This window comes from Herbaspirillum rhizosphaerae (genome assembly GCF_046025915.1).
Lineage (GTDB): Bacteria > Pseudomonadota > Gammaproteobacteria > Burkholderiales > Burkholderiaceae_D > Herbaspirillum > Herbaspirillum rhizosphaerae_A.
In genome coordinates this window covers 1-230,686 of the sequence record NZ_JAQQFR010000004.1, presented here as the reverse complement: position 1 = coordinate 230,686, position 230,686 = coordinate 1, and the positions used below count along the sequence as shown (strand labels likewise).

Annotated in this window: 207 protein-coding genes (1 of these 207 cut by a window edge); 100 read left to right on the top strand and 107 right to left on the bottom strand. The window is 57.6% G+C overall.

What is annotated here, in order from left to right:
* Positions 1-165, top strand: the 3' portion of a protein-coding gene (pcaD, locus tag PQR63_RS07975; RefSeq protein ID WP_408167157.1) for a 3-oxoadipate enol-lactonase. It extends 612 nt beyond the left edge of the window; 165 of the gene's 777 nt are visible here — the last part of the coding sequence; its start codon lies beyond the left edge, outside the window; it ends in the stop codon at positions 163-165.
* A 51-nt stretch (positions 166-216) separates the two neighbouring features.
* On the opposite strand, the gene PQR63_RS07970 is transcribed toward pcaD, so the two are convergent.
* Positions 217-1,122, bottom strand: coding sequence for a LysR family transcriptional regulator (locus tag PQR63_RS07970; protein WP_408167154.1), 906 nt, complete (start codon positions 1,120-1,122; stop codon positions 217-219).
* A gap of 253 nt (positions 1,123-1,375) precedes the next feature.
* Between PQR63_RS07970 and PQR63_RS07965 the strand changes: the two genes are divergently transcribed.
* From PQR63_RS07965 to PQR63_RS07950, 4 genes are all read left to right on the top strand, one after another.
* Positions 1,376-1,498, top strand: coding sequence for a hypothetical protein (locus PQR63_RS07965; RefSeq protein ID WP_408167152.1), 123 nt, complete (start codon positions 1,376-1,378; stop codon positions 1,496-1,498).
* Between the two features lie 192 nt (positions 1,499-1,690).
* On the top strand, positions 1,691-2,701 hold the full coding sequence (locus PQR63_RS07960; RefSeq protein ID WP_408167150.1) for an AraC family transcriptional regulator: 1,011 nt from the start codon (positions 1,691-1,693) through the stop codon (positions 2,699-2,701).
* A 272-nt stretch (positions 2,702-2,973) separates the two neighbouring features.
* Positions 2,974-4,233, top strand: coding sequence for a methyl-accepting chemotaxis protein (locus PQR63_RS07955; protein WP_408167148.1), 1,260 nt, complete (start codon positions 2,974-2,976; stop codon positions 4,231-4,233).
* A gap of 369 nt (positions 4,234-4,602) precedes the next feature.
* Positions 4,603-5,694 carry a porin gene (locus PQR63_RS07950; RefSeq protein ID WP_408167146.1) on the top strand — a complete coding sequence of 364 codons (1,092 nt, stop codon included), beginning with the start codon at positions 4,603-4,605 and terminating at the stop codon, positions 5,692-5,694.
* Between the two features lie 67 nt (positions 5,695-5,761).
* Here the strand turns inward: PQR63_RS07950 and PQR63_RS07945 are convergent, their stop codons facing one another.
* On the bottom strand, positions 5,762-6,928 hold the full coding sequence (locus PQR63_RS07945; protein WP_408167144.1) for a 4-hydroxybenzoate 3-monooxygenase: 1,167 nt from the start codon (positions 6,926-6,928) through the stop codon (positions 5,762-5,764).
* 129 nt (positions 6,929-7,057) lie between these two features.
* Here PQR63_RS07945 and PQR63_RS07940 point away from each other — a divergent pair, with 129 nt between their 5' ends.
* Entirely contained in the window at positions 7,058-7,978 is a 921-nt protein-coding gene (locus tag PQR63_RS07940) for a helix-turn-helix domain-containing protein (RefSeq protein WP_408167142.1), read from the top strand.
* A gap of 165 nt (positions 7,979-8,143) precedes the next feature.
* On the opposite strand, the gene PQR63_RS07935 is transcribed toward PQR63_RS07940, so the two are convergent.
* Positions 8,144-8,938, bottom strand: a complete 795-nt coding sequence (locus tag PQR63_RS07935) for an IclR family transcriptional regulator domain-containing protein (RefSeq protein ID WP_408167140.1) — start codon at positions 8,936-8,938, stop codon at positions 8,144-8,146.
* Between the two features lie 240 nt (positions 8,939-9,178).
* On the opposite strand from PQR63_RS07935, the gene pcaH reads away from it, so the two are divergent.
* From pcaH to pcaCD, 4 genes are all read left to right on the top strand, one after another.
* Positions 9,179-9,871 (top strand): protocatechuate 3,4-dioxygenase subunit beta, encoded by a 693-nt coding sequence (gene pcaH, locus PQR63_RS07930; RefSeq protein ID WP_408167139.1) that lies wholly within the window; start codon positions 9,179-9,181, stop codon positions 9,869-9,871.
* Between the two features lie 16 nt (positions 9,872-9,887).
* The gene (locus tag PQR63_RS07925; RefSeq protein WP_408167138.1) at positions 9,888-10,406 is read left to right on the top strand and encodes a peptidase associated/transthyretin-like domain-containing protein; all 519 of its coding nucleotides are present in this window, start codon (positions 9,888-9,890) and stop codon (positions 10,404-10,406) included.
* 86 nt (positions 10,407-10,492) lie between these two features.
* Positions 10,493-11,857, top strand: coding sequence for a lyase family protein (locus PQR63_RS07920; protein ID WP_408167137.1), 1,365 nt, complete (start codon positions 10,493-10,495; stop codon positions 11,855-11,857).
* Positions 11,858-11,914: 57 nt separating this feature from the next.
* A complete protein-coding gene (gene pcaCD, locus PQR63_RS07915; RefSeq protein WP_408167135.1) occupies positions 11,915-13,177 on the top strand; it encodes a bifunctional 4-carboxymuconolactone decarboxylase/3-oxoadipate enol-lactonase PcaCD in 1,263 nt (420 codons plus the stop codon).
* Positions 13,178-13,248: 71 nt separating this feature from the next.
* Here pcaCD and PQR63_RS07910 read toward each other — a convergent pair whose 3' ends face one another.
* The 3 genes from PQR63_RS07910 to PQR63_RS07900 all read right to left on the bottom strand — a co-directional run bounded on the left by PQR63_RS07910 (position 13,249) and on the right by PQR63_RS07900 (position 16,634).
* Positions 13,249-14,448 carry an ABC transporter substrate-binding protein gene (locus PQR63_RS07910; protein ID WP_408167132.1) on the bottom strand — a complete coding sequence of 400 codons (1,200 nt, stop codon included), beginning with the start codon at positions 14,446-14,448 and terminating at the stop codon, positions 13,249-13,251.
* A gap of 49 nt (positions 14,449-14,497) precedes the next feature.
* Positions 14,498-15,454, bottom strand: a complete 957-nt coding sequence (locus tag PQR63_RS07905; protein ID WP_408167129.1) for a PDR/VanB family oxidoreductase — start codon at positions 15,452-15,454, stop codon at positions 14,498-14,500.
* Positions 15,455-15,575: 121 nt separating this feature from the next.
* Positions 15,576-16,634, bottom strand: coding sequence for a Rieske 2Fe-2S domain-containing protein (locus tag PQR63_RS07900; RefSeq protein ID WP_408167127.1), 1,059 nt, complete (start codon positions 16,632-16,634; stop codon positions 15,576-15,578).
* 404 nt (positions 16,635-17,038) lie between these two features.
* On the opposite strand from PQR63_RS07900, the gene PQR63_RS07895 reads away from it, so the two are divergent.
* Positions 17,039-17,566, top strand: a complete 528-nt coding sequence (locus tag PQR63_RS07895) for a MarR family winged helix-turn-helix transcriptional regulator (RefSeq protein ID WP_094562108.1) — start codon at positions 17,039-17,041, stop codon at positions 17,564-17,566.
* A 10-nt stretch (positions 17,567-17,576) separates the two neighbouring features.
* On the opposite strand, the gene PQR63_RS07890 is transcribed toward PQR63_RS07895, so the two are convergent.
* Positions 17,577-18,479 carry a LysR family transcriptional regulator gene (locus tag PQR63_RS07890; RefSeq protein ID WP_408167125.1) on the bottom strand — a complete coding sequence of 301 codons (903 nt, stop codon included), beginning with the start codon at positions 18,477-18,479 and terminating at the stop codon, positions 17,577-17,579.
* 234 nt (positions 18,480-18,713) lie between these two features.
* On the opposite strand from PQR63_RS07890, the gene PQR63_RS07885 reads away from it, so the two are divergent.
* The 3 genes from PQR63_RS07885 to PQR63_RS07875 all read left to right on the top strand — a co-directional run bounded on the left by PQR63_RS07885 (position 18,714) and on the right by PQR63_RS07875 (position 22,023).
* Positions 18,714-19,901, top strand: a complete 1,188-nt coding sequence (locus PQR63_RS07885; RefSeq protein WP_408167123.1) for an ABC transporter substrate-binding protein — start codon at positions 18,714-18,716, stop codon at positions 19,899-19,901.
* 40 nt (positions 19,902-19,941) lie between these two features.
* Positions 19,942-20,970 carry a Rieske 2Fe-2S domain-containing protein gene (locus PQR63_RS07880; RefSeq protein ID WP_408167121.1) on the top strand — a complete coding sequence of 343 codons (1,029 nt, stop codon included), beginning with the start codon at positions 19,942-19,944 and terminating at the stop codon, positions 20,968-20,970.
* A gap of 111 nt (positions 20,971-21,081) precedes the next feature.
* On the top strand, positions 21,082-22,023 hold the full coding sequence (locus tag PQR63_RS07875; RefSeq protein WP_408167119.1) for a PDR/VanB family oxidoreductase: 942 nt from the start codon (positions 21,082-21,084) through the stop codon (positions 22,021-22,023).
* Between the two features lie 828 nt (positions 22,024-22,851).
* On the opposite strand, the gene PQR63_RS07870 is transcribed toward PQR63_RS07875, so the two are convergent.
* The 7 genes from PQR63_RS07870 to PQR63_RS07840 all read right to left on the bottom strand — a co-directional run bounded on the left by PQR63_RS07870 (position 22,852) and on the right by PQR63_RS07840 (position 28,989).
* Complete coding sequence (locus tag PQR63_RS07870) at positions 22,852-23,553, bottom strand: ABC transporter ATP-binding protein (protein ID WP_408167117.1); 702 nt, start codon at positions 23,551-23,553, stop codon at positions 22,852-22,854.
* Entirely contained in the window at positions 23,546-24,322 is a 777-nt protein-coding gene (locus PQR63_RS07865) for an ABC transporter ATP-binding protein (RefSeq protein WP_408167115.1), read from the bottom strand. Before PQR63_RS07865 ends, PQR63_RS07870 begins: the two co-directional genes overlap by 8 nt.
* Complete coding sequence (locus PQR63_RS07860; protein ID WP_459251784.1) at positions 24,319-25,308, bottom strand: branched-chain amino acid ABC transporter permease; 990 nt, start codon at positions 25,306-25,308, stop codon at positions 24,319-24,321. The genes PQR63_RS07865 and PQR63_RS07860 overlap by 4 nt, the downstream gene beginning before the upstream one ends.
* Before the next feature lie 65 nt (positions 25,309-25,373).
* Positions 25,374-26,240: a branched-chain amino acid ABC transporter permease gene (locus tag PQR63_RS07855; protein ID WP_408167111.1), complete on the bottom strand. Its 867-nt coding sequence runs from the start codon at positions 26,238-26,240 to the stop codon at positions 25,374-25,376.
* A 176-nt stretch (positions 26,241-26,416) separates the two neighbouring features.
* Positions 26,417-27,619: a 3-oxoadipyl-CoA thiolase gene (gene pcaF, locus PQR63_RS07850; protein WP_408167109.1), complete on the bottom strand. Its 1,203-nt coding sequence runs from the start codon at positions 27,617-27,619 to the stop codon at positions 26,417-26,419.
* 30 nt (positions 27,620-27,649) lie between these two features.
* A complete protein-coding gene (locus PQR63_RS07845) occupies positions 27,650-28,312 on the bottom strand; it encodes a CoA transferase subunit B (protein WP_408167108.1) in 663 nt (220 codons plus the stop codon).
* A complete protein-coding gene (locus tag PQR63_RS07840) occupies positions 28,312-28,989 on the bottom strand; it encodes a 3-oxoacid CoA-transferase subunit A (protein WP_408167106.1) in 678 nt (225 codons plus the stop codon). The genes PQR63_RS07845 and PQR63_RS07840 overlap by 1 nt, the downstream gene beginning before the upstream one ends.
* A gap of 495 nt (positions 28,990-29,484) precedes the next feature.
* Here PQR63_RS07840 and PQR63_RS07835 point away from each other — a divergent pair, with 495 nt between their 5' ends.
* Positions 29,485-30,330: an IclR family transcriptional regulator domain-containing protein gene (locus PQR63_RS07835; RefSeq protein WP_408167435.1), complete on the top strand. Its 846-nt coding sequence runs from the start codon at positions 29,485-29,487 to the stop codon at positions 30,328-30,330.
* A 140-nt stretch (positions 30,331-30,470) separates the two neighbouring features.
* On the opposite strand, the gene PQR63_RS07830 is transcribed toward PQR63_RS07835, so the two are convergent.
* On the bottom strand, positions 30,471-31,577 hold the full coding sequence (locus PQR63_RS07830; RefSeq protein ID WP_408167104.1) for a porin: 1,107 nt from the start codon (positions 31,575-31,577) through the stop codon (positions 30,471-30,473).
* A gap of 468 nt (positions 31,578-32,045) precedes the next feature.
* Here PQR63_RS07830 and PQR63_RS07825 point away from each other — a divergent pair, with 468 nt between their 5' ends.
* The 14 genes from PQR63_RS07825 to PQR63_RS07760 all read left to right on the top strand — a co-directional run bounded on the left by PQR63_RS07825 (position 32,046) and on the right by PQR63_RS07760 (position 46,974).
* Complete coding sequence (locus PQR63_RS07825) at positions 32,046-32,306, top strand: hypothetical protein (protein WP_408167101.1); 261 nt, start codon at positions 32,046-32,048, stop codon at positions 32,304-32,306.
* On the top strand, positions 32,296-33,471 hold the full coding sequence (locus tag PQR63_RS07820; protein ID WP_408167099.1) for an ABC transporter substrate-binding protein: 1,176 nt from the start codon (positions 32,296-32,298) through the stop codon (positions 33,469-33,471). Before PQR63_RS07825 ends, PQR63_RS07820 begins: the two co-directional genes overlap by 11 nt.
* Positions 33,472-33,896: 425 nt before the next feature.
* Complete coding sequence (locus tag PQR63_RS07815) at positions 33,897-34,682, top strand: crotonase/enoyl-CoA hydratase family protein (RefSeq protein WP_408167097.1); 786 nt, start codon at positions 33,897-33,899, stop codon at positions 34,680-34,682.
* Positions 34,683-34,743: 61 nt separating this feature from the next.
* Positions 34,744-36,645, top strand: coding sequence for a feruloyl-CoA synthase (locus PQR63_RS07810; protein ID WP_408167096.1), 1,902 nt, complete (start codon positions 34,744-34,746; stop codon positions 36,643-36,645).
* 5 nt (positions 36,646-36,650) lie between these two features.
* Positions 36,651-37,907 carry a thiolase family protein gene (locus PQR63_RS07805; RefSeq protein WP_408167094.1) on the top strand — a complete coding sequence of 419 codons (1,257 nt, stop codon included), beginning with the start codon at positions 36,651-36,653 and terminating at the stop codon, positions 37,905-37,907.
* An 18-nt stretch (positions 37,908-37,925) separates the two neighbouring features.
* Positions 37,926-38,690 carry an SDR family NAD(P)-dependent oxidoreductase gene (locus tag PQR63_RS07800; RefSeq protein WP_408167092.1) on the top strand — a complete coding sequence of 255 codons (765 nt, stop codon included), beginning with the start codon at positions 37,926-37,928 and terminating at the stop codon, positions 38,688-38,690.
* A 26-nt stretch (positions 38,691-38,716) separates the two neighbouring features.
* The gene (locus PQR63_RS07795; RefSeq protein WP_408167090.1) at positions 38,717-39,136 is read left to right on the top strand and encodes an acyl-CoA thioesterase; all 420 of its coding nucleotides are present in this window, start codon (positions 38,717-38,719) and stop codon (positions 39,134-39,136) included.
* A gap of 54 nt (positions 39,137-39,190) precedes the next feature.
* Positions 39,191-40,342, top strand: a complete 1,152-nt coding sequence (locus PQR63_RS07790; RefSeq protein ID WP_408167089.1) for an ABC transporter substrate-binding protein — start codon at positions 39,191-39,193, stop codon at positions 40,340-40,342.
* 133 nt (positions 40,343-40,475) lie between these two features.
* Complete coding sequence (locus PQR63_RS07785) at positions 40,476-41,516, top strand: branched-chain amino acid ABC transporter permease (RefSeq protein WP_408167087.1); 1,041 nt, start codon at positions 40,476-40,478, stop codon at positions 41,514-41,516.
* Positions 41,517-41,523: 7 nt separating this feature from the next.
* The gene (locus PQR63_RS07780) at positions 41,524-43,326 is read left to right on the top strand and encodes a branched-chain amino acid ABC transporter ATP-binding protein/permease (RefSeq protein ID WP_408167085.1); all 1,803 of its coding nucleotides are present in this window, start codon (positions 41,524-41,526) and stop codon (positions 43,324-43,326) included.
* The gene (locus PQR63_RS07775; protein ID WP_408167083.1) at positions 43,323-44,087 is read left to right on the top strand and encodes an ABC transporter ATP-binding protein; all 765 of its coding nucleotides are present in this window, start codon (positions 43,323-43,325) and stop codon (positions 44,085-44,087) included. The genes PQR63_RS07780 and PQR63_RS07775 overlap by 4 nt, the downstream gene beginning before the upstream one ends.
* A gap of 35 nt (positions 44,088-44,122) precedes the next feature.
* The gene (locus PQR63_RS07770) at positions 44,123-44,698 is read left to right on the top strand and encodes a DUF3237 domain-containing protein (protein WP_408167081.1); all 576 of its coding nucleotides are present in this window, start codon (positions 44,123-44,125) and stop codon (positions 44,696-44,698) included.
* 13 nt (positions 44,699-44,711) lie between these two features.
* On the top strand, positions 44,712-46,490 hold the full coding sequence (locus PQR63_RS07765) for an acyl-CoA dehydrogenase (RefSeq protein ID WP_408167080.1): 1,779 nt from the start codon (positions 44,712-44,714) through the stop codon (positions 46,488-46,490).
* Positions 46,480-46,974 (top strand): MarR family winged helix-turn-helix transcriptional regulator, encoded by a 495-nt coding sequence (locus PQR63_RS07760; protein ID WP_408167078.1) that lies wholly within the window; start codon positions 46,480-46,482, stop codon positions 46,972-46,974. The genes PQR63_RS07765 and PQR63_RS07760 overlap by 11 nt, the downstream gene beginning before the upstream one ends.
* A 106-nt stretch (positions 46,975-47,080) precedes the next feature.
* Here the strand turns inward: PQR63_RS07760 and PQR63_RS07755 are convergent, their stop codons facing one another.
* The 8 genes from PQR63_RS07755 to PQR63_RS07720 form a co-directional block, all read right to left on the bottom strand.
* Positions 47,081-47,500: a DUF4148 domain-containing protein gene (locus PQR63_RS07755; RefSeq protein WP_408167075.1), complete on the bottom strand. Its 420-nt coding sequence runs from the start codon at positions 47,498-47,500 to the stop codon at positions 47,081-47,083.
* 299 nt (positions 47,501-47,799) lie between these two features.
* Positions 47,800-48,786 (bottom strand): XdhC family protein, encoded by a 987-nt coding sequence (locus PQR63_RS07750; protein WP_408167072.1) that lies wholly within the window; start codon positions 48,784-48,786, stop codon positions 47,800-47,802.
* Positions 48,787-48,875: 89 nt separating this feature from the next.
* Positions 48,876-51,092, bottom strand: a complete 2,217-nt coding sequence (locus PQR63_RS07745; protein ID WP_408167070.1) for a xanthine dehydrogenase family protein molybdopterin-binding subunit — start codon at positions 51,090-51,092, stop codon at positions 48,876-48,878.
* The gene (locus PQR63_RS07740) at positions 51,073-51,516 is read right to left on the bottom strand and encodes a (2Fe-2S)-binding protein (RefSeq protein ID WP_408167069.1); all 444 of its coding nucleotides are present in this window, start codon (positions 51,514-51,516) and stop codon (positions 51,073-51,075) included. The genes PQR63_RS07745 and PQR63_RS07740 overlap by 20 nt, the downstream gene beginning before the upstream one ends.
* Positions 51,517-51,547: 31 nt before the next feature.
* The gene (locus PQR63_RS07735) at positions 51,548-52,654 is read right to left on the bottom strand and encodes a porin (protein WP_408167066.1); all 1,107 of its coding nucleotides are present in this window, start codon (positions 52,652-52,654) and stop codon (positions 51,548-51,550) included.
* Positions 52,655-53,118: 464 nt separating this feature from the next.
* Positions 53,119-54,078: an AraC family transcriptional regulator gene (locus PQR63_RS07730; protein WP_408167063.1), complete on the bottom strand. Its 960-nt coding sequence runs from the start codon at positions 54,076-54,078 to the stop codon at positions 53,119-53,121.
* Between the two features lie 305 nt (positions 54,079-54,383).
* On the bottom strand, positions 54,384-55,544 hold the full coding sequence (locus PQR63_RS07725; RefSeq protein ID WP_408167061.1) for a branched-chain amino acid ABC transporter substrate-binding protein: 1,161 nt from the start codon (positions 55,542-55,544) through the stop codon (positions 54,384-54,386).
* Between the two features lie 242 nt (positions 55,545-55,786).
* Positions 55,787-56,665, bottom strand: a complete 879-nt coding sequence (locus PQR63_RS07720; RefSeq protein ID WP_408167059.1) for an alpha/beta fold hydrolase — start codon at positions 56,663-56,665, stop codon at positions 55,787-55,789.
* A gap of 288 nt (positions 56,666-56,953) precedes the next feature.
* Between PQR63_RS07720 and PQR63_RS07715 the strand changes: the two genes are divergently transcribed.
* Complete coding sequence (locus tag PQR63_RS07715; protein ID WP_408167057.1) at positions 56,954-57,301, top strand: hypothetical protein; 348 nt, start codon at positions 56,954-56,956, stop codon at positions 57,299-57,301.
* A 44-nt stretch (positions 57,302-57,345) separates the two neighbouring features.
* On the opposite strand, the gene PQR63_RS07710 is transcribed toward PQR63_RS07715, so the two are convergent.
* Genes PQR63_RS07710 through PQR63_RS07700 form a run of 3 tightly spaced genes read right to left on the bottom strand, consistent with a single transcriptional unit; the run spans position 57,346 to position 59,206 of the window.
* Positions 57,346-57,864, bottom strand: a complete 519-nt coding sequence (locus PQR63_RS07710) for a hypothetical protein (RefSeq protein ID WP_408167055.1) — start codon at positions 57,862-57,864, stop codon at positions 57,346-57,348.
* A 60-nt stretch (positions 57,865-57,924) separates the two neighbouring features.
* Positions 57,925-58,251, bottom strand: a complete 327-nt coding sequence (locus PQR63_RS07705) for a hypothetical protein (protein ID WP_408167053.1) — start codon at positions 58,249-58,251, stop codon at positions 57,925-57,927.
* Between the two features lie 7 nt (positions 58,252-58,258).
* Positions 58,259-59,206, bottom strand: a complete 948-nt coding sequence (locus tag PQR63_RS07700; protein WP_408167051.1) for a DMT family transporter — start codon at positions 59,204-59,206, stop codon at positions 58,259-58,261.
* 216 nt (positions 59,207-59,422) lie between these two features.
* Between PQR63_RS07700 and PQR63_RS07695 the strand changes: the two genes are divergently transcribed.
* Positions 59,423-59,791 (top strand): hypothetical protein, encoded by a 369-nt coding sequence (locus PQR63_RS07695; protein WP_408167049.1) that lies wholly within the window; start codon positions 59,423-59,425, stop codon positions 59,789-59,791.
* Between the two features lie 301 nt (positions 59,792-60,092).
* Positions 60,093-60,644 (top strand): flavin reductase family protein, encoded by a 552-nt coding sequence (locus PQR63_RS07690; protein WP_408167047.1) that lies wholly within the window; start codon positions 60,093-60,095, stop codon positions 60,642-60,644.
* Between the two features lie 107 nt (positions 60,645-60,751).
* On the opposite strand, the gene PQR63_RS07685 is transcribed toward PQR63_RS07690, so the two are convergent.
* Both PQR63_RS07685 and PQR63_RS07680 read right to left on the bottom strand, forming a co-directional pair.
* The gene (locus tag PQR63_RS07685) at positions 60,752-62,413 is read right to left on the bottom strand and encodes a methyl-accepting chemotaxis protein (protein ID WP_408167045.1); all 1,662 of its coding nucleotides are present in this window, start codon (positions 62,411-62,413) and stop codon (positions 60,752-60,754) included.
* Positions 62,414-62,650: 237 nt separating this feature from the next.
* Positions 62,651-63,811, bottom strand: a complete 1,161-nt coding sequence (locus PQR63_RS07680; protein WP_408167043.1) for a patatin-like phospholipase family protein — start codon at positions 63,809-63,811, stop codon at positions 62,651-62,653.
* A 358-nt stretch (positions 63,812-64,169) separates the two neighbouring features.
* Here PQR63_RS07680 and PQR63_RS07675 point away from each other — a divergent pair, with 358 nt between their 5' ends.
* Both PQR63_RS07675 and PQR63_RS07670 read left to right on the top strand, forming a co-directional pair.
* The gene (locus tag PQR63_RS07675; RefSeq protein WP_408167041.1) at positions 64,170-64,985 is read left to right on the top strand and encodes a DUF1223 domain-containing protein; all 816 of its coding nucleotides are present in this window, start codon (positions 64,170-64,172) and stop codon (positions 64,983-64,985) included.
* 84 nt (positions 64,986-65,069) lie between these two features.
* Positions 65,070-66,029 (top strand): TIGR03571 family LLM class oxidoreductase, encoded by a 960-nt coding sequence (locus tag PQR63_RS07670; protein WP_408167039.1) that lies wholly within the window; start codon positions 65,070-65,072, stop codon positions 66,027-66,029.
* Between the two features lie 47 nt (positions 66,030-66,076).
* On the opposite strand, the gene PQR63_RS07665 is transcribed toward PQR63_RS07670, so the two are convergent.
* The 4 genes from PQR63_RS07665 to PQR63_RS07650 all read right to left on the bottom strand — a co-directional run bounded on the left by PQR63_RS07665 (position 66,077) and on the right by PQR63_RS07650 (position 72,679).
* Positions 66,077-67,015 carry a dihydrodipicolinate synthase family protein gene (locus PQR63_RS07665; RefSeq protein WP_408167037.1) on the bottom strand — a complete coding sequence of 313 codons (939 nt, stop codon included), beginning with the start codon at positions 67,013-67,015 and terminating at the stop codon, positions 66,077-66,079.
* Between the two features lie 115 nt (positions 67,016-67,130).
* Entirely contained in the window at positions 67,131-69,380 is a 2,250-nt protein-coding gene (locus tag PQR63_RS07660; RefSeq protein WP_408167035.1) for a putative bifunctional diguanylate cyclase/phosphodiesterase, read from the bottom strand.
* Between the two features lie 617 nt (positions 69,381-69,997).
* Complete coding sequence (locus tag PQR63_RS07655) at positions 69,998-71,551, bottom strand: methyl-accepting chemotaxis protein (RefSeq protein ID WP_408167033.1); 1,554 nt, start codon at positions 71,549-71,551, stop codon at positions 69,998-70,000.
* Positions 71,552-71,905: 354 nt separating this feature from the next.
* Positions 71,906-72,679, bottom strand: coding sequence for a TetR/AcrR family transcriptional regulator (locus tag PQR63_RS07650; RefSeq protein ID WP_408167031.1), 774 nt, complete (start codon positions 72,677-72,679; stop codon positions 71,906-71,908).
* Positions 72,680-72,723: 44 nt separating this feature from the next.
* Between PQR63_RS07650 and PQR63_RS07645 the strand changes: the two genes are divergently transcribed.
* Genes PQR63_RS07645 through PQR63_RS07635 form a run of 3 tightly spaced genes read left to right on the top strand, consistent with a single transcriptional unit; the run spans position 72,724 to position 77,042 of the window.
* A complete protein-coding gene (locus tag PQR63_RS07645; RefSeq protein WP_408167029.1) occupies positions 72,724-74,199 on the top strand; it encodes an efflux transporter outer membrane subunit in 1,476 nt (491 codons plus the stop codon).
* 37 nt (positions 74,200-74,236) lie between these two features.
* Positions 74,237-75,490, top strand: coding sequence for an HlyD family secretion protein (locus tag PQR63_RS07640; protein WP_408167028.1), 1,254 nt, complete (start codon positions 74,237-74,239; stop codon positions 75,488-75,490).
* A gap of 13 nt (positions 75,491-75,503) precedes the next feature.
* Positions 75,504-77,042 (top strand): DHA2 family efflux MFS transporter permease subunit, encoded by a 1,539-nt coding sequence (locus PQR63_RS07635; protein ID WP_408167027.1) that lies wholly within the window; start codon positions 75,504-75,506, stop codon positions 77,040-77,042.
* A gap of 76 nt (positions 77,043-77,118) precedes the next feature.
* On the opposite strand, the gene PQR63_RS07630 is transcribed toward PQR63_RS07635, so the two are convergent.
* The 12 genes from PQR63_RS07630 to PQR63_RS07575 form a co-directional block, all read right to left on the bottom strand.
* Positions 77,119-77,799 carry a Fe2+-dependent dioxygenase gene (locus tag PQR63_RS07630; protein ID WP_408167025.1) on the bottom strand — a complete coding sequence of 227 codons (681 nt, stop codon included), beginning with the start codon at positions 77,797-77,799 and terminating at the stop codon, positions 77,119-77,121.
* A gap of 122 nt (positions 77,800-77,921) precedes the next feature.
* Positions 77,922-80,237, bottom strand: a complete 2,316-nt coding sequence (locus PQR63_RS07625) for a catecholate siderophore receptor Fiu (RefSeq protein ID WP_408167023.1) — start codon at positions 80,235-80,237, stop codon at positions 77,922-77,924.
* 318 nt (positions 80,238-80,555) lie between these two features.
* Positions 80,556-81,062 (bottom strand): hypothetical protein, encoded by a 507-nt coding sequence (locus tag PQR63_RS07620; RefSeq protein ID WP_408167021.1) that lies wholly within the window; start codon positions 81,060-81,062, stop codon positions 80,556-80,558.
* Complete coding sequence (locus tag PQR63_RS07615) at positions 81,059-81,694, bottom strand: hypothetical protein (protein ID WP_408167019.1); 636 nt, start codon at positions 81,692-81,694, stop codon at positions 81,059-81,061. The genes PQR63_RS07620 and PQR63_RS07615 overlap by 4 nt, the downstream gene beginning before the upstream one ends.
* Complete coding sequence (locus PQR63_RS07610) at positions 81,691-82,119, bottom strand: hypothetical protein (RefSeq protein ID WP_408167018.1); 429 nt, start codon at positions 82,117-82,119, stop codon at positions 81,691-81,693. Before PQR63_RS07610 ends, PQR63_RS07615 begins: the two co-directional genes overlap by 4 nt.
* A gap of 8 nt (positions 82,120-82,127) precedes the next feature.
* Positions 82,128-82,682, bottom strand: coding sequence for a lysozyme (locus PQR63_RS07605; RefSeq protein ID WP_408167016.1), 555 nt, complete (start codon positions 82,680-82,682; stop codon positions 82,128-82,130).
* Positions 82,683-82,696: 14 nt separating this feature from the next.
* On the bottom strand, positions 82,697-83,227 hold the full coding sequence (locus PQR63_RS07600) for a PAAR domain-containing protein (protein WP_408167013.1): 531 nt from the start codon (positions 83,225-83,227) through the stop codon (positions 82,697-82,699).
* Entirely contained in the window at positions 83,224-83,655 is a 432-nt protein-coding gene (locus PQR63_RS07595; protein ID WP_408167010.1) for a PAAR domain-containing protein, read from the bottom strand. Before PQR63_RS07595 ends, PQR63_RS07600 begins: the two co-directional genes overlap by 4 nt.
* A 214-nt stretch (positions 83,656-83,869) precedes the next feature.
* Positions 83,870-85,321, bottom strand: a complete 1,452-nt coding sequence (locus PQR63_RS07590; RefSeq protein ID WP_408167008.1) for an efflux transporter outer membrane subunit — start codon at positions 85,319-85,321, stop codon at positions 83,870-83,872.
* Positions 85,321-86,577, bottom strand: a complete 1,257-nt coding sequence (locus PQR63_RS07585) for an efflux RND transporter periplasmic adaptor subunit (protein ID WP_408167006.1) — start codon at positions 86,575-86,577, stop codon at positions 85,321-85,323. The genes PQR63_RS07590 and PQR63_RS07585 overlap by 1 nt, the downstream gene beginning before the upstream one ends.
* Before the next feature lie 16 nt (positions 86,578-86,593).
* Positions 86,594-89,830 (bottom strand): efflux RND transporter permease subunit, encoded by a 3,237-nt coding sequence (locus tag PQR63_RS07580; RefSeq protein ID WP_408167004.1) that lies wholly within the window; start codon positions 89,828-89,830, stop codon positions 86,594-86,596.
* A 60-nt stretch (positions 89,831-89,890) separates the two neighbouring features.
* Positions 89,891-90,076, bottom strand: coding sequence for a hypothetical protein (locus PQR63_RS07575; protein WP_408167441.1), 186 nt, complete (start codon positions 90,074-90,076; stop codon positions 89,891-89,893).
* Between PQR63_RS07575 and PQR63_RS07570 the strand changes: the two genes are divergently transcribed.
* Complete coding sequence (locus tag PQR63_RS07570; protein ID WP_408167002.1) at positions 90,033-90,911, top strand: oxygenase MpaB family protein; 879 nt, start codon at positions 90,033-90,035, stop codon at positions 90,909-90,911. The two genes, PQR63_RS07575 and PQR63_RS07570, sit on opposite strands and share 44 nt — an antisense overlap.
* Before the next feature lie 4 nt (positions 90,912-90,915).
* Here PQR63_RS07570 and PQR63_RS07565 read toward each other — a convergent pair whose 3' ends face one another.
* A complete protein-coding gene (locus tag PQR63_RS07565; protein WP_408167000.1) occupies positions 90,916-92,523 on the bottom strand; it encodes a DHA2 family efflux MFS transporter permease subunit in 1,608 nt (535 codons plus the stop codon).
* A 2-nt stretch (positions 92,524-92,525) separates the two neighbouring features.
* Positions 92,526-93,650 (bottom strand): HlyD family secretion protein, encoded by a 1,125-nt coding sequence (locus PQR63_RS07560; RefSeq protein WP_408166997.1) that lies wholly within the window; start codon positions 93,648-93,650, stop codon positions 92,526-92,528.
* Positions 93,651-93,884: 234 nt separating this feature from the next.
* On the opposite strand from PQR63_RS07560, the gene PQR63_RS07555 reads away from it, so the two are divergent.
* On the top strand, positions 93,885-95,372 hold the full coding sequence (locus PQR63_RS07555) for an efflux transporter outer membrane subunit (protein WP_408166995.1): 1,488 nt from the start codon (positions 93,885-93,887) through the stop codon (positions 95,370-95,372).
* Between the two features lie 129 nt (positions 95,373-95,501).
* On the opposite strand, the gene panE is transcribed toward PQR63_RS07555, so the two are convergent.
* The 4 genes from panE to PQR63_RS07535 all read right to left on the bottom strand — a co-directional run bounded on the left by panE (position 95,502) and on the right by PQR63_RS07535 (position 98,554).
* The gene (panE, locus tag PQR63_RS07550) at positions 95,502-96,431 is read right to left on the bottom strand and encodes a 2-dehydropantoate 2-reductase (RefSeq protein ID WP_408167434.1); all 930 of its coding nucleotides are present in this window, start codon (positions 96,429-96,431) and stop codon (positions 95,502-95,504) included.
* A gap of 2 nt (positions 96,432-96,433) precedes the next feature.
* The gene (locus tag PQR63_RS07545) at positions 96,434-96,841 is read right to left on the bottom strand and encodes a winged helix-turn-helix transcriptional regulator (protein WP_408166993.1); all 408 of its coding nucleotides are present in this window, start codon (positions 96,839-96,841) and stop codon (positions 96,434-96,436) included.
* A gap of 34 nt (positions 96,842-96,875) precedes the next feature.
* Positions 96,876-97,685 (bottom strand): SDR family NAD(P)-dependent oxidoreductase, encoded by an 810-nt coding sequence (locus PQR63_RS07540; protein WP_408166991.1) that lies wholly within the window; start codon positions 97,683-97,685, stop codon positions 96,876-96,878.
* Positions 97,686-97,993: 308 nt separating this feature from the next.
* Positions 97,994-98,554 (bottom strand): TetR/AcrR family transcriptional regulator, encoded by a 561-nt coding sequence (locus tag PQR63_RS07535; protein WP_408166989.1) that lies wholly within the window; start codon positions 98,552-98,554, stop codon positions 97,994-97,996.
* 238 nt (positions 98,555-98,792) lie between these two features.
* Between PQR63_RS07535 and PQR63_RS07530 the strand changes: the two genes are divergently transcribed.
* Positions 98,793-99,419 (top strand): glutathione S-transferase family protein, encoded by a 627-nt coding sequence (locus PQR63_RS07530; protein WP_408166987.1) that lies wholly within the window; start codon positions 98,793-98,795, stop codon positions 99,417-99,419.
* A gap of 58 nt (positions 99,420-99,477) precedes the next feature.
* Positions 99,478-100,452, top strand: coding sequence for a pyridoxamine 5'-phosphate oxidase family protein (locus tag PQR63_RS07525; RefSeq protein WP_408166985.1), 975 nt, complete (start codon positions 99,478-99,480; stop codon positions 100,450-100,452).
* A gap of 55 nt (positions 100,453-100,507) precedes the next feature.
* On the opposite strand, the gene PQR63_RS07520 is transcribed toward PQR63_RS07525, so the two are convergent.
* Positions 100,508-100,867, bottom strand: a complete 360-nt coding sequence (locus PQR63_RS07520; protein ID WP_408166983.1) for an STAS domain-containing protein — start codon at positions 100,865-100,867, stop codon at positions 100,508-100,510.
* Positions 100,868-100,973: 106 nt separating this feature from the next.
* Complete coding sequence (locus tag PQR63_RS07515; RefSeq protein ID WP_408167440.1) at positions 100,974-101,321, bottom strand: hypothetical protein; 348 nt, start codon at positions 101,319-101,321, stop codon at positions 100,974-100,976.
* On the opposite strand from PQR63_RS07515, the gene PQR63_RS07510 reads away from it, so the two are divergent.
* Positions 101,202-102,947 carry a chloride channel protein gene (locus tag PQR63_RS07510; protein ID WP_408166981.1) on the top strand — a complete coding sequence of 582 codons (1,746 nt, stop codon included), beginning with the start codon at positions 101,202-101,204 and terminating at the stop codon, positions 102,945-102,947. The genes PQR63_RS07515 and PQR63_RS07510 overlap by 120 nt on opposite strands.
* A 105-nt stretch (positions 102,948-103,052) precedes the next feature.
* Here the strand turns inward: PQR63_RS07510 and PQR63_RS07505 are convergent, their stop codons facing one another.
* Both PQR63_RS07505 and PQR63_RS07500 read right to left on the bottom strand, forming a co-directional pair.
* Entirely contained in the window at positions 103,053-103,703 is a 651-nt protein-coding gene (locus PQR63_RS07505; protein WP_408166979.1) for a 3-oxoacid CoA-transferase subunit B, read from the bottom strand.
* A 12-nt stretch (positions 103,704-103,715) separates the two neighbouring features.
* Positions 103,716-104,420 carry a CoA transferase subunit A gene (locus PQR63_RS07500; protein WP_408166977.1) on the bottom strand — a complete coding sequence of 235 codons (705 nt, stop codon included), beginning with the start codon at positions 104,418-104,420 and terminating at the stop codon, positions 103,716-103,718.
* A gap of 431 nt (positions 104,421-104,851) precedes the next feature.
* Between PQR63_RS07500 and PQR63_RS07495 the strand changes: the two genes are divergently transcribed.
* Positions 104,852-105,412 (top strand): PAS and helix-turn-helix domain-containing protein, encoded by a 561-nt coding sequence (locus PQR63_RS07495; protein ID WP_007881861.1) that lies wholly within the window; start codon positions 104,852-104,854, stop codon positions 105,410-105,412.
* Between the two features lie 7 nt (positions 105,413-105,419).
* Here the strand turns inward: PQR63_RS07495 and PQR63_RS07490 are convergent, their stop codons facing one another.
* Complete coding sequence (locus PQR63_RS07490; RefSeq protein ID WP_408166974.1) at positions 105,420-106,319, bottom strand: LysR family transcriptional regulator; 900 nt, start codon at positions 106,317-106,319, stop codon at positions 105,420-105,422.
* 142 nt (positions 106,320-106,461) lie between these two features.
* Between PQR63_RS07490 and PQR63_RS07485 the strand changes: the two genes are divergently transcribed.
* Entirely contained in the window at positions 106,462-107,361 is a 900-nt protein-coding gene (locus tag PQR63_RS07485) for an MBL fold metallo-hydrolase (protein WP_408166972.1), read from the top strand.
* 100 nt (positions 107,362-107,461) lie between these two features.
* Positions 107,462-108,133: a DsbA family protein gene (locus PQR63_RS07480; RefSeq protein ID WP_408166970.1), complete on the top strand. Its 672-nt coding sequence runs from the start codon at positions 107,462-107,464 to the stop codon at positions 108,131-108,133.
* A 15-nt stretch (positions 108,134-108,148) separates the two neighbouring features.
* Here PQR63_RS07480 and PQR63_RS07475 read toward each other — a convergent pair whose 3' ends face one another.
* Positions 108,149-108,805 (bottom strand): HAD family hydrolase, encoded by a 657-nt coding sequence (locus tag PQR63_RS07475; RefSeq protein WP_408166968.1) that lies wholly within the window; start codon positions 108,803-108,805, stop codon positions 108,149-108,151.
* Positions 108,806-108,847: 42 nt separating this feature from the next.
* Positions 108,848-110,266 carry an aminotransferase-like domain-containing protein gene (locus PQR63_RS07470; RefSeq protein ID WP_408166966.1) on the bottom strand — a complete coding sequence of 473 codons (1,419 nt, stop codon included), beginning with the start codon at positions 110,264-110,266 and terminating at the stop codon, positions 108,848-108,850.
* A gap of 236 nt (positions 110,267-110,502) precedes the next feature.
* Here PQR63_RS07470 and aptA point away from each other — a divergent pair, with 236 nt between their 5' ends.
* The 10 genes from aptA (at position 110,503) to PQR63_RS07420 (ending at position 122,600) form a co-directional block, all read left to right on the top strand.
* Entirely contained in the window at positions 110,503-111,825 is a 1,323-nt protein-coding gene (aptA, locus tag PQR63_RS07465; RefSeq protein WP_408166963.1) for an omega-aminotransferase AptA, read from the top strand.
* Between the two features lie 21 nt (positions 111,826-111,846).
* Positions 111,847-113,340, top strand: coding sequence for a CoA-acylating methylmalonate-semialdehyde dehydrogenase (locus PQR63_RS07460; RefSeq protein ID WP_408166961.1), 1,494 nt, complete (start codon positions 111,847-111,849; stop codon positions 113,338-113,340).
* Positions 113,341-113,992: 652 nt separating this feature from the next.
* A complete protein-coding gene (locus PQR63_RS07455; RefSeq protein ID WP_408167433.1) occupies positions 113,993-115,186 on the top strand; it encodes an ABC transporter substrate-binding protein in 1,194 nt (397 codons plus the stop codon).
* A gap of 231 nt (positions 115,187-115,417) precedes the next feature.
* On the top strand, positions 115,418-116,278 hold the full coding sequence (locus PQR63_RS07450) for a branched-chain amino acid ABC transporter permease (protein ID WP_007881881.1): 861 nt from the start codon (positions 115,418-115,420) through the stop codon (positions 116,276-116,278).
* 10 nt (positions 116,279-116,288) lie between these two features.
* On the top strand, positions 116,289-117,281 hold the full coding sequence (locus PQR63_RS07445; protein WP_408166959.1) for a branched-chain amino acid ABC transporter permease: 993 nt from the start codon (positions 116,289-116,291) through the stop codon (positions 117,279-117,281).
* Positions 117,281-118,087: an ABC transporter ATP-binding protein gene (locus tag PQR63_RS07440; protein ID WP_408166957.1), complete on the top strand. Its 807-nt coding sequence runs from the start codon at positions 117,281-117,283 to the stop codon at positions 118,085-118,087. The genes PQR63_RS07445 and PQR63_RS07440 overlap by 1 nt, the downstream gene beginning before the upstream one ends.
* Positions 118,084-118,788 carry an ABC transporter ATP-binding protein gene (locus PQR63_RS07435; RefSeq protein ID WP_050479327.1) on the top strand — a complete coding sequence of 235 codons (705 nt, stop codon included), beginning with the start codon at positions 118,084-118,086 and terminating at the stop codon, positions 118,786-118,788. The genes PQR63_RS07440 and PQR63_RS07435 overlap by 4 nt, the downstream gene beginning before the upstream one ends.
* Positions 118,789-118,857: 69 nt before the next feature.
* Positions 118,858-120,114: a Zn-dependent hydrolase gene (locus PQR63_RS07430; protein WP_408166955.1), complete on the top strand. Its 1,257-nt coding sequence runs from the start codon at positions 118,858-118,860 to the stop codon at positions 120,112-120,114.
* A gap of 45 nt (positions 120,115-120,159) precedes the next feature.
* Positions 120,160-121,659: a M81 family metallopeptidase gene (locus tag PQR63_RS07425; protein WP_408166953.1), complete on the top strand. Its 1,500-nt coding sequence runs from the start codon at positions 120,160-120,162 to the stop codon at positions 121,657-121,659.
* A 23-nt stretch (positions 121,660-121,682) separates the two neighbouring features.
* Positions 121,683-122,600 carry a DMT family transporter gene (locus PQR63_RS07420; RefSeq protein ID WP_408166952.1) on the top strand — a complete coding sequence of 306 codons (918 nt, stop codon included), beginning with the start codon at positions 121,683-121,685 and terminating at the stop codon, positions 122,598-122,600.
* On the opposite strand, the gene PQR63_RS07415 is transcribed toward PQR63_RS07420, so the two are convergent.
* Positions 122,601-124,613: a bifunctional diguanylate cyclase/phosphodiesterase gene (locus PQR63_RS07415; RefSeq protein WP_408166951.1), complete on the bottom strand. Its 2,013-nt coding sequence runs from the start codon at positions 124,611-124,613 to the stop codon at positions 122,601-122,603.
* Between the two features lie 353 nt (positions 124,614-124,966).
* On the opposite strand from PQR63_RS07415, the gene PQR63_RS07410 reads away from it, so the two are divergent.
* The gene (locus PQR63_RS07410; protein ID WP_408166949.1) at positions 124,967-126,652 is read left to right on the top strand and encodes a methyl-accepting chemotaxis protein; all 1,686 of its coding nucleotides are present in this window, start codon (positions 124,967-124,969) and stop codon (positions 126,650-126,652) included.
* An 86-nt stretch (positions 126,653-126,738) separates the two neighbouring features.
* Here the strand turns inward: PQR63_RS07410 and PQR63_RS07405 are convergent, their stop codons facing one another.
* From PQR63_RS07405 to PQR63_RS07385, 5 genes are all read right to left on the bottom strand, one after another.
* Positions 126,739-127,284, bottom strand: coding sequence for a peroxiredoxin family protein (locus PQR63_RS07405; RefSeq protein WP_408166947.1), 546 nt, complete (start codon positions 127,282-127,284; stop codon positions 126,739-126,741).
* Between the two features lie 263 nt (positions 127,285-127,547).
* On the bottom strand, positions 127,548-128,201 hold the full coding sequence (locus PQR63_RS07400) for a BON domain-containing protein (RefSeq protein ID WP_408166945.1): 654 nt from the start codon (positions 128,199-128,201) through the stop codon (positions 127,548-127,550).
* Complete coding sequence (locus PQR63_RS07395; RefSeq protein ID WP_094562029.1) at positions 128,194-128,790, bottom strand: phosphoheptose isomerase; 597 nt, start codon at positions 128,788-128,790, stop codon at positions 128,194-128,196. The genes PQR63_RS07400 and PQR63_RS07395 overlap by 8 nt, the downstream gene beginning before the upstream one ends.
* Positions 128,791-128,964: 174 nt before the next feature.
* On the bottom strand, positions 128,965-129,363 hold the full coding sequence (locus PQR63_RS07390; RefSeq protein WP_408166943.1) for a YraN family protein: 399 nt from the start codon (positions 129,361-129,363) through the stop codon (positions 128,965-128,967).
* Between the two features lie 10 nt (positions 129,364-129,373).
* The gene (locus PQR63_RS07385) at positions 129,374-130,675 is read right to left on the bottom strand and encodes a penicillin-binding protein activator (RefSeq protein WP_408166941.1); all 1,302 of its coding nucleotides are present in this window, start codon (positions 130,673-130,675) and stop codon (positions 129,374-129,376) included.
* Positions 130,676-130,686: 11 nt separating this feature from the next.
* Between PQR63_RS07385 and rsmI the strand changes: the two genes are divergently transcribed.
* Positions 130,687-131,628, top strand: a complete 942-nt coding sequence (gene rsmI, locus PQR63_RS07380) for a 16S rRNA (cytidine(1402)-2'-O)-methyltransferase (protein WP_408166940.1) — start codon at positions 130,687-130,689, stop codon at positions 131,626-131,628.
* A gap of 28 nt (positions 131,629-131,656) precedes the next feature.
* Here rsmI and PQR63_RS07375 read toward each other — a convergent pair whose 3' ends face one another.
* From PQR63_RS07375 to PQR63_RS07345, 7 genes are all read right to left on the bottom strand, one after another.
* Positions 131,657-131,989, bottom strand: a complete 333-nt coding sequence (locus PQR63_RS07375; RefSeq protein ID WP_408166937.1) for an SMR family transporter — start codon at positions 131,987-131,989, stop codon at positions 131,657-131,659.
* A gap of 44 nt (positions 131,990-132,033) precedes the next feature.
* Positions 132,034-133,239: a septal ring lytic transglycosylase RlpA family protein gene (locus tag PQR63_RS07370; RefSeq protein ID WP_408166935.1), complete on the bottom strand. Its 1,206-nt coding sequence runs from the start codon at positions 133,237-133,239 to the stop codon at positions 132,034-132,036.
* 140 nt (positions 133,240-133,379) lie between these two features.
* Complete coding sequence (gene rodA, locus PQR63_RS07365) at positions 133,380-134,489, bottom strand: rod shape-determining protein RodA (protein ID WP_408166933.1); 1,110 nt, start codon at positions 134,487-134,489, stop codon at positions 133,380-133,382.
* Between the two features lie 11 nt (positions 134,490-134,500).
* Entirely contained in the window at positions 134,501-136,438 is a 1,938-nt protein-coding gene (gene mrdA, locus PQR63_RS07360; RefSeq protein ID WP_408166931.1) for a penicillin-binding protein 2, read from the bottom strand.
* A 13-nt stretch (positions 136,439-136,451) separates the two neighbouring features.
* Complete coding sequence (mreD, locus tag PQR63_RS07355; RefSeq protein ID WP_094562021.1) at positions 136,452-136,964, bottom strand: rod shape-determining protein MreD; 513 nt, start codon at positions 136,962-136,964, stop codon at positions 136,452-136,454.
* Positions 136,961-138,091 carry a rod shape-determining protein MreC gene (gene mreC / locus PQR63_RS07350; RefSeq protein ID WP_408166928.1) on the bottom strand — a complete coding sequence of 377 codons (1,131 nt, stop codon included), beginning with the start codon at positions 138,089-138,091 and terminating at the stop codon, positions 136,961-136,963. The genes mreD and mreC overlap by 4 nt, the downstream gene beginning before the upstream one ends.
* Positions 138,092-138,338: 247 nt before the next feature.
* On the bottom strand, positions 138,339-139,382 hold the full coding sequence (locus PQR63_RS07345; RefSeq protein ID WP_050463753.1) for a rod shape-determining protein: 1,044 nt from the start codon (positions 139,380-139,382) through the stop codon (positions 138,339-138,341).
* A 400-nt stretch (positions 139,383-139,782) separates the two neighbouring features.
* Here PQR63_RS07345 and gatC point away from each other — a divergent pair, with 400 nt between their 5' ends.
* The 4 genes from gatC (at position 139,783) to PQR63_RS07325 (ending at position 144,309) form a co-directional block, all read left to right on the top strand.
* Positions 139,783-140,085 (top strand): Asp-tRNA(Asn)/Glu-tRNA(Gln) amidotransferase subunit GatC, encoded by a 303-nt coding sequence (gatC, locus tag PQR63_RS07340; RefSeq protein WP_408166925.1) that lies wholly within the window; start codon positions 139,783-139,785, stop codon positions 140,083-140,085.
* An 84-nt stretch (positions 140,086-140,169) separates the two neighbouring features.
* The gene (gene gatA, locus PQR63_RS07335) at positions 140,170-141,636 is read left to right on the top strand and encodes an Asp-tRNA(Asn)/Glu-tRNA(Gln) amidotransferase subunit GatA (protein WP_408166924.1); all 1,467 of its coding nucleotides are present in this window, start codon (positions 140,170-140,172) and stop codon (positions 141,634-141,636) included.
* 59 nt (positions 141,637-141,695) lie between these two features.
* Complete coding sequence (gene gatB / locus PQR63_RS07330) at positions 141,696-143,156, top strand: Asp-tRNA(Asn)/Glu-tRNA(Gln) amidotransferase subunit GatB (protein WP_408166922.1); 1,461 nt, start codon at positions 141,696-141,698, stop codon at positions 143,154-143,156.
* 283 nt (positions 143,157-143,439) lie between these two features.
* Positions 143,440-144,309, top strand: coding sequence for a helix-turn-helix domain-containing protein (locus tag PQR63_RS07325; protein ID WP_408166920.1), 870 nt, complete (start codon positions 143,440-143,442; stop codon positions 144,307-144,309).
* Between the two features lie 120 nt (positions 144,310-144,429).
* Here PQR63_RS07325 and PQR63_RS07320 read toward each other — a convergent pair whose 3' ends face one another.
* From PQR63_RS07320 to PQR63_RS07305, 4 genes are read right to left on the bottom strand one after another with little or no spacing between them, the layout of a single operon-like run.
* Positions 144,430-145,068 (bottom strand): TetR/AcrR family transcriptional regulator, encoded by a 639-nt coding sequence (locus PQR63_RS07320; protein ID WP_408166918.1) that lies wholly within the window; start codon positions 145,066-145,068, stop codon positions 144,430-144,432.
* Positions 145,068-146,567: an AdeC/AdeK/OprM family multidrug efflux complex outer membrane factor gene (gene adeC, locus PQR63_RS07315; protein WP_408166916.1), complete on the bottom strand. Its 1,500-nt coding sequence runs from the start codon at positions 146,565-146,567 to the stop codon at positions 145,068-145,070. Before adeC ends, PQR63_RS07320 begins: the two co-directional genes overlap by 1 nt.
* 1 nt (position 146,568) lies before the next feature.
* Positions 146,569-149,727, bottom strand: a complete 3,159-nt coding sequence (locus PQR63_RS07310) for an efflux RND transporter permease subunit (RefSeq protein ID WP_408166914.1) — start codon at positions 149,725-149,727, stop codon at positions 146,569-146,571.
* A gap of 16 nt (positions 149,728-149,743) precedes the next feature.
* Positions 149,744-150,952: an efflux RND transporter periplasmic adaptor subunit gene (locus PQR63_RS07305; RefSeq protein ID WP_408166913.1), complete on the bottom strand. Its 1,209-nt coding sequence runs from the start codon at positions 150,950-150,952 to the stop codon at positions 149,744-149,746.
* Between the two features lie 132 nt (positions 150,953-151,084).
* On the opposite strand from PQR63_RS07305, the gene PQR63_RS07300 reads away from it, so the two are divergent.
* From PQR63_RS07300 to PQR63_RS07290, 3 genes are all read left to right on the top strand, one after another.
* Complete coding sequence (locus PQR63_RS07300; RefSeq protein WP_408166911.1) at positions 151,085-151,720, top strand: TetR/AcrR family transcriptional regulator; 636 nt, start codon at positions 151,085-151,087, stop codon at positions 151,718-151,720.
* A gap of 424 nt (positions 151,721-152,144) precedes the next feature.
* Positions 152,145-153,044 (top strand): TauD/TfdA dioxygenase family protein, encoded by a 900-nt coding sequence (locus PQR63_RS07295; protein ID WP_408166909.1) that lies wholly within the window; start codon positions 152,145-152,147, stop codon positions 153,042-153,044.
* Positions 153,045-153,227: 183 nt separating this feature from the next.
* Positions 153,228-153,734: a LapA family protein gene (locus tag PQR63_RS07290; RefSeq protein WP_408166907.1), complete on the top strand. Its 507-nt coding sequence runs from the start codon at positions 153,228-153,230 to the stop codon at positions 153,732-153,734.
* Between the two features lie 147 nt (positions 153,735-153,881).
* Here the strand turns inward: PQR63_RS07290 and pyrE are convergent, their stop codons facing one another.
* Positions 153,882-154,544 (bottom strand): orotate phosphoribosyltransferase, encoded by a 663-nt coding sequence (pyrE, locus tag PQR63_RS07285; RefSeq protein ID WP_007881179.1) that lies wholly within the window; start codon positions 154,542-154,544, stop codon positions 153,882-153,884.
* Positions 154,545-154,671: 127 nt separating this feature from the next.
* Between pyrE and PQR63_RS07280 the strand changes: the two genes are divergently transcribed.
* The 3 genes from PQR63_RS07280 to PQR63_RS07270 all read left to right on the top strand — a co-directional run bounded on the left by PQR63_RS07280 (position 154,672) and on the right by PQR63_RS07270 (position 157,974).
* Positions 154,672-155,445 (top strand): exodeoxyribonuclease III, encoded by a 774-nt coding sequence (locus tag PQR63_RS07280; RefSeq protein ID WP_408166904.1) that lies wholly within the window; start codon positions 154,672-154,674, stop codon positions 155,443-155,445.
* A 295-nt stretch (positions 155,446-155,740) separates the two neighbouring features.
* On the top strand, positions 155,741-157,330 hold the full coding sequence (locus PQR63_RS07275) for a catalase (RefSeq protein ID WP_408166902.1): 1,590 nt from the start codon (positions 155,741-155,743) through the stop codon (positions 157,328-157,330).
* Positions 157,331-157,491: 161 nt separating this feature from the next.
* Positions 157,492-157,974: a DUF417 family protein gene (locus PQR63_RS07270; RefSeq protein ID WP_408166901.1), complete on the top strand. Its 483-nt coding sequence runs from the start codon at positions 157,492-157,494 to the stop codon at positions 157,972-157,974.
* A gap of 148 nt (positions 157,975-158,122) precedes the next feature.
* On the opposite strand, the gene PQR63_RS07265 is transcribed toward PQR63_RS07270, so the two are convergent.
* From PQR63_RS07265 to PQR63_RS07250, 4 genes are all read right to left on the bottom strand, one after another.
* Positions 158,123-160,774, bottom strand: a complete 2,652-nt coding sequence (locus PQR63_RS07265; protein ID WP_408166899.1) for a DNA topoisomerase III — start codon at positions 160,772-160,774, stop codon at positions 158,123-158,125.
* 247 nt (positions 160,775-161,021) lie between these two features.
* On the bottom strand, positions 161,022-161,498 hold the full coding sequence (locus tag PQR63_RS07260) for a Smg family protein (protein ID WP_408166898.1): 477 nt from the start codon (positions 161,496-161,498) through the stop codon (positions 161,022-161,024).
* A 122-nt stretch (positions 161,499-161,620) separates the two neighbouring features.
* Complete coding sequence (dprA, locus tag PQR63_RS07255) at positions 161,621-162,790, bottom strand: DNA-processing protein DprA (protein ID WP_408166896.1); 1,170 nt, start codon at positions 162,788-162,790, stop codon at positions 161,621-161,623.
* Positions 162,780-163,787 (bottom strand): hypothetical protein, encoded by a 1,008-nt coding sequence (locus PQR63_RS07250; protein WP_408166894.1) that lies wholly within the window; start codon positions 163,785-163,787, stop codon positions 162,780-162,782. The genes dprA and PQR63_RS07250 overlap by 11 nt, the downstream gene beginning before the upstream one ends.
* Positions 163,788-163,859: 72 nt before the next feature.
* Here PQR63_RS07250 and def point away from each other — a divergent pair, with 72 nt between their 5' ends.
* From def to PQR63_RS07230, 4 genes are all read left to right on the top strand, one after another.
* Positions 163,860-164,372, top strand: a complete 513-nt coding sequence (gene def, locus PQR63_RS07245) for a peptide deformylase (protein WP_408166892.1) — start codon at positions 163,860-163,862, stop codon at positions 164,370-164,372.
* 284 nt (positions 164,373-164,656) lie between these two features.
* A complete protein-coding gene (locus PQR63_RS07240; protein ID WP_408166890.1) occupies positions 164,657-164,857 on the top strand; it encodes a hypothetical protein in 201 nt (66 codons plus the stop codon).
* A gap of 255 nt (positions 164,858-165,112) precedes the next feature.
* Positions 165,113-166,261 carry an HlyD family secretion protein gene (locus PQR63_RS07235; RefSeq protein ID WP_408166888.1) on the top strand — a complete coding sequence of 383 codons (1,149 nt, stop codon included), beginning with the start codon at positions 165,113-165,115 and terminating at the stop codon, positions 166,259-166,261.
* Complete coding sequence (locus PQR63_RS07230) at positions 166,213-168,396, top strand: peptidase domain-containing ABC transporter (protein WP_408166886.1); 2,184 nt, start codon at positions 166,213-166,215, stop codon at positions 168,394-168,396. The genes PQR63_RS07235 and PQR63_RS07230 overlap by 49 nt, the downstream gene beginning before the upstream one ends.
* 16 nt (positions 168,397-168,412) lie before the next feature.
* Here PQR63_RS07230 and PQR63_RS07225 read toward each other — a convergent pair whose 3' ends face one another.
* Positions 168,413-169,477: an MBL fold metallo-hydrolase gene (locus PQR63_RS07225; protein ID WP_408166885.1), complete on the bottom strand. Its 1,065-nt coding sequence runs from the start codon at positions 169,475-169,477 to the stop codon at positions 168,413-168,415.
* Positions 169,478-169,664: 187 nt separating this feature from the next.
* Between PQR63_RS07225 and PQR63_RS07220 the strand changes: the two genes are divergently transcribed.
* The 12 genes from PQR63_RS07220 (at position 169,665) to PQR63_RS07165 (ending at position 181,984) form a co-directional block, all read left to right on the top strand.
* Complete coding sequence (locus PQR63_RS07220; RefSeq protein ID WP_408166883.1) at positions 169,665-170,105, top strand: MerR family transcriptional regulator; 441 nt, start codon at positions 169,665-169,667, stop codon at positions 170,103-170,105.
* 211 nt (positions 170,106-170,316) lie between these two features.
* Positions 170,317-171,501: an isovaleryl-CoA dehydrogenase gene (locus PQR63_RS07215; protein ID WP_408166881.1), complete on the top strand. Its 1,185-nt coding sequence runs from the start codon at positions 170,317-170,319 to the stop codon at positions 171,499-171,501.
* 91 nt (positions 171,502-171,592) lie between these two features.
* Complete coding sequence (locus PQR63_RS07210) at positions 171,593-172,786, top strand: acetyl-CoA C-acetyltransferase (protein WP_408166879.1); 1,194 nt, start codon at positions 171,593-171,595, stop codon at positions 172,784-172,786.
* 17 nt (positions 172,787-172,803) lie between these two features.
* The gene (locus PQR63_RS07205; protein ID WP_408166878.1) at positions 172,804-173,415 is read left to right on the top strand and encodes a 2-hydroxychromene-2-carboxylate isomerase; all 612 of its coding nucleotides are present in this window, start codon (positions 172,804-172,806) and stop codon (positions 173,413-173,415) included.
* Entirely contained in the window at positions 173,415-173,831 is a 417-nt protein-coding gene (locus PQR63_RS07200; RefSeq protein ID WP_408166876.1) for a YchJ family protein, read from the top strand. The genes PQR63_RS07205 and PQR63_RS07200 overlap by 1 nt, the downstream gene beginning before the upstream one ends.
* A 26-nt stretch (positions 173,832-173,857) precedes the next feature.
* A complete protein-coding gene (locus PQR63_RS07195) occupies positions 173,858-175,480 on the top strand; it encodes a carboxyl transferase domain-containing protein (RefSeq protein ID WP_408166874.1) in 1,623 nt (540 codons plus the stop codon).
* 38 nt (positions 175,481-175,518) lie between these two features.
* Positions 175,519-176,478, top strand: coding sequence for a DUF4410 domain-containing protein (locus PQR63_RS07190; RefSeq protein WP_408166873.1), 960 nt, complete (start codon positions 175,519-175,521; stop codon positions 176,476-176,478).
* A 34-nt stretch (positions 176,479-176,512) separates the two neighbouring features.
* Positions 176,513-178,525 carry an acetyl/propionyl/methylcrotonyl-CoA carboxylase subunit alpha gene (locus PQR63_RS07185; protein WP_408166871.1) on the top strand — a complete coding sequence of 671 codons (2,013 nt, stop codon included), beginning with the start codon at positions 176,513-176,515 and terminating at the stop codon, positions 178,523-178,525.
* A 9-nt stretch (positions 178,526-178,534) separates the two neighbouring features.
* Positions 178,535-179,470 (top strand): MBL fold metallo-hydrolase, encoded by a 936-nt coding sequence (locus tag PQR63_RS07180; protein ID WP_408166869.1) that lies wholly within the window; start codon positions 178,535-178,537, stop codon positions 179,468-179,470.
* A gap of 86 nt (positions 179,471-179,556) precedes the next feature.
* Positions 179,557-180,486, top strand: coding sequence for a 2-hydroxyacid dehydrogenase (locus PQR63_RS07175; RefSeq protein ID WP_408167432.1), 930 nt, complete (start codon positions 179,557-179,559; stop codon positions 180,484-180,486).
* Between the two features lie 2 nt (positions 180,487-180,488).
* Positions 180,489-181,022 (top strand): YbaK/EbsC family protein, encoded by a 534-nt coding sequence (locus PQR63_RS07170; protein WP_408166867.1) that lies wholly within the window; start codon positions 180,489-180,491, stop codon positions 181,020-181,022.
* 53 nt (positions 181,023-181,075) lie between these two features.
* Positions 181,076-181,984 carry a hydroxymethylglutaryl-CoA lyase gene (locus PQR63_RS07165; RefSeq protein WP_408166865.1) on the top strand — a complete coding sequence of 303 codons (909 nt, stop codon included), beginning with the start codon at positions 181,076-181,078 and terminating at the stop codon, positions 181,982-181,984.
* Positions 181,985-182,097: 113 nt separating this feature from the next.
* On the opposite strand, the gene PQR63_RS07160 is transcribed toward PQR63_RS07165, so the two are convergent.
* Positions 182,098-183,933: a methyl-accepting chemotaxis protein gene (locus PQR63_RS07160; RefSeq protein WP_408166864.1), complete on the bottom strand. Its 1,836-nt coding sequence runs from the start codon at positions 183,931-183,933 to the stop codon at positions 182,098-182,100.
* 142 nt (positions 183,934-184,075) lie between these two features.
* Positions 184,076-184,198: a hypothetical protein gene (locus tag PQR63_RS07155; RefSeq protein WP_408166862.1), complete on the bottom strand. Its 123-nt coding sequence runs from the start codon at positions 184,196-184,198 to the stop codon at positions 184,076-184,078.
* Between the two features lie 242 nt (positions 184,199-184,440).
* Between PQR63_RS07155 and PQR63_RS07150 the strand changes: the two genes are divergently transcribed.
* Together PQR63_RS07150 and PQR63_RS07145 are read left to right on the top strand one after the other, a co-directional pair.
* Positions 184,441-185,412, top strand: coding sequence for an NAD(P)H-dependent flavin oxidoreductase (locus PQR63_RS07150; RefSeq protein WP_408166860.1), 972 nt, complete (start codon positions 184,441-184,443; stop codon positions 185,410-185,412).
* Between the two features lie 213 nt (positions 185,413-185,625).
* Entirely contained in the window at positions 185,626-185,892 is a 267-nt protein-coding gene (locus tag PQR63_RS07145; protein ID WP_408166858.1) for a hypothetical protein, read from the top strand.
* A gap of 213 nt (positions 185,893-186,105) precedes the next feature.
* On the opposite strand, the gene PQR63_RS07140 is transcribed toward PQR63_RS07145, so the two are convergent.
* From PQR63_RS07140 to PQR63_RS07130, 3 genes are all read right to left on the bottom strand, one after another.
* Entirely contained in the window at positions 186,106-186,801 is a 696-nt protein-coding gene (locus PQR63_RS07140; RefSeq protein ID WP_408166856.1) for an alpha/beta fold hydrolase, read from the bottom strand.
* Positions 186,802-186,842: 41 nt separating this feature from the next.
* On the bottom strand, positions 186,843-187,310 hold the full coding sequence (locus tag PQR63_RS07135; RefSeq protein ID WP_408166854.1) for an META domain-containing protein: 468 nt from the start codon (positions 187,308-187,310) through the stop codon (positions 186,843-186,845).
* A gap of 65 nt (positions 187,311-187,375) precedes the next feature.
* Positions 187,376-188,554, bottom strand: a complete 1,179-nt coding sequence (locus PQR63_RS07130; RefSeq protein ID WP_408166852.1) for an MFS transporter — start codon at positions 188,552-188,554, stop codon at positions 187,376-187,378.
* Between the two features lie 205 nt (positions 188,555-188,759).
* On the opposite strand from PQR63_RS07130, the gene PQR63_RS07125 reads away from it, so the two are divergent.
* The 5 genes from PQR63_RS07125 (at position 188,760) to PQR63_RS07105 (ending at position 194,649) form a co-directional block, all read left to right on the top strand.
* Entirely contained in the window at positions 188,760-189,416 is a 657-nt protein-coding gene (locus PQR63_RS07125; protein WP_408166850.1) for an HD-GYP domain-containing protein, read from the top strand.
* Between the two features lie 139 nt (positions 189,417-189,555).
* A complete protein-coding gene (locus tag PQR63_RS07120; RefSeq protein WP_408166848.1) occupies positions 189,556-190,803 on the top strand; it encodes a YbfB/YjiJ family MFS transporter in 1,248 nt (415 codons plus the stop codon).
* 107 nt (positions 190,804-190,910) lie between these two features.
* Positions 190,911-191,813, top strand: a complete 903-nt coding sequence (locus PQR63_RS07115) for a LysR family transcriptional regulator (protein ID WP_408166847.1) — start codon at positions 190,911-190,913, stop codon at positions 191,811-191,813.
* Positions 191,814-191,933: 120 nt separating this feature from the next.
* Complete coding sequence (locus PQR63_RS07110) at positions 191,934-192,545, top strand: glutathione S-transferase family protein (protein WP_408166846.1); 612 nt, start codon at positions 191,934-191,936, stop codon at positions 192,543-192,545.
* A gap of 13 nt (positions 192,546-192,558) precedes the next feature.
* Complete coding sequence (locus PQR63_RS07105; protein WP_408166844.1) at positions 192,559-194,649, top strand: 2Fe-2S iron-sulfur cluster-binding protein; 2,091 nt, start codon at positions 192,559-192,561, stop codon at positions 194,647-194,649.
* A 38-nt stretch (positions 194,650-194,687) separates the two neighbouring features.
* Here PQR63_RS07105 and hisC read toward each other — a convergent pair whose 3' ends face one another.
* Positions 194,688-195,755, bottom strand: a complete 1,068-nt coding sequence (gene hisC, locus PQR63_RS07100) for a histidinol-phosphate transaminase (RefSeq protein WP_408166842.1) — start codon at positions 195,753-195,755, stop codon at positions 194,688-194,690.
* A gap of 233 nt (positions 195,756-195,988) precedes the next feature.
* On the opposite strand from hisC, the gene PQR63_RS07095 reads away from it, so the two are divergent.
* Positions 195,989-196,567 carry a DUF4337 domain-containing protein gene (locus tag PQR63_RS07095; RefSeq protein WP_408166840.1) on the top strand — a complete coding sequence of 193 codons (579 nt, stop codon included), beginning with the start codon at positions 195,989-195,991 and terminating at the stop codon, positions 196,565-196,567.
* Between the two features lie 156 nt (positions 196,568-196,723).
* Here PQR63_RS07095 and PQR63_RS07090 read toward each other — a convergent pair whose 3' ends face one another.
* The 15 genes from PQR63_RS07090 to PQR63_RS07020 form a co-directional block, all read right to left on the bottom strand.
* On the bottom strand, positions 196,724-197,317 hold the full coding sequence (locus PQR63_RS07090) for a putative pterin-binding protein (RefSeq protein ID WP_408166839.1): 594 nt from the start codon (positions 197,315-197,317) through the stop codon (positions 196,724-196,726).
* A 129-nt stretch (positions 197,318-197,446) separates the two neighbouring features.
* Positions 197,447-198,367: a ketopantoate/pantoate/pantothenate transporter PanS gene (gene panS, locus PQR63_RS07085; RefSeq protein ID WP_408166837.1), complete on the bottom strand. Its 921-nt coding sequence runs from the start codon at positions 198,365-198,367 to the stop codon at positions 197,447-197,449.
* Positions 198,368-198,746: 379 nt separating this feature from the next.
* On the bottom strand, positions 198,747-199,061 hold the full coding sequence (locus PQR63_RS07080) for a hypothetical protein (RefSeq protein WP_408166835.1): 315 nt from the start codon (positions 199,059-199,061) through the stop codon (positions 198,747-198,749).
* 128 nt (positions 199,062-199,189) lie between these two features.
* The gene (locus tag PQR63_RS07075) at positions 199,190-200,341 is read right to left on the bottom strand and encodes a branched-chain amino acid ABC transporter substrate-binding protein (protein WP_408166833.1); all 1,152 of its coding nucleotides are present in this window, start codon (positions 200,339-200,341) and stop codon (positions 199,190-199,192) included.
* 239 nt (positions 200,342-200,580) lie between these two features.
* The gene (ettA, locus tag PQR63_RS07070) at positions 200,581-202,248 is read right to left on the bottom strand and encodes an energy-dependent translational throttle protein EttA (protein ID WP_408166831.1); all 1,668 of its coding nucleotides are present in this window, start codon (positions 202,246-202,248) and stop codon (positions 200,581-200,583) included.
* Between the two features lie 82 nt (positions 202,249-202,330).
* Positions 202,331-203,209, bottom strand: coding sequence for an EamA family transporter RarD (rarD, locus tag PQR63_RS07065; RefSeq protein ID WP_408166830.1), 879 nt, complete (start codon positions 203,207-203,209; stop codon positions 202,331-202,333).
* 161 nt (positions 203,210-203,370) lie between these two features.
* The gene (locus PQR63_RS07060; protein WP_408166828.1) at positions 203,371-203,916 is read right to left on the bottom strand and encodes an ureidoglycolate lyase; all 546 of its coding nucleotides are present in this window, start codon (positions 203,914-203,916) and stop codon (positions 203,371-203,373) included.
* Positions 203,903-205,105 carry an amidase gene (locus PQR63_RS07055; RefSeq protein WP_408166826.1) on the bottom strand — a complete coding sequence of 401 codons (1,203 nt, stop codon included), beginning with the start codon at positions 205,103-205,105 and terminating at the stop codon, positions 203,903-203,905. The genes PQR63_RS07060 and PQR63_RS07055 overlap by 14 nt, the downstream gene beginning before the upstream one ends.
* A 57-nt stretch (positions 205,106-205,162) precedes the next feature.
* Positions 205,163-206,164: an ABC transporter ATP-binding protein gene (locus PQR63_RS07050; protein WP_408166824.1), complete on the bottom strand. Its 1,002-nt coding sequence runs from the start codon at positions 206,162-206,164 to the stop codon at positions 205,163-205,165.
* Positions 206,157-207,203, bottom strand: a complete 1,047-nt coding sequence (locus tag PQR63_RS07045) for an ABC transporter ATP-binding protein (protein WP_408166823.1) — start codon at positions 207,201-207,203, stop codon at positions 206,157-206,159. Before PQR63_RS07045 ends, PQR63_RS07050 begins: the two co-directional genes overlap by 8 nt.
* Positions 207,200-208,102: an ABC transporter permease gene (locus PQR63_RS07040; RefSeq protein ID WP_408167431.1), complete on the bottom strand. Its 903-nt coding sequence runs from the start codon at positions 208,100-208,102 to the stop codon at positions 207,200-207,202. The genes PQR63_RS07045 and PQR63_RS07040 overlap by 4 nt, the downstream gene beginning before the upstream one ends.
* Positions 208,103-208,110: 8 nt before the next feature.
* The gene (locus PQR63_RS07035) at positions 208,111-209,064 is read right to left on the bottom strand and encodes an ABC transporter permease (protein WP_408166821.1); all 954 of its coding nucleotides are present in this window, start codon (positions 209,062-209,064) and stop codon (positions 208,111-208,113) included.
* Positions 209,065-209,150: 86 nt separating this feature from the next.
* Complete coding sequence (locus PQR63_RS07030; RefSeq protein ID WP_408166819.1) at positions 209,151-210,803, bottom strand: ABC transporter substrate-binding protein; 1,653 nt, start codon at positions 210,801-210,803, stop codon at positions 209,151-209,153.
* 110 nt (positions 210,804-210,913) lie between these two features.
* On the bottom strand, positions 210,914-211,597 hold the full coding sequence (locus PQR63_RS07025) for a FadR/GntR family transcriptional regulator (protein ID WP_408166817.1): 684 nt from the start codon (positions 211,595-211,597) through the stop codon (positions 210,914-210,916).
* Positions 211,598-212,025: 428 nt separating this feature from the next.
* The gene (locus PQR63_RS07020) at positions 212,026-213,252 is read right to left on the bottom strand and encodes a Bcr/CflA family multidrug efflux MFS transporter (RefSeq protein ID WP_408166816.1); all 1,227 of its coding nucleotides are present in this window, start codon (positions 213,250-213,252) and stop codon (positions 212,026-212,028) included.
* 432 nt (positions 213,253-213,684) lie between these two features.
* Between PQR63_RS07020 and PQR63_RS07015 the strand changes: the two genes are divergently transcribed.
* From PQR63_RS07015 to PQR63_RS07005, 3 genes are all read left to right on the top strand, one after another.
* Complete coding sequence (locus PQR63_RS07015) at positions 213,685-214,950, top strand: ABC transporter substrate-binding protein (protein WP_408166814.1); 1,266 nt, start codon at positions 213,685-213,687, stop codon at positions 214,948-214,950.
* A 68-nt stretch (positions 214,951-215,018) separates the two neighbouring features.
* Positions 215,019-216,749 carry a sensor domain-containing diguanylate cyclase gene (locus PQR63_RS07010; protein WP_408166812.1) on the top strand — a complete coding sequence of 577 codons (1,731 nt, stop codon included), beginning with the start codon at positions 215,019-215,021 and terminating at the stop codon, positions 216,747-216,749.
* A 183-nt stretch (positions 216,750-216,932) separates the two neighbouring features.
* Positions 216,933-218,675: a methyl-accepting chemotaxis protein gene (locus tag PQR63_RS07005; protein ID WP_408166811.1), complete on the top strand. Its 1,743-nt coding sequence runs from the start codon at positions 216,933-216,935 to the stop codon at positions 218,673-218,675.
* 85 nt (positions 218,676-218,760) lie between these two features.
* Here the strand turns inward: PQR63_RS07005 and PQR63_RS07000 are convergent, their stop codons facing one another.
* The 4 genes from PQR63_RS07000 to PQR63_RS06985 all read right to left on the bottom strand — a co-directional run bounded on the left by PQR63_RS07000 (position 218,761) and on the right by PQR63_RS06985 (position 222,568).
* Positions 218,761-220,314: a methyl-accepting chemotaxis protein gene (locus tag PQR63_RS07000; RefSeq protein ID WP_408166809.1), complete on the bottom strand. Its 1,554-nt coding sequence runs from the start codon at positions 220,312-220,314 to the stop codon at positions 218,761-218,763.
* A 172-nt stretch (positions 220,315-220,486) separates the two neighbouring features.
* Entirely contained in the window at positions 220,487-221,035 is a 549-nt protein-coding gene (locus tag PQR63_RS06995; RefSeq protein ID WP_408166807.1) for a chlorite dismutase family protein, read from the bottom strand.
* A 110-nt stretch (positions 221,036-221,145) separates the two neighbouring features.
* Positions 221,146-222,201 carry an oxidoreductase gene (locus PQR63_RS06990; RefSeq protein ID WP_408166805.1) on the bottom strand — a complete coding sequence of 352 codons (1,056 nt, stop codon included), beginning with the start codon at positions 222,199-222,201 and terminating at the stop codon, positions 221,146-221,148.
* Positions 222,202-222,226: 25 nt separating this feature from the next.
* The gene (locus PQR63_RS06985; protein WP_408166803.1) at positions 222,227-222,568 is read right to left on the bottom strand and encodes a zinc ribbon domain-containing protein YjdM; all 342 of its coding nucleotides are present in this window, start codon (positions 222,566-222,568) and stop codon (positions 222,227-222,229) included.
* Between the two features lie 164 nt (positions 222,569-222,732).
* On the opposite strand from PQR63_RS06985, the gene PQR63_RS06980 reads away from it, so the two are divergent.
* The 3 genes from PQR63_RS06980 to PQR63_RS06970 all read left to right on the top strand — a co-directional run bounded on the left by PQR63_RS06980 (position 222,733) and on the right by PQR63_RS06970 (position 225,572).
* Entirely contained in the window at positions 222,733-223,155 is a 423-nt protein-coding gene (locus PQR63_RS06980; protein ID WP_408166802.1) for a hypothetical protein, read from the top strand.
* Between the two features lie 147 nt (positions 223,156-223,302).
* A complete protein-coding gene (locus PQR63_RS06975; protein ID WP_408166801.1) occupies positions 223,303-224,265 on the top strand; it encodes a sulfonate ABC transporter substrate-binding protein in 963 nt (320 codons plus the stop codon).
* Positions 224,266-224,267: 2 nt separating this feature from the next.
* Positions 224,268-225,572 carry an LLM class flavin-dependent oxidoreductase gene (locus PQR63_RS06970; protein WP_408166800.1) on the top strand — a complete coding sequence of 435 codons (1,305 nt, stop codon included), beginning with the start codon at positions 224,268-224,270 and terminating at the stop codon, positions 225,570-225,572.
* Positions 225,573-225,687: 115 nt separating this feature from the next.
* Here PQR63_RS06970 and PQR63_RS06965 read toward each other — a convergent pair whose 3' ends face one another.
* The gene (locus PQR63_RS06965; protein ID WP_408166798.1) at positions 225,688-228,429 is read right to left on the bottom strand and encodes a DbpA RNA binding domain-containing protein; all 2,742 of its coding nucleotides are present in this window, start codon (positions 228,427-228,429) and stop codon (positions 225,688-225,690) included.
* A gap of 296 nt (positions 228,430-228,725) precedes the next feature.
* On the bottom strand, positions 228,726-228,980 hold the full coding sequence (locus tag PQR63_RS06960) for a DUF1488 family protein (RefSeq protein WP_094561954.1): 255 nt from the start codon (positions 228,978-228,980) through the stop codon (positions 228,726-228,728).
* 466 nt (positions 228,981-229,446) lie between these two features.
* Here PQR63_RS06960 and infA point away from each other — a divergent pair, with 466 nt between their 5' ends.
* From infA to PQR63_RS06945, 3 genes are all read left to right on the top strand, one after another.
* Positions 229,447-229,710, top strand: coding sequence for a translation initiation factor IF-1 (infA, locus tag PQR63_RS06955; RefSeq protein ID WP_007881321.1), 264 nt, complete (start codon positions 229,447-229,449; stop codon positions 229,708-229,710).
* 51 nt (positions 229,711-229,761) lie between these two features.
* A complete protein-coding gene (locus PQR63_RS06950) occupies positions 229,762-230,070 on the top strand; it encodes a hypothetical protein (protein WP_408166795.1) in 309 nt (102 codons plus the stop codon).
* A gap of 247 nt (positions 230,071-230,317) precedes the next feature.
* Positions 230,318-230,530: a cold-shock protein gene (locus tag PQR63_RS06945; protein WP_007881326.1), complete on the top strand. Its 213-nt coding sequence runs from the start codon at positions 230,318-230,320 to the stop codon at positions 230,528-230,530.
* Positions 230,531-230,686 lie beyond the last annotated feature (156 nt).

Genomic DNA, 230,686 nt, shown 5'->3' with positions numbered 1-230,686 from the left:
CTGATCGTGGCCGGTCGCCATGATCCGGTGACGACGGTTTCCGATGCGCGTTTTTTGCAAGAAAGAATCGCCGATGCCGACTATCTGGAACTGGCTGCCTCGCATTTATCCAATGTCGAAGCGAGCGACGCTTTCACTGCCGGTCTGATGAAGTTCCTGGCCTGACTATTTCAACGCCGATTAAACGCCGATTAAACGCCAATTAAACGCCAATCATTATTCGCCGTCCTGCGGCATGTTTTGTTGAACGATATGCGCCGCAGTAGCGCGCAATTTTTCCAGCAGGGCGGAGCGATCACTGGCGCGGAAATTCATGATGACGGGTGAGAACACGCCCTTGTTTGCCAACGGCCGATAGACGACATCGGCACGATGCAAACCCTGTACCGAGCGTGGCACCAGCGCCACGCCGACACCGGCGGCAACCAGGCCGATGGCGGTTTGCATCTCGTTGGCTTCCTTGACGATGGTCGGCTTAAGGCCACGGCTGGCGAAGATCTCCAACACCTGATCTGCGTAGCTGGGGCGCGGTCTGGCCGGATAGAGAATGAATTTTTCTTCGGCGAGCTGAGCCAATCCGACCTTGGTCTTTTTGAGCAAAGGATGGCCCAACGGAAAAACCGCCATCAACGGCTCTTCGATGATGGTTTCGCACACGATGTCGGGATCGCTGATCGGCAGGCGGCCGAAGCCGACATCGATGCGCCCCGACTTCAGCGCTTCGACCTGCTCCATGGTCATGATTTCAGAGAAGCCGATCTCGATCTCCGGCAAGTCGGCGCGGAAGCGCTTGATCAGCTCCGGCAACAGCCCGTATAGCGCTGAGGGAACAAAGCCGATATTGAACCAGTGCTGTTGCCCTTTGGCGATGCGCCGCGTGCCCTCCTCGATCTGATCAAGCCGGGACAATACCTGTACGGTCTGCTCGTAAAAGAATTTTCCGGCCATGGTCAGCGCAATCGGCCGCGACGCACGGTCGATCAGTTCGGCGCCGACGAGCTCTTCCAGTTGGCGTATCTGCCGGCTCAGCGGCGGCTGGGCGATGTGCAGCAGTTCGGCAGCCCGGCTGAAACTGAGCGTGCTGGCGACTGCGTTGAAATACTTGAGATGGCGAAGTTCCAATATACCTCCGGAGCATACAGTGATGCCGATTTGATATTGTACGTTTTACCAGCCCGCGCATAAAATCTAAAACGCTGCGTTGATAACAATAAGATCCACAAGACCGCTATGATCGATAAGACCGCACAATGCGGTACAAGATAATGCAGGGCAATGCAAAACCGTTTGGACCGCACGAGGACAGCACGGGACAACATAAGGACGCTGGCGGTGTTTTGCAGAATGCCTTCAAAAAATCATTCAGGAGACAAGCATGAAGAAACATCTTTCCGTTCCGGGCACAGGCCCGCATCCCGGCAACCATTCCAGCAATAATCCCGCCTATGCGCGCTATCCGCGCATGAGCACCGCGAAATTCGGGCACGAAAATTGCTGACAGTTGGCTGATTGTGGATTGACTGCAGCTTGATTTTTACGCAGTCAATTGCGGGTGAACACTGGTATTCGCCCTTCAGTCCATTCTTTGTTTTCCCGAATCAGGTGTGGAAATTTCCCGCCGGCGGTTCGGCAACACCCGGTCTCTATCGTCCTCCCATCCCACTCGGCGGGACATCGTTAAGAGGTTAACATGCAGAACATAATTCAATCGCTCAGCCTGGCGCCGCTCTATCGACATCGTGTCTTTCAGTCGACAAGGAAGGTGGATTGCCATGCGCAGGTCGCCAATGAATTGTCGGAACATGATTTATTCTGGAAGGGCGATGACGTCGATACGGTGCTCTTCAAGGCGGCGATCCAGCAGTTGCAGATCTTCATGTTGAAGTACGGTGCCGAGGTGATCGTGCGGCCTCGCCTGTTCAATGGTTTCGCGCTGGTCCACATGACCCTGAGCGGCACCGCCGAAATTGAAGCCGACGGCCAAAAAGTGTGCATCCCGCAAGGCAAGACCGCGTTGATTGCACCAAAACGGAATTTGCGTCTGTGGTGGCAGGCCGGCTCGGAACAGTTGATCCTGAAAGTGCCGCTGGCCTTGTTTGAAGAACTCAGTGCACAGGGACAACCAGGCCCGGCCAACATGCCGTCGCTGTTCTTGTTGCCTGAGCAAGCCATCCCGCATTGGGATCTGCTGATCCAGTCGCTGTTGCGCGTACTGGCGCTGCCGGGACAGAACGACGGCCACGATGCATGGATCAGTCATTTCGAACGTGGCGCCGCGCAGTTCCTGCTGTCGCAACTCACCAGCACCTACACTGCCGGCCCGACTGCGGCCGGTATCGCAGCCGACGAATCGGCGGAAGGCCTGGTTGGCTCCGGCAAACTGCAACGCCTGGACATGCTGGAGAAGTACATCCGTACGCGCCTGTGCGCACCGCTGGCGCTGGCCGATCTGGCCAACGCCGCCGGCGTCAGCGTACGCGCGCTCAACGCCTTGTGCCATCAGCATCATGGCGTCGCACCAATGGATCTGCTGCGCAATATCCGTCTCGACGCTGCACGTGAACGCCTGCTCACCCATCCCGGCGCGAATATCACCGATACCGCCTTCGAATTCGGCTTCGGCCATCTGGGCCGTTTCTCGGCGTATTACCGTGAACGTTTCGGCGAGCTGCCCAAGCAAACGCGGGGCTGCGCACGCTGATACGTCTTCTCTCTCATTCTTGAAAACGGCATCGAAAGGTGCCGTTTTTTTTCGCGCATTCACGTCGTTCTCATTCCGTCTTTGTCTGCCCGCCTCCGGCGTCGCAAGATTCGGATAAAGCGCAGGCGCGCATCTGCAAATGCCGGATATTTCTTTCATCCGGCACTCTCTATGATCAGCGCGAGGATAGTCCCCACGCATCGTCCATGAAGACGTGAGATCTCACCTCGCCCATGGAAGACAACCGATCAGACAACAACGGAAACACCGCGATGCATAATTATTTTCGCTCCATCCAGTTCAAGGTGACGCTGGCATTTTCGCTGTTGGCGCTGGTCCTTCTCTGCCTCGGCGCATCCACCATTGTCGTCACGCAGACCTTGGCCGCCGATGCGAAAACCGGTCATGGCAGGGAGCTTGCAGCGCTGACGAATTGGATCGCCGGTGCATGCATGATCGCCGGCGCAATCATCGCCTTCATCGCAGCGCGTCATCTGATCACCGTCGTCTGCGGCGGCTTGCATCGTCAGACCGGCAAGTTTGGAGAGATGGCGTCTTTCCTCGATTTTTCCAAACGGTCGGCCAGTCCGCGCAGAGACGAATTCGGCACGTCGGCACGCGCCTTTGACGGCTTTCTCCAACGGGTGGAAGACGTTGTGGTCGGCGTCGTCAATGCCACTGCATCGGTCGCCACGGCAACACGCGAGATCGCAGCGGGCAATATGGATCTGTCGATCCGTACCGAGCAACAAGCCGCCTCGCTGGAACAGACCGCACACAGCATGCGGCAACTCACCGAAGCCATCCGCAGCAACACCGACAACGCCTTGCGCGCCAACACACTCGCCGATGGTGCGAATACGCTGGCGCTGTCCGGCAGCAAGTCGATGCAAACCATGAGCGCAACCATCGGCCGGCTTGACGAAAGCTCCAAACAGATTTCCGAGATCACGGCGCTGATTGATGGCATCGCATTCCAGACCAACATCCTGGCACTCAATGCGGCCGTCGAAGCGGCACGTGCCGGCTCACAAGGACGCGGCTTTGCAGTGGTCGCCAGTGAGGTGCGTAATCTGGCGCATCGGTCTTCTGCCGCAGCGAAGGAAATCAAAGTACTGATCGATGCCTCCGTCAGCATGGTGCAGGATGGTTTGCATCAGGCCCATGAGGTCAGGACCACGGTCGAGAAGGTGCAGCAATCGATCAGCGCCGTCTCCGACATCGTCAATGCCATCAGCGCAGGATCGGTCGAGCAGCGACACGGCATTGAAAAGATTAGCGCCGCCATCGCGCAGATGGATCAGAGCACACAGCAAAATGCAGCCATGGTGGAGCAAGTCGCGGCGGCAGCACAGTCGCTGGAAGAACAAGCCGGCCGCCTCAACTATTCCGTGTCGGCATTCAAGGTCTCGAACACGCGCTTACGTCAGGGTGAGCAGACATCGGTTAAACCCAAGGCATCCATTACATCGGCTGCATTGGTTGCACCGATTGCACAGGTTGCACCGGTCGCGCTGCTGACAACGAGCTGATTGAGCACGGCACCGCGCTGTAACCCTCTTCTTTTTGCACCAGAAAAATCCAATTCTGCACCGCGATGCAACGGCGGCAGAACGCGCGTAAAAAACGGATATTGGCGCGCGTCTAACGTGCAAGCGCCGGATATTTTTCATCTTCCTGTTTATCTAAGATCGCTTCGACAAGAGACAACACTGCGCGGCCGTGTCGCGCAAGAAAAACAAGAATCCTTGCATAACACTGCATCGGCACAAGGAGATGAAGGTCGACCGATGCATAGCGACGGCGTGGTCATCGCAGGCAGGAAAATGAAACTGCCGCCTGCGATATCGGCAGCTGCGCCGACATATTGATTCTGCAATTTCATTCGAATGGGGAAGATCATGAACAAGTTAGTCTGCAGCACCCTGGCTCTGCTCGGCGCGGCGTGCTCGCATCAGGCGATGGCGCAAAGCCAGGTGACGATTTACGGCATCATCGACACGGGCGTCGTCTACACAACCAACGCCAATGCCGCTGGCAATTCCGCATTGAAAATGCCCTCACTCACGGCGTCGTTTCCATCGCGTCTGGGCTTCAAGGGTACTGAAGATCTGGGCGGAGGCCTGCAAGCGATGTTCGTACTGGAGTCCGGTTTTGCCGTCGACACCGGCGGCATGGGGCAAGGCAATCGCCTGTTCGGCCGCCAATCCTTCATCGGCTTGAAAAATAACTACGGCTCCATCATGCTGGGCCGCCAGGTCAACATGACCTATCTGGTCACCGCCAAATCGGACGTCATGGGTCCGAACATTTTTTCGATCAGCAGCATCGACTCGTACATTCCGAATGCACGCAGCGACAACGCCATCGGTTATCTCGGCACCTTCTCAGGCGTGACGGTCGGTGCGACCTATAGCTTCGGCCGCGATACCTCTACCGCCGGCGGCGCCAGCGCCACCAGCTGCGCGGGCGAAGTGGCCGGCAATGCGAAAGCCTGCCGCCAGGTCACTGCGATGCTTGCCTACGACAGCCAGAGCTTCGGCGTGTCGAGCTCGTACGACATCATGTATGGCAACACCGGCGCATCAAACGGCCTCACCAGCAGCGACAACACCGATCAGCGCGTGACCCTGAATGGCTATGCCATGCTGGGCAGCACCAAGATCGGCATGGGTGTGATGGATCGCAAGACGCGTGCGGCGGCGGTCAACACCAATTCCGATTTGTACTATCTGGGATTCTCTTATCCGATCAGCACGGCGCTGGTGCTGGACGCGCAGGTTGCCAAGCTGAGCATCAAGGGCTCGGCCAACAAATCCACGCTGTCGGTGGCACGCCTGACCTATAACCTGTCCAAGCGTACTGCGCTATATACGTCGCTTGGCTATATGAAGAACGCCGGCACAGCGGCAATTCCTCTGGATGTCGGCGGCACCGTCGGCACCGGCATGAATCAGTTCGGTGTGATGACTGGCGTCCGCCACACCTTCTGATGTGTTGAAGTCCCTCTGTCTTGAGGTGACGGCGCATGCACGAGTGATCGTGCATGCGCCTTTTTTTTTAAAACGCGCCGACGTAGTTTTCTGCCAATGCGGTGGACAGAGCGCGTGAATTGACCACGTTCTCCAGTTCGGCGCGCTGGATCTGTTGCTGGAACGGCGAGGCATCGTCAAAGGTGTGCAACATGCTGGTCATCCACCAAGAGAAATACTCTGCGCGCCAGATGCGCTTGAGTGCTGTTTCCGTATAGACGTTGAGCTGGTCGCTGTTGCCCTTCTTGTAGAAATCATCCAGCGCGCGCGACAGTACCTTCACATCGCCGACGGCCAGGTTCATGCCCTTGGCGCCGGTCGGCGGCACGATATGCGCCGCATCGCCTGCCAGAAAAAGGCGGCCGTACTGCATCGGCGTCGACACGAAGCTGCGCATGCCAATGATGCCTTTCTGAAAAATCTTTCCTTCCTTGAGACGCCAGCCGTCGCTGCTTTCCAGACGGGTATGCAACTCGCTCCAGATACGGTCGTCGGACCAGTTGTTGACGTCGTCTTTCGGATCGCATTGAAAGTACAGGCGCTGCACCGTCGGCGAGCGTGTGCTGACCAAGGCAAAGCCGCGCTCGTGTTGTGCATAGATCAGTTCATCCGACGAGGGCGCCGATTCCACCAGGATACCGAACCAGCCAAATGGATAGATGCGCTGATAATCCTGGCGCACGCCTTCCGGAATCTGCGGACGCGACACGCCATGAAAGCCATCGCAGCCAATCACGAAATCGGCCTGCAATTGCTGCGGCTGTCCGCCATGCATGAAGCTGACCGATGGCGTCTCGCTCTGCACATCCTTCAGCACGACGTCGCTGACTTCGAAGAGTAGTTGACCTTGTGCCGCCAGACGCGCCGCGACCAGATCCTTGATGACTTCGTGTTGCGCATAGACGGTAATGGCGCTGCCGGTCAGTTCGGTCAGATCGATGCGATGACGGCGGCCACCGAAAGCCAGCTCGATGCCGTGATGCAAAGCACCTTCCTTGCGCATGCGTTCGCCGACGCCGGATTGGGTCAGGATATCCATGGTGCCCTGCTCCAGCACGCCGGCGCGAATCGTCGCTTCGATATCGGCGCGGCTGCGGCTTTCCACCACGACGGACTCGATACCTTGCAGATGCAATAAATGGGACAACAGCAAACCGGCCGGACCGGCGCCGATGATGGCGACTTGGGTGCGCATGGCATATCTCCGTAAGTAATAATTTTTTATATGCCTGCATCGTAGTCCGCGATGCGCCGGGAAAGAATGGATGAATTCTGAAATTACTTGTACTATTTTGACACTCACAATTCTGACGACGGTATCCGTATGGCAACCAGAAAGCCGGCAACACGAGCAAGTGAAGTCCCGCAATTCTCTCTGTACGGCGAGGCTGTGCGCAGCGAAGGTGCGGAGTTTGTGCACATCGAGTTGATCGAGACGCGCAGCCGCATCCACGACTGGCATATCGAACGGCATACACATCGTGGTCTTTTTCAGGTACTTTTTTTAATGTCCGGCCATGTGCGCGCCGAGGTCGAGGATGAGGTCTGGGAACGCGATGGCCCAGTCGTCATTACTTTGCATCCGTCGGTTGAACACGGTTTCGACTTCTCGGAAGAAGCGGTCGGCTTTGTGCTGACGGTGGACCAGAATGTGGTGTTTTCAGTCGGCGAGAGCAAGGATGCGGGCTTGCACAGCGACATCTTTTCCGCGCTGTTCTTGCAACCGCTGGCGATCGATCTCTCGGGCGCTCCGGAAATCCGCGAACGTCTCGACGCTATCCTGCGCAATCTCATCGCCGAGTCGGCATGGCCGCTGTTCGGCCACACGCTGATGCTGGAATGGCTGGCGCGCAGCGTGCTGCTGTTGCTGGTGCGGCTGGAGGCGGATCATCGCTCGGCGGATCTGTCGGGGCGCAACGACTTTGAATTGTTCAGCCGCTTCCGTACGCTGGTGGAGGCGCATTACAAGGAGCAATGGCTGGTGGGGACGTATGCAGATCAGTTGCATGTGACGCCGAGCCGCCTGAATCGCTTGTGCCTGAAGCTGGCGGGGCAGTCGGCGTTTGATATGACGCAGCACAGACTGATGCTGGAGGCTTGCCGCAAGCTGACGTATGTGCCGTCCAGCGTGGCGACGATTGCTTATGAGTTGGGGTTTCAGGATCCGGCTTATTTCAGCCGTTTGTTCAAGCGGCATGTGGGGATGTCGCCGAAGGAGTTTCGTAGTGAGAGTTTGAAGGGGTGAGAGATGTTTTGTTGCTGTGGCTTGCTGTGTTTTGTTCCGACGAAGTTCTTCTGGAATTGAAACACCTATCTCTTCGATCAACCCTTCGCCGGGGGTAGCCCGGCAAGGTTGATCGAAGAAAGAACAATCTAAGCTACCGACATAAGCAAAATCGGAACAGCACACCTAAAGCAACGCCCCCAACTCCACCTGAATCTTCAACATCGCCGGCAAACACCTCTCCACCATCTCCTCCAGCTTCATGCGCGCAGCATGCACACTGATGTTCATGGCCGCGACCACCTCACCCCGAAAATTGCGAATCGGCACCGCCATGGTTCGCAGCCCAAGCTCCAGCTCCTGATCCACCAATGCATATCCCTGCTCGCGCGTGCGTGCTATCTCCAGTGCCAGACGATCCTTGTTGACGATGGTATGCGCGGTGATCTGTTCCGGCTGCAAGCGCTCAAGGAAATGCTCCATCTGCGCCTGCGGTAGATGCGCCAATAACACGCGACCGTTGGCGGTGCAGAAGGCCGGTACCCGCGTCCCAGGTTGCAAGGTGGTCGACACCAGCCGGCCGGCGCTGACGGCGGCCACACAGACCAGCTGATCATGGTCGAGCACGCCGGCGGAGGCGGCTTCTTCCAGCGAATAGGCCAGGCGATACAACAACGGCTGCACGATGCGCGGCAATCTGGCCGAGTGCAGGTAGGACTGGCCGAGCCGCAAAATCATCGGCGTCAGGGAAAACAATTTTTGCTCATGCCGCACATAACCCAGATGCGCCAGCGTGATCAGATAGCGGCGCGCAGCAGCACGTGTGAGACCGGTGCGCTGAGCAACTTCGGCGATGGTCAGGCGTGAACGTTCCTGATCAAAAGCCTCGATCACCTGCAGGCCTTTTTCCAGACCGGCGATGAGGTCGCGTTTGTGCGGCGCGGCAATTTCGGTATCGGCGGCGTTTTGTGGCTCAGTCATGGCGAATCTGCATAAAGTCGTCTATTTGTGCGATTCTCGCACAAATAGGGCGAATATCGAATGGAACGGCAACAACCTCCCTTGTGGCAGCACGGTTCCTTGCCTAAGATCCGATCAGAACAAAACAACACGATACGTTATTCGCACGGCAAGACCCTGTCGACACGGGCGAATTACCTATCGCGCCAGCATGCATCGCGGCGTGAATCGTGTGCTATCGACCCTTTTCAAGGAGACCCCATGAACTTCGACGCAGTCGAATCCGGCGTTTATCCGGAGCTGATTTACCCTCCCTATAAATCCACCGTCAAACGCGGTCCGACGCAGGCGCCGTTGCGTATCAACGCTGCCGCTGCGACCACGACCAATCTGTTTGCCTCGCCCAAGCTGATCCTGCCGCACGATATGGATATGACCGCACAAGGCAAGGGCGAACCGCTGGGCGAGAAGATCGTCGTTACCGGCCGCGTGCTCGATGAAGACGGCAAGCCGGTGCGCAATTCACTGCTGGAAGTGTGGCAATGCAATTCCGCAGGCCGCTACTGGCACAAGCGCGATCAGCACGATGCGCCGCTGGATCCCAACTTCACCGGTTTCGGCAAGATGCTGACCGACGACAACGGCCGCTATCGTTTCGTCACGATCAAACCGGGCCCTTATCCGTGGGGCAACCATCACAAGGCATGGCGTCCGGCGCACATCCACTTCTCGATGTTCGGCAACGTGTATGCGCAGCGCCTGGTGACGCAGATGTATTTCCCCAGCGATCCGCTGTTTGAATACGACCCGATTTTCCAAAGCATTCCGGACGAGGCTGCACGCCAACGTCTGATCTCGCGCTTCAGCCTGGATGAAACCGTCGACGACAAGATGCTCGGCTATGAATTCGACATCGTGCTGCGTGGACGTAACGCCACGCCGATGGAAACCTGAGGAATTGGAGAATACGATGACAAGCAAAATCACAACCTCACAAACCATCGGCCCGTTTCCGCATGAAGCCTGGCGCTGGGCCGTCGACATGACCGCCAACGTGGAAAGCAGCGCACCGAAGATCGTCGTCAAGGGCGCGATCTTTGATGGCGACGGCGTGGCGATCAATGATGCGTGGATCGAGACATGGATGCCGGACAGCGCACCGGTGGAAACCGCACATGCCATCCCAGGTTACCGTCGCGTGCCGAGCAATGACGAAGGCGGCTTCAGCCTGCAGATCACCTTGCCTCAGGCCGCCACCGCCGGCAAGCCTGTCGCGTATGTCACCGTGTTTGCACGCGGCCTGACCAAGCATCAGTTCACTGCCGTCTTCCTGGAAGACGATGCGGGATTGGCGCAGTCGGACATACTTAACCAAGTACCGCAGCAACGCCGTACTACCTTGATTGCGAAGAAGCAGGCGGACGGTTCCTATCTGTGGAACATCAATATGCAGGGCGCACAGGAAACGGCATTTTTCGATTACGTCTGAAAACTGATTTATCCTGAAAGAACAGGGACTCGTGGATACCCTCCACCGAGTCCCGTGTGCGTTTTACCGATTACAACGGAGCCCATGTGAGCGTTTCCATATTCGACAGTTTTTTGACCACGCCGGAGATGATCAAGGTCTTCGACGATACGTCCATCGTGCAGGCGATGTTTGACTTTGAAGAAGCGCTGGCCAATGCGGAGGCCGCCGAGGGTGTCATTCCCGAAGCCGCTGCACGTACGATCGCGAGCGTTTGCAATGCGCAGCTTTACGATATCCCCGCGATCATCCAGGCCGGTCGCCGCGCCGGCGCGCTGGCGATTCCACTGGTCAAGGAATTGACCAAGGCCGTCGCGCTCACCAATCAGGAGTCGGCCACGCATGTGCACTGGGGCAGCACCAGTCAGGACGTGCTTGACACCGCCATGGTGCTGGCCACGCGCGAAGCGCTGAAGCTGATCGACGACGGCCTCGGTGAGCTGACCGCACAATTACTGAAACTCGCAGACCAGCATCTGTCCACACCGGTGTTGGCACGCACGCTGATGCAACCGGCGCAGGTCACCAGCTTCGGCTTCAAGCTGGTTGGCTGGGCAGCGCCATTGATGCGCGCGCGCGAACAGCTGCGTGAACAATCCGCACGGGCCTTGCAGTTGCAACTGGGCGGCGCCGTCGGCACGCTTGCCGTACTCGGCGACAAAGGTCCTGCAGTCGCACAACGCATGGCCGATGCCTTGCAATTGAAAGTCGCCGATGCCGCATGGCACACACAGCGTGACGAATGGATGCGGCTGGGCATGGAAGTGGCCGTGTTGACCGGCAGTCTCGGCAAAATGGCAACCGACCTCAGCCTGATGGCCCAAGGTGAAATCGCCGAGCTGGCCGAACCCTCCGGCAACGGCCGCGGTGGTTCATCGGCAATGCCGCACAAGCGCAATCCAGTGTCATCCATGATCGCCCTGGCAGCGGCCAACCGCGCACCGCAACACGCCGCCGCCTTGCTCGCCGCGATGGGACAGCAGCACGAACGCGGCCTCGGCAACTGGCAGGCGGAACTCGCGGAATGGCCGGCCTTGTTTCTCGGCGCGCATGGCGCGATCAAGGCGCTCAATGAAGCCTTCGCCGGACTCATCGTCGACACGCGCCGCATGCGCCGCAATATCGATGCGCTGCAAGGCCTGGTGTTTGCCGAAGCGGCGTCCATCTATCTGGCAAGCGCCATCGGCCGCCCGAATGCGCACGCGCTGCTGGAGAAATTGACGCAACGCGTTGTCGAGACGCAAGGCCATCTCGCCGATGCGCTGACCGTCGCGATCAAGGAAGATCCTCAACTGAGCAAGCAGATCGATATCAGCAAGATTCAGGATCTCTTCGATCCGGTGCAGGCGACGGGTGCTGCACGTGCGCTGGCAGAACGTCAACTGAAGTCGTTGCAGCAAGACAGTCGCTAGTTGGGCATCCTTCCATCCCATTTCCATCACGAGATAACCACATAACGAGAGACAACCATGAGCTACGATCCCCTCGACCACGATTTTGAACGCGGCATGCGCAATCGCCGCAGCGTCCTTGGCGATGCCTGGGTAGACCGGTCGGTGAGCAACGCCACCAATTTCAACGCCGAATTTCAAAACCTGATCACGCGCTTCGCCTGGAACGAAATCTGGGGCCGTCCCGGTCTTGATCACAAGACCCGCCGCATCATCGTGCTGGCGATCACCATCGCGCTGGGACGCTGGGAAGAGTTCGAGCTGCACGTGCGTGCCGGCCTACTGGGAGATCCCGCCACGCGCCTGACGCCCGATGAGATGAAGGAAGTCTTGATCCAGTCAGCGATCTACGCCGGCGTCCCTGCAGGCAACACCGCATTCACGCATGCGCAACAGATCCTGCGCGAAGTCGGCGAACAGATTGGTTACACGGTGGCGCCGATGAAGCCGGCCGACACCTTCCATTCTGGTATCGGCAAGGAAGGCCGCAGCAGCGGTTCGCCGTCGCTGCACTACAGCGTGCGCACACCGCGCAACGGCAAGGCGCCACGCCACACCATCGTGCTCAGCCACGCCATCGGCTGCGACCTGATGATGTGGGATGCGCTGGCCAATCAGCTGTCCGCCGACTGCAAAGTGATTGCTTACGATCATCGCGGCCACGGCAGTTCGGAAAAGGCAGACGGTCTTTACAGCATGGCTGAACTGGCCGACGACGCCGCACAGATGTTGCGCGACCTCGATACCGGCCCTGTGATCTGGATCGGTCTGTCCATGGGCGGCATGGTTGGTCAGGAACTGGCTTTGCGCCATCCCTCATTGGTGCGCGCCCTGGTGCTGGCCAACACGACATCGAGCTATCCGGAAGCCGCACAACTGGCCTGGCAACAACGCATCTCCACCGTACGCGAACAGGGTATCGAAACCATTGCCGATGCGGTCATGGGGCGCTATTTCCACGATCGTTTCCGCGCGGAGAACGCGTCTACCGTGGCGCGTTTCCGTGAACGTCTGACCAGCACCGACGCCGCCGGTTATGTCGGCTGCTGCAATGCCGTCGGCACAGTCGATACGACAGCACGTCTGGGTGAGATCAATGCGCCGACGCTGGTCATCGCCGGCGAGCTGGATCAGGGTACGCCGCTGTCGATGTCGGAAACCTTGGTCAGCGGCATTCGCGGCGCCAAGTTAGCGGTGATCAAGGATGCTTCGCATGTGAGTGCGGTTGAACAGCCGCGGGCGTTTGCGGAGTTGGTGACGGATTTTATTCAGACCTTGTAGATCTCTGTTCGTGATTAAAAAAGCCTGGTTCGCATGACACGAACCAGGCTTTTTTTTGAGATGCAGGATGATCAGACGCCGGGATCCTTGAAGTTCTCGACCTTGTCGAATTCAACGTTGTAGTACTCATTGCCACGCTGTTCGGCTTTGCGGATATAGACGTTTTGCACCATGTCGCGTGTTGCAGCGTCGAGCGTTACCGGGCCGCGCACGCTTTCCCAGCTCATGCCTTTCATTGCCGCCAGCAACTTTTCGCCGTCGGTGTCGCCATTGGTTTTCTTGAGCGCTTCATACAGCAGGTGCATGCCATCGTAGCCACCGACCGAGTGGAAGTTGGCACGCATGCCCTTGTTGGCTTTGGCGATGCCGTCGACATATTCCTTGTTCAGCGGAGATGGATGTGCGGCCGAGTAGTGGTGGCTGCTGACCACGCCGCTGGAGGCGGTGCCGATGCTGGCCATCAGGTCGTCGTCGAGGACGTCGCCGGTGCAGATGAGGCGAATACCGGCAGCGGCCAAACCGCGTTCGGTAAATTGTTTCAGGACAGCCGCACCTTCACCCGACGGCACGAAGACGAACAGCGCTTCCGGCTTGGCGTCTTTCACGCGTTGCAGGAAAGGGGCGTAGTCGGGATTGCGCAATGGTGCGCGCAAGCTTTCGAGAACTTTGCCGCCGGCATCGGTAAAGGTCTTGACGAAGACTTTTTCAGCATCGATGCCGGGACCGTAGTCACTGACAAAAGTCACGACGCTTTTGATCTTGTTCTTCGCGGCCCAGCTTGCCAGCGGCGCCGTTACCTGCGGCAGCGTGAAGCCGGTGCGCACGATGTACGGTGAGCGCTGCGGGATGATGGAAGTCGCCGCTGCAGTGACAATCATCGGCACCTTGGCCTGTGTAGCAATGGGGGCAGCCGCCAGCGCCAGCGGTGTCAGGCCGAAGCCGGCCAGGACCTGCACCTTGTCGCGCGCCACCAGTTCTTGCGCGAGGCGCTTGGTGACGTCGGGTGAAAGGCCGCCGTCATCCTTCAGCAGAATTTCCACTTTGCGGCCGGCCACGGTGTCGCCGTACTTTTGCTGGTACAGCTTGACGGCGGCTTCGATCTGACGGCCAGTCGAAGCGAATGGGCCGGACATTGGCACGATCAGGCCGACCTTGATCGGATCGGCGGAAGAACCGGCGGCAAACGCAGACAACGGCAACATGCCGGCTGCCAATGCGGCGGTGCCGCCCAGCAAAATCTGGCGGCGTTGGGTATTGATGGTATCGGGCATTTTTGTCTCTCTCTTTTTAGTTATCAAATGGGTCGAACAAACCAGCAGGTCAGACATCCAGAACCAGCAAGGTGCTTTTGGCGCGGGAACAGCAAGGGGTGAACTGATCGTTGGCGGCGCGTTCTTCATCAGTCAGATACAAGTCGCGGTGGTCCGGCACACCATCCAGCACGCGCGTGAGACAGGTGCCGCATACGCCTTGTTCGCAAGAGACAGGAATATCGACGCCGTTGTCAGCAAGGATTTTGATCACGGTCTCGCCAGCTGGAATCGTAAAAACCTGGCCACTGCTGGCGATCTTGACATCGAAGGGCGCGTCGCCGTCGGTCTCCACCGGCACAGCGCCGAAGTATTCCAGATGCACCTGTGCCGACGGCCAGCCTTTGTCCTTTGCCGTGTTGACGACATGATCGATGAAACCGCCCGGGCCGCAGACATAAATATGCGTGTCAGTATCCGGGGTGGCGATCATCTCGGCCAGTTTAAGTTTTTGCTCATCGGCACCGCTGTCGTAGTGATACACCACGCGGTCTGCGAAATCCGAGGTGGCGATGCGGTCGCGGAAAGCCGTGCGTTCCGGCGAACGCGCGCAGTAGTGCATGGCGAAGTCCGCAGCGGTCGCGGCGAGGCGCTCGGCCATGCACAGGATGGGTGTGACGCCGATGCCGCCGGCCAGCAGTAAGGTGCGTTTGGCCTGCGTCAGTGGAAAGTGATTGCGTGGTTCGCTGATGGTCAGCACATCGCCGACCTTGATGTCGCCGTGCATGGCAACTGAACCGCCGCGTGATTTGGCATCGCGTAGCACGCCGATCTGATAGCGATGGCTTTCGTGCGGCGGATTGCACAGCGAATACTGGCGAATCAGGCCGTCGCGGATATGCACGTCGATGTGCGAGCCGGCGCTGAAGGGAGGCATCGGTTTGCCGTCGATACCGGCCAGTTCGAAACTGGCGATGTCTTCGGCTTCCGCGGTCTTGCTGATGACTTTGACTTGTAACTGGCTCATGGTGTTCTCTGCTAATGCATTTTGATGTTGGTTGCGGCCGTGGCTATTCCAACAATAGCAACGACGGCAACGACAGAAGCGACCGCCCGGGTCGCTTCCGCAATTCGATGGAACCGTTGGATCACGCAGCGTCGGCAGTGACGGAGGATGGTTGTTCTTTCTCCTTTGTCATCCACTTGTCGAGCAAGCGGCGCGACTGCACGCCGCCGGCATCAATGTTGAGCATCAGCAGTTTGCGCTCCGGATGCTTGAGAATGTTCTGTTGTTGCATCTCCAGCATGTCGCGATCCTCACCGAAGATCTTGCCCTGACCCTCGCGGATGGCTGCCGTCAGTTCTGCGTCCTGCGGTTTGAAGTTGCGCGCCATGCCCCAGAAATACCAATGCGAGGTTTCAGTTTCCGGCGTGATGAAGTCGACCACGATGCTGGACGCCTTGTATTTCGGATCGGCGTTGTAGCCGCCCTTGCCGGCATGCGCCACGCCGACTTCGATCATCACGTGGCTCGGCGGTGTGAAGTGGCAGATCTGCCAGCGATCCACCAGCACATCGTCGGCAAGACCATTGCTACGCAGCGCCATGCGCCAGAACGGCGGCGCCATGATGTTTTCCATGAAGCGGCTGGTGATGACTTCGTCGCCTTCGGTCCTGGTGTTGACGGGCGCTTCGTCGATTTCTTTCTGACCGATGCTGGACGCGTGCACATAGGTTTCGTGCGTCAGATCCATCAGGTTGTCGATCATCAGGCGGTATTCGCAATTGATGTGATACAAGCCGCCGCCATACGCCCACTCGGGATTGTCGGCCCATTCCAGATGATGGATGTGCGCAGGGTCGGCCAATTCTTTTTCGCCGGGCCAGACCCAGATGAAACCGTAACGCTCCACCACCGGGAAGCTGCGGATGCATGGAAAGCCACGCACACGTTGACCCGGCATGCTAATGACCTTGCCGTCGCAACCCATCTCCAGCCCGTGATAGCCGCATACCAGTTGACCGTCGCGTACAAACCCTAGCGACAAAGGCGCACCGCGATGCGGGCAGAAGTCTTCGACTGCCGCGACCTTGCCTCCGGCGCCGCGATAGAACACGATCTTCTCGCCACAGATTTGACGGCCCAATGGCTTGTCGGCGATTTCGTCAGGGGTACAGGCGACGTACCAGGTGTTTTTTGGAAACATGTCTTCTCCTCCTCAGGAACTTCCATTGTTCGGTGATGCGAATGCGTGAAACCTGGGTGCGCGACAATGCATGGACGAAGGCGCATCAGTGCGCGGAATCTGCCTCCAATACATCGACGATTTTTTACTTCTTACGTGGCACAAAAAAAGCGTGCATTAATTACCGTGTTCTTCTTCCGCAGCCTGTCTGTGGGGCTGTCGGGTCTCTGCTGCTTTGTTCTTCGATTTAATATTCAGTACACTGAATGTTTGAGAAAAGTATCCTCCAACTGCGCAGCGATGTAAACCCAATTTCGAATTTATTTTGTATTTTTGATTGCGCATCGCATCAAAAATGCGTGGCGCAACAGCGCAGCGGATACACTACAAAGCTTCATCATTCGTCTTTTGCAAAACCGACAACCATGCCTCGTCCAAGCACAACACAACAAGCACAAACGCCAGCGCAAGAGAGCCAGCTGATCGATCTCTATGAGCATCCCGGCCACTTGTTGCGGCGTGCACAACAAATTTCGGTATCGATCTTTCTGGATGAGCTGGGTGGTGACATTACACCGGTGCAATATGCGATTCTGCGCACGCTGTCGAACCATCCCGGCATCGATCAGGTGACGCTGGCCGGACTGGTTGGCATCGATACCTCGACCGGCGCGACCGTCTGTGTCCGGCTGGAAGAAAAAGGTTTGCTGGTGCGCAAGGTCATCCCGCACAACCGGCGTCAGCGCGCGCTCAACATCACACCAACCGGCGAGCAAATGCTGAGCGATCTGATCCCGGCAGCGCAGCGTCTGCGCAAACGATTGCTGTCACCGCTGGAAGCGGACGAGCAGGAGCAGTTCATGCACCTGCTCGACAAACTGGTGCGCGGCAACAATACCGAAAGCCGTGCGCCGCTGGCCAGCATCAAACCTGTCGTCAGCGATAACGAATAGCCTCTCTACGTCAATCGCCGGAAAACATCTCGGCCAGAATTGTTCGCAGCCAGACGTTGGCGCCATCCTTGTGATACTTGCGATGCCAGTGCTGGCGCAGATCGAAGGTCGGGATCTCCAGCGGCGGTTCCACCAGCCGGATGTTGGAGAACTGCGCAAACGACGCTCCCACGGCGCGCGGCACCGTCACCACCAGATCGGATGATGCGATCAGAAAAGGAATCGACATGAAGTGTGGTGTCGACAGCACGATGCGGCGCTGGATCTTCTTCTTGATCAGCAATTGTTCGAACAGCTCCTGGCTGCGCCCTTCCGCCTTGATCACCGCATGCCCCAGCTTCAAGAACTGCTCCATCGAAATCTTGCGCGAACGAATGGGATGATCGGCCCGCAGCAGGCAGATGAAGTCATGTGAAAACAGGCGCTGCTGAAACAGATTGCGGTTCTTCAGATCGGGGAAATATCCCACCGCCAGATCCACTTCTCCATTCTCCAGCGCTACGTTCAATTCAAGCGGCGTCATCGATACCGAGGCCACCGACGCGCCCGGCGCATCGCGCTGAAAGCGATCCAGCACCTTCGGCAGGAAGGTCATCTCACCGATATCCGACAAGGCAATTGTGAACTTGCGGCTGGTCGTCGCCGGATTGAATACTTCGCTCGCCAGTACGTCGGTATGGATGCGCTGCAGGATGTCGCGCGTCGGACTGATCAGCGTCACCGCGCGCGGTGTCGGTTCCATGCCGTGTGAAGTACGCACGAACAAAGGATCACTCAGCGCCGTGCGCAGCTTGTTCAGCGCGATGCTGACGGCGGGCTGGCTCATATTGAGCTTGCGTGCGGCGGCGCTGACGCTGCGCTCCTCGAAGATCGCCAGGGCAATCGGCAAGAGGTTCATATCGAAGTTGGCCATGCGGTCTCCATGCTGGCGATTTTTTCTTGCGTTGTGCTCGCGTTCATCACGCGCCATCTATTCGAAAGTCGAATAAATATTATGCAGAAAATTCTATTTTCAAATAATTTCGCTTCGGTATGATCCTCCTCAACCGGCCTGAACACAAGTTCAACATATAAGCCGGGCGCCGCATGCAACGACATGCGGGATAACAACTATAAACAATTACAAGCAACGACAGGAGACTTCAACATGCAACAATTCAAGCGTGCGCTGTGCGGCCTTGCCTTGAGCCTGGCATTCAGCGCCACTTCCAACACGAGCGCTGCCGCTGACCAGACCAATACCATCCGCATCGGCGTCATTACCTCGCTGACCGGTGTCGCAGCACAAAGCGGCGAACAAATGAAAGCCGGCATCGACACTTATCTGCGCCTGCATGGCGACATCGTGGCCGGCAAGAAACTGCAAATCATCTACAAAGACGACACCGGCCCACAAGCCGACGTCGCCAAACGTCTGGCCACCGAACTGATCAGCCGTGACAACGTCGACATCATCACCGGCTTTGTCTTCACGCCCAACGCGATGGCGGTCGCCGCCGTGGTTGATAAAGCGAAGAAGCCGATGGTCGTCATGAACGCCGCCTCGTCGGCAGTGACCACCAAGTCGCCCTACATCACGCGCACTTCCTACACCATCGCGCAATCGGTCAAGCCGCTGGCTGAGTGGGCCTATAAAACCGGCTCTCGCCGCGTGTTCTCGATCGTCTCCGACTATGCGCCGGGACTGGATGCCGACACCTGGTTCACGAAGACCTTCACCGCATTGGGCGGCACCGTGACCAGCTCGGTGCGCGTGCCGCTGACCACGGTCGATTACAGCGCCTATCTGCAACGCATCAAGGACGAGAAGCCGGATGCAATCCACGTGTTCCTGCCCAACGGCCAGCCGATGGTGTCGTTCATCAAGGCGTACAAGGAAAAGGGCCTCGACAAGGCCGGCATCCGCTTCCTCGGCGGCGAAGGCTGGGCTGACGAAGATGTCTTAAGCATGGGTGGCGATTCGATGCTCGGCATCTATACGGCCGGCTTCTATTCGTTCTCGCGCCCGGGTGCCGACAATGCCAAATTCCTGGAAGCGTTTTCACAAACTGTCGGCGGCCGCTTCAAGCCGAACTTTCTTTCAGTCTCCGCCTATGACGCCATGACCTTGATCGCCAAAACGCTCACCAAGACCAACGGCAACACCGACGGGGCGACCTTCATGAATGCCGTCAAAGGCTACAGCGCGACCAGCCCGCGCGGCACTGTCGCCATTGATGAAAAGACCAACGACATCGTGCAGACCATCTATATCCGCCGCATCGACAAACAGAACGGCAAATATGTCGCGACCGAAATCGACCGTTACGACAACGTCAAGGATCCGGCCAAGTAATTTGTATCTCAGCTGATCAGCAATACTGAAAGGAGTCATCATGTTTCCACTGAATCAATGGTACGTCGCCGGCTTTGTCTGGGAGCTTCAGGACAAGCCTCTGGCCCGCACCCTGCTTAATCGCCCGGTCGTCATGTTCCGCACCGAGTCGGGCGAAGTCGCCGCGCTGGAAGACCGCTGCTGTCACCGCAGCGTGCCGCTGTCGTGCGGCTCACTCGAAGACGGCGGTATCCGCTGCGGTTATCACGGTCTGCTGTATGCTCCCAGCGGCCAGTGCATTGAAATTCCCGGTCAGGTCAAGATCCCCGGCAAGGCTTGCGTCAAAGCCTACAAGGTCGCGGTACGCAACGAAATCATCTGGCTCTGGCTGGGTGAGACCGCAGATAGCCAGCCGGTCGGCCAGCCACCCGAAATCGCTGCACACGACAATCCCCGCTACAAATACAAGGGCGGCGTATTCCATTACGACGCGCCGTATCAGCTGATCCACGATAATTTGCTCGACCTTAGCCACGTTGGTTACGTCCACACCAAGACTATCGGCGGCAATGCCAAGACACACATGGAAGCACCGACCAACGTCACCAGCGACGGCGACAACGTGCGCGTGGTGCGCTGGATGAAAGCTTCGCAACCGCCTGCGACCTATAGCGCAGCCTGGCCGTTCAAGGGCAAGATCGACCGCTGGCAGGAAATCGACTTCCACGTCACCCATCTCAACATCTTCACCGGCGCGGTCGATGCCGATACGGAATCGCTGGAAGATCCAAACCGTGGCGGCTTCCACATGCGCGGTTTCCACGGCATCACGCCGGAGACAGAAACCACCTCGCATTACTTCTGGACCATGGCCAGCTCATCCCATCCCGATGCACCGGACAACCTGGAACTGGTCTATCAGCAAACCGCCGTCACCTTCGAAGAAGACCGCGTCATCATCGAGGCGCAATACCGCAACATGTGCCAGTTCGAGAATGCATCGATGATCGACATCCACGTCGACGCTGGCGCCAATCGCGCGCGCCGCATCGTTGCCATGCTCAGTCAACAGGCCGAACAGGCGGCCTGACCGTACCTCTCCTGCGAGCGCGCTGTATGGCTGCATGCGGCGCGTTCGTCCTCCCTTTTTAATCATCGCCACCGTGTCTGTCTGCGGGGCGGTCGCTTACGCTCTCACACCATGAACGTCATCCTCTCCGCCATCCGCAACAGCGGTACAGCCATCCGTATCTTTGAACTGCATACTGCCGACGGTAAGGCGTTTCCTGCTTACCAACCTGGTGCACACATCGACGTTACGCTTGGCAATGGGCTGGTACGCCAATACTCACTGTGCTGCGATCAACCCTCACCCGACCGTTATCGCATCGCGGTCAAGCAAGAGCCGCAATCGCGCGGAGGTTCTGCGTGGCTGCATGCCGAAGCGAAGGAAGGCGACACACTGCAGATCAGTGCTCCACGCAATGCTTTTGCATTGGCGGATGCTGCCGGCTCGCATCTGTTGTTTGCGGGTGGGATCGGGATTACGCCGGTGTTGTCGATGGCATATGCCTTGTTGCGTGATGGTGCCGACTTTCATCTGCATTACTTTGTGCGCGATGAGGCGAGTGTTGCGTTTCGGGATGAGTTGACCGGAACGTCACTGGCTACTCATGTATCCATCCATGCTGGTCTGTCAGTTGACCAGACGGGCGCTGTTATTGCTGCGGCGCTGACGGATGCTGCGGTTGACGCGCATGCTTACACTTGCGGGCCGGGGCCGTTCATGGCGACGGTTGTTGATCTTGCTACGGCCAGGTTGGGAGCATCGCAGGTGCACAAGGAGTCGTTTTCCGCACCTGTTGCGGAGGCAGGTGATGCGGCTTTTGTGGTCCGGTTGAGTGATGGCAAAGAGATCGAGGTTGCTTCAGGAAAGACAGCTTTGGCTTGTCTGCAGGAGGCTGGGATTGAGGTCGATTGCTCTTGTGAAGTCGGCGTGTGCGGGACTTGTCAGACCAAGGTGATCGAGGGGATTCCTGATCACAGGGATGGGTTCTTGAATGAGAAGGAAAAAGCTTCTAATCTGTGGTTTATGCCTTGTGTTTCTCGGGCGAGGACGGGGGTGTTGGTGTTGGATTTATGAGGTTTTTTGTTCCGACTATCTCTGTTAGGTAGCTTCGATTTTCTTTCTTCGATCAACCCTGCCGGGGGTAGCCCGGCGGCTACTCACTTTCTTTGTCTCGCCAAAGAAAGTGAGCCAAGAAAGCGACCGCTGGGTCGTAGCCCCCTTCGGGGGTTCCCGGCGCCAGCAGGCACAAATCGGGAAGGGAAAACAACTCGCTGCGCTCAGACATTTTTCCCTTCTTTTTCCGATTTGTACCCGCGCCACCGGCTACTCTCAAGCGGGCTTCCAAACTGGCTCGCTTCGCATCGCCAGGGGACGGTGACTACGCGAACTCCTTTAGTCTCTTCTGCTTTGTCGTTCCAACGAAAGTTGGAACCCAGCGTCGTGAAGGCGGTTGAGTGAGCGCAAACGTCACTGGATCCCAGCGTTCGCTGGGACGACGGCGTTAAAAAGTAAAACTGAAATTTGTAGCGTCACCGACGTCTAAAGGCGCAACGCCGAAGGCGAGCCAGTCAAGGCGAGGCGAAGCGAGCCCGTCTCGAAGTCCGCTTGAGAGTAGCCGGTGTCAGCGGGCGAAAATCGGATTAAGAAGGGAAAAATGTCTGAGCGCAGCGAGTTGTTTTCCCTTCCCGATTTTCACCCGCTGGCGCCGGGAACCCTCGAAGAGGGCTACGCCCCAGCGGTCGCCTTCTTTTGCTTACTTTTCTTGGCGAAGCAAGAAAAGTGAGCGGCTGCCGGGCCGCCCCCGGCAAAGGTTGATCGAAGAAAGAACAGCGTCAGCAACAGCAAACGTGAAGTCGGAACAAAGATCGCCGTCATCCTGAACACCACTAGGACAAAACCCCATCACGCCACCGCCACCAACCGATCCAACTTCTCCCCATCTGCCAGCAAACTCGCACTATCCGAGTCATGCACAATCCGCCCGCGATCCAGCACAATCGCCCGCTGCGTCAACGACAACGCCATCCGCGCATGCTGTTCCACCACGATCACCGACATCCCCATATCTTTGACCAGCCCGCGAATCACGCGCAGCAACTCCTGCACGATAATCGGTGCCAGCCCTTCCATCGGCTCATCCAACAAGAGGATGCGCGGACTCACCATCAGTGCGCGCGCAATCGCCAGCATTTGCTGTTCGCCGCCCGACAACTGGTTGCCCATGTTGTTGCGGCGCTCTTCCAGACGCGGGAAGATTTTGTAGATCTTCGGCAGATCCCATTCGCCACCACGTGCGACGACCGTCAGATGCTCCTCCACCGTCAATGAAGGGAACATGTAACGTTCTTGCGGTACCCAGCCCAAACCGGCGTGTGCGCGTCTGTATGTTGGCACGCGCACGATATCGCCGCCGCACCAGCGGATACTGCCGCTGTGCAGACGAGTCAATCCCATCAGCGTGACCAGCAGACTGGTTTTGCCTACGCCGTTACGCCCTAATAGCGCGAGGCTGTCGCCTTCCTTCATGGAAAACGAGACGTCTTCCAGTACGATCGAATCGCCGTAACCGGCAGTGACCTTGTCGAGTGCAAGCAGCTCACTCATGTTCAGACTCCCCCAGATAAACTTCCTTGACGCGTTTGTCGGCAGCAATTTCTGCCGGCGTGCCTTCGGTCAACACTTTGCCGCCGACCAGCACCGTGATGCGTTCGGCAAAGCGGAACACCAGGCCCATATCATGTTCAATGAAAACGATAGTGACATCACGCGGCAGTCCGGCGATGACTTCGAACAGCTCCTTGCTTTCCGCCGAGGGAATGCCGGCAGCCGGTTCGTCCAGCAACAAGACTTTTGGTTTGGTCGCCAGCGCCAATGCAATTTCAACCAGACGCTGCTTGCCGTAGGCGAGGCTGCGCGTGATGCTGTTGGCTTCGCCGTCGAGCTTGAGCGATGCCAGCAAGGCCATGGCTTCGTCGATAACATCAGTTTGTTGCGCCACGGTTTTGTGCCAGACGTACTGCATGCCACGCCGCTCGGAAATCGCCAGTACAACGGATTCCAATACCGTCAGACCCGCGAACAAAGTATTGATCTGAAAGGTACGTGTCATGCCGCGCTTGACGCGTTCATGCTGCGGCAGCGAAGTGATGTCGTCATCACCGAAAAACACCTTGCCGCTCGATGGCGCAAAACCGCCGGTCAGCAAATTGATGAACGTTGTCTTGCCCGCGCCGTTCGGCCCGATCAGCGCATGACGCGCGCCTGGAACAAAGGTCAGCGAGACATCACTGTTGGCCTTGAAGGCACCCCATTGTTTGGACAGGCCTTCTGTACGCAACGTGGTGTTTGCGCTTGTATTTGTTGATGTGCTCACGAGCGCTCTCCTTTCACAGCCGAAGTCTTGCGCAGGTTGTTCCAGATCAGTGTCAGGCCGCCGAGAATACCGCCGCGAGCGAACAGCACGATGACGATCAGCAGCAGGCCGATCCAGAATTGCCAGTAGGCCGGATTCAGACCGGAGAGATAGTCTTGCGCCAGCATGAAAATCGCTGCACCGACCAGCCCGCCATACAGGCGACCGGTACCGCCCAGCACCAGGATGATCAGCAGTTCAGCGGAACGCGGAAAACCCAGTACGTCGAGTCCGACGAACTGTGTGGTCTGCGCCAGCAAGGCGCCGGCGACACCGGCGATCGCGGCGCTGATCGTGAAGATCACGGTCAAGCGCTGGTTGACGTTGACACCGATGGCCGGCATGCGGCGACCACCTTCGCGGATGCCGACCAGGCTCAGGCCGAACGGTGAATTGACCAGACGGCGCAACACCGCGAACAAAATGAACAGCACAACGAAGCTATAGATGTAGGCAACCTTGCCGTTGAGATCGAACTCGAACACGCCGAAGATTTTGTCCACCATCATGCCCGACAAGCCATCGACACCGCCGGTGATGAAGGCCGCCTTGTTGGCCGCTTCGAACAGCATGAGGCCGATGCCCAGCGTCACCATCAGGCGCGCCAGATCGTTGCCGCGCACTACCAGGAAACTGATGATGTAGCCGAACAGTGCGGCGACCACCGCCGCCAGCAGCAAGCCGCTGATCGGCTCGCCCCAGCCGTGCACCGACAGCAGGCCGGCGGTATAGGCACCAAGGCCGAAGAAGGCAGCATGGCCGAGTGACACAATGCCGCCGTAGCCGAGGATCAGATCGAGCGAGATGGCGAACAAGCCGACGATCATGATCTGGCTGATCAGGATCAGGTACTCGGGGAAGACAAAATACGCTGCCACCGGTAGCAACCAGAAAATGATTTCCAGCGGCTTCCAGCGGTCATTGGGCAGACGAAGCAAGGGAGACATGGTAGTGGTCTTTACGCTAGAAGTTGTTGCAGCCGTGGCGGGCGCGGAAGTCGGGGTGCTCGCGCTCATCCACGCCTCCGCATCAGACCAGCGGGGAACAGGATCAGCAGCAGCACCATCAGGCCGTAAATCACGAAGGCGCCGATTTCAGGTACATAGTATTTACCGGCCACGTCGAAAATGCCGAGGATCACCGCAGCCAGCAACGGCCCCTTGATCGTGCCTGCGCCGCCGACGGCAACCACCAGCAGGAAGTACACCATGTACTTGATCGGGAAAGTCGGATCCAGACCCAGCACGTCAATACCGAGACCGCCACCCAGACCGGCCAGTCCGGAGCCAAGCGCAAAGGTCAGGCTGAAGACACGGCTGACGTTGATACCCAGACCTGCCGCAGCAACCTGATTGTCGACCGACGCACGAATCTGCGCGCCGAAGCGTGTGCGTTCAATCAGCAATCCCAATGCCGCAGTCACCAGCACCACGACACCGATCAGGAATACACGATACGCACCGACATCCAGACCAAGCAGAGAAATCTGTCCGCGCAGCCAGTCCGGCAAATGCACCGGTTGTTGCGTCGGCCCCCAGACGTAGGTTGCACCCGCGACGGCCATGAAGGTCAGGCCGATGGAAAACAAGACCTGATCCAGATGACTGGCTTTATACAGACGGCGATAGAGCGTGCGCTCCAGCACCAGGCCGACCAACGCCGACGCCAGGAAGGCTACCGGCAAGGACGCCAGAAAAGGCAGGCCGAGCTGATTGAGAATGGTGACGCAGACATAGCCGCCCAGCATCGCAAACGCGCCGTGAGCGAGGTTGATGAAATTCATCATGCCCATCGTGACCGACAGGCCGACGCTGATCAGGAATAGCAGCGCGCCGTAGGCAATGCCGTCGAACATCACACCAATGAAGTTGCCGATCATGAGCAATCTCCATGGCGGCAGCGTACGACGCTCCCGCGTTGAATGTGAACAAAGGTGGGGTGATGCATGGGGTGTCTCCTCTTCAATCTCTTGTGCAAGCGCTGCTTTTTATTGTCGTGGCTCTTGATGGCCGGCAGCTTTGTATTTACTTCCCTTTTCCTACAGCGCCATCTGTTTCAGACACGCTCAATGATAGTTGCAATGCCCTGACCAACCCCGATGCACATGGTGCACAGGGCGTAGCGGCCACCAGTGCGTTGCAGCTGATACATCGCGGTAGTAATCAGGCGTGCGCCGCTCATGCCGAGCGGGTGGCCGAGTGCAATCGCACCGCCGTTCGGATTCACGCGAGGGTCGTCGTCGGCGACACCCAGTTCACGCAGCACCGCCAGACCTTGCGAGGCAAACGCTTCGTTCAGTTCGATCACGTCCATTTGCTCTATGGTCAGACCGACTTGCTGCAGCAGCTTTTTAGTTGCCGGCGCCGGGCCGATGCCCATCACGCGTGGTGCGACACCTGCAGTCGCCATGCCGACAATGCGCGCGCGCGGTGTCAGTCCGTATTGCTTGACCGCTTCTGCACTCGCCAGTAACAAAGCGCATGCGCCGTCGTTGACGCCGGAGGCATTGCCCGCGGTAACGGTGCCATCGGCGCGTACCACGCCTTTGAGCTTTGCCAGCGCTTCCATGCTGGTGGCGCGCGGATGTTCGTCATTGCTGACGGTGATGGCCTCGCCCTTCTTCTGCGGAATCACGACCGGCGTGATCTCTTGTGCGAGCGTACCGTTGGCTTGCGCGGCAGCAGCCTTGGCCTGGCTGGCGACGGCGAACTTGTCCTGATCCAGGCGGCTGATCTTGAAATCGTCGGCGACGTTTTCACCGGTTTCCGGCATGGAGTCGGTGCCATAAAGCGCCTTCATCTGCGCGTTCGGAAAACGCCAGCCGATAGTGGTGTCGTAGATATTGGCATTGCGAGAAAACGCGCTGTCGGCCTTACCCATGACGAAAGGCGCACGTGTCATCGACTCAACACCACCTGCCAGCATCAGCTGCGCTTCGCCCGACTTGATTGCACGCGCGGCCGTACCGACCGCATCCATGCCCGAGCCGCACAGGCGATTCATCGTGGTGCCCGGCACCGATTGTGGCAAACCTGCCAGCAGCGCGGACATGCGTGCAACGTTGCGATTGTCTTCGCCGGCCTGATTGGCGCAGCCGAAGATGACGTCGTCGACGGCGTTCCAGTCGACTTGCGGATTACGTTCAATCAGCGCGCGCAATGGAATGGCACCAAGGTCGTCGGCACGCACGTCTTTCAATGCGCCGCCGTAACGGCCGATGGGAGTACGGATGGCGTCGCAGATAAAGGCTTCAGTCATGGTGTTCTCTTTGGTTACTGGATTACAGGATCACAGCGGTGGCAACAGCGGCGCGCCGGTGATTTTCTGCAGTTCGTCAAAGGACATGCCGTCGACGATCTCGCGCACGCGCAGGCCGTGTTCGGTCACGTCCAGCACGGCCACATCCGTATAGATGCGGTTGACGCAGCCGATGCCGGTCAATGGATAGTCGCAGTGCGAGACGATTTTGCTTTCGCCGGTCTTGGTCTGATGTTCCATCATCACGAACACTTGCTTGGCGCCGATGGCCAGATCCATTGCACCGCCGACCGCCGGAATTGCATCGGGTGCGCCCGTATGCCAGTTGGCCAGATCACCGGTGGCCGAGACCTGAAAGGCGCCGAGCACACAGATATCGAGATGGCCGCCGCGCATCATCGCGAACGAGTCGCCGTGGTGGAAGTAGGCGCCACCGGTCAGCAAAGTCACCGGCTGCTTGCCGGCGTTGATGAGGTCTTCATCTTCTTCGCCGGGTGCGGGTGCCGGACCCATGCCGAGCAAGCCGTTTTCGCTGTGCAGAAAGACTTCTTTATCTGCCGGCAGATAGTTGGCGACCTTGGTCGGCAAACCGATACCGAGGTTGACGTACGCGCCTTCGGGAATATCCTGCGCCACGCGCGCGGCGATCTGATCACGGGAAAAGCGATTAACGGGATTAGTAGCGGAACTCATTATTTGGTCTCCTGTGCAGTCTGCAGCACCACGCGCTGCACAAAGATGCCCGGCGTCACGATGGCTTCCGGATCCAGTTGGCCCAGTTCAACCACTTCGCTCACCTGCGCAATGGCGCACTTGGCGGCCATCGCCATGATAGGGCCGAAGTTGCGCGCGGTTTTGCGATACACCAGGTTGCCCCAGCGGTCGCCGCGCAATGCCTTGATCAGTGCGAAGTCGGCGTGAATCGGCGACTCCAGCACATAGTGACGGCCATCGATGAGACGGGTTTCCTTGCCGTCGGCCAGCATGGTGCCGTAGCCGGTCGGCGAGAAGAAACCGCCGATGCCGGCGCCGGCGGCGCGGATGCGCTCGGCCAGGTTGCCTTGCGGCGTCAGTTCCAGCTCGATTTCACCGGCGCGGTAGAGCGCGTCGAACACGTAGGAATCGGTCTGGCGTGGGAAGGAACAAATGATCTTCTTCACGCGCTTGGCCTTGAGCAATGCGGCCAGCCCGGTGTCACCGTTGCCGGCGTTGTTGTTGACGATGGTCAGGTCGCGCGCGCCTTGTGCAATCAGCGCATCGATCAGCGCCGCCGGCATGCCGGCATTGCCGAAGCCGCCGATCATGACGGTTGCGCCGTCATGGATATCAGCCACGGCTTGTTCCAGTGACTCAGTAATTTTGTCGATCACGTTGCGTCTCTTTCGTGAATCCGTTCGTTGAACAGCAAATGCATGAAAATGGTTCCGCGATAGTCCGGCATAGGTGGCGACTGTATGTCGCTACTGCCGTACTTCCCGGAATGGCTTGTCTCCGCCTTTATTTTTCTATGCTCCTGCGCTTTTCCAACCGCTGTTTTCGCTCTGCTGGAGAGTCAAAATGCGTGCGCGCCTGAATTCTTTTAGGTACAATCTATTTGTGCGATAAACGAACTAATGTTTGTTTTTCGCACACATTAGTGTAGCGATACCCGCCTTCCTGCGTCAAGAACAAACAGGCAGGTCTGTGCGATGTCCGCACAACATATTAGAATCGCGGACAACCCGGCACCGTCGCGCTCTGCGCTCTCCGCGCTGCTGTTCATCCTCACATCGTTGCCATAGTTACTTATCGTCATTTTTTGAATGCCTATGACCAAGACACCTGCTCCAGCAAAGACCCGCAAGCCTGCGGCAAAATCCGGCAAGATGGACGCCGGCGCCGCTGCTTCGGCCGCTGTTCCGACCGCAGAACAGGCCGAAGAAAAGGAGCTCACCATCGCTGAAGAAATCGACGCGCTCACTGATCCCAGCTTCATGACCTCGCTGGCGCGCGGCCTGGCGGTGGTGCGCGCTTTCAGCGATACGCGGCGCACGCTGACGATTGCGCAGATCAGCCAAAAGACCGGTATCCCGCGCGCGGCGGTGCGCCGTTGTCTGCATACGCTGAAGCAACTGGGTTATGCCGATTCCGAGGTGAACAATTTTTCGCTGCGTCCGAAGATTCTGACGCTGGGTTATTCCTACCTGTCGTCGACGCCGTTGACCGTATCGGCCCAGCCTTGCCTGAACAACATCACGCGTACGCTCAACGAGTCCTGCTCGCTGGCGGTGCTGGATGACAATGAAGTGCTGTATGTCTCACGCTCGGCCACCGCGCGCGTGATGTCGGTTGCGCTCAATACCGGCAGCCGTCTGCCTGCGTATTGCACCTCGCTCGGCCGCGTGATGCTGGCGCACATGTCTGAAGATACGTTGAAGGCGTACTTCGACAAGGTAAAGCTGCGCGCCTTCACCGACAAGACCGTGGTGTCGCAAAAGCGCCTGCGTGAGATCCTCGCCGAGGTGCGCGAATCCGGCTATGCCGTGATCGATGAAGAACTGGAAGTCGGCTTGCGTTCTATCGCCGTACCGGTACGTGGTGCATCCGGCTCCGTGCTGGCAGCATTGAACGTCGGTGCGCAAGCGGCCCGCGTCAGCCGCCGCCAGATGGAAGAAGAGTTTCTTCCTGTGCTGCTGCGCGGCTCGCAAGAGTTGTCCGTGTTGCTGCCATAAGCAGACACAAAAAATCCGGCGGACCTTGCAGTGCGCCGGATTGAAGACAGTAGCGTGAGCCGCTGTCGATGCTACGGCGCGCCCTGCTCAGTGGCGCGCCATCCTCCTCAAGATTTCCTTGAAACGCTATCAGACTCGCATCAGAAAGTGTGACGGATACCCGACATCACGCCCAACTGATTCTTGCCCGCACCAACGGTACCGCCTGCATCGATCGCTAAAGCGGAAGTGCCGCCGTTTTTCTGGTAGCCCAGCGATGTGTACAGCGCAGTACGCTTGGACAGGTTGTAGGTCAGGCGGCCGACCATCAGGGTCACGTCGTTAGGGCTGCTCTTGACGTTCAGCTTGGCGACCTGTGCGTCCAGCACCAGCGCTGTCGACAGCGGCACACTCGCACCCAGGTAATACAGGTCGGAGTTGGTATTGACCGCACCGGCGGCACGCGTGCGGCGATCAACCACGCCGGCACCGATCTTGGTGTCGCCGATCATGACGAAACCGTTCAGGGTCACGCGCTGGTCAGTGTTGTCGCTGCTGGTCAGGCCGCCGGCTGCGCCGGTATTGCCGTACAGGATGTCATAGGATGAAGTCACGCCGAACGATTTGTTGTCATAGCCGACCAGCGCCGTGACCTGGCGGCAAGCCTTGGAATTGCCGGCCACTTCGCCCGCGCAGCCTGTTGCAGCAGGGCCGCCGGTTGCCGAGGTATCACGGCCGAAGCTGTATGTCGCGCCGACGGTGAAGTTGGAGAAGTTGCCCAGGTAGCCGATGGAATTGTCGCTGCGTGCATTTGGTAGGTAGCCGTCGATGCTGCCGATCGCAAAAATGTTCGGACCCATCACGTCCGTTTTCAGCATGGAGATGTAGGTCATGTTGACCTGACGGCCCAGCATGATCTGGCCCCAGGTATTGCTCTTCAGGCCAACCAGCGATTGACGGCCGAACAGACGATTGCCTTGTCCCATTGAACCAGTGTCCGGTGCAAAGCCGGCTTCCAGTACAAACATGGCTTCAAGCCCGCCGCCCAGATCTTCCGAACCTTTGAAACCGATACGCGACGGGAACGAACCGGTCAGCGACGGCATCTTGAACACCGAGTTGCCGGCAGCGTTGGCGTTGGTGGTGTAGACCACGCCGGTATCGACGATACCGTATATGGTGACCGAGCTCTGCGCCATCGCATTGCCTGTACACACTGCACCCATTGCACCCATCAGCGCGATTGCGCTGCAAATTGTCTTCTTCATTGTGCCTCCTCCTGAAACGTGAAAATTTTTAAGTTCGTCTTGTTGGTGTTGCCAATCTTGCGATTTTTTGGCTCTGCTCCCGACTTCTTGATGTTACTGGAAGACTTGGCATGTCCAAGGACTGCGGACGTGCGTCGTGCTCCCTCCCCGGTGTCGATACGTGGATTCTGTGTGGCCGAACACGGGCTTCCGCGGGTTTCGCAGGGATGCGTTCAGTCCGTCTTCCGATTGATGAACGGAAGACGTTGAGATGTTGCTGTTCGTGCTGTTGCTGCCTAAGCGTTGCCGACAAACGTCGGCGAAATCCTGCAATGCCGCAAATGTCTACTTGATCGGTTCTCTGCCTGAAGAGGCATTGAACGTTTCGTCTCTGTTATTTCATTTTTATTTAATGTTCGATCACCGAACAAGATGTTGGTTACCGAACGCTTGTTGCGATACTATTGTTCTCGCTGAAGCTTGTCAAGAATGCGTAAAGCAGAAAATTTTCGACAGCGTCGTCTGCAAGCAACAGCTAAAATCCAGCGACAAGAAAAATTTCCTGCCGGGCAGCGCGAAGTGACAGACCTTGTACAACACGTCTACAACGCTCTTCCGGCAAGGCATTCAGCGCTGCGGCAGATGAAAAAATCACAGCTCAAGATTGAAAAATCGCGTGCGCAGTCCGTATCAGGCATCAGATGCGCCACGCAACGACAACGTATCGAAGGAGACAAACATGAAGTTTAAAAAATCGGCATTGCTGGCAATGCTCGCGGGGGTGAACTTTTTTGCTGCCGCACACGTGCAGGCGGCAGACACGATCAAGATCGGTCTGATCGCAGCTTTTTCCGGCCCCTTCGCCGACTACGGCAAACAAATGGAAGGTGGCATCAAGGCTTACATGGCGCAGAACGGCGATACCGTCGCCGGCAAGAAAATCCAGATCATCGTCAAGGACACCACCGGACCATCACCTGAAATCGCCAAGCGTCTGGCGCAAGAATTGGTAGTGCGTGACAAGGTCGACTTCCTCGCCGGCTTCGGCCTGACACCGGAAGCCTTGGCCGTGGCGCCGATCGCCGAGCAAGCCAAGAAGCCGATGATCATCATGAACGCAGCAACATCGATCATCACCACCAAGTCGAACTACATCGCGCGCTTTTCGATGACACTGCCGCAAGTGTCCGGTCCGATGGCGACCTGGGCGCTGAAGAACAACATCAAGAAAGTCGTAACGCTAGTCGCCGACTACGGCCCGGGCATCGATGCCGAAACCGCCTTCAAGACCAACCTGCTGGGCGGTGGCGGCCAGGTGATCGAATCGATCCGCGTACCGCTGCGCAATCCTGAATTCGCACCGTACATCCAGCGCATCAAGGATGCCAAGCCGGAAGCCGTTTTCATCTTTGTTCCGGCCGGCGAGCAAGGTATTGCTTTCATGAAGGGCTACCGCGAACGCGGCCTGGCCGAAGCGGGCATCAAGGTCATCGCTACCGGTGACCTGACCGACGATCATGTGCTGCCGGCGATGGGCGATGCGACGTTGGGCGTAATCACAACGTTCCACTATTCGGCGGCGCACAACTCGCCGGAGAACAAGGCATTCCTGAAGAGCTATGCCGCAGCGAATCCTAACGGTGGCCGTCCCAACTTCATGGCAGTGGCCGCCTATGACGGCATGGCGGCAATCTACGAAGTGTCGAAGAAGCTCAATGGCAACATCGACGGCGACAAGGCCATGGCGATCCTGAAGAACATCAAGCTCAACAGCCCGCGCGGTCCTATCTCGATTGATCCTGCAACACGCGACATCGTGCAAACGGTGTATGTACGCAAGGTGGAGAAAGTCGGCAACGAGGTCTACAACATCGAGTTCGATAAATTCCTCAACGTGAAAGACACCGGAAAATAGGCCGACTCGTCACACTAGTCGGCCGCGACAATTGAAGAAAACCAGAACGCCGGTGATGCAATGCACACCGGCGTTTTTTTCGCCCGGAAGACTTGCGTAGCAGCCCGTGTGTTACCGCCAAACAGATCTTCTGCACGGCAATCTCGATGCAGTGCAGCATGGACGCATCGCTGCAAACCACGCCACAAGCGGCATTACGTTGTTCGGTAGCCGCCCTGTTTTACGCTTTCAATGGGCTGCTTGCATTGGTTAGCGCTTGCATTTGCTGTTTACATACTTATACTAAATAACAGTTATAACTTATAAGTAATTGCCGGTATCCCTGCCGAGCAATCTCGAGACAAACAAGCTGAAGGCAAGCTGGATGAAAGCAAGCCAAAAGCAAGCGACACCCTCAGTGCACAAGCACCAACAACAGGCTGGCCATGACGAATCATTCTGACGATCTTCTCGACATTCACTACGACGGCGCGATTGCCGTCGTTGCCATCAACCGCGTCGCCAAGCGCAATGCGCTGAGCGATCAGCTGGTGCGCGCAATCCAACGCTGCTTCGAATCCTTCCCGCCGGAAATCAAGGTCGCGGTGATCCGCGGTCACGGCGACCATTTCTGCGCCGGCCTCGATCTCTCCGAACTGCGCGAGCGCGACACCAGCGAAAGCATGTACCACTCACGCATGTGGCATGCCGCCTTCGAGCGCGTGCAATTCGGCGGCGTGCCGGTGATCGCCGTACTGCACGGCGCCGTCATCGGCGGCGGACTGGAACTGGCTTCCGCGGCGCATATCCGTGTAGCCGAAGACAGCGCCTTCTACGGTTTGCCGGAAGGACAACGCGGCTTGTTCGTCGGCGGCGGCGGATCGGTGCGCATCTCGCGTCTGGTCGGCGTTGCCTGCATGAGCGACATGATGCTGACCGGCCGCGTGCTGTCGTCACAGGAAGGTCACCAGGCCGGTATCTCGCAATATCTCACCGCTGCCGGCAAAGGCATGGAAAAAGCGATGGAGCTGGCAGCACGCATCGCCAAGAACGCGCCGATGACCAATTACGGCGTGACGCATGTATTGCCGCGTATCGCCGACCAATCGATCCAGGATGGCCTGGTGACGGAGTCGCTCATGGCCGCAGTCGCCGGCAGCGATCCGGAAACCAAGGGCAGGCTTGCCGCGTTCCTCGATCTGAAGATGAACAAGGTGGAGCGCAGCAGCTAAGCTTTCTCGACAATTCGCGGCCCCATACAAAGCAGTTCCGATAAAAAATTAAGAGACATGTATGAGCACAACACCACGCTATCGCAGCGTACGATTCGGCATCAGCGGCGTTGACGTCGTCGATACCCAAGACGGTCAACGTATCGTCAAGACCCGGCAGGCATTGCAAGACTATCCGGCGCGCCTGAGCGACAAGCTGAAATACTGGGCTGCAAAAACTCCCGACGTCAGCTTCATGGCCAAACGCGACGCCAATGGCGTCTGGCAGCACATCACGTATGCGCAGGCACTGCAGACTGCGCGCCACATCGGCCAGGGCTTACTCAATCGCGGCCTGTCGGCGGAACGTCCCTTGCTGATTCTGTCGGAAAACGATCTCGAACACGCCATGCTCGCGCTGGCCTGCCACTATGTCGGCGTGCCGTATGCGCCGGTATCGTCGGCGTATTCACTGCTGTCCAAGGATTACGCCAAGCTGCGCCACGCAGTCAACTTGCTGACGCCCGGCATGATCTTCGCTGCGCATGGCGAGAAGTTCGCCGCCGCCGTCAATGCGGTCGCCACCAGCGATATCGAGTTCGTCGCCACCGAGGCGCCATCGTCCACACGCAGCACCACGCTCTACAGCGAGCTGGCCGTCACGCCGATTACCGACGCGGTCGAACGCGCGCATGACGCCACCACGCCGGACACCATCGCCAAGTTCCTGTTCACCTCGGGCTCGACCAAGTTGCCGAAGGCGGTAATCAATACCCAGCGCATGATTTGCAGCAATCTGCAGATGATCGTGCAGACTTTTCCTTTCCTCGGTGAAGAACCGCCGGTGCTGATTGACTGGCTGCCGTGGAACCATACCTTTGGCAGCAACCATAACGTCGGCATCGTGCTCTACAACGGCGGCACCATGTATATCGACGATGGCAAGCCGACGCCGCAAGGTCTCGCCACCACGCTGCAAAACCTGCGTGAAATCGCACCGACGATTTACTTCAACGTCCCGATTGGTTGGGAGGGCATCGCCCATGCACTGGAAAAAGATCCCGCCCTGCGCGAGAAGTTTTACAGCCGTCTGAAGATGCAGTTCTACGCCGGTGCCGCACTGGCGCAACCGGTGTGGGACAAGCTGCACGCCACCGCCGAAGCCGCCTGCGGCGAACGTATCGTGATGTCCTGCGGCCTGGGCATGACCGAGACTGCACCGTCGGCATTGTTTGTGGTGGAAGAACAGGTACGCTCCGGCCAGATCGGCATCCCGACGCCCGGTATGGAAATCAAGCTGGTGCCCAACGGCGACAAGATGGAAATCCGCTATCGTGGCCCCAACGTCACGCCGGGTTACTGGCGCGCACCGGAGCAGACCAAAGAGGCCTTCGATGAAGAAGGTTTCTTCTGCTCTGGCGATGCGGTCAAGTGGCTGGATCCGTCCAATCACGATCTCGGCTTCATGTTCGACGGCCGCGTAGCCGAAGATTTCAAGCTGTATACCGGTACCTGGGTCAGCGTCGGGCCGCTGCGCGCCGTCATCGCGCATGAAGGCGCACCGTATCTGCAAGACGCCGTCATCACCGGCCACGACCGCAATGAAGTCGGCATGCTGATCGTGCCCAACCTCGAACGCTGCCGTCAACTTGCAGGACTGCCTGCGGGCGTCTCGCGAGAAGAGATCGTCGCCGCGCAACCGGTGCGCGATTTCTTCAGCAACGTCTTGCAGCGCTTGCAGCAGCACGCTACCGGCAGCGCATCCCGCGTCGCCCGTGCACTGGTGTTGGTCGAACCGCCGTCGTTCGACAAGGGCGAAATCACCGACAAGGGCTCCATCAACCAACGCGCGGTGCTGACGCATCGTGCCGATCTGGTGGAGGCGCTGTATGCCGACATCAATCCGGCCATCCTCAAACCGCATCCGCTTGCTGGCGGCAACAACGCCGCCGCATCCGGCCATCAGGGAACCAAGGGAGCATAAGCAACATGGCAAAGAAAGCCTTCTATTCCAACTTCGACGACGTCTGGATGCTGGGCGGCGTGCGTACGCCAATGGTGGATTATTGCAGCACCTTCTCGCAGCTATCGCCGACCGACATGGGCATCAAGGTCGCACGCGAAATCCTCAAACGCACCGGTGTGCCGGCTGCCGACATTGGCTCCGTCATCGCCGGCAACATGGCACCGGGCGATTGTTTCCAATACATGCTGCCGCGTCACATCGGTTTGTACGCAGGTGTGCCGATCGACGTGCCGGCCATCATGGTGCAGCGCATCTGCGGCACCGGCTTTGAATTGATCCGTCAAGCCGGTGATCAGATCGAGCGCGGCTATACCGATACCGCACTGGTGGTCGGTTCGGAATCGATGACTCGCAATCCGATTGCCGCCTTTTCGCATCGCGGCGGCTTTCGTCTCGGCGCACCGGTGGAATTTCAGGATTACATGTGGGAGGCGCTGATCGATCCGGCGCCCGGCATCACCATGCCGCAGACCGCAGAAAATCTTGCGAAAAAATACGGCATCACACGTCGCGAAGTGGACGAATACGCCGCGCTCTCGTTTGACCGCGCCGTGCGTGCGCAGCAGGAAGGCTTCCACATTGACGAGATCGTACCGGTGGTCAACGAGACCTTCAAGCTCGACGGCTATAACGATCGCCATCTGAAGCTTCAGGGCAAAGTCACCGAAGCAGCAACCGACACCCATCCGCGCCCGTCGCCGGTGGAAGTACTGGCCAAGCTGCGCACGCTCTATCCCGACGGCGTACAAACCGGCGGCAACAGTTCTGCACTGGTGGATGCCGCTGCGGCAACCATCATCGCGTCGGGCAGCTACCTGCGCGGTCACAACTGCACACCGCTGGCGCGTGTGGTCGCTGCAGCCGTGGTCGGCGTCCCGCCGGAAATCATGGGCATCGGCCCGGCGCCTGCAATCCGCCTGCTGCTGGAACGCAACGGCCTGACGCTGGATGACATCGGCTGTTTCGAAATCAATGAAGCGCAAGGTGCGCAAGTCATCGCTGTCGAACGCGAACTCGGCCTCGACCGCAGCAAGCTCAATGTCAACGGCGGCGCGATTGCACTCGGCCATCCGCTGGCGGCAACCGGCGTGCGCCTTTCCATTACCGCAGCACGCGAAATGCATAAACGTGGCGCGCGCTACAGCATCGCATCGGCCTGCATCGGCGGCGGACAAGGCATCGCGCTGCTGCTGGAAAATCCAGCCGCTTCCAACCAATAATCTGCGAAAGAACGCGACATGAAATTACAAGGGCAAGCAGCACTGGTCACCGGCGGCGCTTCCGGACTCGGCGCCGAAGTGGTGCGTCAATTGGCGCAGGGCGGTGCGCGCGTGACCATCCTCGATGTGAACATTGAAGGCGCGCAGGCGCTGGCAAAAGAAGTCGGCGGCCACGCCGCAGCCTGCGACATCACCGACACCGCCAGCGTCGAAGCTGCGCTCGCTTCCGCACGTGCCGCACACGGCCCGGCGCGCATCCTGATCAACTGCGCCGGCATCGGTGGCGCCAAACGCCTGGTCGGAAAAGACGGTGTCGCCATGCCGCTGGAAGATTTCAGCCGCATCATCAACGTCAATCTGATCGGCACCTTCAACATGATCCGTCTCGCCGCCGCAGAGATGATCGCGCAAGAGCCATTGGAAGACGGCGAGCGCGGCGTGATCGTCGCGACTGCTTCGGTGGCAGCCTACGACGGCCAGATCGGGCAAGCTGCCTATGCAGCATCGAAAGGCGGCATCACCTCGCTGACCTTGCCGCTGGCGCGCGACCTCGCGCAGTTCGGCGTACGCGTGATGACGATTGCACCGGGCCTGTTCCTGACACCGCTGCTGTACAAGCTGCCGGAAGAAGTCCAGCAATCGCTGGCGGCATCGATCCCCTTCCCCAAGCGTCTCGGCAAGGCTGAGGAATTCGCACAACTGGCTGTGCACATCGTCGGCAATCTTTCGCTCAACGGTGAAGTGATTCGCCTCGACGGCGCATTACGCCTGCCGCCTCGCTAGTTCGTTCAACCCATTCAGGAGTCAGCATGTCAAAAGTTGTGGTGTATCCCGTCAATGTCGAGTTCGGCGATTGCGATCCGGCGGGCATCGTTTTCTTTCCCAATTTTTTCCGCTGGTACGACGCCTCGTCGCGTAATTTCTTCCGCACCTGCGGCGTACCGGCCTGGCGCGATACGGAGAAGAGCCATGGCATCATCGGCACGCCAGTGGTCGACATCGGGTCGCGCTTCATCCAGCCGGCAACCTATGGCGACAAGGTCGAAGTGCATACCTCGGTGGTCGAGTGGAACGCCAAGACTTTCGTCATGCTGCATCAATTGAAGCGCGACGGCGTGCTGCTGTCGGAAGGCCGCGACACCCGCGTGTTCGCCATCCGCCACCCGGAAGATCCGGCGCGTATCAAGGCAATACCCATACCGGAAGACATCAGAGAACTTTGCAGTTAGGTGCTTGGTAAGTAACAAAATCGATCCAGAGTATTTATAAAAAAGGAGACGGAGATGAAGAAAATATTGAAAGCAACGGTGCTCGCCTCGGCGATGGCATTTTCAGGTCTGATCGCACAACAGGCGCATGCGGAACTGACCATCGGCGTGATCATGTCGCTGACGGGGCCAGGCTCCGGCCTTGGCATTCCAGCCAAGAACGGCTTCGCCTTGTGGCCCGACACCATCGGCGGTGAAAAGGTCAAACTGATCATTCTCGACGATGCCACCGATCCGACCCAGGCCAGCAAGAACGCACGCCGCCTGATTGCCGAAGACAAGGTCGACATGATCATCGGCTCGGCCGCCGTACCGCCGACCCTGGCGATCGCCGACGTCGCCCTGGAGACACAGACCGTGCAACTGGCGATCTCGCCGATTGAGACACCAGAGGGCAAGGACGCCTGGACTTTCCGCCTGCCGCAGTCGACCGCCGTCATGGCCGGCGGCGTGGTTGATCACATGAAGAAGCATGGCGTGAAGACCTTCGCCTTCCTCGGCTACTCGGATTCTTACGGTGAAAACTGGCTCAAGGAAACCGCACGCCTGACCAAGCAAGCCGGTATCAACATGACGGTCGCAGAACGCTTCGGCCGTGCCGACACCAGCGTCACAGCGCAGGCATTGCGCGTGGTCAGTTCCAACCCTGACGCCGTGCTGGTGGTGGCATCCGGCAGTGGCGCGGCAATGCCGCACAAGGCACTGATCGAGCGCGGCTACAAGGGCAAGATTTACCAGACTCACAGCGCCGCCTCGCGCGACCTGATCCGCCTTGGCGGCAAGGATGTCGAAGGTTCGTTCGTGGTGTCCGGCCCAGCCGTGGTGCCGGAGGCGCTGCCCGACAGCAACCCGTCGAAGAAGTTGGCAACCGACTTCGTGACGCGCTATGAAAAACAATATGGCGCCGGCACGCGCAACCTGTTCGCTGCACACATCTACGACGCGCAACTGGTGTTGCAACGCGTGGTACCGGAAGCGCTGAAGAAGGCCAAGCCGGGCACACCTGCCTTCCGCGCTGCACTGAAGGACGCGCTGGAAAATTCCGGCAACATCCAGATCTCTCAAGGCACGATGCACTACACCGCCAAGGATCACTTCGGCCTGGGCGACGATGCACGCATCATGCTGACGATTCAGAACGGCAACTGGAAAGCGGCAGCACCTTAAGAAGCAATGCCGGAAGACGTAGGTACTCGGTGCGGACATCTTCCGGCGTTCTCTTCATTTCTTGCTTGCTCTCTCTTGTTTCACCGCGTGTGATTTACGCCTGACTTAACAGTTAACCGGAACCGTTTCTTTCATGGATTCTTCTATTGCCGCCATCCTGTTGCTCGATGGCCTGACCAACGGCATCGTCTACGGGCTCATTGCGATTGCCCTGGTGCTGGTGTTTGCGGTGACGCGCATCCTGTTCATTCCGCAGGGCGAATTTGTCGCCTTCGGCGCACTCACACTGGCGATGCTGCAACAGGGCGTGGTGCCGGGCCCGGTGTGGCTGTTGCTATTGCTGGCCGTCTGCGCCACCGGCATGCAGATAACCGCGTTATTACGTAGCGGACAACGTACCGGCATCGTACGCTGTATCGCCAAAAATCTACTCGCCCCCGTCCTGATCTCCGCGTTAGTGGCATGGGCAGCACCACAGCAATTTGCGTTGCCGGTGCAAGTGGCATTGACGCTGCTGCTGATCACGGCACTCGGCCCGCTGATGTATCAGGTGGTGTATGAATCGCTGGCCGATGCCAGCGTACTGGTGCTGCTGATCGTCTCGGTCGGTATCCATCTGGCGATGACGGGACTGGGCCTGGTGTTCTTCGGCGCAGAAGGTTTCCGCACACCGGCGTTCTGGGATAGCCGCTGGTCGTTCGGTGCGGTGACCTTGAGTGCACAAACGGTGGTCGTGATCCTCGCGGCGCTCGCGCTGCTGGTGGCCTTGTGGTTGTTCTCCGACCGCACGCTGTATGGCAAGGCCTTGCGCGCAACAGCTGTCAATCGCCTCGGTGCGCGTCTCATGGGTATCTCGACCACGCTGGCGGGCAAGATCAGCTTTGCCGTTGCGGCCTTCATCGGTGCATTGTCGGGCGTGCTGATCGGGCCGATGAGCACCATTTTTTACGACTCCGGGTTTTTGATCGGCCTGAAAGGTTTTGTCGCGGCCACCATCGGCGGGCTGGCCAGTTTTCCACTGGCGGCCTGCGGCGCGGTGTTCGTCGGCTTACTGGAATCCTTCAGCTCCTTCTGGGCCAGCGACTACAAGGAAGTGATCGTCTTCATGTCTCTGCTGCCGGTATTGTTGTGGCGTTCGTTCGTCGCGCCGGCGCATGACGAAGATGAGGAATAAGCCAGCGATGAACATCATGCAATCACAGAAAAAAATCCTTTCCCTCATCCTGCTGTTGGCAGTGGTGGTATTTCCTCTGCTGCCGACGCCGCAGTTCTGGATCATCCAGGCCAACTATATCGGTCTGTATGCGCTGGTCGCCATCGGCCTGGTGCTGTTGACCGGCATCGGCGGCATGACCTCGTTCGGCCAGGCGGCTTTCGTCGGTATCGGTGCTTACACCACCTCTTATCTGACGACCGCCTGCGCCGTGTCGCCCTGGCTGACGCTGCCGATCGGCTTGCTGATCACTGGCATGTCTGCTTATGTGCTGGGCCGCATCACGCTGCGCATGTCCGGCCACTACCTGCCGCTGGCGACCATTGCCTGGGGCATCAGTCTGTATTTCCTGTTCGGCAAGGTGGAATGGCTGGGTAAATACGACGGCATCGCCGGCATCCCGGCTCTGCAATTGTTCGGCTTCGATCTCGCGCAGGAACGTCATCTGTATTTCCTGATCTGGGCCATCGTGCTGGGTGCGACCTGGCTGGCGCTGAATCTGCTCGACTCGCGTGCAGGCCGTGCCATCCGCGCGCTCAAGGGCGGCCGCACCATGGCCGAAGCAATGGGCGTCGACACAGGCCGCTACAAGATCCTGATCTTCGTGCTGGCGGCCTTGCTGGCGTCGGTCTCGGGATGGCTGTTTGCGCATATGCAACGTACCGTCAATCCCTCGCCATTCAGTCTGGCGATGGGGATTGAATATCTGTTCATCGTAGTGGTCGGCGGCATCGCTCACGTGTGGGGTGCACTGCTCGGAGCAGGTGTGTTGAAACTGCTGGCCGATCAATTGCAGGTGTTGTTGCCGGCGCTGTTGGGTAGTGGCGGCAACTACGAGAGCATCGTGTTCGGCGTAATCCTGATCCTGTTGCTGAAATATGCACGCGGCGGCTTGTGGCCATGGATCTGCGCCCTCGCCGCGCGCCTCGTGCCGCCAGTGAAGAAACCCGTGCTGCAACCGGCCGCATCAACCATCGCTCGACGCGAGGTGCCGGCCAAGGGAAGTCCGCTCCTGCAGGTCGAACAGATCTCCAAACGTTTCGGCGGACTAGTGGCAGTCAACGATGTCTCCTTCGGCGTCAAGGCCGGAGAGATCGTCGGCTTGATCGGCCCCAACGGCGCTGGCAAGTCGACCACCTTTAACCTGGTGACCGGCTTGCTGCATGCTTCCGGCGGCAGCGTGACCTTCAATACAGAGAACATCACCGGCTTGCATTCACGCGCCATCGCCACACGCGGCATTGCACGCACCTTCCAGCACGTCAAATTGCTGCCGAGCATGTCGGCACTGGAAAACGTCGCCCTCGGCGCGCACCTGCGCAGCGAGCAAGGCTTCGTACGCAATACCGTCAATGCCATGCTGCATCTGGAGCGCAAGGAAGAACAGGAGCTGCTCAACGAAGCGGCACGCGCTCTCACCCGTGTCGGCCTGCAGCATCTGATGCACGAACAAGCCGGCAATCTCGCGCTCGGCCAGCAACGCATTCTGGAAATCGCCCGCGCGCTGTGCTGCGATCCGTTGCTGCTGTTGCTCGACGAACCAGCCGCCGGCCTGCGTCATCTGGAGAAGCAGGCACTCAGCAAAGTCTTGCAAGAACTGCGCGAAAGCGGCATGAGCATCCTGCTGGTGGAACACGACATGGAGTTCGTCATGCAGCTGACCGATCATATCGTGGTGATGGAATTCGGCGCCAAGATTGCGGAAGGCACGCCGGAACAAATCCAGCAGCATCCCGCTGTGATCGAAGCGTATCTGGGTGGAATCGAATGAACGACCAAGTGAACAATGCAGTGAACGACACATCAGGCAATCCTCTGCTTGAAGTAAAACAACTATGCGCCAGCTACGGCAAGGTGCAGGCGCTGTACGACATCGACCTCAAGCTGGAGCGCGGCAGCATCGCCACGGTGATCGGCCCCAACGGCGCCGGAAAATCGACGCTGCTCAACGCCATCATGGGCGTGCTGCCGTCGCAGGGCGGCATCCACTATCGTGGCAAGGCGGTCGAGCGCACAAGCTTGGAGCAACGTGTGATGGCAGGCATCGCGCTGGTGCCGGAACGGCGCGAACTGTTTTCCACCATGACGGTGGAAGACAACCTGCTGCTGGGCGGATTTCGCCGCGTGCGGCTAGGCCATGCACAACCGATGGATCAACTGGCAACCGTGTTCGAACTGTTCCCGCGCCTGAAGGAGAGGCGCACGCAGTTGTCCGGCACGCTGTCGGGCGGTGAGCGCCAGATGCTCGCTATCGGCCGCGCCATGATGGCCAAGCCGGATCTGCTGATGCTCGACGAACCAAGCCTGGGACTGGCGCCGCGTATCGTCAAAGAAATCCTGCAGATCGTCTCCGAACTACGCCAGACCGGGCTTGCCGTGCTGCTGATCGAACAGAATGCACGTGCCGCCCTGCAGGTGGCCGACTATGGCTATGTGCTGGAGCTGGGGCAGATTTCCATGCAGGGCGAATCAGAAAAACTGGCGAATGACAGCCAGGTGATTCAAGCGTATCTGGGTTTTGGAAAACACTAGAACGCTTCCATTCATCCATCCACGAGGAGACAAAAATGAAAAAAATCATTCTGCTGCTGCAATCCCTGCTACTGGCCGCCGGCCTGATGGCATCGCTGGCAAATCAGGCGGTCGCTGCCAGCGACGCCGACAGCAACACCATGAATCCGCCCAAACCCAACCTGACGTTCATGGCGCGCTTCTCGGTCGATCTGGTCGCGCCGATCTGGGAACTGGGCAAGACTTCCGACCTCGGCAAACGCCGCATCATCCCGATCACCGGTGGCAACTTCAAAGGCCCACTGATCAATGGTGAGATCCTCAACAACGGCGCTGACTGGCAGACGGTCACCGCCGATGGCCTGGCGATCATCGACACCCGCTATCTGTTGAAGATGGACGACGGCGAACTGGTCTATCTGCAAACCCGTGGCGTGCGTTACGGCCCGCCGGAAGTCATGGCCGAGGTCGCCAAAGGCAAGCCGGTCGACCCCAGCAAATATACTTTCCGCCTGTACATGAACTTTGAAACCGCCTCCAAGAAATACGACTGGCTCAATCGCGCCATGGGCGTCGGCTATGCGATGCGCCTGGGCAATGCGGTGGTATACGACGCCTATCTGCTGAACTGATTCTGCTGCCCCGATGAGCTATCACCCGCCTTTGCGCGACATGGCGTTCGTGCTTAACGATTTGCTGGGTGCGCCGGCGCAACTGTCAGCGCTTCAGGCGCATGCCGATGTCGACCTCGATCTGATGAAGCAGGTGCTGGAAGAAGCCGGACGCTTCGCCGCCGAAGTGGTCGCGCCGATCAATGCCGGTGGTGACCTGGAAGGTTGCCGCTTTACCGACGGTGAAGTGCAAACGCCGACCGGCTTCGCCAACGCTTACCGCCAGTTCTGCGAAGCCGGCTGGCCGGCACTGGCCTGTGCAAGCGAATACGGCGGACAAGGTCTGCCGCATTTGCTGAACTGTGCACTGTTCGAAATGCTGAGTGCCGCCAATCATGGCTGGACCATGTATCCCGGATTGCTGCACGGCGCCTATGCCTGTCTCAGCGCGCATGCGAGCGATGCGCTCAAGGCGCGCTATCTGGAAAAAATCGTCAGTGGCGAATGGCTGGCGACGATGTGCCTGACCGAAGCGCATGCAGGCAGCGATCTTGGCCTGCTGCGTACGCGGGCAGTCAAGCAAGGCGACGATAGCTACAGGCTTAGTGGCGACAAGATCTTCATCTCCGGCGGCGAACAGGACATGACGGACAACATCGTCCATCTCGTGCTGGCACGCCTGCCCGACGCGCCGGTCGGAAGCAAGGGACTATCGCTGTTTCTGGTTCCCAAGTTCTTACCGGATGGCACGCGCAATCAAGTGCACTGCACCGGCATCGAACACAAGATGGGTATCCGCGGCAGCGCCACTTGCAGCATGCATTTCGAGAATGCCACCGGCTGGCTGGTCGGTGTCGAAGGACGCGGACTGGCGGCGATGTTCGTGATGATGAATTCGGCGCGTCTGCACGTGGGTGCCCAAGGATTGGGTATTGCCGAAGCGGCGTATCAGCGCGCGCTAGCCTATGCACACGAGCGCACGCAATCACGCGCGCCGGTTCGCACCGCCACAACAACTGCCGCAGATGCCATCGTCATGCATCCGGCGGTGCAAAAGTTGCTGATGGCGCAGCGTTGCCGTATCGAAGGCGGCCGCATGCTGGCCTACTGGAGCGGTCTGCAGCTGGATCTGTCGGAACACGATGAGGACGCCGATCAACGGCACCGGCATCACGACAGACTGGAATTCATCACCCCGGTCATCAAGGCGATGCTGACGGACAACGGCTTTCAAAGCGCCAGCCAGGCCTTGCAGGTATTCGGCGGGCACGGCTATGTGACAGAGACCGGCATTGACCAGTATCTGCGCGATGCGCGCATCACCATGATTTATGAAGGCAGCAACGAGATTCAGGCTATCGATTTTCTGTTGCGAAAAGCACTGGCCGACGGTGGCCGCCGCATGATGGATTTCCTTGCAATGGTGGAGCAGGATGTCGGGCAGATTGGCGATGGCGAGTTTGCGGGACAAACACAACAGCTTCTGCAGCTGACCCGCTATCTGGCGAAAACTACTCACGCTATTGCTGCCGCAAACGTCACAACGCCACAGCTGCCGTATTTCATTGCCGAAGAAATGTTGCGTCTGACAGGACATGCAGCGATGGCGTGGCTATGGCTGAAAGCGGCGCGCACTGCGGTGCAGAAACACGCTGCGGATCCCTTGTTCTATGGCAGCAAGCGCGACAGCGCGTGCTATTATTTCGCCTTCCTGTTTCCGGAAACCCATCAGCTCTGCAGCGTCATCAACGCTTGTCTGGCTGCCGGCGTACCGGCGATACCATCCGATCTGACCCACCACGATGCTGCCTAAAAAGCCGGCCGAATTTGAGCTAGAAGATGCCGACACGGCAGACGCTGCACCACCGCTTGACCAGAGCGTCCTGCTGAGCCTGGTCGGTTATAACTGCCGGCGCGCCTACATCACGATCATGCCGCTGTTTGAAAAGCGCATGGCGAAGTTCGAGCTGCGTCCGGTCGATTTCACGGTGCTGAGCCTGCTCAAGGCCAATCCCAACATCAACCAGAAGCGCCTGTCGAAAGCCATCAACGTATCGCCGCCGAATCTGGCGACCTTGCTTGACCGCCTCGAACAGCGCGACCTCGTGATGCGCCAGCGCAATCCTCAGGATCGCCGCTCGCAAACGCTGGTGCTGACTACCGCCGGCATGCGCATGTGCGTCAAGGCAGAAAAGACCGCTGCCGAACTGGAAGAAAAAGCGACCGAGGCACTCAATGACGCCGAGCGTGCGCAATTGATCACACTACTGCAAAAGATTTTCATCTCCAGCCTCTGAACCAACAGCAGAAAAGCAGAAAACAAAGAGCCGGCATCATTGCCGGCTCTTTTTACTTTGCTTGCGCACTACACAACAACGCGACGACGCAACAGCGCAACAACAATTAACGCAGGAAAATCAGTTCAGCGTAGCTTGGGTTGGCGTGCGCCTGTTGATACTGCTTCAGTTCTTCAACCACTTGCGCGCGGGTCTTGGTCGACACCGGTGCGGAGGCGATTGCCTTGTCAGGATAAGTAGCGTCGTTGATCGGCAGTTCGCCGTTGGCGCGGGCTTGCTTCAACTCGTCGATGACTTCGGCACGTGTCTTGGTCGATGTCGATGCAGAAGCAATCGACTTATCGGGATAGGACACGTCGTTGATCGGCAATTCGCCATTGGCGCGGGCTTGTGCCAACTCGGCGATCACTTCAGCGCGTGTCTTGGTGGAAACGAATTTGGTATCTTCGGGATAAGGTGCTTCTGCCAGCGCAGCACCTGCAAGGCTCAACATAAGGACGGCAGCGGAAATTTTCTTGATGTTCATGATTGACTCCAACGGGTGTTGCACCAGCCGGACATTCACACGAATGTCCTGTTTCATAACTGCGTTCACCATGGAGAGCATCTTATTTGTTGCAACAGCAAAGAAAAACGGGGTAGGAAGCAATGCTCTATTTCGATTCGCGAAATAATGCTTGCAAAGAGACATCGTGAATACGATCAAACAAGGCATGGAGATTGCCCTGGAAGCCTTATAAAATAAGGGTTATAGCGAAATAGAAGAACGAGGTCGACATCATTGTTGCCGCCTGGCAGCAGATGCAGAAAAACAAAGAATGTGGTTCACCAAGCTCGGTTCATTGCAGATGGCACAACAATTCCGTGACGAACTGCAGTCATTTCGGCAATCACGGAAACGGCAATTTCCGCCGGAGTCTTGCTGCCGATGGGCAAACCCACAGGCCCATGCAAACGATCGATTTGTGCTGCGCTGAGATCGAACAGGGCCAATCGTTCGCGGCGCCGTGCGGTGTTGTTGCGTGAGCCGATGGCGCCGACGTAGAAGGCCGGCGAGCGCAACGCCTCCATCAGCGCGAGATCGTCCAGCTTGGGATCGTGCGTGAGCGCCACCACTGCGGTACAGGCGTCGGGGCACATCTCGATGACCAGGTCATCCGGCATCGCATGCACCACCGGCACACCCGGCACCTGCCACACGCTGCGAAACTCTTCGCGCGGATCGCACACACTCACCTGATAGTCCATGCCAACGGCAATCTGCGCCAGGAAAGCCGACAGCTGCCCGGCGCCGATCAACAGCAGACGCCAGCGCGGACCATGATGCGTGACGACATTGTTGCCGCGGATGCTGACCAGTTCCGCCGGCAAATCCTGCTTGCCGGATTGAAGTGTCAGCGTTACCTCACCGCTGTCGATGCGCAGTCGGCGTTCGATCAGTTGCCGGGATTCCAGAGCCTGCAACAACTCGGCGATGCGGCTGCGCGAAGACAAAGGCTCGCGCACCAGTTCGATGGTGCCGCCGCAAGGCAATCCGAAACGATGAGCCTCATCCGCGTTGATTCCATAACGCAGGATATCCGGCACGCGGCGCTGCATGCCTTCCCGGCGGATACAGGCGATCAGATCATCTTCGATGCAGCCGCCCGATACCGAGCCGACCACGCGGCCGTCTTCACACAGTGCCAGCATCGATCCCGGCGGACGCGGGCTGGAACCCCATGTTTTCGCCACAGTGACCAGCTCGCAGCGCAGGCCATGCTCCAGCCAGACGCGCGCTGCTTTCAATACTTCCAGATCCATGCTGTCCATGGGATGCCGCTCTTCCACCTTGATTAAAAAAAACCGGGCCGCCGTCGGGAAATCCGGCGGCCCGGCCTGCAACAAAAAGCGCGCCGGATCTATGCCTGATCCAACTTCAAAGGCATGGAACGCAGACGACGCTTGCTTGCCTTGAAGATCGCACTGGCCACTGCGGGGGCGACAGGGGCCAGTGCGACTTCGCCACAACCTTGCGGAGGACGGTCGCTGTTGACGATGACGACGTCAATATGCGGCATCTCTGCCAGCGTCAGCAACGGATAATCGTGGAAGTTGCTCTGCACCGCAGCGCCTTCAGCGAACGTGATCTCGCTCTTGAAGGTGTTGGTCAGCGCGAAGCCGATACCACCTTCGATGTTGGCCTTGATCAGCCCCGGATTGATGGCGGTGCCGGCGTCGACACCGCAGACCACGCGCTTAACCTTGATGCCGTTTTTGCCGGATTCGATCTCGACCGCCATGGCGACATAGGTCTCGAAGGCGCCACCGCGTCCGGTGTACAAGTTGAAGGCAAATCCACGATGACGGTTCTTCGGCAGCGGCTTGTCCCAGCCCGCAGCGACTGCCGTTTTGTCCAGCACCGCCAGCGCCAGCTTGTCGTGTGCCAGCAGTTTGCGGCGATAGCGATAGGCGTCGATGCCGGCCTGGTCGGCCAGCTCGTTGATGAAGCTCTCCAGAAAGAACACGCTCGACGTACTACCAACACTGCGCATGAAGCTCACCGGAATCGGCTGCTTGATATCGATGGCGTCGACGGTCAGATTAGGCACGCCGTAAGCAAGATCGTAGATGGCTTCGACCATGGTTTCATCCCAGCCGCCTGCAGCCGCCATCTTGTCCTGCTTGATCATGCCGTACAGCGACTGTCCGACCACGCGCGCATGCAGAGCCGTCGGGTAGCCGTCCTTGCCCAATACCGCACGCATGCGCGCGGATACGCCTGGGCGATAGAAGCCATGCTGAATGTCCCCCTCGCGTGAGCGGATCACCTTGACCGGACGTCCCACCGCCTTGGATGCCTGCGCGGCATGCAGTACAAAGTCGGGAACGTATTTGCGGCCAAAACTGCCGCCGAGGAAGTTAGTGTGCACGATGACTTTTTCCGGCGCCATCTTGTAGGCACGACCCAGTGTTTCGCGCACCATGTCCTGCCCCTGGATCGGGCCCCAGACTTCGATGTCGTTGTCGCGCACATGCACGGTTGCTACCACCGGCTCCATCGAGGCATGCACGATGTAAGGCGTGTGGTAGTGCGCCTCGATCATCTTGCCGGGATTGGCGTCGAAGATGGCCCTGGTGTTGCCGATGCGCGAGGCAACGATAGCCTTGTCGTCATCCATGGCAGCCATGCGTTGTTCGTGAATCTTTTTGCTGTCGACATGGATGCCCGGCCCCGGATCGATTTCCAGCTCGACGGCATCGACGGCCTGCTTCGCGATCCAGTAGCTGTCGGCAACGACGATGACCGTATTGGGCACCGGCTTGGGCCAGGTGGTGCCGATGACCACCGCGTGCACACCGGGACGCGCAAGGATCTGCGCTTGGTTGCGCACGCTGAGAATCTTGCCGGTGTAAGCAGGCGCCATGCGCGCAGCGCCAACCAGCATGCCCGGCACCTGGACGTCGATACCGAAGACGGCGCTGCCGTTGACTTTCATCGGTGTGTCGAGGCGCTTCATGTTCTGGCCGATGAAGGTGCGCTGGTTGTTGCTCTTGAGATGCGGGTTCGGATCCAGACGCAGGTGTGCGGCATCAGCGGCAACTTCGCCATAGGAAACAGATCGTCCGGTAGCGGAATGGATCACGCGGCCTTCGCTGGTATGGCACTGCGTGGCGCGTACGCCCAGACGCGCTGCACCGGCCTGCGTGAGCGCATCGCGTGCCTGCGCCCCGGCTGTGCGCAAGCGCTGGAACAGCATGGTCATGGACATTGACGCGCCAACAAACTGCTGGGGCGGTTCGTAGGCGGCCGACATGCGGTAGGCATCACGGCCGGTGACGAATTCCACGCTGACGTCGCTCCACTTTGCGTCCAGTTCATCGGCCAATACTTGGGGCAGGCCAGTGTAGACGCCCTGCCCAACTTCGCATTGCGACAGGCCGATGACGGTCTTGCCGCTGGCGTCGATGCGCACCCAGTCGGTGATTTCTACCAGGCCTGCCGGTGTGGTTGCCTCCGCGGCATAGGCCAGCGGCACGATCAGTCCGGCCGTGACGGCACCGGCCGCCTTGAGGAAGCCCCGGCGCGATAGCGACAACGACTGCGTCATCTTTGCCTCAGGAATTGGCTGCTGCATGGATGGCCTCCCGGATACGGTGATAGGTAGCGCAGCGGCACAGATTGCTCATGGCTTCATCGATCTGGGCGTCGCTTGGTTTGGGACATTTTTTCAACAAGGCAGTGGCCGCCATGATCATGCCGGACTGGCAGTAGCCGCATTGCGGAACGTCGAGTTTGATCCACGCCAGTTGTACCGGATGGCTGGTGTCGCTCGATAAACCTTCAATGGTGGTCACACTGCGCCCGGCCACACTGGAGACCGGCACGCTGCACGAGCGCATCTGTTCGCCGTCGACATGCACGGTGCACGCGCCGCACATGCCGATGCCGCAGCCGTATTTGGTGCCGGTCAATCCGGCCGATTCGCGGATCACCCACAACAGCGGCGTCTGCTCGTCGCCGTTGAAGGTGGTCGGCCGCCGGTTCAGTATGAATTCCATGGTGGTCTCCTGCCTTGTTGAAATAGGAACATCAGAACGCGTGACGAATGCCGGTCATGACACCGAGCTGGTTCATGCCGGTGCCGACGGTGCCGCCCGGATCAAGCGAAACAGCCGCCGTGCTTGAGTTGGTCATATAGCCGAGAGTGGTGTAAATCATGGTGCGCTTGGACAGGTTGTAGCCCAGCCGCACCACCGACAGCGTGGACACCTTGTCGGTATCCTTGACCTTGTAGCGGATGACCTGGCCGTCTACGATCCATTGCGTGGCGAACGGATAGCTGGCGCCGACAAAAAACATATTGGAAGTCTGATTCGCCGCGGCAGTGATCTTGCGATTTTCCAGACCGACGCCGATCTTGAGGTCGCCGAACAAGGCGTAGCCGTTGAGCGTCAATCGACGGTCTGAATAATCAGCGCTGGTCAGCGGTGCGGTCGCGCCGGTGCCGCCGTTCATTTTGTCGTAGGCGGCTGCAACGCCGAAAGTCTTGCTATGGCTGTCATACGCCAGCAAGCCGGTGATCTGACGACAGGCAGCGAGATTGCCGGCCACTTCGCCGGCGCAGTTGGTGGCGGCTGGGCCGCCCGCGCTGGAGGTGTCGCGACCAAAGCTGTAGGTGCCCCCGACCGTCATGCCGGAGAAGGTGCCGAGATAGCCGATAGCGTTGTCGCTGCGTGCATTCGGCAGATAAGAGTCGATGCTGCCGGTACCGTAGATGTTGGGGCCGAGAATATCGGCCTTGAGTCCGGCGACGTACGTCATGTTGACCTGGCGACCCAGCATCACGGTGCCGTATTCATTCTTCAGACCGACATAGGATTGGCGGCCGAACAGACGATTTCCTTGCCCCATGCCGCCTGTGTCGGGACTCAGCCCCGCTTCCAATACGAACAGCGCCTGCAAACCGCCGCCCAGATCTTCCGCACCTTTGAAACCGATGCGTGAAGGTACGGTGCCGGTCAGCGACGGCATTTTCACGACGCCGGCGCCGGCGGCATTGGTGTTGCTGACATACTCAACACCGGTGTCGACAATTCCATAAATTGTGACTTGCGCCATAGCGCCAGTGGAGAAGGTACTGGCGAATGCGCCGGCCGCGAGTGCGGTCGCCGTCATCCATGCATTGATTGGTTTCATCTTGTTTTGCCTCATCTGGGTATCTGGATCATGACGTCTCGGGTGATGCATTCCACTACCGTGTATCGTGAATACGGATCGTGAAACACGGATCGTGAAATGCACACCCATCCTGTTGCCTGACTGACGAAGCTTTCCCCCCTCCGACAGCGTGCGTGCCGCTCTCCATATGAGACGGCGCCGTGTTGGTGCTACCTTGCACCCTGCAGCCGTCACATATCGAGGCCCCATTCTTGCAAAGGCCAACACCCGTAACAACCACGCTGCAACCCAAAAAGGGAACCATTTAACCCAAGCTGAAAACACTCAGCAAAGCGCCATAAAACGGTGAACTGCGTGCCTGTGCGCGCACTGAATTGGCTCGTGCGTCGCGAGGCCGCGACGCAACGGCGATGCAGAGAAATGGCGAAAAGATAGAGGGAATAAAAAACAGAAAAGCCGGCGCGAACGCGCCGGCCGGTGAATCAATGTGGTGCAGTCACTTGCCGCATCTTGTCCTGCTGGCGCAGATAGGTCCGCGGCGGCACGCCGGCCCAGCGGCGGAAGGCGCGTGTAAAACTTTTCTCGGATGCATACCCGACCTTGTCGGCCACCTCGCCGATACGGCAATTGCCGGCGGCGAGATATTCACTGGCCAGATGCATGCGATGCGTGGTGAGGAAAGAGATCGGCGATTCACCGACCAGCTCGCGAAAGCGCGCATCGAAGCGTGAGCGCGACATGGCGACTTCCGAGGCCAGTGTCGACACGGTCCAGTCGCGCTGCGGCTGGCGATGCATGAGCATGAGCGAATCGCCGATCTTGGGATCACGCAGACCGCGCAGCCAGCCGAGATCGTTATCCTCACTGCGCTGCAGATAGATGCGCAGTACGTGCAGTAATAGCAAATCGGCCAGGCGCGCGGCGGCGAAGTTCCATCCGATCTGGCAGCTCATCGACTCTTCGACGAAGCATTTCAGCGTCGAGGTAAACCAGGACGAGACGTTAATTTCTTCCGCACGGATATGGATCAGATCAGGCAAGGCCGACAAGACGGCGTTGCGCCGTGCTTCGCGAAACAGCAGGATGCCGGTATACATGTCGGTGACCGCACCACCGCCACCCGCGCAGAAAGCCAGCGGCCGCGTGATGTCGGGAATGATGCCAAGCTCCATTACAATGCGGTCGAAGTGATGCAGGCGCACGTCGACACTGGACATCATTTTGTGTTCATCGCCATGCGGCAGCAGAATCAGATCGCCCGGCTGGATCAGCACCGGCGGCGCATCCCTGACGGAGATCCAGAACGGGTTATCGGTGGCGATACGAAAGTTGGCGCCGTTGACGGGATCTTTGACAAAACCCCATGGCGCGCTAAGAGTGAAGCGGCCCGTCACGATCCCATCGGATCGCATGCCATCAAGAATTTCGCTCAATACATCCATTGAGTGCTCCGTGGATTGGCGGCCTTCACCGAGCAGCAATCTCTGCTTCGCCTGTGGAACAAGGCGACATTTCTGCGGTGGCAGGCCGGATGATGTATTGACTCATCAATTCATGTGATGAAGCCCTTCCATGCCGACTGCTGCCGACTTTAACGCGAAAACGTTTTTTCGCCAAGCCTTCTTTGATTCCCGTCGGCTACTGTGTATCCCTTATCTGGCGTGGCTTTCCGGGTAGCAAGACCAGGCTTGCAAATTATTTACATCTCGCCAATTCCGTATTGCAGCTATGCCGGACTTCCTGTAAATCAGTTACCCACGCCGACGTGATACTGCTTGAACATGGTCCAGGCAGAACTCTTTACCTGGAAAGTGGAGAAGGTCAATTCACGCAAATCGCCATTGGCGTCGAAGGAGATGTTGCCGCTCAGGCCGCTGTATCTGATCGCGTGCAATGCGCCCGCGACCTTGCGTGGATTGGCGACGCCTGCGCGTATAACCGCTGCCGCCAGCACTTGCACCTGATCGTAGGCGACCGCGGAATATGGGCCGATGGCGGTGTTGTAGCGCTGCTGGTAATTCTTCTCGAAACTCTCCATCTGCTTGCTCTTGCGCTGATGCGAGCCAGGCATGATGGAGACCGTCCCTTCCGCGCCGGGACCGGCTGTCTGCAGGAACATCGGCCCGACCACCGACGCGGCGGTGATCAGCGTGAGGTCGCTGCCGAGGCGATACATGTTTTGCGCGAACATGGCGCTTTGCGATCCAAGGCCACCGAAGAAAATGGCATCGGCCTTGCCGGTGCGTATCGACTTGAGGATGTCGTTGAAGTCATAGGTGGTGGCGCTGACGGCATTGACGCTGACAATCTTGCCGCCCATCTTGGCGAAGGCGCTTTCGAATTTTTCCTTGTAGTCGCGACCGAAGACACTGTCGTCATGGACGATGGCGATGCGGGTCTTGTGCAACTCTTGCGCCGCATAGGCGGCAAGTACGTAGGCGCGCTGCTCGTCGTAGGCAGCAAAACGAAATGCCGTGTCATGACCCTGTTGCGTAAAACGCCGCGTGCCGGACACGGCAAAATGCGGAATGCCGGCTTTTTGATAAATCTCCGATGAGCTGACCGCTACCGCACTGTTGAAGATCCCCACCACACCAACCGCACCGGTCTTGACGAAATACTTGGCGGCGATTTCGGCAATGCGTGGATTGGATTTGTCATCCTGCACCACCAACTTGAAAGTGAGCTTTTCTCCGTTGAGACGCAGATCCGCAGCGTTGACGTCATCGACCGCCATCTTGGCGGCGTTCAGCATGCTGGTCCCGCTGGCGCTGCTCAGACCGCTGAGCGGCCCTGCAAATCCAATGGAGACAATCTTTTCGGCCATTGCCGTCTGCGACGCCGGGAGCAATACCAGCAGCGCTGCCACGGCCAGCAGCACGGCGCTGCACTTGCCTGTCTTCTCCATATATCCCTGTCCCTGTTCTTGTCAGCATCGCGCCAGGTTATTTATAGCTGCATTATTCGTGCGCGACCCGGATAGTTATATCACTCAGGCAAGGGAAGCCATATGGAGAAAATGAAGGATAAAAGTCGCGGATTTCAATGCCACATGCAACATGTTATCGAGGTATTGCTAAATCGACATCGCAACATTGCGCCATTAATCCACGTCGGGATACGAAGAAATAAGAAGAAATACGAAGAGATTCAACTCCCCAAAAAGGGCAGCACTTTTTCCAGCAATGCCTCCGGCGCTTCTTCGGGAATATAGTGACCGCAATCGAGCGCCCCGCCCTCGAGCTTGTCGGAGAATCGTGCCCATTCCTTGAGCGGCTCGAAACATTTTTCAATCACACCCTGTTTGCCCCACAAGGCCAGCATCTCGCAACGGATCTTGTTGCCGACATCGAGATCATGACGTTCGTGCTCCAGATCAATGCCGGCGCTGGCGCGGTAGTCCTCGCAGATGCCATGGATAGTCGCCGGATCGCGCAGGCAACGCAGGTACTCCGCATAGGCGTCCGGCGTGAAGGGTTTCAGGCCGGCGCTGCGGCCGCCGATGGTGTGCTTCAGATAATCCTCCGGGTGCGCGCTGAGCAGCGTCTCGGGAAACGGTGCCGGGCGGATGAGAAAGAACCAGTGGTAATACGCCGTGGCGAACTCCCTGCTGGTCTGTTCGTACATCGCCAGCGTCGGCGCAATGTCGAGCACCACCAGTTTGCGAATTGCATCGGGATGATCGAGCGCCATCCGGTAAGCGACACGGCCGCCGCGGTCGTGTCCCATCAACAGGAATTGCGAAAACCCGAGACTAGCCATCAGATCGATCTGATCCTGCCCCATGACGCGCTTGGCATAGTTGCTGTGATCGGGTAATCCTGCCGGCTTGCCGCTGTCGCCGTAGCCACGCAAATCGGCCGCGATGACGGTATAGCGTTCGGCCAGTTGCTGCGCCACCTTGTGCCAGATGACGTGGGTCTGTGGATGACCGTGCAACAACAGCAAGGCAGGGCCGGAACCACCGCGAATATAATTGATATGCGTGCCGTTGACGTCGGCGACGTGACGCGTGAATCCTTTAAACATGGCTGCTCCTTTGAGGTTTCCCGCTCGCCGCTTCTTTTGTACAGGGCTTTGGCATAAAGAATTGTACGTCCGCCAGCCCCGCGCATAATTCATCAGAATTAAGTCTATTATTTCTTTTAATTTAATAATCAATCACGATTAAATGTTCTCTTTGGTGACGTCTCAATTTTTTCCGACTCCGAGCAAGGGCTTCATCTGATTTTTTGCACTAATTAATGCCTGCCAACTTTTCTCTCTCGCCGGGCCTCATAGAATCCTTTTCCTCTCCATCACAAATAAGGACAGGAAATGAAAAAGTTTGTCATCCTAACCAGCGCGGTCTTGTTGACCGCGTGTGCAGAATTCTCTGACCGCGTGAGCGTGTTGCAGAATCCGGTATTTGCTGCAAGCTCGCGCGGGGGCGCCATGAAGAGTGACGTCATTGCCGCCGGCGGCCAGCCGCGTAGCACCATGTCGACGTTGAATGGACAAGGTAGCTGTTTCAACTATCTGATGAACATCAACGGAAACTCAAAACCCTTGTATGTCGGTTTCAATCGCAAGGATCAGGTCGTAGCATGGGGAAATCTGACTTGCGAGGAAGCGAAGCAAGACGGTTATCTGAACGCCACTGAACCACCAAAGCAAAAGTATTAAGCAGAGCCCTGCAGCCCCATCAATCAAGAGTTTGTCTATCTCGCCTAATTGTCGAGATATTCAAACTCCTCTTCCGGCAAGATACGCGAGGCCGGTTTCATCGCACCATCCTGTGAGCAAAGACGTGTGGTCACGGTCTTGCCATGCCGCGTGATGACACCGGCACTGAACTCGGGATTGTTGGGGCCGTTGCCGAAACCGGTGCGCACCGTGCGTTCGAACAGAAAATAGTCATAATCTCCGTTCTTGAAGCGAATACGCTCTTCGCCACCGCCGGAATAGCCGGTCTCGCTTTTGAAGAATTTGCCGTTCGCCGGTTGCGGCGTGTCGGGATAGCTCAGCTCGATTTTTTGCGGAGTACCGAAGCGGTATTGCAGCTTGCCTGCGTCATCCTTGCTGCCACCGGATGAGCACAAGGACACTTGCTTGCCCTTGATCGTGCATTGGAACAGCGGCGTCTCACCGACAGTACAGAGTGTCTTTTCCGGTGCGGCGGCAAATGCGGCATGCGGCATCAGCATGAAGCCGGCAAGCGCGAAAAGCGGAAGAAGCAGTTTTTTCATGGCATCGATGGATATGCAAACAATGGCATCGAGTATAGCGAACAATCGCGCAAATTCAGTTCAGGCCTGCCACACGCCGTAACCCGCCTCACGCAGGCCGATCGCCAGCTCGACTTCCATATCGCGTGCGCCGTCGTAAGGCATGGGGTTGTACATTTCGTAAAGCTTGGGCAGGAGGTGCAGGCCGTATTCGCGCACGAAGCGGTTGGACTGGATGCCGGCCTTGTGCTTGTCGAAACGCTGATCGACGTTCACCCCGGTCATGCCGACATAGACGCAGGGCTTGCCGGTGACGTAGTCGGGATTGGCTTTGCGAAAGCGCGCCTCGTAGAGCACGTCCGTCGACAGTTCGATGACATAGACGGAGTAGTGATAGCGGCGCGCCATGGTGAACTCAGTGTGCCGGGCCTGCAGCATCCACGCTGGATTTCCCCGGCACCGTCACCAGCAACATCCCGATCAATGCCACCGCGAAAGCGGCAAGCTGAATCATGGTCAGTGTCTCGCCAAGCGCCAGCACGCCGACCAGCGCAGTGCTGATTGGTAGCATCACGGTGAACACGCCGGCACGCGAAGCGGGGATGGATTTGAGACCGGTCATCCACAGCCAGACGCTCCAGACGCTTGCAGCCAATGCATAGAACAACAACAGCAACCAGATGCCTTGGTGCACGGCGCCGAAATCGAAATGCAGCGCTGCGTAAAAGCCCATCGGCGTCATCAGGATAAGTCCCCACAGGTTGATGATGGAGCTGATGCGCTTGGGGCTGAGGACGGCGGTGAGCTTTTTGCCGATGACGGCGTAGGAGGCTTCGCACAGCACAGCGGCGAAAATCAGTAGATTGCCGAGCCAGGCTTGATGCGCTTGCACATCACCTGCGCTGTCGAGTCCCGGTGCATGCGGGTTCTTCGCCAGAGACAGCAAGCCGATACCAAGCGCACCACAGGCGACCGCCAGCCAGACGCGCAAACCAATGCGTTCGCGCAGGAAGATCCAGCTCATCAAGGCGACCACCGCGGGGATCACCGACATGATGACGCCGGCCGAGACGGCGCTCGTCATGCTCACGCCGCTGATCATGCAGATCGTGAAGAGAAAATTGCCGAGGAAGGATTCCAAAAACACCAGCAGGCGCGTACGTGGCGTGAGCGGTGCTTCGGTGCCGGGTTTCTTCAGCCAGCGAATCATGGCGACGGCGCCGATGCCGAAACGCAGCCATGCCAGCAGAAACACCGGCAGTGCCGCCGCCAAGGGCTTGGTGAGCGCAACGTACGCGCCGACCATGGACATGCTCAGCGCCAGACAGACATAGGCCATCATGCGGCCGGGGGTGTAATTCATCGGATAGGGAGTGAGGTTGTGCTTTCCTGCGGGAAAGCCGGTCGTGCATTTTAATATGAAGGCTGCCGGCGGGCAGGCTAACCGGGAAAACTGCCGAAATCGCCAACTTGGTAAGAATTGTAAGCAAGTAATGCCAAGCCTTTCACGGCGGCCGAAATGCCCTATATTTGAATCGTGGCGACAAATCAGATGCGCCTCACCTGAAAGGACATCATCATGATCACCAAAAAAATTATTCCCGCCCTGCTGATCACCGCAGCACTGGCAGCGTCGGTATCGGCCCCTGCTTCCGCACATGACCGCGGCGGCAACAACGGTCTGGCCATCGCCGCCGGCATCATCGGCGCAGTCGCGATCGGTACTGTGATCGCCAACGCCAATTCCGGCCCAAGCTATGCGCCTCCGCAACAGGTGTACCAGCCTGCGCCGCAGCCTGTGTATTACCAGGCGCCGCAGCAAGTCTATTATCAGCCTGCTCCGGTCTATGTGCGTCCGGCCCCTGTGTATGTGGAAAGGGAATATCGCGAACGTCCTGTCTATCGTGAATATCGCCGCGAATACCGCGACGTGTATTACACCCGCTAAGCGCTGACCGTAATCATCACGGCCGGTGCGGCGAGCAGAGCAATCTGCCGCCGCCCGGCCGTTTCCTTTTTATCCTTTCTGTCACCCGGGTCTCGCGGTCAAGGGAAATCGAGAACGCTTTGCTGGCGTTGCCGGATTGGCATCATCGGATAACAACTTACTTATCCGATGGATAACGGAATATGCAATTACGTCGCCAAACAGCGTTGAAATGAGATTTTGTCCTACAGAAATCTTGTCGGCGGCGGACATAAAATAGATCACCTTCAACACGCGTCATCGTGCGCAATGGTGATCCGCTATGAGCAAGAAACTCGACTATCCCGTCGCCGACATCCGTCACTATCTGGAACCCGGACCGGTCGTGCTGGTGACATCGCGCTGGCAGGATGAAACCGATGTCATGACACTGGGCTGGCACACGGTGATGGAATTCACGCCGTCGCTGGTCGGCTGCATCATCGCCTCTAGCAATCACAGCTTCGAACTGATCCGCAGCAGCCGCGAATGCGTCATCAATATCCCCACGGTTGAGATGATCGACACCGTGGTTGATATCGGTAATTGCTCCGGCGCCGAAGTCGACAAGTTCAGCCGCTTCGGTCTGACGACCAGCGCAGCGAGCAAGGTTAGCGCGCCGTTGATTGACGATTGCTTTGTCAATCTCGAATGCAAACTCTACGACGACTGCCTGATCGATACCTATAACTATTTCATCTTTGAAGTCGTCAAGGCGCATGCTGCTGCGGGCCCGAAACATCCGCAGACGGTTCACTACACCGGCGATGGTGAATTCATGGCTGCCGGAAAACATCTCAGCCGGCGCGGACGTTTCGTCACTCAGAATCTGTAATCCGGCAAGTCAAACAAAAAGACCGCACGTGCAAGCATGCGGTCTTTTTTATTTATTGCGCGCTACTACCGCGCAAGTTCAGTCGTTCAACTTCAGCATCAACAACATCAAGCGTCAATCTCATGTTCGATGCGATGCAGTTCGGACGAACTCAGACGTGCTGTCGACGGCGTGATGTCGATAGCGCGCTTGGATGACAATGCCGCTGCGCTCGTTACGATGCGTGCAGCATCGAGCTTGAACACACTGACCACCTGCTCCAGCGTCTCGGCCTGATCTTGCAATGCCTGTGCGGCGGCGGCAGCTTCTTCCACCAGCGCGGCGTTTTGCTGCGTGACGTCGTCCATTTGCGAAACAGCCTGGTTGACCTGGCTGATGCCGCTGCTTTGCTCTTCGCTGGCGCTGGCGATTTCGCCGACGATGTCAGTGACTTTTTGCACGCTGTTGACGATGTCGCTCATGGTCGTACCGGCTTGCTGCACCAGCTTGCTGCCGGAACCGACCTTGTCGACGGAGTCGTCGATCAGGGTCTTGATTTCTTTGGCCGCTGCTGCCGAACGCTGCGCCAGGCTGCGCACTTCGGACGCCACCACCGCAAAGCCGCGGCCTTGTTCGCCGGCGCGTGCCGCTTCCACGGCAGCGTTCAGCGCCAGGATATTGGTCTGGAAGGCGATGCCGTCAATCACACTGATGATGTCGACGATCTTGCGCGACGAGTCATTGATGGAGTTCATGGTATCGACCACCTGACGCACCACGTCGCCGCCTTGCGAAGCGATGTTCGATGCCGACAGCGCGAGCTGATTGGCTTGCTTGGCGTTCTCGGTGTTTTGCTTGACGACGGATGTCAGCTGTTCAAGGCTCGATGCGGTTTCTTCCAGCGAAGCGGCTTGCTGTTCGGTGCGCGACGACAAGTCGGTGTTGCCGACGGCGATCTGCTTGGCGGCGACGCTGACCGAATCCGTCGAGGTGCGGACGGTGCCGATCACGTCGACGATGCGCACGCGCAATTTGTTGAAGGCGGTCGCGGCATGACCGATTTCATCCATGCGCTCGACGTGCATCGGCTTGGACAAATCCAGCGAGGCGCTGATTTCTTCAAAGGTGTTCTTGATGTTGCGCAGGCTGCCGCTGATATTGCGATACAAGGTCAGCGCCAGTGTGCCGGTGAACAGGATCGCCACGACGATGACGGCGACCATGCTCTTGAATGCGAACTCGTAAGCGGCAACGCTTTCCGCACGCACGTCATCGACCAGTTTACTGTTGTAGGCGATGTGGTCGTCGATGCCTTTCTTGACGCCTGCAGCCGAAACCGCCAATGGGGTGCCGGCCATCAGTGTAGCGCGCACGCCATCCATGTCGCCTGCATGCGCTGCCGCGAAGAATGGAATCAGCGCCTTGCGATAGGCTTCCATGTTGGCCTTGTCGGCTTCGAGCATCTTGCTGTCTGTCTCGTCGAAGATCTGCTCTTTCGCGTACTTGGCGACCACATCGTCAAACGCCTTGTTGGCGTCGGCCACGGCTTTGTCCAGCGCCGTCTTGTCGCTCAGGTTGGAGAACACCGACAAGCGGTAACCGGCCAGGCGGGTATCCGCGAGGAATCCTTTGGCGGCGTTCAGACCGCTGATGCTGGGGATGATGCGGTTCTGCACGGTGTCGAAACGCACCTGTGCACGCTGCAGCTGCACGAGGCCGTCGATACCGACGAAGAGGAGAGCCAGCAGGGCCACCGACAGGGTAAGAAGAAGGCGTTTGGTGATTGTCATGGTCGTGTCGTTTTTCTATAAAGTGGATGGGATCCGAAGCTACGTTGGCCCCGGGGCTGGCGTTGTTTCTTCCTGTACGTCTTTGCGTCAATCTTCCGGTACGAACATCGAAGTTGCAGGCTGGCGAATGTGTTGGCAGAAACTGCCGCGCCGCCGGCATCCTCCCCTCAACGAGAGGGACAAGCATGTTAGCGGCGCTGTGTGACGGCCTGATGAATCAGGTGTTCAGACGTGTGGTCATGCCGCGATGGGCGTGCCTTCGAAAGCATGTTGCAAGGACTCGCCATGCTCGCGACAGAATTTCTGTCCGGCACGGTAGCCGACATCGAACAGCAGCTGCATGTTGGATGACGACCAGTCCAATACTTCCGGCCAGTGTTCATCCGGAATGCCGCTCATCAGATCGACCTTCAGCAGACGACGCAAGGGCTCGCCGGTTTCCGGGTGCGTGTTGTGTTCCAACTCGAACAAGCGCATTTCGGATTTCGAGATCTTCACCAATGGCGTGATGATGGAGCGCACCCAGGCGTCGTACAGATTGCGTGGTTTGCGGATCAGGCGGTCTTCACCGAGGATGTCGAGAACGACCAGCGTGTCGACGTCGACATGCTTGCCGGAGGTGGACAACAGCGGATCGAAATTGAGCGTGTCGAGTGCTGCACCTTCGATGTAGTCGTCGCCGTCGATTTCGGTCGGCGGGTACAAGAAGGGGAACGACAAGGCAGCGCGTACGTGGATAGGCGCAATCTCCTTCTTGTCCCAGATCTGCATCTCGGCCTTGCTTATGTTGTAAGCGTTGATGTAGAAGTCCGGCGTCATGCGCGCGATGGCGTCGAAATCGATGGCTTGCTCTAGGAAGGGATGATGCGCGCACAAGCCCAGACTCTTGGATGACAGATCCGATGGCGACATGGCCGACAGCATGAGATGCATCCAGTCGTTCCACGCGCCGGAGGCTTCGGCGAAACGCTGCGTAAAGATATCGAGGAAAGGATAACCTGCCGCCATGGCGGACATGTTCGGCATGCCGGGCATCGATGCCATGCTGGGCATGGTCGGCATACCAGGCATGGAAGGCATCTGCGACGGCACGTTGTCGCGGAAGCTGCGTGCCTCCTGCCCCGGCTTCTTGAAGATCTTGTAGTTGACCGGGAACATCTTGTAGATGCTGTCGGCCACACCGGATTCAGCCCAGCGCGTCAGCGCTTCGCGCGGCGAACAATCCAGAGGAGCCTGATACAACAAGCCCATCAGCACGCCCGCCCCCGACGCCGAGATGACGTCGAATTCGATACCTTCATCCAGAAACGCCGTCAATGCGCCGGCAATCAATGTGGAGTTCGGCGCACCGCCACCGATCACCAATGCTTTTTTTCCCGCCCGATACTGATTGGTCATGTGAGCCTCTCAGATTTCCCGTTGTGTTTTAACTCGGTGTGCGTCTATGAAAATGACAAAAATGACGCACTGCAAAATTTTTTCTTTGTGAGGGAAATATAGCCGCAAAGAAATAGAAAGGAAGGACTTGCAGTGATTTAATTAACGCATATCAGGTATTCAACAAGCTGATATGGGGGCGCATGCTGCGTTTGCGCCCTGCGGGCTTTACATCATGCAGAATGAGCAATACCGATTCTCTTTACTGAATGACAGCAATTGCACGATCACACGCCTTCACGTCATCCGCTTGTAATCATCTGTAATGGATCGACGGCGCGCAGCGACTACTGAAGGTGCAGACAACAGAATACGAAATATGAAAACCCCAACCTATTTGCTCGCCGCTTTTCATGCTGTGACGGCGCTGGTCACCTCCTTTGCTACTTTTTCCGCGTATGCCGCGCAATGCGAGAAGCAGAGTCCTGCGCATCGTCTCGCGCTGGTAGAGCTGTACACCTCCGAAGGGTGCAACAGCTGCCCACCGGCTGATCGCTGGCTGCGCAAAATTGATACACGAAGCACCACCGATCGCGATATCGTGCCGCTTGCATTGCATGTAGATTATTGGGACAGCCTTGGCTGGCGCGATGTATTTTCGCAGCACACGTTCACCGAGCGGCAAGAACAACTGACGCGACTTGGCACGACCCGTTTTTCGTACACGCCTGAAATATTCGTGAATGGCCGCGAATTCCGCAACTGGCGCAGCGAAGAAGAATTCCGCTCAGCGATGAAGGCCATCAACGGCAAACCCGCTGCTGCCAATATCCATCTCACATGGACGCCTGCTGCGGATAGTCGCATCAAGATCGATGCAGAGTTCTCTGCCATCGGTGCGCACACAACAGGATCTGCCGCTCCGCAAGCCTACGTGGCCGTGTATGAAAATCGTCTGAGCAACAAGGTTTCGGCCGGCGAAAATAATGGCGCAACCTTGCAGCATGATTACGTCGTGCGCCAGTGGAAAGGTCCGATTTATCTGGACGGTAAAACCTCCGTCGCGGACATCTTCAAGCTACCGGTCGGGCGTGATGGCAAACGTGCAGACACGAGCAATCTCGGTGTTGCCGCCTTCGTCCAGGATTCAAAAACCGGAGAAGTTTTGCAGGCGCTGGCCTTGCCGGCTTGCTGAGACTATTTCGGCTCGCCGGCCCGAATCCAACTTGGAGAGTACAGCCGACACGATCTACATAATCGGCGACAATGAACGCACTTCATGATCTTCGACATGGTTGCGCGCATGCTCAATAAAGCTTATTCGCTGGTGTTTCCCGAGGGCCGCCTGACGCTCGGCCTGATGACGCCACTGACGCCGGCCGCCGGTGTGCTGGCAGACCCTGCGACGGAAAAGGCGCTGGCCCAGCATGCCGAGGCATGTGGCTTTTCTGCGCTCTGGACGCGTGACGTACCGCTGATGATTCCGCAGGCGGGTGAAGTCAGCGCGCTGGATGATCCTTTTCTCTGGTTGGGCATGCTCGCTGCCGCAACCAAGACGATCGCCATCGGCACGGCGGCGGCGGTACTGCCTTTACGCCATCCCCTGCTGCTGGCGAAAAGTGCGCTAACGCTTGATCGTCTGTCCGGAGGCCGCTTCTTGCTCGGCGTCGGATCGGGTGACCGCGAAGAAGAATTTTCCGCATTCGGCATGACGGCAGAACAAGGTGGCGAACGCTTTCGCGCGCATTGGGAAATCGTGCATGCGGCGCTCGACGATGCGCCGGATGACGCAGCGAAGCAGGTGTTGATGAACGCCACCGGCGGCTATGAAATCCTGCCGCAAGCCGACCGACGTATTGCCATGCTGGCCGTTGGCTCTGCTCGCCAGTCACTACAGTGGATCGCTGCGAATGCCGACGGCTGGGCATCCTACCATCGGGAAGAACAACGCCAGCAAGGCCGTATCAATTTGTGGCAACAGGCGCTGGCGCAACGCGCGGGTGGCGCCGCCAAACCCTTTATTCAGTCCTTGAATCTGGATTTACTGGATGATCCGGACGCACCATCCGAACCGATCACCCTGGGCATGCGCGGCGGCCGTCATGCCTTGCTCGATTATCTACGGAGATTGCACGGTTATGGCGTCGGCCACGTGCTGTTGAATCTGGCCCGCCAGGGCAGGCCGCGCAGAGATGTGATGGAGGAAATCGGCAGTGAGGTCATCCCACAATTGGGATGACCTGAGCTTACTTATTTAGCTGCTTAGTTAGCTGCTTAATTAGTGACTTACTTGCCCCAGCGCAGCACCAGCGGATCGAGACGACGTGCGATCTTGATCAGGCCTTCGCGCGTTGCCGGATGCATTGCCGGCAGAGGGTGACGCACCGCATCCGATTTGATGATGCCGCCTTCTTTCATCAACGCCTTGCACGATGCGAGACCGCCCTGGCGGTTTTCATAATTGATCAGCGGCAGCCATTCCTGATAATGCTGCGCCGCCAGTTCGGTATCACCGGCAAAGTAAGCATCGAGAATGCGGCGAATGCCATCCGGATAGCCACCACCCGTCATTGCACCGGTCGCACCGGCATCCAGATCGGCCATCAGCGTGATAGCTTCTTCACCGTCCCACGGACCGACAATCGCTTCGCCGCCAAGGGCGATGATTTCGCGCAGTTTGTTGGCAGCTTGCGGCACTTCGATCTTGAAGTAGGAAACATTGGCAATGTCCTTGGCCATACGCACCAACAGCGACGGCGACAACGTGGTGCCGCTGACCGGAGCATCCTGGATCATGATGGGAATGCTGATCGCATCGGACACGGTGCTGAAGAAATCATAAATGCCGGTCTCGCCGATGCGAATCGTCGCGCCGTGGTACGGCGGCATGATCATGACCATCGCCGCGCCGGCATCTTGCGCCATGCGGCTGCGCTGAGCGCAGATACGTGAGCTGAAATGCGTCGTCGTGACGATTACCGGCACACGTCCGGCGACGTGATCGAGCACCGTGCTGATAAGCGAATTGCGCTCGTCGTCGGTGAGGGCAAACTGTTCGGAGAAATTGGCCAGGATACAGATGCCGTCGGAGCCGGCATCAATCATGAAGTCGATACAGCGACGCTGCCCTTCAAGATCGATATCGCCATGATCGTCGAAAATGGTTGGCGCTACGGGAAAGACGCCGCGATAAACCGGCGTGGTCGCATTCTTGTTTTTGCTCATGATTGTGTGTCTCTCTTTGGGTGATGCGGACAGCCGCTTGATATTGTTGTCTTTGCGGCACCGATCCGGGATCACCTCAGAGCATCACAATGGATGGCTATGGATAGCGTTGGCCTCAGCGTCCTTTCAGCAGTTGATTGACTTGCTGAAACTCCATGGGCGGGTAGTAATAGAACCCCTGGAAGAACTGGCATCCGATGGCTTTGAGAAATTTCTCCTGCACCAGCGTCTCCACCCCTTCCGCAACCGTCGTGCAGGAGAGGATTTTTGCCAGCGACACCACCGCGCGGATAATCAGCTCGCTCTTCTCGCTAATCCCGATTTGCGCCACAAAAGACTGGTCTATCTTAATACTTTTCGTGGGAAAGCGACTTAGCTTCTGCAAAGAAGAGTAACCGGTCCCAAAATCATCGATGGTAATACCGTAACCTTTGGCGTTAAGCGCCTCCAGATGGCTGATGGCCAGATTCTCGTTTCCGACCAGACCCGTCTCGGTAATTTCGAACTCAAGATAGTCGGAACTGATGCGATGTTTCTGGCACGAGGAGTTGACCAGATCAAGCAGATCGGCACGCACAATATCGATGGCCGACAGGTTGATGGCAATCGGCAGACAGCGTTGACCTGCGTCCAGCGTCTGGCGGATGTAAGTGCAGACACTGTCGACTACGAAGGCGGTGATGAAGTGAATCGCCCCGCTGCTTTCTGCCACGGGAATGAATTCAGCGGGAGAGACATCGCCCAGCGTCGGCGAGCGCCAGCGTATCAGCGCTTCCAAGCCGACGATTTCACCATCCTGCGTTACCTTCGGTTGGTACACCAGGCGCATTTCGTTTTCGGGCAACGCCATGAGTATGGCTTGCTCGATATTGAGGCGACGGCGGATTTGTACAGCAGCTTCGTCGTCGAACACGGCGACGCTCTGGTTGCCGGAACGGCGCGCGGTATCCAATGCAATCTTGCCACGCTGAAGCAACTCGTCGCCGTCGGTCTCACCAGGACGCGAAAACGCGACCGCCATGGATATCTGCACCGGATGGCGCTCACCGTTGATGACCAGCTCTTCGGGCAAACTGCGCCGGATGTGCTCGATCTGAGGAATGGAATCGCGACTGCCGTAAGTACTTTCGATCGTAAACCCAAACACGACGCTGCGCAGGCGCCCACACAGACTGTCTTCCGGCAGCAAGCGTTTGAGCGTCCCGGCGAAGGCCACAATCAGGTCATCGCCGGCTGCACTGCCATGCGCGTCGTTGACATATTTGATGCTGTCGAGACGGATGATGATCAGTGCGAGCTGGCGACGCGGCGGCATGGCGCTCATGGCGGCAGATAGTTGCTGCAGCATGAAGTCTCGATTGGGCAATTGCGTCAGGTGATCATGGCTGCTGAGAAAAGACTCGCGCTCCTTGCTGCGATTGAGCGCCTCCTGAATACGGCGCATCTGCGAGATGTCGCGCAGCAAGACGATATAGTGCTTTTCCGAGGTCGGTGAGATGGTCTCTATCGAAATCAATCTACCGTCGCGGGTCTCAAATTCCTGTCCCGGCTTGAGCGACAAAATGTCGGCGGTTTTATCTTCCTTGTCTTTGCACTTGTGTGCCAGTAGCGCAAACATACTGGCGTTTTTTTTGTCCTGGCGCCCGATGATGGCGTCGGCCAGCGAGTTCGCCTTCAGAATGCGTGCCTGCGCGTCGCACAACAGGATCGCACCGCCGGCGTTCTCGAAGATCTCCTGATATTGCGCATGGCTGCTCTCCAGCTCCATGCTGGCGGTGCGGTGGCGTCTGATCGCCGCGTCCAGCGCATGCAGAAGACGAAACACCCCCAGCGGCACGCAGATGTTGAAGAACAAAAACAGCAGTGCCTGGATGTAGGCATGTGCATTAGCCAGAGACATCTCCAGTCCCGGATATCTGGGCAAGGGTTCGTTGCGGATCAACAGCATGAATGGAAACACGTTGACCGCCATCAGCACCAGCGCCAGGCGAGAACCGAAAAAGATCCGCGCAATCAGCGGCGCGGTGTAGACAAACATGATACCCAGCTTAGCGATTTCGGTATCTCTGATGAAATAGACGATGCAAAATGCCGCTGCATAAATGGTCGCAATCAGCATGGCGCTGCCGATCACCGGCCGCCGCAGAGAAGCGAACACTGCCATCGAGAGGGCGATAAAAAAACCGGTCACGATGACGACGATGTAGTAGGCGCCAACCTTGACGGCATCCATGGCGCTGAGCAAGCCGATACCAAACTCGAGCAGCAGGCCCGACACCAGAATGATGCGCAAAGCGCTCTCTTTCCAGACTGTGTTTTCCGCAGCGCTCAGCGCGTTTTCTTTAAGCAGTAGCCACTGGAACATTGTATTTTTCTTGGTGAGTTTGGGCGCAGGTCTTGCACTTCTGCGGACGGCCATTTACATCGATTGATGTCCCAGCTTCAGTCCCAGCTTCAGTCCTGGCTTGAGTTTCAGCTTATGTTTCAGCTTATGTTTCAGCTCGAGTTCCAACGCGCTTCCGGCAAACGGGAGGGGTGGCCCCGTCATGGCTTGCATGCCACCGCAGCGCGCTGCTTGCGCGCCGATTGATGCACCGGTGTTCGCTGGCTGTAACTCGGTTAGTTTCTAACAACTTCTAATTCAACTTCGCATAGTCTCACAAACAATTTCCTTTAAGCAATGATATTTAGCGGTGGAAACCCCTCATTTACATTTATAGACTCGCATACAGACCGGCATGTTTCCATATCTGCAAGCGCTTGCAGATTCTTTGTTGTCTGGCTGCTAATTGAAAGGCTTTAGCGAGGCATGTTGACAGCTTGTATTGCTCGCATTTTGACAAAGCGACAACGAGACGGTTCGATTCGCCATTCTTTGAGCTGCCCCCGTCTTGCTGCGATAACAAAAAACCCGCGGGCATCTCTGCATCGCGGGCTTTTCACAGGGAAATCCGATGATCAGATTTCCACTACAGACATTTTTTAAGATCGGGACAGTTTGAACACGCTGACGACCTGCGTCAGTTTGCTGGCTTGTTCTTGCAGGGATTGGGCCGCGGCAGCAGCCTCTTCCACCAAGGCCGCGTTTTGCTGCGTGGTCTCATCCATTTGCGTGATGGCGCGATTGACTTCTTCGATGCCGGTGCTTTGCTCTGTGCTGGCAGCGCTGATTTCGCCGACAATGTCGGTCACGCGACGTACGCTGGCGACGACTTCTTGCATGGTTTCACCAGCCTGCTGCACCAGCTTACTGCCGACATCGACCTTCGATACCGAGTCGTCAATGAGGGTTTTGATTTCTTTCGCTGCAGCGGAAGAGCGTTGCGCCAGGCTGCGCACTTCCGAGGCCACCACGGCAAAACCGCGTCCTTGTTCGCCGGCGCGTGCCGCTTCAACGGCTGCATTCAGCGCGAGAATATTGGTTTGAAAAGCGATGCCATCGATGACGCTGATGATGTCGACAATCTTGCGCGAGGAGTCGTTGATGGAGCCCATGGTGTCGACCACCTGCCCCACCACGGCACCACCTTGCTGCGCAACTTCCGACGCCGATACGGCGAGCTGATTGGCCTGACGTGCGTTGTCGGCATTCTGTTTCACGGTCGAGGTGAGCTCCTCCATCGCCGAGGCGGTTTCTTCGAGCGAGCCGGCTTGCTGTTCGGTACGAGAAGACAAGTCGAGGTTGCCGCTGGCGATCTGCGTCGATGCAGTGGCGATTGTGTCGGTGCCGATACGCACTTCGCCGACGATCGTCTGCAGGCTATCGTTCATGGCTTTGAGCGCCAGCATCAGGCGTCCGGTTTCATCGCTGCTTTCGGAGCGAATATCAGCACCGAGATCACCGCCCGCCACACGCTGTGCTACGTCGACAGCCTTGTTCAACGGTACGGAAACGATTCGTGCAACCCAGACTGCCAGAGACATGGCGATCACCACGATGGCGATCAACAGGCCGAGAATCCAGCCGCGTGCCATATTGAATATCTTGTCGGCATCATTGCTGGAACGCGTCGCGCCGTCATCGTTGATCTTGACGAGACCACCGAGCTGGTCGACGGCCTGGCGAAACAGTTTGTTCGATTCGCCCTTGTATTGCGCGCGTGCGTCTTCTTTCTGATTGGCGCGCGACAGTGCCATGATCTTTTTATTCTCGGCCAGATACTTCGTCATGGTCTGCTGAAATTGCGGATACAACACGCGCTCGTCCGGCTCGGAGATCAGATCTTCGTAACTCTTGAGATCCTTGTTGATGATTTCCAGACGCGTCTTCATTGCTTTTTCTGCGTCGTCGTAGTCTTTGTCATCCGTTGACACGATGTGCTGCAGTTCAGAAATACGGAAACGCGCCATCGATGTCTGCAGCTGCAAACCCAGCTTGATGCTTGGCATCCAGTTCGTGGCGATATCGGTAGATGCCTGATTGACCTTGACTAGTTCTACGATAGAAAAAATACCGAGCGACGCCGTCAGCACAACGACGGCAAGGAAAGAGAGAATCAGTTTTTTGGCGATGTTCAGGTTATAGAACCAGGTCATGATGATTGCCTTAGTGAAAATGGGAGTTTCTATTTATTTTTTGCATCGGATGAGCATCCCGACGCAATAATCCGGCGACATGGTATCCGCCAGCATCCCATGAATGGTACGCACATCGCCCCCTTCTTCATCATGGAAGAAGGAGGTTGTTTACTGCTCATTTAAGGTCACTGAGATGTCTTGGAAAGCCGGTTCGTCGCGGCTGCGCGCGAGGTCCAGCGATATGTTGGCATGGCAATGTGATGCCAATGTGACTTGCTGCACGGCTTCATCTGCCAACTGAATCGCTTGGAAATTTCTGACGAAATCCTGACGAAAATTTTATCTGTGTTGTAGAGATGTCATGAGATCTGCTCAGTTCTTTTCCGCCGCATAGATCCGATAGAACGCATCGAGTGCGCGCTCCACCGACTCTTTCACCTTTGCGGGCGGCAATGAAGTAATCACGTTGAGGATGCGCCCCTCCGCCCATTCCGCCTCGATCAGTACGCGAAACTGTATTCCAGCGAGCCAGGAATCGGCCTCCCGGAAAATGCCTTTTTCCATCGCGCGTTTCATGAAGTCGGCGATGGCCAGCCAGCCGCGCCGTGGACCGTTTTCATAATACAAACAGCCCAGCTCGGAACGCTCGGCGTTGTAGTACAGCAAGCGTCGAACGGCGATCACTTCAGGCGAGAGCACCAGATGTAAATACTTATTGGCAAATACTTTCAAGGTCGTACGTACTTGTTCCGGATCCTTACTATCCTCTGCGAGGATGGCGAACAGCGACTCAAACTGCATGCCGGCTTGCTGCTTCATGACAGCAAGAAAGATCTCTTCCTTCGACGAGAAATAGTTGTACAGCGTCGCCTTCGATCCGCCCAGACGGGCGGAAATCTCTGCCATCGACGCGCGATCGAATCCTATCTCGTTAAATAATTCCGCCGCGACATCGATGATCGCCTGGCGCCGTTCTTCACTTTTCTTACGCATGTAAATCTTTGTCTGTGTGGCTGAGCCGTGATCGCCATTATGGCCTCGACCACGCCCCGCCTGGTTTCCCCGGAGGCTGTTGCTTTTTTTGCGACTGCAACATTTGCGACCCGTATTTTCGCCTAGTTTTGCTTGACGCTCGTTAAAAGTCAATACTATACTGAACTGTACAGTTTAATTATGAGTGGATTTACATCATGGAAGTTCAATCTGTTTCCTTCAAGGAAAACCGTTCGCAGTCGCTGCGACCGTTGCTGACGCTGTCGACGCTGGCCCTGGCGGCGCTGACGCTGGCCGGTTGTGCGCAGTTCTCGGACCTCGGCCCGCGCGCCGAACCCAAGGCCACCGACGCCTATCAATCATCGCAATCGCTCACCGGCACCACTGTTGGTACTGTTGCCTGGCCCGACGACAACTGGTGGACAGTCTACGGCGACAAACAACTCAACACCCTGATTGGCGAAGCCTTGCATGGCGCCCCTTCGTTGGCGGTGGCGCGTGCGCGCCTGCTGAAAGCTGAAGGCGTGGCGCAACAACAAGGCGCAGCCTTGCTGCCGCAAGTCAGCGCAAACGCTTCGCTGGATCGCATGAAGCAGAGTTATAACAACGGCGTGCCGGCCGACTTTGTGCCGCGCGGCTACAACAATGAAACACGCGCCACGCTCGACTTCAGCTACGAGATCGATTTCTGGGGCAAGAACCGCGCAGCGCTCGCCGCCGCGACCTCCGATCTCGAAGCCGCGCGCGCCGATGCCGCACAAGCGCGCATCACGCTGTCGACGTCGATTGCTGCAGCCTATGCCGAACTGGAGCGCCTGTTCAGCCAACGCGACACATCAGAAGCCGCTTTGCAAGTGCGCGTGGAAACTGAAAATCTGTTCCAGCAACGCCGCATCAACGGTCTGGAAACCGAAGGCAGCGTCAAGCAAGTCACCGCTCGCCGCGCCATGGCCGAAGCCGATCTGCTGAGCCTGGATGAATCGATTTCACTCCAGCGTAACAAGCTGGCGGCGCTGGCCGGCGCCGGTCCGGATCGCGGCCTGCAATTGGCGCGCCCGGTGATCGACATGTCCAAGCCGTTCAATCTGCCGAAAGAATTGCCGGCTGAATTGCTGGGACGCCGTCCCGACATCGTTGCTGCGCGTCTGCGTGCAGAGTCGGCCGCCAAGCAGATCAAGGTAGCGCGCGCGCAGTTTTATCCGAACGTGAACCTGAGCACCTACTTCGGCTTTCAGTCGCTGGGAACCAATCTGCTGACGCAATCGGGATCGAGTATCGGCAGCTTCGGCCCGGCCATCTCGTTGCCGATCTTCGAAGGTGGACGTCTGCGCGGACAGTTCCGTTCGGCCAGCGCCAGCTACGACGAAGCCGTCGCCAATTACGACAGCGCCGTCACGCAAGCCTTGCAGGATGTCGCCGACGTCGCCGTCAGCGAGAAAGCACTCAGCGGCCGCCTGAACAAGACCGAGGAAGCCGCGCACGCCGCCGAAGAAGCCTATCGCATCGTACGCAATCGTTATGAAGGCGGCCTCACCAATTATCTCGATGTACTCAATGCACAGGATGCACTGCTGACCAATCTGCGCGAGCTGTCGACCTTGCGCTCACGCATGTTCGCGCTCGACGTCTCCATGGTGCGCGCACTGGGCGGCGGCTATCAGCACGCCAGCTAATCGAAAAACCGAATTCAACAAGCTACAAGGAACCGTCATGTCACACAGTGATTCTCAAGCAATCCAAACCATCGCCGCCAGCACGGATAAGGCACCCAGCAAGCGCAAGAAGCTGTTCTCCATTTTTGGCGGTGTGATCGCCGTCGCTGCCATCGGCTACGGCACCTACTGGTATTTCATCGGCTCGCGCTACGTCACGACCGACAACGCCTACACCGCCGTCGAAATATCGCAGGTAACACCGGCCATCAACGGTATCGTGTCGGAAGTCAAAGTCGTCGATACGCAATACGTCAAGCAAGGCGACGTGCTGGTGGTCATCGACAAGCGCGATGCGGCGCTCGCCCTGGCGCAAGCCGAAGCCGACCTGAGCCGCGCAGAACGCCGCGTGCAAGGCTACTTTGCCAACGACACCGGACTCGCAGCGCAGGTGCTGGCGCGCGAAGCGGAACAAAAACGTTCAGCCGCACAACTGCTGTCGGCACAAGCCGATCTGCAACGCGCCGAACTGGATCTGCGTCGCCGCGAAGCACTGGCAAAATCCGGCTCGGTATCGGGTGAAGAGCTGACCAACGCCCGCACCACACTGCTGACCATGCAAGCCAATCTGAAAGCTGCCGAAGCCGGCCGCATCCAGGCTGACGCCAACCGCGGCGCCACCATCGGCGCGCAAAAAGCCAGCACCGTATTGACTGCCAACACCACCGTCGACACCAATCCGGAAGTCACATTTGCGCGTACCAAGCGTGACCAGGCCAAGCTGGATCTGGAACGCACCGTGCTGCGCGCACCGGTGGACGGCGTCGTCGCCCGCCGCCAGGTGCAAGTTGGCCAACGCGTGCAAGCCGGTACGGCACTGCTGTCGGTAGTCCCGACTGGCCTGATGCACGTTGACGCCAACTTCAAGGAAGGCCAGTTGGCGCAGGTGCGTCTGGGTCAACCTGTCACCATGAAGGCCGACATCTACGGCAGCGCGGTGGAATATCACGGCACCGTGATCGGCGTGGCCGGCGGCACTGGCTCTGCCTTCGCCGTCATCCCGGCGCAAAACGCCACCGGCAACTGGATCAAGGTCGTGCAACGTCTGCCGGTGCGCATCTCTATCGATAGCAAGGAATTGGTGGCGCAGCCGCTGAGCGTCGGCTTATCGATGGATGTGTCGATCGACACACGTGGCAAGAGCGGTGCCGGGAATAACAGCAACGCCGCCAATGCGGCGATGACCTCCAACAGCGCGCTGACTGTCGGCAAGAATGACAGCAACAAACCAGTCAACGCATCGACTCTGTAATCAGGCGGCAATCATGTCATCCAATTTTTCCGACGCGGCCATGAAGCCGCTGGAAGGCGCGCAGCTGATCGGCGCCGGCTTGCTGCTGGCGGCCGCCAACTTCATTGCCGTGCTTGACACCACGATCGCCAACGTCTCGGTGTCGACGATCTCCGGCGCGCTGGGCGCGTCGTCTAGCCAGGGCACTTACGTCATTACTTCGTACGCCGTGGCGGAAGCGATCACCGTCCCGCTGACCGGCTGGCTCGCCAATCGGTTCGGCACGGTGCGCGTGTTCATCACGTCGATGATCCTGTTCGGCGTGTTCTCCGCGCTGTGCGGTCTGGCCAATTCGCTCGGCATGCTGATCGCCTTCCGCGTGTTGCAAGGACTGGCCGGCGGTCCGCTGATGCCTTTGTCGCAAACCCTGCTGCTGCGCATTTTCCCCAAGGAGAAAGCACCCGCCGCCGTCGGCTTGTGGGCCATGACCACGCTGATTGCACCCATCGCGGGGCCGATTCTCGGCGGCGTGCTGTGCGATCAGTACAGCTGGCCTTACATCTTCTTCATCAACGTGCCGGTGGCGCTGCTGTGCGGCTACATGGGCTGGAAGATGCTCAAGCGCTATGAATCGCCGTTGCTGAAACTGCCTATCGACAAGATCGGCCTGATCCTGATGGTGGTTTGGGTCGCTGCACTGCAACTGATGCTCGACGAAGGCAAAGAGAAGGACTGGTTCGCCTCCAATGAAATCATCATCCTGGCGCTGGTGGCCGTTGCAGGTTTCGTCGCCTTCATGATCTGGGAGCTGACCGAGCGCAATCCGATTGTCGATCTGCGGGTGTTCCGCCATCGCGGCTACTCGGCCAGCGTGACGACCATCTGCCTCGCCTTCGGTGCGTTCTTTGGCGCGACGGTGCTGACGCCGTTATGGCTACAAGGCTACATGGGCTACACGGCGACGCACTCGGGTGAGACCACGGCGATGAGCGGCATCCTCGCGGTCATGACGGCACCGTTTGTGGCAAAGATGTCGACCAAGGTCGATCCGCGCAAGCTGGTCTTTATCGGTGTGATGTGGCTGGGTGCGGTGACACTGTTCCGCAGCTTCAACACCTCCGACATGACCAACTTCCAGATCGGCTGGCCGCTGCTGTTGCAAGGTATTGGTCTGCCGTTGTTCTTCGTGCCGCTGACCGGCCTGGCGCTGGCCAGCGTGGACGAATCGGAGATGGCATCGGCGGCAGGTCTGATGAGTTTCTGCCGGACCATGTCGGGTGCGATTGCCACCTCGCTGGTCAACACCAGCTGGGAAAACAAATCGATCTACTATCACGCCGAATTGTCCGGTCTGGTCGATCAGTTCGGCGATGCCGTCAATTCGCTGACGCAAGCCGGCATGTCGCTGGATCAGGCGCGCGCCAGCATCGAACAAACCTTGCAGTCGCAGAGCATCATGCTGTCGACCAATCACATCTTCATGATGGCGGCGATCTCATTCGGGCTGGCAGCGGCGGCGGTGTGGTTTGCACCGAAGCCGACGCGGGTGGCGGATACTTCGGCGGCGCATTGAGGTAAGACGCGACTGGAAAGAAAAAAGGGATGCCAATCAACGGCATCCCTTTTTTTGTCATACCTCACCGCATCATCTACAGCTCGGCCCATTGGCGCAGCAGATTGTGATAATGCCCGGTCAGACCGAGGACTTCTTCGGTGTCGCCGAGCTTGCCGCGCAGGCTCGAAATGTTCTGGTCCAGTTCGAACAGAAGGCTACGCTGCCAATCGTCGCGCACCATGCTTTGCGTCCAGAAAAAAGAACACACCCGCGCCCCGCTGCTCACGGGCTCCACGCGGTGCAGGCTGGTCGACGGATAGAGAATCAAATCACCAGCCGGAAGTTTGACTTCATGCATGCCGTAAGTGTCGACAACGACCAGTTCACCGCCTTCGTACTCTTCAGGCGCCGACAGAAACAAGGTCGAGGACAAGTCTGTGCGAATGCTCAGTCCGGTACCGGGCACTGCACGCACCGAGCCGTCGACATGCAATCCGTAATGCTCCCCGCCTTCATAACTGTTAAACAAAGGCGGTATCGTCGTCTTCGGCAGGGCAGCGGCGAAAAACAAGGGATTCTTCTTCAGCGCCGCCAGGATGATTTCGCCAAGCCTGATGGTCACAGGCGAAGACTCAGGCAGTTGGCGATTGCGCTTGACCTTGGCGCCCTGCTCGCCCACGGTCGCCTTGCCGTCGACCCAGTCCGCACCGGCCAGCTCCTGCCGGATGAAAGCGACCTCGGCTGCCGTCAATACTTCAGGAATGTGCAACATCATGATCGTTCTCCAATGAAAAGCCCCTCCATACAGGAGGGGCCTGATTTCGAGCATTTCACTTTACGGCCGGCCACTATGAACCATACGGGAGAGCCGAAGGTTTGCCCCGGCTCAACACCGCATCAGAACTTGAGGTTGGCGGTCAGCGTTACTGCACGCGGTGTGCCAGGCGTATAGCGATAACCGCTCTTGTTGATGGCGGCCACGTAATCCTTATTGAAGATATTGTACAAATTCAACTGCAGTTCCAGGTTTTTGTTGACCACATAACTGGTCATGCCATCGAACACCCAGTAGGAATTGGCATACTGTGGGGTACCACTATTGACGTCATCGGTGCCGCGCAGCAGCGAACTCACATAACGTGCACCACCGCCGATGGTGAAGCCCTGCGGCAGCTTGTAGGTCGCCCATGAAGTGAAGGCTTGTTTAGGTGTGTAGGCCAGGTTGTTTTCGCCATTGGCGGTGACGATCGCACCACTGTCGACCTTGGTGTCCATATAGGTATAGCCGGCCGTCAGCGACAGATTCGATGTCACTTCCCCGGTCACACCCAGTTCAATCCCCTGAACGGTCTTCTTGCCGGTCTGGAAGTACAGGCCGGAGGTGGCATCCTGTTCCACTTCGTTGTTGACCTGAGTGCGGTACAAGGCTGCAGTCACGGCCAGCTTTTTGTTCAGCAGATCCCACTTGGTGCCGATTTCTGCCGTCTTGGTCTTTTGCGGCGCAAAGTTCGGATTGTCCGCGCTGTTGGCGGAAGAACTCAACGCGAAGCTGTTGCCGCCAGGTGGTTGCTGCGACGTCGCATACAAGGCATAGAGACTGCTGTTTTCGGTCGGCTTGTAGATACCGGCCAGCTTCCAGTTGAACAGATTGCCGTTGGTGCTGAAGTTCTGGCGGAACAATGTCCCCGCGGCGACGCCCGTAGGACAAAGTGTTCCACGTCCCGATGTGACGCACTTGTAGCCGCTGCCGGCGTCCATATTGTAGTGATCAACACGAACCCCGCCGTTTACCGACCAGCGCTCGTTGAACTTGAGCGTATCGAACAGGTAAGCCGAGATGGTATTGGTTTTGCCGGAAGAATTCAGGCCGGAATTCGGCGTCATCGTCCACGTTCCCCGTCCAGCGTTGGGATTCGGGTTATAAAGATTGGCGGCGGGTAAGCTTCCGCTCGTATCGTAACCGACGTTGTCTTGCTTCTCCTGCGTTAACTCGAGACCACCCATCAGCGTGTGCTTGATGTCACCGGACTGAAGGTTGGCGGTGACATAGGTCTGGTTGGTAAGGATGGTATTGGTCTGATCCTTGATGGTCGGATTGGAACGGGCAACGGTCCATGTCGACAAATCAGCCGGGTTCGGCGTCACCAGGTTTGCCGCGCTCCCCATGAAGGAAGTCAGCAGATAATTCTGATGCGTTCTGCCATAACGCGTCGTGTTCTGCAGCTTCACATCCGGCGAGAAGTCATGTTCGACGCGCAGGGTCACCCGATCGGTGCTGACATCGTTGTAGTCGCTGGTGAGACCGTAGAAATTCGCCGAATTCACCCTGGGTGCACTGGTCACATACGCCCGTGGTGCAATGATCGGTGCAGCGACCGTCTGCGGACTTCTGTAACCCGGCAGTCCGATCGTGGGCACCCCGCCATCCGGTACGTCGTTCTGCTCCATGTGCAGGTAATCCAGGAAGATACGGGTAGTGGTACCCAACCCGTTCGCCAGCGATGCGGCTACGCCGCTGTGGTCGTTCTTGACTTCGTGGCGCCCGGGCACACCGCTGTCCTGTTTCATCAGGTTGAGGCGGAGGGCAGTGCCGGCTTCGGTGTTGAGCACCTTGTTCCAATCGGCAGTCGCGCGCTTCTGGTTCCAGCTGCCATACGTTGCTGTGGCGCTGAAGGCGTCGCTCATTTCCGCCTGCTTGGTGACCAGGTTGATGGAACCGGTCGGCGAGCCGCGGCCATTGTCTGTGCCTGCCGCCCCCTTCAGTACTTCTACCTGCTGGATGTTGAACATGTCGCGCGAGACCGAACCCAGATCGCGCACGCTGTCGACGAAAATGGCGCCGGATGCATCGAAGCCGCGCATGTAGATGGCATCACCCGTGTTGGTGGAGCCGTTCTCGCCGAGATAGAAAGTGCTCACGCCTGGGCTGTTACGCAGCGCTTCGGTCAACGTGGTCGCGTTTTGCTGATCGATCAGTTGCCTCTTGATGACTTGCAGCGTTTGCGGGGTGTCGACCAGCGGCTGCGTATACTTGGCAGACGAAGCGCGTTCTGCCTTGTAGCCGCCGTCCTGCGTTGTCGTCACTTCAACGCTGGGCAGTTGCGATTGCTGGGCATGGGCGACAGCCGGCAGCAGAAGTGCACCGGCGATTGCAGCTGTTATTTTCGGATTGAAACGCGGTTGTGCATGTTTGCGATTTTTTATGTAAGTCATGAACGGAACTCATAATGAAAGTTTCGGACTGGCTGGCTTACATCTGCAATACAAGCTGGCTGGCTAAACTAGGATTGTTTTAATTTGCGTACCGATGACGCGGCATATTGACGATATGGACGGCGTGGATGGCGTAGACAAAAAGACAAAACCACCGCATCCGACTGGACGTCCAAATAGAGCGGCATCGAGAGATGAGCGCCTCAATATTTTTACTGGATCTTATTCTAAGTGATAATCGTTACTATTTGAATAAATTATTACAAATTTTAGACAAATATTTACTTTGCGTCATATCTGTCTAACGCTTCAATGCCATCAATGTTTAAGAGGAGATGATATAAAAAATAATCTACGAGGATTTGAGGTCATATCTAAAAGATAGGCTCGAGGAGGGGCCTTTTCCATCGGACGGCTCAATGCTATGCATAAATATCGTTTTTGTTTGTATTCCAAGAACGACCAATCAGCTAATAGATCCAACTCCATATCGCCATTTTTCAAGTCGTTCTTGTAGCGACTGACGCTCATCTCTGTCGGAGTAGCATCAGCGACTGAATAGAGAGACTTGCCAAAAATGATAAAAGACATCCCAGATTTCGTTTTGGCATAACCAATTTTTTGGCCCCGAAATTGGCTATAACTTACCATCAAATCACCCTGATAATTATTCTCCTCGACAATCTCGTTCATTGGTATTTGCGTAGTTTTTACTCCTCTTGCAGAGTCGCTGACGCCACAAGAATTTCGAACAAGAGTTAGAGGGACCTGAGCATTGGCTGATATTGAAAATAGCAAAAATCCGATGACAATAATTTTTTTCATTTATACGGTTTTGCTTTGGTGGTATTCGTCCCAGAAAACCAGTCAATTGTGCCATCGACCTTAAATCTATAAAAATTATCAGGTTGAACAAAGCTAAGTTTTATCTGCGATTTAGTTCTCTCGAACATTCCATTCCTCAATGTATAAGAGACTAATCGCAAGCCATCTGCGTCGTATGCAGAGCGATAGTTGACAATCGTTGCTTCAAAAAATGTTGGGTTATTGTCTGCATTCCTACCGATACTTATGCATGAAGAAAACAGGCTTGGCAATTTATAAGTCTTTAGCGACTTTCCGTATATAAGATAGACTGCCCTATGCCGAACCGCTGTTCCACTAGCAGCGTTACTTTGCCCTTCAAGACAATAGCGTTCTGAGTCCTTAAACAAAAGAGGAGCGCGCCCTAAATCCCCATCGAATACGGATTCACCTGGAAACACCACTGCTGTAGCTAAAGCGATGGACTTCCCGTTAAGCCAAATGGTTTGATCATTTATACGAATTGTCTTGCCAGTCTCTTTGAACATGCGATTGGGCAGACTACTATAAAACGAAGAGTAGCCTTCATAAATGGTGTTTGCTTGGACGCTAAGCGCGATGAACAAGCCTGTCAAAAAAACTAATTCTTTCATCTGTATGGATCGTACGGCCCACCTCTGTGACACTCCTCTATATCCTCTTGCATACATATATAAAATTTTTTGCTCTTAGCGAGGAGATCAAGTTGATTTGAGGTGCAAGACCATGCATACATAAAACTTAAACTACCCTGCTCTGAAACAGGGACTCCAGTGTAGGTGGAGAAACAGACTTTCTCTGCTATTTTGGCAGCTTTTTTATAGTAAGAAATTAGCTCCGCTTTAGATTTTTTACTCAGCATAGTTGATGCTGAAATAGCTTTCGTCAGATCCTTAAATTCACTCAGCGATTTTTCATATTTTTTCTTGGCACAATTTTCCATATCAATTGGAGAAGTGGCCTCGTTACATTCTGTCGATGCATAAGCAAAACTTGATATGAGAGCAAAGATAAATGGTATATGTTTTCTTAAGATCATTATTTTTATCAATGTGTTGAATCGTAGTTACAAGCTAAAAACATCGCATGTTCTTGCCGCCGTCTTTTGACTAATCCTGGCATCCCATTATTTGTTATGTCCAAAATCTCCGCGGCACCTCCCGCGTAGTCGCCAGAATTTATTTTTCGACAAAGAGTCGGAGCAATTTTTTTGAGGCTGCCAACGTTGTAAGCGAGACTACAAAGTGCGTCAAATTCATTCTGATACAAGGGAACCAAAATTGCCGATCTAACCAATTCTTCATGCTTCGGGACATCTTGCGCAAACAGATCATGAGCATCTTCTATCGTAATAGAACCTGTTCGCCTTTGGTGAGCGCATGATGTAAGCCCACCAACCAAATGCCCCCAGCCAACCATGCAAAAACCTCGGTTATCATCGTAGTACTTCAAAGATAAAGACTCCCAAGATTTCACGAAGTCTTTCCCATTCTCAGATAATTCCAAGGACTGAACTCGAAATCTTGGATAGGTCAGGGTAACTAGTGAATTTGGCTCAGTATTTGTAACGGCCGATCCAACGATATTTGATCTGTCTTCCATACACAGCTCCATTCTTAATCTATGTATCCAATACGAATTTCTACTTTTTCACTCTTTTTCGTGACATGACGTTTTGTCCGTCCCTCATGATCCGTCAAGCCGCTTTCCATCTCTCCTGATGAATGTCTAATTGTGTAGGGAACATTATCAAGTGGCCACCCAGCGCCGTCTCTGAGCATAAATTGCTCATCAAACTGTAAATCTACATTTGTTTTTTCTCCTCGAATTACCCCAAAGCCCTGAACAGCGACTTCTTCCGCCGTCATCATCTGCCAATCATTGTCCTGATAAGCGATCAGTTTTGGCGCTGGTCTACAACCACAGACACATATATCGTCATTGAGGGCTGGACGTTTTCCCATCCAGTTGTCATTCAGACGCGCACCTTGTCCAACGACCGTGCCGATCTTCTTGCACGCTGGGCAGTAGATCTTATCGTTGAGCATGATGTACTTGCGACCATGCCAGGTAGAGTGGTCTTGCGACGCTATCGGCCTCCCACCAGATGAGGTCTTGTCACCTTCAAAAATGTAGAAGCGCTTCATGCCAGCGAGGCTTCCAAGGAGGGCGGTATGTATCCCTCCTGAAGAAAACCGGGGATGGGTGGCATGCCTGCGCGAATAACGATGCCGTAACCTTTCTGGTCACTAGTTTCGATTACGTCGCCATTGCTGACATGGCTACCCTCAACGGCAAGGCACTTTCCGCCATATATCGACGCAGCGCCCGCGCCTGAGGTGATGGTGGCAATTTCCCCATTCGGGTAGCGCACCTCATCGCCAACCAACGCCACCGAAATACCATTAATTGTGTGGTCTGAGGTGGCTGTAAGAACTACGCCGCCATTCTTGGTTTTTGAACCTAAAGTGATGAAGTCATGCTTACTAATGATAGGTAACGCTTTTATTCGCTGATTTTCTTCAATCCACCAAATCGCGTTCAGATCAGTTACTTCGATTCCGTCGTACAGCATGCTGTGCCTCTCACCCTTTGGTTGTCGGATTCACATGTTAGTCATGTAAAAGCTTCCAGCAAGCCCTAATGCTGATCGTTAAAACAAAAAAGCGCCGCTGCGAAATTATTCGGAGCGGCGCCTCTTTTTTTTACGACTATTTTTACTTCAAAAATCGAAGCTGGTGAATTTAACTGAACGGCATTAGCCTCGGCCCCGTTTTTTTATCCACCGACTATTTCTGCGCGAGCTTCGCATCCGGCCAGTCGCCGCCCAAGGCCTTGATCAGAAAGACCGAAGTCAGCATGCGCTGCCCCATCAGCTGCGCGGCCTGGCGTTCGCTGTTGAGCAGCGACTGCTGCGCGGTGATCACATCGAGGTAGGTCGCCACACCGCCTTCATAACGGCTGTTGGCGATGTCCAGCACACGGCGCGCCGAGACGATCGCAGCCTGGGCCTGCGCATAAGCGCGATCCAATGCGGACACACCGGTGATGCCGTCTTCCACTTCCTGCATTGCGGTCAGTACGATACGACGGTAGTTGGCGACAGAGGCTTCATAGCCGCCCTTGGCGAAATCAACGTTGGCGCTAATGCGACCGCCATCGAACAGGGTCTGCGTCAGGGATACCCCCAACGACCACACCACGCTCGGCGCATTGAACAAGGTCTCGATGTTGCGGCTGTCAACGCCATACGAGGGCGCCAGAATCACACTTGGAAAAAACGCTGCACGGGCCACGCCGATTTGCGCATTGGAAGCGGCCATGGCGCGCTCTGCAGAAGCGATATCAGGCCGGCGTTCCAACAGGTCGGATGGGATCCCGATCGGTACTGCCGGCGGCGTCATCGGCGCCAATGCAGGCGGCAAGGAGAAGTTCGGCGCAGGAGTACCAGTCAGCGTCGCGATAGCGTGTTCATATTGCGAGCGCGCCTTGCGCAGCACATCCACCTGCGTCAGCGTGGTGTCGAGCAAGGCTTGCTGCTGGGCGACGTCCAGACCGGAAGTCGCGCCGAGATCATGACGCGACGTCGCCAGTTCCAGCGCCTTGCGTTGCAGCTCGATAGAACGCGACAGCACGTCGAGTTCGACATCCAGCTCGCGCAGGTTGAAGTAATTGGTCGCCAGATCGGCGCTCAACAGCAGACGCGTGTTTTCCAGATCGGCGGCGGATTGCTCGGCCGAGGCACGGGCGCCTTCGACATTGCGCTGCACGCGGCCGAACAGATCAACTTCATAGCTGGCGTTCAGGCCCAACGCAAAATCATTCTGCACCGTGGCAAAGTTGGGCGAGTTGTAGTTGGTCAGCGGCCGGTTGCCGGCGATGCGCAAACGCGAGGCGCGAACGCCGGTGCTCACTTGCGGATACATGCCGGTCGAAACCGAATTGGCGGTAGCGCGTGCCTGCGTCAGCCGTGCAGCGGCAAACGCCAGCGTCTGGTTGCCGGAAAGCGCCTGCTCTTGCAAGGCGTTCAGTTTGGTGTCGCCGAAACGTTCCCACCACGCGCCCTTGGCTTGCGTGTCGCTAGGCGTACTTTGACGCCACGGCGCATCAAGCTGCCAGGTGACCGGCATGTCGACGTCAGGCTTGCGATAGTCGGGACCGACTGCGCAGCCCGCCAATACGATGGCGCTCAGCGCAATGGCAGAGGTAGCGACAGCAATCGGATGCAGGCGCAGCTTCATCACGACTTGCCTTGTTCTGTTGGTTTGCCTTCCGCCTTGGCAGCCGGTTTGGTTTCGGGAGCCAAGGCAACCTCGTCGCCTTCCGCCACAGAATCGGACGGATTGAGAATCAGACGTTCGGTACCGGTGATGCCGTCGAGAATTTCCACGGTCTGGCCATAGTTACGGCCGAGTTGCACACGTTTCAGATGCACGCGGTTCTTGTCGTCGACGACTGCTACAAGACTACCGTCACGACGGAACATCAGCGTATCGGTCGACACCACCAGCGCACCACTCGGCTTCAGCGGCAAAGCCACTTGAACAAACGCGCCCGGCAACAAGGCGCCATCGGCGTTCGGCAACGATACTTCCACCTGCATGGTACGCGTGCTGATATCGATCGAAGCCGCAGTGCGGACAACCTTGCCTTCGAAGCTCTTGCCGCGTAGTTCGGATTGCGTCACGACGACCTTCTGCCCCTGTTTGATCAGATTGGCATAAGACTGCGGCACGTTGATGTAGACGCGCAGCGGATCAGTCTGCGCCAGCGTGAACAGGGCACGTCCTGCACCGCCACCGGCACCCGGGTCGATCAGATCGCCGACATCGACATTGCGACGTGTGATCACGCCGGCGAACGGTGCGACGATGCGTTTGAAGCCTTCCACCTGACGCAGGCGCTCCACATTGGCGTCGGCAGCGGCGAGGTTGGAACGGGCTTGCGAATAACCACTGCGGCGCTCGTCGAGTTCCTGTTGCGAGACGGCGTCTTTCTTGCGCAGTGCTTCCCAGCGATCCACCGTGCTCTTGGCCAGTTCCAGACTGGATGCAGCTTGCTGGCGCGCGGCGATGGCTTGCGACAATTGCTGGTCGATTTCCGGCGTATCGAGTTCAGCCAGCAGCTCACCCTTTTCGACGCGGCTGCCGATATCCTTGTGCCAGCGTTTCAGATAGCCTGCTGCGCGCGCTGAAATCGGCGACTGTACAAAGCCTTGCAGCGTGCCCGGCAGGGATAGCGTCTGGCCGGCGTCGCTGCTTTTGGCGATGGCGGTCTTGACGTATTGCTTGGCACGCTCTGCCGTACCGGATTCCAGTTCGCGTGCATTGAAGACGCGGCTGATGACGGTGCGGGCAGCGCCCACGGCGAGCAGCACCAGCACCACGATCATGACGATCTTGGTGCGGCGTACGATCTGCTGACGTTTCAGCAGCTCTCCGGATGCATCCGGATCCACGGGATGGATGCCGAGTTGAGAATGACGTTCTTGCGACATTGCTTCCTATCTCCTGTTACGGCTGCTGAGGCTGAGGCGGCTGTGGTGGCGTACCACTATCGACCGGCCCATGCCCGTGATCCTGACGCGCTTCTTTGCGGCGCGCCAGTCGTTGGTGAACGCCCGCGAAAACGACGGGGACGAAAAATAAAGTCGATACGGTCGCGAAGATCAGACCGCCGATGACAGCACGGCCGAGCGGTGCATTTTGCTCCGCACCTTCGCCCAGGCCCAGCGCCATGGGGATCATGCCGATAATCATTGCCAGCGCCGTCATCAGCACCGGGCGAATACGCGTGGCGCCGGATTCCAGCGCTGCCGCCAGCGGCGTCGCGCCTTCATCCTTGCGCTGACGTGCGAACGACACGATCAGAATACTGTTGGCGGTCGCGACCCCCATGGTCATGATGGCCCCCGTCAATGCCGGCACCGAGAGCGTGGTGCCGGTGATGAAGAGCATCCACGCAATTCCTGCCAGCGCCGCAGGCAAGGCGGCAATGATGATCGCCGCATCAATCCACGACTGGAAGTTGACCACCACCAGCAGATAGACCAGCACGATCGCCATCGCCAGACCGACGCCCAGGCCGATGAAGGAAGACTGCATGGTCTGCACCTGACCGCGGATCACGATCTGGCTGCCGCGCGGCAGCTTGGGCTTCATCTCTTCAACCAGCTTACTGACTTTGCCCGCAACTGTGGCAAGGTCGGTGCCCTGCACGCTGACGAACACGTCGATTGCCGGCAGGATGTTGTAGCGCGACGCAATCGCCGGTTGACGTCCTTGCTTGACGTCCACCAGATTGCCCAGCAATTGTGTGTTGGTCGGCGCGCCCGTCGCAGTGCCGACACCACCTGCACCGACCGGGATGCTCAGCAGCGAATCGAGCGAGTCGACACGGTATTGCGGCGACTGCACAGCGACGTTGTAGACCACGCCGTTTTGTGGATTGAGCCAGAAAGCCGGCGTCGTCTGTGAGCTGCCCGACAAGGCGATCAGCACGTTCTGGCCGACGTTGGCGGCGGAAAGGCCGTACTGCTGCAGACGCGTGCGATCCATTTGCATATCCAGCGCCGGGCCATCCAGACGTTGATGCACGTGGGCGTCGACTGCACCGGGAATCTGACGGATCTGCTTGGTCAGCTCGGCGGCAAGCTGGGCGTTCTGTTGCAGATTGGGTCCGGTGAACTGGACGTCAATCGCTGCGGGTAAACCAAAGTTCAGGATCTGCGTGACGATATCGGCCGGTTGGAAGAAGAACTCGATGCCGGGGAAACGCTTCGGCAATTCGGCGCGCAGCATGCTGACCAGTTGCTCGGTCGGTCGATGTCCTTCATGCAGCGACATCAGGATTTCACCGTCGAGCGTACCGATGGTGCCGGCATTGCTGTACGACAGATTGATACCGCTGTTGGGTACGCCGATATTGTCGAGTACGGTTTCCAATTCGCTGGCGGGAATCATTTCGCGAATGACTGACTCCACCTGGTCGGCGATGCGCGCAGTCTCTTCGATGCGCGTACCGGTTGGTGCACGCATGTGCAGGCGAATCTGACCGCCATCAACGTTCGGGAAAAAGTCGCGGCCGAGGAAGGGATACAGCAGGCAAGACAGCACACAAAAACCGAGGAAGGCCAGCGCAAAGCGGCGCCGATGCGCCAGCAGCGAAGACAGCACCAGTGTATAGGCACGGCGCACGCGCTCAAAGCGTGCATCGAAGCCGCGATACAAACGCTGCAGCAAACTCGGCTTGCCACCGTCGTCGGCACCATGGGCGTTGTTCATCAATAGCATTACCAGCGTCGGCACCAGCGTTCGCGACAAGATATAAGACGCCGCCATCGCGAACACCACCGCTTCGGCCAGCGGCACGAACAGGAAGCGCGCCACACCCGACAGGAAGAACATCGGCACGAACACGATACAAATACAGACGGTCGAAACGAAGGCCGGCACACCAATTTCACCCGCGCCGACGATGATGGAATCATGCAGTGGCTTACCCATATGCATGTGCCGCTCGATATTCTCAATCGTCACAATCGCCTGGTCGACCAGGATACCGACCGAGAGCGCAAGGCCCCCCAGCGTCATCAGATTGAGCGTCTCGCCGAGCATGTAGAGCACCAGAATCGACGCCAGAATCGACAGCGGAATCGTGACAGCAATGATCACCGTGCTGCGCCAGTTGCCGAGGAACAGCAACACCATCGCGGCAGTCAGGCCGGCGGCGATCAACGCTTCGGCGACCACGCCCTTGACCGCAGCCTTCACGAACAGAGATTGGTCGAACAGCGGGGTGATCTTGACGTCAGCCGGCATGGTCTGCTGTGCCTGGGGCAGCAGCGCGCGCAGGTTGTTGACGATGTCCAGCGTGGAGGCGCCACCATTTTTCAGCACCGACAACAGGACGCCGCGCACGCCGTCCTGGCGCACCACGTTGGTTTGCGGCGAGAAGCCATCGCGTACGTAGGCGACGTCGCGCAGATAGGTGGTCGCACCGTTGGCTGTACGTACCGGCAAGTCATTCAGTCCATTCACCGCTTCCGGCGAGCCGTTCATCTTGATGGTGTATTCGGTGCCGCCAAACTTGGCGGTACCCGACGGCAGGATCAGGTTTTGGGTATTGACGGCGTTGACCACGTCAACCGGCGACAGGCCCCGCGCCTGCAGCGCCTGGGTATCCAGATCGACGGAAATCAGACGGGTCTTGCCGCCGTAAGGGAAAGGCACGGCAACGCCGGGAATCGTGATGAGCTGTGGACGCAGCGTGTTGATGGCGGCATCGAACAGCGATTGCTCAGGTAGCGTCGGGCTCGACAACGCCAGCTGCATGACGGGAATACTGGACGCGGAATACTTGATCACCAGCGGCGGCGTGATGCCTGGCGGCAGTTGGCGCAACTGCGATTGCACCGAAGCGACGGTCTGGGCGATGGCGTTCTGGATATTTGCGGTAGGCTGGAAGAACACCTTGATCACGGACACGCCGGCCAGGGATTGCGATTCGATGTGTTCGATATCGCTGACGACGGTGGTCAGGCCGCGCTCGTTCTGGGAAGCGATACGCTGCCCCATTTCCTGTGCGGACAGACCGTTGTAGTTCCAGATGATACTGATGACCGGAATATTGATTTCCGGGAAAATGTCCGTCGCCATTTTCATGAGGACAAGCGGCGTGGACAGCACGATCAGCATCGCCATCACAATAAAGGTGTACGGGCGACGCAGCGCCAACTCGACCATTGACATGAACTTTGGTTCCCTGAAATGAGACTTTTATTATACTCAGAATAATTTGCTATAAAGCCACTACTCTTGCGCCTTTTTCTTCTTCTCTTGCTCTTTTTTCGTTCGTTTTTGTTCTTTTCTTCCCTCTTTTGTCGTCTTTCTGCGCGCAATCGACAAAAGCCTTACCATCTCATTTCTCCGCTCCGCCGCCTCCGACCAAGCCATGGAATTACTACGCACCCGCATAGAAGCCAGCGTGATCAGCATCAGCCGCCCTCCCGGCAGCCCTGATTTTCGCTATCCCCTGGGCGACCCTGGCCTGTTCGGCCCGGACTCTGCCGCCTGGCTGGTGCACAGCGACTTTACTGCGATGCTGATCGGCGGCGTCAGCGCGCTCCTGATGCAGATGTTGCATCCGTTAGCGCTGGCCGGCGTGTGGGATCATTCCACATTTCAGCAAGACATGCTTGGCCGCCTGCGACGCACCGCGCAGTTTATCGCAGGAACGACCTACGGCAATCGTCAGGATGCAGAGAAACTGATCGCGCTGGTGCGTCGCATCCACAGCGGCGTGCGCGGTGTCGCACCGGATGGCCGCGCTTATTCGGCCGACGATCCTGATTTGCTGACCTGGGTGCATGTGGCGGAAGTATCGAATTTCCTGCGCGCGTATTTGCGCTATCGCAATCCGCAACTGGGCGTGGCACAACAGAACCAGTACCTCGATGAAATCGCCCTGATCGCGGAACAACTTGGAGCAAGAAATGTGCCGCGCACGCTGATGGACATGGACAGCTATATAGAAAAGATGCGGCCGCAATTGCATTGCGACGCACGCACGCTGAAGACCCTGGAGCTGGTAATGAACGCCCCCGCGCCGAATGCGCTGGCAGTGCCGTGGACACGGCTGATGATGCGCGCCGGCGTTGATATGCTGCCGGACTGGGCCAAGCTGCAACTCGGCGTAAAACCGCTGCGCCCGTTGCAGCAGGTGATGCTGCAACGGGCAGTCGCGGTCGCGGCGAAGCCGATACGCTGGGCGGTACGGCAGAGCTCTGCCCAGCTGGCCCGGCAGCGTATGGCGCCGGCAGAGCCGTTCTAGAACTTTAATGCGCGTCGGCTGATGGCGCTTTCGGCGGCGCCACCTTGTGCATGAACGGTATCAGCACAATCGCCACCAGAAAGCACACCATCACCGCGAGGAAGGCATCGGCAAAAGTCTGCGTCTGCGCTTCACGCATGGTCAGTTTCCACAACTGCTGCAAAGCGCCGGTCGGCGCACTGCCGCCATCGAGTCCCCATGCCAGCATATTGGCACCGGTGTTTTGCACCAGGTTGTTCATGGATTCGTTGGCACTGTTCAGATGTTCTGCCAGACGCAAAAAGTGCAGGTTGGTGCGATCGTTGAGAATCGTGCCGCACACCGCAATACCGATCGCACCGCCAAGATTACGCATGAGGTTGAACAAACCCGAAGCCTGTTTCAAGCGTTCCGGCTTGAGCGCACCAAGCGTCAACGTCACCACCGGCGCCACCGCAAACTGTTGCGCAAAACCGCGCAAGGCTTGCGGCAACATGAGCTCGCGCCAGCCCCAGTCATGCGTGATGGGCGTGAAGTTCCACATGCTCAGCGCAAAGCACGCCATGCCGAACATCATCAGCCAGCGCAGATCGACACGGCGTCCGAGATAGGTGTAAAACGGAATCGCGCAAATCTGAAACAAGCCGGTGGCGAAAATCGCCAGGCCAATATCCAATGCACTGAAGCCGCGCACATGCGCCAGGAATACCGGCGTCAGATATACCGTGGCAAAAATGCCGATCCCCGTCACGAACGAGAAGAAACAACCAAGCGCAAAGTTGCGATCCTTGAGCGCACGCAGGTCGACGACCGGATTGGCGTAGGTCAGGCTGCGCCAGATAAACCCGATACCGGAAATGACCGAGATCCAGACTGTCGTCCGGATGATGTCGTCGCCCATCCAGCCAAGCCGCGGACCTTCCTCCAGCGAATACTCCAGACAACCCAGACTGGCTGCCAGCAAGATCATGCCAAGATAGTCGGCGCCTTTGAGCAGCGATATGTTCGGCTTGTCGATACGTACCAGCATCGGCACGACCACCGCGACAAAAATCCCCGGCACGAGGTTGATGAAGAACAACCAGTGCCACGAATAATTGCTGGTGATCCAGCCTCCGACCGTGGGTCCAAGCGTCGGTGCCAGCGATGACAACGCACCGACGGTTGCCGCTGCAATCACACGCTGATGGCCGGAGAAATAGAAGAACGCCGAGGTGAATACCATCGGGATCATCGAACCACCGAGGAAACCTTGCAGCGCCCGGAAAAAGATCATGCTGTTGATGTCCCAAGCCATGCCGCACAACATGCTGGCGACGGTGAAGCCGACCGCTGAGGCGCTGAACAGCCAACGCGTCGACATCACGCGCGCCAACCAGCCGGACAAGGGAATAACAATAATTTCGGCGATCAGGTAGCTGGTCTGCACCCAAGCGGTTTCGTCCGCACCGGCTGACAAACCGCCGCCGATGTCTGCCAGCGAGGCAGACACAATCTGGATATCGATCAGGGCGATGAACATGCCGACGCACATGGTGGCGAAGGCGAGGATCTTGGCCTTTTGCGTCAGCTCGGCGGGCGACGCTTGCGGTGGCGCCATGGAGGCGCCGGAGGTGCTGGCGACGGCACTCATGCTCAGCTCCGCTTGGCTTTGCTGCCTTCAGAGACAGGCATGCGCTCATCGACTTCCGCCGTCACCGACAGGCCGGGACGCAGCTTACCAAGGCGAGCAGCTTCACCGTCGAGCAGAATCCGTACCGGCACGCGCTGGACGATCTTGGTGAAATTACCCGTGGCATTTTCCGCAGGAAGGATGCTGAATTGCGCGCCGGTTGCCGGTGCAATGCTGGCGACATGGCCTTCAAACGTTTCACCCGGCAAGACGTCCGCCTTGATCTTCACTGCCATCCCGGTCTGGAAATGGGCAATCTGATTTTCCTTGAAATTGGCGTCGATCCACAGACCTTGCGCCGGCACCACCGACAGCAATTGTGCGCCGGTAGCCGCATAGGCACCGAGGCGAGCACGACGATTGCCGACCACACCGTCAACCGGTGCGCGCAGTTCGGTGTAGGCCACATTCAGCTCCGCAAGATTGCGTTCAGCGATGGCTTGCTGCAATGCGGCCTGCGCTCTTTGCTTTTGTGTTGCCAATACGTCGATCTGACGTTGCGCCGCATTCAGACCGGCTTGCGCCTTCTGTCCATTGGCGACGGCCTGCTTGTAGTCGGCATCGGCTTTCTGAAAACTCTGCACCGACACTGCCGCCTTGGACGACAGACTTTGATAACGCGTCTGATCGTCATGGGCCCGTGATGTCTCGGCATTCGTGGCGACGACGCCTGCCTTGTTTTGCTCGATCACGGCTTCCTGCAAGCGGCGCTCGGCGTCGATATTGGCGAGTGTCGCTTCCTGCGCCTGCACGGCGGCTTTCAGTTTGTTCAATACGGCGACGTAGTCGCGGTCATCCAGTTTGATCAGCAAGTCACCGGCTTTGACGCGCTGGTTATCGGTCACCAGCACTTGTGCGATGTTGCCCGGCACCTTGGGGGCAATCACGGTGATGTCGCCGCCGACATAGGCATCGTCGGTGTGTTCCCAATAGCGTCCTTCCGCGAACCAGTAGATCAGATAGCCGATGATCGCCGCAATCACGACGACCGCCACGAAGATCTTCACGATCCTGCCTTTGCTTTTTTTCTGTGTGGTCGCGGACTGCCCGATGTCGTTCGCCGACGCAACACTTGTTGGATTGCTCATGTTGTACCCCAGTCTTTCTATCGTAAGCCCGCGCGGGGCTGGTTATGAAACACGCCGTTGTCCTGCATACGCTGATGCTCTGAAATCCTTTTCCAGCAAGCTGTTGCGGCCGGAGAAAATATTTCAGATTGCCAGTTGCTTTCATTTTGATAGTTAGATTAAACTAGACACTATCATTTTGCAAGTAACTTTTCGAAGCCAGTCAAAAATCGGATTTTTCAAAGGGAGTCGGCAATGGCAGCAACGGACGGCAACACACTGATGGGATCGGCAAGCCTGAGCGCGGTAGCGCTGGCGGTCGGCGTATTTCTGACGGGCTGCGCCAGCAGCCCCGATTACCAGGCACCGGCACTAACCGGTGGCGCGTTCCACAATGCCGGCCTGCTGGCGCAGAGGAATGCGACAGGTACGACTGGTTCAGCGCTTGCACCCATGCCGCAACTGGATGAATGGTGGAAAGGTTTCAACGATCCGGTGCTGAGCCGTGTGGTGCAACGCGCGATTGAGCAGAACCTTGATCTTGCCGCTTCCGTTGCACGTGTTGAGCAAGCCCGCGCCGCAGCGCAGGAAGCCGGCGCAAAGCGCCGCCCGCAGGTCGGCGTGGAAAGTCAGGCAGCGCGCGCCAGGCAATCGCTAAATAGTCCGCTCGGCAAAATAGCCAGCAGCTTCCCCGGTTATGAACGTACTCAGACGCTGTATGACGTGGGCATCGGCGCAAGCTGGGAACTGGATCTCGCAGGTTCGCTGAAGCGCGGCGCAGAAGCCGCCGATGCGGAACGCGACGCCGCCGAGGCTGATCATCTGGGCGTGCGCATTTCTATTGTTGCGGAAGCCGCCGATGCCTACTTCCGCATTCGCAGCGCGCAATCCCGTCTGCGCATTGCCGAAGATCAGGTGCAAACCAGCAGTAAACTGCTCGACCTGGTGCGCCTGCGTCTGCGCGATGGCATGTCGAACCAGCGTGAAAGCGCACTGGCCGAAGCTCAACTGTCTCAGGCGCGCTCCGGCATTCCACCGTTGCGTATTGAATTGGAGCGTCAGCTCAATCGCCTCGATGTTCTGATGGGTGCGGTGCCGGGAACCTATGCCAAGGAATTGGGCGACGACGCATCGACCACGTCGACCGTCGCGACAGTCCCTGCCATCACCGTTGCCGATGGCAGCGCCGCATTGTTGCGCCGCCGTCCCGATGTGCTGGCGGCAGAGCGCCGTCTGGCGGCCTCCAATGCGCGCATCGGCGTGGCGATGTCAGAGTATTACCCCAAGCTGTCCTTGTCAGCATTGTTGGGATTTGAAAGTCTCGGTGCGGGAGGCTTGTTCACCGCCAACAGCTTCCAGCCGCAAGCCGCGTTGGGCCTGCGTTGGCGCTTGTTCGATTTTGGCCGCATCGATGCCGAAGTCGCCCGCTCAAAGGGAGCCAATCAGGAAGCGCTGGCGCGTTATCGCCAATCGATATTGCGCGCCACCGAAGACGTGGAGAACGCCATCGTGACGCTGGTGCAACTGGAGAAACAAAGTACGGAACTGACCGATGAAGTCGCCGCGCGTCAACGCGCACGCACTGCAGCGCAAGATGCGTTTCAAGGTGGCGCATTGAGTCTGACGGAAGTACTGGAGGAGGATCGCTTGCTGCTGCATGCGCGCGATCAGTTGGCGCAAGTACGTGCCGATGATGCGCGTGCTGCGGTGACGACATTCCGCTCGCTGGGTGGCGGTTGGTAAGACGTAAGAGAATAAGTAAATCTATATCGCCGTCTTCCTGACGAAAGTAAGGATCCAGTGTCGCATCAGCGAGCTTTACGGCACTGGATCCCAGCGTTCGCTGGGACGACGGAGAAACTCAACGCGTCATCAGGCTTCGCGCCGACTACGCGCTTCGTAAGTTTTGAGATGGATATAGACGACTTGCAAGAGGTCGGTTTTGGTCTTGGCTTCGCGCCCACGGCGCAGCAGATCGCCGATGATGTGATCGGCTTCGATGCGCGCATTATTGCTGATGTCGCGGAACATGGAAGCGGTCAATGTCGAGCCGGCTTCAGTCAGCATCTTGCGCGTGCGGTCGTAAAAAGAACCACTCGGCGCATGGCCGTTGGCAGTCGCAATGGCGGCATTTTCTTCCAGCAAAGCGGTGATGAATTGTTCGCCGCCGGGCGCTTGCAGAATATCGCCGACAGTGGAGCGCATCAGGCTGGTGCTGCCCGCCAGCGATGCCAGCATGATCCATTTCTCCCACATCGATTGCAGGATGGACGGGCTGACGTTGACGTCAAAACCGGCACCTGTAATTTCTTTTTCGATCTGTGCGACGCGTGGCGAGGACGTGCCGTCACGTTCGCCGAAGGTCATGCCATGGAAAGTATTCAGATGTTTGATCGCGCCGTCGGCATCGATGGTGCTGGCGATGACGCATTGGCCGCCCAGGATTTTTTCCGCGCCAAAACGCTGCGACAGGATATCCAAGTGTTGCATGCCGTTGAGCAGCGGCAAGATCACCGTCTGCGGCCCCACCGCAGCGGCGAAAGATTCGATGGCATCGGCCAGGTCGTAGGCTTTGCAGCTGAGGACGATCAGGTCGTAATGCTGCGTCAGGTTTTCTTTGAGGACAGTCGGTGGATTGGCAAGTGTGAGATCGCCCGCCGGGCTCTTGATCTGCAAACCGTTTTTAGCCAACAGCGTTGCCCGTTTTTCACGCACCAGAAATGTCACGTTGCGTCCGGCAGCCAGCATGCGGCCACCAAAATATCCGCCGACTGCACCGGCGCCTACGACCAAAGTTTGCATCTTCATGTCTCCTCGTTGTTTTGCTGAATCTGTTGCTGCATCCGTTCCTGCAAATAGTCGTTCGCACTGCCTTGCCTGAGCTGCTGCACGGGATCACTGAAATTGCGCAAGCCCCAGTCGTACATCGCCGCAATCACAACACGAAAGTCGCGACCGCGTTCGGTCAGCAGGTATTCGTAGCGCGGCGGATGTTGCCGATATTGGCGGCGTTCAAGCAAGCCGGCGTCGACCAAAGTCTGCAGTCGACGCGCCAGCATGTTGGGGGATATTGCCAGATTTTTCTGAAACTGGTCGAAGCGGGTCAAACCGCGCAGGCAATCGCGCACGATCAGGATGCTCCACCACTCGCCCACCACTTGCATGGTGCAGGCTACGGGGCAATCCTGATCGTCGAGACATTTGCGTCGCATGCGGCGTGATGGCGTCTATTGAGGTGGGATGCAATTACTTGGTGTAGCGGTCAGCCGGGTTCTTGAGCGACAGATTCGGGCCCATCGCTTGACGTGCTGCAGTCAGCGCTTCCCATTGGCCGACGTCCGGCAGCGGTGGAATCGTGACTTGTTCACCCAAATCCAAGCCGGTCAGTGCGGCGTTGACCAGGTCGTCCACGCTCATCACCATGGCGTCGGGAAAAGCGTCGATATCGGAGCCGGAACGTTCCCAGATTTCGGTGCGGGTAGCACCCGGCAAGACGGCTTGAACGCGCACGCCATGTTTACCCAGTTCGTTTTGCAGCGATTGGGTAAGGTTCAGCACGAATGCCTTGGTGCCGCTGTACGCGCCGTTGAACATCTCCGGCGCCAACGCCAGCACCGATGCGAGGTTGATCAGCGTGCCGCCCTTACGTTGGATGAAGCCCGGGGCAACAGCTGCAGCCAGACGCATCACGGCGGTGATGTTGAGTTGGATCATCGCATCGTATTTGTCGATGTCGCCATCAGCCAGTTCGCCTGCGATGCTCATGCCGGCGTTGTTGACCAGCATGGTGATGGACGTGTCGGTACGCAGGCGTTGTTCGACTTTCAGCAGGTCGGCTTTGTTGACCAGATCGGCAGGCAGAATCTCGATCTTGACCGAAGTTTCTTTGCGCAGGCGCTCCGCCACTTGTTCCAGACGCTGTGCGTCACGTGCGACCAGCACCAGGTCGTAGCCACGACGGGCCAGACGGTCTGCATAGGTTGCGCCGATGCCGGTGGACGCACCGGTGATGAGTGCGGTGCCAAGGTTCTTGTCGTTGTTTGCTGCGTTGCTCATGGGATTCTCCGAAAAGGTAGCGTCCGACCATTCGGACAGTTACTTTCATAATAATAGTAACTAGATAAATGTCAAGCAAGCGCTTTGTTTTAATGAGAGCGATAGGAAAAAACTAAGGCGACTCGATTTGGAAACTGTTGAAGGACGGCAAGACGACGTGACCATGCTGCCCTCATGCATGACGGCGTGGCGGCGTGACGGCGTGACAATGAGGAATACCTTGCCTGGCAGAGGCAGGCGCAAGAGATGCTGAGAAGGAAAGGAAAAGAAAAAGAAAGGCCGGTCGCGAACGCCGGCGAACAGTGACCTTATTCGCCGAGCAAGACGCCCGGGAAGTTGCGCATGGTGCGCACGAAAGGCGCGGTCGTACCCAAGGCGCGCGATACAACCAGTGAACCGTGCATGGTGATCATGGCGTCTTCTGCGCGACGCGATGCTTCTTCGGCAGAGACGCCGGTCTCGGCCACAACGGCAGCGAGCGCCTTGATCAGGCCGCTCAAACGCTGCTTCAGATATTGCTGAAAGAACTCGCCCGCTTCGCCGATGGTGAACAAATCGGTCAGACAAGGCCGGGTGCCTTTGGCGTAAAACTCGCTAAGCGCCGCACTGAATTTCTTCAATCGTTTTTCGGCCGGTGCGTCTTCCGCCAGCGTTGGCATGACGTGCTCGCCGAACCACGCACCGACCGCCTCCAGCGCTGCCGTCCCCATGTCGGTTTTGCCGTTGGGGAAGTAGTGATAAAGGCTGGACTTGCCCAGGCCGGTGGCTTCCGACAGGCTCGCCAAGGTCGCGCCCTGATACCCCGAGCGGCGGAATTCGGCAAGGATGCGCTGGGCAACTTCATCGCGGGACAGGCTTGGAGCAGGCATAGGTAATTTCTTCGGTGAGTAGCAGCACAACGTGAAATACACGTCCGTCGTTCTCTACGTGACGGTTCGGTTGTTGTTTTCAAGATTATAAATTTATTTGACAGCTTGCTTTGGATTGTCTATTGTACCGAACGTTCGGTACAGTTTTTTACATGTTACGCCAAACCGTCCGAGAGAGTTTATTTTTGTACCTTCTTCGCAAACCTGCGCACCCACAGACCTTCATCAGGAGATTCATATGCAGCCCACGCAACCCATCCGCCTCCACGGTTTTCCCTTGTCCGGCCATAGCCACCGCGTCGAGTTGTTTTTGTCCCTGCTCGATCTTCCGTATGAATTTATCTACGTCGATCTGCCGAACAAGGCGCAAAAGGAACCCGGCTTTCTCGCCAAGAATCCACGCGGTCAGGTGCCGGTCATCGAGGATGGTGATGTGACCTTGTACGACTCAACAGCGATTCTGGTGTATCTGGCCAAGCGCTACGGCAACAGCGGCTGGCTGCCGGACGATGCAGCCAACGCCGCAAAGGTGCAACAATTCTTGTCGCTGGCGTCGGGTGAAGTACTGGAAGGTCCAGGTAAGGCGCGACTGGTGAAGGTATTCAACGCGCCGCACGACTATGAATTGGCCAAGCAAAAAGCCGCAGGCTTGTTGCAGCTGCTGGAGACACATCTCGGCGGCGGTCGCAACTTTTTGGTCGGCACGCATCCGACCATCGCTGATATTGCCTGCTACAGCTATGTCGCCCATGCGCCCGAAGGCGGCGTCAGCCTGACCCCGTATCCGCAGGTGCGCGCGTGGCTTGCAAGTGTGGAAAGCCTGCGCAATTTCGTGCCGATGCCGGCGTCGCCGCTTGCTGCGTAAGTTATCTTGTAAGGCTGCGGTCTCCAGACAGTAGCAGATGATCAGAACGGAGTTGCTCATGACTGAATCAACGCGAGCAGTATCGCAACACGACACCTTCCATCAGGGTGAGTTGATTGCCCAGCAACGAGTGGGTGTGCGTGAAAAAATGGAAGCTATCGGCCCACGCGTGATCCGCGATTACATGCCGGATCAGCACCGCGACTTCTTTGAGCAACTTCCGTTCTTGCTGGTCGGCAGCCGCGACGACACCGGTCAACCGTGGGCGTCCATCCTTGCAGGCGGAGTTGGCTTTGTGTCGTCGCCGACCGAACAGCAATTGCAAGTCCGTGCGCACGCCCATGCGTCCGATCCTTTGCATGTGAATTTGCATGAAGGCGCCGCGCTGGGTCTGCTCGGTATCGAACCTCACACGCGTCGGCGCAATCGCGCCAATGGGGTCGTGGAACAGATAAGCGATGCCGGATTCTCGGTTAGCATCACCGAATGTTTTGGCAATTGCCCAAAGTACATTCAGGCGCGCAGACCAGAGTTGGTCATTCCTGATTCACAGATATTCGTCAGTGAAGAAATCAGACCGGTACTGACGCCCGCCATGATCGCATTGATTGCCGGGGCAGATACCTTCTTCATCGCTACCGCTGCTGACGAAAACACGCACCATGTCGGAGGACGTCACGGCACCGACGTATCGCATCGTGGCGGCAAACCGGGCTTCGTCCGCGTGGATGGAAATCACACGTTGACGGTGCCGGATTTCATCGGCAATTTCTTCTTCAACACGATAGGAAATCTGGTCACGTTTCCACGCGCAGGCCTGCTGTTTGTCGACTTCAGCAACGGTGATCTGTTGTACGTCGCAGTCACCGGGAAGGTGATCTGGAATGGTCCTGAAGTGGCGTCGTTCATCGGTGCGCAGCGACTGATGCAGTTTTCAGTGACGCAGGCCAGACATGTTCGATCAGCACTGCCGCTGCGCTGGGGCAAGGCTGAAGCGTCGCCTTATCTGGAACCGCTTGGCAGCTGGAAATGACTGAGCGAATTCCGGCTGGGAACAACAGCAAACGGTGGGGGGAGTATTTGATTACTCAGAGCGGCGACGGCATAGCGTCACGGCTAAATGCATCAAGGCCGTCTTCCACGCTATCAAGAATTTTGTAAAAAGCCACAAAACCGCTGCTGTCGAACACTTCTCGTACCTCCGGTTGCAGACCAACAGCGACAAGATGCACACCGCGCGATTTTGCTTTCTTGCTCAACAGATAGAGCACTTGCAGTCCCGCAGAACCGAGCACGTCCAGCCGGGAAAAATCCAGGATCACATTTATCAGATCCGTATCGCAGTAATTTTGCAGCTGCCTGGCAAATTCCCGGGCGCCAGCTGTGTCGAGGCTGCCGTCCGCCTGGACGACCAAAACTTCCTTGCAGTGGATTGCTTCGACTTTCATGATTTTTCTTCGCATCAGGCAATTCGGTCGGCCATTATAAGACTCACCAGAGACATTTCAAAAAAGCAAATGGTTACAAAACGTTTCTTACAGCGGCCATTTCCTTTTATTTACCGACCATCTTCACCCATCTAAAAATAATTTCATTTTTGGCGCGAATAATTTCTATCTTTAGCAGTAAACGGACGCTGCGGTGAGAATTGTTATAGACAAATATAAATACATCACATTGTGATATATTTATCGAAGCATGTTGCCCCATGATCGCCAGCCCAATACGCTGCTGCACCATCACCTCATCTTTCAACTCCGTCCATTTCAGCCCAACGATTCCATGCGCCGCCATCAACGTGATTTCACCCTCGACCGACGAGTTCTTTTTCTGGCAGGTATCGCCGTTGCCATCGGCGGCATGAGCACAATTGCCGCATTTGTTCTGCTGAACCTGATCCATTTTTTCACCAATCTGTTTTTCTTCCAGACGCTGTCGTTTGCAGATCGCTCGCCCGCAACACACACCTTGGGAATCGCCGTGGTGATTGTGCCGATCATCGGCGGACTGATCGTTGGATTGATGGCCCGCTACGGTTCTGAAAAAATCCGCGGCCACGGCATTCCGGAAGCCATCGAAGCCATTCTGTTCGGCAAGAGCAAGATGTCCGGCAAGGTCGCCGTACTCAAGCCGCTGGCGTCCGGCATCGTGATCGGCAGCGGTGGGCCGTTTGGCGCAGAGGGCCCGATCATCATGACCGGCGGCGCCATCGGCTCGCTGATTGCGCAGCATTTCCACGTCAGCGCGGCGGAGCGAAAAACCCTGTTGGTTGCCGGCGCTACCGCAGGCATGACGGCGGTATTCGGTACACCGTCAGCAGCCGTCCTGCTGGCGGTGGAGCTGTTGCTGTTCGAGTGGCGTCCGCGCAGTCTGCTGCCGGTCATCCTGGCCTGCGCCGTCGCCGGTTTTGCAAGGCCGCTGTTGCTTGAGCCGGGACCGCTGTTTCCTCTGCATACTGCTCCGGTCGGACTGTCTGCGATGTTGATCTGCATCGTGGCAGGCTTGCTGAGCGGCGCCTTGTCGTCCGCAATGTCAGTGGCTTTGTATTGGGTCGAAGATCGCTTCCACGCATTGCCGATACATTGGATGTGGTGGCCTGCGCTCGGAGCGGTTGCTGTCGGTGTGGGTGGTTACTTTCAACCGCGGGCGCTGGGGGTTGGCTACGATGTCATTGCCGATCTGCTCAATCACCACCTCGCTATTTCCGCAGTGCTGGCTTTGCTCGCCGTGAAGGCAATCATCTGGATCATTGCGCTCGGTTCAGGCACGTCCGGCGGCGTGCTGGCGCCCTTATTGATGCTCGGTGCAGGACTGGGCACCGCCATCGCCTATGCCATCCCCGGCAGCGATGCCAGCTTGTGGCCGCTGGTGTGCATGGCCGCAGTGCTTGCCGGCGTACTGGGTGCGCCGCTGACGGCGGCTGTGTTTGCGCTTGGACTGACAGGTGACTTCAACGCCTTCCTGCCCTTGTTGCTGGCGACCGGCATCTCATACGGTTTTACCGTGCTGGTCATGCGTCGGTCGATCATGACTGAAAAGATCGCCCGGCGCGGCCTGCATATCTATCGCGAATACAGCGTCGATCCGCAGGAACGCATGTTTGTGGAAGAAGTGATGACGCGAGAAGTGATATGGATTGCGGCGAGCGCACGCTTGAAGGACATTGCCGCCGACTATTTCGATTCGACGCAGCGGCATCGCGCCTTCCCTGTTTGCGACGACAGCGGCAAGTTTCTTGGCATGTTGGACCGAGCGACTCTTTATGGCTATCTTGACGCGCACGCTGAAGCGGCGGACACGATGGCCATCGGTGATGTACTTGTGCCGTCGACGTCTTTGCTGGCCTTCGCCACGGAAACCTGCCAGTCGGTTGCGCGACGCATGGCGGCGCATCACGTCGAACGTCTTCCTGTCGTTACCGATGCAGCATCGTTGCAGTTGATCGGCCTCATCAGCCGCAGCGATCTGGTCAAACCTGCGCACTCCGTATTTCACGAAGAACACGTGCGCGAAAAACTGGCACGGTAGTCGATCAAAAATGAAGCGAGCATAAAAAACGGCACAGGCTTCGACCCCTGTACCGTCCGCTCTCCGAAGAGAACGCAGAACAAACTTTATGCTTGCTTCTTGACCTCAGACTGCGCTGACGTCCAGCTCCGCCTCTGTGTTGGCAACGACGTCTTCCTTGGTCACGCCGGTCGCCAGTTCAATCAGCTTCAAACCGGTCGGCGTTACATCGATCACACCGAGATCGGTAATGATGCGATTGACCACACCCACACCCGTCAGCGGCAGATTGCATTGCTTCAGGATCTTTTGCGAAATACTTCCATCACGGCCTTTGGCAACGTGCTCCATCAGCACCACCACGCGGCCCACACCGGCCACCAGATCCATCGCACCGCCCATGCCCTTGACCATCTTGCCCGGAATCATCCAGTTGGCCAGATCGCCTTGCTGCGACACTTGCATCGCGCCGAGGATGGCAATGTTGATCTTGCCGCCGCGGATCATGCCGAACGAGTCCGCCGAGCTGAAGAAGGACGAGCCTGGGATCGTCGTGACAGTCTGTTTTCCCGCGTTGATCAGGTCAGCGTCGACCTTGTCTTCGGTCGGGAAAGGGCCGATGCCGAGCAGGCCGTTTTCCGATTGCAGCCAGACTTCAATGTTGCTGGGAACGTGATTCGCCACCAGGGTCGGCAAGCCGATGCCGAGGTTGACGTAAAAACCGTCTTGCAATTCCTTGGCTGCGCGCGCAGCCATTTCGTCTCTGGTCCATGCCATGATTATTTCTCCTTATTTCGCCGCAGCAGAAACCGTACGTTGTTCGATGCGCTTTTCCGGCGTGGCGTTGACCACGATGCGGTGCACGAAGATACCGGCGGTATGGATCTGATCCGGGTCGAGCTGGCCGACTTCGACCAGTTCTTCGACTTCGACGATGGTGATCTTGCCGGCCATGGCGACGTTGGGGTTGAAGTTGCGTGCGGTCTTGTTGAAGACCAGGTTGCCGGCGCGGTCGGCCTTCTGTGCCTTGACCAGCGAGATGTCGGCCACCAGCGAGCGTTCCATGACGTAGTTGACGCCGTCGAAATCGCGGATTTCCTTGCCTTCGGCCACCAGCGTGCCGACACCGGTTTTGGTGAAGAAGGCCGGAATGCCTGCTCCGCCTGCACGCAGCTTTTCAGCCAGCGTGCCTTGCGGGGTGAATTCCAGTTCCAGTTCGCCGGCCAGGTATTGGCGTTCGAACTCTTTGTTTTCGCCAACGTAGGACGCGATCATCTTCTTGATCTGGCGTGTGGTCAGCAATTGGCCGAGGCCGAAACCGTCGACACCGGCGTTATTGGAGATGGCTGTCAGATTCTGTACGCCGGAGTCGCGCAAGGCGGCGATCAGCGCTTCAGGAATGCCGCACAGGCCGAAACCGCCGACAGCAATCGTCTGGCCGTCCTTGACGATGCCGGATAACGCGCTGGACGCGTCGGGATAGACTTTGTTCATTCTGTCAGGTCTCCTTTTGATTCTTATAGTTTGAAAATGTCAGCTGGCATCATAGGACGCAGGTATAGGTCATACAATACGGTAAAAATACTTGGGGCCTGTTACCCCTCAATTTGCGAGATGCGTTCCTGCCAGAAAGCGTGCTGGCAAGGCGCGTGGCACAGCAGGTGGAGGCCCCACCTGCAAGCCATGCAACGCCGCCAGCGCGCTTTCTGGCAGGAACCCTTCGGGAACGGCTGCAGGCGTCGCCTACCGGTGTTGCAGCTCCTTGCCGTAGCACCGCTACGACGCGTCGCTGCGCCTAGGTAGTCAACGCCTGCCGCGCGTTCGCACTCGCAAATTGAGGGATAACAGGCCCTAAAACCCTCGCCAGGCCTTATTATTGAGGATTCTTAGCAGTATTTTTACGATACAAAAATTAGCAACGGACAATGAGCAACTCGCATCTCGTCGACTTCGAACAAGTATTCATGCATGCTCCGATCGGCATGTGCGTATCGCATAACCGCGTCATCCAGCAAAGCAATCTGGCGCTGGCGAAGATGTTCGGCTATGCACCGGGCGAATTGTCGGGACTCTCATTCATGGTGCTGTATCCGACGCCCGATGAATTCGAACGCACCGGCGTGCGGCTCGTGCCGATTCTCAACGAAAAAGGCTTCTATTCCGACGAGCGCATCATGAAGCGCGCCAACGACGAAATGTTCTGGTGCCACGTCACCGGCGCGTCGCTGGTGCAAGGTGATCCGCATGCGGCGGGAATCTGGACCTTCGAAGACGTCAGCGCCAAGCGACCATTGGCGCCGGGCCTGACGCCGCGCGAGCGCGAGATTGCGGCGCTGCTGGTGGAAGGCAAGACGAGTAAATTAATCGCGCGCCAGGTCGAGCTCAGCCCGCGTACAGTGGAAATGCATCGCGCCCGCCTGATGCGCAAGTTCGGCGCGGCGACGTCGTCTGAACTCGTGCACAAGCTGCTCAGCATTACGCCATAACGACGGCTTAACCTTCACCCCATTCCGGTTCGCCGGTAAATCGCTCCGCCAAAAAATCCAGCATGGTGCGCAAGGTCGCCGGCATGTGCTTGCGCGAGGCATACACGCCATAAATATCGAGTTCGGTCGGTTCGTGCTGCGGCAGTAGCGCGACCAGTTTTCCGGACGCCACATACGGCGCGGCGGCATACGCGGGCAAATGCGCAATACCTGCGCCGGCCAGTGCAGCCGATAGCAACACCATCGCTTCGTTGGCGCTGATATTGCCGCTGACCGCGACCGAACTCTGCTTGCCCTTGTGATCGAACTCCCACAGGCTCTTTCCGACGTAGGAATGCGTCAGGCAGTTGTGCAGGGCCAGATCCGCCACTTTTTTCGGCGTACCGTGTTCGCGCAAATAATCGGGCGATGCGCAGATCGTTGAACGGCATATCGACAACTTACGTGCGATCAGACTGGGATCCAGGCGCGTGGTCATGCGGATTGCCAGATCGATACGTTCTTCCACCAGATTGACGGTGCGATCCAGCATCATGAGATCGACCGCCACACCCGGATGACGCTTGCAATATGCCGTGACGGCGCGTGCCAGTTGCGGACCGAATGAGGTCGTCGTGGTGATGCGCAGCAAGCCCCTGGGCGCCTGCTGCGGCTGGCTGACGGCGTTCTGCAGATCGCTTGCGGAGGACAGCATCTGGCGGCAGCGCTCAAGAATCTCATTGCCGGCGGGCGTCAGGCTCAGGCGCCGCGTGGTCCGATGCAGCAGACGCGCCCCCACCCACTCCTCCAGCTCCGCCAGATAGCGCGAAATCACCGGGCGCGATAACTCCAACTGCAAGGCCGCCGCCGATTGGCTGCCGCTGTCGACGACGCTCACAAACACCTGCATTGCGGTCAATCTGTCCATGCTGCACTTTCAACATTGATTTAATTTGCACGTTTTTAGAAACAAACTATGTTTCATTATGCTGTTTTTCCAAAACAAATAAATCATTAATCTTCGTCTGTCGCACTTTTCCCTTTGTTTAAACCGTTTTGGAGAGATGAACATGCATTCGAGCTTCCGTACAATTTCCCGTCCTTTGCTGGTGCTGGCTGCCGCCGTCGGCATCTTTGCCGCCGGCACCGCAGCGGCAGCATCTGACGCGCCCCTCAAGCTGGACGTCTACAACCCCGGCGACAGCGCATTGTTTCCAGTCAGCTCGGTGCTGGTAACCGGCAAGCAGGATGCGATTCTGGTGGACGCGCAGTTCGGCCGCGCGCAGGCTGAACAAGTCGTCGAGAAGATCCGCGCCAGCGGCAAGAAACTGGTCGCGGTGTATGTCAGCCACGGCGACCCGGACTACTACTTCGGCCTCGACACCATCAAGGCCGCTTATCCTGACGTGAAGATCCTGGCAACACCGCAAACGGTGGCGCATATCAAGGAAACCGTGGCACACAAGCTGGCCTTCTGGGGACCGAAGCTGGGCGCCGATGCGCCCAAGCAAACCATCGTGCCGGATGTCCTTGAGGGCAATACGCTGACGCTGGAGGGCAAGAAGCTGCAAGTGATCGGTCTCGACGGACCACAGCCTGAACGCAGCTTCGTCTGGATTCCATCAATCAAGGCGGTCATCGGCGGTGTAGTTGTCGACGGCAATGAACATGTCTGGATGGCTGATACCCAAGGCGCAAAATCGCACAAGGATTGGCTCGGCACACTCGCCCGCATCGAGAAGCTGAAACCAAAAACCGTGGTCCCCGGCCATTACGCCGCAGGCGCACCGATGACCATCGCCTCGGTTAAATATACCCGCGATTACATCAAAGCCTTCGACGCAGAAACTGCCAAAGCAGCCGACTCCACCGCACTGATCGCCGCCATGAAAGCGCGCTATCCCAACGCGACCAATCTTTCGGTACTGGAACTGTGTGCCAAGGTCGCCAAAGGCGAGATGAAGTGGTAATACGTTTCAACGTTAATTGACGCGGTCTTGTCTCGAATCGCCGGCGCACATGCACCGGCGATTTGTGTCAGGCTAGTAATCTGTTTTCAGGAAACCCCTCATGAGCACTCACAACACTGACAGCGCTGATAGCACTACCACGCTGCATTACATCTACGATCCGCTGTGCGGCTGGTGCTACGGCGCCGCGCCACTGGCGGCAGCGGCACGCGACGTCATGCCGGTGATCGGCCACGGCGGCGGCATGATGACCGGTGCCAACCGCAAACAAGTCAACCCGACCTTGCGCAATTACGTCATGCCGCATGACCATCGGATTGCCGGCCTGACCGGCCAGGCATTCGGCGACGCCTACTTCAATGGCTTGCTGCTGGATGAGACGGCCGTATTCGATTCGGCGCCGCCGATCAGGGCGATTCTGGCAGCGGAAGAAATCGCTGAAGACGGCGGCGGCCTCGACATGCTGTCGCGTCTGCAGGTAGCGCATTACGTCGAAGGCAAGCGCATTGCCGATGACGATGTGCTGCAGGCACTGGCGGTTGAACTGGGATTGGATGCCGATGAATTCGCGCAAGCATACGGGCGCATCGGCGAAGAAAAATTGCAGCAACATATCGCCGCCAGCCGCCGCTTGCTGGCCCAGGTCGGCGGCCATGGCTTTCCGACTTTTGTGCTGGAGCAGGACGGCCGTTTCGAGATGCTCGATGCCGGCCGCTGGTTGGGCGAACCCGACGCGTGGCGCGAACATCTCGCCGCCTACACGCGTCGTTAAGCCTGCTTGAAAAGATTAAACCGGTAACCCCAGCTCACGCAGTTGCTTCACCGTCTCGGCGCAATCGACATGATGAATTGCATGCCAGCCGAGACGGCGTGCCGCTTCCACGTTTTTGGCGGAGTCATCGATGAAGACCAGTTCTGAAGGCTTCAGATTGCTCAGATGCTTGCCGTAACGCGTCAGCGCGATCTGGTAAATCACGTCGTCCGGCTTGATGCACTGCTCGGTTCCCGACACTACGATGTCGCGGAAAATTTGCAGAAAATCATAGTTCGCCAGCGCATACGGAAACGTCTCGGACGACCAGTTGGTGAGGCCGAACAACGGCACTTCCTTCTCGTGCAAAGTGCGTAGCAATTCCACGCCGTCGTGCAACGGCCCGCGCAGCATTTCGGTCCAGCGATCGTAAAAGGCGCGGATCATCGGCTCGTGTTGCGGATGTTCCGCCACCAGCAATTCAGTGCCATCCTTGAGCGTGCGGCCGCCGTCCTGACGGATATTCCAGTCGGGCGAACAAACGTTGGTCAGGAAATGCTCGCGCTCTGCGGCATCAGGGATCAGTTGTTGATACAAGTGCAGCGGATTCCAGTCGAACAGCACGCCGCCGAAATCGAATACCACGGCGCGAATGCCCGCCGAACTTGCGTAGTCAGAGTTAAATTTTTGCATCAGACAGTCATCGAATGAGTGGTGGATGGAATGATCTAGACATCACAATGTGCGGAAAAATTCATACAGCTCAGGCGCATCCGCATACGCCACGTTGAAACGGAACCAGGGCTCGTCCGGCGGCGTGAGATGGAAAAATTCTCCCGGCGCCAGCCAGATCCCCTTCTGCCGAGCGCGATCGGCAATCTCGCGCGCACTCAGTTCGCAGCCATCCAGTTTGGCCCACGAGAACATGCCGCCGCGCGGCGTCGTAAACGGCGTCAGGCCGGTCTCGCTGAGCTTGCTGTTGACGCGTGATTGCGCATTGAGCAGCGATGCCGCCAGATTCTCGACGTGACGGCGATGATGGCCCTCGGTCAGCACGCTGTGCACCAGACGTTCGTTGATTTCGGAATTGGTCAGGCTCAGCACCATCTTGGTATGCACCAGCTGGCGCGCCAGATCGCGCTGGCAAGCGATGAAGCCGAGGCGCAGCGACGGCGCGATGGTCTTGGAATAGCTGCCGACATAAATCACGCGCTGCAAGCCATCAAGCGCCGCCAGCATCGGATCGGTCGGCTGGCCCAGCTCACGGAAAATATCATCTTCCACCACCCAGAAACCATGCCGCTCGGCGGCCTGCAACACGCGCATCGCACAGGCCGGCGTGTACGAAGTGCCGGTTGGGTTGTGCAACACACTGGTGGTGAAAAACAGCTTAGGCTTGTGGGTGCGCGCCAGCGTCTCCAGCATCTCGGTGTCGACGCCGGTGGGCGTGCGCGGAATACCGATGACGTTGAGGTCGGCCATCTTCAGCATGGCGATCAGATTGCAATAACCGGGATCGTCAACCAGCACCGTATCGCCGCGCTTGACCATGGTGCGGATGATCAGATCCAGTCCCTGCGTCGCGCCGTGCGAAGTCAGCACCTGATCGAGCGAGACCTCCAGCGACCAGTTCGCCAGGAACTGGCAGATGATCTGGCGCAGCGGCGCGTAGCCGTAGGGATGGCCGTAGCCGACCTGCTGCGCACCGGGCGAGCGGATGATGCGGCGCTCGGCCTGATGCAGGCCTTCGTCGTCGAGCCATTTGCCCGGCAGCCAGCCGCAACCGGCCTTGATCGGTACGCGCTCGTCGGCAAACATTTCCGACAAGAGCCAGGCAGAGTCGATGACCGGCTCCGGCGGCGTAAACGCCAGGCTGGGCGAAATGTTGGTCCCTTTGGGCGCGATGAAGAAACCCGCCCCTCGCCGCGCTACCAGCAGGCCGCGCGCCACCAGTTGCTCGTAAGCCTCGACAACGGTGGACGCGCCAATGGCGTGCGATTCTGCAAATTGCCTCACCGAGGGCAAGCGCTCGCCCGAGCGCAGGCTGCCCTGCTCGATCGATTGTGCCAATCCGCTCACCACCTGCTCGACCAACCGAACCACGCCGTTTCGTTCCAGCGTCAGATAAACCGCCTCGCGCTGCGCCTTTGCCATCTTGTCCTCGCTACACCGTGTTACCGGCACGTGCCCTTTGCTCGCTTGCCTTGCCGACAACTGTTATCAATACAGATTGTTGAATTAAACAATACAGTTTTCAAGTTAATTACAAAGTGTATCTAACAATACCGGCCGCGTCTCGCAATAATCGTCTCATTGATCATTTCATCGATCGCCCATCCATTCCTGTTTCGTTAACTCTTGTGTCGTCAACCCTTCAAGGTGCGCCTGAAATGAACAAACCACTGTCCTCTTCCGACCTCTCCGCTTACTGGATGCCCTATACGGCCAACCGCAACTTCAAGGCCAGCCCACGTATGCTGGTTTCGGCGGAAGGCATGTATTACCGCGACGACGCCGGCAACCCCATCCTCGACGGCACCGCCGGCCTGTGGTGCGTACCGCTGGGCCATGCCCAGCCGAAGATCGTCTCCGCCGTGCAAAAGGCCGTGGCGACACTGGATTACGCTCCGTCCTTCCAGCTCGGCCATCCGATGGCTTTTGAACTGGCCGAACGCCTGAAGCAATACACTGGCAACCGTTTTTCACAAGTGTTCTATACAGGTTCGGGCTCGGAAGCGGTCGACACCGCCCTGAAAATTGCCCTGGCGTATCACCGCATCCGCGGCGATGCGACTCGCACCCGCTTTATCGGCCGTGAGCGCGGCTACCACGGCGTCGGCTTCGGCGGCATGTCGGTCGGCGGCATCGGCACCAATCGCAAGACCTTCAACTCGGCGCTACTGCAAGGCGTGGATCACCTGCCGCACACGCACAACCTGGAAAAGAACGCCTTCACCAAGGGCGAGCCTGAATATGGCACCCACCTGGCCGATGAGCTGGAACGCCTGGTCGCGCTGCACGATGCATCCAACATCGCCGCCGTCATCGTCGAGCCGGTGGCTGGCTCCACCGGCGTACTGATTCCGCCGAAGGGCTACCTTAAGCGTCTGCGCGAGCTGTGCACCAAGCATGGCATCCTGCTGATTTTTGATGAAGTCATCACCGGCTTCGGCCGCCTAGGTACACCGTTTGCGTCGGACTACTTCGACGTCGAGCCGGATCTGTTCACCACCGCCAAGGGCCTGACCAACGGCGTGGTGCCGATGGGCGCCGTGTTCGTCAAACCGCATATCCATGATGCATTCATGCAAGGTCCCGACGGCATCGAACTGCTGCACGGCTACACCTATTCCGGTCACCCGCTGGCGTGCGCCGCCGGTCTGGCCTCGCTCGATATCTTCGAGCAGGACGGCATCCTCGAACACGCTCAGAGCGTCTCCGATTACTTCCAGGAAGCGGCGCATTCGCTGCGCGGCCTGCCGAACGTGATCGACATTCGCACCATCGGCATGATTGCCGGTATCGAGTTGTCGTCGATTCCGGGCAAGCCGGGCGCACGTGCCTACGACGCCTTCCGCCGCGCCTTCAACGACGGCATCCTGATCCGCGTGACCGGCGACATCATTGCCTTGTCGCCACCGCTGGTCATCGAGAAGAAACACATCGACGAACTGTTCGGCAAGCTCGCAGCGATTTTGAAAACCCTGGATTAATCTGAAAAGTACCTGCACAACATGGAAAAAATTACTCACTTCATCGGCGGACGCCGCGTCGACACCACCAGCGACCGCTACGCCGATGTGTTCAACCCGGCACTGGGCGTACCGGTAGCACGCGTCGCACTGGGCACGGCGGAAGAAGTTGACAGCGCCGTCACCAGCGCCGCCGCCGCTTTCCCTGCGTGGTCCAACACGCCGCCGCTGACGCGTGCGCGCGTGCTGTTCAAGTTCTTGCAACTGATCCAGCAACACGCCGACGACTTCGCCGCCATCCTCACCCGCGAACACGGCAAGACCTTCTCCGATGCGCAAGGCGAAGTGGCCCGCGGTATTGAAGTGGTCGAATACGCCGTCGGCATTCCGCAAATGCTCAAGGGCGAATACACCGACCAGATCGCACGCGGTATTGACGCCTGGTCAATGCGCCAGGCGCTGGGCGTGGTGGCCGGCATCACGCCGTTCAACTTCCCGGCGATGGTGCCGATGTGGATGTTTCCGATCGCGCTGGCTTGCGGCAACTGCTTCATCCTCAAACCGTCCGAACGCGACCCATCGGCCTCGCTGCTGATCGCTGAATTGTTGCAGCAAGCCGGTTTGCCGGACGGCGTGTTCAGCGTGATTCAGGGCGACAAAGTCACCGTCGACGCACTGCTCGATCATCCGAAAGTCAAAGCCATCAGCTTCGTCGGCTCGACGCCGATTGCCGAATACATCTATGCGCGCGGCAGTGCCAAGGGCAAACGCGTACAAGCATTGGGCGGCGCCAAGAATCACATGGTCGTCATGCCTGACGCGGACATGCAAGTCGCGGTCGACGCATTGATCGGTGCAGCCTACGGTTCGGCCGGCGAACGTTGCATGGCGATCTCGGTTGCCGTTGCAGTCGGCGACGCGGGCGACAAGCTGGTCGCAGCATTGGCCGAACGCACACGCAATTTGAAGATCAACGACGGTATGGAAAAAGATGCCGAAATGGGCCCGGTCGTCACCGCTGCAGCGAAAGCACGCATCGAAGGTCTGATCGGCAAGGGCGTCGAAGAGGGTGCAAAGCTGGTGGTCGACGGCCGCGGCTTCAAAGTGCCGGGACGTGAAAACGGCTTCTTCGTCGGCGGCACCTTGTTCGATCACGTCACGCCTGAGATGACCATCTACAAGGAAGAAATTTTCGGACCGGTGCTGTGCGTATTGCGCGCTCCCGATGTCGCCACCGCCGTCGAGTTGATCAACAACCACGAATACGGCAACGGCGTCGCCATCTTCACCCGCGACGGCGGCGCAGCGCGCGAGTTCGTGCGTCAGATCGAAGTCGGCATGGTCGGTGTCAACGTACCGCTGCCGGTGCCGATGGCGTTCAGCAGTTTCGGCGGATGGAAGCGCAGCCTGTTCGGCGACCATCATGTCTACGGCCCGGAAGGCGTGCGTTTTTACACACGCGCCAAAGCCGTGATGCAACGTTGGCCGAACACCGCCAGCGCCGGCGCCGAGTTCGCATTCCCGCAGATGAAGTAAGTCTGATTTCATTTGAAAGTGCTATGAAATCCGCAGCGAATAAGTAGAGAAAAACGGCATGAGCGAACCTCATGCCGTCGCTGTTTTCACTATTGATTTCAACATTGAATTTAGCCACGAGAAGTATTGGTGCAATAGAGAGATTTGATGGTGCAGACTGATGTTGAAAATGCACCGACATCTCCGAAATTGGAGAATTAAATTCATCAAAAGAAAAATCAACGCAGCAGCTAATTCACGTAGCATGCAGTAACGCGAAAAAACCAAAAGCAGGCATGCCAAAAGACATGCACATGCCAACATTCGCAGCAGTAAAAAAATTAAAAACGAAGTACAAAAACAAACAGAGACATTAAACCAGGAGGAGCAACATGATCCATCGCCATCATGATTTGCAGCGTTCGCACGTACGCATGCGCACAAGGTCGCAAAACCTTCATCATCACATTGTTTTTACTCAGGTAAACGCAGTGCATGTCCACATGTTCCGGCAGTAAATTTTCTATCGCTCTGACGATCGTTTTTTCGTCGTCACGGGCATAGAACTTGCGTCATACAATCTCGGATCAATAGCTTTTCAGCTGATCGATTTTTGCTCGATGTTGCTTACCAATACTTTCAATGCGCAGTCATTTTTGGAGATGTGAATATGATGAATCGTCGTGATTTTCTCAAGCTGTCCGCACTCGCCGCACCAGGTGCGTTGTCTTACACCGATGTGTTTGCACAAGCCGATGCCATCCAGTTCGGTTGCCCTGTTCCGATGTCCGGTCCGTTCGCGGCCAATGGCAAATACGCCGACATGGGCATGAAGCTGGCGCTGCAAAAATACGGCAAGGTGCTCGGGAAAAATCTGAGCTACACCACACTGGATACTGAAGGTAAACCGGCCACGGCTGTGCGCAAGATGCAAGAGACCATGGAAAAAGGCGCACGCTTTTTCGCGGGCGGTATTCTCTCCGGCGAAGCGCTGGCAATGGGCAAGGAAGCAGAAAAAGGCGGCAGCATTTTCATCACCACTGCAGGCGCCGATGAAATCACCGGTAGCGATTGCAATCGCGCGACTTTCCGCTGGTCGGTGCCGACCTTCGGTGCGATCGAACAAACCGTGCGTCCGCTGCTGGAAAAAATGCCGAATGCAAAACGCTGGTACACCATCACGCCGCAATATGTTTTCGGCGACGGCCTGCTAAGCGCAGCAAAGGCGATCTTCAAGGAAAAAGGCATCGAGCACGTCGGCAACAGCTATCACTCGCTGGCCGAAAAAGAGTTCAGCGGCTACCTCACCAACGCCATGGCTGCCAAACCGGACGTCCTGTTATTGTTGAATTTTGGTTCGCAATCGTCGGATACGTTGCGCCAGGCCGTGAGCTTCGGCATGAAGAACAACTGCACCATCCTGATGGCCTGGGCCTCCGGTCTGGAACAGTTCGAAACACTGGGCGCGGATATCTGCGACGGCGTCTACTTCGGCGCGCAATACTGGCACGCCATCGATTCGCCGTTCAACAAAGAGTTCGTGCAACTGGTCAACAGCAACCTGAAGATCGACCCGAACTACAGCCTGGCCGGCTCCTACATCTGTACCAAGATCATGCTCGACGCCATCATCAAGGCCAACAGCACCGATCCGAAAGCGGTCATCGCGGCCATGGAAGGCATGAAGTACGAAGGCCTGACCGGCACCGAAGAAATCCGCAAGGGCGATCATCAGGTCATCAAGAACTACTACCTGCTCAAGGGCAAGGCCAAGTCGAAGATGCGTAACAAGAACGACTATGCGGACATCATTTCGTCCGGCAAGTCCTTCCTGGCGCTCGACAAAACCATGTGCAAATTAGGCTGACCTGTCCCTGATCCTACTGCGAAGCCGTGATCCGGCAGCGTACGGTGCTCAGAATCCTCGTGTACCCAAGTACACTCCAAGGAAAATCTGATGCGCTCCGCTCCGGGCGCTACCGGCTGACGGCTTCTCGCTACGGATCAGGAATAGGTCGACGACTGTGATTGCTCATAGGAATTTCGGGTGAATCGCATCTAAAGTCGTCGCGAACGTTTCTCAACGTATTGAGGTTTCATGAATATCTATCTGCTGCAAATTGCCAACGGCGTCGGCATCGGCATGCTGTACTTCCTGCTGGCGGTGGGCTTATCCATCGTGTTCGGCCTGCTGCGTTTCGTCAATTTTTCGCATGGCGCGTTTTTCCTGCTGGGTGCGTATTTTTGCTTCCAGCTCGGCGAAATGGGCGTCAATTTTTGGTGGTCCTTGTTGATCGCTCCGATTGTTGTCGGTGTGTTCGCATTTCTGGTTGAGCGCTTTGTATTGCGCCACATTTATGCGCTGCCGCATCACTTCCATATTCTGTTCACCGTCGGTCTCGCGCTGGTATTGCAAGAGGCTGTAATTTCGTACTGGGGCCCGCTGGGCAACAATATTTCGCCGCCGGATCTGCTGCAGGGCGTGGTCATGGCCGGTGGTTTTGTGTACCCGAAATACCGTCTTTTCGTGATCGCTTTCACTGCGGTGATGGCGCTGCTGTTGTGGTGGATTCTTGAAGGCACGCGCCTCGGTTCCATCGTGCGCGCCGGTAGCGAATCGACGGAAATGGTATCGCTGCTGGGCTTGAATATTGATCGTATTTTCAGTCTGGTGTTTGCACTCGGCGCGTTCACTGCGGGTCTGGCGGGTGCGCTCGCGGCGCCGATTCGCGGCGTGGAACCATTCATGGGTGTGGAGGCATTGGGTATCGCTTTCGTGGTCGTGGTGATCGGTGGTCTCGGTAGTTTTTCCGGCGCATTGGTAGGCGGTATTTTGGTCGGTATCGTGCAAAGCGTGATGAGCACGGTGTGGTCGGAAGGCGCGCATCTGATGATTTATGTGGCGATGGCGGCGGTCATGCTGCTGCGTCCAAACGGCCTGCTTGGCCGCGCCAGCTGAGGAGATCGCCATGAAACATATCGCTCATTTCCGCTTTACGCTGCTGGCTATTGCCGTCGTGTTGCTACTACCGCTGTGTGTCGGTTCAGGCACCCTGGCAACTGAAGTATTGATCTATGCATTGGCTGCGCTGGGTTGCAATCTGCTGCTCGGCTATACCGGCCTGATGTCGTTCGGTCAGGGGATTTTCTTCGGCATCGGCAGCTATGCGACTGGCCTTGCTTTATTGCATCTGAAAGCGCCACTGCTAATCTCTCTGCTGATCGCCGCCGTCATCGGTGGTCTGATTGCGCTGCTGGTCGGCTGGTTTTCGATTCGCCAGAAGGGCACTTACTTCGTCATGCTGACGCTGGCGTTTGCGCAGATGTTCTACTTCCTCGCCTATACGATGAAGGACGTCACCGGCGGCGATAACGGCTTGCTCGACATCCCGCGTCCCAACCTGTCGGTGTTCGGCCATACGCTGTTGCCGACCACTTCGTCGTGGCAGTACTACAGCTTTGTGGCAATCCTGTTCGTGGTGGTGTTCTGGCTGTTGCAACGCGTGGTGGATTCAGTACTGGGCCGCACCTTGCTGGCGGTGCGCGACAACGAAGCGCGTGCTTCCGCAGTGGGCTACGACGTTACGCTATTGAAACTCGCCGCCTTTGTGATTTCAGGCGCGGTGACTGGGCTTGCGGGCGGCTTGCACGCAATGATGACCGGCGTCGCACCGTTGTCGAATATTGAGTACCACACCAGCGAATCGATCCTGATCATGACCGTGATCGGCGGTACCGGCAACCTGTTTGCCTCGGTGCTGGGCGCATCCTTTTACGTGCTGGTCGGCAACTGGCTGTCGACACTATGGCCGCGCTGGCTGATGCTGCTCGGCTTCCTGCTGATCGGCGTGAGCCTGTACATGCACAAGGGCTTGTACGGTCTTGCGCAATCACTGCTGCAACGTGTACGTCCCGGTACGAAAACTAGTGTGCGTACCGACATCGCCAAGGAGAGCCATTGATGAGTACGCCTATCCTCAAAGCGGTGAACGTGACCAAGCGCTACGGTAAGTTCACCGCCGTCAACAACATCACGCTGGATATTCTGCCGGGTACAGTGCATTCCGTCATCGGCCCCAATGGCGCCGGCAAGACCACGCTGTTCCACACGCTGACTGGCACCACGCCGATCACCGAGGGCAGTATCTTGGTCGAAGGTGAAGAAGTCTCGCACTTGCCCGGTTACAAGCGCGTGCGCAAGGGTCTGGCACGTTCGTTCCAGGTAACCAGCCTGTTTCCCAACCTGAGCGTGCGTGAGAACCTGCGACTGGCCGCACAAGGCACACGTCCAGCGCAAGCGCTCAATCCCTGGAAGCGTCCCGAATTGTTGCGCCAGGCCTGCGATATCGCCGAGCAGCTGGTGGCGCGCCTGAATCTGCAGAGCGTTGCTGATCGTCTCTCTTCCGAACTCTCGCACGGTCAGCAACGCCGTCTGGAAGTCGGCATGGCGATGGCGGGTCAACCGAAGGTGATCTTCCTCGATGAGCCGACTTCGGGCATGGGCATCGATGACATCGCCGACATGAAGAAGTTGATCCACAGCCTGCGCGACAACTACACCGTGGTACTGATCGAACACAACATGGACATCGTGATGGATATCTCCGACAGCATCACCGTGATGCAGCAGGGGCAGATTCTGGCGCAGGGCAAACCCAACGACATCCGCAACGATGAACGCGTGCGCCGCGCCTATCTCGGCAGCATGATTACCGGTGGCAAGAAAGCTGAAACTCAGGCTGAAACGCAAGCAGGAGAAACAACGTGATTCTCAACGTACAAGACATTCACAGTTACTACGGCAAGAGCCACATCCTGCAAGGCGTATCGCTGCAAGTCGCCGCCGGCGAAGTGATCACGCTGCTGGGCCGCAACGGCGCCGGCAAGAGCACGACCCTGAAGAGCATCGTCGGCGTGGTCGAGCCACGCCAGGGCAAGGTGATGTTTGAAGGCAATAACGTCGCCGGCCTTCCCGCTTACAAGATTGCCTCACGCGGCGTCTGTCTGGTGCCGGAACATCGCGGCATCTTCAAGCTGCTGACGGTGGAAGAAAACCTGACCATGGCGGCTCGCAAGGATTCGGCGTGGGGCCTGGAAGACGTGTATAAAATTTTTCCGCGTCTGAAAGAGCGTCGCAAGAACGGCGGCGGCCAGTTGTCGGGCGGTGAGCAGCAGATGCTGGCGATCGCGCGCGCGCTGATGACGCATCCCAAAGTGCTGATGCTGGACGAGCCGGTAGAAGGACTGGCGCCGGTGATCGTCGACGAGATCGTCGCGCAGATCAAACTGATCAAGGCGACCGGCATGTCAATCATTCTGGTCGAGCAGAATCTGGAGGTCTGCACGCAATTGGCGGATCGGCATTACATTGTGGAGCAGGGACGCATCGCCTATACCGCGACCAATGCAGAATTCCTCGCTGACGACAGCGCGAAGGATCGCTATCTTGGCGTGAATCTTGCTGCTTAATTTTGCGACTTAATCCGGCGATAGACTAATCACGGACAACGCGCACAAACGAATTTGACGGAGTCATTCATGGACATGAAAACCAGCATCACCAATTTACGCATCGACGGCAAACGCCTTTGGAACTCGCTGATGGATCTCGGCGCAATCGGCGCGACGCCGAAGGGCGGCGTCTGCCGTCTGGCACTGACCGACCTCGACAAGCAAGGCCGCGACCTCGTCAGCAGCTGGGCAAAACAGGAAGGCATGAGCGTCGTCGTCGATGAGATCGGCAACATCTTCATGCGCCGCGCGGGTCGCAACAATGCGTTGCCGCCGGTGGTCACCGGATCGCACATCGACACGCAGCCGACCGGCGGCAAGTTCGACGGCAACTACGGTGTGCTGGCCGGCATGGAAGTCATCCGCACGCTGAACCAGCACAACATCCAGACCGAAGCGCCGATCGAAGTCGCGGTGTGGACCAATGAAGAAGGTTCGCGCTTCGTACCGGTGATGATGGGCTCGGGCGTGTTCTGCGGCGCGTTCACGCTGGAGCATGCTTACAGCGCGACCGACGTCGACGGCAAGAATGTGAAAGACGAACTGACGCGTATCGGCTACATCGGTGAACAGAAGTGCGGCGACCATCCGATCGGCGCGTACTACGAAGCGCACATTGAGCAAGGCCCGGTATTGGAAAACGCCGACACCGTCATCGGCGTGGTACCGGCTGTGCTCGGCCTGTCGTGGTACGACTGCACGGTCACCGGTTTTGAATCGCATGCCGGCCCGACACCGATGGAAATCCGTAAGGATGCGCTGCAAGTCTCCACATACATCATGCAGGAAGTCGTCGCCATTGCGAATCGCTACCCACCTTACGGCCGCGGCACAGTCGGTCAGGTGCAGGTGATGCCGAACAGCCGCAACGTGATTCCGGGACAGGTGAAATTCTCCATCGATCTGCGCAACGTCAGCGATGAAACGCTCAATCAGATGCATGAAGACTTGCTGGCCTATCTGGAACAAACCCGTCAGAAGACCGGCCTGAAGATCGAGCTGGAGCGTGTGTCTTATTTCTCGCCCTGCCCTTTCCATCCTGACTGCGTGGGTGAAGTGCGCAATGCGTCGGCGATGCTCGGTTACGCGACCATGGATGTGGTCTCGGGCGCTGGTCACGATGCGATTTACGCAGCGCGCCTGGCACCGGCCGGGATGATCTTCGTACCGTGCAAGGACGGTGTCAGCCATAACGAAATCGAAGATGCCAAACCGGAACATCTGGAAGCGGGAGCGAACGTTCTGTTGCATGCCATGCTGGCCAGCGCAAAGGTCGTCGCCTGATTGAAGAAAATACTGAAGATACTGAAGAACACGCAAGGAATAGTCATGCCGTTGAAAATTGTCATCGCCCGTCTGAATCACGAGACCAATACCTTCTCACCCATCCCAACGCCGCTGGAAGCCTTCGCGCCGCAATGGGACAGCGCCGCTTATCAGGATCAAAAAGGCGCGCGCACTGCGATGGGCGCCTTCCTCGATATCGCTGACGGCATGTCGGCCTCCGTCGTGACGCCGCTGGCCGCCACAGCAAATCCAAGCGCAACCGTGGCCGCTGATGCCTATACGCTGATGACTGATGCAATTGTTCGCGCGATCGAAGGCGGTTGCGATGCCATCATGCTGGATCTGCACGGCGCCATGGTGGCCGAGAACGCCGATGACGGTGAAGGCACGCTGCTTGAACGCATTCGGAAAATTGCACCGCATGTGCCGATGTGCGTGGCGCTCGACTTGCATGGCAACGTCACGCAAAAGATGGTCGACAACGCCGACGTCATCGTCAGCTTCAAGACTTATCCACATATCGACATGTACGAAACCGGCGAACATGCCGGCCGCCTGCTGGTGGAATTGCTGCAGGAAAAATCGCGCCCGGTTACCGGCTGGCGGCAAGTGCCGCTGCTGTCGGCGACGCTGACCAGCAATACCTCGGCATCGGCCATGCAGCGCGCGGTGGAACAGGCCAAGCTCGCCGAAAAACAAGCCGGCGTGCTGGCGGTATCGGTGCTGGCGGGCTTTCCTTTATCCGACTTCCGCGATGCGGGCATGTCGGTGGTGGTGGTGACTGACAACGATGCAGCCCTCGCGCAGACCGTCGCCGATACGATCGCGAAACAGATCTGGGCAGAGCGTGATGATTTCGTCTACGACAGCCAACCGCTGCGCCAGTCGCTGGCGCATGCGCGCGAGATGGCGGCCGGTGCCGGCAAGGGGCCGGTGCTATTACTGGATCACAGTGACAACGTCATGTCTGGCGGTACGTGCAACACCATGGACGTATTGGAAGCGGCGTTGACCGAAGGCATGAGCGGCATCGCCGCCGGCCCGATCAGCGATCCGGAAGCGGTCGCGCAATTATTGAAGGCGGGTGTGGGCGGCACAGTCACGCTGGCGGTCGGCAACAAGGTGGCGCTGACACAACAGGGCATCACCAAGACGCCGCTGCAATTGACGGGCAAGGTACTGGCAATCACCGACGGTGTGTTCCGCGTGTCCGGCCCGATCTATACCGGCTCGACCATCAACATGGGTAACAGCGTGCTGTTCGATACCGGCGCGGCGAAAATCGTCATCACCGAAGAACGTGTCGAACCCTATGACCTGGGCGTCTTCACCAGCCTCGGTCTGGATCCGGCGACGATGGATTACGTGATCCTGAAGTCCCGTATGTATTGCCGTCCGGTGTTCGTGCCGATCAGCAAGGGACTGGAAGAATGCGACTCCGACAGCGGCGGCCCGACCAGCTCCAACTTCGACCTATTCCCGATTCGTAAAGTGCGCCGTCCGGTGTATCCGCTCGACGCATCGACACCGGCACCGGTCTGACAGCCAGACCAACTAAGCTGCTAATGCCACAGACAAGCATCCAGAGCCGCAAGGACACCGGCAGAGCCAAGCTCTTGCTGCTTGTCCTCGGCGTGGTCTGGGGGTTGAATTGGCCGGCCGTCAAAATATCACTGAGCGGCGTGTCACCGTGGACGCTGCGCACCATCGGGCTCGGTGCGGCAGCGTGTACGCTGTTCGTGCTGGCGCTGGTGCGCGGACGCGCGCTGCATATCGGCTCGCGTGACCGTGTGCATATCGTAATGACCGGCCTGCTCAATATCGCGCTGTTCAACATCCTGCTGACTTTTGCACAGCTCGGCGCGGCGACCTCGCGCGTGGCGATCATCACTTACTCGATGCCGCTGTGGGCGACACTGTTTGCGCGCATTGCACTGGGCGAGAAGCTGGATCGCGTACGCAGCATGGGACTGGCGCTGGGTGCGGGCGGTCTGGCGGTATTGATTTCTCCGCTGATTGGCGGCGGCTTGCCGCATGGAATTTTGTACGCGCTGGCGGCAGCAGTGACATGGGCGGCAGGAACGGTCTACATGAAATGGGCCAGGATCAATGCCGAACCGCTGGCGATCGCAGCATGGCAATTGCTGATCGGCGCGCTGGTGGCATTGACCGGCTTGTTGTATTTTGAGGGCTGGCCGCATCCGGGCGCGTTGCATCTGCCGGTGATCTGCGCGTTGGCGTACCACATCTTTTTCGGCATGGCTGCCGGTTACATCCTGTGGTTTGAAATCATCGCCAAGCTGCCCGCTGGCATCGCCGCGCTCGGCACGCTGCTGGTGCCGGTGGTCGGTGTTAGCGGCGCAGTACTGTTGCTGGGTGAACGGCCGAGCACGCCGGACATGCTGGGCTTTGTGCTGATCTTCAGTGCTGCGATTTGCGTACTGCTGCCGACCGGATCGCTACGATTCCTCCGCAGGATCTGATTACTCTTCCAGCGCCTGCAGCGAATTGACGTAGGCGGTTTCCAGCACGTGATGCGGGACGTAAAGCAGATCCGTAATCGTCTCCGCAGCCAGTGCGCGCGAGAAGAAAAATCCCTGCCCGAAATCGCAACCGAGATTGCGCAGATGATCAACCTGCATCTCCGTTTCCGTTCCTTCTGCCACTACTTCGATGCCGAGATTGCGCGCCAGCGTCATGATGGTTTCGACGATTTGCAGGCGCTCCTTGTCTTCCTTCATGCCCATGATGAAGGAACGATCGATCTTCAATACATCCAACGGAAAGCGATGCAGATAGCTCAATGACGAATAGCCGGTGCCGAAATCATCAATGCTGAAACGTACGCCCAAAGCGCGTAGCTGCGACAGGATCTTGATCGTACGTTCAACGTCGCCCATAGTGACGCTCTCGGTGATCTCGAGGCGCACCGTATTGGGATCGATGCCGGTTTCTTTGATGATCTGCTGAATCTGATCGACCAGATTGGGTTGCACGAACTGGCGCGGTGAAATATTCACGCTGATCGTCAGCGGCTTGGCGCGCGGAAATTGCTGATGCCATTCGTGCATCTGACGGCAGGCTTCACGCAGCACCCACATGCCAATGTGCAAAATAAGACCGGTGTCTTCCGCAACATCAATAAAGTCGCCCGGATAAACCAGCTCGTCCGCGCCGCGCCGCCAGCGCACCAATGCTTCGACGCCGACGATGGTGCCGGCCTGCAGTTCGATGATCGGTTGGTAATGCAGCACAAACTCATTGTTCTTCAGCGCGTGCCGCAGCGCCGTCTCTATCGTCAGGCGGCTGACCGCGCCTTTACGCATGCTGCGGTCGAACACTTCGTAGCGGCTCTTGCCGACGGCCTTGGCGCGATACAGCGCCAGATCGGCGTCGCGCAATACTTCGTCGGCCAGGGTATGGCCGACATCGCTGAAGACGATACCGATGCTGGCACTGGCGTAAATCTCCTGATCACGGATCAGGAAGGGCAAGGCCAGCGCCAGCTGAATACGCTCGGCAATCCGCTCTGCTTCACCAACATCGGGAATGTCGCGCAGGAGCACGGTGAATTCGTCACCACCCATGCGCGCGAGCGTGTATTTCGAATTGGCCGCGGAAGTCTCGGCACCGGCCATACCGACGATGACATCCGGACGAACCGCGTTTTTCAGACGCGCAGCAACCTGAATGATCATGCGATCGCCGGCCAGATGACCGAGACTGTCGTTGACGATCTTGAAGCGGTCAAGGTCGATGAACAGCACGGCGAAACCGGCGTTGTCGTCTTCCCACTGGCGTTGCAGCGCCAGATCGAGCTGCTGCAAAAAGAGTGTGCGATTGGGCAAGCCGGTCAGGGCGTCATGCGAGGCGTCGTGGACCAGCCGCAACGCGTTCTGGCGGCGCTCGGCGACACGGCCGATACGGCTGCCGATCTGGCGCATCAGACTCATCAGCCGCAGCAGATTGTCGTCCAGCGAAAGCACGCGATCGGAGAAAAATTCCAGCACGGCAACGACTTCGCCGCCGCTCAATACCGGGAAAGCGACACCGGCCTTGATACCGGCCGCACGCGCGACATCGGCGCGCGGCGCTTCACGATCGACGCCGATATTGACGGTCCATACCGGCGCGGCCTCCTTGAAGGCGCGTCCCGGCAAATCCTTTTGAACCTGAAATTGCGGATCACTGGTCTTGCACTTGAAGGCACTGAATTCGGGGCGTGTCACGCCGAACCAGATGTCTGCCGACACCAGGGCAGCCTGGCTACCAGTCTTGCGCACCTGATAGCAGTGTCCCAGCGGCCAGCCGGTATAGCGGCAGATTTCATCGACGGCAAACTGGAGAATCGTTTCGACGGAGTCGGTCTGATTGGCGGCAACTGCGACGGCTTCCAGCAGCTGCAATTGGCGCAGACGGGTTTCCTGGCGGGCGTCGGATTGCATGCGTGCATCGCGCTCGCGCACCAGGGACTGCGTCAGTTTTTCTATTTCCACGGCATGCGCGGCCGTGTCCGGTTTTATTGTCATTTGGGTGAAAGGTATGGCGGTGTTGATCTGCGCATTGCCGTGTTGCACTTTCCAAGCATTCGATTATAGCGGGCCGTTGTCACTGTTGCATTAAATCATCGTCAGCGGCAGTGTAAAGTTATCGGCACATGCTGCCGATGATCTTGATAAAGCATTAACAGGCACGGCAAAGGGTGACTATCCTGCGATTTGGTGCCTGTGCCCTGTGATACGCTGGATCATCCAATAAGAAGAAACATCGATGCCTGCGCCGCAAGGCGCAGAATATAAACCGCGACCGGCGCCATCAATAGCACCGGAGATACGGACAGGAGACCGGCATGAAAAACTTCAGAATTGGCGTACGTCTTGGTATCGGCTTCGTCGCCATGTTAATGCTGATGGCGGTGATGGTCGGCATCGGCGTCTGGCGGCTGCAAGGCATCGGTGACGCCACCGACGACATGGTCAAAAATGCCTTGCAAAAAGAACGCGACGCGTCGAAATGGCATGCGGCAATCAAGGAAAACGGTGTACGCACTTTCGCCGTGATGCGTAGTGATGATGCCGAATTCCAGAAATTCTTCCAGACCCAGATTGATGCCGAATCGAAGAAGGTCAGCGATATCCAGAAACGCGTAGAGACCGCGATCTCTTCTCCGGATGAAAAGCAATTGTTCGACGACGTCGGCAAGCTGCGTGCCGCGTACCGCAACACGCGCGAAGATATCTTCAAGATGAAGGCGGCCGGCAACGCCGAAGAAGCCAAGCAATTGACCAACACCAAACTGGTCAAGATGATGGACGACTATTCCGGCAGCGTACTGAAGTACGCCGACTACCAGACCCAGCTCATTGACCGCTCCGCCCAGCACATCAACGACAGCTATCAGTCGGGACGCAGCCTGTTGCTGACGCTGGGCGTGATCGAACTGGTACTGGGCGGTATTCTTGGCTGGCTGCTGACGCTGAGCATCACACGTCCTCTCAATGAAGCGGTAAGCATTGCCGAGACAGTGGCGTCGGGCGATCTGACCTCGCACATCGACGGCAGCGGCAAGGATGAAACCAGCAAATTGCTGCAGGCCCTGAAGACCATGAACGACAACCTGCTCAATATTGTCGGGCAGGTGCGCAGCGGCACTGACACGATCGCTACCGCTTCCAGTGAAATCGCCAGCGGCAATCTTGATTTGTCGGCCCGCACTGAGAGCCAGGCCGGTTCACTGGAAGAAACAGCATCCGCGATGGAGCAACTGACCTCCACCGTCAGGCAGAATGCCGACAACGCACGCCAAGCCAATCAACTGGCCGTATCTGCATCCGAGGTCGCGGTGCAAGGCGGCAGTGTCGTCGGTCAGGTGGTCGATACCATGGGCGCGATCAACGCTTCGTCGAGAAAGATCGTCGACATCATCAGCGTGATCGATGGTATCGCTTTTCAAACCAATATTCTGGCGCTCAACGCGGCAGTGGAAGCCGCCCGCGCCGGAGAACAAGGGCGCGGCTTCGCTGTAGTGGCATCCGAAGTACGCAGTCTGGCGCAACGCTCGGCTGCCGCCGCCAAGGAAATCAAAACGCTGATCGACGACTCGGTGGAAAAGGTCGACTCCGGCAGCAAGCTGGTGGAACAAGCCGGCGCCACCATGACGGAAGTCGTCGCCAGCGTGCGGCGTGTGACCGACATCGTGGCGGAGATCAGCTCGGCCAGCCAGGAGCAAAGCGACGGCATCGAGCAAGTCAATCAGGCTATCACGCAGATGGACGAGACCACGCAGCAAAACGCGGCACTGGTCGAAGAAGCCGCCGCCGCCGCGCAGTCACTGCAGGATCAGGCGACAACGCTCACGCAGGTGGTCAGCGTCTTCAAGCTGGACAATACCCGTCTGGCGCCGCAGCCGACGCTGCGTACAGTCGACATCACCCCTGCACGCAAGCCGGCTAAGGTTGCGGCTGCAACGCCTCCGAAACTGAAACAAACGCCTTCTTCAAAATCATCTGCGGAAGCGGATTGGGAACAGTTCTGACGGTAGCATCGATAAAACTGCAGGCATGAAAAAAGCGCCGGTATCGAACCGGCGCTTTTTTATTTGATGCAGGTGCATGCCGATGATCAGGCGGCCAGTGCCTTTTCCAGCAACTGATGCAATTCAGCGAATTGCGGCTCGCCGACATAGCGTTTCAGGATGCTCCCGTCTTTGCCGATGACGAAAGTCGTCGGTGTCAGCTTGACGTCACCGAAAGCTTTGGCTAGCGTGTCTTGCGGATCGAGCGCAACCTTGAACGGCAGCTTGCGCGTCTCGGTATAGTTGAGTACATAGTTCGGTGGATCGTAGCTCATCGCGACGGCGACGAAGTCCAGCCCTTGATCCTTGTACTTGTTGTAGGTCGAAATCATCTGCGGCATTTCACCCACGCAGGTGGTGCAGCTGGTCGCCCAGAAATTGACCATGACAACTTTGCCGCGCAAGTCCTTGAGGGCGACCTTTTGACCGTCGAGCTTGATGAAGGTCACGTCGGGCGCGGTGTTCTTCGCCGACAGCGAGGTGTAGCCGAACAATGCGATCGCGGCAACGACGGCGGCACCGCCAAGCTTGAGCGCGAGGCGGCTGCGCGGAGCTGCGGGAGTAACTGAGCTGGTGGCTTGTTGGGCTTCCATGTCTTTTCCGGTGTGGGTACTGCTGAATACTGCTTGTTGTCTTGTCCACCTGAATTGTCAATATGGCAATAATTCAGATATAGCTGTCGATCCATTATAGACGCGCTTTCTGCTTCGTGCCGGAGCCGGCTTTCCGGATAACAACGCCATAAAAAAACCGCCGGTGTCGGTGACATCGGCGGCTCTTGTCTTGCTTCGGTTGTTCCTGGGCGCCTGACCTGAATCAGACATGGCAGCGTCAGAGCAGTTCCTGCTTGCCCTGACTACTTGGCCGGATCCGGAGGAGGTTGCTTGATGTATTGCTTCAGCTCTTCTTCCGAAATGTATTCGTATAGGGTCACAACCTTTTGCACGCCGCTGACGCCAGCGGCGATGTCGGCGCCGCGTTTGCCTTCGCGTTCGGTCACGCGTCCCATCATGTAGACGATGCCGCGTTCGGTGGTGATCTTGAAGGCGCTGGCGTACAGATCCTTGGCATCCACAAGGCTGGCCAGCACTTTGCTGGTGATCAGCGCATCGCCTGAACGCGCCGAGAAGCCGGAAGAACCGGAGACGACCAGTTCATTGAATACGCCGTTGACGTTAGGCAGGCCTTTGATCTCGCGCTCGGCAGCGGCCTTCGATGCTTCGTCAGGCACTTCACCGGAGAGCAAGACCTTGCGGTTGAAACTGGTCACGTTGACGTGAGAACCAGCGGCGACTACGTCAGGGATATTGGCTTCACCCTTGACGACAATCGACTTGTCTTCGGTCTGCGCACCCAGCGTGCGGCGATCCGTTGCCGCGAACGTACCTGCCAGCATGCCACCGGCGAGCACGCCGAAGCAGCCTTGCAGCCCGATCGCGAGCATGCCGCCGACAGCAACTGCCGCCAGCGGACGACGCCATTTCAACCAACCTGCCTTGACATCATTCATTCACATCACCTCCAAATAGCGCGACATCGATACCGTCGCAAATACAATGCAGAGTCACCAGATGTACTTCCTGAATGCGCGCGGTACGGTCATGCGGCACGCAGATATGCACATCGGCGTCGGTAAGTTTCTTGCCGATGGCGCCACCGCCTTTACCGGTCAACGCCACCACGCGCATGTCGCGTTCCTGAGCAATCTCGATTGCAGCCAGCACGTTGCCGGAGTTACCCGACGTCGAGAAGGCCAGCAAGACGTCACCGGCTTGGCCAAAGGCCTGCACCTGCTTCGAGAAAATTTCCAGATAGCTGTAATCGTTGCCGACTGCAGTCAGGATCGACGTGTCGGTAGTCAGCGCCAACGCCGGCAGCGGCAGACGTTCACGTTCAAAACGTCCCACCAGTTCAGCCGCAAAATGCTGGCAATCTGCAGCCGAGCCACCGTTGCCGCAGGCAAGAATCTTGTTGCCATTCGACAGCGCCGTGAACATAAGTTCAATCGCTTGCTCAATCGGCTGCGCCAGCACGGAACCGGCGTGGAGCTTGAGTTCGGCACTTTCCTGAAAGTGCGAGAGGATACGTTGATTAGTCATGGTACGAGAGTATTTAACAGTGCATGAAGAACGACAGTCCCTGGTTCGTCCCGGTCAGGTCGCCGGCATGGGAGAGGAAAAGATGCGCCTCAACCCTGTATGCAACGGCAACAGGCTCGCCAATTATAGTGTAGTTGGCCTGCTCCACCCCGGTGAGGGGGGTAAAGAAGCGTATCAAAATGCTTCAGATATTGCTTCTACGGCATTTTTCAGCCAAGTCATCTGCTCGCCGTCATAGCCGATGACGTCAAAACGGCAGTCCGGCGGCATGCGATAGCGCTGCAGATAGACTTGTGCGGCAATGATCAGGCGTCTTTGTTTGGTACGGGTGACACTGGCAAGCGCGCCACCGAAGTCGCTTTTGCTGCGTTTGCGCACTTCAACGAAGACGATGGTGTCACGCTCGCGCATGATGAGGTCGATTTCGCCGCCTTTGCAGCGGAAATTGCGCTCTACCTCGACCAGACCCTGTTTTATCAGGAATGCCAGTGCATCGTCTTCAGCCGCATCGCCACTGACTTGCTTGCTGGTGCGCTTGGTACTGTCGGAGCGGAAGCGGTCAAACAACGCCATGCCCGGCCGATCAACGCTGATTGGCGACCGGCACGGCGACACCATCCTGATAGACGGCCTGGGTTTCCTTGCGCTGGAAATAGGTCGCACCGGCTGCCATGTTGACCGTGATCTGACCGGTCACGCCGTCGATATCAAAGCCAGAACGCTGTTGAGCAATTTCATTGGCGACACGGAAAGCGTCAATACCGAGCGCGTAAAGTCGCTCCAGATCGGCGTTCTGCTTGACGTCGTTATTGGCAACGGAACGTGGATAAGCCATGACGGCGGCATTATCCGCCTGCAATTGCCACGGCATATCGACCAGATGCACACCGTCGAGCTCGGGCAAACGATTGTCGGGTGCGGGCGGAGTTCCGGTGGCGGCATTGGCAGCAGCATTATTTGCTGCTGCATTGATGGCAGCGGTGGCGGTGGTCAGGGTCAACGGATTGAGTTGTGAAGTGCCGTACAGCGCGATGTCGTTGCCGATGGCGCTACGCAGCTGGATGGTCTGCGCTGCATCAAGGGCAACAAACAGCAGAGCCGGCTTTTCCGCCTGGATGCGTTGGCCAAGTTGTGCCAGACCGGTTGCGCTCAGTGCATTGTTGGGCACGCTCAGTTCCAGGTTTTCCACGGCCATCCCTTGCTGACGCGCCTGCTGAGTAAATGCTTTCACTGCCCGGCGCTGCCAGGCGATGTTGGTCGACACGGCAAAGATCTTGCCGGGCGTCTTCTCATGCTCGACCCAGGCGGCAACCTGGCGCGCTTCTTCTTCAATCGACAATCCCATCATGATCATCTGGCGCGGCAGTCGTTGATCGGCCGTGTCGGGCAGATCGGGTTGGCCCAGCGCAATGGTCGGCTTGCGCACGGCGGCCGACTGTACCAGGGCTGTCACTGCGCTGCGCGACAGAGGACCAACGATGATGTCGTATTTGCCGGAGGCGTCGTTATAGGCGTTGAGGACTTCCTGGGCGGAATCACCGGTTTCGATGATGGTGATAACGATGTTGTCTTTTTTGCGCTCGGATGCAGTCAGAAAACCGGTACGCACCGCATCGGCGGCCGCGCCGAACACGCTGGAGCGTAATGGCAGTAACAACGCCATACGCACGGGCGGTTGGTTATTCTCAGGCAGTACGCCAAAATCTGTTGTAGGTGTCGATGCCGTTGTTGCGCTTCCTGACGCTGCAGCAGGCGGAACAGGCTGAGCAGCGGGCGGGGTAACAACTGCGGCGCCATCAGTAACGGTTGTAAATGCCTGCACGGAAGCGCACAATCCGCTCAGCAGCGCGGTCAGCAAGATGACTTTCGCCCATTTTCCCAACATGATCTTCTCCAATGAGTCACCCCAACTCGAACGCACACGCGGCATCCGTCGCATCCGTCACTTCTCTTGCTTCGTCCGTCCTGGCGGAAGCCGCGCAGCAGACCTATCCTGAGTCGGCATTATATGTGCTGGCTACGCCTATCGGAAATGTTTGCGACCTGACGTTGCGCGCTTTGCACGTCTTGTCGATTGTGAATGCCGTGGCCTGCGAAGACACTCGCAATACCAGCCACCTTCTGACGCGCTACGGCATCAGCCAGACGCTCATTGCGGCACATGAGCATAACGAGCGCGAAGCCGCCGACAAAATCATTGCGCGCTTGCAGCAAGGCGAGCGTATTGCACTGGTCTCCGATGCCGGTACGCCGGCGGTATCCGATCCCGGCGCACGCATCGTGGAAGCGGTACGCGCCGCCGGCCTGACTGTCGTCCCCTTGCCGGGCGCGTCGGCCGCGGTGACGGCCTTGTCGGCCAGTGGTCTGGTCAATGATCAATTCCATTTTGTCGGCTTCTTGCCAAACAAGAGCAAGCAGCGCGAAACTGCCTTGTTGAAATTGGCACAGGATCCGTCCACGCTAGTGTTTTACGAAGCGCCGCATCGCATCGTGGAAACCGTCGACGCCTTGTTGCAAGCCTTCGGTCCGCAACGCCAGATCGTGCTGGCGCGTGAATTGACCAAGCTGTTCGAGAGCATTCACCGTTGTGCTCTGGCCGATGCGCCGGCCTGGCTGGCAGCAGATGCCAATCGCCAGCGTGGCGAATTCGTCATTCTGGTGGAAGGTGCGACTGCTGGTGAAGATGCGGTCGCGGATGCTGATGCCGAGCGCATCCTGCAGATTCTGCTGGCGGAGCTGCCCGTCAAACAAGCGGCTGCCTTGACGGCGCAAATCACCGGCCAAAAGAAAAACGCGCTCTATGAGCGCGCTTTGCAGTTGCGGGACGCGGCCGAATAAATCAGGCGCATCTGATCTTTTACAAGACTCAGTGCGCCGTCGACTTCGAGAACAGGTTCAGCACCAGCACACCCGCCAGAATCAGCGCCATGCCGATGATGGCCGGGGTATCCAGCGTCTGTCCGTAGACGAAATATGCCACGATCGAGATCAGGACAATACCCAGGCCGGACCAGATCGCGTAAGCGATGCCGACTGGAATCGTCTTGAGCGTCATCGACAAGAACAAAAACGCCAACGCATAGCCGACCACCACCGCTACCGAGGGAATCAACTTGGTAAAGCCGTCGGAGGCGCGCAAGGCGGAAGTAGCAATGACTTCCGAAACAATGGCGATACCCAGCAACAAATAGGGATGCATGCACCCTCCTTCAAATAATCAATACGAATATGCCGGCGCGCGCATCAGCGCTCGACCACGAAGCCAGTGACGTTAGCGCGCTGACGAATCAGTTGTGCCGCATCCATCGCCGCAGGACGGCTGGAGTAAGGCCCTGCGTACAAACGATAAAGGCCGTTGACGACAACGGTTTCCAGCTTGTCGACCGCGCCGCTGAGGTTCTGCATCAGCTTGTCGCGCGCGCTGCGGGCGTTGGCTTCCTGAGCATACGCACCAAACTGCAGGTAAAAACCGCTGGCCAATTGCGCGCTGGAAGTACCTGCTGTTCCAGATTCGCCATTTGAGCCACCGCCGGCTGCCTGCGCCGCTGGCGGCAATGTCGTCATCGAAATCGGCATGATCTGCCCTTGCGGTGCGACGCTGCCTACCGTCACCGCTGATGTTGCAGGGGCAGTATTGGTAACATTCGCAACATTCGCGTTATTAGCAGCATTCACCGGCACGGGCGTCGTCGTGATGCCATTGCGCTTGTTCTCCGCGATGCGATTGATTTCATCCGGCAGCAGGCGCTCTACTTCGAGCTCGCTGCTACCCGACGACAGATAGCCCAGTTTCAGCGCGGCGGTGTATGACAAATCGATGATCCGGGTCGAATGGAATGGCCCGCGGTCGTTGATGCGCACAATGACTTGCGCGCCGGTCTTCAGATTGGTGACGCGCGCGTAGGACGGGATCGGCAAGGTCGGATGCGCGGCCGTCATCTTGTACATGTCGTAGAGTTCGCCCGACGAGGTTTTCTGACCGTGGAATTTCTTGCCGTACCAGCTGCCGATACCGCGCTGCTTGAACGGGCGGTCATCGGTAATCGGCGTGTAGGTTTTGCCGAATACGACGTAAGGACGGCTACCCGCCTTGGAAAAAGGTTCGACCTTGGGGTCGGCGTCGGGCGTATCGAGCAAGCCGTCAGGCGGCTGGTCGCCCGGGCCGTCATCCTTGTAATAACCACCACGCCCCGAACCAGCCGCCGGCAATGCAGGCAATGGCTTGCCGTTGGCGGTACGCGCCGCCGGCGTCGAGGCGGTCGGAGAAGGCGAAGCTGTGTTCATGGGCGGTGCGCTACTGCAAGCGGCTAGCGCCAGCGGTGTCAGAATGGCAACGTAACGCGCATAACGCACGTAAGGTAGCAGGCTCGATGGACGTACCAAGCGTATCAGGTGCGTCAGGCGTGCGGAGTGCGCGGTATGTGCCGCAGGGGCAAAGAAAACTCGCATTGCAATCTTCCCAGACTTGTTAGTTTTATCAGGCTTGCAAACATAGGCAAGCGCAACGATACCAGAGTATCGGAAGCATCTCTGAAATGTCTGTCAGGAGAAACTGACGTTACAAAGAGAAACTTCCCGGATGGATCGCGCTAAGTCTGCACCAGCTTGCGATGGCGCTGAATGCTCATCAGAATTCCCGCGCCCAGCCCGAGCGTGACCAGCGCAGTGCCGCCATAACTCATGAACGGCAACGGCACGCCAACCACCGGCAAGATGCCGCTGACCATGCCCATGTTCACGAAGGCGTAAGTGAAGAAGATCATCGTGATGGCGCCGCCCAACAGTCGCGTGAACAGCGTCGGCGCATTGGCGGTAATCATCAGGCCGCGACCGATCAGCAGCAGGTACAGCACCAGCAAGATCATGTTGCCGATCAGGCCGAACTCTTCCGAATAGACCGAAAAGATAAAGTCGGTGGTGCGTTCCGGAATGAATTCCAAGTGCGTCTGCGTACCCATCAGCCAGCCTTTGCCGGTGATACCGCCGGAACCGATAGCGATGGTCGATTGAATAATGTGGAAGCCTTTGCCCAGTGGATCGGACGTCGGATCAATCAGCATCATCACGCGCTGTCGTTGATAGTCATGCAGTACCGACCAGATCACCGGCAGACTGGCGGCACCCGCCACAACCAATCCTGTCAGCACCTTCCACGACAAGCCCGCAAAGAAGATGACATAGAAACCTGCCGCCAGCACCAGCACGCCGGTGCCGAGATCCGGCTGGCGGATGATCAGGCCGACCGGCACTGCCAGCAATAACCCCGCGATCAAAAACACTGGCCAGCGGATCATGCCTTCGCGTTTTTGGAAGTACCAGGCCAGCATCAGCGGCATGGCAATTTTCATGATTTCAGATGGCTGTACGACCATACCAATATTGAGCCAGCGCCGCGACCCTTTCTTGACAATACCGAACACCGCCACGGCAATCAGCAGCGCTACACCGATGGTGTAGATCGGCACGGCGAAGCGCAACAGGGTCTGCGGCGAGACATTTGCCGCAATCCACATGACGATGAAGGCAACCAGAATATTGCGCAGCTGATCTTCGACACGGCCGGGGAAGTTCATGCCCGCGGAATACAGCGTGACGATGCCGACCGACATGATCAGGAAAATGATCAGCGACAATGCGCCGTCAAACACCGCCAGATGCGGTTTGATGATTTGCCAGAGAGGCGGTCGGTGCAAACTCATAACAGGCTTTCCTAGTCCCTGAGATCGTTGCCGACCGCGTCTGTTGCAGGTGGGGTGGCGACTTCGCTATCCTTGGCGGCGGCCTTGGCCTTGTCGCCGGGACGCTTGCCGAGCAAATAGAAGTCAATCGCCTTGCGTGCCAGCGGCGCCGCGGCTTCCGCACCCCAACCGCCGTTTTCGACGATGACCGACAAGGCGATACGCGGCTTGTCGGCCGGTGCAAACGCCGTGAACAACGCATTATCCAACAGATGTGTTGCCAGGCGCTTGGCGTCGTACTTCTCGTTCTTCTTGATCGATACCACCTGTGCGGTGCCGCTCTTACCGGCCGACGTGTATTCGGCGCCGGCAAAGACGCGCGCGCCGGTACCTTCTTTATTCACCCCAACCATGGCTTGCTTGATGACGTCGATGTTTTCCTGCTTGAGCGGAATGCGATAGCTTTCCTTCGGCACGGTCACGGTGCGCTCATGCGTGACACCGTCTTCGATCATTTTGACCAGATGCGGCTTCATGACGATGCCGTTATTGGCCAGCGTCGCCGTGGCGTGGGCCATTTGGATCGGTGTGAACGCGTTGTAACCCTGGCCGATACCCAGTGAAATGGTTTCACCGGCGTACCACTTGCGCTGCTCCGGCTTGCGATAAGCGTTGCTCTTCCAGGTCGTCGACGGCAACAGGCCCTTGCGCTCGTGCTCCAAGTCGATGCCGGTAATCTGGCCGAAACCAAACGGCTTCATGAAATCATGGATGGCGTCGACGCCGAGATCGTTCGCCAGCATGTAGTAGTAGGTATCGCAAGACACCACGATCGAGCGGTACATGTCGACCACACCATGACCACCTTCCTTGTCGTCGCGGAACTTGTGGTTGCCGAGCCAGAAGAAGCCGGGATCGCGGATGGTGTCGGTCGGCTTGCGTTTGCCCAGTTCCAGCGCCGCCAGCGCCATGAAGGGCTTGTAGGTCGAGCCTGGCGGATAAGTGCCGGACAAAGGACGGTTGATCAGCGGACGATCGGGAGAGTTGTTCAACTCGTCCCAGGTTTGCTGATCGATACCTTCAACAAAGACATTGGGGTCAAACGATGGCTGCGAGACATAGGCCAGAATGTCGCCGGTGGACGGGTCGATCGCCACCAGAGCGCCCTTGCGGTCGCCAAAAGCCTCTTCGATCACTTTTTGCAGCTCGATATCGATCGACAGAATCAAGTTCTGACCAGGGCTGGCGGGCGTGCGCGACAGGGTACGCACGGCACGGCCGCCGGCGGAAATTTCGACCTCTTCGTAACCGGTAGTACCGTGGAGCTGAGTTTCGTAGCTCTTTTCCAGGCCTTCCTTGCCGATGTAGTCGGTGCCGTTGTAGTTGGCTTCGTCGTCGGAATCCGCAATGCGATCAGCGTCGCGCTGGCTGATGCGGCCGATGTAGCCGATCACGTGCGCGGCAGTTTTGCCGTAAGGATATTGGCGGAACAGGCGCGCCTGAATATCAACGCCGGGGAAACGATAGCGCTGCGCGGTGAACTTGGCGACTTCTTCGTCGGTCAGGCGCGTGCGGATCGGCAGGCTTTCAAAGTTTTTGGATTCTTCCTGCAGCTTGCGGAAGCGGCGCCGATCCTTGGGCTGGATATCGACCAGCGTGCTGAGTTCATCAACCAGCTCATCGAGACCTATAGTGATCTTCGAGGGCGTAATCTCCAGTGTGTAGGCGGAATAGTTGCGTGCCAGCACGACGCCGTTGCGATCCAGAATCAGGCCGCGGTTCGGCACGATCGGCACCACCGAGATACGATTTTCTTCCGCCTGCGCCGCATACGCATCGTGTCGGACGATCTGCAGCCAGATGAAGCGTGCGGTCAGAAAACCAAAACACACGAGCACCATCACTGCCACAGCGAATAGCCGTAGCCGGAAGAGCTTGAGTTCATGCTCGGTGTTTTTGAATTCAGTCATGCCGCTTCGCCGGTCAAATCGGACGGTTATCGTCGCGATTGATCGCGCGTCGTTGCGGCGCGAGCAGCAGCCATGTCACCAGCGGCCACAACAGCGCGCAGACAAAGCTCTCACTGAAGTAATACCAATGCGGGAATTTGCCGCTGACCATCAGGCGCACGAGCAGTTGCACAGCTTGCGTCAGCAACATCAGGGGCAGGATATGCAGTGCCTGCGTACCGACCGGGAACCACAGCACGCGGCGGTGGATCATGATCGAGAAATACGACAGCAGCGTATAAGCCAGCGCATTCTCGCCGAGCAATGTGGCTTCGTTGACGTCCATCAACAGGCCCATCATGAAGGCGATGCTGATACCGATCTTGCGCGGCTCATGAATGGCCCAGAACACCAGCACCAGCGCGACGAAATCAGGAACGCCGACCCATTGCCCCCAAGGCAGCAGATTCAGCAGAAAAGCCGCGATCAGACTCAGCGCGATGAAAAGCGGATTCGCCGGCAGCAGGATGTAATGGGGATCGTTCATCGGGTGCTCTTGGCTGGTTGTGCGGCGGCTGGAGTCGCAGATGTCGCAGCGGTGGCCGCTGGTTTGGCTGCAGCCGGCGCAGCTGGTTTCGCTGCTGATGCAGCCGCTGGTGCGGCAGGCGCTACCGTTGCTACTGCAGCCGGTGTAGCCGGAGCAGCGGTCGGGGCTTGTCCCTTGCGTTCTTCGCTCGGCGCATCCTTGGCAGGCACCGCTTCGCCCTCTTTCGCGCTATCGCGGAAACGGCGCTTGAGCAGCTTGTCCGCCTTCTCAGCACCTTCCGGATCCGGACGCGGCGCCACGGTTTGTTCGACCAGCAAGATCAGCAATTGCTTGTGACGGTCAACACCTGCAGCCGGCAAACAAACGATGTGGGCGAAAGCATCGGTCGACTTGGTTTCAACCTGCAGCACGCTGGCCACAGCCAACCCCGGGGGATACACACCATCGATACCAGATGTCACCAGCGCGTCGCCCTTCTGGATGTCGGCATTGGCAGCCATGAAACGCAGGTCAAGCACGCCGGACTGGCCGCGACCGTAGGCAACACTGCGCAAACCATTGCGCAAGACCTGAACCGGAATGGCCTGATCCTTGTCGGTCAGTAAGGTCACTTCAGACGTAAACGGAAACACACGCGTCACCTGGCCGACGATGCCGACATCGTCGATCACCGGCTGGCCGGGCGCTACGCCTTGCTGCGAGCCGCGATTGAGGATGATTTTGCGCGTAAAGGGATCGCGCGCGTCGTACAGGATTTCGCCAACGATGGATTTGCTGTGAATACGCTGCTGCATGCTCAGCAAATTGCGCAGTTGCGTGTTCTCTGCCGCCATCTGACGCTCTTGCTGTAGCAATTGCGCGTTCATCGCCTGTTGGCGGCGCAACGCGTCGTTTTCCTTCTGCAAGGCGTTGAGCGAATTGAAATAGTCGCCCACCTTGTAAGCGGCATCACGCGGGATCAGCGCCACGACCTGAAACGGATACAAACCGGTGCCGACCGCCTGCCGCACCATGGTCAGGGCATGCATGCGCGAATCGACCACCAGCATGATGATCGAGATCAGAGCGAAAAAGCCTGCGCGGGCGCGGGCCGAAGCGCCTTGTTTGAAGAGTGGTGGGATATCCATTGATGGTCAGGCCGAGACCGATGCCGGGGAAGCTGAAAACCGCAACAGCCCGCGCAGGGCGGGCTGGAGGAGAGACAGCAGACGGATACCGGGAAGGTTGCAGTCAATATCAGGAAGACAACGCCCCATCGCAGCCGAGATTTCGCCGCTGTGCGAACTGTTGGTTCGCAGCACCGACCAAATCTGCTTGTGCTCTGTCATAGGCGCGTTTCAGTTCCTCGAGGTTGACCAGGCTCCTGTAACGGAATTATTCGTTGGAGAAGATCGAACCCAGTTTGTCCATGCGGTCGAGCGCCATGCCGGAGCCGCGCACAACGCAAGTCAGCGGGTCTTCGGCGACGATCACCGGCAGACCGGTTTCTTCCATCAGCAAACGGTCCAGATCGCGCAGCAGCGCGCCGCCACCGGTCAGCATCATGCCCTTTTCGGCAATGTCGGCGCCCAGTTCCGGAGGAGTTTGCTCCAGAGCATTCTTTACTGCGGAAACGATGTTGTTCAGCGGATCAGTCAGCGCTTCCAGGATTTCGTTGCTGGAGATGGTGAAGGAGCGTGGAATGCCTTCGGACAGGTTGCGGCCCTTGACTTCCATTTCCTTGACTTCGGAACCCGGGAAGGCGGAACCGATTGCCTTCTTGATCGCTTCGGCGGTTTGCTCGCCGATCAGCATGCCGTAGTTGCGGCGGATGTAGTTGACGATGGCTTCGTCGAACTTGTCGCCGCCGACGCGGACCGAACCCTTGTACACCATGCCGCCCAGCGAGATGATGCCGACTTCAGTCGTACCGCCGCCGATATCGACGACCATCGAACCGGTTGCGTCCGACACCGGCAGGCCGGAGCCGATTGCCGCTGCCATTGGCTCTTCGATCAGGTAAACCTGCGAAGCACCTGCGCCCAGCGCCGATTCACGGATCGCGCGGCGTTCCACCTGGGTCGAACCGCAAGGGACGCAGATGATGATGCGTGGGGATGGGCGGAACAGCTTGGAGTCGTGCACCATGCGGATGAACTGCTTCAACATCTGCTCGGTGACGGTAAAGTCAGCAATCACGCCGTCTTTCATCGGGCGGATGGCTTCGATATTGCCAGGAACCTTGCCCAGCATCTGTTTTGCTTCCTTGCCGACTGCCTGAATGGTCTTTTTGCCGTTCGGGCCGCCTTGCTGGCGGATCGCCACAACCGACGGCTCGTCAAGGACGATACCTTGACCACGTACATAAATCAGAGTGTTTGCCGTTCCAAGGTCAATAGCGAGGTCGTTAGAGAAGTAACTACGTAAAAATCCAAACATGAATTGTCCTGATGCGCCAAAGTCGCGCGCTTTGCATTTTGTAAGTGGGATGTCTTTTTCAGAAGCTGTTGCAAAATGAAGCTGCCCGGAGGAGGCGCCATGACCGGTACAGGATGCATACAGGAGAGGAACAGGGGCGACGCAGCAACGTCAGCTTCATTTTGCAACAGCTTCTTTTATGACTGCGGCGACACAAATCGGCGCCAGCAAGGCATTAGTCCTACATTCTACCTTATAATTTGAGAGAAACCAGCAGGCAAAACTGTCAATAATCCTTGCCTGATGCCAGATACTTCTGCGTTTTTACCGGCATTTACCTGCGTAATTGCAAGCTCGTGCATGGCTGACGACGCGATTTTTCAACACACTAGCTCTTGCGCCCTGCGTGCACCTTCCTATCATGACTCTAGCCCTTTCCGATGTTAAGCGCATTGCCAATCTGTCCCGTCTGGAATTGACAGATGAACAAGCAAGTCAAACCCTGGACAAACTGAACGGCATTTTCTCCCTGGTCGAACAGATGAAAGCGGTCGACACCACCGGTATCGAGCCTCTGAGCCACCCGATTGCGGCGTTGACCACCGATTTATCGTTGCGCCTGCGCGAAGATGCCGTGACCGAAACCAATCACCGCGACGACTATCAGAAGCCTGCTCCGGCGACTCAGGACGGCCTGTATCTCGTCCCCAAGGTCATCGAATAATCTTCGCCAAGTTAACGCGCCGGCGGTCTCATTTGCACCGCGCGTCCGCAGCCTCACAGAACCTGAAAAACGAAACCCTTTTCCATGCATACCAAGACCATTAAAGAGCTTTCGACGCTACTGCATACCAAGAAAATCTCAGCGACCGAACTGGCCACTTTATTCCTCGACCGCATCGGCAGCAGCGACCTTAACGCCTTCCTGCACGTCGACCGCGAACTCACGCTCAAACAAGCCGCGCAAGCCGACCAACGCATCGCCGCCAACGACGTTACACCGCTGACCGGCATTCCGATCGCGCACAAGGACATCTTCGTCACGCGCGACTGGCGCACGACGGCCGGTTCGAAGATGCTGGAAAATTATGTAAGCCCGTTTGACGCAACCGTGGTGGAACAGTTCAACGCTGCCGGCACTGTTACATTGGGCAAGCTCAACTGCGACGAATTCGCCATGGGCTCGGGCAACGAAAATTCTTACTTCGGCGCCGTCAAAAATCCGTGGGACAAGACCGCTGTGCCAGGCGGTTCGTCCGGTGGTTCGGCCGCCGCAATCGCCGCGCGCCTGGCCCCGGCAGCCACCGCTACCGACACCGGCGGCTCGATTCGTCAGCCTGCTTCGCTGTGCGGCGTCACCGGCATCAAGCCGACCTACGGCAGCGTCTCGCGCTACGGCATGATCGCGTTTGCGTCCTCGCTCGACCAGGGCGGCCCGATTGCAAAAACCGCCGAAGACTGCGGCCTGCTGCTCAACGCCATGACCGGTTTCGACCAACGTGATTCGACCAGCCTTGAGCGCCCGAAAGAAGATTTCAATCGCTCGCTCAATGACAGTTTGAAGGGATTGCGCATCGGCGTACCGAAAGAATTCTTCGGCGCCGGTCTGGCCGCCGATGTCGAACAAGCCGTGCGCGCTGCACTCAGCGAATACGAAAAACTCGGCGCCACGCTGGTCGATATTTCGCTGCCAAAAACCGAGTTGTCGATCCCCGTCTATTATGTGATCGCACCAGCCGAAGCATCGTCTAATCTGTCGCGCTTTGACGGCGTGCGTTACGGCCATCGCGCCGCAGATTACAAAGACCTCGCCGACATGTACCAGAAGTCGCGCGCGGAAGGTTTCGGCGACGAAGTGAAGCGCCGCATCCTGGTCGGCGCCTACGTCTTGTCGCACGGTTATTACGACGCCTACTACCTGCAAGCGCAAAAAATCCGCCGCCTGATCGCGCAGGAATTCCAGAGCGCGCTGCTCGGCCCGAACCGTCAATGCGACGTCATCATGGGCCCTGTATCGCCAACCGTGGCATGGGATCTGGGCGACAAAACCGACGACCCGATCGCCAACTACCTCGCCGACATCTTCACGCTGTCGACCAGCCTGGCGGGCTTACCGGGCATGTCGATTCCCTGTGGTTTCGGTCAAGGCGAAAAGAACGGCAAGCGTCCGGTCGGCCTGCAAATCATCGGCAGCTACTACGATGAAGCGCGCCTGCTGAATGTCGCACATCAATATCAGCAAGTCACCGACTGGCATCTGCGCGCACCGGCTTGATCGCCCTTCAGAAACGCCGCGAAGCACCACGAAACAACAAAGAATCAGCGAGGAATATTATGCAGTGGGAAGTCGTCATCGGTCTGGAAACGCACACACAGCTTTCGACCGAATCCAAAATTTTCAGCGGCTCGTCGACACAGTTCGGCGCCGCCCCCAACACACAAGCCAGCCCGGTCGATCTGGCATTGCCAGGCGTCTTGCCGGTGCTGAACAAAGGCGCCGTCGAACGCGCCATTCAGTTCGGTCTGGCCATCGGTGCAACGATCGCGCCGCGCTCCGTCTTCGCGCGTAAAAACTACTTCTACCCTGACCTGCCCAAAGGCTATCAGATCAGCCAGTTTGAAATCCCGGTCGTCCAGGGCGGCAAGATTTCCTTCGTGATGGAAAAAGACGGCAAGGCAGAAATCAAGACCCTGCAACTGACCCGCGCCCACCTCGAAGAAGACGCCGGCAAATCGCTGCACGAAGACTACCAGGGCATGAGCGGCATCGACCTCAACCGCGCCGGCACACCGCTGCTGGAAATCGTCACCGAACCCGACATGCGCAGCGCCGCCGAAGCCGTCGCCTACGCCAAGGCCCTGCACTCGCTGGTCATGTGGCTCGGCATCTGCGACGGCAACATGCAAGAAGGCTCGTTCCGCTGCGACGCCAACGTCTCCGTGCGTCCGGTTGGCCAAAAGGAATACGGCACACGCTGCGAGATCAAGAACCTCAACTCCTTCCGCTTCATGGAAGACGCGATCAACTACGAAGTCCGCCGCCAGGTCGAACTCATCGAAGACGGCGGCACCGTCGTGCAAGAAACGCGCCTCTACGACCCGGACAAAAAAGAAACACGCTCCATGCGCAGCAAGGAAGACGCGCAAGACTACCGCTACTTCCCCGATCCCGATCTGCCGCCGCTGGTCATCGCGCAAGAATGGATCGACCGCGTCAAAGCCACCATGCCGGAACTGCCGGGCGCCATGCGCGACCGCTTCGTCAACGACTACGGCCTGACCGAATACGACGCCGCCGTGCTTACACAATCGAAGTCGATGGCATCCTACTTTGAAGCTGTCGCCACCGCCGCCGGCAAAGAGCAAGCCAAACCCGCCGCCAACTGGCTCATGGGCGACGTCGCCTCCACCCTCAACCGCGAAGACACCGACATCGCCGACGCCCCCGTCAGCGCCGTACAACTGTCGTTGCTATTGAAGCGCATCAGCGACGGCACGATCTCCAACAAGATCGCCAAAGAAGTCTTCGCCGGGATGTGGGAAGCCAAGTCCGACAAAGACACGCTCGCCGACGACATCATCGAAGCCAAGGGCCTGAAGCAAATCTCCGACAGCGGCGCACTCGAAGCCATCGTCGACCAGGTGCTGGCAGCCAATGAAAAATCGGTAGCAGAATTCCGCTCGGGTAAGGAACAAGCCATCAACGCACTGATCGGCCAGGCCATGAAGGCGACCAAGGGCAAGGCTAATCCGGCGCAGTTGACGGAATTGCTGCGCAAGAAATTGACGGCATAATCACGCTGCTGTTTTAAGTAGTAAATGATCGGGAACATCAACGGCATTCGCTTCTAGATGTTCCCGATTTTCATTCAGGTACGCAACGCAGCTGTCGTCACCGCCTTACACCTCCAATCCATCACCAACCATATCGCTCGCGTCATGTCGTATTTGTAGATCAATTCGACATTGAATAAATTCTAAGTTTGCGGATTGTTTGCAGCTTTGATGTTCGACCAGTGAATTGATTGCAGTGCGCTCTGTCATTTGAATACGTTTTCAATCGCCGGAGCAGATCTACATGAACTCGAAAGAGCAAACCCTCGTCGTACACGATCCTTACACCGCGTATATTCGACAAACTCTGTCGGATCAAGGAATACCTCGCCACAAACAAGCCAGAATCGTCGCGCGTGTCGTCGAATTGAAATTGGTCTCAGTCCAGCAAAAATTCGCTGGTATCCGAGGATGGACACGTAGCCAGCTTATTTTGCTGGAGCAGTATTTTGGCAAGCCAGGCACACCCGCATCCAAATCATTCGCGAGCGACAAGAGTGAGCATCAACACGGCGCTTCGCGATGGAATGCCATTCTTAAACTCAGCGACGCTCCGCAACGATGCATCCTTCAAAGAGGGCATGCTCTGGCGGTGCCGGAGGATGCCGCGTTAGCAGCCGTTGATGAATCCGGGGCTTGGGTTGTCATATCCGGCGCAAAGGTCTCCAAAGGAAAAGTCGCCTTTCAAGTCACCCATATGACGCCATTGCCAGCTCCACGTGTCGCGGTGCTGGACGACGAAAGTCGCATTGCCGACAAGATCGCAGCGCTGTTCTCGCGACAAGGGATTCAGGCATCGATCTTCAACGACGTTGAGTCTCTCCTGGAAGTGATTCGGGTACAGCCATTTGAAGCTTATATTCTGAGCTGGGATAACGAGGCAGCGACGACGCCAGAGACCGTCATCCAGCACATCCGTGAGACACAGAAATCAACTACGCACGTCACTGTCTTGAGCGGAGAATTACACAAACAACCAGCGGTTGTTCAGGACATATCTCGCATGGTGGAGTGCTATCACGTATCGGTTATGGAAAAGCCTCTCGTATTCGAAATTCTCGGCAAGACTTTCCACAACATACTATTCAGAAGTTTAGATTCTCATTCATGTTGATTTGCGCCTGAATTTGACTCAGGTTTGCAATGAGTGATGACCTTACCTGGTCATTCAAGATCTCTATCAGACTTGGTACTTCAAGCAAAATGATGGGGCAACGGATAATGTAAAACGAGGTCAGTCTGAGCTGTAAATCAACAGGGAATGGTTCCCTCGTGATTGCGTGCTGGCACCGATAAGCACCAGTTCCAGCGCAAGAAAAAACGGACGGTAGAGCAAGTGAGGGAGTTGATGTACATTTTCAACAAGAATGCCCAGGCCTGTCGCATGGATGCATCTTGCTACATCAATTGGCGTCAATCCCCGGCGCAAAAGACCTCTTTGATAGGGGACATTGAGCACGGCGGTGAGACTCTGTATGGAGAGCATTGCCATCCTTTCTAACCTGCCCAGCAAGTCTTTCGGCAAATCAGAAGCGCCTCCATGCCGGAGGACGAGTTCCATCATTCTTCGTTGTCCGATATCTTCGACACAGTTTCTCGTTTGCAGCCACAACACGTCCTGCAGTAGCTGCATCGGATTCTCCGACTGTCGATACACGTCAATATCAGTGCCGACATCGAAGGGCCAGACCAAGCCATTGAACACTTCCCGAACCAAAGCTGCCTTGTCGGGGAAATGCCAATAGACGGCACCGCGCGTGACATTCGCGCACGCAGCGACATCCTCAAGTGTCGCCGCCCGTATCCCTCGTCGGGCGAACTCTGCAAGCGCCGCGTCCAGCAGTGCAGCGCGTGTTCGCTCTGCCCTCGACATCACTGCTCCCGAACAGGTACGTCTGTGACTATCGACGCCACTGGAGTACCTGTTGTTTCAACCCATCCACCGCCCAGCGTCTTGTAAAACGTAACCAGGTTGGTGAAACGCGACAAGCGTGTTCCGATGAGGTTTTGCCGGGCGGTGTAGAGTGATCGCTGTGAATCAAGCACGCTCAGATAGCTGTCGATGCCATACTTGAAGCGGGCCTCTGACAAACGAAACGCCTCTGAGCTCGCATCGACTAATGCCTCTTGCGCCGCCAACTGGCGTCCCAGCGTACCCCGTTGCGCCAGCGCATCAGAGACTTCGCGGAAGGCTGTCTGAATCGCCTTTTCATACTGAGCGACATAGATATCCCGATTGGTGGTGGCAATCGTCAAATTGGCCCGATTGGCACCGGCGTCGAAAATGGGTAAGGATATTCCCGGAGAAAAACTCCATGCGCCGGAACCGCCCTTGAACAGCCCGGATAGACTTGCGCTGGAACTTCCTGCAGACGCAGTCAGACTGATACGAGGATAGAATGCCGCACGTGCGGCACCAATGCTGGCATTGGCGGACCGCAAGTCATGCTCTGCTTGCAGAATATCGGGACGGCGTTGCAACAGGTCTGAGGGCAAGCCCGGGGGGATAGTTGCCAGCGGATTGGCGGCAGCCGCTGCGATATCGGGCAAGCTCGTCGGCAGTAGCGCGTCGGGCAGCTCGATACCTGCCAAGAGCACCAGTGCATTGCGATCTTGCGCGACCTGAGCGGTGAAGCTCTCGACGTCGACGCGCGCACTCTCAACGCTGGTTTGTGCTTGCCTTAGCGTTAGGGCTGACGCGTTCCCGAGATCAAAACTTCGTTGATTCAAATGATAAGTCCGGCTTTGGCTATCCAAGGTATTTTGCGCCAGCTTCAATCTATCTTGATCCGCGGCTAACGTGAGATACGCCGTCGCCACTTCGGCAACCAAACTGATTTGGGTGCTGCGACGCGTTTCGGCGGTTGAAAAGAAAGACTCGATTGCCTGCGCACTCAGGCTGCGTACGCGGCCAAAAAGATCGAGTTCATAAGAACTGAAGCCGAGCGTTGCACTGTAACTGCGTCCCGTCGTAACGCTGCCGCTGGCGGAAAGATCGGCGGGCGTGCGACTGGCGGTCTCGCTGGCGCTTGCGTTCACCGTCGGGAACAGCGCAGCGCGCTGCACACCATATTGGGCCCGGGCTTTTTCGATGTTGAGCACGGCTACCCGCAGGTCGCGATTGTTCGCCAATGTGAGCTCGATGACACGCCGTAAAGCAGGATCGGTAAAGACCTCGCGCCAGCCAATATCCGCAACCGGCAAACTGCTGACCGAACTTGTGGCATCGCCAGAGAATCGCGGGGCCACCGGCGCCAGGGGGCGCTGATAGTCAGGCATCAGACTGCATCCGCCGACCAACATGGCCAGCACCAAGGGGAGCAGTCGCGCGCACGAAGTGCCCGGTAAATTAGTAACGCTGAATTGGTGCATGTCATTCCTCCGATAAGGCGGTCGCGGAGGCAAGAGGCGCTGCGTGAGATGCCGCCGGCTTGCGTCCGAACATTTTCATAATCAGTACAAAGAATAGCGGCACAAAGAAGATAGCCAGAATGGTTCCTGACAGCATCCCGCCGATCACGGCAGTACCCAGGGCATGCTGAGCGCCCGCGCCGGCGCCGCTTCCCAGTACCATTGGCAGCACACCCAAAATGAACGCCAGTGAAGTCATCAGAATCGGACGCAAACGCATACGCACAGCTTCCATGGTGGCATCCACCAGCCCCTTACCCTCTGCGTAAAGGTCCTTCGCAAATTCGACGATCAGAATGGCGTTCTTGCACGCCAGTCCGATGGTCGTCAGCAGACCCACCTGGAAGTACACGTCATTCATTTTCCACGTGAGGACGGCGCCGAGCAGTGCTCCAAAGACACCCAGCGGCACGACCAGGATCACCGAAAACGGCACTGCCCAGCTCTCGTATAACGCTGCTAATGCCAGGAATACGATCAGAATTGACACGGCATACAAGATACCGGTCTGTCCGCTCGATGCCTTTTCCTGTAGCGACAATCCAGTCCATTCGTAGCCGACGCCGGCAGGCAGCCTGGACACGGCCGCTTCAACAATCGCCATCGCTTCACCACTGGAGGCCACGCCCGGTAACGCCATGCCGAGAACCTCAATGGAAGGCACGCCGTTGTATCGCTCCAGTCGTGGCGACCCTGACGTCCAGCTGGCGGTGGCGAAGGAGGTGAACGGAACCATGGTTCCCGCGCTGTTGCGCACGTACCAGCGGTCGATGTCGCCAGGCAGCATGCGATATTGGGCTTCACCCTGGAGCATCACCTTCTTGACGCGTCCCTTGTCGATGAAGTCGTTGACATAGCTGCTACCCCAGGCGGTGGCAATGGTGTCATTGATATCGGACATGGTTACCCCCAGCGCGCCTGCTTTGTGCGGATCAACCAGCAGACGGAATTCCGGCGTGTCTTCCAGACCATTTGGCCGCACCGCCACAAGACGCTTGTCTTTGGCGAGTTCGCCGAGCAGTTGATTACGGGCTTGCATCATGGCGGCGTGGCCGAGGTTCGCCTCATCCTTCAACATCAGATCGAAGCCGGTCGCATTTCCCAGCTCGGATACTGCGGGCGGCGCGAAGGCGAAGACCTTGGCGTCACGGATAGTTGCGAAATAGGCGCCGGCCTTAGCGGCCACGTCCGTCACGCTCAAACCTGGCCCCTTACGCTCGTCCCACGGTTTGAGCTTGATGAAGGCGAAACCCATGTTCTGGCCGCTACCGGCAAAACTGAATCCCGAGACGGCGAACACACCTGCCACCGCTTCCTTCTGATCGATCAGGAAATGATGTTCGACCTGCTTGATCACCTCATCGGTACGCACTTTGGTTGCACCTGAAGGCAATTGCATGATGGCAAACAGCGTCCCCTGGTCTTCGTCTGGCAGGAACCCGACAGGGAGTTTCATGAAACCGAACACGACCAGTGCCAGCACGGCGGCATAGGCGATCATGTAACGCCATCCCTTGCCCACCATGTGTCGCACTACACCCTGATACCTGCGGTTGCCGCGATCAAAATTACGGTTGAACCACCCAAAGAAACCGGTAGTCGCCAATGTGTGGCCCTTTTCCACAGGCTTGAGCATCGTGGCGCACAAGGCAGGAGTGAGCACCAGCGCCACGAGTACCGACAATGTCATGGCAGACACAATAGTGATAGAGAACTGGCGATAGATCACGCCGGTGGAGCCGCTGAAGAAAGCCATCGGTACAAATACCGCCGCCAGCACCAAGGCAACGCCAACCAGTGCTCCAGTGATCTGCCCCATCGATTTGCGGGTTGCCTCCTTGGGCGAGAGACCTTCTTCTGTCATTACCCGCTCGACGTTTTCCACCACAACAATTGCATCGTCCACCAGCAGACCAATGGCGAGCACCATGGCAAACATGGTCAGCGTGTTGATAGTGAACCCAAAGGCCGCCAGAATGCCGAAGGTTCCCAGTAACACCACCGGCACCGCGATCGTCGGGATAAGCGTAGCGCGGAGATTTTGCATGAACAGGTACATCACCAGGAACACCAGCACAACCGCTTCGATCAGGGTACGCACTACCTCCTCAATGGAGATCCGCACGAAAGGTGTGGTGTCATACGGCTTCTGGACCTTCATGCCAGTGGGGAAGAACTTCTCCAATTGCGCCACGCGGGCGTCGATCGCCTTGACCGTGTTGAGCGCATTCGCTCCGGTCGCCAACTTAATCGCCAGTCCGGCTGCCGGCTTGCCGTTATAACGGCCTACCGTGTTATATGCCTCGCTACCCAACTCGATGCGAGCCACGTCGCGCAAGCGTACCTGGGAGCCATCAGTCAGGGTGCGCAGCACGATGTCGTCGAACTCCTCTGCGGTGCGCATGCGTGTCTGCGCAGTGATCGTCGTATTGATCTGTTGGTTGCTGGCCGCGGGCAGACCGCCGAGCTGGCCGGCCGACACCTGGGCGTTTTGCGCCTGAATGGCATTCTTGACGTCGAGCGGCGTAAGGTTGTAACTCGTCAGCTGGTCAGGATTGAGCCAGATGCGCATGGCGTATTGCGAGCCGAACAATGTGGTGTCGCCGACGCCCTCCACCCGACTGATCGCATCTTGTATGTTGGTAGCGACGTAATCAGAAAGATCTGAACCGTTCATGCTCCCGTCTTCTGATGTGAACGCAAGCACATTGAGGAAGTTGCTTGCTGACTTCGTCACCGTCACCCCCTGCTGCTGCACCTCTTGGGGCAACAACGGCGTAGCCAGCGCCAACTTGTTCTGCACCTGCACCTGGGCCGTGTCGGGATTGGTGCCATTTTCGAATGTCAGTGTGATGGTGACCGAGCCGGATGACTCGCTGGTGGAGGCCATATAACTTAACCGGTCCAGTCCTTTCATCTTTTGTTCGATGATTTGGGTGACGGTGTCCTCGAGCGTCTTCGCCGACGCCCCCGGATAGTTGGCGGTAATGGCGACAGCTGGTGGCGCAATGGCGGGATACTGCGCAATCGGCAGCGTAAAAATGGAAATAGCTCCCGCCAGCATCACGATGATGGCCAGAACCCATGCAAAGATGGGGCGATCAATAAAAAAGCGTGCCATGGTGATCTTTCGCTTATCAGTTAGTAGCAGCCGATTTCGCGACCATCACGGAAGCAGGCTTGGTGGCAGAAAGGTTCGATTGCGCATTCGCCGACCATGGCATGGTCTTGACGGTAACGCCTGGTGCGGCACGTTGTTGTCCGTCTACGACCAACCGATCACCTGCCTGCAGACCGCTGCGCACCAGCCACTGATCACCAATGGCGCGATCCGTCACCAGCGCCCTTTGCTCAAGCTTGTTGCTGGAACTGACAACATATGCCATCGGCTTGCCAGTGCTATCTCGGCTAACGGCTTGTTGTGGTACCAGTAACCCCTGCTCCTTTACGCCCTCTTGCAACACAGCGCGAACATACATGCCAGGTAACAAATCAGCCTTGGGATTTGGGAAAACGGCACGCAGTGTAATTGCGCCCGTATCCTGATTTACAGTCACGTCAGAGAATTCAAGCCGTCCCTCCAGAGGATACGTGCGACCATTTTCCAAGATCAGTTTTACCTTGGCAGCGTTGCTGCCAGACTTTTGCAGATCGCCATTAGCGAACGACTCCTTGAGGTTCAGCAAGGCTGCGCTCGATTGCGTCACGTCCACATAGATCGGGTCGAGCTGCTGGATGGTGGTCATAGCAGTCGTTTGGCTTGCTGTGACCAGGGCTCCGGGAGTCACCGTCGACTTTCCAATCCGTCCTGAAATCGGCGCTTCCACACTGGCATACGCCAGATTGATACGACTTGTTTCGACGTTGGCCTTGGCGGCTGCCACATCAGACTCGCCCTCGCCCAATGTGGCAGCAGCGTCGTCGTAGTCCTGTTTACTCACCGCGTTGATAGCGACAAGTTCCTTATAGCGCTCTGACTTCAGCCGAGCAGTCGTCAGGCTCGCCTGCGCCTTGGCCAATGCGGCAACGCTGCTATCGTAGGCGGCCTTATAAGTAGCAGGATTGATCTGATAGAGCACCTGGCCGGCCTTCACATCGCTGCCTTCGCGGAAATTTCTGGCCTTGATAATCCCATTGACCTGTGGTCGTACATCAGCGATCAGGTATGGCACCGTGCGCCCGGGCAACTCCGTGCTGAGCGCTACCGCCTGCATCTGGACCGTGATGACGCCGACGATCGGCGTACCCGCGGCAGGCGGCGCACCGCCCGGAGGTTTGCCGCATGCGCTTAGCACGCAGGAAATAGCCAAGGCGACGGCCGGCCATAGAAAAAAGACTTTGCGCATGAAGAAATCTCCGAGAAAGAAAGCAACCAAAAACACACATAACAAAACCATACTGTACGGTTATTATTAATTGGCATTTTCTCGAAGTCAAGCAATACTGTACACTTCGGTATTGAAAAGGAGTTGTCCACTATGAGAGTTAAAACCGAGGAGAAACGTGAAGCCATCCTCGCTGCCGCTTCGGATGTCTTTCTGGAAGCCGGTTTTGAAGGGGCTTCGATGGCAGAGATCGCAGCCCGAATCGGAGGATCGAAAGGAACGCTGTATGGTTACTTCAGCTCCAAGGAAGAGCTATTCGTAGCCGTTATGCACGAGGAAGCAAGGAAGCAATTTGAGCCCGTTTTTGCCTCCCTGAATAAAGCGGTGGAGGATCTGGAGAAGACTTTGCAGACTTTTGGCGAGAAGGTGCTGGAATTCCTCTGCTTGCCCTCCTCAATCCAGACGCGACGTGCCGTCCTGGCCGAATCTGGACGCAGCGACATCGGGAAGCGTTTTCATGAGCTAGGCCCCAAGGTGGGAATGCAACAACTCGCCGCGTTCCTTGAGAAGCAAATGGATCTGCAAAGGCTAAAAAAATCAGATCCTATGCTGGCGGCACATCAGCTAGCCGCGTTACTGGAGTGCGAGACGGTAGTGCCGTTAATGTTGGGGCTTGAAGAAACAATCTCAAAACCTCGCATTAAACTCGCAGTCAGATTGGCGTTGACCACATTTTTTGATGCTTATGCAATACCAACTGGATCTCAGAAGAAAAAGAAAGGCGAATAGTTTTCGCGACTCCATTGATCCACTCGACGAGTGTTATCTATTCGAAGCACGCTCCCATTTATTGAACGGCTGCTCCTGACTGGATGCTGTGATCAACTTGCATTCCAATGGCAACTATATATTCGGCAACGCTGAGTACCAACAGAACTGCTATGGCCGCTTTACGGGTGATGAATTCTCCACTCCACTCTGAGTAGATTTCATCCTCAACAATAAACATGGTCCAGGCTAGGCAACTTCTCGATGGCAAGTCTGGCATAACAGATATGTTGAAACCCAAAAACCGCATATTGATATACAAACTTATTCGTTGATGTCGCCCCCTCCATCGCGGTGTAATGCTTTTCTTAGCCTTACTCAAGGCGGAGCCGCCATCCCCACCATCCTATGACGTGTGCCGCCTTTTCATGGAGCCAGCACCGACATGTCCAGCGCAACCGCATTACTGCAACGCCCTGCAGAAACTGACGAACAGGATTTCAGCATCCGCTCTTTTGACGGCCCGCTTGGCGCCGAGATCAACGGGCTGGATCTGAATCTGCCTGTCTCGGCACAAGACGTCGCCACCATCCGCGCGGCGCTGGTCAAGCATGGCCTGGTGGTGTTTCGCAATCAGCGTATTACGCCGGAGCAGCATGTGGCTTTTAGCCGCCGCTTCGGGCCGTTGCAGGTGCATGTGCTGAATCGGTTTCATCTGAAACAGCATCCGGAAATTCTGATCGTGTCCAACGTGGTCGAGAACGGCCAGCCGATCGGTCTGGTGGATGCCGGTGCCGACTGGCACTCGGATCTGTCGTACATGCCCAGGCCCAGCCTTGGCTCGCTGTTGCATGCGCAGGAGCTGCCGCCGGAACAAGGCGATACGCTGTACGCCAACATGTTCAACGCGTATGACACCTTGCCGGCGGATGTGAAGCGGACGCTGGAGGGCCGCAAGGCGGTGCATTCTTATGTATATCGTTATCGCCGCTTGCAGGCGCTGACGCCATGGCGTCCTGACCTGACGCAGAAGCAGATCGATGACGTGCCCGAGGTCGAACATCCGATCATTCGCACGCATCCGGAAAACGGCCGCAAGGCCTTGTTTGTGAGTGAAGGCTTTACGTCGCATATCGTGGGGATACCGAAGGATGAGAGCGATGCGCTGCTGAAGTTTTTGCATGAGCACACCATTCGCGCGGAGAACGTCTATACGCACAAATGGCGCGCGCACGATATCGTGTTCTGGGATAACCGCAGTACCGTGCATTACGCAGCGATCACGCCGCAGCATTTGCGCCGCACGCTGTATCGCACGACGGTGGAAGGCGACGTGCCGTTTTAAGGTGTACCGTTGAATTGTTACTGTCTTGGCAATGAATATGCCGGGCAGTGTCGCTAAAAGCCCTCATTTGAGGGCTTTTTTATTGGCAATCTTGCATTGTTGCCATTGAATAAGGAACGCCGCTCACCGCATCATGTCCAAATTGCATCCGCCGCATTATTCAAACAACACTAGGAGAACGCAATGAAATTCCGGACAACTTTCATGATCGTCGTATTGGCGCTGGTTGGCATTTTTGCCGCTGTGAACTGGGGGGCTTTTTTGGCGCCTACGCAGTTGACGCTGGTGTTCACGGATTTTCAGGCGCCGCTGGGGCTGGTGATGCTGGGCGTGGTGGTCGTGCTGACGGCGGTCTTCCTGATGTATGTGATGGCGTTGCAGACCAGCGTGCTGTTTGAGACACGCCGCCTGACCAAGCAGCTTGATACGCAACGCGATCTGGCTGACCAGGCAGAGAAATCACGTTTCATCGAATTGCGCGGCTATCTGCAAAGTGAATTGCAGCAGCTGCAGCAGCGTCAGAACGCTCACCTGAGCGCGCTGACCAGCAAGCTGGAGTCCGTGCAGCAAGATATCCAGCAACGCGGGCAACTGACGGAAAACGCTGTCGCTGCGCAGATCGGTGAACTGGATGATCGTCTGCAACGACATGGTGTTGGCGTGAGTGCTGTCGGCATCAAGGCGATCTGAGACGCCCCACAGCTTTTTTCGCTATTCGCTCAAAAGGCACAATGCCCCATAAGTCATTTGGGGCATTGTTTTTTGCGGCTATGAAATCATCAAAGATGCACCCGCTGCGCCGAAGCGGTCTTAGACCGGCATCGGCCACATCGGATTTTAGACGCCGTAACGCGTGCGATATGCGGCCACAGCATCCTTGTATTGCGAGAGCTGCGCGTCGGCGCCGGCGTGAGCCAGGTATTCCAACAGGTCATTGAGGTTGCCGATGGAGATCACGGGCATGTCGTAGGCCTTGGCGACTTCTTGCACTGCCGAATGGGCTGACAGGGCGTCGTCCTTGCCGGAGCGTTCCATGCGGTCGAGTGCGATCAGGACGGCGCATGGCGTCGCGCCTGCTGCGCGGATCATGTCGACCGATTCGCGCACCGAGGTGCCTGCGGAGATGACGTCGTCGATGATGACCACGCGGCCTTGCAGCTTGGCGCCGACGATGGTGCCACCTTCGCCGTGGTCCTTGGCTTCTTTGCGGTTGTAGGCGAACGGCACGTTGCGGCCGTGGCCGGCCAGTGCGACGGCGGTGGCGGACGCCAGCGTGATGCCCTTGTAGGCGGGGCCGAAGAGCATGTCGTATTCCACGCCCGACTCTTGCAGCGTCTGCGCGTAGAACTGCGCAACCTTGGCCAGCGCGGCACCTTCGTTGAACAGGCCGGCGTTGAAGAAGTACGGCGAGGTGCGGCCGGCCTTGGTGATGAACTCGCCGAAGCGCAATACGCCTGCGGAGACGGCAAACTCAATGAATTCTTGTCGTAAGTTGCTCAAAATATATTCCCGAAAAATTGTCTGCGGAGAAACCTGCGCGCTGCCGCCCGACAGCGCTGGCTTGCAAAGACCCACATTTTAAATGAATCAGGTATGCTACGCGCCTGACTTTTACGTGAGTTTCCCCATGCCAAAAATCGTCTCCGCCAATCTCAACGGCATCCGCTCCGCCGCCAAAAAAGGTTTCTTCGAGTGGATGGCCAAGGAATCCGCCGACTTCATCTGCGTGCAAGAGCTCAAGGCGCAGGAGGCCGACATGACTGAAGATTTTCTGACGCCGAAGGGTTATGTCGGCCATTTTCACTATGCGGAGAAGAAGGGTTACTCCGGTGTCGGCGTGTACAGCAAGCGCAAACCGGATGCCGTGCGCATCGGTTTTGGCACCAAGGAGTTCGACGACGAAGGCCGCTATGTCGAGTGCGACTTCGGCGACATCACGGTAATCTCGCTGTATTGCCCGTCGGGTTCGTCGAGCGAAGAACGCCAGCAAGCGAAGTTCCGCTTCATGGAAGTGTTCTTGCCGCACTTGCAGGAGTTGAAGGACAGCGGTCGCGAGATCGTCATCTGCGGCGACTGGAACATCGCGCACAAGGAAATCGACCTCAAGAACTGGAAGAGCAACCAGAAGAACTCGGGTTTCCTGCCGGAAGAGCGCGCCTGGCTGACACGCGTATTTGATGAGCTGGGCCTGGTGGACGTGTATCGCACCATCCATCCGGAAACCACCGGCGAAGCCTACACCTGGTGGAGTAATCGCGGCCAGGCATGGGCCAACAACGTGGGTTGGCGCATCGACTATCACATCGCCACTGCCGGTATCGCGAAGAAGGCGAAGACGGCAGCGATCTACAAAGAAGCACGCTTCTCGGATCATGCACCACTGAGCATCGTCTACGGCTGATTCTCTTCATTGGCTTTGACGCAGTTCCAGAGAAAAGAGACGCCGTCTCTTTTCTCTGCCGCCCCCCTTCTTCCGCAAGACATTCTATTTCCCCATCGAAGAAATTCTCTTTATCCCTGTTCTTCAGGGATGTCTTTTCATTTCCGTAAGAAGCACTGTTATCAGACGACCAACTGGCGTGCCCGATGATGCATATCGTATAAACGATTGCAGCGGAACGTCAGGCATTGTCAGTGCGCGTCGAGAAAAATCCTCGATGCCCACATCCGACTTGATCGAACAATGCGGAGTGCATATGAAAAAGCAGCCCAAAGCCAATTCCCTTTTTTCTTCTCCTACCCGTGCTTGCACGTGGAACGGTGTCCTGATTACGGTTGGCTTCATTTCTTTGAGCATCGCTCCGAGTCATGCGGAAAATGCGGAAACAGGCCGAACACTCACACGCGACAATGGCGCCGCCGTCGGCGACAACCAGAACTCGCAAACCGCAGGCCCCAACGGCCCCGTCTTGCTGCAAGACGTGACCTTGATTCAAAAGCTGCAACGTTTTGACCGGGAGCGCATTCCGGAGCGGGTCGTCCATGCGCGCGGTGTGGGCGCCTATGGCGAGTTCGTTGCGACAGCCGATCTTGCGCAACTGACGCAAGCCGAGTTGTTCAGGCCGGGGGCCAGAACACCGGTGTTCGTCCGGTTTTCCACGGTGATTCATGGCAAGGATTCTCCGGAAGCCGAACGGGATCCCCGCGGTTTCGCGACGAAGTTTTATACGACCCAAGGCAACTGGGATCTGGTGGGAAACAACCTGCCGGTTTTCTTTATTCGCGATGCCATCAAATTTCCGGATATGGTGCACGCGCTGAAACCGTCGCCGGTAACAAATCGCCAGGAGGCGGGTAGAGTGTTTGATTTCTTCTCGCATGTCCCCGAGGCGACGCATATGCTCACGCGCGTCTATTCCGACTACGGCATGCCGCAAACCTATCGCTTCATGGACGGCAACAGCGTGCATGCGTACAAGTTCGTCAATGCGACGAGCGAGGTGCATTACGTCAAGTTTCATTGGAAGAGTTTGCAGGGCGAAAAGAACCTGACAGCGCGGCAAGCATCGGAAGTGAAAGCACAAGACAGTGGCCATGCCACACGCGACTTGTACGAGGCGATCGTGCGACGGGAGTTTCCTCAATGGGATCTTTACGTGCAAATACTGAAACCGGGCGATCTGGATCGGTTTGCGTTCAATCCACTCGATGCGACGAAGATCTGGACCGGCGTCAAGGAAACAAAAATCGGTCGCATGGTATTGAATCGCAATCCCGAGAATGTCTTTCAAGAGACGGAACAAAGCGCCCTCTCACCAGCCAATCTGATTCCCGGTATTGAGCCATCGGAAGATCGTTTGCTGCAAGGACGTTTGCTGTCTTATACCGATACACAATTCTATCGGCTGGGCGCCAACCATCAGCAGCTTCCTGTGAATCGCCCCAAAACAACGGTCGTCAACGGCAATCAGGACGGTCAGTCAAACGGCGACATCAGCAACGGCAATGTGAACTATCAACCAAGCAGGCTCACCCCAAACACCGAGAAGCGGGATGTGCGATACAGCCAATCCCCTCTGCTGGGAAAGACGCAGCAAGAGCGCATCCAGAAGACCTTGAATTTTCAGCAGGCCGGGGAATTCTATCGCTCGCTATCAAAGCAGGAACAGGCCAATCTGATCAGTAATTTGTCCGGCGATCTCAAGCAGGCCACCAATCAACAAACCCGTCGCATGATGTTGGCGTACTTCAATCGCGCAGACGCCGACTACGGCCGTTCACTCACAGCGATGGTGGGCGACGACTACGACGCGGTCAAGAAACTGTCGGCGGACTTGTCCGAATAAAAATAAGAATAAAAACAGGACGAGAGAGAAGAACCCGCTGGCCCTGTCTGCAGTGCGTTGACCTCCGTGCATCTCATCGATCAGTCGATCAAGACGAGACGCACGGATCCTATCCTTCGTCCGATCTTCCCATCTACTCTTTCACCTGAACAAAGGGCAACATGCATCCATCACTTTCACTGGCACAACGCCTCCAGCAACGAGGACAAGACATCGCCGTATTTGGCGTGCTGATCGTGTTTTTCTGGATCGGCGTCATGAAGTTTTTTGAATTTGAAGCACTGGCGTTGGTGCCTTTAATTACGGAGAGCCCCTTCATGTCCTGGGGCTACATCGTATTTTCCGTGCAGGGATTTTCCAACCTGATTGGTGTTGTAGAACTGGCGGCCGTTCTGCTGATCGTGTTGGGCTGGTACTGGCCCAAAGCAGGACTTGCAGGAAGTAGCATATTGATCGGCTCTCTACTCGTCACCTTGAGTTTCATGGTCAGCTCGGAAGTGGTTCGATTGGAATATGGCATTCCTGTTCTACAGAAGGGTGGAGGATTCTTGTTGAAGGATCTGACGCTGTTGGGAGTCTCGATATGCTTGTTCGGCCGCTTCCTTGAGAAGACGTGTGGATGCACTCCCAAGCCACACGCCTAGTCGTATCGATCTCCATCCTGGATAAGTGCCTGCACAGAGGCACCGCCATACTGCTGCTCTTACGATCCGTCGCAGCAATAAAAAAGCCCTCGTTGTTGTGACGAGGGCTTTTTGTGCGCGAAAGAAAACCGCTGGCGTAAGATTTCGATTACGCGGCAGCTTTTTTCGGTGCAGCCTTTTTAGCGGCGGGCTTCTTTGCTGCTGCAGGTTTCTTGGCGGCCGGCTTCTTCGCTGCTGCGGCTGGTTTGGCCTTGGCAGTCGTCGTGGTTTCGGCGTCGTCACCTTCCGCTGCGGCTGCTGCAGCCTTGCCCTTGGCAGGTGCCTTGGCTTTGCGCTCTTCAAACTCGAAGCTGATCTTGCCGTCCTTGCCACGCGCCAAAAATGCCTTGAACGGGCGACGTGTGCGTTGGGAGATGAAGCCCGGCAGCAAATCGGTCTTGCCTTCGTTGAGCAGCTTGGCCATTTGCTCCGGCAGAATCTCTTGCTGGAGGATGATACGGCCGCTGCGAAAATCGCAGGCCTTCGGCTTGGCGACCTGTTTTTCGCAAACGTAGGCCAGACCCATTTCGTAGACGCCGCTGCCGCATTTCGGGCAAGGGCCGAGTGGTGTCTGCTCGCTGAAGTCGACTGGTTCGCCACCTTCGCCTTCGCCGTCATTCTGGCCGAAGTCGAACTCGAGCTTGAAATTCTTGATTTCTTCGTCGCGCGAAATCTTCAGGATCGCCGCGAACGGACGGCCCATCTTGGAGCGGAAACCTTGCAGCGGGCCGATGGTGCGATTGGCCAGCAGTTCTTCCACTTCCGGGATTTCAAACTGACGACCGGCCGGTGTCTTGCTCATCGAGAATTCGCACTTGGTGCAGGCGAAACGACGATAGTTTTCTTTCACCACGCTGCCGCAATTCGGGCAAGGCGTCTTCAATGTTGCGTAGTCGCCGGGGATGGTGTCGTTGTCGTATTCCTTGGCGCGCTTGACGATGACTTGCGTCATCTGAGCGATCTCGCGCATGAACTCTTCACGGCTGATCTTGCCGCGTTCCATCTGCGCCAGCTTTTGTTCCCATTCGCCGGTCAGTTCAGGTTCGGTCAGTTCATCCACGCCGAGGCCGTGCAGCAGCGTCATGAGCTGGAACGCCTTGGCGGTCGGCATCATTTCGCGGCCTTCACGCAGCAGGTATTTTTCGTTCAGCAGACCTTCGATGATGGCGGCGCGCGTTGCCGGCGTGCCGAGGCCTTTGCCGGCCATCGCTTCGCGCAATTCGTCGGAGTCGATCAGCTTGCCGGCGCCTTCCATGGCGGACAGCAGCGTTGCTTCGGTATAGCGTGCAGGCGGCTTGGTGACCAGCGCGTTGGCGGTGACCTTGTCGGTCTTGACCTTTTCGTCCTTGGCGACGGCAACCAGCGTGCCGCTGTTTTCGTCTTTCTCGTCGACGATGTCCTTGCCGTAGATCGCCAGCCAGCCCGGATTGGTCATGACCTTGCCTTCAGTCTTGAACTGATGGCCGGAGACTTCGGTGAAGCGCGTGGTGACCTGAAACTCTGCCGCCGGGAAGAACACCGCCATGAAGCGGCGTGTCACCAGGTCGTAGAGCTTCTGTTCCGGCTCGGACAGGTTCTTCGGGACTTGCGTAGTCGGGATGATCGCAAAGTGATCACTGATCTTGGTGTTGTCGAAGATGCGCTTGTTCGGCTTGACCCAACCCTGCTTGAGGATCTGCTTGGAGAACTGATGATAGTTATTGTTCTCGGACAGCGACTCCATCGTTTCCTTGACGGTCTGCAGGTAGTCTTCCGGCAGATGGCGCGAGTCGGTACGCGGATAGGTCAGAACCTTGTGCTTTTCGTACAGGGCCTGCGCCAGACCGAGCGTGTTCTTGGCGGAGAAGCCGAAGCGCGAGTTGGCTTCGCGTTGCAGGCTGGTCAGGTCGAACAAGCCAGGCGCCATTTGCGTGGTCGGCTTGGATTCTTCGGTGACGGTGCCGATCTTGCCGCGGCAGGCGGCGACGATGGATTCGGCTGCGGCTTTGCTCCACAGACGCTCAGGACGCTTCTCAGGATCGTTCTCGTCCTTCTTGTGCATCTTGTCGAGCCAGCGGCCTTCATAAATGCCGGCGGCGCAGACGAACTCGCCACGTACTTCCCAATAATCGCGGGATACGAATTTCTTGATCTTCTCTTCGCGCTCGACCACGATCGACAGAGTCGGCGTTTGCACGCGACCGACAGTAGTCAGGTAGAAGCCGCCTTCTTTCGAATTGAAAGCGGTCATGGCGCGTGTGCCGTTGATGCCGATCAGCCAGTCTGCTTCGCTGCGGCAACGGGCGGCATCGGCCAGCGGCAACATGTCTTCGTCCTTGCGCAAGTTGGCGAAACCGTCGCGGATTGCTCCCGGCGTCATCGATTGCAGCCACAGGCGCTGCACCGGTTGCTTGGCTTTGGTGTATTGCGCGATCAGGCGGAAAATCAGTTCGCCTTCTCGCCCCGCGTCACATGCGTTGATCAGGCCGGTGACATCCTTGCGCTTGATGAGCTTGTTCAGCGCCTTGAGGCGCGACTCGGTCTTGGCGATGGGGTTGAGCGCAAAGTGCGGCGGAATCATCGGCAGATGCGTGAAGGTCCATTTGCCGCGTTTGACGTCGTATTCCTCGGGCACCGCGATTTCCAGCAGGTGACCGACGGCGGAGGACAGTACGTATTCGTCGGATTCGAAATACTCATCGTGCTTGGTAAAGCCGCCGAGCGTCTTCGCGATATCGTTCGCGACAGAGGGCTTCTCGGCAATGATGAGGGTCTTGCTCATAAATATGATCTCAAAAGAGGATACAAAGTGTGGTCGTCAGCTACTTGCCCGACGGCACCAAAATGAGGCGGCCTGGCAGAATTTATATTGCGTATTGGCAATATGCTTTTTATATAGTAGCTAATATTCGAGGATTGCGGGGGAATGATAAGCGCGATGCGGAAGAAACGGCAAGCACGGCGGGGCTTGCCTGTGGTTGCCGACAGACGCGCCGGACAAGGCAAAGTCAGGAAAATAACGACCTGATTTAGTGCAGCAGACGCGGTTCGTCGTCGTCTTCATCGAGGAACAGTTCATCGAACATCAACCCGTCCGGCTCCTTGCCCTGGCTCCACAAGACCATCAATACGATGACCTTGAGCTTTTCGAGCGAGACAGGCGTATCGCCGATTGCCAATGCACGTTCGATAACGATTTCTCGCTGGACGGCGTTGAGCATTTTGGCGGATTCGAGGAATTGGATGAAACCGACGGCTTCGGTACCCAATACGTCCATTTCTTGCGTGGCGTAAATACGGATACCGAAAGAGAAGACGGTTTGCTGAGGATACTGATCGGCGAATTCGTGATTGGCTTCTTCCAGATCGGTCAGCCAACCGAGGGCGCGCGTGATTTCCTCATCCTCAAAACCAATGGCGGTCAATTTCTTGACCAAGGCCGCTGGTTCAGGGCAGGCATCGGGGCGATAGTAGGTTTCGTACAGATAAACAAGGACGTCAAACATGGCTATACTCTATCGCGAAGGTTGACACAACACAAGTCTACGAATCCAGTATGGCAGGATTTTCAAATTTTCGCTGAATATCTTTTGATTGCCGTTAGTACATTGCTACTCTGTGTTGTCGTTTAATTTATACGACGATACAAGCCTCCCGGTAAACATTCGACAACACCTTCCATCTCCAACGTCAGCAAGTGCGCGTTCAATGCAGCGGCATCGAATCCGCTTCGCATGCTCAACATGTCACCCGCAATCGGATCGAAACCCATCGCCTTCAAGACAGCGTCGTCTTCGTGATTGTTCATGGCCGTCGAACTTGTTGATGTTGGTGATGCCGCCTCCAATGACGACGGTAATAGCGACGGCAAGGACAAGCGCGATGGCGACGATAGCGGCAACCTTCCCAGCTCTTCCAGAATATCTTCCGCCGACTCAACCAGCTTGGCGCCTTGCTTGATCAACAAGTGACAACCTTTAGACAATGGCGAATGAATTGAACCGGGAATTGCAAACACATCGCGCCCCTGCTCCGCTGCCATTCTCGCCGTAATCAGCGAGCCTGATTGCGCAGCGGCTTCCACCACCAGCACTGCACGTGACAATCCTGAAATGATCCGGTTGCGACGTGGAAAATTGCTGGCAATCGGTGGCATGCCGAGCGGGTATTCGCTGACGATACAACCCTCTTCGGCAAGACGATGCGCGAGCGTGCGATTGCGCGCTGGATAAACAATATCGAGTCCGGTGCCGATCACCGCAACGGTCGAACCTCTGCCGCGCAAACCGCCCAGATGTGCGGCGGCGTCAATGCCGAGCGCCAGGCCCGATACGATGGTCAGCCCGGCACGGCTGGCCGCATCGGAAAAATGCTCGCTGTTCTGAATACCTTGCGTGGAGGCATTGCGACTGCCGACGACGGCCAGTGATGATGCGGCGAGCAATTCCGCGCGACCTTTTATATAGAGCAGCACCGGCGGATCGGAAATATTGAGCAAGGCTTGCGGATAGCCGGCATCGGCCAATGTCACGATGCGATTACCCGCCTCTTCAATCCAGACAAGCGTACGCTCGATATGGTTCTGCATCATCGCCGATGGCGATTTCAGCAAAGCTCGCGCGATGCGCTCGGTCACCACGGTGCTCAATTCGGTGACATCTGCGGCGAAGATATCCGACGGCATGCCAAACGCTGTCAGCAGGCGGCGGGCGACTTCCACGCCGACACCTTCGGTTTGCGTAAGGCGGAGCCAGTCGGAGAGTTCTGTTGTGTCGTTCAGACAGGCGTTATTCAACATCCTTGATGCTCGTTCTTTCTTGCTGTGGCGCGTACGCCTTATCCCCCACCTGCACCGGTTCGCGGGCCTGCGTAATCAAGCCGTACGAAACACGATCGAATACACGCACAATCAGCAAGCGGCCACGCTCCTCTTGCGGGAGCTGTTGAATCAGTGATGCTTGCTGTGTATGTGGAATTGCTTTTGCTACGTCATCTGAAAACGGGACGACTGCTGCAGACAGACGCAATTGCCGGCCTTCGCCGATGCCATCCCGCGCACCCTTGTTGATCGCCACGATCTGGTGTTGCCCCGCGTGGGCGGTGCCGTCGGCAATAGAGACAATCAGCGCATCAACTGCCAATGACGACTGCTGCGAAGCAATGGCGCGCGGCGCTGCAAAATCACCCTGAGGCGGCACGGCAAGCAGACGATCACCAATCATGATTTCGCGCGCAGCATCCACGATCAAAAAGCGTTGCAATCCGTCTTCTGCCTGCTCTTGCAATACTGCAGTTCCCAGCAGCACAACCTCGTCGCCAAGAGACTCTTTGCTTACCGGATCCAACAAATACCGCCCCGGCCGGACAATGTGAAATTCAGACGCACCGTGCAATTCTCCCTGCACGTAAATCTTGTCATCCTTGCCCAAATATCCGCGTCCTTCTTGTGCGGCAACGATGCGTGGCGCGGCCACCAACAAAGTCTTGTCGAAGACCATGGGCAGGCTCCACCGCTGACTCAGCGCGTGGCCGGAAATCGTCGAAACCAACGCCGTCGGCAACGCAACACTCCTGCTGGCAGGTACAACATGCACCACCGGCAAGGAGGTCTCCTGCGCGTCCGGCGATGTTGCACAAACGTCGCCGGCAAGCCCAAACAAGAGGAGAGCCAGGCCGGCTATGATAAAATTTTGCACAAATTGCCCCTCAGTGCGGCAAATTACGGCGCACGCCAGAATCGGCCAAAAGTCTTTTTTGTTGCAACATTGACAATAAAAAGCAGATTCTGCCGACAAATCCTTGAACTAGCAAGAACAACCCTCAGCTATCACTCAGTGCTATCTTGATGGCTCAGTGAGTAAATACGTATGGCCTTATTGAATATCCTCCGTTACCCGGACCCCCGACTGCATAAAGTCGCCAAGCCCGTCACCGTGTTTGACGATCGCATCAAGAAGCTGGTCGCCGACATGGCCGAAACCATGTATGACGCGCCTGGCGTCGGCCTCGCTGCGACTCAGATCGACGTGCACGAGCAAGTCATCGTCATCGATGTCTCCGACACCAGCGACGAACTGCGCGTGTTCATCAATCCGGAAATCACCTGGGCCAGCGAAGAGAAGCAGGTCTACGATGAAGGTTGCCTCTCGGTGCCCGGCATCTACGACGGCGTCGAGCGTCCCGCACGCGTGAAGGCGCGCGCCCTGGATGCGGATGGCAAAGAATTTGAAGTGGAAGCCGACGGCCTGCTGGCCGTTTGCATCCAGCATGAAATGGATCACCTCAAGGGCAAGGTATTCGTTGAATATCTCTCGCCGCTCAAGCGTAATCGCATCAAGACCAAAATGCTGAAAGAAGAGCGCGAACTGAAGCGCGGCTAAACTGACGGTCTTGGATCAAAGATCTGACTTCGCCTCCAACGGCCTGCACACAGCAGGCCTTTTTTCATTGTGGTGCTTTCAAAAAAACTCGCTCGCGATGAAAATCGTAAAGAAAAAACCTGCAAGTTCGCGGTATCTTTTCACGTCCATATTTCTATTACTTTTCACACTTCTTCTATATTCAATCACAGTCATTCCACCCACCATGTAATCGCACAGTCAAGTTGACGTGCATTGTCGTCAAGCTTCTGAATTGACTTTACTTTATTGAAAAGGAAAAAATCATGCGTGAACTGACTGCTCAAGAAACCATGGATGTATCCGGTGCCGGCATCACCATTCCGACCTTTCCTACCGCGCCCGGACTGAGCGGTGGCCTGACCACCATCGTCGGCAGCATCGGCTATGCCGTCGCAGTCATCGGCGTCAATCTTGGCCTTGGCCTGGCAGAAATTCTTGGCTCCCCAGCGCCGGTTCCACAATAAGTAATACGTAGTAGGCAAGTAAGCCGGCGCGTCACATGCATCGACGCGCCGGTTCGAAAAAGCGATGTCATAACGCCTTTCTCACCATCGGCGAATTTGCTTTTCTCAACTTCTATTCTCCCACTCATGCCGCCCAAGCCCTCTCTATTCAGAGTACAAGCCTTGCGAGCGCAGGCACAACCCCAGTTCGGTGACATCGTTCTGATACGGCCGCTTTCTCTATCTCTGCTTGCCGGAATTGTCGCAGCATGCGTAATGATGCTTGCCGTGTTCTTTGTATGGGGTAGTTACACGCAACGCAGTACCGTTCAGGGACAACTGCAATTAACCCCCGGGGTAATTAAAATCTATGCTCCCCAGACCGGTGTCATTCAAGAAAAACATGTCGTTGAAGGACAGGCCGTCGAACGCGGCGACGTCCTCTATGTGATCTCCAGCGACCGCTACAGCAGCACGCAGGGAAACACGCAAGAGAGCATCAGTGAACAACTGAATCTCCGCCACTTATCCTTGCAGAATGAACTCGATAAATCCGATCAGTTGCATCCCAAAGAACAAGAGGCGATCATCCGCCGCTTGGACAACTTGCAAGCCGAACTAGGTAATCTGAGCGGCCAGATGAAAAGCCAAGCGTCGAGAGTCCGTCTGGCTACCGAAAATCTGACACGCTATCGAGACTTGTTTGCAAAAAACTATATATCGAGAGAAATGTTGCAGCAAAAGGAAGTGGACGTTCTTGATCAGCAGCATCAGCTACAGAGCCTGGAGCGTGAGCAAATCCGTTTGACGCGGGAGAAAAATGCACAGCACCACGAACTTGCCAGTTTGCCGCTGACACAACAGAACCGGCAGGCAGAGATTGAACGCAGACTGATACAACTGAAACAGGAACTGGCAGAGAGCGAGGCGAAACGCCATCTCACCATCGTCGCAGCAGATGCCGGTACCGCGACCGCTATCGTGGCAGAGCAGGGACAAACCGTTGATCCCTCGATACCTTTGCTGCAAATCATCCCACACGACGCGGTTTTGTACGCACAACTCTATGCACCTAGCAGAGCTATCGGTTTCATCAAGCGCGACGATGTCGTCTTACTGCGCTATCAAGCTTACCCGTATCAAAAATTCGGTCATGTTAAAGGCCGCGTCGACAGCATTTCCAAAACATCCATGTCACATACAGAACTCAAGTCGTTTGGCCCAACAGGGATGGTGAACAGCAACAACGAACTGATGTATCGCATTAACGTCGGGCTCGATCAACAAACCATCGACGTCTACGGAAAAGCACAGCGTCCTCAAGTCGGCATGGCGCTCGAGGCCGATATTTTGCTGGAGACAAGAAGTCTATATGAATGGTCGTTGGCTCCTTTTTTTGCCCTCTCCAGAAAGATGCCATCCTGATGTCTTCCGCGTCCATACTAGACCGCTTGCAGTTCCGCTTCGGCACCAAGTTACCACTGCTGCTGCAGTCGGAAGCCTCCGAATGCGGGCTGGCCTGTCTCGGCATGATTGCCGATTATCACGGCTACCACGCCGATATGCACAATCTCCGGCAACGCTTCCCCGTTTCTCTGAAAGGTGCAACGTTGGCGCAACTAGTCGCCATAGCCAGTGAGCTTCATCTGTCCTGCCGCCCACTGAAACTGGACATGGAGGATCTCCCGAATTTGCGCCTGCCCTGTATTTTGCATTGGAATCTCCAACACTTTGTCGTATTGAAAAGCGTCAATCATCACTGCGCCGTCATCCACGATCCGGGTTTCGGCATCCGCAAGCTGGCTTTGTCGGAACTGTCCAATTGCTTCACCGGGATCGCCTTAGAGCTATGGGCCGATACGCACTTCAAGAAAGACGAAACCAAGCAACATATAAGCTTGCGAAAAATGATGGGCAACGTAACCGGCCTTTATCGCTCCGGTCTACAAATTCTGCTGTTCGCGCTCGCACTGGAACTGTTTTCCCTGATCACACCGCTCTACCTGCAATGGATACTCGATCATGTTCTCGTCACCGCCGATGTCGATCTGCTCACGACCCTGGCAATCGGCTTTGCACTACTGGTTCTGCTACAGCAATCAGTCACCGCGATCCGCGCCTGGGCGCTGCTGCATATGGGAACCATGCTCAATGTGCAATGGCGCAGCAATGTGTTCCGGCATCTGTTGCGTCTCCCGGCAAGCTATTTTGAACGCCGCCATCTCGGCGATGTGGTGTCGCGCTTCGGGGCTGTTGACGCGATTCAGAAATCACTGACCACATCCCTTCTGGAAGCCGTTCTGGATGGGCTGATGAGCGTAGTCACGCTGACCATGCTGTTTCTCTATAGCCCAATATTGCCGTGGGTGTCGATTGGCGTCATGCTGCTCTACGCGTTGAGCAGATGGATCTGGTATGCGCCGTTGCGTAGTGCCACCGAAGCACAACTTGTGCATGCAGCAAAACAACAAAGCCATTTTCTCGAATCGATGCGCGGCGTCAAAGCAATCAAGTTGTTCGGCCGACAGGAAGAACGCCACGCATCCTGGATGAGCGCGCTGGTAAATCAGATCAATGCCGACTTGCGTTCTCAGAAAATGCTGCTGGCTTATCGTGTCATCAATGGACTGTTATTCGGACTTGAGAGGGTGCTAGTCATCTGGTTAGGCGCACGCCTGGTCATGCACGGAAGTTTCACGGCCGGCGTTCTGGTTGCTTTTTTGGCCTATCGGGAACAGTTCAATCAACGCGTAAGCGCACTCATCGACAAACTGGCAGAAATCAGAATGCTAGGACTGCAAGGAGAACGACTCGCAGATATCGTTCTGTCGGAACCGGAAACATCGCCTTCCTCACAAATGCAGCAGACTGTCTCAACATTTTCGCCGTCCATCGAACTGCGAGGGATCAGTTTTCGCTATGCCGAACAGGAGCCGTTCGTCCTGCGTGACATGAACCTGAATATTGCGACCGGCGAGTCCGTCGCCATCGTCGGCGCCTCAGGTTGCGGAAAATCCACTCTGATCAATCTCATGCTCGGCATGCTGATTCCAACCGAGGGGAAAATTCTGATCGGCGACTTGCCACTTGAGCAAGTTGGCCTGGATCGGCTGCGCCGGATGATAGGTACGGTGATGCAAGATGACGTCCTGTTTGCAGGCTCCATCGCCGACAACATCAGCTTCTTTGACATCCGGGCCGACGCGGAATGGATAGTCAGATGCGCCGAAATGGCAGCCATCGCAGACGATATCTCAGGTATGCCGATGCAGTACAACACCCTGGTAGGAGATATGGGCACCGTGCTATCAGGTGGTCAAAAGCAACGTGTGCTGTTGGCACGCGCCCTCTACAAAAAGCCGAGCATTCTCTTTCTGGACGAGGCAACCAGTCATCTTGATGTCGACCGTGAACAACAGGTCAACGCGGCTATAAAGGCGCTCAACATGACTCGTATCATCGTCGCTCACCGCCCGGAAACCATCGCGACGGCCGATCGTTTGATAGTCTTACACGGAGGAAAAGTCATTCAGGACGCCGTAATTCCACGTCAACCCTGAACCATTACGTCAGGGCTTATTTCTGCAGAAAGCGAAATATACCGTCGTCGCCGAGCTGTCTCTGCAACACGCCGTCGAACCACAACTTGTGCAGATGCGCCACCGCTTCGCCAAGCGCAAAACTCAGCTGATGCGTATCCAGCGGGCGCTTGAACATCACCGGCAAAATCTCCACCGCGGTCTTCGGCGTCGCGCACGCTTCCACCACTTCCGCCAGACGCGCGCGGTGGTGATCGTTGAGTTGCGTGATGCGCGTATGCACACCACGGAACGGCTTACCATGCGACGGCAACACCAAAGTATCGGCGGCAACAGCGGCGTATTTTTCCAGTGAATCCAGATATTGCTGCACCGGATTAGCTTCCGGTTCGATGGCAAACACCGAGACATTCGTAGAAATGCGCGGCAGTACCATGTCGCCGGAAATCAGCAGACGTGCGTCGTCGGCATACAGAGAAACATGTTCCGGCGAATGGCCGAAGCCGGTGATCACTTGCCAATCGCGACTGCCGATGCGGACCGTATGCTGATCCTGCATGCGGGTGTACGACAACGGCACGCTCGGCACCAGATTCTGGTAGTAGTTATTGCGTCCCGACAATTTCTCGATCAGCCCCTCGTCCGTCAGGCCATGCAAGCGAAAATGCGGCGCCGCTGCGGTGCCGTCTGCCCCCGGTAAGCCAGCCGACATCAGCCGTGCAAAGGCATATTCGCCGGCGCTCATCCACAACGGCACGTTCCAGCGCTTGCAAAGCCAATCGGCCAGGCCGACATGATCCGGATGGCAATGCGTGACCAGCACGCGAATGATCGGTAAGCCGCGCAGTTGCGTGGCAAAGATGCTTTCCCAGCTTTCTTTCGTGGCATCGGTGGCGATGCCGCAATCGACTGCCGTCCAGCCGCGCACGCGTCCGCTAGGCGTCTCGATCTCGTCTTCCAGCAGCCACAGATTGATGTGATCCAGCGCAAACGGCAGTCCCATGCGCAACCACAATATGCCGGGAGCAACTTCCATAGTGGTGCCCAAGGCGGGCAAGGTGTCGCCGAAGGCGTATTCAAGCTGGGATTCAAGAGCGTTCATGATTACCTGACTGCGGCCTGCTGTGACCGAAAACGGCGATGCGCCATCAACCGTGGCAAAACGTTATCAAACTTGCAAATCACGAAGATATATTTTCATTTTTTGCAGACAAGCCTACAATATACTTTACGTTAACGTAAAGTGCCACCGCCACCCCGAACCAGCAATCTTTCATCGCCCAAAGATCATGCCGACCTACACCATTACCGAGCTGGCAAAAGAATTCGACATCACGCCGCGCGCGATCCGGTTCTATGAAGATCAGGGCTTGCTGAGTCCGAAACGCGAAGGCAGCGGCGGCCGCAACCGCGTCTATGCCGCACGCGAACGCACCCGCCTCAAGCTCACCCTGCGCGGCAAGCGTCTTGGCCTCACTCTCTCGGAAATCAAGAACCTGGTTGACATGTACGAGTCGCCCAAGGATACCGAAGCACAGCTCAAACGCTTCCTCGGCGTGCTTACCCAGCATCGCGAAAAACTGGAACGCCAGCGCGAAGATCTCGAAGTGACACTGGAAGAAATCGCGGCGCACGAAGCCGAATGCCTGCGATTATTGAACACCGACTTACCGCAAAAAGCGCCGGCAAAACGCACTTCGCGCACCACCGCCGCCCGAAAATCAGCCTGACCCCATGAATACCTATTGCTCAACATTTAGGCACATTACGCATTTCAATTGACGTTAACGTAAAGCATATAAACCAATAGCCCATCAGAACCACTAACAAAACGCCGATGGCAAGGCGCGCCGACGCAGACAGTACGGATGTACGGCAAGGAGAAGCAACGCGGCCAGCGGTGTTTTGTTAGTGGTTCTTATCAAAACGAGGAGACATAAGATGATTCATCTGCCAGGTTTAACCTTCGATCACGGTGAAGACATTGCCGCCCTGCGCGAGAGCGTGGCCGCGTTCGCACAAGCTGAAATCGCCCCGCGTGCGGCGGAAATCGATCGCAGCGACCAGTTCCCGATGGACCTGTGGAAGAAAATGGGCGACCTTGGCGTGCTCGGCATCACCGCCGACGAAGAATACGGCGGCGCAGCCATGGGTTATCTCGCACACATCGTCGCGCTGGAAGAAATCTCACGCGCCTCGGCTTCGGTCGGTCTGTCCTACGGCGCGCACTCCAACTTGTGCGTGAACCAGATCAAGCGCAACGGCACCACCGAGCAAAAGAACAAGTACCTGCCCAAACTGATCTCGGGCGACTTTATCGGCGCACTCGCCATGTCTGAGCCTAACGCCGGATCCGACGTGGTCAGCATGAAGCTGCGGGCAGATCTCAAGGGTGACCGCTACGTGCTGAACGGCACCAAGATGTGGATCACCAACGGCCCCGACGCCGATGTACTGGTGGTCTACGCCAAAACCGATCTGGAAGCAGGCGCACGCGGCATGACTGCCTTTCTGGTGGAAAAGGGTTTCAAGGGATTTTCGGTCGCGCAAAAACTCGACAAGCTCGGCATGCGCGGTTCGCACACCGGCGAACTGGTATTTCAGGATTGCGAAGTGCCTGCAGAGAACGTGCTCGGTGGCGTCGGTCGCGGCGTCAACGTGCTGATGTCCGGCCTCGACTATGAGCGCACCGTGCTGTCCGGCGGGCCGTTGGGCATCATGCAAGCCTGTATGGATGTTGTTGTGCCTTATGTCCATGACCGCAAGCAGTTCGGCCAGTCGATTGGCGAATTCCAGCTGATGCAGGGCAAGATCGCGGACATGTATTCGACCATGATGGCGTGCAAGGCTTATGTCTACGCCGTCGGCCAGGCCTGTGACCGGGCGAAGACGCCAGACGCTGCGCGCGCCCTGCGCAAAGACGCCGCCGGCGCTATTCTCTACTCTGCAGAAAAAGCCACCTGGATGGCCGGAGAGACCATTCAGGCACTGGGTGGCAACGGCTATATCAACGAATATCCGGCCGGCCGCCTGTGGCGCGACGCCAAGCTGTATGAAATCGGTGCCGGCACCAGCGAAATCCGCCGCATGCTGATCGGCCGTGAGCTGTTTGCAGAAACGATGTAAATGAAGATGATGTGACGCATCTCTTGGTACCTCCTTAGATGCGCTTTATTTGAATCACCAGACCGCAGTATTTTTTGAGCAGGAGAAGAACATGCAAGACCGCATAGAAGATCCCATCGTTATCGTCGGCGCCGCGCGCACACCCATGGGCGCCTTTCAGGGCGAGTTGACGGCGTTAAATGCCAGCGACCTCGGCGCTGCCGCCATCAAGGCTGCGCTGGAGCGCGCCGGTGTCGCACCGGATCAGGTTCAGGATGTGTTATTCGGCAACTGCCTGATGGCAGGACAAGGCCAGGCGCCTGCGCGTCAGGCGGCGATCAAGGCCGGCATTCCTGTTTCTGCAGGCGCAGTGACTTTGTCAAAGATGTGCGGATCGGCCATGCAGGCCGCCATGTTCGGCTACGACTCCATCCTTGCAGGCACCAATGAAATCGTCGTCGCCGGCGGCATGGAGTCGATGACCAATGCGCCTTATCTGATTCCAAAAGCGCGCGGTGGCTATCGCATCGGTCATGGCATGATCTACGACCACATGATGCTCGACGGTCTGGAAGACGCTTACGACAAGGGTCGCGCCATGGGCACCTTCGGCGAAGACTGCGCGGCGAAATACCACTTCACGCGTGAAGATCAGGATGCCTTTGCAATTGCCTCGGTCAAGCGCGCGCAGCAAGCCACCGCGGACGGTTCGTTCCAATGGGAAATCGCACCGGTCACCGTCGCCACCCGCGCCGGCGATGTCGTCGTCGACACCGATGAAGGCCCGCGCAAGGCCAAGGTCGAAAAAATCCCGACGCTCAAAGCAGCCTTCAAGAAAGACGGCACCATCACCGCCGCCTCGTCGTCGTCCATCAACGACGGCGCTGCTGCGCTGGTCTTGATGCGTGAATCGACCGCAAAAAAACTCGGCTGTACGCCGATTGCCCGCATCGTCGGCCATGCGCGCCATTCGCAGGAACCGAACTGGTTCACCACTGCACCGATCGGCGCCATCAACAATCTGTACAAGAAAACCGGCTGGAGCACCGCCGACGTCGACCTGTTCGAAATCAACGAAGCCTTTGCCGCCGTGCCGATGGCTGCGATGAAGGAACTCGGCATCACGCACGACAAGGTCAACATCCATGGCGGCGCCTGTGCGCTGGGTCATCCTATCGGCGCCTCGGGTGCACGCATCATCGTGACGCTGATCGGTGCACTGAAGAAAACCGGCGGCAAGCGCGGCGTGGCTTCGCTGTGCATCGGTGGCGGCGAAGGTACGGCGATGGCGATCGAACTAATCTGAACCGGATAGAGAAAAACATGAGCGATCAAAAAACTTCCATCGATTTTTACTTCGACTTCAGCTCGCCGTATGGTTATTTCGGTTCGCTGCGTATTGAAAAGCTGGCAGTGCAATATGGCCGCACGGTCAACTGGCACGCCGTTCTGCTCGGCCCGGTGTTCAAGGTGATGGGCATCGCGCCCATTGCCAACGTCCCATTGAAAGGTGAGTACTCGCACCACGACATGGAGCGTACCGCACGCTTTAACAACATTCTGTTCAAGCGCCCGGATGTGATGCCGATCGCCTCGCAGCATGCGGCGCGCGCAGTGTTGTGGGCACAGAAAAACGATGCCGCCAAAGCCGTCAATCTGATCCACACGCTGTACAGCGCCTACTTCACCGAGAACATCGATATCAGCAAACTTGAAACGGTGCTGCGCATCGCCGGCGACGTCGGCATTGATGAGGACAAACTGACCACCGCGCTGAACGACGATGCCATCAAGGACGCGTTGAAGGCTGAAGTTGCCGCTTCCATCGAACGCGGTGTGTTCGGCTCGCCCTTCGTGATTGTCGACGGCGAATCGTTCTGGGGCTTTGATCGCTTCAACCAACTCGAGGTCTTTTTGAAGGATGGAAAGATCTGATGGCGGGCAAAGAAAATAAACAGGCTTGTCCCTGCGGCAAAGGCGTCTACGCCGTTTGCTGCGGGCGCTTCATCTCCGGCGCAGCAGTACCGGCGACGGCAGAGCAACTGATGCGCTCGCGCTATACCGCGTTCTCATTGCGTGAAGAAGAATACCTGCGCTCGACCTGGCATCCCGACACGCTGCCGGACGAGCCGATCACGGCGGAGAGCGACGTGAAATGGATAGGCCTCGACGTGATCAAACATAAACACGTCAAAGATACTGACGAAGCTACGGTGGAATTTGTCGCCCGATTCAAGGTCGGTGGCCGCGCGCATCGTCTGCACGAGGTCAGCAGTTTTGTACGCCAGCCGGATGCCGCAGGTGTGGCGCGCTGGTATTACGTCGACGGTGCTTTCCCGGACGACGAATAAAAAATACATTGAGACAAAGGATCACCATGCCGCAACTCGACAGCAAACTGAACACGCGCAGCGAAGAATTTCAGAGCAACACCACGGCGATGCAAACCATCGTCGACGATCTGAAAGCGAAGATCGCCGCCATTGCACAAGGCGGTGGCGAAACCGCTCGCAACAAACATCTGGCGCGCGGCAAGTTGCTACCGCGCGATCGCGTGCAGATGCTGCTCGATCCGGGCACGCCTTTCCTGGAGTTCTCGCAGCTGGCGGCCTACGGCATGTATCAGGAAAAAGAAGGCAAGGATGCGGCGCCGTCGGCCGGCATCATCACAGGCATCGGCCGTGTCGCCGGACAAGAGTGCGTGATCGTCTGCAACGACGCCACCGTGAAAGGCGGCACCTATTATCCGATGACCGCCAAGAAGCATCTGCGCGCGCAGGAGATCGCCGAATTCAATCATCTGCCCTGCATTTATCTGGTCGACAGCGGCGGCGCCAACTTGCCGAATCAGGATGAAGTGTTTCCCGACCGCGATCACTTCGGCCGCATCTTCTTCAACCAGGCCAACCTGTCGGCCAAGGGCATTCCGCAAATCGCGGTAGTGATGGGTTCATGCACCGCCGGCGGCGCCTATGTACCGGCGATGAGCGACGAGTCCATCATCGTCAAGGATCAAGGCACCATCTTCCTGGCCGGCCCGCCGCTGGTGAAGGCCGCCACCGGTGAAGTCGTCACTGCTGAAGAACTGGGCGGCGGCGATGTGCACACGCGTCTGTCCGGCGTAGTCGATCATCTGGCGCAGAACGATCTGCATGCGCTGTCGATTGCGCGCAGCATCGTCGGCAACCTCAATCGTACCAAGCCCCAACAACTCGCCGTACGTGAAGTGCAGGAACCGAAATATCCGGCACGCGAACTCTACGGCATCATCCCTACCGATACGCGCAAACCCTTTGATGTGCGCGAAGTGATCGCGCGCGTGGTCGATGGCAGCGAGTTCGATGAATTCAAGGCGCGCTACGGCACCACGCTGGTGTGTGGCTTCGCGCATCTGTACGGCATGCCGGTCGGCATCATCGCCAACAACGGCATCCTGTTTTCCGAATCTGCACTCAAGGGCGCGCACTTCATCGAACTGTGCTGTCAGCGCAAGATTCCGCTGATCTTTTTGCAGAACATCACCGGCTTCATGGTCGGCAAGAAATACGAAAACGAAGGCATCGCCCGTAACGGCGCCAAGATGGTGACGGCCGTGTCGACCGCCGCGGTGCCGAAGCTGACGATGATCATCGGCGGCAGTTTCGGCGCAGGCAACTACGGCATGTGTGGTCGCGCGTTTTCGCCACGCTTCCTGTGGATGTGGCCGAACGCGCGCATCTCGGTGATGGGTGGCGAACAAGCGGCGAGCGTGCTGGCGACCGTCAAGCGCGACGGCATCGAATCCAAGGGCGGCAACTGGTCGGCGGAAGAAGAAGCCGCCTTCAAGTCACCGATCCGCGAGCAATACGAGCATCAGGGCCATCCTTATTACGCCTCGGCGCGTCTGTGGGATGACGGCGTGATTGATCCCGCCGATACCCGCACCGTGCTCGGACTGGGACTGAGCGCGGCGTTGAATGCGCCGATTGAAGAAACGAAGTTCGGCGTATTTCGTATGTAGAATGAATGCTCCAAATCCAACAACAAAGGCAGGGGAAAATGAAAAATTACTGGGCTCTGATTTTGTCGTGCGTCGCATTGCTGTCCGGCTGCGCCGGCACGATACAGAGAGAAAACGGCTCCATGAAATCCACTTTCGCTACGACCTCCATCAATTCCGTGGAACTGAAATTGTCGGAAGAGGCAAGGTTGTTGCAAGCCGAAAATCCTATTTTCAGCCAGAAGGAGTTGCTGGATTTCGTCGAACGCAAACTCGGCAGCTTGGATTTGGTGAAAGCTGACTCGCCTTATCACGCAGAAATCACCATTACCCGTTTCCGGATCCGCTCTGCGTTCAACGCAATTATGTGGGGCATCATGGCAGGGACGGATTCGATCGACGGCAAAGTCCGCATCTTCGACAGCGGCAATAGACAAGTCCATGCCTTCGACGTTACGGCCTCGTATGGACTGGGCGGTATAGCTGGAGGAGACAGTACACGCGTCAACTGGCTCTACAACAAGTTCACGGAACTGGCCGTTGCCGAGATGATGGGGAAGACCGACTTCACGGATATCCGCCAGGCGAACAAGCAAAAGATTCAGGCCAGCCGCAATGCAGCGAAACAGCCGCTTCAAAGCGAATTTGCACTTCCTCCCGATACCGGTTTTGCTGAATTGGCCAACGCCGAGGCCATCCCCTATGTCGGTCAATTTGCCAAAGACAGCTACGCCCTTTATCTGACACGTCCTCTGCCGCGCAGCTTCGTCATTTCCGAGAATGGACATTGGGCGTATCGCACGGGAAAAGACGCGCTCGCTTCTGCACTGATCACTTGCCAGAATGCGGCGAAATCAAATTGCTATCCCTACGCAATCGATGATCACATCGTCTGGAAAACAGATGTCGCCGAACGGGAGCTGATGCGTCGGCAATTATTGGCGGAAATTGCGTCTCATCGAAATACGAAGACGGCGGCGGTACAAAAAATAATGCCCCCGACTGAACCGGGAAAATAATTCTTCTATTCAGAAGATGCAAAAAGGAGACAAGATGTTCAGCAAAATACTGATCGCCAATCGCGGCGAAATCGCTTGCCGGGTTGCCGAAACCGCGCGCAAGCTCGGCATCAAGACCGTTGCCGTGTATTCGGAAGCCGACGCACAGGCCAAACACGTGACCGTCTGCGATGAAGCGGTGTTGATCGGCCCCGCCCCGGCCAAGGAAAGCTATCTGCTGGGCGACAAGATCATCGCCGTGGCGTTGGCGACCGGCGCACAGGCGATCCATCCCGGCTACGGTTTTCTGTCGGAGAACGCCGGTTTTGCGGAGGCCTGCGCGAAAGCTGGATTAGTCTTTATCGGCCCGCCTGCATCGGCGATCCATGCAATGGGATCGAAGTCGGCCGCCAAGGCCTTGATGGAAAAAGCCAAGGTGCCGCTGGTTCCCGGTTATCACGGCGACAATCAGGATGCAGACTTCCTGCAAAAGGAAGCCGATGGCATCAGCTATCCGGTGCTGCTCAAGGCAAGCGCAGGCGGCGGCGGCAAGGGCATGCGTATTGTCGACAAACCGGAAGACTTCAAAGCCGCGCTGGCATCGTGTAAACGTGAAGCGATCAATAGCTTCGGCGACGACAAGGTGCTGGTGGAGCGTTACCTGACACGCCCGCGCCATATCGAGATTCAGGTGTTCGCCGACAGCCATGGCGAATGCGTCTATCTGTTTGAACGCGATTGCTCGGTGCAGCGCCGCCATCAGAAGGTATTGGAAGAAGCGCCTGCTCCCGGTATGAGCGAAGAACGCCGTCGCGCCATGGGTGAAGCAGCCGTCGCCGCTGCCAAGGCGGTCGGCTATGTCGGCGCGGGCACGGTGGAATTCATTGCCAATCAAGACGGCTCGTTCTACTTCATGGAAATGAACACGCGCCTGCAGGTCGAACATCCGGTGACCGAAATGATCACCGGCCTCGATCTGGTGGAATGGCAATTGCGCGTGGCATTCGGTGAACATCTGCCGCTGCGTCAGGAGCAATTGCAGCTCAACGGCCATGCCATCGAAGCGCGCATTTATGCGGAGAATCCGGAGAAGGGTTTCTTGCCATCGATCGGGACGCTGCGCTATCTGCATACCCCCCCGGCGGTACATTTCCGCGTCGACAGCCATACCCAGACACCGGCGGCGGTGCGTATCGATTCGGGTGTACGTGAAGGCGATGCGATTTCGCCGTTCTATGATCCGATGATCGCCAAGCTGATCGTCTGGGGCAAGAACCGCAATGCCGCACTGGCCAATATGGCCGCGGCGCTGGCGCAGTACCGCATCGTCGGACTTGCCACTAACATCGGCTTCCTGCAACGCTTGATCGCCGGACAGGCGTTCTCCACGGCGGATCTCGATACCGGGTTGATCGAACGCCATCACGATGCGCTGTTCCCTGCGCTGCAGCCGGCATCGACAGCCACGCTGGCAATGGCGGCCTCACTGCTGCTTTCGCAAGAAGCGGAACGTGTCGGCGACAGCAATAACCCATGGGCGCACACCAGCGGCTGGCGCATGAACAGCAGCTTGCTGCGCGCATTGCAGTTTGCCGACGAGGCTGGCGCTTATCAGATTCATGTCGAATATCGCAGCGACCGGCAATGGACGTTGCACCGTGACGGCGTTCAGCACACGCTGCGCTTTGACAAGCAAGGCGCTGCGGATCTTCGCATCACGCTGGACGATTCCACACTCGCCGGCAATGTGGTGCGCGATGCCGACACCTTCCACGTCTTCCATCAAGGCCGTCATGCCGTGCTGACATGGGACGATCCGCTGGCGCATGCCGGCCACAGCGAAAGCGAGGGCGGCCGCCTGACGGCGCCGATGCCGGGCAAGATCGTCGCCGTGCTGGTCGAGAAAGGCCACAGCGTCACCAAGGGCGCACCGCTGCTGATCATGGAAGCGATGAAGATGGAACATACGATCGCGGCACCCGCCGATGGCGTCATCGACGAGTTGCTGTATGTAGTCGGCGATCAGGTGACGGAAGGCGCACAGTTGCTGGCGTTCACGCCGGGCTGATCGTCGTCCATGCGCGCCCATCCCTACGGCCTGCCGTCCAGCGTATATGTACTTGAGCGCGGCTGGCTGTCGTCCAACAACGTTCTGTTTCTCGGTGCGGAAGAGACGGCGCTGGTCGATACCGGTTATGTCACGCATGCTGCGCAAACCCTGGCGCTGATCGAACATGTACTGAACGAACGAGGCCGTGCGCCGCAACTTGATCGCGTGATCAATACCCATCTGCATTCCGACCATTGCGGCGGCAACGCTGCCTTGCAGGCGCGTTACCGTTGCCGCACAACGATCCCGCATGCCGAGGCCGACAAGGTGGCGCGCTGGGATGAGAACGCGCTGAGCTACAGAGAAACCGGCCAGCAATGTCCACGCTTCAGTTTCGACGACACCTTGCAGGATGGCGACACCTTGCAACTTGGTAATCTGGCATGGACCGCACTCGCCGCACCCGGCCACGATCCGCATTCCTTGATTCTCTATTGTGCACAGGAAGGCATCCTGATCTCGGCCGATGCTTTGTGGCAGAACGGCTTTGGCGTGATTTTTCCCGAGCTGGACGGTGAATCGGGTTTTGCCGAAGCACGCGCAACGCTGAACCTGATTGCGGGACTTGATGTGCGGGTGGTGATTCCGGGTCATGGTGCACCGTTCACGGAGGTGAAGCAAGCGCTGGCGACAGCTTATTCGCGCCTCGATTATTTGGAGGCCGATCCGCTGCGTAATGCGCAGAACAGCGTCAAGGTCATGCTCAAGTTTTTGCTGCTGGAAAGACAGGCGATTCCCTTGCTCGATGTGGCTTCGATGATGGCGGATATTCCCTTGCTGGCCCGATGCAATCGCCGCTACTTCCAACTCAGCGACGAAGCGCTGGCCGATTGGGCGAGCGCTCAGCTGATCAAGGCAGGCGCAGCGAGCAGCGACGGCGTCATGCTGCACAATGCAGGTTGATGACAAATGGAAGATCCACCGGCGGCAGCGATGATGCGTTGCAGGTAAAATCAGCGGCTTACTCCACTCTCATCTCTCCTGACGCGATGCGCATCCTTTTTCAAACCGCCGACACCGTCAACCAGGATGCCTGGTTGCGTGATTTACGTTCTGCCATGCCGCATGCCGAGATTCGCGTCTGGCAATCCGGCGACACTGCACCGGCTGATTACGCCATCGTGTGGAAGCCGCCGGTCGAGATGCTGCAAGGGCATCCCGAATTGAAGGCCGTCTTCAATCTTGGTGCGGGTGTCGATGCGATCCTGCAACTGAACGTAGTGCCGGACAATCTGCCGTTGATCCGCATCGACGACGGCGGCATGGCGGAGCAGATGGCCGAATTCGCCACGCATGCCGTGCTGCGCTACTACCGTCGCCTGGATGAGTATGAACAGCTGTCGCGCCGCGGCGAATGGAAGCCGCTGCCGCCTTTCGAGCGCAGCGACTTCGGTATCGGCGTGCTGGGACTGGGCGTGTTGGGACAACGTATCACCGAGAGCCTGCAACATTTCGGCTTTCAGGTCAGCGGCTGGAGCCGCAGCCCGAAGACGCTACCCGGTGTCAAAGCTTATGCCGGTACGGAGCAACTGAACCAATTCCTGCAAGGCGCACGCGTGCTGATCTGCATGCTGCCGCTGACACCCGACACGGCAGGCATCCTCAATCGCGAGACCTTGTCGCAGCTGCCACGCGGTGCCTATCTGGTCAATCTGGCGCGCGGCGGTCATCTGGTCGAGGCCGATCTGCCGCCGCTACTGGAAAGCGGCCAGATTGCCGGTGCCACGCTGGATGTATTTCAGGAAGAGCCGTTGCCGCCGCAACATCCGTTCTGGCAAGACCCGCGCATCGCCATCACGCCGCATATTTCTGCGCTGACCGTACGCAGCGAGGCTGCCCGCCAGATCGCAGAGAAGATCGTTGCGTTGGATCGTGGCGAACGCGTGGTCGGACTCGTCGATCGCAACAAAGGATATTAAGCATGGAACAACATCAGCACGCCGATGCACTGCCCGACTCCGCACAGCGCGTCGCCAATTTATTAAGCGAGCTGAAGCACGACAAACCAGTGGTCATGCTGTCCAGCGCCGGACGCACCTCGGCCGAAGCGGCTGCCGGTCTCGGTTGCAGCGTGGCGGAGATTGCCAAGTCGATCATCTTCCGTCGCTTGTCCGACGATGCGCCGGTGTTGGTGATTGCCAGCGGCAGCAATCGCGTCGATGAGGCCAAGGTGGCGGCGCAAGTCGGACCGTTGGGTAAAGCCGACGCGAAGTTCGTGCGTGAGAAAACCGGTTATGTCATCGGCGGCGTCTGTCCAATCGGCCATGCCGTCAAACCGGTCATGCTGCTGGATCAGGATCTGTTTCGTTACGACAGCGTGTGGGCGGCGGCGGGACATCCGCATGCCGTCTTCAATCTGACGGCGCAGCAATTGCAGGCGATGACCGGTGCGCCGGTGGCTGATGTCGCCTTGGTGCCCGTCGCTCCGGTTGAAAGCATCCCGCAGGCAAACTGATATCATCAAAATCATATTCAAATGCATAGCCGACTAGGCAGAGGAGACACCCCATGAGCTTGCCCAAGAAAGTAAAAATCGTTGAAGTCGGCCCACGCGACGGCTTGCAGAACGAGAAGGAAACCATCTCCGCCGAAGTCAAGATCGAGCTGGTGAACCGGCTGACTTCCGCCGGTTTCGTCAATGTCGAAGCCGCCTCTTTCGTCTCGCCGAAATGGGTGCCGCAGATGGCGACCTCAAGCGAAGTCATGCAAGGCATCACGCGCAAACCCGGCGTGATCTATTCGGCGCTGACGCCCAACATGAAGGGCTTTGAGGCAGCGTTGGCGGCCGGTGCCGATGAGGTCGTGATTTTTGGCGCAGCGTCGGAGGCCTTCTCGCAAAAGAACATCAACTGCTCGATTGCCGAATCGATCGAGCGTTTCCGTGAGGTCGCGCAAGCGGCCAAGGAGCACAAGATCCGTCTGCGCGCTGCGGTCAGCTGCGCCTTCGGTTGCCCGTATCAGGGCGAGGTGCCGCTGTCATCGGTCTCGGATGTGGTCGGCCGTTTTCGCGATCTGGGCTGTGATGAAATCGACATCGCCGACACCATCGGCGTGGCGACTCCGAACAAGGTCGCGCCGGTGATGCAAGCGGCAATTCGCGAATTCAACATCGATGGTTTGTCCGGTCACTTTCATGACACCTACGGTCAGGCACTGGCCAACATCTACGCCAGCCTGGAAGTGGGTATCACGATTTATCACTCGTCAGTCGCCGGGCTGGGCGGCTGTCCTTACGCCAAGGGCGCCACCGGCAACGTTGCCTCGGAAGACGTGCTGTACATGATGCAAGGCCTGGGTATCGAAACCGGTATCGATCTGGACATCGTCGTCGATGCCGGACAATTCATATCTGAGCATCTGGGACGCAAGGCGGTCAGTCGCGCCGGCAACGCCATTGCGGCAAAGCGCAAAGGCTGAACCCTCATTCAAGTAGTCCGGGCGATTTGAGTTGCCTGAAATAAAAAGCGGCGTGACCATCTCCGGTCACGCCGCTTTTTTGTTTGTTCATTTTTGTTTGTTCGTACCGGGGCTTAAAACTCTTCCCAAGAGTTTTCGTCCGTAGTTGTTGATTTGACCTTGCTGCCCGCGGACGCGGACCCAGACGATGCAGCCGGAAGCGCAGGTTTGCTCACTGATTTGGGCGAGCTGGATGGCTTGGAAGGTTCAGCCCACGACTTCGGTGTCGGCGCAGCCTTGTATGTGGGCTTTGGTGATTTTGGTAGTGCACCGGATGCCACAGCACGCACATCGGAATGATGCGCGCCCGACAGCTTGAACACGCTGACCGCCTGCGTGAGCAAGCCAGCCTGCTCTTGCAGACTCTCCGCGGCTGCCGCAGCCTGTTCCACCAATGCCGCGTTCTGCTGCGTAATTTCATCCATCTGCGTGATGGCGCGGTTGACGCTTTCGATGCCGACACTTTGCTCCTGGCTCGCCGCCGTAATTTCGCCCATGATGTCGGCCACATGTTTGACCGAGGTGACGATTTCTCCCATCGTCGCGCGAGCGTCGTCGACCAGTTTGCCGCCCGCGTCGACCTTGCCGACTGAGTCGCCGATGAGTTCCTTGATTTCCTTGGCGGCTGATGCCGAACGCTGTGCCAGACTGCGCACTTCAGAAGCCACCACTGCAAACCCGCGGCCTTGCTCTCCGGCCCGCGCCGCTTCCACGGCAGCGTTCAATGCGAGGATGTTGGTCTGAAACGCAATACCGTCGATCACGCTGATGATGTCGACGATCTTGCTGGAGCTTTCCTTGATTGATCCCATGGTCTGCACGACATTGCCCACCACTTCACCGCCTTTGATTGCCAGTTCGGATGCGGACGTCACCAGTGAGTTTGCCTGACGCGCGTTGTCGGCGTTCTGGCGCACGGTAGAGGTCAGTTCTTCCATCGAGCTGGCGGTTTCTTCCAATCCTGACGCCTGTGACTCGGTGCGGCTGGAGAGATCGGCGTTGCCGATGGCAATTTCTTTCGACGCGACATTGATGGTTTCGGTGCCGCTGCGCACATTGCCGACGACGCTCGCAAGACCTTCCCCGATGCCGTTGATGGCCGCCATGAGCCGGCCGATTTCATCGTCGCGCTCAATAGCAAGCTTGACGGTGAGGTCTCCGGTAGCCAATCTTTCTGCTGCGTCAAGACTCTGGTCGATCTGCTTCTTGATCAGCACGTACAGCGCATACAGCACCGCTACCGAGATGATGACCATCAACGCCAGCATCGCAAGCGCCAACATATAAGCTTTTCTGCCGTCGGCGCGCGCCTTGTCCAGCTCACGGGAAGTGCGCTGATCGAGCAGTTGCTGGAATTCGTTGATCGGCTTCATGATCGCGGCGCTCTTCTTTTCATAAGCGTCGTCGTGCACCAGTTTGCGCGCCGTTTCCAGGTTGGGCTCGTCCTTTTTGGTGAACTTGCCGGCACCGTCGTCGTATTCGCCCTTGACGGCATGCATGGCGATTTCTTCGGTTTTTATCAGGCCGATGGAGAGCGATTGCGCTTCGTTGAGTTTGGCGAATTCCTGCTCGGTAAAGCCGGCTTGCTTCATCAGATCAACAAGGGGAATGGTGCGACCGTCCGGGCGCGGTTTCTTGCCGTCGACGACGGCAACGATATCCCAGTAGAGTGTTTCGTATCTGGCGTCGCCTGTGACCACGTAGCTGCGAACTGCCGCCGTCAGGCGTTCAGAAGTATTACGAACTTCGACAGCGAGCTTATACGAATTGTAGCGGGCGTCGCCGGATCTCTCGATCTCATTCTGCGCACGCAGGATCAATTGCAATGCACATGCCATCAAGATCGACAACACGGCGAGCACTGCAAAAAACAGCAGAAAACTTCGCTTCAACGTAAACAGCTTACCCATGGGCTACCCTCCTTGATTTCTACAAAGAAATGCTTGATCGGCGCCTGGTATGCACAGCGACTGAAGACGACTGGGCATCACCCACGGGCGATGCCTGAGTAATCTTTACTGCTTTGTTCTCGTGCTGTTGTTGCGGTATGCGTCAGTGCGTGTAGCGACTACGAGTGCGTATGTGTTTCAGACGCGCCTGCAAATAGCGGCTGTGAAGAGCTGCAGCACCGATAAGTCCGCCGGCAATGGCGGCCACGATCAGAAAGGTATTCATATATCCCCCTCGGAAAGATTACCTTGAATTCAGCCGGGATTGGCCTGTCTACACGGATGCAAGTCATGTGCCATGCAACGGGTCGAAGTATTTATAGGCTGATTTGTAGAAAAAATAACATGTTTACAAAATGAAAAGTTCGATCAAAAGCAAAAATCATTTGATGCAACAACACAAAAAAGCACGATCGTAATATTTTTATCCTATAATCTTTGGATTACCTACAACGATGAGACGCCGCCATGCCCAATCGCACCATCCCCGACATTCTGCAAAACCTTCGTTTGCCCGTGATTGCTTCGCCGATGTTCATTGCCAGCAGTCCTGCGCTGGTGGCGGCCCAGTGCAAGGCGGGGATCGTCGGCTCCTTCCCTGCGCTCAACGCGCGTCCGGCTGAACAGCTCGACGTCTGGCTGACGCAGTTGCAGACGGAACTGGCAGAATACAAAGCGGCTCATCCCGATGCCATCATTGGCCCGATCGCGGTAAACCAGATCGTGCATCAGTCCAATGACCGCCTTGCCCACGATGTGGAAGTCTGCGTGAAGCATCGCGTACCGATCATCATCTCCAGCCTGCGCGCGCCACCAAAGGAAATGCTGGACGCCATCCATAGCTACGGCGGCATTGTGCTGCATGACGTGATTTCGATCCGCCATGCACAGAAGGCATTGGAAGCCGGCGTCGATGGACTGATTCTGGTGGCGGCCGGTGCCGGCGGCCATGCCGGTGCGCTGTCGCCGTTCGCACTGGTGGGCGAAGTACGCAAGTTCTTCAAAGGCCCGCTGATCCTGTCGGGTGCGATCGCCACGGGCGACGCCATCCTGTCGGCGCAAGCCATGGGTGCGGATCTGGCTTATATCGGTTCCCGCTGGCTGGCAACAAAAGAGGCCAACGTCACCGACGAATATCGCCAGGCCATCGTCGACTCGACCGCTGCCGATGTGGTCTATACCAACCTCTTCACCGGCGTGCACGGCAACTACCTGAAGAAGTCCATCGTCAATGCCGGACTCGATCCAGACAATCTGCCGGAAGCGGACAAGACCAAGATGAATTTCGGTTCCGGCGGCGACACCAAGGCCAAAGCATGGCGCGATATCTGGGGCGCAGGCCAGGCCGTGGGCCTGATGGATGACGTACCGACGGTGGCTGAAATGGTGGATCGTCTGGAAAAAGAATACGCTGCGGCGCGTCAACGCCTCGCTATTTAAGCGGCCGCCGACGATGTCGCGCATCGTCGGAAAAGCAAGAACCGGCGTGGCTTTGCGAGCGATACCGACATCCTGCCGACATGACTCCGACAGACGGGTTCTGTCGGACAAGCTTATTGATTGCAAATGAGTTTGTAACTAACGTCACTTCTTCGGCACTTCTTTCTCACTTGTATGTCGTACTGGTTCAGACACCATACACGTGAGGATTTTATGACCAGCTTTCTCCGCACCAGAAAAGACCGCCATCCAAAACCGGAAAACAAAGCCCGTCTCCCCCATGAGCATGATCAGTCCGGCGATAGCCAGCGCAGCGACGTGGATCAGAAGGAGATGCGCCGCGCCTATCAGGACATCCGGGAAGGCCAGGTAGATACCGACCTGCGCGGCAGCGGCGGACTGGATGAGATGAATAAGGGCAGCGGCAAACGCGCCAGCGAAGCCCCGCGCAAGGATGATCCTTACGACAAATCACACTGAGCTCGATATCAGCCGAAGCAGCGCGGGAACAGCGCGGGAACAGCGCGCATTAACAGAAGATCAAGAGACCAGGCAATGACACTCGCATCACTGACATGAGGACGTAGACCGCAAAACCAGTCTTACCGGTTTTACTTTACTCATGCGATGCCACAATACGCCGCTTACGAGCGGCGTATTGCATTTGTGCTTTAAAACCTTGCCTTACGTGCCTTACAGCCGCGAGGATGCGATCCAATCGCGGATGATGCGAAATAGCTCCTCCGGCTTTTCCATCGGCGTCATATGACCGCAATCACGTACGATCTCAAAGCGCGCAGCGGGAATACGCTGGGCCATTTCTTCCGACTCTTCCACCGTCCGCAGACGATCGGCATCGCTCGCCACGATCAGCGTGGGGCAGGTGATGCGATGCAAGTCGGCATAACTGCCGTCGCGCAGCGTCGATAGCTGACGCAGAAAAACCTCCTTGCCGTTAGCCAGCGCCATGGCTTGCAAACGTTGCAACAAACCCTGATCCGTTGAACGATCCGGATGCAGCGACGACGCCAGGGCGCGCGAGGTCAATCCCTTGAACGGCGTCTTTTCCGCGAGTGCGATCTGCGCCAGCGTGCCGGCCGATTCCTTCTCGCTCTGCGGGCGCGAAGAGGTATTCAACAAGCCCAGTCCAAGCACACGTTCCGGCGCTTTCAGGGTAATCGCCTGCGCCACAAAACCGCCCATCGAAAAGCCGAACAGCACGAACTTTTCCGGCGCTGTCGACAGCACGCGATCAGCCATCGCGGCAATGGAAGCATCCTGCCCCAGATCTCCGAAATGCAGATTGCCCACGGTGGCAAGATCGCCATGCATGTCATCCCAGAGGGAAGCGTTCAACATGAAGCCGGGCAAAAAAACCAGGTCGCGCATTTTTTTCTCTTTCTTTGTTCGATTTCAGACTTGTACCGGTATTACTTGCCGCTGGCACCGGAGGACGGCGCTGCCTCTTTCTTGCGGGCCTGCAGCATCATGACTTCGCCATCGACGGCAAACAATTTCAGGCTGTCGCCCTCAATCTTGTAGCGATCCAGCGCCTGCAGCTTGTCGAGAAAAGCCGACTCAAACTCCATCGCCTTGCTCATGCACGCCATGCGTGTCGCAGCAGCGTGCCCTATCGTTAAACGGCGACCTTCGCGCAACACATACGGTGCTGTAAATCGATTGCACCATGCGCGGCCGCTGACGCTGGCTTCCTTGCCGTTGTCCTGAAAATTCAGGATTACCGGCTCGCCATTATCGCCATGTGGAATTTCATGGCCCGACCAGTTGGTCAGCTCCCACAGCGAGCTGGTCAGACCGGCTGTTGTATCGGCCGCCGGCTGAGCTGCACAGGCGGCCAGTCCCAATACAACCATCATCACTGCCAAATATTGTTTCATGTGCAGGCACTCCTTCTACCGGTAAAAATCAATTCATCAATTCATCAATTCGGCTTATTTCAGGCTTACTCCAGCCACACTGCGCGGCTGGCAGCCGCCGCCACCGCAATACACAGCACGCCGATGAACGCCAATCCCGCTTGCAGGCCGAATCCGTGTGCCAGAAAGCCGACTATCGGCGGCCCGATCAAACTGCCGCTGTAACTCAGTGTCGCCACCCCGGCCAGCGCAATCGAGCCATGCCGCCCGGCCGCGCTGAAGATAAACGGAAACACCATCGCCACACCGCTGCCGGCCACTGCAAAACCAATGATCGCCATCGGCATATTGACTGCCGCCACCGCGACGAACACACCAGCTGCCGCCAGCAATGAGCCAAAGCCGACAACCTTGCGGGCGCCCCAGCGTTCTTTCAGACGATCGCCAATCAAGCGCGCCAGCAGCATCATGCCGGCGAACGCCGCATAGGCCAGCGGCGCACCGCCGTCGCCTGCGCGCATGTGATCCTTCATGTACAGACCGCTCCAATCGGCAATCGATCCCTCAACAATCGCACCGCAGAAACCGATCAGGCCCAGCGCCACCAGATGGCCGTGCGGGATCGCAAAAATCTTTTTGTCGGCGCTCGGCTCCGGCCGGTCATTGGGCATGGCCTTATAACCAAGACGCAATGGCACAAGAAACAGCAGAGCCAATGCAAGGAAGTGCCAGAACGGCGCTACCTCGAATGAAGCCACAGCGCTGCCCAGCAAAGCACCGCTGAAGGTACCGACGCAGAACCAGGCATGCAGGAGCGACATGATGGAACGTCCGGCCTGTTTTTCCGCGACGGCACCGAGGGCGTTGATAGCTACATCAAAGCAGCTCGACGCGGCACCATACATCGCGCTGAACAGCATCAGCAGTACCAGATTGGGAGCAATCCCGAGCAGCGGCAAGGTCAGCAGCAAGACCAGTCCCGCATACCACGTCGTACGGCGCGGTCCGACATGTGCGTTAAGCCATGCCGCCAGCGGAAACGAGCCGACCGCGCCGATACCGCCGCACAGCAAGACCATACTCAGTGTGGCCGGGTCCAGCTGCAGGTTGTCGCGAATCGATGGAATGCGAGCAGCCCAGCTGGCGTACAACAATCCCAACAAGAAAAAGAAAAATGGAATAGCGACTTGTCGCCATCGCACAGGCAACGCCGATGTCCCGAGGCTGGCATTGTTGGAAGTGGAATTGGTCAGGTCGGTTGTCATGCAATCAGGAGAGGATTAAACTTCGGGCAGCCGCCATTATCTCGCATCCCTCCGAATTGCTCCCATACCGCTGCTGAATCACTGTCACTTTGCTGTCAAATACAGACAGCAGTAGCAAACAGCAAAAGGGCCGGCTGTTTCATCCGGATGCGAAGATTGTTTTCCGCCCACACTGTTTTTGTGCGGCACCGTTTTAGTTTTTTGAATGTCTGATCTGACCGACCATCCTGCGCCGACGCCGTCCTCATTGACGCCTACGCCAACTACCTCAATCACCATCCTTCAGCGCGAGGCAATCAATGCCCTGCTCTCGCTGCAAAACCTGATCGACGACTACACGCCGCAACACGAAAGCCGTGTCGCCACACTGGCCTTGCGCATCGGCCGTCATCTGGCGCTTGACGCGTCGCGGCTTGAAGCATTGCATCTGGCGGCACTGGTACACGATATCGGCAAGGTCAATATTCCGCTGGAGATACTCAACAAACCCGGCAGGCTCACCGATGCGGAATTCACGCTGATCAAGACGCATGTGCAGACCAGTTACGACGTACTGAGCCACATCTCGTTCACGCACCCGGTTGCCGACATTGTCTACGCCCACCACGAATATCTCGACGGCTCCGGCTATCCACGCGGCTTGCGCGGCGACCAGATCATGCTGGAGTCACGCATCCTGACCGTCGCCGACATCGTCGAATCGATGTCCGAAGACCGTCCCTATCGCAAGAGCCTCGGCATGGACGCCGCCTTGACGGAAATCCAGCGCTTGCGCGGCACACGCCTGGCCCCGCTCGTGGTTGATGCCTGCCTGCGCGTATGCGGTGACGGCACAACCTCCCCTGAACAAGCACATGCCTGACAACAAGAGTCGGCACAATCCGCTACACTCTGAGCAGCGCCGCAGTCTGCATTGTCACTTTGCCACCGTGCGACAGCGATCCTTCGGCGCACCATAAAAACCAGACGGCAATCAGCCGTCGATGCTCAAGAGACAAGCCATGCACGATCCGACTGCGGCCGCCGAACAGGCGCGCACTATGTCCCCTGCTCACCACGATTTCATCATGCGCCATCCGCTGCTGACCGCACTGGCGCTGTCGCTGGGCACGGCAATCGCGCTCGGCGTGGCGCGCTTCTCGTATGCGCTATTGCTGTCTCCAATGCGTACCGACCTCGGCTGGCCCTACCTCATCGCCGGCGGCATGAACACCGGCAATGCGCTCGGCTACCTGCTCGGCGCACTCGCCACGCCACCGTTGGCACGACGCTTCGGCACGCACAAGATGCTGATCGGCGGCGCGCTGGCGACAGCGTTTTTCATCACCCTGTCCGGCTTGTTCATCGATACGGCAAGCTTGCTGTTTTTGCGTGTCGTCACCGGTGCTGTCAGCGCATTCATTTTTATTACCGGTGGCATCCTGGTGACGCGACTGGCAGCGCTGCATCCGCGACGCGCCGGATTCTTGCTGGGCGTGTTCTACGGCGGCAGCGGTATCGGCATCGTGATTTCCGCATGGCTGGTGCCGTTGACGATTGCCGCTGCGAATGCCAACGGCGTGGCGCACAGCTGGCAATGGGCGTGGCTGGCGATGGGCATCCTCAGCCTGATCGCGACGGCGTTCATGGCACCTCCCGCGCTGCGCATTCCTGATCTGCCGTCGCAGGCGCGCGGTGCAGAACATGTCCGCTATCGCAGTCTGGCGTTCGGCCTGACGGGGTATTTCATGTTCGGACTTGGCTATATCGGGTACATGACTTTTGTCATTGCCTTGCTGAAGGAACAAGGCATGTCGGCCGGCATGATCACACTGTTTTATACGCTGCTGGGTGTCGCCGTGGTGGCGTCGTCGCGGTTATGGGCCGGCATGCTGGACAAATTCAAAGGCGGCGAATCGCTGGCCATCCTCAATGCCTTGCTGAGCATCGCGACGCTATTACCGGCGGTAACTGCAGCGCCGGTGGCGGTGTTCATTTCCGGCCTGATGTTCGGCGGTGTGTTTCTCTCTGCAGTCGCGTCGACGACCGCATTGGTGCGTCACAATCTGCCGCCGGCCAGCTGGTCGGTCGGCATCAGTGCGTTCACGATTGTGTTTGCAGCCGGACAGATCGTCGGCCCGAGTATCGTTGGCTGGATTGCCGATCGCAGCGGTGGGTTGCAGCAAGGGCTGATGTTTTCTGCGGCGGCCTTGCTGATCGGTGCGCTGCTGGCATGGCGTCAACGACCGCTGACTCTGCTGAAAAATTAAGTATCCCAAGTTTCACGGTACCGTGAGGACACAGGAAATACTCATGATCTCGGGCATAATCCGAATACCCTGAAATCATAATTAGCCATTACAAAACCGGGAATAATATGGATCGACTTGAGTCGATGGCGATTTTTCTTGCCGTGGTTGATGAAGGTGGATTTGCCGCTGCTGCAAGAAAAATGAAAATCTCGCCGCCCGTCGTCACGCGCGCTATCAGCGATCTGGAAACAGCCATCGGCGTGCGCCTGCTGACACGCACCACGCGTATCGTCCGTGTCACCGACGTCGGCGCACGCTATGCCGAAGACTGTCGCCGTGTGCTGGCCGATATCACGGAAATGGAAGACCTTGCCGCCGGCGCCCATGGCGCGGTGCGCGGTCGCCTGGTGGTGACGGCGCCGGCGCTGTTCGGCCGCATGTATGTCACGCCCATCGTGATGGAGTATTTGCGACGCTATCCCGAGGCCGAAGTCGAATGCCGTTTTGCCGATCGCATCATCAACATGATGGACGAAGGTATCGATGTGGCGGTTCGTATTGGTCACCTGCCCGATTCCAGCTATCAGGCGATCCCGGTCGGCACAGTGCGACGAGTGGTGTGCGCCTCGCCGGATTATCTGAGCAAGCATGGCACGCCGCAGGTGCCGGATGACCTCAGGCAACACGTGACCGTGTCGTCAAACAGCATCTCCACGTCGCCGGACTGGCGCTTCACCAAGGGCGATGCAAGCACCCTCGTGCGCGTGCAGCCGCGCATGACCGTTCTCTCGAACGATGAAGCCATCATCGCTGCGCTCGACGGCTTCGGCATCACGCGCGTGCTGTCCTACATGGTGGCGCCGCATCTGTCGGATGGACGACTGGTGGAAGTATTGCGTGAGCATGAAACACCGACGCTGCCCGTGCATGTGGTGCAACATGAAGGCCGCCACGCCGCGCGCAAGGTGCGCGCCTTTCTTGACCTCGCGGTCGGCGAGCTGCGCGGGGAGCGGCCTGCTAAAGAGTAATGGAGGCCGAAATGACGGGATTATTCTCAAACCGGGAATAGTTCATTGTCCCGGGCGGCGATTCTCTTCATCTGCGTTATCGGCAAAACTGGCGACTCCTACAACCCACCTGGAGCTGCCATGAAACTCTACCACCACCCTCTGTCCGGCCATTCGCACCGTGCCCACCTGTTTCTCTCGTTGCTGGGCGCGCACCATGAACTGGTTCTGGTCGACCTGAAAAAGGGCGAACAAAAATCCCCGGAACTGCTGAAGCTCAACCGCTTCGGTCAGGTTCCCGTGCTGCAAGACGGCGACATCGTCGTCAGCGATTCCAACGCGATCCTGATCTATCTGGCCAAGTCGCTTGGACGCACCGACTGGCTGCCGGAAAACCCGGCAACAGCAGCGGCAATACAACGCTGGTTGTCCGTCGCTGCGGGCGAGATCGCACGCGGCCCGGCTGCTGCCCGCCTGGTTACAGTATTCGGCGCACCGATTGACGCCGACGACGCGATTCGCCGTGCCCACGCCATCCTGACGCTGGTGGAGCAAGAACTGTCGACACGTCCATGGCTGGCGGCTGAACACGCCACCATCGCCGACATTGCCCTCTACTCGTATATTTCCAGCGCACCCGAAGGCAATGTCGACCTGAGCGACTATCCGCAGATCCGCCAATGGCTGGCGCGGATCGAAGCGCTGCCTGGTTTTGTCGCATTCCAGAAGACGCCTGTCGGTCTGGCAGCTTAAAAGGAGCACCATCATGACTTCGACACAGCCGACACCAACAGACATCGCGACACACGCGACGCTGCCAACTTCAGTCGCACCTTCCGGCTCTCCATGGCATGAAGGCGAGCTGACTTTGCAGCGCAGTGTCGGTGCCGTCGAACGCATGGTCAACACTGGCCGTAACCAGATGGCCCGGGACTGGATGCCTGATCAGCATCGCGAGTTTTACGCCCAGTTACCGTTTGTCATACTGGGTGCGGTTGATGCCGAAGGCGAGGTGTGGGCGACCTTGCGCGCGGGTCGACCCGGCTTCATGCATGCCGACGTCGCAGAAAAACTCACGCTCGAACTGGCGCGCGAGCCTCTCGATCCCGCCGACGCCGGCATGGAAGACGGCGACGGTATCGGCATGCTGGGGATCGAACTGCATACCCGCCGCCGCAATCGCATGAATGGTCTGGTGAGCCGGCAGTCGGAGGATCGCTTCCATATTGACGTCACTCAGGCCTATGGCAATTGCCCGCAATACATCCAGCTGCGCCAGTACGAATTCACCGATGCGCCGGCCGGTCCGGTGAGTACCCTGTCGGCGCTTGATGCCGAGGCTGCCGCCATGATCCGTGCAGCGGATTCGTTTTACGTCGCGTCCTATGTGGTGCGCGACGGCAAAAAACAGGTTGATGCTTCTCATCGCGGCGGCAAGCCGGGATTCGTGCGCATAGACGACGATGGTGCGCTGACCATTCCGGATTTCTCCGGCAATTTGTTCTTCAATACGCTGGGAAATTTTTTGCTGAACCCGCGTGCAGGTCTGGTCTTTGTGGACTTCCGCAATGGCGATTTGCTGCAGCTGAGCGGGCGCGCCGAGGTCATCCTCAATACCCCGGAAGTCGCGGCCTTCATGGGCGCCGAACGCATGTGGCGCTTTACCCCGCAACAAGTCGTACGCCGGCCCGCTGCCCTGCCGTTGCGCTGGATTGATGTCGACGCCGGCGCATCACCCAATTCTCTGATCACCGGAAGCTGGGAAGACACAGCCTCCCGTCTCAAGGCTGCCGAACTGGCCACGCAATGGCGGCCGTTTCGTGTCAGCAAGATCGTCGACGAGAGCGCCGCGATCCGATCGTTTTACCTGTTGCCGGCCGACGGCGCCGGCATGCCGGGTGCGGCGGCGGGACAACATGTCTCGGTACGGATGAACGTTCCGGGAGCAGGCGTGCAGATCCGTCAGTACACCTTGTCGAGCGCTCCCTCGGATGCATTCCTGCGCATCAGTGTGAAACGTCAGGGATTGTTTTCCGAACATCTGCACGGCGCGATCAAGGTGGATGACGTGATCGAAGCGCGCGCACCCGCCGGCAATTTCACCATCGATGCTGCCGTGCGTCGTCCTGCCGTATTGCTGGCGGCGGGTGTCGGCGTCACGCCCATGCTGTCGATGTTGCGGCACCTGATACACGAGGGCATGCGCAAGCGCTACCAGCGGCCGGTATGGCTGTTTCAGTCGGCGCGCAGCAAAGCCGAGCTGGCTTTTGGTGAAGAGATCGCTGCACTGGTCAACGCCGGTAAAGGCGGTGCGCGTCACGTGCGCGTGCTGAGTCAGCTGGAAAAAAATGCCGGAGAGACCGATATGGCGGGACGCATCGATATCGCCTTGCTGAAGAAAACTTTGCCCTTCGACGATTACGACTTTTATCTCTGCGGCCCGGCCGGATTCATGCAGCAGATGTACGACGCCTTGCGCGCCATGAATGTCATCGATGCGCGCATCCATGCGGAAGCATTCGGCCCTTCCGGCCTGCAACGCCAGGTCGATGAACAGGCTCCACAAATCCCGCTCAAACCGGCGGCAACAAACGCCGTGCCTGTGGTGTTCATGCGCTCCGCCAAGGAGGCGCGCTGGACGTCAGACAGTGGTTCGCTGTTGGAGCTGGCAGAACAGCGCGGCCTGAACCCGGAATCCAGCTGCCGCGACGGCCGCTGTGGCACTTGCCGTACGCGGGTGCTGCAAGGTGAAGTGACTTATGCGAAAACGCCCGGCTTCGCGGTGGAAGCGGATGAAGCTTTGATCTGCTGCGCGCTGCCGGCGGAGGGTTGCACGACGCTGCATCTGGAGCTGTAATCAGCCCATCAGCCCGCATGCAGCGTCGGTGTATCCGTTCAGGCCAGATGCTTGCGCAATGAAGTGATCAGCGTCTGGCATGCGTCATCGGTACCAACCGTGATGCGCAGGAACTGATTGATGCGTGCGCTGGTGAAGTGACGCACGATGATGCCGTCACTGCGCAAGGACGCCGCCAATCCCGCCGCGTCATGTTGCGGATGACGTGCGAACACGAAGTTGGCCGCAGACGGCAATACGTCAAAACCCAATGCCGTCAGATCCGCCACCATCTTGCCGCGGCTGGCGATGACCGCCTTGCGGGTGGTGTCGAAGTGCTCGTCGTCTTCCATCGCTGCGGTTGCGCCGGCAATCGCGATGCGATCCAGCGGGTAGGAATTGAAACTATTCTTGACCCGTTCCAGCGCGCTGATGAGATCGGCATGGCCGACCGCAAAGCCGACGCGCAAGCCGGCCAGCGAGCGCGACTTCGACAGCGTCTGCACGACGAGCAGGTTCGGATGGCGCGCGACCAGATCGATGGCGCTGTCGCCGCCGAAATCGATATACGCCTCATCGACAATCACCACGCGGTCTGGGTTGCCTGCGAGCATGCGTTCGATCGCGTCGAGTGCGAGCAGACAACCGGTCGGCGCATTCGGATTCGGGAAGATGATTCCGCCGATGGCATCGCCATGGCCGAGGTAATCATCGACGCGAATCGAGAAGTCATCCGCCAGCGGTACGGTGCGATATGCCACTTCATACAAACCCGCATAAGTCGGGTAGAAGCTATAGGTGATGTCTGGAAACAAAATCGGCGCGCCATGCTTGAGCAGCGCCTGGAAAGCATGCGCCAGTACCTCATCGGAACCGTTGCCCACAAACACTTGTGCAGGCGACAAGCCGTGGCGTTTGGCAATCGCCAGCTTCAGCGGCTCGGCATCGGGGTTCGGGTACAGGCGCAGGTTGTCGCCAACCTCCTGCGCCATCGCGGCAACCGCCTTAGGCGAAGGGCCGTAAGGGTTTTCATTGGTGTTGAGCTTGACCAGATTGCTGATCTTGGGCTGTTCACCAGGGGTGTAAGGCGTCAGGCGGCTGACGATGGGGCTCCAGAATTTGCTCATGGGAATGGTTTTCGGCAGGTTCAACGAAGGTTTTGCGGGAAAACGTCTATGGTAACAAACCCCAGCCCGCCGCGAGGGAGAGATGACGCAGCAGATAAAGCCGGCAACAACGGCAACTGCGGTCAACTAAGCCCATCCCTTGCGCATTAATGGCATGCGCAAGGAGGGTTGCGCAGGTTCCCGGCGGCAACGCCGGCCAACTCCATCATGATAAATCTATAAAGAGCACTCGCATGGCTGAAGAATTCGAAGTCCCAAGTCCGCACGAACATCATCTGGAACATGTCACCGAACACGCGCACGGCAGCGGCGACAACTTTGCCGGCAAGATCGCCGTCATGACCGCGATCATGGCGACCATCGGCGCGCTGTTCAGCTACCAGGCCGGCTCCACCGAAAGCGCCGCCGCGATGAACAAGAACAACGCCGCCATCAAGAAGACCGAAGCGGCGAACCAGTGGAATTATTACCAGGCCAAATCCAGCCGCCAGAACCTGGCCGAACTGGCCGCGACCATTCCCGGCGTCGATGCGGCGAAATACACAGCGGCGGCGGAACGCTACAAGTCGGAAAAAGAAGACATCCGCAAAGCTGCGGAGAAGCTGGAAGAACAATCCAAGGAATGGGACGAACTGTCCGAAGTCAAACTGCACCAGCATCACCGCTGGGCGCAAGCCATGACGGCGATCCAGATCGCCATCTCGCTGGCGGCCATCACGCTGCTGACGCGCAAGGACTGGCTCAAGAAGATTTCCTATACCGCAGCAGGCGCCAGCGTCATCCTGGGCACGCTGGCGGCGATGCATATCTGAGTCAAGTAGAAGACAAACCTGTTTGCCTCCCGTAGCGAGAAGCCGTCAGCCGTTGCCGACCGGAGCGCAGGACACCGGAGTGTACTTCAAGTACACGAGGATCCCGAGCACCGTACGGCAGCGGATCACGGCTTCGCAGTAGGGAGGCGAACAGGTTTAAGTCTTAGCCTCGATGTGATACGTGCCCCACGGGCACAAGGCGAAGCGCGCGCTGATCGGTTTCTCCATGATCTCCGGAAAACGGTCTGCGTCATACACTGCCCACAACGGCCCCAAACCACCCAGCGGAATCGCCTTGCCGTCCAGATGCGTGGCGACGATGAAGCGGTACTTGCGGATATCGGCCATCGACACCTGCACTGCATAACCGTCGACGGCACGCAACAGCACGTCGCCGGCCGCTGCCGCACCGGCAGCGCTCAACACATCGCTTAACAAGGGACCGCTCAGTACGTGCTGCTTGCTGTCGTATTCCAGCGTCGGCTTGATGGTGGTTTGCGGCAAGGCGCTCAGGGATGCAAAGTCGAACGTATGGGCGCGGTTGAATTGCAGCTTTTGCTTGGCCATCATCTGATCCAGCGCCGGATCGAGTGCGCCGCGATTGCCCGCGCCAATGGCGCCGGTGATGGTCAGCAGCACCGGACCGCTGTCCTTGTTGCCGGCACAGGAAGCTTGCTTCTTCTTGTTTGCCGCGATGGCGACGCTGCTCATGCCCAGCAGACCGGCGGCGAGGAATTGTCGTTTTTTCATGATTTGATTTCCCTTTTTCTGCACAAACGATGCATCGCATGATGCCTGATAAATGCCCATGCCGCATCGTGCATTGGGCATAAAAAAAGCGGACCGCAGTCCGCTTTTTCCTTCCGGCCAAAGACCGGCTTATGCCTGATCCTTCGGCGGACGACCACGCCAGTAACCGGCCAGCATCGAACCCGACAGGTTGTGCCAGACCGAGAACAGCGCGCCCGGCAATGCCGCCAGCGGCGTGAAATACAGCTTGCCCAGTGCTGCAGCCAGACCGGAGTTCTGCATGCCGACTTCGATCGCCAGCGTACGGCAAATGGCTTCATCGAAACCAAGCAAACGACCACCCCAGTAGCCGCCCAGCAGACCCAAGGCGTTGTGCAGCATAACGCCGATCAGCACGACCAGGCCGACCGAGGCGATGCTGGCCTGGCTGCCGCCGACCACTGCAGCGATGATCAGCAAAATCGCAACCATCGATACCAACGACAGATAAGGCTCGATGCGACGGATCAGCTTGCCCGCGAACAGATTCAGCACCACGCCGACGACGATAGGCACCACCACGATTTGCACGATGCTCATCAGCATCGCGTGTGCGTCGAAATGGATCGATGCATCGACATACAGCTCGGTCAGCAGTGGCGTCGCGAATACACTCACTAGCGCCGACAAGGTCGAGATCGTCACCGACAAGGCGACGTCGCCGCGCGACAGATAGATCATGACGTTGGACGCAGTGCCGCTGGCAACGCTGCCGACCAGCACCATGCCGGCGGTCAGGTCAGGCGGCATGCGCAACAGCTTGGCGATGACCCAGGCAGCCAGCGGCATGACCAGGTAATGCAGCACAATGCCGGCAGCAACCGGCGCCGGGCGTTTAACGATACGTTTGAAATCATCCAGCGTCAGCGTGACGCCCATGGTCAACATGATCAGGGTCAGTAAACCCGTGACGTGAGGGCCAATCGGAGTGAAGGTGGATGGTGAAAAATAAGCGGCGGCGGACAGCAATAGCGCCCACAGCGGAAACAGGCGGGTAAGACTAGCAAGCATGATAGAACAATCGTTTAGAGGCTCGGACAGAAGCGCAGAGTAAAAGAGAAAAAGAGAAAAAGAAAGAGCGAGAAATTTTTTTTGTTTTTCGATATCTCCGCGGGTCGCGCGCAGCAGGGAACTCAATACTGATTTCAAACTACGAATTCAGTCATCCGGAACGGAAGAGATCATCAGGAAACAAACAGGAGGCGGCGGCTGCAGCGGGTAGGATGCGGTCATTCCGGTCCGGCGATACATCTTGTGGATACATCGGGAGCGCTATTTTAACCGCGCCCGCAAATCCTTGCTGGCAGGCGCTGTTGGCGGCTCAGGGATGGCTTATGAAAGACTTATGGACGATCTGAAAATCGCATTGCCTCCGCTGTCTTGTCTCGCTTCAGCCAACGCATTTAAACATCACCACACTCTTGGATGGCCATACGCCGAATACCCCATCTGAAGTTTCAGAACTGGTCAGTTGCATGCGTTTGCCGCGTTCCTTGCAATAAGCGTCTGCACTGAGCGCGGCACTGGCAGCGGCACCGTTGTTGCCGTTCAGCCGCGACTGTCCGGTGACCATGTAAGTGTCCTTGTCCAGCTGCTGAACTGCACCACCGGATGCGCAGGCCGCCAAGGCAAACAACGGCAATAGCGGTAACAACGGCAACCGCCGCAGAACGAAAAATCCCGGATACAAGCGCTGCAGCTTCACGTTTCCCCCGACATGCAATGTAATGAAAGCCAAAGGCTAGCCTACAAGTTGCCGCCATGCGCGGATGTAAAGAGCGCCGTTACACTGCCTTTACAAGCTGTGGGCATCGTGAGGAAATCGACCTGTCGTCAGCGCCCGACCTGGCTCTTGACCGCAACCCACCGTTGGTTCTGTGCTTCATAGATGGTGAATGAAGGATTGCGCAAATTGCCCGACGCATCGAAAGAAATCGTTCCGCTCAAACCGCGATAGCTGATTTCGTGCAAGGCATCCACAACTCTCCTGACGTCGAGCGAATTGGCTTGCCGTATTGCTGCAATCAGCACCTGAGCGGCATCATAGGAAAACGGTGTCATGCCGTAGACGTTGAAATCGAAGCGCTGTGTATATTCCGCCTCAAATTTTTTCCAGCCCGCCATCTTGTTGAAGGGAACGCCGCTCTCCAGCGACAGCGATCCGTTGGCGGCAGCTCCCGTGGAAATGAAAAAAGATGCTCCTACAATCCCGATCATGGCGGTCACCAGCCGAGACTTCACTTCCATGCGTTGCATGCCCTGCGCAAACATGCTGGTCTGCGCCGAATAACCGCCGAAATAAATCGTATCCACGTCATGTGCCTTAATACGTCGAAGCAGCGCGTCGAAGTCTGAACTCACCGCACTGATGCTCTCCCGGATGACAATGCTGGCGCCATTGTCCTTGGCAATATCGGCAAAGCGCGTGGTCGCGCCCACGCTGAATAGCGTACCGTTGTCGATGATGGCAATGCGGCCGGCATGCAAATCCCTGACAACAAAGTCGGCCAGATAAGGCACCGCATCGTCATCCGAACCGACGGTGCGAAACGTCGTGCGATAACCCAGCTCCGTGAACTTGCGCGCCGTCGCTGCAGGCGAGATCTGTGGAATGCCGGCGGTCGCATAAATCTTTGCGCCAGCGATGCTGGTTGCACTGTTTGCTCCACCGATGACACCGATCACACCGGACTGCACCAATGCATTGGCAACATGTTGCGCGCGCACGGGATCACCTCGGTCGTCCATGCGAACAAGCCGAAAAAAGATCCGCTTGCCGTCGATCTTGTAAGGATTGCGATTGGCTTCTGCGATAGCCAGCTCTGCGGCGTTTGCCATGCTTTTACCAAAGTGTTCCGAGATGCCGCTTAATGATCCGGAAAAGCCGATCAGTACGGTCTGAGTATCGTCTGCACCCGCCTGCGAGGAAACGGAAAACAATACAACCAGTATCCCTGCCCTGTAAAAGCGGCTTAAAAGATGCATCTCGCCTCCGTATGATTTTTTCGTGATCAAAATGACATCTCTTATACCTCACGAGCATCTTGTCCACGATCAAAAAAATACGAAATCAGGGCACCATTACACACTGATACAGAATCGATTCCCAAAAGTAACAACGCCCCGAAAACGGGGCGTTGTGATCTTTCAGTGCGACTGACTGCTGCTTGCCATGCTTCTTGCAGCTTGTGATTGCCGTCGGTTATTACAACCAGTCAAGCAACTTAGCGAGTGACCGGCTTATAGCGGATACGCTTCGGCTTGGCGCCTTCTTCGCCGAGACGCTTCTTCTTGTCGGCTTCATATTCCTGATAGTTACCGTCAAAGAAGGAGACTTGCGAATCGCCCTCGAAGGAGATGATGTGTGTAGCGATGCGGTCAAGGAACCAGCGATCATGGCTGATCACCAGCACCGTGCCGGCGAATTCCAGCAAGGCATCTTCCAGTGCGCGCAGGGTTTCCACGTCGAGATCGTTGGACGGTTCATCCAGCAGCAGGACGTTGCCGCCTTGCAGCAGCGTCTTGGCCAGATGCAAACGGCCGCGTTCACCGCCAGACAAGTTGCCGACGATCTTTTGCTGGTCACCGCCCTTGAAGTTGAAGCGCCCCAGATAAGCACGCGACGGCATTTCAAAACGGCCGACGGTCAGAATATCGGCGCCGCCGGCAACGTCTTCAAACACGGTCTTCTTGTTTTCCAGATCTTCACGCGACTGATCGACCAGCGAAATCTTCACGGTAGGGCCGAGCACCAGTTCGCCGCTGTCCGGCTGTTCGCGGCCCGCCAGCATGCGGAACAAGGTCGACTTACCGGCGCCGTTGGGGCCGATGATGCCGACGATGGCGCCCGCAGGGATCTTGAAGTTGAGATTATCGATCAGCAGACGGTCGCCGTAACCCTTGCTCACGCCTTTGAACTCGATGACTTCGTTACCCAGACGCTCGGCCACGGGAATGAAAATTTCCGAAGTCTCGTTGCGCTTCTGGTATTCGTGTTCGCTCAACTCATTGAAGCGTGACAGACGCGCCTTGCTCTTGGCTTGGCGGCCCTTGGGGTTCTGGCGCACCCATTCCAGTTCCTTGGCGATGGTCTTCTGACGTGCCGACTCGGTCGCTTCTTCCTGCTTCAGGCGAGCTTCTTTCTGTTCCAGCCAGGACGAGTAATTTCCCTTCCATGGAATACCGTGGCCGCGATCCAGTTCCAGAATCCATTCCGCCGCGTTGTCGAGGAAGTAGCGATCATGGGTGATCGCCACGACGGTGCCCGGGAAGCGCAGGAGAAACTGTTCCAGCCAGTCCACCGATTCGGCGTCCAAGTGGTTGGTCGGTTCGTCGAGCAGCAGCATGTCGGGCTTGGACAGCAGCAGTTTACACAGCGCGACGCGGCGCTTTTCACCACCGGACAACACGCTGATCTTGGCGTCCCAAGGCGGCAGGCGCAGCGCATCGGCGGCCATTTCCAGTTGTTGGTTCAGGCTGTTACCGTCAGAGGCGGAGATGATCGCTTCCAGACGCGCTTGCTCGGTGGCGAGCGCATCGAAGTCGGCATCTTCTTCAGCGTAAGCGGCGTACACGGCGTCGAGCTTGCCTTGCGCTTCGAACACTTCGCCCAATGCGCTTTCGACTTCCTGGCGCACATTTTTTTCCGGATCGAGCTGCGGTTCCTGCGGCAGATAGCCGATGTTGAGGTTCGGCGCGGGCGTTGCTTCGCCTTCGATTTCCTTGTCGATGCCGGCCATGATTTTCAGCAGCGTCGATTTGCCGGAGCCGTTCAGGCCGAGCACGCCGATCTTGGCGCCGGGGAAGAAGGACAGCGAAATGTCCTTCAGGATCTGACGCTTCGGCGGCACGATCTTGCCGACGCGGTTCATAGTGAATACGTATTGAGCCATGTTTGGATGCCAGGTAATGAGATAAGAGAATACTTGCAAAAATACTGGTGATGCGGCGGCGTTTTCCGTGCGGCTTGACCAACTAAGCGCCGGCCGGACGGGCCTTGGCTGACCACAGCCGCCACAGTCCTTCCAGAGAGTATACAGCCAGCGCGGCCCAAATCACCATGAATCCGCTCGCGCGCGATCCGGCAAACGGCTCGTCATAGATGAAAACCCCGGTCAACAACTGCATCGTAGGCGAGATGTACTGCAGCAAACCCAGCAGTGACAAAGGAATCCGGCGAGCCGCACGGGCGAACAACAGCAAAGGAATCGCCGTCACCGGCCCCGACAATGCCAGCAGAATCTGCGACGACAGCGATGCCTGCAGGAAGCCGTTACTGCCGTGCAGCGCCGACACCGCGAGAATCACCAGCACCAGCGGCGAGAGCAGGATGGTTTCCAGCGCCAGACCTTCCAGCGCGCCAAGATGGGCGATCTTGCGCAACAGGCCGTAGATGCCGAAGGTGGCGGCGATGGTCAGGCCGATCCACGGCAAGGCGCCGTTGGTCCAGGTCAGCCACAACACCGCACCGAGTGCCATGAACACCGCCAGCCATTGCAAAGGGCGCAACTTTTCCTTGAGGATGACATAGCCCAGCAATACGCTGACCAAGGGGCTCATGAAGTAACCGAGACTGGCGTCGACGATGCGGTCGGCATTAACCGCCCACACGTACAGCACCCAGTTGCCCGACAACAGCAAAGCGCTGATCAAAAATCCGAGCAGCACACGCGGCTTGCGCGCGACTTCGCCGAGCCATGCCCACTGGCGCTTCCAGGTCAGGACGACGATGAGAAACAGCAGCGACCAGAAAATGCGCTGAAGCACGATGTCGAAGGAACCGACATCCTGCAGCAATTTGAAATAAAGCGGGAACAGCCCCCACAGGAGGAAACAGCTTATCGCGTAAAACATGGCGACCTAAAAATGGGATAAAAGTGGAAAAAGAGGAATGACAAAAATGAAAGCGCCGCGAAAACTCTGGAAAGTTTCGCGGCAGCAACGCCATTATCTCAGGATTCCTCTTTTCCGGCTGGCAGGGCCGGAGTATTCAGGCACGATGTGAACGTGTTGCATCAAAGTGTCGCTACAAAACTCCCCTTGATCCGCTGAATCTCGCAATCCACTTTCGCGGCACGGCGTTCGATCACGAACACGTCCGCACCGCCGATGGTGATCATCGGGTGATGCCAGACACCACGCCTGAGTGTGACGCCCTGGCCGGGCTCAACAACGAAAGCCTGAATCGCATCTTCGTCAGGCACATCACCACCCTGCGTCACCACCACCAGCACACGTCCCTGCGCCATCGGCACAAAGCTCTGGCTACCTAGCAGATGACGCTCGAACATGGTCAGGGCATAAGGCGCAACATGCGTGCCGTTCTGCGTGCGAAAAATCGCCACACAGGCCTCGCCGCCCTGCTCGCTCACATCAAGTTGCGTCAGGTCGTCAAAACGTTGAGCGGTACCTTGATTGATTGGCGTGCTGTTGGATTGAACCTCGGTTTGCATCTCTTCTGGTGCAATGACATCACCGAACGGCGCGAACGCCGCCGGTGTCAGCACCTGCGCAACGATGACTTTGCTCGCGGTTGCTGAGCTTGAATCAGGCAAGTTCATCGATGAGCTTTCTCGACAAGCGGATTAAGGCCTGATCGCTGCCCTGCGGGCCGATGATGGAGAAGCCGAACGGCGCGCCGTCGAGCGTCATCAGCGGCAGAGAAATTTGCGGGCAACCCGACAAGCCGGCGAGGCACAGCATGCGCACGGCCTGGTTGCGATAGTTCTCCAGCACCTGTTCCGATTCGCTCAGCAGCGGCGCGATGTCAGGCATGCTCGGCAAGACGATCACGCGATCGCTGCCGAGCAGGCGCAGGAAGTCTTCACGGAATCGCTCACGCACATTGCTGTGCTCTTCCATCTGTTGCGGCGTGATCTGGCTCGACCACGCAAAGCGCTCGGCGACACCGGGGCCGAGTTGCAGGTCATGACGGATGATGGTTTCACCATGACTTTGCCAGGCTTCATAGCCTTGAATATAACGGAACGACCAGTACAAGGCTTCGAACGAGGGCGTCGCCGTCTTGACCGGCAGCGGTGTGCCGATCACGCCGGCCAAGCGTTCCAGCGTCTGCATGAATACTGCCTGCACGCGGGGTTCCAGCAGCGCCAGTACATCCGCCGCCACCAGCACCTGCGGCATCGACGGCGCACCGTCAGGCAGCAGACAGGTATCTTCACGCAGCAGGACTTCACCCACGCGCGAGAAGGTATCGATGTCGCGCGCGAACCAGCCGCAAGTATCGAATGAGGGCGCCAGATCCATGCAGCCCTTGAGGCTCACGCGCGCATGCGTCGGCCGCAGGCCGATCAGCCCGCAGTGGCTGGCGGGAGCACGTACGGAACCGCCGGTATCGGTACCGAGTGCAACGTCCGCCAGCCCGTTGGACACCGCAGAGGCCGACCCCGAACTGGAGCCGCCAGGAATCCGGTCAGGCGCGCCGCCGTTGCGCGGCGTGCCGAAATGGGCATTCTTTCCGTTCATCGAAAATGCCAGCTCGTCCGTATAAGTCTTGCCGACAAATTTCGCACCTGCCTGCGCCAGCGCTACGACAGCCGGTGCCGATGCCGTCTTGACGCCCGACATGGCCAGCATGTGCGGATTGCCGCAGCCGGTCGGGAAACCGGCGACATCAAAAATGTCTTTTACCGCAAAGCGGATACCGGACAGTGGGCCTGCCGAGATCGCAGTTGAAGCAGGGGCTGGATAAGGAACGAAACAACGTGCGGCTTGTGCGTCGGCGGACATGAATGATTCTTTCGGACGTAGAAGGATGATGAATGGATCTGATTGCTGACGACAGGTTCAACTTGTCGCAGTACTGACCGCAGCATTTTGGATCTGATGCACACGCAGACAGTTCACGACATGACCGGGCGACAGCGTCTCTTCGCGCGGCTGTACACTGCTGCATTCGGCGACGGCGTATTTGCAACGCTCGGCAAAGGCACAACCCGCAGGCAGGTTGCTCAGATCCGGAGGCGCACCGCCGATGGTCTCCAGACGCAGGCCTTTTTGCATGGCGCCGTGGCTGCGGCTCTTGAGCAGCGACAAGGTGTAGGGATGGCGCGGCCGTGTCAGCAATTCTGCCGCCGGACCTTGTTCGATGATCTTGCCTGCATACATGACGGCGATGCGATCGGCCACTTCCGCTGCGGCGCCGATATCATGCGTGACGAAGACGATGGACAGGCCGAGTTCTTTTTGCAGATCGCGCAGCAACAACAGGATCTGGATCTGCACCGTCGCGTCGAGCGCCGTGGTCGGTTCGTCGGCCAGCAATACCTTGGGCGAGCACGACAAGGCCAGCGCAATCATTGCGCGTTGGCGCATGCCGCCGGACATCTCATGCGGATAGGCATCGAGACGGCGCTCAGGACTTGGAATGCGGACTTTTTCGAACAGGCTCAGTGCCTGTTTGTGGGCTTCGGCCTTGGATACTTTTTTGTGGCGGCGAATCGCTTCGATGATTTGTGCGCCGACGGTGTAGACCGGATCGAGCGCCAGCAAAGGCTCCTGAAAAATCATCGCTACCGTGTCGCCGCGCAAGGCTGCCAGTTCGCGCTGCGACATCTTCAGCACGTCCTTGCCGTCGACTTCCAGACCGCCGCTGATGCGCGTCGACCGTTCCGAATGCAGACGCATGATGGAGCGCAGCGTGACGCTCTTACCCGATCCGGATTCGCCGATCAGGGCCACAACTTCGCCCTGGCCGACAGTGAGATTGACGCCGTTGACGGCGCGGATCAGTTTCTTCGGCGCGAAGAACTGTACGTTCAGGTCGCGCAGGGAAATCATGTCATGCATAGTTCACCTCGCCGGCAGCGGAAAACAGGGATGCGGTATCAGCTTCATAACGCAGGCAGGAAACGCCATGGCCTGTGTCATCGTTGGCGAATACCGGCGCACGCTGGCTGCATACCGGCTGGGCGTAGGCGCAGCGCGTGTGGAAGCGGCAACCACTCGGCGGATTGATGGGGTTCGGCGGATCGCCTGCCAGCGGCGCTTCCATCGTGCGTTGCAACGGATCCATGCTGGGCATCGATTTCAGCAATGCGCGCGTGTAGGGATGCTTGGGTTGATCGAATACCTGATCGGACGCCCCGATCTCCACCACCTGGCCCAGATACATCACCAGCACGCGGTCGGAGATAAAGCGCACGACGTTGAGGTCGTGGCTGATGAAGAGATACGTCAAGCCAAACTCTTGCTTGAGGTCGAGCAGCAAGTTGAGCACCTGTGCTTCGACCGATTTGTCGAGCGCCGATACGGCTTCGTCGAGGATCACCAGGCGCGGTTCCAGCGCCAGAGCGCGCGCGATGTTGACGCGCTGGCGCTGGCCGCCGGACAGCTCATGCGGATAGCGGCCGGCAAAACGCTCAGGCTGCAAGCCGACGCGCGCCAGCAGATCGCGGGCACGGGTAATCGCTTCGCGTGACGGTACGCCGTGCACGGTCGGTGCAAAGGCGATCGAGTCTTCGATGGTCATGCGCGGATTGAGCGAGGAGTAACTATCCTGAAACACCATCTGCGTCTGCCGGCGGAACTGACGCAGCGGCAAGGCGCGCGAGCCGACCGTTTCGCCGTCGAACACCAGCTCGCCGCTGTCCTGATTGATCAGTTGCATCAGCACACGTGCCGTGGTCGACTTGCCGCAGCCGGACTCACCGACCACGCCCAGCGTCTCACCCTTGAGGATGTCAAAATTGACGCCATCCACTGCGCGTACGGCGCTGCGTGGTGAAGCAAAGGGCAAGCCCTTGCCCTTCAGCGGAAAATGTTTGAGCAGATTGCGGACCTGCAGCAAAGGCTGACGCGGTCCGCCGATATCGCGTTCGTCTGTCATTGCTTGACCTCCATCGCCGAACGCAAACCGTCGGACAACATGTTGAACGAAATCGATGTGATGAAAATAAAGGCGCCCGGCAATGCCGCCACCCAGGGTTGCGTGTAGATCGCCGTGCGCAGCGTGTTGAGCATCAGACCCCACTCCGGTTCAGGCGGTTTGACGCCGAGGCCGAGGAAGGACAAACCCGATGCCAGGATCATCGACACCGAAATTAGACTGGTCGAATACACGAAGATCGGCCCGAGCACGTTGCCCAGCACATGCGCTCGCACGATGGTGAAAGCGCTCGCCCCTGAGGCCCGCGCCGCATCCACGTAGTCGCTGCGGCGCACCTGCGTGGTGACGCTCTCGGCAATACGCGCAATCTGTGGAATGAAGACGATGGTCAGCGAAGTCAGCGCATTGACGATACCCGCGCCGAGTGCGCCCGACAGAGCAATCGCCAGCAGCACCGAAGGGAAGGCGTACAGCACGTCGATGGTACGCATGATCGCGGTGTTGATGAAGCCGCCTGCATAGCCGGCGAGGATGCCGATGCCGCTGCCGATGACGAAGGCCATCAGCACCGGCGTGATGCCCATGAACAGCGACAGGCGACCGCCCAGCATCAGGCGCGACAGCAAATCCCGACCCAGCTCATCCGTGCCGAAGAAGTGATCCGGCGTGCCGATCGGTTTGAGACGTGTGAACATCGAAGTGGCGAAGGGATCTGCCGGCATGATCCAGGGTGCGAACACGGCGATGCCGATCAGCGCCAGCAGGATCACGGCGGCGATCATCGCCAGCGGATTGCGTACGATGCGCGCGGCGACATTGGCCCAGTGGCCGCGTGAGCGCTTATAAGGCGCTAATGCGACTGGAGAAGAAACAGCGGCAGTCGCCGGTATGGATTGCATAGTCATGATCAGGCCCTTTCTATGCGTGGATCTAACACGGTTTGCAGGATGTCGACCAGCAGGTTCAGCGATACGAAGAACAGCGCCAGCACCAAAATCGTGCCCTGCAGCAGCGGCAGGTCACGCTGGAAGATCGCCTGATTCAGCAGGAAGCCGGTGCCGGGCCAGGAGAATACGGTCTCGATCAGAATCGAACCGCCCAACAGGTAGCCGAGCTGCAAGCCCATGACGGCCATGGAGGTCGGTGCGCAGTTTTTAACCACATGACGGAACACGCCGAACTCGCCGAGGCCGCGCGCTTTCAGGCCGATCACGAATTCCTGCGACAGGATGTCAGCCACCAGTGCGCGCACCGTGCGTGCGATGATGCCCATGGGGATGAAAGACATCGTCACCGCCGGCATGATCAGATATTTGACATGCTCGAAATCCCATACCCAGGCGGCCGAACCGTCAGGTCCCGCACCGGTGGCGGGCAGCCACATCAGTTGCGACGAGAAGATGATGACCAGCACCATGCCGAGCCAGTAATGCGGCACGCTGACGCCAATCACGGAGATGAACGAAGCGATCTTGTCGACCCAGGAATTGCGGAAATAGCCGGCGACAAAGCCGAACAGCGAGCCGAAGAAGAAACCGATCAGCGTCGCCAGTGCGGCGAGCATGAAGGTGTTGCCGACTGCCTTGAAGACTTCTTGTGCGACCGGTCTTCCGGTGGCGATGGAACTGCCGAGGTCGCCGTGCATAGCACGCCAGACCCAGCTGAAAAATTGTTCGGGGTAACTGCGATTGAAACCATAGAGTTCCATCAGCTGCTTCTGCAAATCGACGGAAGCGTCCGGCGGCAGAATCGACACCAGCGGATCGCCCGGTGCGATATGAACCAGCATGAAGCACAGGAATGCTACACCCAACATGATGGGCAAGGCATACAGTACGCGGCGGATCAGATAGGAAATCATGGGAGTCTTCAGTAAGTCATTCTTGCTGCCGGCATTACCCTCGCAATGCCGGCAGCAATGTTTACAACGTCAGTTCAAACCTGCACTTAATCCATCGACATTGTGGCGATATCGATGAACCAGCTTTGCGGCTGCACGACACCCTTGACCTTGGCCGAGATGGCGCGCGGACCAGTGTCATGCGCCACCCAGACGAATGGCGCTTCATCGACGATCTTGGCGTGCAACTGGGCCAGCAAGGCATCGCGCTGTTTGGCGTCAAACGTGGTGCGTGCCTTGGCGATGATGGCGTCGACTTCCGGGTTGCTGTAGAAGCCCCAGTTGTTCGATACCGGTGGCGCTGCCTTGGAGCTGACGAAGCGCACCATCGCAAAGAATGGATCCATCGATGCGAAACTGATGTTCACCGCGTCCGAACCGTGTGCGCTCGGATCCTTGGCGCCGATGCGCCAGTTGGTGTACAGCGTGTTCCATTCGATGACGTCGAACTGCACGTCGAAGAAACAGGCCTTCAGGTTTTGCTGCATGAACTCATTCATCGGCAACGGCTGCATCTGGCCGGAACCGGATGCCGAAATCTGCACCTTGACCTTGAGCGGCTTGGCAGCGGAGTAACCGGCTTCCGCCATCAGCTTGCGCGCGCCGTCCGGGTCATACTTGATATGGAAGCTCGGGTTGCCGCGCCATGGATGGCCTGGCTCAACGGTACCTGTCGCCTCGCCCATCAGACCACCCAGCAATTGCTTCATCGCAGGACGATTCACGCACAGGTTGGCGGCGTAGCGGACACGCTTGTCCAGCCACGGCGAACCTGGCACGAAGGACAACTGCCACGGCCACACGTGCGGTTGCGGATTGGAATAGACCTTGAAACCACGCGCCTTGATGGTGTCGAGCGCATCCGGCGCCGGCGCTTCGATCCAGTCAACCTGACCGGACAGCAGCGCGGCGGTGCGCGAGTTGGCTTCCGGCAGCGGCAGCATCACGACCTTGTCGATTTGCGGACGGCGTTTGGCATCCCAGTATTCCGGATTCTTCGCCAGTTCCAGACGCTCGCGCGGCACGAACTTGGTCATCTTGAACGGGCCGGTTCCGGAAGCATCGGCAGCGAAAGCGGCCCAGGCTTGCTTGGCACGTTCGGCCTTGTCGCTCACCGAACCCGGCACGGCGGCCAGCTTCTTGGCCCATTGCAGCGGCGACGCCATGAACAGATTGGTCAGATTGATCGGCAGGAAAGAATCCGGCTCGGACGTAGTCAGCTCGACGGTGAGGTCGTCGATCTTTTTGGCGGAACGCAGCGTCGGCATGCGTGACGCGGTTACACCGACCTGGCTCGGGTCGAAGTTGGGCGCATCCTTGTCGAGCACCTTGTTGACGTTCCACACCACGGCATCGGCGTTGAAGGCGGAGCCGTCATGGAACTTGACGCCCGGGCGCAGCTTGAAGACCCACTTGGTCTTGTCCTTGGCGTCGACCGCCCACGACACGGCCAGATCGGGAATCACTTCGCTGGGCTTGTCGGCTTTGGACAGATCCCATTGCGTCAGACTGTCGTACATCGGAATACCGGTGAAGCGATTGCCTTCAAAACCTTGATCGGGCTGGCCCAGCGTGCGCGGAATGTCGCCCGCGGTCATGGCGATGCGCAAGACTTTTTCTGCATGCGCACCGGCGCTAAAAAGCAAGCCGAAGGCCAATGTACAGGCCAGGGTAAGTGCGCTTGGTTTGGTCAGTTTCATGTTGATGCTTCCTTTACGATAACGACGTGATGGAGGACTTGGTTTTTTTACGGTGAATCAGGGTTGAAGCAAAGCTAAGTAAACGTTGAATCAAAGGTGAAGCAAAACGGTCATGGCTGTAAAAAGGAAATGCCGGCGCGCGCTGCCGTATGCAGCAAATGCACCTGCATTGCCGCGCGTGCGCCATCGGCGTCGCCCGCGGAAATTGCCGCGGCAATGGCGCGATGCTCTTCTGCCGGTTCCCAGATGCGCGAATGATCGGCGAACGGCAGGCGCAGGCTGTGGCTGATACGGGTTTCGAAATCACGGGAAATTTGCAGCAGGCCGGAGTTGCCGGAGAGTTCTGCGATCAATTGATGAAAGGCCAGATCGGCCTGCGATGCACTGACCAGATCGACGGTCTTGAGGGCATCTTCAAAGCGCGCCTGGACGGCCCACAGACGCGGCGTGGTATGCATGTTGATGACGCGTGCGGCCAGTGCGGCGGCATCAGGCTCGAAGATATAGCGCAGTTGAAAAGTGGATTGCAGCTCTGCCGAGGAAGGCGCAGCCGACGTCGCCTTAGCCTTGGCGGCAGGATTGCTGCGGCCGGAGGTCACCAACGTGCCCTTGCCCGGCATGGAGCGGATGAAACCCAGCGCTTCCAGCATCGACAAGGCTTCGCGCAAGGAGGCGCGGCTGATGCCCAGCGACTCGGCCAGATCGCGCTGACCGGGCAGCATCTGTCCGGTCTTGTACGTCCCGGACAGGATCTGGCGTTGCAATGTTTGCGCGGCAATATTGGGCATGCTCATCGGTTTTCCCTTTTTTGGTCTGACTGGTCAGACCGCAAGAACCGATATAGCAATTGATATGCCACCTACCCCGAAAAATGGCGATTACATAGACGGGATGAGGTTTGCGGCGTTGAAGAACGCAAGCGCAATTCGTTGACATGAGCGCCGAAAAAACGCGCCGAGAAAATCCGCCGCACGAATTTCATGCAAGCACGTGCGCGAAAGCGTGCACGGAAAAATGGCGATGAAACAGCGGAGAGACGAGCTGCAGGTGGGCGAGAATTTTTCCGCCCAGTGCATGCTCAGCATATACCGTCGTCCTGACGAAAGTCAGGACCCAGTGTCGTATCGGAGGTCTTCACGACACTAGGTCCCAGCGTTCGCTGGGACGACAGCAAAAGACAAGAAGTGATCTGGGAAACACTTATTGAGCCATGCTGATGCAATCAGGCCTGAGGCGCAACCGTCTGCGTGGTGTGACGCGCGACGTAGCGATACAGCAGCAGCGCGGCAACGCCGCACACCGCCATCACGGTCACCAGCGGCAAGGCCGTGCCGTCGTGCCACAAGCCCATCACGACGCCCGACAACATGCCGATGCCGAATTGCAGTGTGCCCATCAAAGCCGCCGCCGTGCCGGCCTGCTTGCCTTGCTGCGCCAGCGCGATGGCCGAAGCATTGGGGCCGACGAAACCGTGACAGGACAAGAAGCCGAAGAAGCCGATCAGCAGCAGCGGCAGACTCTCGTAACCACAGGCAACCAGTATGGCCACCGTGGTGGTCAGGATGGCCGGAATCCAGATGATCTTGCCCAGTACACGATCGGCGCTGCGTTTGATCACCAGACGCGCATTGATCTGCGAACAGGCGATCAGGCCGATGGCGTTGGCGCCGAAAACGAAACCGAAGTTCTGCGGCTTGATGCCGTGCAGTTCGATGATCACAAACGGGCCGCCGGAAATATAAGCAAACAAGCCCGCCTGGATCAGACCGCCGCACAGGACGTAGGCCATGAACTGGCGATGTCTCAGCAGATCGACATACTGGCGCAGCACGCGGCCAAGATGCAGCGGCACCACGTGGGCCTGGTCACGGGTCTCTTCCATCACGCGGTGGGTGCAGATCAGGCAGATAGCGCCGAACACGGTCAGCGTCGCGAAAATTGCGCGCCAGGTTGAGAAAGTCAGCAGCAGGCCACCGATGAACGGCGCGAGGATAGGCGCCAGGCCGAACACCAGCATCAGCATCGAGAACGCGCGGGCGGCACCTTCGGCGCCCATCTTGTCGCGCACCACGGCGCGCGGGATCACCATGCCGGCGCTACCACCCAGACCCTGGAAGAAACGCAGCACCAGCAGCGTTTCGATATTCGGCGCCAGTGCACAGCCGAGGGCGGAGATGACGTACAGACAGATGCCGAAATACAACGGCGGCTTGCGACCGAAGCGGTCACTGATCGGGCCGTAGAACATTTGCCCGAACGCCAGGCCAACCAGGAAGGTCGACAATGTGAGTTGAATCGTGTTGCTGCCCACGCCGAGATCTTTGGCGATGAAGGAAAAGCTGGGCAGGTACATGTCGATCGCCAGGGCGCCCATGGCCGTCAACGCGGCCATCAAGATCAGCCAGCCGGGAAGGCGTTTGCCCTGAAAAGGCGAAGAGTCTGTTTGCATGAAAAAATGACAAATACCGTCTGATGCTAAAGACGGTTGAACCAGAAGGGAGGGAATGCTTTGCGCAAATTGAGTACCGCGGAACATCATGCGGCGACCGACATTATACCGTCTGAGAGGGAAAGCTTCCGGCAAGCGCTATGACAAGACAAATCCGTCCGAACCGAACGTGGTAAAGGATGGCCCGATGACAACGAAGACGTAAATTTTTCGGCAGAACTCTCAACATTCGCCTGCAAAATCATCAAAAGATGGCACACTGAATGTCAAATAAGTATCCAAAAAAAAGTTGGCGAAGACTTCTCCGTACTACGCAGAATGTTTTACCGGCAGTCAGATCGGGGAAGGTTTCAGGAAAGATTCATGGGTCACGCAGCAATAAAAAGAACCTCGGGTATTTTCACCGCATACAGAGTCACTGCCGCACTTGCCATGGTTGCCGTTCTGGGTTGTTGCAGTCTGTTGTCGGGTTGCGATCAGACCGCCGACAACGCATCCTCCGCACCTGTGGAGCGCACGCGTATCACCGCGCTGGTATGGGCTCCCGACTGGCCGGATGAAATGCACAAGATCGCCGATGCCTTTCATCGCGAGAACCCCGACATCATGGTCGACGTGCAATTCATGATCGGCAACTCGGTGGAAGAAAATCTCAAACCCAAAGTCGCCACCCACAATCTGCCGGATCTGGTCTCGGTCAATCCGAACGCCTACTCCGCTGAACTGGCGAATCAGGGAATTCTGGCCGACGTCGGCGACAGCGCCGCTTGGGACAACATGCTTGATTCGCTGAAACCCGACTGGACCAATCGCTACGGCAAGCGCTTCGGCATCTCCGGCGGTGTCGCCGCCACGCTGATCTATTACAACAAGGACATGTTCCGCAAAGCCGGCATCAAAACGCTGCCGACCAACTTTGAAGAATTTCTCGCGGCCTGCGCGGCATTACGCAAGGCGGGTTTTACGCCCATCGTCTGGACCGGCGCGTTTCCCAACATGCTGGCGAACGGGCCGTTCAGCTTCGGCTTTGCCAACAATGTCGTCGCCCATCATCCGAATGACTGGAAACAGCGCATCGCCGACGGCAGCCTCGACCTGAACAATGACGCCGCGGTTGACATTTTCGCCAAGATCAAACTGATCGCCGACAAGGGTTATGTCCAACGCGGCTACATGAACACCAGCTACGACGAGGGTAATCGCCTGTTTGCCGAAGGCAAGGCGGCCATGGCATTTCAAGGCACGTGGTCATCGGGCGAGTTGATGCATGGCAATCATTTTGAAACAGGAACGTTTGTCCCTCCGTGGAATGCTCCTGGGAAAGCTGTAGTGCCGGTAGTTGGCAGCGAGACCGGTTTTGCCGTCTGCGAAACGCGCAACAAAAAGGCGGCGATGAAATTTCTCGAATTCATCTACGACCGGGGCTATCCCATCCTGCAGAACAAGCGGCAAAATGTCTCGCCGCTGAAATATGTCGGGGGCAAGACCGTCACCGATCAGCAAATCGTTGATTACGTGCAACATGCAACGCAAGCGCCGCTGACGGCCGGGCCGTATTATTCTTACCTGCCGACCAACACCATCGATATGCTGCATCCTCTGCTGCAGGATGTGTTGCTCGGTAAAAAGACGCCGCGCCAGGCTGCCCAGGCGCTGGAAAAATCGATCCGGCATGAAGCCCGAACGGAGAACAAATAAGCGATGCTCTTCCTGACTGCAAGAACAATATCGGCAACATCCGGCGTTGCGTCCGGAAAGCGACCGTCATGAAGAAGACACTGGATTTTCTGTCGCTGAAGTTGCTGCGCAAGATTGAGATCCGCTATCGCCTGATCAATTCTTTTGTGCTGGTGTCGCTGGTGCCGCTGCTGATCGCCGGTATCGTTGCTTACCGCGAATCAAGCAGCGCCTCGCAGGAAAAAATCCGTATCTTCGCCGGTGAAGTGGTCAAGCAAGTTGCGCAGAACATGCTGCAACAAATCGAGAAAATTGAATCCTCCAGTGAGGAGCTGGTGGTTTCCGAACGCATGCAAGGCGCTCTGTCGGCCTATTACAGCGGCAGCGAATCGGACCGCGCCGCCGCACGCGCAGGCATGACCCGGCTGATGCTGGAGAACTACGGCTCCTTCGAATACATCAACCAGAAATACGTGCTGGATCGCAAGCACAGGATCATCGATTCGCAAGTGTTTGCACAACTCGGTAATGGTGTCGCGCATTTCGCCGACGACGCACCCGATATGAAGGGCCGGCCATACTGGGGTGTCTACAGCACCGCTGCCGGCCAGAAGAGCGTGGTGATGCTGCGCGACATTCTCTTCAAGGGCAACAACCGGCTGGCGGGCACCTTGTTCATCGGACTCAAGCCGACGCATTTTTCACGTATCTTCGATTCAGTCGATCTGGGCTATGGCTCACGGCTGTTCGTGGTCGACAGCCGTGATGGCCGTATTGTCGTCAGCGGCGGCCAGGACAACAGCGATGCAGTCGAATCAGGCCTGGTCGCAGCCATCGCCCAGACGGTCGCCAATGGCGGCAAGGATTTCACCTCTTATCAGGACGGCAACAAGAAGAAACACCTGGCCGCCTTTGCCCCGATTCCGCATACCGACTGGATGGTGGTCAGCACCACGCCGCTCAATGCGCTCAATGCCGAAGTACGATCGATCCGCAATAAGATCATCCTGATCGGTGTGCTGTGCTTCATCGTGTCGTTCGCGCTGTCCTTCATCATTGCACGCAGCATCTCGTTGCCGCTCAAACAGCTGGTCGGCGTCATGAAAGAGACCAAGACCGGCAACTACCTGATCCGCATGGACTACGAGGGCAAGGACGAGATCACCGTGCTGTCGCAGCGCTTCAATGAAATGGCCAGCAAGGTGTATCAGCACAACGAACATCTGGAAGAACAGGTTGCCGCGCGCACGCGTGAGCTGGAACTGGCCAATCAAAAGCTTGAAGCCCTCAGCGCCACCGACAGCCTGACCGGCATTGCCAACCGCCGCCGTTTCGACGAAGCGCTGACCAGCGAACTGCGGCGTGCCGTACGATCGCAAAAACCGCTGGCGCTGTTGATGCTGGATGTGGACTTTTTCAAGAATTACAACGACCGCTACGGCCATCTGGCAGGCGACGCCTGCCTGCGCACCGTGGCGCAGATCCTGCGCACCAGCTCGCGCCGCGCCACAGACCTGGCGGCGCGTTACGGCGGCGAAGAGTTCTCCATCATCGTGGCCGAAAGCGACAGCGAACGCGCCATACAACTGGCCGAAAATATCCGGGCCGCCATCGAGAACCTGCATATCCCGCATGAAGATTCGCCCTTCGGCTTCGTCACCTGCAGCATCGGTGTCATCGCCGTACAGGTCGACGACAGCATGAGCACGGACACCTTATTGCGCTTGGCCGATGCCGCGATGTATCTCGCCAAATCGCAGGGACGTAATCGCGTCGTGCTCAATGACGGCAACGACATCACCGGCGGATCGGCAGTCTGACGTCACGTTGATTGATCTTTCAACAACAAACGTAAACATTGTTGTCATGTAGTCAGTTACAGAGGCCATAAAGCGCCGCTTTACCGGCTTTTTCGCTCAATTGCGACGCTTCGTGCTGAACTAATATGCATCTTGCCCCGTGCATCCCCGGTACGGGAACAACAATATCTGGACGAGACAAACATGAAAAATATCCGTATTGGTTCGCGACTGGGCCTCGGCTTTGCGCTGGTGTTATCCCTGCTGGTGTTGATGACGGTGATCGGCGTCTGGCGCCTGCAGGACATCGGCAGCCGCACCGCGAGCATGATAAGCCAGGATCTCCAGAAAGAACGCCTGGCCTCCGAATGGGCCGCCAATATCGACGCCAATGGTGTGCGTACCGTGGCATTCATCAAGAGCAATAACGCCGATCATCAAAAGTTCTTCAAGGATCAGGTTGCCGGGACTGTCGATCGCACCAGCGCAGTTCAGAAGCAGCTCGATGAGATGGTCAAGTCCGACGAAGGGCGAAAATTGTTTAACGCGCTGCTGGATCAGCGCAAGGTATACAACGATTTACGCAACAAGGTTTTCAAAATGAAAGAGGCTGGCGATGAAGCCGGCGCCTTGGCCGAACTCGATAGCAAGCTGATTCCAGCCATGAAGGAATACTCGGCACGTGTCAACGCTGTGGCCCTTCACCAAAAGGATGTGATCAATCGCAATGCCAGTATCGTCGACGATCAATACCGTTCCGGCCGCGCCATCCTGATCGCGGTCGGTGTCATCGCGCTGCTGCTGGGTATCGTGATTTCATGGCGTCTGGCCGAAGGTATCACGCGTCCACTGCACCGTGCCGTACAAGCTACCGCAGCCGTTGCTGCAGGCGATCTCAGCACGCATGTCGTGGTGGATCGCAAGGATGAAATAGGCCAGTTGCTGCAAGGTCTGCACGACATGACACAGAACTTGCTCAAGACCGTACGCGAAGTGCGCTCGGGTGCCGACACCATCGCCACCGCCTCATCCGAAATCGCTACCGGCAATCTCGATCTGTCTTCGCGCACCGAACAGCAGGCCGGCTCGCTGGAAGAGACCGCCTCTGCCGTCGAGCAGTTGACCTCCACCGTGAAACAGAATGCCGACAACGCGCGCGAAGCCAATGAGCTGGCTTTGTCGGCGTCCAAGGTCGCCATCGAAGGCGGCAACGTGGTTGGGCAGGTAGTTGATACCATGGGCGCCATCAATGAATCCTCGCGCCGCATCGTCGACATCATCAGCGTGATTGACGGCATTGCCTTCCAGACCAACATCCTCGCCTTGAACGCTGCCGTGGAAGCTGCTCGCGCCGGCGAACAGGGCCGCGGCTTTGCGGTGGTCGCATCGGAAGTGCGCAGCCTGGCGCAACGGTCGGCATCGGCGGCCAAGGAAATCAAATCGCTGATCGACGATTCGGTCGACAAGGTCGGCTCCGGCACGCGTCTGGTGGAACAAGCCGGCAAGACCATGTCCGACGTCGTCGGCAGCGTCAAACGTGTCAGCGATATCGTGGCGGAAATCAGCGCTGCGACGCAGGAACAAAGCACCGGCATCGGCGAGGTCAATCGCGCCATTACGCAGATGGATCAGGTCACACAGCAAAATGCCGCACTGGTCGAACAAGCTGCTGCGGCAGCAGGGTCGCTGCAGGATCAGGCCGCACGTCTGGCGCAAGTTGTCAGTGTGTTCAAGCTGGATGCCAACGGCGTTAGCGTTACACCATCCTATACAGCACCACGTGCAGCAGCAGTTGCCACAACACGTACACCGCTAAAAAATGTTTCGCCACAACGCCCTGCTGCAATCACGCGGGCTTCGAAAGACCCTGCTACACGGTTGATCGCGCCACCGCAACCCGGGAGAAAACCGGTCAACGACAACTCGGAAGATTGGGAAACGTTCTGACGTTAAATAGCCATCACTTGTGATGACAAAAATAAAACGGGCGCCTGTAAAAAGGCGCCCGTTTTACGTTGAACGCGGCAATCAATCAGACGCGACTCAGTTTGAATTGCCGTCCGGCCTCGGCCAGCTTGCCGGCCTGCGCTTGCAAGAGTTCCGAGGTAGCGGTTGCTTGCTCCACCAGCGCAGCGTTTTGCTGCGTAGTGTTGTCCATCTCGGTCACGGCCTGGTTGATCTGCTCAATGCCAGCGCTTTGTTCGTGGCTGGCGGTGGCGATCTCGCCCATGATCAAGGTGACGCGTTTGACGCTTTCCACCATCTCGCTCATGGTCGCACCGGCTTGCTCCACCAGCTTGCTGCCGGAACCGACCTTTTCCACCGAGTCGCCGATCAGCGTCTTGATTTCCTTGGCGGCGGCCGCGCTGCGCTGCGCCAGACTGCGCACTTCCGAGGCGACCACCGCAAAGCCGCGGCCCTGTTCGCCGGCGCGTGCTGCTTCCACGGCAGCGTTCAAGGCGAGGATATTGGTTTGGAAGGCAATACCATCGATGACACTGATGATGTCGACAATCTTATTCGAGGATTCGTTGATGGCACCCATGGTATCGACCACTTGCGACACGACTCCGCTGCCTTTGACGGCGACGTCGGATGCGCTCAGTGCAAGCTCGTTGGCCTGACGTGCGTTCTCGGCGTTTTGCTTGACGGTGGAGGTCAGTTGTTCGATCGAAGCAGCAGTTTCTTCCAGCGAACCGGCCTGCTGTTCGGTACGTGAAGAGAGGTCGAAATTGCCGGAGGCGATCTCGTTGGCGGCGGTCGAAATCGATTCGGTCCCCAGTTGTACTTCCGACACGATCTTGCGCAGCGCTTCATTCATTTCATCGAGCGCCTGCATCAGTTCGGCAATTTCATCCTTGCCCTGCTTCTCGATATTGGCGGTGAGGTCACCTGCCGCCACCATCTTGGCGACTTGCAATGCGCGCTTCAACGGCGTCGTGATGCTGCGCGAAATAATCAGCACCGCGACGACGCTGATGACGACCAGCAACACTCCCAGCATCATCATCAGCTGCATGCCGTGGGTATTGGTGCGGTCGATGTCGAGCGCCATCTGGTCGATCGCCTTGCGTTGCATTGCTAGCAGTGCATTGACCTTGTCGGCATAGGCCTTGGAGGCGGGCTCGAAGATTTCTTTGTAAGTTTTCTCGGCAGCGGCGGCGTCACCGGTCTTGCGCGTGTTCATCACCGCTTCCTTGGCGCTCTGGTACTTGGCGCGCGCGGCGACGATTTCCTTGAACAGGGCTTTTTCGTCTTCCGAACTCAGGCGTGGCTCGATTTGTTTAATGATGGCGCTGCCGGAGACGACACTGGCAGCGATGGCTTCCTTGAAGGTTTCCGACAGATTGGCGTCGGAGCTGCGGGCAATCATCGATGTACGCACGATCGCTGAATAAGTGAGTACGAACCAGTCCGCCACCAGCCGCTCTTTGGCCAGCGGCTGTTCCATCATGGCGCGGGTGGATTCTGCATTGCGCCGGGCGTTGATCAATCCCATCGACGTGGAGATGATTGCCAGGATAAGAACGATGGCAAAACCGAAGATCAGGCGGCTGGAAATCCGCATGTTGGAAAGTTGTTTCATGATGATGATCGTCCCCCGCTTACTGTCGTTTTAATGTATCCCCTCGCCCATGGCGCCGGGCTTAAATGCAGATTACCGCGTTTTAAACCCAGCGAAAATATATATTGTCCGGAAAGCTACATTATTGCTGCGCAGCACCGCGCAGTGCGGATTTGCGGACGGTTCTGGTGTCTCAATTGCGCTGCAAACGCAGCTCAGTTTCGCGTTCGACATAAGCCCATTCCGGCGTGCTGCGCAGAGCGCCGAGCAAATCGTCGAAGGCCGTGGCGTGCTCGGGCGCAAATTCAAACCAGGTCAGAAAATCGTAGGGCTGGGCCGTGGCAAGATCGCGACAGTGATGCAAACGGCGAGCAATTGGCGGCAGATAGCGCAGGCCGATTTCGATGTGGCGTGATTTGGCTTCGAGGATGTCGCGGCGCTCATCCTGGGTGAATGCCCACCACGCGGCATTCTTGCGAATCGGGATCAGCGCTGCTTGCGTGGATGATGCGCGTCCCAGACCTTGCTGAACAGCAACGAGTTTTTGCTTTTCATCTTGCTGCACATAGCGTTCGTTGCTGGTGACGCCTTGCAGGCTCCACACAAACGGCCTGATTGGCGCGCCGTTGATGATATCGAGCTGGGATGCCATGGCTAGTGATGCACCGGTGATGGCGGTCACGCTGGTGACGCGCCATTGCCCGTGATCACCGCCGGAAAAACTCCAAAGCCGTTCGTTCATTGCCGCCCTCGCTGATGATGTTTTTGTAATGAGGCTTAGTCGTGCAGTGACCTCAGTTCTTACATCAACGGGACAAGCAAGGACGATGCCGTAACAATCGTCCCTGTTTGTTATTGGGTGGCGGCAGCTGGGGAAAATGGCAAACGCCGTCCCTCGGTATCACTGCGGATGGCGAGGTCGATGATGGTCATCACGTCGACCGCATCTTGCGCTGCGATCGGGAAAGGCTTGCCGTCGAGTACCGTCGCTGCCAGTGCGCGATAGAAGCCGACGTAGTCACCATCCTGTGTGGCGCAAGCCGACTGTGTGTCGCGATCACTGTCGGCTTCGCGCAAGAGACCGGCGACATTCTTTCCGAACTCCGCATCGCCGGGACGCAGACCGGCCTTGAGCTGGTCTTCCTGCACGTCGAGGCCGCTGATGACGTAACTACCGCGCGTGCCATGCACAGTAAAACGCGGCGGCGGCAAGGCCGTCAACGCACTGGCGTGCAGGATCACTTCCTTGTCGGCATAGTGCAATTGCAGATGGACGTAGTCCGGTACCTGCGCATTGTCGCGCTGCTGTCTTACGGTCGCCGAGATGGATTGCGGCGCGCCAAACAAGGCCAGCGCCTGGTCGATCAGATGCGGCCCGAGGTCAAACAGCAAGCCACCGCCGTGTGCGGCTTCTTCGCGCCAGCGTTTCGGAATCGCCGGCCGAAAACGATCGAAGTGCGATTCGTAATGCGTCACGCGTCCCAGCTTGCCGTCAGCAATCAACGCCCGCAAGGTCATGAAGTCGCCGTCCCAGCGCCGATTGTGAAATGGCGCAAACAACAAGCCGTGCCGCGCCGCCAAAGCTGCGAGCGTTTGCGCATCGGCACCGGACAAGGTCACGGGCTTGTCGACGACAACATGCTTGCCGGCGTTCAACGCGCGGCGGGCAAGGTCGAAATGGGTGTCGTTGGGTGTGGCAATGACGATGCAACTGATGTCTTCACGAGCCAGCAAAGTATCGAAGTCAGGCACGATGTCGGCATCAGGATAGTCGGCGCGGGCGCGTTCGGTCTGCGAGGTCGCGATCACGGCAACCGCCGTGCGGCCGCTATGCGCGATCACCGGTGCGTGAAAAGTCGAGCCGGCAAAGCCGTAGCCCATCAAACCCAGCTTCAATACCTCGGACATTGGAGTGTCTCCTCGTTGATGTTCTTCAGACTTTTTTAACGAACTCGGTCTTCAGGCCCATCTGGCCGAAGCCGTCGATCTTGCAATCGATGTCATGGTCACCGTCGACCAGACGGATGTTCTTGACCTTGGTGCCGATCTTGACGACACCGCCGCCGCCCTTGAGTTTGAGATCCTTGATCACGGTAACGGTGTCGCCGTCCTGCAGAATATTGCCGGCGGCGTCGCGCCACACTTTGGTGGTTTCTTCCGCAGTCTCTGCCGCTTGCGCCGACCATTCATGCGCACATTCGGGACAGATATAGAGCCCACCGTCTTCGTAAGTGAATTCGGATTGGCATTGCGGACAGGCTGGCAGGGTACTCATGATGACTTTCGTGGCGGTGAGGCGAATACGCTCCGGTTGGGTGCAAAATGCAGAGCGCCGGGAGCGGGTTGCGAAGTCCGCAGTATACAACCCGCTATACTATGGAACGGCAATATGGAAGTGAAAATCGGTTCTTGGTTAAAAGTCGAAATTCAGGAGTTGGCATGTTGCAGTCGATTTCCGGTATCCCCATCCGCAAGGAGTGCCCACCCGGCGCTTGCGTCTGCGATCGCGAAGCGCTGCTTAGCCAAGCCGAAACAGATGCCGATACCGATGTGCGCATTCTCTCGCTAACCCAAGAACAAGAGCGCAGGCTGATAGAACGCATTGATCGCATCAACAGCTACGAAGACCTTCAGCACGTCAGCAACTTGCTGTACAAGCAGCTCGGCGTTGTCCTGCACATCACACCCAGTCCGCGCGAAGTGCGCACGGTGCGCGGCTTCATGATCCTGCTGGAAGATCGTCCCGGTCTATGCAAGAAGACGCGCCAGGCAGTGCCGGCGGCGATTCGCAGATGCCTGGAAAACAATCCCGAGATCGCCTTCACCATCCTCAACGCACACGATTTGCTGGGCGATGCCTGATCGGTCGTGAATGAACTTCTGATCAATATTTGCATGTCATCACGCCGAAGATATGCAGAAATCACCTAAGCATCATCGAAAGCATTCGTTCTGATTCCACACCGATTTGTTTAGTCTTGACGCCCACACAATTCTACGGGGCAGGACATGACAACATCGAACAAACGCCGCCTGCTTTTACAAGCGACAGCAGCGGCAACATTGGCGGGAACTGCAGCATGGAGCAGCGCCGCCGAAGAGCGCACGCTGCGCATCGGCTATCAAAAGTTCAACACACTCAACATTCTCAAGGGCACCGGCAACCTGGAAAAGGCGCTGGCACCACTGGGCTGGAAAGTGAAATGGTTTGAATTCGCTGCCGGGCCGCAGCTGACTGAAGCCTTGAATGCCGACGCCATCGATTTCGGCCATGCCGCCGACACGCCGTCGGTCTTTGCCAATGCTTCCGGCGTGAATGCCGTCTATCTGGCCGCCGAGCAGCCGTATCCGAAAGGCATCGGTATCTTTGTCGCACAGGATTCACCGATCCGTTCGATCAAGGAATTGAAGGGCAAGAAAGTCGCGCTGGGCCGTGGCTGGAATGTGCAATACCTGCTGGTGCGCGCGCTGGAAGAAACCGGTCTGAGCTACAACGATATCGTGCCCGTGTATGTCTCCAACGCCGCCGACGTGCGTGCGACTTTTCAATCGGGCAATGTCGATGCGGCTGGCTTGTGGGATCCCTTCCTCGCGGGTCAGGAACTGGCGACGCGTCCTCGCATCCTGCGTGACGGCACCGGCCTGTCGAACAATCGTACCTTCCATCTGGCCACACCGAAGTTCGTTGACCAGAACAAGAACATCATCCGCATCCTGTTTGCAGAATTGAAAAAGACCAACAACTGGACGCAGGCACATCCGCAGGAAACTGCCGATCTGCTGGCGCCGCAGTTGGGTGTCGATCCCAAGGTATTGCGCTTGGCAACCGAACGCCGCAACTACACCACGGTGCCGATCGATGCCGGCATCATTCAGGAACAACAGCAAATCGTCGAAGCCTTCTACAAGTTGAATCTGATCAAGAATCCGGTGCAGGTCAAAGACAAGGTCTACGGCGAAGCGCTGCTGTAGCCATGACTATTCATCTCGCTGCCTTTCTCATCGCCGGCAATGCCGCCCACAGCCAGGTGTTGTGGCGGCATCCGCAAAGCCAGCCCGGCGGTTTCCTGACGCTGGACTATTACAAACGCATTGCCCAGACGCTGGAACGCGGCAAGTTCGACTTGCTGTTTTTTGCGGATCGGCTGGCGGTATCGACACGTTTCGGCGGCGATCATCGCTATGGCCTTGCCTACGGCGATCAAGATGCGACGCGTATGGATCCGCTGCCGGTGCTGGGTGCGATTGCGGCGGTGACGTCGCGCATCGGTCTCGGCGCCACGCGCTCGACGACGTATTCGCAGCCATATAGTCTGGCGCGAGAATTTTCCACACTCGACCATCTGTCGGCGGGACGCGCGGCATGGAATGTCGTGACCTCGGTCAATCAGGGCGAGGCCGATAACTTCGGCCTGCGCGAGACGCTGGGACATGACGAGCGCTATGACCGTGCCGACGAATTTCTCGATGTCACTCACAAGCTGTGGCGCAGCTGGCAACCGGAAGCGCTCCTACTGGATGCAGACGGTGGGCACTATGCCGATCCGGACAAGGTCAATCCGATTGACCATCGCGGCACACACTTCAACGTGCGTGGTCCGCTGAATATTCCCGCATCACCACAAGGTGGGCCGGTGATCATTCAGGCCGGCTCTTCGCATCGTGGGCAGGATTTTGCAGCGCGCTGGGCCGAGGTGGTATTTGGTATCCAGCCGGATCTGGCGCGCATGCACCGCTTCTATCAGGATCTGAAAAGCCGCGCGGAGAAATTTGGCCGGCGACCACAGGACATCAAGGTATTGACCGCCGTCATGCCGTTTGTCGCTGCCAGCAAGGAACAGGCGGAAGAACAGCGCGCTCGCCATAACGCCATGGTCGATCCGGCTGTTGGCCTGTCGACGCTGTCGAGCCACATGAACGTGGACTTTTCAAAGTACGCACTGGATGCTCCGATTGACGACATCCAGGTCGAAGGTATGCAAGGCCTGTTCAAGCTGGTGAAGGAGTTATCGCGCGAAGGCAGCCTGACGCTGGCCGATATCGGTCGTCTGTATGCGAGCGGCGTGCTGGTGCCGCAAGTTGCGGGCACGGCGGCGCATATCGCGGACTGGATGGAGCATATTGTGGCGCAACAAGGTGCTGACGGTTTTGTGATCACCCCGGCGCATTTGCCGGAAGGCTTCGATGATTTTGTCGAGCTTGCCGTGCCGGAGTTGCAGCGGCGCGGGCAGTTCCGTTGGGATTACGAAGGGGATACCTTGCGTAGTCATTTGCGCTGAAGGCGACTTCCTTCTTGTCATTCCACGGCAAGCGCTGATTGAATGGCGGTATCAATAAAAAACGGCGCGAAGTCATTCGCGCCGTTTTTTTATTTCACCATACTGATTACTTCAATTACTCAGGCTTGCCACCCTTGCGATGCGGCTTGGCCTGGCCGGATACACGCGTATCAGGGCGCGCATCGCGCTTATCTGAACGCTTGTCGCCAGGACGGCCTGCGCGGGCGCTGCTGTTGACCTTCGGTGGCGTGGCGTTCTTCGCCGGTGTTTTGTCGTGGTGCTCGGTGCCGGTGCCAATGATGCTAATGTTCATCTTGCGACCGTCGATCTCCACTGCCTTCAACTGATGCAGCAGCGGCTTCGGCATACCGGCAGGCAGGTCAAGAGTGCTGTGATCGTCATGGATGTCGATGCGACCGATGTGCTTGGCTTCGAGCCCGGCTTCGGTGGCGATGGCGTTGACAATACCGGCAGGCGTCGCGGCATGCGCGCGGCCGATCTCGATGCGGAAGGTCTGCATCTGGAATTCCGGCTTGCCCTTTTCCTTGCCCTTGCCTTTGCGTGGTTCCTCGACAGGCCCCTGGTTGGGACGTTCGGAACGCTCAGCATGCTCGGTGCGGTCGGTACGCTCTGCACGATCTGCGCGCACAGGGCGATCATCATTACGTTCAGGACGGCTATCGCGCTGATCGCGATCACCACGCGGGCCACGTTCGGCACGCAACATCGGTGGACGCTCTTCGGTTACGCTGATCTTGAGTTGCTGACCGGCGACCCAGACTTTCTTGAGATGCTGCACCAGATCATCCGGCATGTCGCCCGGCAGATCCAATACGCTATGGTCGTCAAAAATTTCGATACGGCCGATATGCTTGGCATCCATGCCGGCTTCGTTGGCGATGGCGCCGACGATGTTGCCTGGTTTGACGCCATGGTCATGACCGACTTCGATACGATAAGTCTGTGTTGTGTGCGCCGCGAAATCAGCCTTGGTCGGACGCGGACGCTCAGTGCGTTCTGTGCGTTCTGCACGTTCACCGCGCTCGGGACGGTCATTGCGTTCAGTGCGCTCAGCACGTTCGGGACGCTCCGTGCGCTCGCTCCGTGCGGCGCGTGGTGCAGCTGCGGCGCTGCCATCGTCACGGCTGATCTGCAATTGCTGGCCGGCGACACGCACCGATTTCAGATGGTCGATCAGATCGGGCGGCATGTCGTCCGGCAGGTCGAGGACGCTGTAGTCATCATAAATTTCAATGCGACCGATATGCTTGGAATCCATGCCGGCTTCGTTGGCAATCGCACCGACGATGTTGCCCGGCTTGACGCCGTGCTGATGGCCGACTTCGATGCGGAAGGTCTGCATGCCGGGATCGGCGGCGCGGACGATGCGCTCCTTGGTGCCGTAGCTTGGACGCTCGGTACGTTCATGGCGATCAGGACGGTCGCCACGCTCTCCACGTTCGGCACGCGGCGAACGATCCGGACGTTCACGCGGGGCGCGGTCGTCGTTGCGGACGAACTCAGGCTCGCGCTGGTTCTTGTCGAGCAACAGCGGCACGTCGCCGCGCGCCATCTTGGCCAGCGCTGCAGCGATATCGACCGCCGTGACATTTTGTTCGCGCTCGTAGTCTTCGATCAGCGAGCGGAAGATGTCGAGACCGCCGTCGGCCAGCGTTTCACCGATCTGTTCCTTGAAGCGCGCCACACGCACATCATTGACGGCCTGCACACTCGGCAAGGTCATTTGCGTGATCGGCTGGCGCGTCGAGCGCTCGATGCTCTTGAGCAGATTCTTCTCACGCGGGGTGATGAAGAGGATGGCTTCGCCACTGCGACCGGCACGGCCGGTGCGGCCGATACGGTGGGTGTAGCTTTCCGGATCGTAAGGCACGTCGTAGTTGATGACGTGGCTGATGCGTTCAACATCGAGGCCGCGCGCGGCAACGTCGGTGGCGATCAGGATATCGATCTGGCCGTCCTTCAGTTGCTGGATGGTGCGTTCGCGTTGCTGTTGCTGGACATCGCCGTTGATGGCGGCGGCGGCAAACCCCCTCGCCTGCAATTTGCCGGCGAGCTCTTCGGTGCCGAGCTTGGTGCGAGAAAAAATTATGAGACCGTCAAAGGGTTCGACTTCCAGAATACGCGTCAATGCGTCGAGCTTGTGCATACCGCTGACCAGCCAGTAGCGCTGGCGGATGTTTTCTGCAGTACCGGTCTTGGCGGCGACGGTGATTTCAGCCGGATCGCGCAGATAGGTCTTGGCGATGCGCTTGATGACGGCTGGCATGGTCGCCGAGAACAGCGTGGTCTGGCGCGAGGCCGGAGTCTTTTGCAGAATCGATTCGACATCGTCGATGAAACCCATACGCAGCATTTCATCGGCTTCGTCGAGCACCATGGTCTTCAGTTGCGACAGATCGAGCGAACCCTTGTCCAGATGGTCGATCACGCGGCCGGGAGTGCCGACCACAACGTGCACGCCGCGGCGTAGTGCGCTCAGTTGTGGGCCGTAGCTCTGACCGCCGTAGATCGGCAGGACGTGAAAGCCGGGAATATGCGTGGCATAACGCTGGAACGCTTCAGCGACCTGGATCGCCAGTTCGCGTGTCGGCGCCAGCACCAGCGCTTGCGGCGCAGTCTGGCGGATATCGATGCGCGACAGAATCGGCAACGCGAACGCCGCGGTTTTGCCGGTGCCGGTCTGCGCCTGGCCCAGCACGTCGCGATTACTCAGCAAGGTGGGGATGGTGGCAGCCTGGATCGGCGAGGGTGTTTCGTAACCGAGTTCTTTCAGGACGCGCAACAGCGGTTCACTGAGATTGAGATCGGAAAATTGAGGGAGAGGTGCTTCAGACATGGTGAGACTCACAGGTTCTTTTAGGCCGCAGGGGCGCGGCCGGATGGTGACGCAGTTTACTCGCTTGTGACGGAATCAGCGAAGTTAAGTTGCAACACCCGCGGGAATCTGCTGCTACCGGAAGACCGCCAAGGGGTCACCGGCAATGCTCATACAAAATAAAAAGCGAGAAAAAACGAGAAAAATACGGTTGTAAAAGACCAGGGCGGCAACACTGGCGCTAATAGTGCCGACAGGCAACCCATTCGAAGCAATTCCCCGAACGATGTCGCTGCGACTGCTGCGAAGTGTTGCTACTATTGAAAGGTATTGGGTGTCAGTTGCAGCGGTGTGCCCTGCACGCCTGCACGCACCATGCGGCGCGCGACGCCGGTGATGTTGGGTTCGAGCTCACGGAAAGTCTTCATCGGGCCGATGGCGGTGAACATCTGGGAGGCCAGCTTGATCAGCGCTTCGTTGGAGATGAAGCACTCGCGGTTGACGAACTCGACGCAGACGGAAAAACCAACACCTGCTTTAGTCACTTTTACTTCGGTTGACGCTTGAGACATGAGAGCTCACTTTCAATCGTAGAATCCAGTTATAGTGCGCGCAAGCGTCGCCAATAGCAATTAAAATCGCCAAACTACGGGCTTTCCTGGCCGTTTATACCTTCCCGCAGCAGGCTAATCTGACCCTACCGCCGGCAACAAGGTATAATAGCGGTTAGTTGGGCGATACGCCCTTTTCCGGACTGGCCCGCTGCATTGCCCGTCTCCACTCTTTTCGGTCGTGCTTCTGTCGTTCTCGAGCAGTCGGCCCGTCCCGTAGTAAACCGTCCTGCTGCCGGCAACGTTGTACCTCTGGCGCAAAAGTCTTTTTGTGTATCCTTGTTTGGATACCTGAACGAAAAGCAAAATCGCACTGGTCCGCTCGCGCGGCAACCGGTCTCTTTTTTCTGCGTTCTCTGGCGAATGCCGTGCAGCTCGATTGCTGCGTGCCCGTTTCGCCCGTCGAGCGCCTTACCTGGAAACTACCATGGCTAAAGAAGAATTACTCGAAATGAACGGCCTCGTCGAAGAAGTCCTGCCGGACTCGCGCTTTCGCGTCAATCTGGAAAATGGTCATCGACTGATCGCCTATACCTCCGGCAAGATGCGTCAGAACCATATTCGCATCCTGGCCGGCGACAAAGTCACGCTGGAACTGTCGCCTTACGACCTGAGCAAGGGCCGCATCACTTTCCGTCATCTGGAAAAACGCGGACCGGTCGGTGGTGGTCAGCAACGTCGTCGCTATTAAGCAGCATATACAGCACCGCCCACTCACTGACGTTCGCACCGGAATCGCACCATGACCGACACCATCATCGAACGTTCCGCCGGCGCTGCTGCGATTTCTGCCAAAGCGATGGCTATTGCGCTTGGACAGGAAGTACAGATCGTCGACTGCGTGTGGGACATCGGCGCCGATCTGACGCATGAACATGCGCACCGGCTTGAACTGGTGACGGCGGAAAAATCAGTGCGCGTCTATTTTCGCGAACTGGAACTGACGACGGCGGACAATGCGTCGCGCGGCAAACGCATCGATGAGCGCCTGCAACGCGCCATCGCGCAGCTGCTGCAGCGCGCACCGGCGCCGACTTACGGCTATAACTGAACTGAAATTGAGACCGTGCGCCAAGCCGGTCTCAGAAAATAAATCTTTAATTATCACGATATGCTTAGGTAAGTCTCTGATTTACCTGTATATTGAATTTTGCACTTACATCAAGTCGTCGTTATTGTTGGTCTCTCTCCCTTGCGCTTGTTCACAAGCCATATCTGTTTGACTCTCTTCGGTTACATCTTGCTTGATCTCGGGTGCGCTTCGGGCGTAGTCCCTCATTTTTTCAAGGAAGTAAAACATGTCTACATCACAAACCGGCACAGTCAAATGGTTCAACGATTCCAAGGGCTTCGGCTTCATCACGCCTGATCAAGGCGGCGACGATCTGTTCGCGCATTTCCAGGACATCCAATCGACCGGCTTCAAGAGCCTGGCTGAAAACCAACGCGTGTCGTTTGAGCGTGGCACTGGTCCTAAGGGCGAAAAAGCTACCAACATTCGTCCTATCTAATCGACACGATCGAATGTTCTGACGCGAAGACTCCGGTCTTCGCGCATTCAAGTCCGGATTCGACATGTCGCCGATGACACCACGCAGATAGCATGGGTCATTACCGATCGAAACCGGCACCCTGTGGGAGACCGCAGATAAAAAAAGCTCGCTACG

Coding starts and splice junctions, on each gene's coding strand:
- PQR63_RS07965 (WP_408167152.1), top strand. CDS start 1,376: ATGAAGAAACATCTTTCCGTTCCGGGCACAGGCCCGCATCCCGGCAAC.
- PQR63_RS07960 (WP_408167150.1), top strand. CDS start 1,691: ATGCAGAACATAATTCAATCGCTCAGCCTGGCGCCGCTCTATCGACAT.
- PQR63_RS07955 (WP_408167148.1), top strand. CDS start 2,974: ATGCATAATTATTTTCGCTCCATCCAGTTCAAGGTGACGCTGGCATTT.
- PQR63_RS07950 (WP_408167146.1), top strand. CDS start 4,603: ATGAACAAGTTAGTCTGCAGCACCCTGGCTCTGCTCGGCGCGGCGTGC.
- PQR63_RS07945 (WP_408167144.1), bottom strand. CDS start 6,928: ATGCGCACCCAAGTCGCCATCATCGGCGCCGGTCCGGCCGGTTTGCTG.
- PQR63_RS07940 (WP_408167142.1), top strand. CDS start 7,058: ATGGCAACCAGAAAGCCGGCAACACGAGCAAGTGAAGTCCCGCAATTC.
- PQR63_RS07935 (WP_408167140.1), bottom strand. CDS start 8,938: ATGACTGAGCCACAAAACGCCGCCGATACCGAAATTGCCGCGCCGCAC.
- pcaH (WP_408167139.1), top strand. CDS start 9,179: ATGAACTTCGACGCAGTCGAATCCGGCGTTTATCCGGAGCTGATTTAC.
- PQR63_RS07925 (WP_408167138.1), top strand. CDS start 9,888: ATGACAAGCAAAATCACAACCTCACAAACCATCGGCCCGTTTCCGCAT.
- pcaCD (WP_408167135.1), top strand. CDS start 11,915: ATGAGCTACGATCCCCTCGACCACGATTTTGAACGCGGCATGCGCAAT.
- PQR63_RS07910 (WP_408167132.1), bottom strand. CDS start 14,448: ATGCCCGATACCATCAATACCCAACGCCGCCAGATTTTGCTGGGCGGC.
- PQR63_RS07905 (WP_408167129.1), bottom strand. CDS start 15,454: ATGAGCCAGTTACAAGTCAAAGTCATCAGCAAGACCGCGGAAGCCGAA.
- PQR63_RS07900 (WP_408167127.1), bottom strand. CDS start 16,634: ATGTTTCCAAAAAACACCTGGTACGTCGCCTGTACCCCTGACGAAATC.
- PQR63_RS07895 (WP_094562108.1), top strand. CDS start 17,039: ATGCCTCGTCCAAGCACAACACAACAAGCACAAACGCCAGCGCAAGAG.
- PQR63_RS07890 (WP_408167125.1), bottom strand. CDS start 18,479: ATGGCCAACTTCGATATGAACCTCTTGCCGATTGCCCTGGCGATCTTC.
- PQR63_RS07885 (WP_408167123.1), top strand. CDS start 18,714: ATGCAACAATTCAAGCGTGCGCTGTGCGGCCTTGCCTTGAGCCTGGCA.
- PQR63_RS07880 (WP_408167121.1), top strand. CDS start 19,942: ATGTTTCCACTGAATCAATGGTACGTCGCCGGCTTTGTCTGGGAGCTT.
- PQR63_RS07875 (WP_408167119.1), top strand. CDS start 21,082: ATGAACGTCATCCTCTCCGCCATCCGCAACAGCGGTACAGCCATCCGT.
- PQR63_RS07870 (WP_408167117.1), bottom strand. CDS start 23,553: ATGAGTGAGCTGCTTGCACTCGACAAGGTCACTGCCGGTTACGGCGAT.
- PQR63_RS07860 (WP_459251784.1), bottom strand. CDS start 25,308: ATGTCTCCCTTGCTTCGTCTGCCCAATGACCGCTGGAAGCCGCTGGAA.
- PQR63_RS07855 (WP_408167111.1), bottom strand. CDS start 26,240: ATGATCGGCAACTTCATTGGTGTGATGTTCGACGGCATTGCCTACGGC.
- pcaF (WP_408167109.1), bottom strand. CDS start 27,619: ATGACTGAAGCCTTTATCTGCGACGCCATCCGTACTCCCATCGGCCGT.
- PQR63_RS07845 (WP_408167108.1), bottom strand. CDS start 28,312: ATGAGTTCCGCTACTAATCCCGTTAATCGCTTTTCCCGTGATCAGATC.
- PQR63_RS07835 (WP_408167435.1), top strand. CDS start 29,485: ATGGACGCCGGCGCCGCTGCTTCGGCCGCTGTTCCGACCGCAGAACAG.
- PQR63_RS07830 (WP_408167104.1), bottom strand. CDS start 31,577: ATGAAGAAGACAATTTGCAGCGCAATCGCGCTGATGGGTGCAATGGGT.
- PQR63_RS07825 (WP_408167101.1), top strand. CDS start 32,046: ATGCGTAAAGCAGAAAATTTTCGACAGCGTCGTCTGCAAGCAACAGCT.
- PQR63_RS07820 (WP_408167099.1), top strand. CDS start 32,296: ATGAAGTTTAAAAAATCGGCATTGCTGGCAATGCTCGCGGGGGTGAAC.
- PQR63_RS07815 (WP_408167097.1), top strand. CDS start 33,897: ATGACGAATCATTCTGACGATCTTCTCGACATTCACTACGACGGCGCG.
- PQR63_RS07810 (WP_408167096.1), top strand. CDS start 34,744: ATGAGCACAACACCACGCTATCGCAGCGTACGATTCGGCATCAGCGGC.
- PQR63_RS07805 (WP_408167094.1), top strand. CDS start 36,651: ATGGCAAAGAAAGCCTTCTATTCCAACTTCGACGACGTCTGGATGCTG.
- PQR63_RS07800 (WP_408167092.1), top strand. CDS start 37,926: ATGAAATTACAAGGGCAAGCAGCACTGGTCACCGGCGGCGCTTCCGGA.
- PQR63_RS07795 (WP_408167090.1), top strand. CDS start 38,717: ATGTCAAAAGTTGTGGTGTATCCCGTCAATGTCGAGTTCGGCGATTGC.
- PQR63_RS07790 (WP_408167089.1), top strand. CDS start 39,191: ATGAAGAAAATATTGAAAGCAACGGTGCTCGCCTCGGCGATGGCATTT.
- PQR63_RS07785 (WP_408167087.1), top strand. CDS start 40,476: ATGGATTCTTCTATTGCCGCCATCCTGTTGCTCGATGGCCTGACCAAC.
- PQR63_RS07780 (WP_408167085.1), top strand. CDS start 41,524: ATGAACATCATGCAATCACAGAAAAAAATCCTTTCCCTCATCCTGCTG.
- PQR63_RS07775 (WP_408167083.1), top strand. CDS start 43,323: ATGAACGACCAAGTGAACAATGCAGTGAACGACACATCAGGCAATCCT.
- PQR63_RS07770 (WP_408167081.1), top strand. CDS start 44,123: ATGAAAAAAATCATTCTGCTGCTGCAATCCCTGCTACTGGCCGCCGGC.
- PQR63_RS07765 (WP_408167080.1), top strand. CDS start 44,712: ATGAGCTATCACCCGCCTTTGCGCGACATGGCGTTCGTGCTTAACGAT.
- PQR63_RS07760 (WP_408167078.1), top strand. CDS start 46,480: ATGCTGCCTAAAAAGCCGGCCGAATTTGAGCTAGAAGATGCCGACACG.
- PQR63_RS07755 (WP_408167075.1), bottom strand. CDS start 47,500: ATGAACATCAAGAAAATTTCCGCTGCCGTCCTTATGTTGAGCCTTGCA.
- PQR63_RS07750 (WP_408167072.1), bottom strand. CDS start 48,786: ATGGACAGCATGGATCTGGAAGTATTGAAAGCAGCGCGCGTCTGGCTG.
- PQR63_RS07745 (WP_408167070.1), bottom strand. CDS start 51,092: ATGCAGCAGCCAATTCCTGAGGCAAAGATGACGCAGTCGTTGTCGCTA.
- PQR63_RS07740 (WP_408167069.1), bottom strand. CDS start 51,516: ATGGAATTCATACTGAACCGGCGGCCGACCACCTTCAACGGCGACGAG.
- PQR63_RS07735 (WP_408167066.1), bottom strand. CDS start 52,654: ATGAAACCAATCAATGCATGGATGACGGCGACCGCACTCGCGGCCGGC.
- PQR63_RS07730 (WP_408167063.1), bottom strand. CDS start 54,078: ATGGATGTATTGAGCGAAATTCTTGATGGCATGCGATCCGATGGGATC.
- PQR63_RS07725 (WP_408167061.1), bottom strand. CDS start 55,544: ATGGAGAAGACAGGCAAGTGCAGCGCCGTGCTGCTGGCCGTGGCAGCG.
- PQR63_RS07720 (WP_408167059.1), bottom strand. CDS start 56,665: ATGTTTAAAGGATTCACGCGTCACGTCGCCGACGTCAACGGCACGCAT.
- PQR63_RS07715 (WP_408167057.1), top strand. CDS start 56,954: ATGAAAAAGTTTGTCATCCTAACCAGCGCGGTCTTGTTGACCGCGTGT.
- PQR63_RS07710 (WP_408167055.1), bottom strand. CDS start 57,864: ATGAAAAAACTGCTTCTTCCGCTTTTCGCGCTTGCCGGCTTCATGCTG.
- PQR63_RS07705 (WP_408167053.1), bottom strand. CDS start 58,251: ATGGCGCGCCGCTATCACTACTCCGTCTATGTCATCGAACTGTCGACG.
- PQR63_RS07700 (WP_408167051.1), bottom strand. CDS start 59,206: ATGAATTACACCCCCGGCCGCATGATGGCCTATGTCTGTCTGGCGCTG.
- PQR63_RS07695 (WP_408167049.1), top strand. CDS start 59,423: ATGATCACCAAAAAAATTATTCCCGCCCTGCTGATCACCGCAGCACTG.
- PQR63_RS07690 (WP_408167047.1), top strand. CDS start 60,093: ATGAGCAAGAAACTCGACTATCCCGTCGCCGACATCCGTCACTATCTG.
- PQR63_RS07685 (WP_408167045.1), bottom strand. CDS start 62,413: ATGACAATCACCAAACGCCTTCTTCTTACCCTGTCGGTGGCCCTGCTG.
- PQR63_RS07680 (WP_408167043.1), bottom strand. CDS start 63,811: ATGACCAATCAGTATCGGGCGGGAAAAAAAGCATTGGTGATCGGTGGC.
- PQR63_RS07675 (WP_408167041.1), top strand. CDS start 64,170: ATGAAAACCCCAACCTATTTGCTCGCCGCTTTTCATGCTGTGACGGCG.
- PQR63_RS07670 (WP_408167039.1), top strand. CDS start 65,070: ATGATCTTCGACATGGTTGCGCGCATGCTCAATAAAGCTTATTCGCTG.
- PQR63_RS07665 (WP_408167037.1), bottom strand. CDS start 67,015: ATGAGCAAAAACAAGAATGCGACCACGCCGGTTTATCGCGGCGTCTTT.
- PQR63_RS07660 (WP_408167035.1), bottom strand. CDS start 69,380: ATGTTCCAGTGGCTACTGCTTAAAGAAAACGCGCTGAGCGCTGCGGAA.
- PQR63_RS07655 (WP_408167033.1), bottom strand. CDS start 71,551: ATGACCTGGTTCTATAACCTGAACATCGCCAAAAAACTGATTCTCTCT.
- PQR63_RS07645 (WP_408167029.1), top strand. CDS start 72,724: ATGGAAGTTCAATCTGTTTCCTTCAAGGAAAACCGTTCGCAGTCGCTG.
- PQR63_RS07640 (WP_408167028.1), top strand. CDS start 74,237: ATGTCACACAGTGATTCTCAAGCAATCCAAACCATCGCCGCCAGCACG.
- PQR63_RS07635 (WP_408167027.1), top strand. CDS start 75,504: ATGTCATCCAATTTTTCCGACGCGGCCATGAAGCCGCTGGAAGGCGCG.
- PQR63_RS07630 (WP_408167025.1), bottom strand. CDS start 77,799: ATGATGTTGCACATTCCTGAAGTATTGACGGCAGCCGAGGTCGCTTTC.
- PQR63_RS07625 (WP_408167023.1), bottom strand. CDS start 80,237: ATGACTTACATAAAAAATCGCAAACATGCACAACCGCGTTTCAATCCG.
- PQR63_RS07620 (WP_408167021.1), bottom strand. CDS start 81,062: ATGAAAAAAATTATTGTCATCGGATTTTTGCTATTTTCAATATCAGCC.
- PQR63_RS07615 (WP_408167019.1), bottom strand. CDS start 81,694: ATGAAAGAATTAGTTTTTTTGACAGGCTTGTTCATCGCGCTTAGCGTC.
- PQR63_RS07610 (WP_408167018.1), bottom strand. CDS start 82,119: ATGATCTTAAGAAAACATATACCATTTATCTTTGCTCTCATATCAAGT.
- PQR63_RS07605 (WP_408167016.1), bottom strand. CDS start 82,682: ATGGAAGACAGATCAAATATCGTTGGATCGGCCGTTACAAATACTGAG.
- PQR63_RS07600 (WP_408167013.1), bottom strand. CDS start 83,227: ATGAAGCGCTTCTACATTTTTGAAGGTGACAAGACCTCATCTGGTGGG.
- PQR63_RS07595 (WP_408167010.1), bottom strand. CDS start 83,655: ATGCTGTACGACGGAATCGAAGTAACTGATCTGAACGCGATTTGGTGG.
- PQR63_RS07590 (WP_408167008.1), bottom strand. CDS start 85,321: ATGAAGCTGCGCCTGCATCCGATTGCTGTCGCTACCTCTGCCATTGCG.
- PQR63_RS07585 (WP_408167006.1), bottom strand. CDS start 86,577: ATGTCGCAAGAACGTCATTCTCAACTCGGCATCCATCCCGTGGATCCG.
- PQR63_RS07580 (WP_408167004.1), bottom strand. CDS start 89,830: ATGTCAATGGTCGAGTTGGCGCTGCGTCGCCCGTACACCTTTATTGTG.
- PQR63_RS07570 (WP_408167002.1), top strand. CDS start 90,033: ATGGAATTACTACGCACCCGCATAGAAGCCAGCGTGATCAGCATCAGC.
- PQR63_RS07575 (WP_408167441.1), bottom strand. CDS start 90,076: ATGCTGATCACGCTGGCTTCTATGCGGGTGCGTAGTAATTCCATGGCT.
- PQR63_RS07565 (WP_408167000.1), bottom strand. CDS start 92,523: ATGAGTGCCGTCGCCAGCACCTCCGGCGCCTCCATGGCGCCACCGCAA.
- PQR63_RS07560 (WP_408166997.1), bottom strand. CDS start 93,650: ATGAGCAATCCAACAAGTGTTGCGTCGGCGAACGACATCGGGCAGTCC.
- PQR63_RS07555 (WP_408166995.1), top strand. CDS start 93,885: ATGGCAGCAACGGACGGCAACACACTGATGGGATCGGCAAGCCTGAGC.
- panE (WP_408167434.1), bottom strand. CDS start 96,431: ATGCAAACTTTGGTCGTAGGCGCCGGTGCAGTCGGCGGATATTTTGGT.
- PQR63_RS07545 (WP_408166993.1), bottom strand. CDS start 96,841: ATGCGACGCAAATGTCTCGACGATCAGGATTGCCCCGTAGCCTGCACC.
- PQR63_RS07540 (WP_408166991.1), bottom strand. CDS start 97,685: ATGAGCAACGCAGCAAACAACGACAAGAACCTTGGCACCGCACTCATC.
- PQR63_RS07535 (WP_408166989.1), bottom strand. CDS start 98,554: ATGCCTGCTCCAAGCCTGTCCCGCGATGAAGTTGCCCAGCGCATCCTT.
- PQR63_RS07530 (WP_408166987.1), top strand. CDS start 98,793: ATGCAGCCCACGCAACCCATCCGCCTCCACGGTTTTCCCTTGTCCGGC.
- PQR63_RS07525 (WP_408166985.1), top strand. CDS start 99,478: ATGACTGAATCAACGCGAGCAGTATCGCAACACGACACCTTCCATCAG.
- PQR63_RS07520 (WP_408166983.1), bottom strand. CDS start 100,867: ATGAAAGTCGAAGCAATCCACTGCAAGGAAGTTTTGGTCGTCCAGGCG.
- PQR63_RS07510 (WP_408166981.1), top strand. CDS start 101,202: ATGCGCCGCCATCAACGTGATTTCACCCTCGACCGACGAGTTCTTTTT.
- PQR63_RS07515 (WP_408167440.1), bottom strand. CDS start 101,321: ATGGATCAGGTTCAGCAGAACAAATGCGGCAATTGTGCTCATGCCGCC.
- PQR63_RS07505 (WP_408166979.1), bottom strand. CDS start 103,703: ATGGCATGGACCAGAGACGAAATGGCTGCGCGCGCAGCCAAGGAATTG.
- PQR63_RS07500 (WP_408166977.1), bottom strand. CDS start 104,420: ATGAACAAAGTCTATCCCGACGCGTCCAGCGCGTTATCCGGCATCGTC.
- PQR63_RS07495 (WP_007881861.1), top strand. CDS start 104,852: ATGAGCAACTCGCATCTCGTCGACTTCGAACAAGTATTCATGCATGCT.
- PQR63_RS07490 (WP_408166974.1), bottom strand. CDS start 106,319: ATGGACAGATTGACCGCAATGCAGGTGTTTGTGAGCGTCGTCGACAGC.
- PQR63_RS07485 (WP_408166972.1), top strand. CDS start 106,462: ATGCATTCGAGCTTCCGTACAATTTCCCGTCCTTTGCTGGTGCTGGCT.
- PQR63_RS07480 (WP_408166970.1), top strand. CDS start 107,462: ATGAGCACTCACAACACTGACAGCGCTGATAGCACTACCACGCTGCAT.
- PQR63_RS07475 (WP_408166968.1), bottom strand. CDS start 108,805: ATGCAAAAATTTAACTCTGACTACGCAAGTTCGGCGGGCATTCGCGCC.
- PQR63_RS07470 (WP_408166966.1), bottom strand. CDS start 110,266: ATGGCAAAGGCGCAGCGCGAGGCGGTTTATCTGACGCTGGAACGAAAC.
- aptA (WP_408166963.1), top strand. CDS start 110,503: ATGAACAAACCACTGTCCTCTTCCGACCTCTCCGCTTACTGGATGCCC.
- PQR63_RS07460 (WP_408166961.1), top strand. CDS start 111,847: ATGGAAAAAATTACTCACTTCATCGGCGGACGCCGCGTCGACACCACC.
- PQR63_RS07455 (WP_408167433.1), top strand. CDS start 113,993: ATGAATCGTCGTGATTTTCTCAAGCTGTCCGCACTCGCCGCACCAGGT.
- PQR63_RS07450 (WP_007881881.1), top strand. CDS start 115,418: ATGAATATCTATCTGCTGCAAATTGCCAACGGCGTCGGCATCGGCATG.
- PQR63_RS07445 (WP_408166959.1), top strand. CDS start 116,289: ATGAAACATATCGCTCATTTCCGCTTTACGCTGCTGGCTATTGCCGTC.
- PQR63_RS07440 (WP_408166957.1), top strand. CDS start 117,281: ATGAGTACGCCTATCCTCAAAGCGGTGAACGTGACCAAGCGCTACGGT.
- PQR63_RS07430 (WP_408166955.1), top strand. CDS start 118,858: ATGGACATGAAAACCAGCATCACCAATTTACGCATCGACGGCAAACGC.
- PQR63_RS07425 (WP_408166953.1), top strand. CDS start 120,160: ATGCCGTTGAAAATTGTCATCGCCCGTCTGAATCACGAGACCAATACC.
- PQR63_RS07420 (WP_408166952.1), top strand. CDS start 121,683: ATGCCACAGACAAGCATCCAGAGCCGCAAGGACACCGGCAGAGCCAAG.
- PQR63_RS07410 (WP_408166949.1), top strand. CDS start 124,967: ATGAAAAACTTCAGAATTGGCGTACGTCTTGGTATCGGCTTCGTCGCC.
- PQR63_RS07405 (WP_408166947.1), bottom strand. CDS start 127,284: ATGGAAGCCCAACAAGCCACCAGCTCAGTTACTCCCGCAGCTCCGCGC.
- PQR63_RS07400 (WP_408166945.1), bottom strand. CDS start 128,201: ATGAATGATGTCAAGGCAGGTTGGTTGAAATGGCGTCGTCCGCTGGCG.
- PQR63_RS07395 (WP_094562029.1), bottom strand. CDS start 128,790: ATGACTAATCAACGTATCCTCTCGCACTTTCAGGAAAGTGCCGAACTC.
- PQR63_RS07390 (WP_408166943.1), bottom strand. CDS start 129,363: ATGGCGTTGTTTGACCGCTTCCGCTCCGACAGTACCAAGCGCACCAGC.
- PQR63_RS07385 (WP_408166941.1), bottom strand. CDS start 130,675: ATGTTGGGAAAATGGGCGAAAGTCATCTTGCTGACCGCGCTGCTGAGC.
- rsmI (WP_408166940.1), top strand. CDS start 130,687: ATGAGTCACCCCAACTCGAACGCACACGCGGCATCCGTCGCATCCGTC.
- PQR63_RS07375 (WP_408166937.1), bottom strand. CDS start 131,989: ATGCATCCCTATTTGTTGCTGGGTATCGCCATTGTTTCGGAAGTCATT.
- PQR63_RS07370 (WP_408166935.1), bottom strand. CDS start 133,239: ATGCGAGTTTTCTTTGCCCCTGCGGCACATACCGCGCACTCCGCACGC.
- rodA (WP_408166933.1), bottom strand. CDS start 134,489: ATGAGTTTGCACCGACCGCCTCTCTGGCAAATCATCAAACCGCATCTG.
- mrdA (WP_408166931.1), bottom strand. CDS start 136,438: ATGACTGAATTCAAAAACACCGAGCATGAACTCAAGCTCTTCCGGCTA.
- mreD (WP_094562021.1), bottom strand. CDS start 136,964: ATGAACGATCCCCATTACATCCTGCTGCCGGCGAATCCGCTTTTCATC.
- mreC (WP_408166928.1), bottom strand. CDS start 138,091: ATGGATATCCCACCACTCTTCAAACAAGGCGCTTCGGCCCGCGCCCGC.
- PQR63_RS07345 (WP_050463753.1), bottom strand. CDS start 139,382: ATGTTTGGATTTTTACGTAGTTACTTCTCTAACGACCTCGCTATTGAC.
- gatC (WP_408166925.1), top strand. CDS start 139,783: ATGACTCTAGCCCTTTCCGATGTTAAGCGCATTGCCAATCTGTCCCGT.
- gatA (WP_408166924.1), top strand. CDS start 140,170: ATGCATACCAAGACCATTAAAGAGCTTTCGACGCTACTGCATACCAAG.
- gatB (WP_408166922.1), top strand. CDS start 141,696: ATGCAGTGGGAAGTCGTCATCGGTCTGGAAACGCACACACAGCTTTCG.
- PQR63_RS07325 (WP_408166920.1), top strand. CDS start 143,440: ATGAACTCGAAAGAGCAAACCCTCGTCGTACACGATCCTTACACCGCG.
- PQR63_RS07320 (WP_408166918.1), bottom strand. CDS start 145,068: ATGTCGAGGGCAGAGCGAACACGCGCTGCACTGCTGGACGCGGCGCTT.
- adeC (WP_408166916.1), bottom strand. CDS start 146,567: ATGCACCAATTCAGCGTTACTAATTTACCGGGCACTTCGTGCGCGCGA.
- PQR63_RS07310 (WP_408166914.1), bottom strand. CDS start 149,727: ATGGCACGCTTTTTTATTGATCGCCCCATCTTTGCATGGGTTCTGGCC.
- PQR63_RS07305 (WP_408166913.1), bottom strand. CDS start 150,952: ATGCGCAAAGTCTTTTTTCTATGGCCGGCCGTCGCCTTGGCTATTTCC.
- PQR63_RS07300 (WP_408166911.1), top strand. CDS start 151,085: ATGAGAGTTAAAACCGAGGAGAAACGTGAAGCCATCCTCGCTGCCGCT.
- PQR63_RS07295 (WP_408166909.1), top strand. CDS start 152,145: ATGTCCAGCGCAACCGCATTACTGCAACGCCCTGCAGAAACTGACGAA.
- PQR63_RS07290 (WP_408166907.1), top strand. CDS start 153,228: ATGAAATTCCGGACAACTTTCATGATCGTCGTATTGGCGCTGGTTGGC.
- PQR63_RS07280 (WP_408166904.1), top strand. CDS start 154,672: ATGCCAAAAATCGTCTCCGCCAATCTCAACGGCATCCGCTCCGCCGCC.
- PQR63_RS07275 (WP_408166902.1), top strand. CDS start 155,741: ATGAAAAAGCAGCCCAAAGCCAATTCCCTTTTTTCTTCTCCTACCCGT.
- PQR63_RS07270 (WP_408166901.1), top strand. CDS start 157,492: ATGCATCCATCACTTTCACTGGCACAACGCCTCCAGCAACGAGGACAA.
- PQR63_RS07265 (WP_408166899.1), bottom strand. CDS start 160,774: ATGAGCAAGACCCTCATCATTGCCGAGAAGCCCTCTGTCGCGAACGAT.
- PQR63_RS07260 (WP_408166898.1), bottom strand. CDS start 161,498: ATGTTTGACGTCCTTGTTTATCTGTACGAAACCTACTATCGCCCCGAT.
- dprA (WP_408166896.1), bottom strand. CDS start 162,790: ATGTTGAATAACGCCTGTCTGAACGACACAACAGAACTCTCCGACTGG.
- def (WP_408166892.1), top strand. CDS start 163,860: ATGGCCTTATTGAATATCCTCCGTTACCCGGACCCCCGACTGCATAAA.
- PQR63_RS07240 (WP_408166890.1), top strand. CDS start 164,657: ATGCGTGAACTGACTGCTCAAGAAACCATGGATGTATCCGGTGCCGGC.
- PQR63_RS07235 (WP_408166888.1), top strand. CDS start 165,113: ATGATGCTTGCCGTGTTCTTTGTATGGGGTAGTTACACGCAACGCAGT.
- PQR63_RS07230 (WP_408166886.1), top strand. CDS start 166,213: ATGGTCGTTGGCTCCTTTTTTTGCCCTCTCCAGAAAGATGCCATCCTG.
- PQR63_RS07225 (WP_408166885.1), bottom strand. CDS start 169,477: ATGAACGCTCTTGAATCCCAGCTTGAATACGCCTTCGGCGACACCTTG.
- PQR63_RS07220 (WP_408166883.1), top strand. CDS start 169,665: ATGCCGACCTACACCATTACCGAGCTGGCAAAAGAATTCGACATCACG.
- PQR63_RS07215 (WP_408166881.1), top strand. CDS start 170,317: ATGATTCATCTGCCAGGTTTAACCTTCGATCACGGTGAAGACATTGCC.
- PQR63_RS07210 (WP_408166879.1), top strand. CDS start 171,593: ATGCAAGACCGCATAGAAGATCCCATCGTTATCGTCGGCGCCGCGCGC.
- PQR63_RS07205 (WP_408166878.1), top strand. CDS start 172,804: ATGAGCGATCAAAAAACTTCCATCGATTTTTACTTCGACTTCAGCTCG.
- PQR63_RS07200 (WP_408166876.1), top strand. CDS start 173,415: ATGGCGGGCAAAGAAAATAAACAGGCTTGTCCCTGCGGCAAAGGCGTC.
- PQR63_RS07195 (WP_408166874.1), top strand. CDS start 173,858: ATGCCGCAACTCGACAGCAAACTGAACACGCGCAGCGAAGAATTTCAG.
- PQR63_RS07190 (WP_408166873.1), top strand. CDS start 175,519: ATGAAAAATTACTGGGCTCTGATTTTGTCGTGCGTCGCATTGCTGTCC.
- PQR63_RS07185 (WP_408166871.1), top strand. CDS start 176,513: ATGTTCAGCAAAATACTGATCGCCAATCGCGGCGAAATCGCTTGCCGG.
- PQR63_RS07180 (WP_408166869.1), top strand. CDS start 178,535: ATGCGCGCCCATCCCTACGGCCTGCCGTCCAGCGTATATGTACTTGAG.
- PQR63_RS07175 (WP_408167432.1), top strand. CDS start 179,557: ATGCGCATCCTTTTTCAAACCGCCGACACCGTCAACCAGGATGCCTGG.
- PQR63_RS07170 (WP_408166867.1), top strand. CDS start 180,489: ATGGAACAACATCAGCACGCCGATGCACTGCCCGACTCCGCACAGCGC.
- PQR63_RS07165 (WP_408166865.1), top strand. CDS start 181,076: ATGAGCTTGCCCAAGAAAGTAAAAATCGTTGAAGTCGGCCCACGCGAC.
- PQR63_RS07160 (WP_408166864.1), bottom strand. CDS start 183,933: ATGGGTAAGCTGTTTACGTTGAAGCGAAGTTTTCTGCTGTTTTTTGCA.
- PQR63_RS07155 (WP_408166862.1), bottom strand. CDS start 184,198: ATGAATACCTTTCTGATCGTGGCCGCCATTGCCGGCGGACTTATCGGT.
- PQR63_RS07150 (WP_408166860.1), top strand. CDS start 184,441: ATGCCCAATCGCACCATCCCCGACATTCTGCAAAACCTTCGTTTGCCC.
- PQR63_RS07145 (WP_408166858.1), top strand. CDS start 185,626: ATGACCAGCTTTCTCCGCACCAGAAAAGACCGCCATCCAAAACCGGAA.
- PQR63_RS07140 (WP_408166856.1), bottom strand. CDS start 186,801: ATGCGCGACCTGGTTTTTTTGCCCGGCTTCATGTTGAACGCTTCCCTC.
- PQR63_RS07135 (WP_408166854.1), bottom strand. CDS start 187,310: ATGAAACAATATTTGGCAGTGATGATGGTTGTATTGGGACTGGCCGCC.
- PQR63_RS07130 (WP_408166852.1), bottom strand. CDS start 188,554: ATGACAACCGACCTGACCAATTCCACTTCCAACAATGCCAGCCTCGGG.
- PQR63_RS07125 (WP_408166850.1), top strand. CDS start 188,760: ATGTCTGATCTGACCGACCATCCTGCGCCGACGCCGTCCTCATTGACG.
- PQR63_RS07120 (WP_408166848.1), top strand. CDS start 189,556: ATGCACGATCCGACTGCGGCCGCCGAACAGGCGCGCACTATGTCCCCT.
- PQR63_RS07115 (WP_408166847.1), top strand. CDS start 190,911: ATGGATCGACTTGAGTCGATGGCGATTTTTCTTGCCGTGGTTGATGAA.
- PQR63_RS07110 (WP_408166846.1), top strand. CDS start 191,934: ATGAAACTCTACCACCACCCTCTGTCCGGCCATTCGCACCGTGCCCAC.
- PQR63_RS07105 (WP_408166844.1), top strand. CDS start 192,559: ATGACTTCGACACAGCCGACACCAACAGACATCGCGACACACGCGACG.
- hisC (WP_408166842.1), bottom strand. CDS start 195,755: ATGAGCAAATTCTGGAGCCCCATCGTCAGCCGCCTGACGCCTTACACC.
- PQR63_RS07095 (WP_408166840.1), top strand. CDS start 195,989: ATGGCTGAAGAATTCGAAGTCCCAAGTCCGCACGAACATCATCTGGAA.
- PQR63_RS07090 (WP_408166839.1), bottom strand. CDS start 197,317: ATGAAAAAACGACAATTCCTCGCCGCCGGTCTGCTGGGCATGAGCAGC.
- panS (WP_408166837.1), bottom strand. CDS start 198,367: ATGCTTGCTAGTCTTACCCGCCTGTTTCCGCTGTGGGCGCTATTGCTG.
- PQR63_RS07075 (WP_408166833.1), bottom strand. CDS start 200,341: ATGCATCTTTTAAGCCGCTTTTACAGGGCAGGGATACTGGTTGTATTG.
- ettA (WP_408166831.1), bottom strand. CDS start 202,248: ATGGCTCAATACGTATTCACTATGAACCGCGTCGGCAAGATCGTGCCG.
- rarD (WP_408166830.1), bottom strand. CDS start 203,209: ATGTTTTACGCGATAAGCTGTTTCCTCCTGTGGGGGCTGTTCCCGCTT.
- PQR63_RS07060 (WP_408166828.1), bottom strand. CDS start 203,916: ATGAACTTGCCTGATTCAAGCTCAGCAACCGCGAGCAAAGTCATCGTT.
- PQR63_RS07055 (WP_408166826.1), bottom strand. CDS start 205,105: ATGTCCGCCGACGCACAAGCCGCACGTTGTTTCGTTCCTTATCCAGCC.
- PQR63_RS07050 (WP_408166824.1), bottom strand. CDS start 206,164: ATGCATGACATGATTTCCCTGCGCGACCTGAACGTACAGTTCTTCGCG.
- PQR63_RS07045 (WP_408166823.1), bottom strand. CDS start 207,203: ATGACAGACGAACGCGATATCGGCGGACCGCGTCAGCCTTTGCTGCAG.
- PQR63_RS07040 (WP_408167431.1), bottom strand. CDS start 208,102: ATGCAATCCATACCGGCGACTGCCGCTGTTTCTTCTCCAGTCGCATTA.
- PQR63_RS07035 (WP_408166821.1), bottom strand. CDS start 209,064: ATGATTTCCTATCTGATCCGCCGCGTACTGTATGCCTTGCCCATCATG.
- PQR63_RS07030 (WP_408166819.1), bottom strand. CDS start 210,803: ATGAAACTGACCAAACCAAGCGCACTTACCCTGGCCTGTACATTGGCC.
- PQR63_RS07025 (WP_408166817.1), bottom strand. CDS start 211,597: ATGAGCATGCCCAATATTGCCGCGCAAACATTGCAACGCCAGATCCTG.
- PQR63_RS07020 (WP_408166816.1), bottom strand. CDS start 213,252: ATGCAAACAGACTCTTCGCCTTTTCAGGGCAAACGCCTTCCCGGCTGG.
- PQR63_RS07015 (WP_408166814.1), top strand. CDS start 213,685: ATGGTTGCCGTTCTGGGTTGTTGCAGTCTGTTGTCGGGTTGCGATCAG.
- PQR63_RS07010 (WP_408166812.1), top strand. CDS start 215,019: ATGAAGAAGACACTGGATTTTCTGTCGCTGAAGTTGCTGCGCAAGATT.
- PQR63_RS07005 (WP_408166811.1), top strand. CDS start 216,933: ATGAAAAATATCCGTATTGGTTCGCGACTGGGCCTCGGCTTTGCGCTG.
- PQR63_RS07000 (WP_408166809.1), bottom strand. CDS start 220,314: ATGAAACAACTTTCCAACATGCGGATTTCCAGCCGCCTGATCTTCGGT.
- PQR63_RS06995 (WP_408166807.1), bottom strand. CDS start 221,035: ATGAACGAACGGCTTTGGAGTTTTTCCGGCGGTGATCACGGGCAATGG.
- PQR63_RS06990 (WP_408166805.1), bottom strand. CDS start 222,201: ATGTCCGAGGTATTGAAGCTGGGTTTGATGGGCTACGGCTTTGCCGGC.
- PQR63_RS06985 (WP_408166803.1), bottom strand. CDS start 222,568: ATGAGTACCCTGCCAGCCTGTCCGCAATGCCAATCCGAATTCACTTAC.
- PQR63_RS06980 (WP_408166802.1), top strand. CDS start 222,733: ATGTTGCAGTCGATTTCCGGTATCCCCATCCGCAAGGAGTGCCCACCC.
- PQR63_RS06975 (WP_408166801.1), top strand. CDS start 223,303: ATGACAACATCGAACAAACGCCGCCTGCTTTTACAAGCGACAGCAGCG.
- PQR63_RS06970 (WP_408166800.1), top strand. CDS start 224,268: ATGACTATTCATCTCGCTGCCTTTCTCATCGCCGGCAATGCCGCCCAC.
- PQR63_RS06965 (WP_408166798.1), bottom strand. CDS start 228,429: ATGTCTGAAGCACCTCTCCCTCAATTTTCCGATCTCAATCTCAGTGAA.
- PQR63_RS06960 (WP_094561954.1), bottom strand. CDS start 228,980: ATGTCTCAAGCGTCAACCGAAGTAAAAGTGACTAAAGCAGGTGTTGGT.
- infA (WP_007881321.1), top strand. CDS start 229,447: ATGGCTAAAGAAGAATTACTCGAAATGAACGGCCTCGTCGAAGAAGTC.
- PQR63_RS06950 (WP_408166795.1), top strand. CDS start 229,762: ATGACCGACACCATCATCGAACGTTCCGCCGGCGCTGCTGCGATTTCT.
- PQR63_RS06945 (WP_007881326.1), top strand. CDS start 230,318: ATGTCTACATCACAAACCGGCACAGTCAAATGGTTCAACGATTCCAAG.